The organism is Microbulbifer maximicatervae (SeqCode) (genome assembly GCF_056231245.1).
The window spans coordinates 2,501-233,186 of sequence record NZ_CP174334.1 but is presented as its reverse complement, the minus strand read 5'-3'; the positions used below and the strand labels follow the sequence as shown (position 1 = coordinate 233,186).

The 230,686-nt window shown below is 49.6% G+C and carries 210 protein-coding genes, 2 rRNA genes, 1 other RNA gene and 1 pseudogene (1 of these 214 only partly in view); 132 read left to right on the top strand and 82 right to left on the bottom strand.

Annotated elements, in window-relative coordinates; translation table 11 throughout:
• Both glnE and tfpB read right to left on the bottom strand, forming a co-directional pair.
• A protein-coding gene (gene glnE / locus ACJJIS_RS01085; RefSeq protein ID WP_475709263.1) for a bifunctional [glutamate--ammonia ligase]-adenylyl-L-tyrosine phosphorylase/[glutamate--ammonia-ligase] adenylyltransferase crosses the window boundary here: on the bottom strand, positions 1-2,227 show its 5' portion. 617 nt of this gene lie to the left of the window's left edge; 2,227 of the gene's 2,844 nt are visible here — the first part of the coding sequence; it begins with the start codon at positions 2,225-2,227; the stop codon falls past the left edge of the window.
• A gap of 169 nt (positions 2,228-2,396) precedes the next feature.
• On the bottom strand, positions 2,397-4,172 hold the full coding sequence (gene tfpB / locus ACJJIS_RS01080; protein WP_475709262.1) for a type IV pilus assembly ATPase TfpB: 1,776 nt from the start codon (positions 4,170-4,172) through the stop codon (positions 2,397-2,399).
• A gap of 146 nt (positions 4,173-4,318) precedes the next feature.
• Here tfpB and ACJJIS_RS01075 point away from each other — a divergent pair, with 146 nt between their 5' ends.
• The 7 genes from ACJJIS_RS01075 to ilvD all read left to right on the top strand — a co-directional run bounded on the left by ACJJIS_RS01075 (position 4,319) and on the right by ilvD (position 13,640).
• Complete coding sequence (locus ACJJIS_RS01075; protein WP_282930994.1) at positions 4,319-4,996, top strand: TIGR00153 family protein; 678 nt, start codon at positions 4,319-4,321, stop codon at positions 4,994-4,996.
• Positions 4,997-5,006: 10 nt separating this feature from the next.
• Positions 5,007-6,281, top strand: a complete 1,275-nt coding sequence (locus ACJJIS_RS01070; protein WP_282930993.1) for an inorganic phosphate transporter — start codon at positions 5,007-5,009, stop codon at positions 6,279-6,281.
• 153 nt (positions 6,282-6,434) lie between these two features.
• Positions 6,435-8,126 carry a thiamine pyrophosphate-binding protein gene (locus ACJJIS_RS01065; RefSeq protein ID WP_475709261.1) on the top strand — a complete coding sequence of 564 codons (1,692 nt, stop codon included), beginning with the start codon at positions 6,435-6,437 and terminating at the stop codon, positions 8,124-8,126.
• A gap of 107 nt (positions 8,127-8,233) precedes the next feature.
• Positions 8,234-9,157, top strand: a complete 924-nt coding sequence (locus tag ACJJIS_RS01060) for a carboxylate/amino acid/amine transporter (RefSeq protein ID WP_475709260.1) — start codon at positions 8,234-8,236, stop codon at positions 9,155-9,157.
• Positions 9,135-10,298: an acetylornithine deacetylase gene (gene argE / locus ACJJIS_RS01055; RefSeq protein WP_475709259.1), complete on the top strand. Its 1,164-nt coding sequence runs from the start codon at positions 9,135-9,137 to the stop codon at positions 10,296-10,298. The genes ACJJIS_RS01060 and argE overlap by 23 nt, the downstream gene beginning before the upstream one ends.
• Positions 10,299-10,357: 59 nt before the next feature.
• Positions 10,358-11,680, top strand: coding sequence for an amino-acid N-acetyltransferase (argA, locus tag ACJJIS_RS01050; RefSeq protein ID WP_445355519.1), 1,323 nt, complete (start codon positions 10,358-10,360; stop codon positions 11,678-11,680).
• A gap of 127 nt (positions 11,681-11,807) precedes the next feature.
• Positions 11,808-13,640: a dihydroxy-acid dehydratase gene (gene ilvD / locus ACJJIS_RS01045; protein WP_475709258.1), complete on the top strand. Its 1,833-nt coding sequence runs from the start codon at positions 11,808-11,810 to the stop codon at positions 13,638-13,640.
• 41 nt (positions 13,641-13,681) lie between these two features.
• Here ilvD and ACJJIS_RS01040 read toward each other — a convergent pair whose 3' ends face one another.
• From ACJJIS_RS01040 to lgt, 10 genes are all read right to left on the bottom strand, one after another.
• Positions 13,682-14,326 (bottom strand): TonB family protein, encoded by a 645-nt coding sequence (locus ACJJIS_RS01040; protein WP_475709257.1) that lies wholly within the window; start codon positions 14,324-14,326, stop codon positions 13,682-13,684.
• 224 nt (positions 14,327-14,550) lie between these two features.
• Complete coding sequence (locus ACJJIS_RS01035; RefSeq protein ID WP_475709256.1) at positions 14,551-15,903, bottom strand: tetratricopeptide repeat protein; 1,353 nt, start codon at positions 15,901-15,903, stop codon at positions 14,551-14,553.
• Positions 15,904-15,915: 12 nt separating this feature from the next.
• Complete coding sequence (locus ACJJIS_RS01030; protein ID WP_475709255.1) at positions 15,916-16,533, bottom strand: energy transducer TonB; 618 nt, start codon at positions 16,531-16,533, stop codon at positions 15,916-15,918.
• A 5-nt stretch (positions 16,534-16,538) separates the two neighbouring features.
• A complete protein-coding gene (locus ACJJIS_RS01025; RefSeq protein ID WP_444934360.1) occupies positions 16,539-16,940 on the bottom strand; it encodes an ExbD/TolR family protein in 402 nt (133 codons plus the stop codon).
• 112 nt (positions 16,941-17,052) lie between these two features.
• Positions 17,053-17,580 (bottom strand): MotA/TolQ/ExbB proton channel family protein, encoded by a 528-nt coding sequence (locus ACJJIS_RS01020; RefSeq protein WP_282930984.1) that lies wholly within the window; start codon positions 17,578-17,580, stop codon positions 17,053-17,055.
• A gap of 14 nt (positions 17,581-17,594) precedes the next feature.
• Complete coding sequence (locus tag ACJJIS_RS01015; RefSeq protein ID WP_475709254.1) at positions 17,595-18,965, bottom strand: MotA/TolQ/ExbB proton channel family protein; 1,371 nt, start codon at positions 18,963-18,965, stop codon at positions 17,595-17,597.
• Positions 18,962-19,744 (bottom strand): DUF3450 domain-containing protein, encoded by a 783-nt coding sequence (locus tag ACJJIS_RS01010; RefSeq protein ID WP_413663573.1) that lies wholly within the window; start codon positions 19,742-19,744, stop codon positions 18,962-18,964. The genes ACJJIS_RS01015 and ACJJIS_RS01010 overlap by 4 nt, the downstream gene beginning before the upstream one ends.
• 287 nt (positions 19,745-20,031) lie before the next feature.
• Positions 20,032-20,541, bottom strand: a complete 510-nt coding sequence (locus tag ACJJIS_RS01005; protein WP_445362660.1) for a dihydrofolate reductase — start codon at positions 20,539-20,541, stop codon at positions 20,032-20,034.
• Between the two features lie 9 nt (positions 20,542-20,550).
• Positions 20,551-21,384 (bottom strand): thymidylate synthase, encoded by an 834-nt coding sequence (locus tag ACJJIS_RS01000; RefSeq protein WP_475709253.1) that lies wholly within the window; start codon positions 21,382-21,384, stop codon positions 20,551-20,553.
• Positions 21,385-21,390: 6 nt separating this feature from the next.
• Positions 21,391-22,242: a prolipoprotein diacylglyceryl transferase gene (gene lgt, locus ACJJIS_RS00995; RefSeq protein ID WP_444908395.1), complete on the bottom strand. Its 852-nt coding sequence runs from the start codon at positions 22,240-22,242 to the stop codon at positions 21,391-21,393.
• A gap of 88 nt (positions 22,243-22,330) precedes the next feature.
• Here lgt and ACJJIS_RS00990 point away from each other — a divergent pair, with 88 nt between their 5' ends.
• The 5 genes from ACJJIS_RS00990 (at position 22,331) to mepK (ending at position 29,560) form a co-directional block, all read left to right on the top strand.
• Positions 22,331-23,152, top strand: a complete 822-nt coding sequence (locus tag ACJJIS_RS00990; RefSeq protein ID WP_475709252.1) for an NRDE family protein — start codon at positions 22,331-22,333, stop codon at positions 23,150-23,152.
• A gap of 414 nt (positions 23,153-23,566) precedes the next feature.
• A complete protein-coding gene (locus ACJJIS_RS00985; protein ID WP_444892208.1) occupies positions 23,567-25,519 on the top strand; it encodes a L,D-transpeptidase family protein in 1,953 nt (650 codons plus the stop codon).
• Between the two features lie 187 nt (positions 25,520-25,706).
• Positions 25,707-26,930, top strand: a complete 1,224-nt coding sequence (locus ACJJIS_RS00980) for a L,D-transpeptidase family protein (protein WP_475709251.1) — start codon at positions 25,707-25,709, stop codon at positions 26,928-26,930.
• A 56-nt stretch (positions 26,931-26,986) separates the two neighbouring features.
• Positions 26,987-28,165: a L,D-transpeptidase family protein gene (locus tag ACJJIS_RS00975; RefSeq protein ID WP_475709250.1), complete on the top strand. Its 1,179-nt coding sequence runs from the start codon at positions 26,987-26,989 to the stop codon at positions 28,163-28,165.
• Between the two features lie 861 nt (positions 28,166-29,026).
• On the top strand, positions 29,027-29,560 hold the full coding sequence (gene mepK, locus ACJJIS_RS00970; protein WP_282930973.1) for a peptidoglycan L,D-endopeptidase MepK: 534 nt from the start codon (positions 29,027-29,029) through the stop codon (positions 29,558-29,560).
• A gap of 68 nt (positions 29,561-29,628) precedes the next feature.
• Here the strand turns inward: mepK and ACJJIS_RS00965 are convergent, their stop codons facing one another.
• Positions 29,629-30,813, bottom strand: coding sequence for an imelysin family protein (locus tag ACJJIS_RS00965; RefSeq protein ID WP_413663580.1), 1,185 nt, complete (start codon positions 30,811-30,813; stop codon positions 29,629-29,631).
• 42 nt (positions 30,814-30,855) lie between these two features.
• A complete protein-coding gene (locus ACJJIS_RS00960) occupies positions 30,856-31,524 on the bottom strand; it encodes a histidinol-phosphatase (RefSeq protein WP_444919255.1) in 669 nt (222 codons plus the stop codon).
• Positions 31,525-31,862: 338 nt separating this feature from the next.
• Here ACJJIS_RS00960 and ACJJIS_RS00955 point away from each other — a divergent pair, with 338 nt between their 5' ends.
• The 20 genes from ACJJIS_RS00955 to ACJJIS_RS00860 all read left to right on the top strand — a co-directional run bounded on the left by ACJJIS_RS00955 (position 31,863) and on the right by ACJJIS_RS00860 (position 46,784).
• Positions 31,863-32,369: an RNA pyrophosphohydrolase gene (locus tag ACJJIS_RS00955; RefSeq protein WP_282934628.1), complete on the top strand. Its 507-nt coding sequence runs from the start codon at positions 31,863-31,865 to the stop codon at positions 32,367-32,369.
• A 108-nt stretch (positions 32,370-32,477) separates the two neighbouring features.
• Positions 32,478-34,730, top strand: a complete 2,253-nt coding sequence (gene ptsP / locus ACJJIS_RS00950) for a phosphoenolpyruvate--protein phosphotransferase (RefSeq protein WP_475709249.1) — start codon at positions 32,478-32,480, stop codon at positions 34,728-34,730.
• A 683-nt stretch (positions 34,731-35,413) separates the two neighbouring features.
• Positions 35,414-35,869, top strand: a complete 456-nt coding sequence (locus tag ACJJIS_RS00945) for a hypothetical protein (protein WP_475709248.1) — start codon at positions 35,414-35,416, stop codon at positions 35,867-35,869.
• A gap of 175 nt (positions 35,870-36,044) precedes the next feature.
• The gene (locus ACJJIS_RS00940) at positions 36,045-36,353 is read left to right on the top strand and encodes a transposase (protein ID WP_475709247.1); all 309 of its coding nucleotides are present in this window, start codon (positions 36,045-36,047) and stop codon (positions 36,351-36,353) included.
• A gap of 8 nt (positions 36,354-36,361) precedes the next feature.
• A complete protein-coding gene (locus tag ACJJIS_RS00935) occupies positions 36,362-37,207 on the top strand; it encodes an IS3 family transposase (protein ID WP_475709246.1) in 846 nt (281 codons plus the stop codon).
• 18 nt (positions 37,208-37,225) lie between these two features.
• A complete protein-coding gene (locus ACJJIS_RS00930) occupies positions 37,226-37,555 on the top strand; it encodes an immunity protein TriTu family protein (protein ID WP_475709245.1) in 330 nt (109 codons plus the stop codon).
• 106 nt (positions 37,556-37,661) lie between these two features.
• Positions 37,662-37,895: a hypothetical protein gene (locus ACJJIS_RS00925; protein WP_475709244.1), complete on the top strand. Its 234-nt coding sequence runs from the start codon at positions 37,662-37,664 to the stop codon at positions 37,893-37,895.
• 520 nt (positions 37,896-38,415) lie between these two features.
• On the top strand, positions 38,416-38,946 hold the full coding sequence (locus tag ACJJIS_RS00920; RefSeq protein WP_444917900.1) for a hypothetical protein: 531 nt from the start codon (positions 38,416-38,418) through the stop codon (positions 38,944-38,946).
• Between the two features lie 109 nt (positions 38,947-39,055).
• Positions 39,056-39,658: a hypothetical protein gene (locus ACJJIS_RS00915; protein ID WP_475709243.1), complete on the top strand. Its 603-nt coding sequence runs from the start codon at positions 39,056-39,058 to the stop codon at positions 39,656-39,658.
• A gap of 81 nt (positions 39,659-39,739) precedes the next feature.
• Positions 39,740-40,201, top strand: coding sequence for a hypothetical protein (locus ACJJIS_RS00910; RefSeq protein WP_475709242.1), 462 nt, complete (start codon positions 39,740-39,742; stop codon positions 40,199-40,201).
• 56 nt (positions 40,202-40,257) lie between these two features.
• Positions 40,258-40,662, top strand: a complete 405-nt coding sequence (locus tag ACJJIS_RS00905) for an SMI1/KNR4 family protein (protein ID WP_444896463.1) — start codon at positions 40,258-40,260, stop codon at positions 40,660-40,662.
• A gap of 477 nt (positions 40,663-41,139) precedes the next feature.
• Complete coding sequence (locus ACJJIS_RS00900; RefSeq protein ID WP_475709241.1) at positions 41,140-41,358, top strand: Imm32 family immunity protein; 219 nt, start codon at positions 41,140-41,142, stop codon at positions 41,356-41,358.
• A 104-nt stretch (positions 41,359-41,462) separates the two neighbouring features.
• A complete protein-coding gene (locus tag ACJJIS_RS00895) occupies positions 41,463-42,104 on the top strand; it encodes a hypothetical protein (RefSeq protein ID WP_444915334.1) in 642 nt (213 codons plus the stop codon).
• A 98-nt stretch (positions 42,105-42,202) separates the two neighbouring features.
• Positions 42,203-42,517, top strand: coding sequence for a hypothetical protein (locus tag ACJJIS_RS00890; protein ID WP_475709240.1), 315 nt, complete (start codon positions 42,203-42,205; stop codon positions 42,515-42,517).
• 78 nt (positions 42,518-42,595) lie between these two features.
• Positions 42,596-42,970, top strand: a complete 375-nt coding sequence (locus tag ACJJIS_RS00885; protein WP_444940560.1) for a DUF6896 domain-containing protein — start codon at positions 42,596-42,598, stop codon at positions 42,968-42,970.
• A gap of 114 nt (positions 42,971-43,084) precedes the next feature.
• A complete protein-coding gene (locus tag ACJJIS_RS00880) occupies positions 43,085-43,498 on the top strand; it encodes a hypothetical protein (RefSeq protein ID WP_444918418.1) in 414 nt (137 codons plus the stop codon).
• Between the two features lie 434 nt (positions 43,499-43,932).
• Positions 43,933-44,322, top strand: coding sequence for a hypothetical protein (locus tag ACJJIS_RS00875; RefSeq protein ID WP_475709239.1), 390 nt, complete (start codon positions 43,933-43,935; stop codon positions 44,320-44,322).
• Between the two features lie 502 nt (positions 44,323-44,824).
• On the top strand, positions 44,825-45,268 hold the full coding sequence (locus tag ACJJIS_RS00870) for a hypothetical protein (RefSeq protein WP_475709238.1): 444 nt from the start codon (positions 44,825-44,827) through the stop codon (positions 45,266-45,268).
• 331 nt (positions 45,269-45,599) lie between these two features.
• The gene (locus ACJJIS_RS00865; RefSeq protein ID WP_475709237.1) at positions 45,600-46,325 is read left to right on the top strand and encodes an MBL fold metallo-hydrolase; all 726 of its coding nucleotides are present in this window, start codon (positions 45,600-45,602) and stop codon (positions 46,323-46,325) included.
• A gap of 93 nt (positions 46,326-46,418) precedes the next feature.
• Positions 46,419-46,784: a hypothetical protein gene (locus ACJJIS_RS00860; protein ID WP_475709236.1), complete on the top strand. Its 366-nt coding sequence runs from the start codon at positions 46,419-46,421 to the stop codon at positions 46,782-46,784.
• Between the two features lie 93 nt (positions 46,785-46,877).
• Here the strand turns inward: ACJJIS_RS00860 and csrA are convergent, their stop codons facing one another.
• Positions 46,878-47,066 (bottom strand): carbon storage regulator CsrA, encoded by a 189-nt coding sequence (gene csrA, locus ACJJIS_RS00855; RefSeq protein WP_475709235.1) that lies wholly within the window; start codon positions 47,064-47,066, stop codon positions 46,878-46,880.
• Between the two features lie 1,543 nt (positions 47,067-48,609).
• Between csrA and ACJJIS_RS00850 the strand changes: the two genes are divergently transcribed.
• The 8 genes from ACJJIS_RS00850 to ACJJIS_RS00815 all read left to right on the top strand — a co-directional run bounded on the left by ACJJIS_RS00850 (position 48,610) and on the right by ACJJIS_RS00815 (position 53,182).
• The gene (locus tag ACJJIS_RS00850; protein WP_475709234.1) at positions 48,610-48,882 is read left to right on the top strand and encodes a hypothetical protein; all 273 of its coding nucleotides are present in this window, start codon (positions 48,610-48,612) and stop codon (positions 48,880-48,882) included.
• Positions 48,864-49,277: a hypothetical protein gene (locus tag ACJJIS_RS00845; RefSeq protein ID WP_475709233.1), complete on the top strand. Its 414-nt coding sequence runs from the start codon at positions 48,864-48,866 to the stop codon at positions 49,275-49,277. Before ACJJIS_RS00850 ends, ACJJIS_RS00845 begins: the two co-directional genes overlap by 19 nt.
• Before the next feature lie 39 nt (positions 49,278-49,316).
• Positions 49,317-50,279, top strand: coding sequence for an alpha/beta hydrolase (locus ACJJIS_RS00840; RefSeq protein ID WP_475709232.1), 963 nt, complete (start codon positions 49,317-49,319; stop codon positions 50,277-50,279).
• 60 nt (positions 50,280-50,339) lie between these two features.
• Entirely contained in the window at positions 50,340-51,077 is a 738-nt protein-coding gene (locus ACJJIS_RS00835; RefSeq protein WP_475709231.1) for a DUF1963 domain-containing protein, read from the top strand.
• Positions 51,062-51,517, top strand: a complete 456-nt coding sequence (locus ACJJIS_RS00830; RefSeq protein WP_475709230.1) for a hypothetical protein — start codon at positions 51,062-51,064, stop codon at positions 51,515-51,517. The genes ACJJIS_RS00835 and ACJJIS_RS00830 overlap by 16 nt, the downstream gene beginning before the upstream one ends.
• A gap of 121 nt (positions 51,518-51,638) precedes the next feature.
• Complete coding sequence (locus ACJJIS_RS00825; RefSeq protein WP_475709229.1) at positions 51,639-51,836, top strand: hypothetical protein; 198 nt, start codon at positions 51,639-51,641, stop codon at positions 51,834-51,836.
• A gap of 129 nt (positions 51,837-51,965) precedes the next feature.
• Positions 51,966-52,349, top strand: a complete 384-nt coding sequence (locus ACJJIS_RS00820) for a DUF7674 family protein (protein ID WP_444934380.1) — start codon at positions 51,966-51,968, stop codon at positions 52,347-52,349.
• A 173-nt stretch (positions 52,350-52,522) separates the two neighbouring features.
• Positions 52,523-53,182 (top strand): hypothetical protein, encoded by a 660-nt coding sequence (locus ACJJIS_RS00815; RefSeq protein ID WP_475709228.1) that lies wholly within the window; start codon positions 52,523-52,525, stop codon positions 53,180-53,182.
• A 92-nt stretch (positions 53,183-53,274) separates the two neighbouring features.
• Here the strand turns inward: ACJJIS_RS00815 and gcvH are convergent, their stop codons facing one another.
• The 8 genes from gcvH to ACJJIS_RS00775 all read right to left on the bottom strand — a co-directional run bounded on the left by gcvH (position 53,275) and on the right by ACJJIS_RS00775 (position 61,794).
• Entirely contained in the window at positions 53,275-53,661 is a 387-nt protein-coding gene (gcvH, locus tag ACJJIS_RS00810) for a glycine cleavage system protein GcvH (RefSeq protein ID WP_282930945.1), read from the bottom strand.
• A 66-nt stretch (positions 53,662-53,727) separates the two neighbouring features.
• Complete coding sequence (gcvT, locus tag ACJJIS_RS00805) at positions 53,728-54,816, bottom strand: glycine cleavage system aminomethyltransferase GcvT (RefSeq protein ID WP_445360953.1); 1,089 nt, start codon at positions 54,814-54,816, stop codon at positions 53,728-53,730.
• A 269-nt stretch (positions 54,817-55,085) separates the two neighbouring features.
• On the bottom strand, positions 55,086-56,201 hold the full coding sequence (locus ACJJIS_RS00800; RefSeq protein WP_475709227.1) for a CNNM domain-containing protein: 1,116 nt from the start codon (positions 56,199-56,201) through the stop codon (positions 55,086-55,088).
• A 5-nt stretch (positions 56,202-56,206) separates the two neighbouring features.
• Entirely contained in the window at positions 56,207-57,148 is a 942-nt protein-coding gene (locus ACJJIS_RS00795; RefSeq protein WP_475709226.1) for a rhomboid family intramembrane serine protease, read from the bottom strand.
• Between the two features lie 148 nt (positions 57,149-57,296).
• Positions 57,297-58,535 carry a UbiH/UbiF/VisC/COQ6 family ubiquinone biosynthesis hydroxylase gene (locus ACJJIS_RS00790; RefSeq protein WP_413663601.1) on the bottom strand — a complete coding sequence of 413 codons (1,239 nt, stop codon included), beginning with the start codon at positions 58,533-58,535 and terminating at the stop codon, positions 57,297-57,299.
• 49 nt (positions 58,536-58,584) lie between these two features.
• Positions 58,585-59,823, bottom strand: coding sequence for an FAD-dependent monooxygenase (locus tag ACJJIS_RS00785; RefSeq protein ID WP_475709225.1), 1,239 nt, complete (start codon positions 59,821-59,823; stop codon positions 58,585-58,587).
• A gap of 64 nt (positions 59,824-59,887) precedes the next feature.
• On the bottom strand, positions 59,888-61,240 hold the full coding sequence (locus ACJJIS_RS00780; RefSeq protein ID WP_445359101.1) for an aminopeptidase P N-terminal domain-containing protein: 1,353 nt from the start codon (positions 61,238-61,240) through the stop codon (positions 59,888-59,890).
• Positions 61,240-61,794, bottom strand: a complete 555-nt coding sequence (locus ACJJIS_RS00775) for a UPF0149 family protein (protein WP_413663604.1) — start codon at positions 61,792-61,794, stop codon at positions 61,240-61,242. Before ACJJIS_RS00775 ends, ACJJIS_RS00780 begins: the two co-directional genes overlap by 1 nt.
• A 208-nt stretch (positions 61,795-62,002) precedes the next feature.
• On the opposite strand from ACJJIS_RS00775, the gene ACJJIS_RS00770 reads away from it, so the two are divergent.
• The 4 genes from ACJJIS_RS00770 to ACJJIS_RS00755 all read left to right on the top strand — a co-directional run bounded on the left by ACJJIS_RS00770 (position 62,003) and on the right by ACJJIS_RS00755 (position 63,408).
• The gene (locus tag ACJJIS_RS00770; protein ID WP_108734784.1) at positions 62,003-62,206 is read left to right on the top strand and encodes a TIGR02449 family protein; all 204 of its coding nucleotides are present in this window, start codon (positions 62,003-62,005) and stop codon (positions 62,204-62,206) included.
• Positions 62,206-62,529 carry a cell division protein ZapA gene (locus ACJJIS_RS00765; RefSeq protein ID WP_475709224.1) on the top strand — a complete coding sequence of 108 codons (324 nt, stop codon included), beginning with the start codon at positions 62,206-62,208 and terminating at the stop codon, positions 62,527-62,529. The genes ACJJIS_RS00770 and ACJJIS_RS00765 overlap by 1 nt, the downstream gene beginning before the upstream one ends.
• Before the next feature lie 91 nt (positions 62,530-62,620).
• Positions 62,621-62,801, top strand: a non-coding RNA gene (gene ssrS / locus ACJJIS_RS00760) — 6S RNA.
• Positions 62,802-62,829: 28 nt separating this feature from the next.
• Complete coding sequence (locus ACJJIS_RS00755; RefSeq protein ID WP_444915310.1) at positions 62,830-63,408, top strand: 5-formyltetrahydrofolate cyclo-ligase; 579 nt, start codon at positions 62,830-62,832, stop codon at positions 63,406-63,408.
• A 93-nt stretch (positions 63,409-63,501) separates the two neighbouring features.
• On the opposite strand, the gene ACJJIS_RS00750 is transcribed toward ACJJIS_RS00755, so the two are convergent.
• Together ACJJIS_RS00750 and ilvA are read right to left on the bottom strand one after the other, a co-directional pair.
• A complete protein-coding gene (locus ACJJIS_RS00750; protein WP_192879435.1) occupies positions 63,502-63,639 on the bottom strand; it encodes a hypothetical protein in 138 nt (45 codons plus the stop codon).
• A gap of 244 nt (positions 63,640-63,883) precedes the next feature.
• Positions 63,884-65,401: pseudogene (ilvA, locus tag ACJJIS_RS00745) on the bottom strand (threonine ammonia-lyase, biosynthetic); the annotation flags it as partial.
• Positions 65,402-65,608: 207 nt separating this feature from the next.
• Between ilvA and rpiA the strand changes: the two are divergent.
• From rpiA to ACJJIS_RS00730, 3 genes are all read left to right on the top strand, one after another.
• Positions 65,609-66,280: a ribose-5-phosphate isomerase RpiA gene (gene rpiA / locus ACJJIS_RS00740; RefSeq protein ID WP_282930934.1), complete on the top strand. Its 672-nt coding sequence runs from the start codon at positions 65,609-65,611 to the stop codon at positions 66,278-66,280.
• A 17-nt stretch (positions 66,281-66,297) separates the two neighbouring features.
• Complete coding sequence (locus tag ACJJIS_RS00735) at positions 66,298-66,924, top strand: transglycosylase SLT domain-containing protein (RefSeq protein WP_282930933.1); 627 nt, start codon at positions 66,298-66,300, stop codon at positions 66,922-66,924.
• Positions 66,925-67,237: 313 nt separating this feature from the next.
• Positions 67,238-67,615, top strand: coding sequence for a DUF4168 domain-containing protein (locus tag ACJJIS_RS00730; protein WP_282930932.1), 378 nt, complete (start codon positions 67,238-67,240; stop codon positions 67,613-67,615).
• 25 nt (positions 67,616-67,640) lie between these two features.
• Here ACJJIS_RS00730 and ACJJIS_RS00725 read toward each other — a convergent pair whose 3' ends face one another.
• Positions 67,641-67,973: a helix-turn-helix domain-containing protein gene (locus tag ACJJIS_RS00725; protein ID WP_413663608.1), complete on the bottom strand. Its 333-nt coding sequence runs from the start codon at positions 67,971-67,973 to the stop codon at positions 67,641-67,643.
• A gap of 364 nt (positions 67,974-68,337) precedes the next feature.
• Between ACJJIS_RS00725 and ACJJIS_RS00720 the strand changes: the two genes are divergently transcribed.
• The gene (locus ACJJIS_RS00720; RefSeq protein WP_282930930.1) at positions 68,338-69,372 is read left to right on the top strand and encodes an AraC family transcriptional regulator; all 1,035 of its coding nucleotides are present in this window, start codon (positions 68,338-68,340) and stop codon (positions 69,370-69,372) included.
• A gap of 93 nt (positions 69,373-69,465) precedes the next feature.
• Here the strand turns inward: ACJJIS_RS00720 and ACJJIS_RS00715 are convergent, their stop codons facing one another.
• Entirely contained in the window at positions 69,466-70,710 is a 1,245-nt protein-coding gene (locus ACJJIS_RS00715) for an OmpA family protein (RefSeq protein ID WP_475709223.1), read from the bottom strand.
• A gap of 385 nt (positions 70,711-71,095) precedes the next feature.
• On the opposite strand from ACJJIS_RS00715, the gene ACJJIS_RS00710 reads away from it, so the two are divergent.
• The 4 genes from ACJJIS_RS00710 (at position 71,096) to ACJJIS_RS00695 (ending at position 76,975) form a co-directional block, all read left to right on the top strand.
• Positions 71,096-72,304, top strand: coding sequence for an acetyl-CoA C-acetyltransferase (locus ACJJIS_RS00710; protein WP_444892236.1), 1,209 nt, complete (start codon positions 71,096-71,098; stop codon positions 72,302-72,304).
• 10 nt (positions 72,305-72,314) lie between these two features.
• Positions 72,315-74,471 (top strand): 3-hydroxyacyl-CoA dehydrogenase NAD-binding domain-containing protein, encoded by a 2,157-nt coding sequence (locus tag ACJJIS_RS00705; RefSeq protein ID WP_475709222.1) that lies wholly within the window; start codon positions 72,315-72,317, stop codon positions 74,469-74,471.
• 105 nt (positions 74,472-74,576) lie between these two features.
• Complete coding sequence (locus ACJJIS_RS00700) at positions 74,577-75,725, top strand: acyl-CoA dehydrogenase family protein (protein ID WP_413663612.1); 1,149 nt, start codon at positions 74,577-74,579, stop codon at positions 75,723-75,725.
• 53 nt (positions 75,726-75,778) lie between these two features.
• Positions 75,779-76,975: a CaiB/BaiF CoA transferase family protein gene (locus tag ACJJIS_RS00695; RefSeq protein ID WP_475709221.1), complete on the top strand. Its 1,197-nt coding sequence runs from the start codon at positions 75,779-75,781 to the stop codon at positions 76,973-76,975.
• A gap of 39 nt (positions 76,976-77,014) precedes the next feature.
• On the opposite strand, the gene ACJJIS_RS00690 is transcribed toward ACJJIS_RS00695, so the two are convergent.
• Positions 77,015-77,650, bottom strand: coding sequence for a glycine-rich domain-containing protein (locus ACJJIS_RS00690; protein ID WP_507021877.1), 636 nt, complete (start codon positions 77,648-77,650; stop codon positions 77,015-77,017).
• 397 nt (positions 77,651-78,047) lie between these two features.
• On the opposite strand from ACJJIS_RS00690, the gene ACJJIS_RS00685 reads away from it, so the two are divergent.
• From ACJJIS_RS00685 to ACJJIS_RS00670, 4 genes are all read left to right on the top strand, one after another.
• On the top strand, positions 78,048-79,607 hold the full coding sequence (locus ACJJIS_RS00685) for an ABC-F family ATP-binding cassette domain-containing protein (RefSeq protein ID WP_444934387.1): 1,560 nt from the start codon (positions 78,048-78,050) through the stop codon (positions 79,605-79,607).
• Between the two features lie 32 nt (positions 79,608-79,639).
• Positions 79,640-81,166, top strand: a complete 1,527-nt coding sequence (locus ACJJIS_RS00680; protein ID WP_444959772.1) for a cryptochrome/photolyase family protein — start codon at positions 79,640-79,642, stop codon at positions 81,164-81,166.
• An 87-nt stretch (positions 81,167-81,253) separates the two neighbouring features.
• A complete protein-coding gene (locus ACJJIS_RS00675) occupies positions 81,254-81,841 on the top strand; it encodes a cysteine hydrolase family protein (RefSeq protein ID WP_444915301.1) in 588 nt (195 codons plus the stop codon).
• Positions 81,841-82,761 carry a DMT family transporter gene (locus ACJJIS_RS00670; protein ID WP_475709220.1) on the top strand — a complete coding sequence of 307 codons (921 nt, stop codon included), beginning with the start codon at positions 81,841-81,843 and terminating at the stop codon, positions 82,759-82,761. Before ACJJIS_RS00675 ends, ACJJIS_RS00670 begins: the two co-directional genes overlap by 1 nt.
• Before the next feature lie 75 nt (positions 82,762-82,836).
• Here ACJJIS_RS00670 and ACJJIS_RS00665 read toward each other — a convergent pair whose 3' ends face one another.
• Complete coding sequence (locus ACJJIS_RS00665; RefSeq protein WP_282930918.1) at positions 82,837-83,253, bottom strand: VOC family protein; 417 nt, start codon at positions 83,251-83,253, stop codon at positions 82,837-82,839.
• Between the two features lie 502 nt (positions 83,254-83,755).
• Between ACJJIS_RS00665 and ACJJIS_RS00660 the strand changes: the two genes are divergently transcribed.
• The 8 genes from ACJJIS_RS00660 (at position 83,756) to ACJJIS_RS00625 (ending at position 95,068) form a co-directional block, all read left to right on the top strand.
• Positions 83,756-85,363, top strand: coding sequence for an ABC-F family ATPase (locus ACJJIS_RS00660; RefSeq protein WP_475709219.1), 1,608 nt, complete (start codon positions 83,756-83,758; stop codon positions 85,361-85,363).
• Positions 85,364-86,121: 758 nt separating this feature from the next.
• The gene (locus tag ACJJIS_RS00655; RefSeq protein ID WP_444911695.1) at positions 86,122-86,907 is read left to right on the top strand and encodes an outer membrane protein OmpK; all 786 of its coding nucleotides are present in this window, start codon (positions 86,122-86,124) and stop codon (positions 86,905-86,907) included.
• A gap of 1 nt (position 86,908) precedes the next feature.
• Positions 86,909-88,270: an NCS2 family permease gene (locus tag ACJJIS_RS00650; RefSeq protein WP_413663622.1), complete on the top strand. Its 1,362-nt coding sequence runs from the start codon at positions 86,909-86,911 to the stop codon at positions 88,268-88,270.
• An 11-nt stretch (positions 88,271-88,281) separates the two neighbouring features.
• Positions 88,282-88,845 (top strand): phosphoribosyltransferase, encoded by a 564-nt coding sequence (locus ACJJIS_RS00645; RefSeq protein ID WP_413663623.1) that lies wholly within the window; start codon positions 88,282-88,284, stop codon positions 88,843-88,845.
• Positions 88,846-89,078: 233 nt separating this feature from the next.
• A complete protein-coding gene (gene aptA / locus ACJJIS_RS00640) occupies positions 89,079-90,419 on the top strand; it encodes an omega-aminotransferase AptA (RefSeq protein WP_475709218.1) in 1,341 nt (446 codons plus the stop codon).
• Between the two features lie 139 nt (positions 90,420-90,558).
• Positions 90,559-93,252 (top strand): aminopeptidase N, encoded by a 2,694-nt coding sequence (gene pepN, locus ACJJIS_RS00635; protein WP_475709217.1) that lies wholly within the window; start codon positions 90,559-90,561, stop codon positions 93,250-93,252.
• Between the two features lie 266 nt (positions 93,253-93,518).
• A complete protein-coding gene (locus ACJJIS_RS00630) occupies positions 93,519-93,980 on the top strand; it encodes a GNAT family N-acetyltransferase (protein WP_475709216.1) in 462 nt (153 codons plus the stop codon).
• Between the two features lie 44 nt (positions 93,981-94,024).
• Positions 94,025-95,068 carry a Kelch repeat-containing protein gene (locus tag ACJJIS_RS00625; RefSeq protein ID WP_475709215.1) on the top strand — a complete coding sequence of 348 codons (1,044 nt, stop codon included), beginning with the start codon at positions 94,025-94,027 and terminating at the stop codon, positions 95,066-95,068.
• Between the two features lie 76 nt (positions 95,069-95,144).
• Here ACJJIS_RS00625 and ACJJIS_RS00620 read toward each other — a convergent pair whose 3' ends face one another.
• Both ACJJIS_RS00620 and ACJJIS_RS00615 read right to left on the bottom strand, forming a co-directional pair.
• Complete coding sequence (locus tag ACJJIS_RS00620; RefSeq protein ID WP_475709214.1) at positions 95,145-97,352, bottom strand: transporter substrate-binding domain-containing protein; 2,208 nt, start codon at positions 97,350-97,352, stop codon at positions 95,145-95,147.
• 227 nt (positions 97,353-97,579) lie between these two features.
• Positions 97,580-99,082 (bottom strand): hypothetical protein, encoded by a 1,503-nt coding sequence (locus tag ACJJIS_RS00615; RefSeq protein ID WP_475709213.1) that lies wholly within the window; start codon positions 99,080-99,082, stop codon positions 97,580-97,582.
• 326 nt (positions 99,083-99,408) lie between these two features.
• Here ACJJIS_RS00615 and ACJJIS_RS00610 point away from each other — a divergent pair, with 326 nt between their 5' ends.
• Positions 99,409-100,959 carry a CocE/NonD family hydrolase gene (locus ACJJIS_RS00610; protein WP_475709212.1) on the top strand — a complete coding sequence of 517 codons (1,551 nt, stop codon included), beginning with the start codon at positions 99,409-99,411 and terminating at the stop codon, positions 100,957-100,959.
• A gap of 129 nt (positions 100,960-101,088) precedes the next feature.
• On the top strand, positions 101,089-103,827 hold the full coding sequence (locus tag ACJJIS_RS00605) for a M1 family metallopeptidase (protein ID WP_475709211.1): 2,739 nt from the start codon (positions 101,089-101,091) through the stop codon (positions 103,825-103,827).
• Between the two features lie 96 nt (positions 103,828-103,923).
• Here ACJJIS_RS00605 and ACJJIS_RS00600 read toward each other — a convergent pair whose 3' ends face one another.
• The 3 genes from ACJJIS_RS00600 to ACJJIS_RS00590 form a co-directional block, all read right to left on the bottom strand.
• Positions 103,924-104,508 (bottom strand): HdeD family acid-resistance protein, encoded by a 585-nt coding sequence (locus ACJJIS_RS00600; RefSeq protein ID WP_475709210.1) that lies wholly within the window; start codon positions 104,506-104,508, stop codon positions 103,924-103,926.
• Positions 104,509-104,921: 413 nt separating this feature from the next.
• The gene (gene aptA / locus ACJJIS_RS00595) at positions 104,922-106,235 is read right to left on the bottom strand and encodes an omega-aminotransferase AptA (protein ID WP_282930904.1); all 1,314 of its coding nucleotides are present in this window, start codon (positions 106,233-106,235) and stop codon (positions 104,922-104,924) included.
• A gap of 126 nt (positions 106,236-106,361) precedes the next feature.
• Positions 106,362-107,807 carry an NAD-dependent succinate-semialdehyde dehydrogenase gene (locus ACJJIS_RS00590; protein WP_444934398.1) on the bottom strand — a complete coding sequence of 482 codons (1,446 nt, stop codon included), beginning with the start codon at positions 107,805-107,807 and terminating at the stop codon, positions 106,362-106,364.
• A 161-nt stretch (positions 107,808-107,968) separates the two neighbouring features.
• Here ACJJIS_RS00590 and ACJJIS_RS00585 point away from each other — a divergent pair, with 161 nt between their 5' ends.
• From ACJJIS_RS00585 to ACJJIS_RS00545, 9 genes are all read left to right on the top strand, one after another.
• Positions 107,969-108,895: a LysR family transcriptional regulator gene (locus ACJJIS_RS00585; RefSeq protein ID WP_444934399.1), complete on the top strand. Its 927-nt coding sequence runs from the start codon at positions 107,969-107,971 to the stop codon at positions 108,893-108,895.
• 231 nt (positions 108,896-109,126) lie between these two features.
• Positions 109,127-109,504: a PH domain-containing protein gene (locus tag ACJJIS_RS00580; RefSeq protein WP_282930901.1), complete on the top strand. Its 378-nt coding sequence runs from the start codon at positions 109,127-109,129 to the stop codon at positions 109,502-109,504.
• 88 nt (positions 109,505-109,592) lie between these two features.
• Positions 109,593-109,823, top strand: coding sequence for a hexameric tyrosine-coordinated heme protein (locus ACJJIS_RS00575; protein WP_108734816.1), 231 nt, complete (start codon positions 109,593-109,595; stop codon positions 109,821-109,823).
• A gap of 559 nt (positions 109,824-110,382) precedes the next feature.
• Positions 110,383-110,907: a nuclear transport factor 2 family protein gene (locus ACJJIS_RS00570; RefSeq protein WP_475709209.1), complete on the top strand. Its 525-nt coding sequence runs from the start codon at positions 110,383-110,385 to the stop codon at positions 110,905-110,907.
• Between the two features lie 214 nt (positions 110,908-111,121).
• The gene (locus ACJJIS_RS00565) at positions 111,122-111,583 is read left to right on the top strand and encodes a YccF domain-containing protein (RefSeq protein WP_475709208.1); all 462 of its coding nucleotides are present in this window, start codon (positions 111,122-111,124) and stop codon (positions 111,581-111,583) included.
• Positions 111,584-111,844: 261 nt separating this feature from the next.
• Positions 111,845-112,663 (top strand): DUF5694 domain-containing protein, encoded by an 819-nt coding sequence (locus tag ACJJIS_RS00560; protein ID WP_475709207.1) that lies wholly within the window; start codon positions 111,845-111,847, stop codon positions 112,661-112,663.
• A 100-nt stretch (positions 112,664-112,763) separates the two neighbouring features.
• Positions 112,764-113,693, top strand: coding sequence for an alpha/beta hydrolase (locus tag ACJJIS_RS00555; RefSeq protein WP_475709206.1), 930 nt, complete (start codon positions 112,764-112,766; stop codon positions 113,691-113,693).
• A gap of 213 nt (positions 113,694-113,906) precedes the next feature.
• Positions 113,907-114,503, top strand: coding sequence for a lipase family alpha/beta hydrolase (locus tag ACJJIS_RS00550; RefSeq protein ID WP_475709205.1), 597 nt, complete (start codon positions 113,907-113,909; stop codon positions 114,501-114,503).
• A gap of 55 nt (positions 114,504-114,558) precedes the next feature.
• A complete protein-coding gene (locus tag ACJJIS_RS00545; RefSeq protein ID WP_282930894.1) occupies positions 114,559-115,011 on the top strand; it encodes a phosphate-starvation-inducible PsiE family protein in 453 nt (150 codons plus the stop codon).
• 62 nt (positions 115,012-115,073) lie between these two features.
• Here the strand turns inward: ACJJIS_RS00545 and ACJJIS_RS00540 are convergent, their stop codons facing one another.
• The 7 genes from ACJJIS_RS00540 to ACJJIS_RS00510 form a co-directional block, all read right to left on the bottom strand.
• Positions 115,074-115,832: a TerC family protein gene (locus ACJJIS_RS00540; protein ID WP_444892256.1), complete on the bottom strand. Its 759-nt coding sequence runs from the start codon at positions 115,830-115,832 to the stop codon at positions 115,074-115,076.
• An 89-nt stretch (positions 115,833-115,921) separates the two neighbouring features.
• Complete coding sequence (locus ACJJIS_RS00535) at positions 115,922-116,308, bottom strand: SpoIIAA family protein (protein ID WP_475709204.1); 387 nt, start codon at positions 116,306-116,308, stop codon at positions 115,922-115,924.
• Positions 116,309-116,449: 141 nt separating this feature from the next.
• Entirely contained in the window at positions 116,450-116,941 is a 492-nt protein-coding gene (locus tag ACJJIS_RS00530; protein WP_475709203.1) for a VOC family protein, read from the bottom strand.
• Positions 116,883-117,194 (bottom strand): putative signal transducing protein, encoded by a 312-nt coding sequence (locus tag ACJJIS_RS00525; RefSeq protein ID WP_475709202.1) that lies wholly within the window; start codon positions 117,192-117,194, stop codon positions 116,883-116,885. Before ACJJIS_RS00525 ends, ACJJIS_RS00530 begins: the two co-directional genes overlap by 59 nt.
• Before the next feature lie 96 nt (positions 117,195-117,290).
• A complete protein-coding gene (locus ACJJIS_RS00520) occupies positions 117,291-117,689 on the bottom strand; it encodes a hypothetical protein (protein WP_444926155.1) in 399 nt (132 codons plus the stop codon).
• A gap of 269 nt (positions 117,690-117,958) precedes the next feature.
• Positions 117,959-119,467 carry an aldehyde dehydrogenase gene (locus ACJJIS_RS00515; protein WP_475709201.1) on the bottom strand — a complete coding sequence of 503 codons (1,509 nt, stop codon included), beginning with the start codon at positions 119,465-119,467 and terminating at the stop codon, positions 117,959-117,961.
• Positions 119,468-119,553: 86 nt separating this feature from the next.
• Positions 119,554-120,216 (bottom strand): fumarylacetoacetate hydrolase family protein, encoded by a 663-nt coding sequence (locus ACJJIS_RS00510; RefSeq protein ID WP_475709200.1) that lies wholly within the window; start codon positions 120,214-120,216, stop codon positions 119,554-119,556.
• A gap of 150 nt (positions 120,217-120,366) precedes the next feature.
• Between ACJJIS_RS00510 and serA the strand changes: the two genes are divergently transcribed.
• The 8 genes from serA (at position 120,367) to ACJJIS_RS00470 (ending at position 128,147) form a co-directional block, all read left to right on the top strand.
• The gene (gene serA, locus ACJJIS_RS00505) at positions 120,367-121,614 is read left to right on the top strand and encodes a phosphoglycerate dehydrogenase (RefSeq protein ID WP_475709199.1); all 1,248 of its coding nucleotides are present in this window, start codon (positions 120,367-120,369) and stop codon (positions 121,612-121,614) included.
• A 200-nt stretch (positions 121,615-121,814) separates the two neighbouring features.
• Complete coding sequence (gene rarD, locus ACJJIS_RS00500) at positions 121,815-122,723, top strand: EamA family transporter RarD (RefSeq protein WP_444895820.1); 909 nt, start codon at positions 121,815-121,817, stop codon at positions 122,721-122,723.
• A 51-nt stretch (positions 122,724-122,774) separates the two neighbouring features.
• The gene (locus tag ACJJIS_RS00495; RefSeq protein ID WP_475709198.1) at positions 122,775-123,851 is read left to right on the top strand and encodes a sensor histidine kinase; all 1,077 of its coding nucleotides are present in this window, start codon (positions 122,775-122,777) and stop codon (positions 123,849-123,851) included.
• A complete protein-coding gene (locus ACJJIS_RS00490; RefSeq protein WP_444915277.1) occupies positions 123,848-124,630 on the top strand; it encodes a LytR/AlgR family response regulator transcription factor in 783 nt (260 codons plus the stop codon). Before ACJJIS_RS00495 ends, ACJJIS_RS00490 begins: the two co-directional genes overlap by 4 nt.
• 138 nt (positions 124,631-124,768) lie before the next feature.
• On the top strand, positions 124,769-125,218 hold the full coding sequence (locus ACJJIS_RS00485; protein WP_444895817.1) for a cupin domain-containing protein: 450 nt from the start codon (positions 124,769-124,771) through the stop codon (positions 125,216-125,218).
• Positions 125,219-125,365: 147 nt separating this feature from the next.
• A complete protein-coding gene (locus ACJJIS_RS00480) occupies positions 125,366-126,538 on the top strand; it encodes an MBL fold metallo-hydrolase (protein ID WP_444906982.1) in 1,173 nt (390 codons plus the stop codon).
• Positions 126,539-126,978: 440 nt separating this feature from the next.
• Positions 126,979-127,710, top strand: a complete 732-nt coding sequence (locus ACJJIS_RS00475) for a DUF4386 domain-containing protein (RefSeq protein WP_475709197.1) — start codon at positions 126,979-126,981, stop codon at positions 127,708-127,710.
• Complete coding sequence (locus tag ACJJIS_RS00470; RefSeq protein ID WP_413663655.1) at positions 127,707-128,147, top strand: DUF6326 family protein; 441 nt, start codon at positions 127,707-127,709, stop codon at positions 128,145-128,147. Before ACJJIS_RS00475 ends, ACJJIS_RS00470 begins: the two co-directional genes overlap by 4 nt.
• Before the next feature lie 468 nt (positions 128,148-128,615).
• On the opposite strand, the gene ACJJIS_RS00465 is transcribed toward ACJJIS_RS00470, so the two are convergent.
• The 3 genes from ACJJIS_RS00465 to ACJJIS_RS00455 form a co-directional block, all read right to left on the bottom strand.
• Positions 128,616-129,599, bottom strand: coding sequence for an alpha/beta hydrolase (locus ACJJIS_RS00465; RefSeq protein WP_413663656.1), 984 nt, complete (start codon positions 129,597-129,599; stop codon positions 128,616-128,618).
• Positions 129,600-129,713: 114 nt separating this feature from the next.
• On the bottom strand, positions 129,714-130,778 hold the full coding sequence (gene fba, locus ACJJIS_RS00460; RefSeq protein ID WP_282930878.1) for a class II fructose-bisphosphate aldolase: 1,065 nt from the start codon (positions 130,776-130,778) through the stop codon (positions 129,714-129,716).
• A gap of 89 nt (positions 130,779-130,867) precedes the next feature.
• Positions 130,868-132,031, bottom strand: a complete 1,164-nt coding sequence (locus ACJJIS_RS00455) for a phosphoglycerate kinase (protein ID WP_444906980.1) — start codon at positions 132,029-132,031, stop codon at positions 130,868-130,870.
• 581 nt (positions 132,032-132,612) lie between these two features.
• Between ACJJIS_RS00455 and ACJJIS_RS00450 the strand changes: the two genes are divergently transcribed.
• The gene (locus ACJJIS_RS00450) at positions 132,613-133,011 is read left to right on the top strand and encodes a globin (protein ID WP_413663658.1); all 399 of its coding nucleotides are present in this window, start codon (positions 132,613-132,615) and stop codon (positions 133,009-133,011) included.
• A 244-nt stretch (positions 133,012-133,255) separates the two neighbouring features.
• A complete protein-coding gene (locus ACJJIS_RS00445; RefSeq protein WP_475709196.1) occupies positions 133,256-136,084 on the top strand; it encodes a M16 family metallopeptidase in 2,829 nt (942 codons plus the stop codon).
• A gap of 351 nt (positions 136,085-136,435) precedes the next feature.
• On the opposite strand, the gene ACJJIS_RS00440 is transcribed toward ACJJIS_RS00445, so the two are convergent.
• Entirely contained in the window at positions 136,436-137,386 is a 951-nt protein-coding gene (locus ACJJIS_RS00440; RefSeq protein WP_444959510.1) for an IS5 family transposase, read from the bottom strand.
• A 383-nt stretch (positions 137,387-137,769) separates the two neighbouring features.
• Between ACJJIS_RS00440 and ACJJIS_RS00435 the strand changes: the two genes are divergently transcribed.
• Positions 137,770-139,272 carry a S8 family serine peptidase gene (locus tag ACJJIS_RS00435; RefSeq protein ID WP_475709195.1) on the top strand — a complete coding sequence of 501 codons (1,503 nt, stop codon included), beginning with the start codon at positions 137,770-137,772 and terminating at the stop codon, positions 139,270-139,272.
• Positions 139,273-139,399: 127 nt separating this feature from the next.
• On the opposite strand, the gene ACJJIS_RS00430 is transcribed toward ACJJIS_RS00435, so the two are convergent.
• Positions 139,400-140,383, bottom strand: a complete 984-nt coding sequence (locus ACJJIS_RS00430; RefSeq protein ID WP_475709194.1) for a LysR family transcriptional regulator — start codon at positions 140,381-140,383, stop codon at positions 139,400-139,402.
• Positions 140,384-140,554: 171 nt separating this feature from the next.
• Between ACJJIS_RS00430 and ACJJIS_RS00425 the strand changes: the two genes are divergently transcribed.
• From ACJJIS_RS00425 to ACJJIS_RS00415, 3 genes are all read left to right on the top strand, one after another.
• Positions 140,555-140,848, top strand: a complete 294-nt coding sequence (locus ACJJIS_RS00425; protein ID WP_282930872.1) for a putative quinol monooxygenase — start codon at positions 140,555-140,557, stop codon at positions 140,846-140,848.
• A 317-nt stretch (positions 140,849-141,165) separates the two neighbouring features.
• A complete protein-coding gene (locus ACJJIS_RS00420) occupies positions 141,166-141,396 on the top strand; it encodes a DUF350 domain-containing protein (protein WP_108734840.1) in 231 nt (76 codons plus the stop codon).
• A gap of 4 nt (positions 141,397-141,400) precedes the next feature.
• The gene (locus ACJJIS_RS00415) at positions 141,401-142,237 is read left to right on the top strand and encodes a transglutaminase domain-containing protein (protein WP_282930871.1); all 837 of its coding nucleotides are present in this window, start codon (positions 141,401-141,403) and stop codon (positions 142,235-142,237) included.
• A 50-nt stretch (positions 142,238-142,287) separates the two neighbouring features.
• Here the strand turns inward: ACJJIS_RS00415 and ACJJIS_RS00410 are convergent, their stop codons facing one another.
• Complete coding sequence (locus ACJJIS_RS00410) at positions 142,288-144,681, bottom strand: zinc-dependent metalloprotease (RefSeq protein ID WP_444958872.1); 2,394 nt, start codon at positions 144,679-144,681, stop codon at positions 142,288-142,290.
• A 184-nt stretch (positions 144,682-144,865) separates the two neighbouring features.
• Between ACJJIS_RS00410 and ACJJIS_RS00405 the strand changes: the two genes are divergently transcribed.
• A complete protein-coding gene (locus ACJJIS_RS00405; RefSeq protein WP_475709193.1) occupies positions 144,866-145,651 on the top strand; it encodes a DUF2884 family protein in 786 nt (261 codons plus the stop codon).
• A 70-nt stretch (positions 145,652-145,721) separates the two neighbouring features.
• On the opposite strand, the gene ACJJIS_RS00400 is transcribed toward ACJJIS_RS00405, so the two are convergent.
• A complete protein-coding gene (locus tag ACJJIS_RS00400) occupies positions 145,722-146,609 on the bottom strand; it encodes an alpha/beta fold hydrolase (RefSeq protein ID WP_475709192.1) in 888 nt (295 codons plus the stop codon).
• A 332-nt stretch (positions 146,610-146,941) separates the two neighbouring features.
• Positions 146,942-148,330: a pyridoxal phosphate-dependent decarboxylase family protein gene (locus tag ACJJIS_RS00395; RefSeq protein WP_475709191.1), complete on the bottom strand. Its 1,389-nt coding sequence runs from the start codon at positions 148,328-148,330 to the stop codon at positions 146,942-146,944.
• A 258-nt stretch (positions 148,331-148,588) separates the two neighbouring features.
• Between ACJJIS_RS00395 and ACJJIS_RS00390 the strand changes: the two genes are divergently transcribed.
• Positions 148,589-149,179: a DUF998 domain-containing protein gene (locus ACJJIS_RS00390; RefSeq protein ID WP_444926171.1), complete on the top strand. Its 591-nt coding sequence runs from the start codon at positions 148,589-148,591 to the stop codon at positions 149,177-149,179.
• 8 nt (positions 149,180-149,187) lie between these two features.
• Here ACJJIS_RS00390 and ACJJIS_RS00385 read toward each other — a convergent pair whose 3' ends face one another.
• On the bottom strand, positions 149,188-149,880 hold the full coding sequence (locus tag ACJJIS_RS00385) for an ArsR/SmtB family transcription factor (protein ID WP_444906972.1): 693 nt from the start codon (positions 149,878-149,880) through the stop codon (positions 149,188-149,190).
• An 89-nt stretch (positions 149,881-149,969) separates the two neighbouring features.
• Here ACJJIS_RS00385 and ACJJIS_RS00380 point away from each other — a divergent pair, with 89 nt between their 5' ends.
• Together ACJJIS_RS00380 and ACJJIS_RS00375 are read left to right on the top strand one after the other, a co-directional pair.
• The gene (locus ACJJIS_RS00380; protein ID WP_444906971.1) at positions 149,970-150,308 is read left to right on the top strand and encodes an NIPSNAP family protein; all 339 of its coding nucleotides are present in this window, start codon (positions 149,970-149,972) and stop codon (positions 150,306-150,308) included.
• A complete protein-coding gene (locus ACJJIS_RS00375; protein WP_444906970.1) occupies positions 150,308-150,610 on the top strand; it encodes an antibiotic biosynthesis monooxygenase family protein in 303 nt (100 codons plus the stop codon). Before ACJJIS_RS00380 ends, ACJJIS_RS00375 begins: the two co-directional genes overlap by 1 nt.
• An 83-nt stretch (positions 150,611-150,693) precedes the next feature.
• On the opposite strand, the gene ACJJIS_RS00370 is transcribed toward ACJJIS_RS00375, so the two are convergent.
• From ACJJIS_RS00370 to ACJJIS_RS00345, 6 genes are read right to left on the bottom strand one after another with little or no spacing between them, the layout of a single operon-like run.
• On the bottom strand, positions 150,694-151,905 hold the full coding sequence (locus ACJJIS_RS00370) for a DUF3570 domain-containing protein (RefSeq protein WP_413663670.1): 1,212 nt from the start codon (positions 151,903-151,905) through the stop codon (positions 150,694-150,696).
• Positions 151,841-152,056 (bottom strand): DUF4266 domain-containing protein, encoded by a 216-nt coding sequence (locus ACJJIS_RS00365; RefSeq protein ID WP_413663671.1) that lies wholly within the window; start codon positions 152,054-152,056, stop codon positions 151,841-151,843. The genes ACJJIS_RS00370 and ACJJIS_RS00365 overlap by 65 nt, the downstream gene beginning before the upstream one ends.
• Positions 152,057-152,060: 4 nt before the next feature.
• Positions 152,061-152,537 carry a TlpA disulfide reductase family protein gene (locus ACJJIS_RS00360; RefSeq protein WP_413663672.1) on the bottom strand — a complete coding sequence of 159 codons (477 nt, stop codon included), beginning with the start codon at positions 152,535-152,537 and terminating at the stop codon, positions 152,061-152,063.
• A 31-nt stretch (positions 152,538-152,568) separates the two neighbouring features.
• Positions 152,569-153,222, bottom strand: coding sequence for an outer membrane beta-barrel domain-containing protein (locus ACJJIS_RS00355; RefSeq protein ID WP_413663673.1), 654 nt, complete (start codon positions 153,220-153,222; stop codon positions 152,569-152,571).
• On the bottom strand, positions 153,192-154,055 hold the full coding sequence (locus ACJJIS_RS00350; protein WP_475709190.1) for an outer membrane beta-barrel protein: 864 nt from the start codon (positions 154,053-154,055) through the stop codon (positions 153,192-153,194). Before ACJJIS_RS00350 ends, ACJJIS_RS00355 begins: the two co-directional genes overlap by 31 nt.
• Before the next feature lie 3 nt (positions 154,056-154,058).
• Complete coding sequence (locus ACJJIS_RS00345) at positions 154,059-156,674, bottom strand: HzsA-related protein (protein ID WP_475709189.1); 2,616 nt, start codon at positions 156,672-156,674, stop codon at positions 154,059-154,061.
• A gap of 225 nt (positions 156,675-156,899) precedes the next feature.
• On the opposite strand from ACJJIS_RS00345, the gene ACJJIS_RS00340 reads away from it, so the two are divergent.
• The 13 genes from ACJJIS_RS00340 (at position 156,900) to ACJJIS_RS00280 (ending at position 172,623) form a co-directional block, all read left to right on the top strand.
• Entirely contained in the window at positions 156,900-158,126 is a 1,227-nt protein-coding gene (locus ACJJIS_RS00340; RefSeq protein WP_413663676.1) for a hypothetical protein, read from the top strand.
• A 3-nt stretch (positions 158,127-158,129) separates the two neighbouring features.
• Positions 158,130-160,649, top strand: a complete 2,520-nt coding sequence (locus tag ACJJIS_RS00335; protein WP_444915261.1) for a LamG domain-containing protein — start codon at positions 158,130-158,132, stop codon at positions 160,647-160,649.
• A 100-nt stretch (positions 160,650-160,749) separates the two neighbouring features.
• The gene (locus tag ACJJIS_RS00330) at positions 160,750-162,321 is read left to right on the top strand and encodes a hypothetical protein (protein WP_413663678.1); all 1,572 of its coding nucleotides are present in this window, start codon (positions 160,750-160,752) and stop codon (positions 162,319-162,321) included.
• A gap of 12 nt (positions 162,322-162,333) precedes the next feature.
• Positions 162,334-163,332, top strand: a complete 999-nt coding sequence (locus ACJJIS_RS00325) for an FAD:protein FMN transferase (RefSeq protein ID WP_444940488.1) — start codon at positions 162,334-162,336, stop codon at positions 163,330-163,332.
• Positions 163,333-163,448: 116 nt separating this feature from the next.
• Entirely contained in the window at positions 163,449-163,973 is a 525-nt protein-coding gene (locus ACJJIS_RS00320) for an AraC family transcriptional regulator (protein ID WP_475709188.1), read from the top strand.
• A gap of 6 nt (positions 163,974-163,979) precedes the next feature.
• Positions 163,980-165,950, top strand: coding sequence for an ATP-binding protein (locus ACJJIS_RS00315; protein ID WP_475709187.1), 1,971 nt, complete (start codon positions 163,980-163,982; stop codon positions 165,948-165,950).
• Positions 165,943-168,807: a tetratricopeptide repeat protein gene (locus tag ACJJIS_RS00310; RefSeq protein ID WP_475709186.1), complete on the top strand. Its 2,865-nt coding sequence runs from the start codon at positions 165,943-165,945 to the stop codon at positions 168,805-168,807. The genes ACJJIS_RS00315 and ACJJIS_RS00310 overlap by 8 nt, the downstream gene beginning before the upstream one ends.
• A complete protein-coding gene (locus ACJJIS_RS00305) occupies positions 168,794-169,441 on the top strand; it encodes a tetratricopeptide repeat protein (protein ID WP_444934418.1) in 648 nt (215 codons plus the stop codon). The genes ACJJIS_RS00310 and ACJJIS_RS00305 overlap by 14 nt, the downstream gene beginning before the upstream one ends.
• A gap of 2 nt (positions 169,442-169,443) precedes the next feature.
• Complete coding sequence (locus ACJJIS_RS00300; RefSeq protein ID WP_413663684.1) at positions 169,444-169,713, top strand: hypothetical protein; 270 nt, start codon at positions 169,444-169,446, stop codon at positions 169,711-169,713.
• A 192-nt stretch (positions 169,714-169,905) separates the two neighbouring features.
• Positions 169,906-170,571, top strand: coding sequence for a MotA/TolQ/ExbB proton channel family protein (locus tag ACJJIS_RS00295; protein ID WP_108734861.1), 666 nt, complete (start codon positions 169,906-169,908; stop codon positions 170,569-170,571).
• Between the two features lie 11 nt (positions 170,572-170,582).
• Positions 170,583-171,095: a biopolymer transporter ExbD gene (locus tag ACJJIS_RS00290; protein WP_413663685.1), complete on the top strand. Its 513-nt coding sequence runs from the start codon at positions 170,583-170,585 to the stop codon at positions 171,093-171,095.
• Between the two features lie 12 nt (positions 171,096-171,107).
• A complete protein-coding gene (locus ACJJIS_RS00285; RefSeq protein WP_413663686.1) occupies positions 171,108-171,629 on the top strand; it encodes an ExbD/TolR family protein in 522 nt (173 codons plus the stop codon).
• 1 nt (position 171,630) lies between these two features.
• Positions 171,631-172,623 (top strand): AgmX/PglI C-terminal domain-containing protein, encoded by a 993-nt coding sequence (locus ACJJIS_RS00280; protein WP_475709185.1) that lies wholly within the window; start codon positions 171,631-171,633, stop codon positions 172,621-172,623.
• Between the two features lie 98 nt (positions 172,624-172,721).
• On the opposite strand, the gene ACJJIS_RS00275 is transcribed toward ACJJIS_RS00280, so the two are convergent.
• Together ACJJIS_RS00275 and ACJJIS_RS00270 are read right to left on the bottom strand one after the other, a co-directional pair.
• Positions 172,722-173,099 (bottom strand): DUF2237 family protein, encoded by a 378-nt coding sequence (locus ACJJIS_RS00275; protein ID WP_475709184.1) that lies wholly within the window; start codon positions 173,097-173,099, stop codon positions 172,722-172,724.
• Complete coding sequence (locus tag ACJJIS_RS00270) at positions 173,090-173,713, bottom strand: DUF2939 domain-containing protein (RefSeq protein ID WP_413663689.1); 624 nt, start codon at positions 173,711-173,713, stop codon at positions 173,090-173,092. Before ACJJIS_RS00270 ends, ACJJIS_RS00275 begins: the two co-directional genes overlap by 10 nt.
• Positions 173,714-173,884: 171 nt before the next feature.
• On the opposite strand from ACJJIS_RS00270, the gene ACJJIS_RS00265 reads away from it, so the two are divergent.
• From ACJJIS_RS00265 to ACJJIS_RS00225, 9 genes are all read left to right on the top strand, one after another.
• Positions 173,885-174,631: a DUF2189 domain-containing protein gene (locus tag ACJJIS_RS00265; RefSeq protein ID WP_413663690.1), complete on the top strand. Its 747-nt coding sequence runs from the start codon at positions 173,885-173,887 to the stop codon at positions 174,629-174,631.
• A 27-nt stretch (positions 174,632-174,658) separates the two neighbouring features.
• Positions 174,659-175,342, top strand: coding sequence for an RDD family protein (locus tag ACJJIS_RS00260; protein WP_475709183.1), 684 nt, complete (start codon positions 174,659-174,661; stop codon positions 175,340-175,342).
• Positions 175,343-175,354: 12 nt separating this feature from the next.
• On the top strand, positions 175,355-176,329 hold the full coding sequence (locus ACJJIS_RS00255) for a stage II sporulation protein M (RefSeq protein ID WP_413663692.1): 975 nt from the start codon (positions 175,355-175,357) through the stop codon (positions 176,327-176,329).
• Entirely contained in the window at positions 176,319-177,899 is a 1,581-nt protein-coding gene (locus ACJJIS_RS00250) for a DUF4129 domain-containing protein (protein ID WP_475709182.1), read from the top strand. The genes ACJJIS_RS00255 and ACJJIS_RS00250 overlap by 11 nt, the downstream gene beginning before the upstream one ends.
• Positions 177,889-179,199: a DUF4350 domain-containing protein gene (locus ACJJIS_RS00245; protein WP_444915253.1), complete on the top strand. Its 1,311-nt coding sequence runs from the start codon at positions 177,889-177,891 to the stop codon at positions 179,197-179,199. Before ACJJIS_RS00250 ends, ACJJIS_RS00245 begins: the two co-directional genes overlap by 11 nt.
• Positions 179,196-180,200 carry an AAA family ATPase gene (locus tag ACJJIS_RS00240; protein WP_444895787.1) on the top strand — a complete coding sequence of 335 codons (1,005 nt, stop codon included), beginning with the start codon at positions 179,196-179,198 and terminating at the stop codon, positions 180,198-180,200. The genes ACJJIS_RS00245 and ACJJIS_RS00240 overlap by 4 nt, the downstream gene beginning before the upstream one ends.
• Complete coding sequence (locus ACJJIS_RS00235) at positions 180,197-181,594, top strand: DUF58 domain-containing protein (protein ID WP_475709181.1); 1,398 nt, start codon at positions 180,197-180,199, stop codon at positions 181,592-181,594. Before ACJJIS_RS00240 ends, ACJJIS_RS00235 begins: the two co-directional genes overlap by 4 nt.
• Positions 181,595-181,926: 332 nt before the next feature.
• The gene (locus ACJJIS_RS00230) at positions 181,927-182,394 is read left to right on the top strand and encodes a hypothetical protein (protein WP_444892285.1); all 468 of its coding nucleotides are present in this window, start codon (positions 181,927-181,929) and stop codon (positions 182,392-182,394) included.
• Between the two features lie 203 nt (positions 182,395-182,597).
• On the top strand, positions 182,598-184,751 hold the full coding sequence (locus ACJJIS_RS00225) for a TonB-dependent copper receptor (protein WP_475709180.1): 2,154 nt from the start codon (positions 182,598-182,600) through the stop codon (positions 184,749-184,751).
• A 113-nt stretch (positions 184,752-184,864) separates the two neighbouring features.
• Here the strand turns inward: ACJJIS_RS00225 and ACJJIS_RS00220 are convergent, their stop codons facing one another.
• The 5 genes from ACJJIS_RS00220 to cysK all read right to left on the bottom strand — a co-directional run bounded on the left by ACJJIS_RS00220 (position 184,865) and on the right by cysK (position 188,099).
• Positions 184,865-185,470 carry an outer membrane beta-barrel protein gene (locus tag ACJJIS_RS00220; RefSeq protein ID WP_475709179.1) on the bottom strand — a complete coding sequence of 202 codons (606 nt, stop codon included), beginning with the start codon at positions 185,468-185,470 and terminating at the stop codon, positions 184,865-184,867.
• 51 nt (positions 185,471-185,521) lie between these two features.
• Positions 185,522-185,779 (bottom strand): type II toxin-antitoxin system HicB family antitoxin, encoded by a 258-nt coding sequence (locus ACJJIS_RS00215; protein ID WP_108734877.1) that lies wholly within the window; start codon positions 185,777-185,779, stop codon positions 185,522-185,524.
• A gap of 219 nt (positions 185,780-185,998) precedes the next feature.
• Positions 185,999-186,202, bottom strand: a complete 204-nt coding sequence (locus tag ACJJIS_RS00210; RefSeq protein WP_108734878.1) for a hypothetical protein — start codon at positions 186,200-186,202, stop codon at positions 185,999-186,001.
• 104 nt (positions 186,203-186,306) lie between these two features.
• The gene (gene cysQ / locus ACJJIS_RS00205; RefSeq protein ID WP_282930833.1) at positions 186,307-187,143 is read right to left on the bottom strand and encodes a 3'(2'),5'-bisphosphate nucleotidase CysQ; all 837 of its coding nucleotides are present in this window, start codon (positions 187,141-187,143) and stop codon (positions 186,307-186,309) included.
• A gap of 38 nt (positions 187,144-187,181) precedes the next feature.
• Entirely contained in the window at positions 187,182-188,099 is a 918-nt protein-coding gene (gene cysK / locus ACJJIS_RS00200; RefSeq protein WP_413663701.1) for a cysteine synthase A, read from the bottom strand.
• Positions 188,100-188,301: 202 nt separating this feature from the next.
• On the opposite strand from cysK, the gene ACJJIS_RS00195 reads away from it, so the two are divergent.
• The 10 genes from ACJJIS_RS00195 to ACJJIS_RS00150 all read left to right on the top strand — a co-directional run bounded on the left by ACJJIS_RS00195 (position 188,302) and on the right by ACJJIS_RS00150 (position 197,739).
• Entirely contained in the window at positions 188,302-188,967 is a 666-nt protein-coding gene (locus tag ACJJIS_RS00195) for a lysoplasmalogenase (protein ID WP_475709178.1), read from the top strand.
• Between the two features lie 78 nt (positions 188,968-189,045).
• Positions 189,046-189,729 (top strand): GMP/IMP nucleotidase, encoded by a 684-nt coding sequence (gene yrfG / locus ACJJIS_RS00190; RefSeq protein ID WP_444895781.1) that lies wholly within the window; start codon positions 189,046-189,048, stop codon positions 189,727-189,729.
• A gap of 15 nt (positions 189,730-189,744) precedes the next feature.
• Positions 189,745-190,122, top strand: a complete 378-nt coding sequence (locus tag ACJJIS_RS00185) for an Hsp15 family ribosome-associated heat shock protein (protein ID WP_444915246.1) — start codon at positions 189,745-189,747, stop codon at positions 190,120-190,122.
• Positions 190,123-190,207: 85 nt separating this feature from the next.
• Positions 190,208-191,701, top strand: a complete 1,494-nt coding sequence (locus ACJJIS_RS00180) for a S1C family serine protease (RefSeq protein WP_444911741.1) — start codon at positions 190,208-190,210, stop codon at positions 191,699-191,701.
• A 19-nt stretch (positions 191,702-191,720) separates the two neighbouring features.
• Positions 191,721-192,167 (top strand): DUF4124 domain-containing protein, encoded by a 447-nt coding sequence (locus tag ACJJIS_RS00175; RefSeq protein ID WP_444911742.1) that lies wholly within the window; start codon positions 191,721-191,723, stop codon positions 192,165-192,167.
• A 110-nt stretch (positions 192,168-192,277) separates the two neighbouring features.
• On the top strand, positions 192,278-193,156 hold the full coding sequence (gene hslO / locus ACJJIS_RS00170) for an Hsp33 family molecular chaperone HslO (protein WP_475709177.1): 879 nt from the start codon (positions 192,278-192,280) through the stop codon (positions 193,154-193,156).
• A gap of 279 nt (positions 193,157-193,435) precedes the next feature.
• Positions 193,436-194,983: a phosphoenolpyruvate carboxykinase gene (locus ACJJIS_RS00165; protein WP_475709176.1), complete on the top strand. Its 1,548-nt coding sequence runs from the start codon at positions 193,436-193,438 to the stop codon at positions 194,981-194,983.
• 186 nt (positions 194,984-195,169) lie between these two features.
• Positions 195,170-195,850, top strand: coding sequence for a hypothetical protein (locus ACJJIS_RS00160; protein WP_444915242.1), 681 nt, complete (start codon positions 195,170-195,172; stop codon positions 195,848-195,850).
• A 16-nt stretch (positions 195,851-195,866) separates the two neighbouring features.
• Entirely contained in the window at positions 195,867-196,577 is a 711-nt protein-coding gene (locus ACJJIS_RS00155; protein WP_475709175.1) for a D-Ala-D-Ala carboxypeptidase family metallohydrolase, read from the top strand.
• Positions 196,578-196,659: 82 nt separating this feature from the next.
• Positions 196,660-197,739, top strand: a complete 1,080-nt coding sequence (locus ACJJIS_RS00150; RefSeq protein WP_413663709.1) for an AI-2E family transporter — start codon at positions 196,660-196,662, stop codon at positions 197,737-197,739.
• A gap of 73 nt (positions 197,740-197,812) precedes the next feature.
• Here the strand turns inward: ACJJIS_RS00150 and ACJJIS_RS00145 are convergent, their stop codons facing one another.
• Complete coding sequence (locus tag ACJJIS_RS00145; protein ID WP_445360893.1) at positions 197,813-198,403, bottom strand: bestrophin-like domain; 591 nt, start codon at positions 198,401-198,403, stop codon at positions 197,813-197,815.
• A 493-nt stretch (positions 198,404-198,896) separates the two neighbouring features.
• Here ACJJIS_RS00145 and ACJJIS_RS00140 point away from each other — a divergent pair, with 493 nt between their 5' ends.
• Positions 198,897-199,418 (top strand): peroxiredoxin family protein, encoded by a 522-nt coding sequence (locus ACJJIS_RS00140; protein WP_475709174.1) that lies wholly within the window; start codon positions 198,897-198,899, stop codon positions 199,416-199,418.
• 57 nt (positions 199,419-199,475) lie between these two features.
• Here ACJJIS_RS00140 and ACJJIS_RS00135 read toward each other — a convergent pair whose 3' ends face one another.
• From ACJJIS_RS00135 to glnA, 5 genes are all read right to left on the bottom strand, one after another.
• Positions 199,476-199,814: a PAS domain-containing protein gene (locus ACJJIS_RS00135; RefSeq protein WP_444918517.1), complete on the bottom strand. Its 339-nt coding sequence runs from the start codon at positions 199,812-199,814 to the stop codon at positions 199,476-199,478.
• A gap of 250 nt (positions 199,815-200,064) precedes the next feature.
• Positions 200,065-201,471, bottom strand: a complete 1,407-nt coding sequence (gene ntrC / locus ACJJIS_RS00130) for a nitrogen regulation protein NR(I) (RefSeq protein WP_475709173.1) — start codon at positions 201,469-201,471, stop codon at positions 200,065-200,067.
• Between the two features lie 3 nt (positions 201,472-201,474).
• Positions 201,475-202,557, bottom strand: a complete 1,083-nt coding sequence (gene glnL / locus ACJJIS_RS00125) for a nitrogen regulation protein NR(II) (protein ID WP_413663715.1) — start codon at positions 202,555-202,557, stop codon at positions 201,475-201,477.
• 316 nt (positions 202,558-202,873) lie between these two features.
• Positions 202,874-203,428 (bottom strand): DUF4124 domain-containing protein, encoded by a 555-nt coding sequence (locus tag ACJJIS_RS00120; RefSeq protein WP_444895769.1) that lies wholly within the window; start codon positions 203,426-203,428, stop codon positions 202,874-202,876.
• Between the two features lie 188 nt (positions 203,429-203,616).
• On the bottom strand, positions 203,617-205,023 hold the full coding sequence (glnA, locus tag ACJJIS_RS00115) for a glutamate--ammonia ligase (RefSeq protein WP_108734896.1): 1,407 nt from the start codon (positions 205,021-205,023) through the stop codon (positions 203,617-203,619).
• A 325-nt stretch (positions 205,024-205,348) separates the two neighbouring features.
• On the opposite strand from glnA, the gene thiI reads away from it, so the two are divergent.
• The 3 genes from thiI to ACJJIS_RS00100 all read left to right on the top strand — a co-directional run bounded on the left by thiI (position 205,349) and on the right by ACJJIS_RS00100 (position 211,469).
• Entirely contained in the window at positions 205,349-206,830 is a 1,482-nt protein-coding gene (gene thiI, locus ACJJIS_RS00110; protein ID WP_282930812.1) for a tRNA uracil 4-sulfurtransferase ThiI, read from the top strand.
• 200 nt (positions 206,831-207,030) lie between these two features.
• Entirely contained in the window at positions 207,031-208,839 is a 1,809-nt protein-coding gene (gene typA, locus ACJJIS_RS00105) for a translational GTPase TypA (RefSeq protein WP_282930811.1), read from the top strand.
• Positions 208,840-209,372: 533 nt separating this feature from the next.
• Positions 209,373-211,469: a glycosyl hydrolase family 18 protein gene (locus ACJJIS_RS00100; RefSeq protein ID WP_475709172.1), complete on the top strand. Its 2,097-nt coding sequence runs from the start codon at positions 209,373-209,375 to the stop codon at positions 211,467-211,469.
• 1,389 nt (positions 211,470-212,858) lie between these two features.
• On the opposite strand, the gene ACJJIS_RS00095 is transcribed toward ACJJIS_RS00100, so the two are convergent.
• Positions 212,859-213,380 (bottom strand): macro domain-containing protein, encoded by a 522-nt coding sequence (locus ACJJIS_RS00095; RefSeq protein ID WP_444895764.1) that lies wholly within the window; start codon positions 213,378-213,380, stop codon positions 212,859-212,861.
• A 178-nt stretch (positions 213,381-213,558) separates the two neighbouring features.
• Between ACJJIS_RS00095 and ACJJIS_RS00090 the strand changes: the two genes are divergently transcribed.
• Positions 213,559-214,641, top strand: coding sequence for a GGDEF domain-containing protein (locus ACJJIS_RS00090; protein ID WP_444895763.1), 1,083 nt, complete (start codon positions 213,559-213,561; stop codon positions 214,639-214,641).
• Between the two features lie 3 nt (positions 214,642-214,644).
• Here ACJJIS_RS00090 and ACJJIS_RS00085 read toward each other — a convergent pair whose 3' ends face one another.
• The 9 genes from ACJJIS_RS00085 to ACJJIS_RS00045 form a co-directional block, all read right to left on the bottom strand.
• Positions 214,645-215,415: a VIT1/CCC1 transporter family protein gene (locus ACJJIS_RS00085; RefSeq protein WP_413663721.1), complete on the bottom strand. Its 771-nt coding sequence runs from the start codon at positions 215,413-215,415 to the stop codon at positions 214,645-214,647.
• 11 nt (positions 215,416-215,426) lie between these two features.
• Positions 215,427-215,909 carry a GNAT family N-acetyltransferase gene (locus ACJJIS_RS00080; protein WP_475709171.1) on the bottom strand — a complete coding sequence of 161 codons (483 nt, stop codon included), beginning with the start codon at positions 215,907-215,909 and terminating at the stop codon, positions 215,427-215,429.
• A gap of 35 nt (positions 215,910-215,944) precedes the next feature.
• Positions 215,945-216,712, bottom strand: coding sequence for a hypothetical protein (locus tag ACJJIS_RS00075; protein WP_475709170.1), 768 nt, complete (start codon positions 216,710-216,712; stop codon positions 215,945-215,947).
• A 13-nt stretch (positions 216,713-216,725) separates the two neighbouring features.
• Positions 216,726-217,307 (bottom strand): hypothetical protein, encoded by a 582-nt coding sequence (locus ACJJIS_RS00070; protein WP_444918527.1) that lies wholly within the window; start codon positions 217,305-217,307, stop codon positions 216,726-216,728.
• Between the two features lie 130 nt (positions 217,308-217,437).
• Positions 217,438-219,330 carry a DUF885 domain-containing protein gene (locus tag ACJJIS_RS00065; RefSeq protein WP_475709169.1) on the bottom strand — a complete coding sequence of 631 codons (1,893 nt, stop codon included), beginning with the start codon at positions 219,328-219,330 and terminating at the stop codon, positions 217,438-217,440.
• Between the two features lie 188 nt (positions 219,331-219,518).
• Positions 219,519-220,340 (bottom strand): mechanosensitive ion channel family protein, encoded by an 822-nt coding sequence (locus ACJJIS_RS00060; RefSeq protein WP_475709168.1) that lies wholly within the window; start codon positions 220,338-220,340, stop codon positions 219,519-219,521.
• Positions 220,341-220,371: 31 nt separating this feature from the next.
• Positions 220,372-220,965, bottom strand: a complete 594-nt coding sequence (locus ACJJIS_RS00055) for a DNA-3-methyladenine glycosylase I (RefSeq protein WP_475709167.1) — start codon at positions 220,963-220,965, stop codon at positions 220,372-220,374.
• Between the two features lie 105 nt (positions 220,966-221,070).
• Complete coding sequence (locus tag ACJJIS_RS00050) at positions 221,071-222,060, bottom strand: SDR family oxidoreductase (protein ID WP_282930799.1); 990 nt, start codon at positions 222,058-222,060, stop codon at positions 221,071-221,073.
• 230 nt (positions 222,061-222,290) lie between these two features.
• The gene (locus ACJJIS_RS00045) at positions 222,291-224,399 is read right to left on the bottom strand and encodes a prolyl oligopeptidase family serine peptidase (RefSeq protein ID WP_475709166.1); all 2,109 of its coding nucleotides are present in this window, start codon (positions 224,397-224,399) and stop codon (positions 222,291-222,293) included.
• Positions 224,400-224,486: 87 nt separating this feature from the next.
• Here ACJJIS_RS00045 and dtd point away from each other — a divergent pair, with 87 nt between their 5' ends.
• Together dtd and ACJJIS_RS00035 are read left to right on the top strand one after the other, a co-directional pair.
• Positions 224,487-224,924, top strand: a complete 438-nt coding sequence (gene dtd, locus ACJJIS_RS00040) for a D-aminoacyl-tRNA deacylase (RefSeq protein ID WP_413663730.1) — start codon at positions 224,487-224,489, stop codon at positions 224,922-224,924.
• 109 nt (positions 224,925-225,033) lie between these two features.
• Positions 225,034-225,564: a GNAT family N-acetyltransferase gene (locus ACJJIS_RS00035; protein WP_475709165.1), complete on the top strand. Its 531-nt coding sequence runs from the start codon at positions 225,034-225,036 to the stop codon at positions 225,562-225,564.
• 32 nt (positions 225,565-225,596) lie between these two features.
• Here the strand turns inward: ACJJIS_RS00035 and ACJJIS_RS00030 are convergent, their stop codons facing one another.
• The 3 genes from ACJJIS_RS00030 to ACJJIS_RS00020 form a co-directional block, all read right to left on the bottom strand.
• Positions 225,597-226,589, bottom strand: coding sequence for a YncE family protein (locus tag ACJJIS_RS00030; RefSeq protein ID WP_444895753.1), 993 nt, complete (start codon positions 226,587-226,589; stop codon positions 225,597-225,599).
• Between the two features lie 815 nt (positions 226,590-227,404).
• Positions 227,405-227,520 (bottom strand): 5S ribosomal RNA (gene rrf, locus ACJJIS_RS00025).
• Positions 227,521-227,723: 203 nt separating this feature from the next.
• Positions 227,724-230,605, bottom strand: a 23S ribosomal RNA gene (locus tag ACJJIS_RS00020).
• Between the last annotated feature and the right edge of the window lie 81 nt (positions 230,606-230,686).

Here is a 230,686-nt window from a genome sequence, read left to right as displayed (position 1 = left end):
GCAATATGTGGATAAGTCGCTGTGCTAGTCGGGTAAAAAAACTCAGGTTATCAATACTGGTTTTACCGTCGGTAACCTGCATCGCATCCGCATCGTGCACAAAAACAATATCCAAGTCAGAACCGTGGCCAAGCTCCAATCCCCCCAGCTTTCCATAGGCGATAATGGCAAAGTGCATATCCTCTGCCGAGGCCCCCGCAGGCATGCCGTATTTATCCACCATCTGTGCCCAGGCGAGTTGCAATGACTGCTGTAATATCGCCTCTGCCAACCAGGTAAGAGAATCACTGACTTTCATCAAAGGCAGGGCACCATTCACCTCCTGTGCCGCAATGCGCAGGCTTTGACTCTGTTTAAAATATCGAAGCGCCTCCATTTGCAATTCCAGATCTTCAGGATCAATCCGCAACAACTCGAGACGCAGCTCATTAGCAATATCTGCCGCAGTAGAGGGTGCCAGTAACCTGCGGGAATCCAGCAACTCATCCAGCAGAATTGGGTGGCGCGCAAGTTGCTCAGCAATCCATGGACTGGCACTACAGAGGCGCACCAGCTGGTTGAGCACGGGGGGATTTTCATTAATCAGGACGAGATAGGCACTGCGACGCAGTACTGAGCGCACTAAAGGTAAAACACGGGTTAGCACTAACAAGGGATCAGCCTGTAACCCTGCTGCGGCCAGTAGCGTAGGCATAAATTGGTCCAGGCGCGCACGGGAAGAAGCAGGTAGTGCCGCAACCATTGTTGACTGGCACAGCTCCTTTAAGTGCTCGAGTGCCTGCGGTGGAGGAAGAAACCCTGCACTTTCCAAAATCTGCAAATTCTCTTCATTCGCAGTTTCATCGGCGCAACTTGCCCAGAGTCCCTGCCACTCTTCAGCCACACTGGGGGCGGCCATCTCCTCTGGTGGAGCGATTACAGTATCGAACTCCCGCTCAACTAAGGAACGAACATCGATCAGCTCAATCTCCAATTGCACCCAATTGTCGCGGCCCAGGGCAAATGCCAATTTTTCCCTTTCACCCTCCTCAGCTGGGAGCGCCTGTGTCTGCTGATCCCGGTAAGCTTGAAGTGCGTGTTCAACTCTCCGCAATAGCAAATAACAACTGGTCAGTTCACTGGCCACTCCCGGTTCAACATGGCCATCACTTTCCAAGAGGGGCAGTAGCTTGAGCAAGCTGCGCTCGCGCAGCGCGGGTTCGCGCCCTCCGCGAATTAACTGGAATGCCTGGGCAATAAATTCCAACTCGCGTATGCCGCCCCGCCCAAGTTTGATATTGTCCGTTAAACCGCGAGCGCGCACTTGCCGCTGTATCAGGGCTTTCATTTCACGCAAAGCATCAATAGCACTGAAATCGATATAGCGGCGATAAGTAAATGGGCGCAACAGCTCCATCAACTCTTCAGCAAACTCCTCCCTGCCGGCAACAGGGCGAGCTTTGACCATGGCGTAGCGCTCCCACTCACGCCCTTGAGTCTGGTAATAGTCCTCCAGAGCGGCGAAATGGCTTACCAAGGGGCCACTGTCACCGTAGGGGCGCAAACGCATATCTACACGGAAGACAAAACCATCCGCATTGATTCCATCCAATGATTTAATCAAGCGCTGGCCAAGCTTTTGGAAAAACTGCTGATTCTCTATGCTCTTTCCACCATCGGTATAACCGGGCTCTGGGTAAGCAAAAATCAGATCGATATCCGATGAAAGATTGAGTTCCCGGGCTCCCAATTTGCCCATTCCCAACACCACCATCGACTGACTATCGCCAGCTATACTACGAGGCTCGCCATAGCGCTCAACTAATTTCTCATGGTGCCATTGCATCGCCGTACGAATGGATAGCTCAGCCAATTCACTGAGCCGCAGACATGCCTGGGGAATATCCCACTGGCCGGCAAAATCGCGAAATATGACTTCAGCCGTTACCCGGTTACGCAATAAACGCAATTGAAGATCCAGTTCCTCATCACTTCCTATGATCGGCAGGGAGAGCCCAAGATCTTGTTTAAGTAACAAATCCCGGAAAAACTCTGGGCGGCGACAGCACTGTTGATAAAAAAATTCTGAACCGATAAAACTCCGGGCCACTCCTTGAGCAAGCCGTGAATCTGACAGCAAACTTTCCACCTCAACAACAAGCGCGGCCTCCGTCAGTTCACACCAGTCATGCCAAAGCGACTGAAGTTGAGCGCGGATGGGTTTTGGGCACGGAATGTTGTCAAACATGAGGGTCAATCCTTGGTGCGAATATCAGCGGGCAATTCTGCCTAGCTATCGGCATTCCGATAGCTAGCGGTGGTATCGGATAATGATGAGTGGCCGAGCAAGCCCTCCTATAAGGTCACTTCACTGGCCTCTACATCTTCAAACAGTTATCTCAGAGAGGCCACCCAAGCTAGAAAGCGATATCCGGCGGTGGGGCCACCCTCAATACCTCTGCCACAGTGGTCAAACCCGCCGCTACTTTTTTCGCACCGGAAAGCCTCAGACTATTCATACCTTCGCGCATCGCCTGGCGCCGCAGTTGCTGTAGATCACAATCGGAGGTGACAATAGCTTGTACCGACTCGCTAAATGGCAGGATTTCATAAATTCCCTGACGCCCACGATAGCCCGTATTACGACATTCCAGGCAACCTTCCGGCCGGTAGACTTTCTCCGGCAACGGCGCTCTCCAGGGTTTCACCAGAGACTGCCAATCGGCCTCTTCAATTTTGTCCTCCTGCTTGCAACTGGGACATAGTGTCCGTACCAAGCGCTGGGCCATCACCCCGAGAATGGTGGACTTCAATAAATAATGCGGCAAGCCCAGATCCAATAAGCGGGTAACCGCTGTTGGAGCGTCATTAGTATGCAGGGTTGAGATAACCAGGTGGCCTGTCAGTGCCGCTTGAACCGCCATCTGAGCGGTTTCCAGGTCACGAATTTCACCAACCATGATGATATCGGGGTCCTGACGCATCAGGGTTCTGATACCTGCAGCAAAATCAAAGCCAATCGAGTGGTGAACCTGGGTTTGGTTAAAGCTCTCTTCCACCATTTCGATAGGATCTTCAACCGTGGAAACATTCACTGCACTGGTGGCCAACTGCTTAAGACCAGTATACAAAGTGGTGGTTTTACCCGAACCGGTAGGGCCGGTGACCAGTACGATACCATTGGGTCGTGACAGCATCGCCTGCCAGCGAGCCAAGTCATCACCAGCCAGTCCCAGATCGGAATAAGATCGCGCGAGAACCTCTGGATCGAAGATCCGCATTACCAGCTTCTCGCCAAAGGCTGTGGGAAGAGTGGAGAGGCGCAACTCCACTTCGCTGCCGTCGGGCCTTTTTGTCTTGATGCGGCCATCCTGGGGTTTGCGCTTCTCCGCCACATTCATGCGCCCTAGAATTTTCAGGCGACTGGTAACCGCAGCATTCACTTGATCTGGTAACTCATGGATTGGATGCAGTACACCATCAATACGAAAGCGAATACGTCCCACTTCCCGGCGCGGTTCAATATGGATATCACTGGCACGCTGATCAAAGGCGTGCTGCAACAACCAATCGACGATATTGACGATGTGTTGATCGTTAGCTTCAGGGTCCTTTAAGGCGCCCAACTCCAGCAACTGTTCAAAATTATTTGCCGCTGAGGTTCCCTGAAGGCCGCTTGCACCAGAGATTGAATTGGAAAGGGAGTAAAACTCGACGCAGTGTCGTTTGATATCGGCCGGATCAGCCACCACACGGCGTACTCTGCGGCCAGTGGTATGTTCCAGCTGCTCCTCCCAACCATGGTTAAACGGTTGAGCTGTCGCCACCAGAAGTTCTTCGGTACTCGCCTCAACACAGAGAATTTGGTGTCGCTTGGCAAATTGGAAGCTCATCACCTCGGTGACAGCGCTCACATTAACCTTCAGAGGATCAATATGATACAAGGGGTGGGAGGAGCTCTCCGCTAACCAGGCGCTAAGGATTTCACTATTGAGCAGACTACCCGGTTGCTTGCGGTTGGCCAGGTCACAACTGGCGATATAGCTGAGCGGGTGCATCTGGGCCTGCTCTGCTGTCCGCGGGGTCCCGACAATACGGTTGGCATCCTCTCGGCTAACAAAGCCCTGCCCCACCAAATCTTCCAGTAATCCGCGCAGTTCCAGTATGCGGTCTGCAACTCTACTCTCTGCCATTGGCAACCCCTTTATTCTCATATGGCGACGTTGCATTGTAGCCCTATCATCAAGCTGTGAAAGTGCGCTGTTAACGCACTGTTACGAAGTTGCCCCGATTGGGGTACCATGCCGCCGTTTTCGCATTCTGAGCAATGGAGCTAACCATGGCCCTGTCGAATATTGCCAACTTATTTGGCCGCTCTCCGATTAAGCCAATCGAGAAGCATATGGCTACGGCCCACGAGGCATCGGCTGACCTGATCCCCTTCTTTGAAGCACTGATTAAAGGTGACCTCAAAGAGGCAGAACAGATCCAACTGCGCATCTCCGCTTCGGAGAACCGCGCTGACGATATCAAGAGAGACCTGCGCCTGCATCTGCCAGACAGCCTGTTTATGCCTGTGTCGAGGACCGACTTGCTGGAATTGCTGCATGCCCAGGATGAGGTAGCCAACACTGCCCAGGATATCGCTGGGCTGGCTGTAGGCAGGAAGATGCAGATTCCCGCACCTCTCCAATCCTTGATGGCCACCTTTGTAGAGAGTGCTGTAGCCACCTCTGCACAGGCACTGCGCGCTATCAACGAGCTGGACGAGTTGCTCGAAAGCGGCTTTGCCGGGCGCGAGGTGGATATCGCCAAACGCATGACCGAGGAGCTGGATGAACTGGAGCGCAAGTCAGACAAGCTTGAAGTCGAAATTCGCGCGTCGCTGTTTGCTATTGAGAAAGACTTACCTCCGGTGGACGTTATGTTCCTCTACCGGGTTATTGAATGGATCGGTGAACTCGCCGATCGCGCCCACAGCGTGGGCAACCGATTGCAGTTGTTGTTAGCACGTTAGGGGGTTTGGCGTGGAAATTATTAGTCAATACGGCCATATATTATTGATTTTGGCCTGTGTGGCAGGCTTCTTTATGGCCTGGGGCGTCGGTGCCAACGACGTAGCCAACGCCATGGGTACCTCCGTAGGTTCCCGTGCACTGACTATCAAGCAGGCGATTGTTATCGCCATGATCTTTGAATTTGCCGGCGCCTACTTGGCAGGCGGGGAGGTTACCGCAACCATCCGCAAAGGCATTATCGATTCTGAAGTTTTCGCTGCCCAACCGCAGCTGCTGGTATACGGCATGCTTTCGGCACTGCTGGCGGCCGGCACCTGGCTGCTGGTAGCCAGTATTCTCGGCTGGCCGGTATCCACCACCCACTCTATTGTCGGCGCAATTGTCGGCTTCTCTGCGGTAGGTATATCCCCAGATGCAGTGGCCTGGGGTAAAGTGGGCAGTATCGTGGCTAGCTGGGTGGTCTCCCCGGTTCTCGCGGGCACCCTATCTTTCCTGTTATTCCGCAGTGTCCAGCGCCTGATCCTAGACACGGAAGACCCCTTCAACAATGCCAAGCGCTACATCCCCTTCTACATGTTTGCAGTGGGCTGGATGATTGCCATGGTGACCCTCACCAAGGGCCTCAAGCACGTTCTTAAAGATGCCAATATCCAGCTCAGCTTTATCCAGGATGCCGGTATCGCCGCCCTGGTGGGCCTTGCTGTCGCCGGTATCGGTGTCACCATGCTCAAGCGCGTCCAGCGCGACCCGGCAGCTGAAGCTGAAAACCGTTTCGCCAACGTCGAGCGCGTATTTGCGATCCTGATGGTCTTCACCGCCTGTGCCATGGCCTTCGCTCACGGCTCCAACGATGTCGCCAACGCCGTTGGTCCTCTGGCTGCCGTAGTTAATACCATCCAGAGCGGCGCTATCACCGTTAAATCCACTATGCCTTCCTGGATATTGCTGCTCGGCGGTATCGGTATCGTGGTGGGCCTGGCGACATACGGCTTTAAGGTAATGGCCACTATCGGTAAGAAGATCACCGAGCTGACACCGAGCCGTGGCTTCGCAGCCGAACTGGGTGCAGCCTCCACCGTCGTACTGGCTTCTGGTACCGGCCTGCCAATCTCCACGACTCACACTCTGGTGGGCGCGGTATTGGGTGTTGGCCTGGCGCGGGGTATTGGCGCACTGAACCTGCGTATGATCACCACTATCGCCGCCTCCTGGGTAGTCACCTTGCCGGCGGGTGCTGGTATTGCGATCTTGTTCTTCTACTTCTTTAAGGGCTTGTTCGGCTAGAGCTGTAGAATCATTGATAAATCAAAAAGGGGCCCAGGCCCCTTTTTTTATGTCTCTCACTCACCCCATTCTCAACTAAGCTGTGCCAGTAGCAAAACAGATATCTGGCACTTAAGGATTGCGCCTCAACTTCAATTCACTCGTGTAAATTACATGACTGTTAGCAACTGGACAGTGGGAACCTACCTGGCACAAAGATTAAAAGACGCAGGCATAGAGCACTACTTCGCCTTGCCTGGCGATTACAATCTGGTGTTACTGGATCAATTACTACTCCACCCAGATCTCAAAATGATCAGCTGCTGTAACGAGCTAAATGCAGGCTATGCCGCCGACGGCTATGCCCGCGCAACCGGTGGCCCCTCAGCGGCAGTAGTCACCTTCTCCGTCGGCGGCCTCAGCATGATTAATGCAGTAGCCGGTGCTTTTGCCGAAGACCTCCCTTTAATTGCAATCTCTGGCGGACCAAATACGAACTCTGAGGCTGAGTGGGAGTATTTGCATCACACTTTAGGTAAGGTCGATTACAGCTACCAGAGCGAAATCTATTCGCGGGTAACAGCCGAAACCGTGGTTATCCACCATCCATCCCTCGCTCCTGCAGCGATAGACAGAGCAATTGATACCGCCATGCTGCGGCGTAAACCGGTCTACATCGAAATTGCAGCCAATATTGCTAATGCACCTACATCGGCCCCTATCCCCCGTGGATTTGCACGTAGCGCCACTAGTGACCCGGATTCCCTCTCTGCTGCGGTAGAGCATATTGCCGCATTCCTCAATGCTGCCGAACGGCCAGTGTTGATTGCCGGGGGAAAAGTACGTGCAGCCTCTGCTGAGGAATCCCTGCGGGAACTAGCTGCGAGCAGCAGCTACGGTGTAGCCTGTATGGCCGATGCCAAGGGACTGCTTTCAGAGACTCACGACAATTTTATGGGTATGTACTGGGGACCAGTCAGTACACCGGGGTGCAGTGAAATTGTTGATACCGCCGATGCACTGCTCTTTGCCGGCCCAATATTTACCGATTACACCACTACCGGGCACCAACTATGCTTCGACAAAAGCAAGACCGTTATTGCATTACCAGCATCTGTACAACTGGGAGATACCTGTTACAGCAATGTCCATATGAATGACTTATTGGAAGCCCTGGTCAATAAGCTCAACCCCAATAACGGTGCAGTAAAAGCCTACCGCCGGGTCAGTAGTCCAAAACATATCCCACAACCAGGCAAGCGAGGCGATGCTTTAACGATTCGACAACTGTTTGCCCGAATCCAAAAAGTGCTTGAAAGCGATACCGCCCTGCTAGTGGAAACCGGGGACTCCTGGTTTAACGGTATGGAACTATCGCTACCAGATGGAGCCCGCTTCGAAATACAAATGCAATATGGGAGTATCGGCTGGTCTGTAGGAGCAACTCTCGGTTATAGCTTGGGTATGGGAAAAGGGCGCATGATCGCCTGTATTGGGGATGGGTCTTTCCAACTGACCGCCCAGGAAATCTCCACAATGATCCGCTACAACGTTAATCCAATTATTTTTTTGATAAATAACGGTGGCTACACCATTGAAGTAGAAATTCACGATGGGCCCTACAACAATATTAAAAACTGGGAGTACGCGCAGTTAGTCGAGGTTTTCAGTGCAGGAGAGGGTCGCGCCTGGGGTTGTAAAGTCACCACTGAGGGGGAGCTGGATAAAGCAATAAAAGATGCCCTAAAGCACGATGGACTTTGCCTGATAGAAGTAATTATCGATCGCAATGATTGCAACGTAAATTTGCTTAGATGGGGAAACCAGGTAGCTAGGAACAATAGCCGCCCAAGCCGCAGTGTTTAATTATTCCCTCACCTTGCTTGAAAAACCAAGCTAACTCTAAAAATAGATTTGGAACTCCAAATCCATATCTATTTATTACAAGCAACAGTAGTATTCGGAGTCATAACTTGGGCCTGCCCCACCAATTTACTGCTGCCTGCGAATTTATCCAGATGCCATTACTGTTGTTTGTCACTCTTCTGTGGGCCTTTTCCTTCAGTTTGATAGGCGTCTACCTGGCCGGACAGGTGGATAGTTATTTTTCAGCAATGACACGGGTTCTCCTTGCCACAGCGGTATTTCTACCCATGCTGAAATGGAAGGCTTGCCCTCTCCGCACCGCGATCCGTTTAATTGTGATCGGCGCTGTACAACTGGGGCTGATGTATTTGTTTTACTACCAGTCATTCTTACTGCTCAGTGTCCCCGAGGTACTGCTATTTACTATTTTCACCCCTCTTTATATCACCGCCCTTGAGGACTTCCTTAATAGGCACTTTTCTGTCTGGAACCTCACTATCGCAGCCGTAGCTGTATTGGGAGCCGCCACTATTCGCTGGGACTCCCCCAGTAGCGACTTCTGGATTGGATTTGCAGTCGTCCAGGGTGCCAACCTATGTTTTGCTGTGGGACAGGTAACCTACAAGCGTCTGATGTCCGTCGAGCAAGGCCTCCCCCCGAGGCAAACCTTCGCTTGGTTTTTTATCGGCGCCAGCTTGATCACTGTTATTGCCTGGCTCCTGCTTGGGAAACCGCAGTACCCACAGGGCTCACAGCAATGGGGTGTTCTACTCTGGTTGGGATTGGTGGCATCAGGTCTGGGATACTTTTTGTGGAACAAGGGTGCTACGCAGGTCTCTACTGGTACCCTGGCCGCAATGAATAATGCACTGATTCCCGTTGGCTTGTTGGTAAATCTGTTAATCTGGAATCGGGATGCCGATCTAACCCGTCTCGCCCTTGGGGGAGGACTGATCGGAGCCGCTGTTATCTTGAATGAATGGCGCAACAAGAGTAGGGAAAGTCACCATGGCGAGTATCGCAGTACCTGACCTGAAGACCCAATTACATCAACTGATTGCCTGCCCCAGTGTCAGTGCAACCGATCCTTCCCTGGATATGGGTAACCGCCCGGTGGTTGAACTACTGGGTGAATGGTTGGAAGGACTTGGTTTCAATGTAGAGATAATGCCTTTAAAGGGCTCTCCCAACAAAGCCAATATGATTGCTACTCTCGGCGGTAAAAGTGGTGATAAAGGCGGGCTCGTTCTATCCGGACATACTGATACAGTCCCCTTTGATGCGGGGCGCTGGCAATCGGACCCCTTTAAGGTTTTAGAGCGCGACAACCGCTTATACGGTCTCGGCACCAGTGATATGAAGGGTTTTTTCCCTCTGGTTATTGAGGCTGTGCAGACTTTTCTCGACAAGCCTCTACAAAAACCACTGATTGTTTTGGCAACAGCCGATGAAGAAACAAGTATGAGTGGTGCCCGCGCCCTGGTGCAGGCTGGCAAACCCCAAGCGCGCTATGCGGTAATTGGTGAGCCCACCGGGCTTCGCCCGATACGTATGCACAAAGGCGTTATGATGGAAGCTGTGCGTATTACCGGGCAATCCGGCCACTCATCAGATCCCAGATTGGGGGCCAACGCGCTCGAGGCCATGCATAAAGTTATCGGTGAGCTATTAACACTGCGAAAAAAGTGGCAGCAAAAATACAACAACCCCGGATTCGCCGTTCCAGTACCCACGATGAACTTAGGCTGTATCCATGGGGGTGACAATCCCAATCGGATCTGCGGCCACACAGAACTCCAGTTTGATATTCGCCCGTTGCCAGGAATGCAGCTTACGGACCTGCGGGAAGAACTAAACAAACGTATCCTTACCATTCCACAAGACAATAAAATTCAGGTGGAAGTGGCCTCTTTATTCCCTGGCACTGCGCCCTTTGAACAGGATGCCCATTCAGAGTTAGTAAAAGTTGCAGAACAACTTTGTGGCCATCCCGCTGAAAGTGTTGCCTTTGGTACTGAAGCACCCTACTTGAAGAGTTTGAATATTGACACTATCGTGCTCGGCCCCGGCGATATTGACCAAGCTCATCAGCCGGATGAATTTCTCGCCCTGGATCGTATCAACCCTATGGTCAACATTCTGCGCGACTTGATTGGCCGCTTTTGCCTTTAATCTGCCTGCGACAGCCTCCGGGGCTTTAACACCACAAGACTTGCACACGGTAAGAATTAGTGAGCGACGATAACGCCTCCCTGAACTGGTTTCGCCACGCGGCACCTTACATCAACGACCTCCGCGGTCGCACTTTAGTAATTGGTATCCCCGGCGACGCTTTAGAGCACGCCAATTTCCGCAATCTAGTACACGATATGGCGCTGCTCGCCAGCCTTGGGGTTCGCTTGGTTGTTGTGCACGGCGCGCGGGAACAAATTAATCGAGCCCTGGATGAGCGCGGCATAGAAAATCGGTTTCACGAGAACCAGCGTATTACCAATCGAGAGACATTGGAAATTGTTAAGTCCGTCGTGGGCAAACTGCGCTTCGATATTGAAGCTGCTTTTTCCCAGGGACTGCCAGACTCACCGATGGCGCGTTCGGCCCTCAAGGTGGTCTCAGGCAATTTTGTTACCGCCCGCCCCAGTGGCGTGCTCGATGGCGTGGACCTGGGCTGGACCGGCACCGTACGGCGCATGGACACCAGCACTCTGGAGCAAAACCTGGATCAGGGTTCCCTGGTGCTCCTTTCTCCCCTGGGCACATCCCTGACCGGGGAGCTTTTCAATATCAATTACCTGGATCTGGCCGCTGAGGCTTCCAGAGTTTTGCGCGCCGAGAAACTAGTGCTATTCCGCGAACCTGAGCAACTTCAAGTGGACGGAAATCCGGTACACGAGTTAAGTATTTTGCAGGCAGAGCAGGTTTCACCCAAAGTGCAAAGCGCAACCCTGCGCTGCGCCATTCGAGCCTGTAATGCAGGGATCGCCCGTACACACCTACTTAGCTTTTGTAAAAACGGCGCCTTAATTCAGGAGCTGTTCCGCCGTGAAGGGGCCGGTACCATGATTTACCGGGACAGCTACGAAGTTGTGCGCAGAGCGCGAATTACCGATGTGGGCGGCATTCTTGGACTGATCCGCCCGTTAGAGAAAGATGGCGTTTTGGTACGGCGCTCCCGCGAGAAGCTCGAGGCAGAAATTGAACACTTCACGCTTGTGGAAGTGGATGGTACTCCAGTTGCCTGTGCAGCTCTGTATCCCATTAAGGATGATAAGGGTACTACCACAGCAGCCGAAGTTGCCTGCCTTGCAAGCCACCCGGAATTTCGCGGTGGAGGGCGTGGTGCCAAGCTGATGCGCCACCTTGAGAGACAGGCGCAAACAGTCCAGGTTGATGAGCTCTACGTCCTCACCACCCAGACAGAGCACTGGTTTATCGAGCAGGGCTTTGAGCAAGTCGGTATCAGTGAGCTGCCTACCGCGCGAAAGTCCCTGTACAACATTCAGCGCAATTCGAGAATCCTGCGTAAACGCCTGGGGAAAAGTCAGTCCACTTAGTCATAGAAATTTGAAATATCCATCCTTAATACTCCTTTAATGGGTAGTTTGAGCGCAAAAACATCCCAGGAAAGTCCGTTTTTTGCTAAGCTGGCGCATTCATTGTTGCCAGCTGGAATCTGTGACTATGCCCCAATACCGCTCCCGCACCTCTACCGCCGGTCGCAATATGGCCGGAGCCCGCGCCTTGTGGCGTGCCACCGGTATGACGGACGAGGACTTCCATAAGCCAATCATTGCCATCGCAAACTCTTTTACCCAGTTTGTCCCTGGACACGTACACCTAAAAGATATGGGTCAGCTTGTCGCAAGGGAGATTGAACGCGCCGGCGGCGTGGCCAAGGAGTTCAATACGATCGCTGTGGATGACGGTATCGCAATGGGTCACGACGGCATGCTCTATAGCCTGCCCAGCCGCGAAATTATCGCTGACTCAGTGGAGTACATGGTCAATGCCCACTGTGCCGACGCCCTGGTTTGTATCTCCAACTGTGACAAGATCACACCGGGAATGATGATGGCAGCCATGCGCGTGAACATTCCAGTTATCTTTGTCTCCGGTGGCCCGATGGAGGCCGGCAAAACCAAACTGGCTGACCACAAGCTCGACTTAGTAGATGCTATGGTGATCGCCGCTACAGATACGGCCTCCGACGAGGAAGTTGCTGAGTATGAGCGCTCTGCATGCCCGACCTGTGGCTCCTGCTCAGGTATGTTTACAGCGAACTCCATGAACTGCCTGACCGAGGCCCTGGGGCTTTCACTCCCTGGTAACGGCACCATGCTAGCGACCCACGCCGACCGCAAGGAGCTATTCCTCCGCGCTGGCCGCGAGATCGTAACCCTGACCAAACGCTACTATGAGCAGGATGACGAAACTGCCCTGCCGCGCAACATCGCCAACCGCACAGCCTTCCGCAATGCCATGGCACTCGATATCGCCATGGGAGGCTCCACTAATACCATCCTGCACCTGCTGGCAACCGCTCAGGAAGGTGAGATTGACTTCACCCTGGAAGATATCGACAGCCTCTCCCGTGAGGTTCCACAGCTGTGCAAAGTTGCCCCCAATACCGAGAAATACCATATAGAAGATGTACACCGCGCCGGCGGTGTAATGGCTATCCTCGGGGAGTTGGAGGCCGCAGGTCTTATCGACTCTTCACTACCAACCGCCTACGGTGGTTCGCTCGCCGATGCCCTGGCACGCTGGGATATTTGCCGCACGGACGACCAATCTGTACTGGAATTCTATCGCGCGGGCCCCGCAGGCATTCCCACCCAAACAGCTTTCAGCCAGGAATGCCGCTGGTCCACTTTAGATGCAGACCGCCAGCGTGGCTGTATCCGTTCTGCTGAGCACGCCTACTCCTCTGAGGGAGGGCTCGCCGTTCTCTTTGGTAACCTGGCCCCCAATGGCTGTGTAGTGAAGACTTCCGGCGTCGATGAGTCGCTGTGGAAATTCGAAGGCCCCGCCCACGTAGTAGAAAGCCAGGAAGAGGCGGTTTCCAATATCCTCGAAGGGAAGGTCAGTAAAGGTGAGGCTGTTATCGTCCGCTATGAGGGTCCTAAAGGTGGACCTGGTATGCAAGAGATGCTTTACCCCACTAGTTATTTAAAATCCAAAGGACTCGGTGAGCACTGCGCATTGATTACCGATGGCCGCTTCTCAGGCGGTACTTCGGGCCTCTCTATCGGACATGTTTCACCTGAGGCAGCTTCTGGAGGTAACATCGCTCTGGTTCGCAATGGAGACCTTATACGTATTGACATTCCAGGGAGGAAAATTGAAATCGCTATTGAGGAAAGTGAACTCGATAAGCGATGCAGGGAAATGGAAAAAAATCCCAATGGCTGGAAGCCAATCGAAAAGCGCCCTCGCAAAGTCAGCAAGGCACTGAAAGCCTATGCCATGCTTGCCACCAGTGCAGACCGCGGGGCGGTAAGGGAAATTGACTGATTAAAACTGCTCTAAAAAGAACGGCCCCTAAGGGCCGTTTTTTATTCCGCTATTTTGTAACTGATTCGATTGCGTACCCCGTAGCGCTCCACTGGCTGGCCAGCTTCCATTTGAGGCCGATACTTAAACCTTTCTGCCGCAGCTATCGCAGAACGATCGAATACACGGGTTGGGTTACCATTAGAGTCATAACCACCAACAACACGGGCATCTCGCACTGCCCCTGTTTTTGTCACTGTAAACTCTACAACAACATATCCTTCAATTCCCCTGCGCAAAGCGGCACTAGGATATCGCGGTGCAGCTTTGTACACAGGCAAAGGATCTTGCGATACCTTCATCCCAGTTTCAGAGACTGGTGTTGGAGAGCCTATTTGAATATTCAGCTTAACCGGCAAGACTTCAGTCTGCTCAACTCGCATATTCGGCTGTTCAATGACTGTTTGTGGTGGTGTAGGTGCCTCATAATTTTCGGTAACAATCACCTTTTTCGGCATATGTACCGATTTAATCTGTGGCAACAACTCAACTGCTGGCTCTTCAATATCAGTTGCCACCAGCTGACTCATCAAAAAGAGCAGCCCCACTGTTGTCACGGCAGCATATCCCAGGCCCTTCACGTAGCCTGCAAGTAAATGCTGGGGGAAAAACACGGAGTTGGGAATTGACTGACAAGCTCTATCCATAACACCTCTCCTATTATTGTTAGGGTGCAATAAGCGGCATCCTTGTGCCGAAAATGGAAAAGCTGATCAGCTACCTTTTATCATTAGCTAATTTACAAAAAAATGCAAATAGTCTGTTAATACAGGTTATCTCAAAATTTTGTGCCGGAACTCACAAACAAACACGTATAAAAAAAGCCACGCATTTCTGCGTGGCTTTTAAGGGGTTAAAGAGTTAACTGGTTTTAAATTGCCAGCTGCTCTTCACGCTCCTTTTCACCTTCAACAAAGGAAATCCACTGATTGGCGAACTTCTCTGAGCGCTCATCTTTACGTGCAAGCTTGAGGCTCTTTAAAGCTGCGTCATAACGCTTAAGGTTGGCATTCGCCATACCCATTACGATATGCAGCTGATCAACACGCTTGATACCACCTTTGGCCAGAGCTTTCTTACCCATAGAAAGGGCTTTCTCGTTCTGATCCAGGTCCAGGTAAATACCAGCCAGGCGCGAATAGATCTCACCTTTATCAGAAAGCTGTGCTGCCGCTTCCAACTGGGGAATAGCTTTCTGCAGCTCTTGTGACATCTGGTAGGCCTGAGCTAGAGTTTCCAGGTTTTTAGCTGTGCGTGGGATCTTCTTATCTTGGATACCCCTGGCAATCACTTTAGCTCCTTTATAAGGCATTTCATGCCCCATAAAGAGATACCCCATATTTAGCAGGTCTTTATCCTTTTCCAAAGCTCCGGCAAGGTAAGCTGCTTCCATCATGTGCAGCTGATCCTTATCGCGCTTCAGTTCACCGTATACTGCACCAAGGGTTTTGTAATACGCTGGCTTCGGGTAGTACTGCACCAGTTTTTCTAGAACGGCAGCTACTTTCGGGTAGTCTCCGCGCTCGAAGTAAACATACTGCTGTAAGCCGAACCAACCTTCCTTCGGTATCTTGCCCTCTTTTTCAAACATGGATACCGCTATATTGATATCCGCGAGAGCCTTATCCTGATTGCCAATCTGGTTGTAAGCCTGAGCACGCAGTGCATAGGAGTCAGCAGTGATACGATCAGAAACTTTAAACCACTGGTTCAAGTAGTTAATCGCCTGCTTGTAATCCTCAGTTACGAAGTACAGCTGGGCAAGTGTAAACAGGGTGCCCACTTCCAATGCTACCGGCAGGTTTTTCTCACCCTGGGCCAGTACCTTTTTAAAGTAAGGGATCGCCTCTTTATAGTTTTCAGTGCTGTAATAAACAACACCGAAGAAGTTGTACATTTGGGCAACTTCGTAGCCGTTGTACCGCTTCTTGCTTGCATCCATCTCTTTCAGCGCTGCAAGAGCACCCGCCCAATCCTCTGCATCTGCAGCCTCTTGAGCTTTTTCCAGCTTCTTGTACGCAGCTTCACGCATAGCCGGAACTTTACGGGTTTTTTGCTTGCTCGGTTTTTTTTCTTCCTGCGCTTGTGCTGAAGCGAACGGCGCTGACATGCCGACAGCTTCTAACACTGTGACGCTGACCGTCGGTGCAAGAACCAAGGGTAGCGCCACTGAGGTGCGCAGAGCGAACTTGGACAAACCTTTAGTTATGGTCGTCAACTTCATAGTGCTTCCCCTTTAGTCCTTAGCCATGTTAAAGCTGATCTTGGTCCTAACATTAGGAACTTCGGTCGGCTTGCCATCGACTACCCGCGGCTTGTACTTGTACTTCAATGCGGACTTCAGGGCAGACCGATTGAAAACCGTTGTAGGCTTACCTTGCAGCGTAAAAGCCTCAATTACGATCGGATCGCGTACTGAACCGTTTGTTGTAACGGTGTACTCAACGATTACATAACCTTCCATACCGCGCTGTAGAGCGCGACGGGGATACTGCGGCTGTACTTTTACGATTGGAAGATAGTCACCTTCACCAAAGCTGAAACCAGACAGCTTAACGTTGCCACCCGCAGAGGGAGCAGCGATATTGATGCTGCCATCAAGATCCGGCTCCTCAAAATCAGGCTCCGGCATCTCCGGTGGCGGAGCCTCAGGCTCATCTGGTTTTACCGGCTTGGCGGTGTCGTACTGTGTTTCAATCTTCGTATCAGGCATCACCACATCGGCAACTTTGTACTCCGGAGTATCCTCTGGAGCACCCATGTTTGCCGCGATCAGCTGATGCATGGTGAAGATGAGGCCAAAGGTAGTGGCCAATGCCAATGTACCTGCCCCAAGAAGTCTTACCGGGTTCATAGCTGTTAACTCTTCTCTGTAGCGACGGAAACTTTCTTGATACCAATCTTCCTGGCTGCTTCCGCAATCAGGGCAATCTTCTCAATGCTTGCTCCCTTATCGGGCTGAATTACCAACCACCCTTTCGGGTTTTCCGAGTAGAGGCGCTCCAGGACAATTCGTACCTGGCGCTCATCAACCTTCTCTTTAGCAATCCAAACCTCGTCACTGTCGTTGATCGCTACCAGGATAGAGGCGGCCTTGAGTTCAGCGGTCGTCGATTCCGGCTTCTCAATATCAGCACCCGGCTCCTTGATAAAGGTCGCGGTGACGATAAAGAAGATCAGCATGATAAACACCACGTCCAGCATGGGCGTGAGGTCAATTGCGCCGGCTTCCTCTTCTGCCGTATTTTGTCTTTTGCTCATAGCAACTCTCTTAGCGAACTTTTCCAGCGGGGGCTCAGGGAGCCCCCGGCGAAAGTATCTGGCTTGGCTAAACCTTCACAGTAAATAAGCAGGCTTATTAACTGGTGTATGCTTAGTGATCCATCGTCAGATGATCTTCCAGCAGCTGGGTTTCACGCTCAGCTTTACGGGCAAGGTAAGTGTTGGCAAATACGCCTGACAGCGCCGCAACCATACCCGCCATTGTCGGGATAGTTGCCATGGATACACCACTGGCCATCTGCTTGGCGTCACCACCACCTGTAATCGCGAGAACATCAAACACATTGATCATGCCCCAAACCGTACCCAACAGCCCAAACAGAGGAGCCAGGGCGACACAGGCTTGGATCATGTCCATATTGTCCTGAATTTTCTCGGATACCCGGGAAATCATCGCATAACGGATCTGGTGCGAAGCCCAGGATTTGCGCTCACCGCGCCCCTCCCATTGGTCTACCGCACCTTGAACGTCACTTTTCAACCCTTTGTTAAAGTAGAAAACACGTTCAAAAATCAGCGTCCACATAAAGAAGGTCAGGCCGGCGATCAGGAACAGTACTGGCCCGCCCGACGCCATAAAGGCGTTGACGGCGGCCCATGCGTCATTTAATGCGTGCATGTTGCCGCCTCCTCTTATTTGCGCTCGGCGTTTTCTGCCACGATACCAGCACTCTGCTCTTCCAGAATGTGCAGGACACGCTTGGCACGACCATTAACTACGGTGTGCATCAGAACGGTTGGGATAGCCACAACCAGACCGAGAACAGTGGTAATCAGGGCTGAGGAAATACCGCCGGCCATTGCCTTGGGATCGCCCGCACCAAAGATAGTGATCGCCTGGAAGGTGATGATCATGCCGGTAACGGTACCCAGCAGACCCAGCAGCGGAGCAACCATCGCGATGATCTTCAGCAGGTTGAGGCCGGATTCGATTGCCGGACGCTCTTTCAGTACTGCTTCTTCCATCTTCAGTTCGAGAGTTTCACCGTCTACACCTTTGTTCTCTTCTGCAACAGCCAGTACACGACCCAGTGGGTTATTAGTGTTCGGAGTAGAGGAGCGCAGCTGTGCATTCACTTTGGCGCCAACGCCAGTCAGAATGATCAGGCGGAAGATAGCCAGCAGCATCGCGAAGGCACCAACAGCGGAGATGATGTAGCCCACGATGCCACCTTGGTGCCAACGCTCTACGATATCCGGGCTATTGATCATGGCTTTCAGGTAGGAGCCGCCGGTAGGACCAGTTGGGTCTACACCGAAGGCACTGAAACCACTGGTAGAAGCCTGCAGAGCTTCAGCCATGCCTTGGAACTTGGCGTCCGGCTGACGAATCAGCTCAGCCATTTTGTAGGCATTGTTCATTTCCAGGTATTTACCATTGGAAACCAGATTGAAGTTACCTACACGAACCACTTCCTGGTCAGCCTGCTCACCGTTGGGCTTGATCACGGTCGCGTTAAACTTAACGATCTTGCCGGATTCAACCGTTTCGCGCTGAATTTCAAACCACAGACGCTCGATCTCTTCGATAGTCGGCAGCTGAGTAGCGCTGTTCATTTTGCCCAGAAGGCCATCAATGAACTCAGTACGGTTAGGGTATTGAGCGGAAACCAGAGAGGAACCGATATTGGCACGCAGGTCGGCAGCAGTAGAGGACATATGGCCGAACAGTTCCTTCAAGGAACCCAGGCGCTGGTCCAGTTGCTGACGCTTCTGATCAACAGCGACTTCCTGCTCCTGGTATTTCTTTTCCAGGTCAGCAGAACGCTTCTCTTCAGCGGTGCGAGTATTCTTCGCTTGGTTCAGCAGGGCATTCTGGTTTGCCTTTTGACGGCGGAACTCAGCTTCACGCTGCTTGTGTTCTTTGGACTCGGCAACTTTGGACTGCTGAACCATTTTCAGCAGGTCGTCCAGGGAAGCAGCCTTCTCTTGAGCAACTGCGGAGAAGCTGATCAGACCAGCTGCTGCCGCTATTAAAACGCGTTTGGCGAAAGAGGTTTTCATTGCGCTGCCTCCGGAGCCGGAATCGGCATGGTCATGATGTCGATAGTGGCCTGCTTCTTGGCAATTTTCAGACCGTTCATGAGAGCGCGGCGGTATTCACCAGCGTCGATCTCAACCCACGCTTTTTGCGCTTTGTCATATGCGAGGGCAATTTCTGCATCAGTAGTCTGAGCCAGCAGGGCGATACGGCCGATTTGCAGAACGCTCACCTCGCGCTCCTGACCAGCAACGGTCAGAGTATCGCGGTAAGAGTCGATCTTACGGGCGTATTCCGCTTCGAAGTTGTACAGCTCCAGTACCTGGCGGAATTTTTCCGCAACACTTACATCGGAACGGTCCATGGTGCTCTTAACACCATTGAGGTTCGCCATACGCTCTTCGAGCTTGAACGGTGCGTCCAGCTCAATGAACTGCTCCAGACCTTCCAGCATACGCAGAATCAGCGGCTGAATCTGACGTTCAATGACAGTAACGTTGGCAATGGACTCGTCCAGCTCATTGATAACTTCGAGCTGGTTGGCCAGCTGCTTTTCCAGCTGACGGTTGTATACGCGCAGACCATCGATTTCTTTATTAACCACCTTGAAGTCCTGCAGCAGGCTGCTGGTTTCGTCGGCAATCTTGTCGATGCGCTTTTGCGATGCCTGGGCCGCAGTGGTTTTCTGCTGGCCGACGGCGAGTACGTTATCAAGAGTATCCGCAGTGGCTACGCTGCCGTAGAGCGCGCCAGCAGACAGCGCAGTGGTCAGCGCCACAGCCATGAATCGCTTGGTTTTCATTAGACCCCCCAGTGGGTTCAATATTTCACAACATGGTCGCGATGAGATAGCTGCCACAACGCGGTGTCCTTTTGTTTTAAAAACATTGGTTAGAAGACAGCTAAGAGCCGCACATTGTAAACAGCCGATTTGATTATTCAAATGCCGATTGCCAGCATCGGCCCGCTTGGGTAGCAAGGTAACACTTAGGTAACATTCCCGGGTCACATGCACACATTCGCGGCGACGTTCCCTGTGCGAGCTGTTGGAGAATTTAACAGATCGATCAACTTTTGATCAAATTGTTTTTATTTAAATCTGTCATATTGGACTAATGAGTAGTTGTACTCATTCCTGTCTGAGGCCGGGTAACACTCTCGTGCCGATTCGACCCATGAGTCATCCATGTCGGGAAAGTATGCATCCCCGTCGATATTTGCGTCAACTTCGGTGACATATAAGCGGGCAGCCAGTGGCAGTGCCTGGCGGTAAATTTGTGCTCCACCAATGACCATCACCTCGCTTGCCCCACTGTCTTTAGCGCTTTCTTGAGCCAGACTCAGGGCTTTATCCAGAGACTGGACCACCTCAACGCCATCCGCAACCCAATCGGTATTACGCGTAATGACAATATTTACGCGCCCCGGAAGTGGGCGACCAATAGACTCAAAGGTCTTTCGTCCCATTACTACAGGCTTTCCCATAGTGGTCCGCTTAAAAAACTGCAGATCGCCAGAGATGCGCCAGGGGAGCTCATTGTCCTTACCGATAGCACCATTGCGGGCAACCGCCGCAATCAAAGCAATAGAAACCGTCATTACTGCCCCTTAAACCGCTACAGGTGCTGGAATATGTGGAAAGGCTTCGTAACCCTTGAGCTCAAAGTCCTCGAAACGGAAAGAAAACAGGTCTTTGACCTCTGGGTTCAGGTGCATTTGCGGCAGAGGCAGTGGATCGCGCTGCAATTGCAGCTCGACCTGCTCCACATGGTTCGAGTAGAGGTGAGCATCACCAAAGGTATGAATAAAGTCGCCAGGCTGCAAACCACATACCTGTGCCAGCATAAGGGTCAGCAGGCTGTATGAGGCGATATTGAAAGGCACCCCCAGGAAAATATCTGCGCTTCGCTGGTACAGCTGGCAGGACAACTTGCCATCAGCGACATAGAACTGGAACAGGGCGTGGCAGGGAGCCAGGGCCATGCGCCCTTCGCGGGCATTATCAGCAGGTGAAACACCTTCATCTGGCAGATCCGCGGGGTTCCAGGCGCTAACCATCAGGCGCCGGGAGTCCGGGCGGGTTTTCAACTGGTGTACCAACTGCTCAATTTGGTCGATCTGGCGACCATCAGAAGTGGGCCAGGAGCGCCATTGATGGCCATATACAGGGCCCAGATCACCGTCCTCTGTCGCCCACTCATCCCAAATCCGCACCTTATTGTCCTGCAGATAACGGATATTGGTATCCCCCTGCAAAAACCACAGAAGTTCGTGAATAATCGAGCGCAAATGGCACTTTTTAGTGGTGATCAGCGGAAAACCCTCCGCCAAATTAAAGCGCATTTGATAGCCAAACACACTGAGAGTACCAGTGCCGGTGCGGTCACCTTTAGCGGTGCCGTTATCGCGCACATGGCGCATTAGATCGAGATACTGCTTCATCTACTGCTATGCTCCGCCTTTAACTCGGGAAGACCCTGCTTTCTTACCTTTCTGCTCAGTTCGCCCCTCGGGAAGCGGCTGAGTTTTATAACTCCACACCAGCAATGCAATGCCGGCAATAATCATCGGCAGGCTCAAAAGCTGCCCACGAGTCATCCATCCAAATAAATCAAAACCAATATGCCCATCGGGCTCCCTGACAAACTCCACCAGGAAGCGGAATACACCGTAGAGCATCACGAACATACCACCCACCGCGAGTCGAGGGCGCGGCTTACTGGAGAACCACCAGAGCAGCGCAAAGAGAACCAGTCCCTCAAGGAAGGCTTGATACAGCTGGGATGGGTGCCGGACCAGAAGGTCCGGGTCCTTTGGAAAGACCATGCCCCAAGGGCCTTCAGTTTCACGCCCCCAAAGCTCCTGGCCAATAAAATTACCGATCCGCCCAAGCCCAAGACCGATGGGCACCAGAGGAGCAACGAAATCAATTAGAGCCGGGAAGGTTGTACCAATTTTACGCGCGTAGAGTGCCGTGGCCAACATTACCCCAATCAGCCCGCCGTGGAAGCTCATCCCCCCTTCCCACAGCCGAATCAGTGATATCGGGTCTTCGAGCAACTGGGGGAAGTTATAAAAGAACATGTACCCCAAGCGGCCACCGATAACGACACCAATGGCACAGTAGAGAATCAAGTCCTCAACTTCGGATTTAATAACCGGCGACCAGGGTTTGGCACTTCGGCGCAATGCCAACCACCAGGCCGCGACAAAGCCAGCCAAGTACATCAGCCCATACCAGTGCACTTTTAAGGGGCCTATTGCAAAGGCTACCGGGTCAATTTCGGGATAGGTCAGCATGGGGGAATCGCGATTGCCAATAAAGGGCGTATTATGGTCGTAAAGCCCCCCGCTGTGGAAGGGCAGCTTGCCCCTAGGGAACATCCCAATGTGTCTACTGCTATTCGCCTATCAATGCCACCCTAAATACCCGCTGCTGTTGATCGCCAATCGGGATGAGTTCTATCAAAGGCCAGCCGCCTCAGCTGCGCGCTGGCCCGGGACCGGGCTAATTGCGGGTAGAGACCTTGAAGCCCAGGGAACCTGGGCCGGCGTCTCCCCCGGTCGGGTCGCCGCTGTAACCAATATCCGGGAGCCTGGGACACCGGAACCTGTAGGAGCGCTATCCCGCGGGGAAATACCGCAGAAATTCCTCAGCCAACAAATTAGCCCTGAGCTTTTCATCCACTACCTGGAATCCCAGCAGTACCGGGGCTTTAACGCCCTGCTGTTTGATGTTGAGAATCAAAACACTCTCTTCTGTGCCGGAAACCGGCACAAGCCATTTACGTTTGAACCGGGTATTCACGGTATCTCCAACGGCGCACCGGACGAACCCTGGCCAAAGGTGGAGAGGGGCAAAGCGGGGCTGGCAGAAATAATACCTGCGGCCGACCAACTGGTAACAATCGAGAGCTTTGTGGAGCCAGCACTGGCACTGCTCAAAGATCGCACCCCCGCGCCGGACCAACAACTCCCCCATACCGGGCTACCACTGGAGATTGAGCGGGCGCTCTCTCCTATATTCATTCAAATTGATGCCGATAGCTCGGCGACAGAACCAATGCTTCGCAATGGAGGTTACGGCACCCGCGCGAGTACCGTGATCACCATCGACCAGAGGGGGTGTGGCCAACTTTGGGAGCAGACTTTTATACAGGGCAATGAAAATGGACCCCTGCGCTACTTCACTACCCAGTCGCCCAATTAAGCGGGCTCAATGCTAATGGCAGAGAAATTGTGCATAACTTTTTGTGCAAGCCTCTGCACCATATTCAAATAAGCCCCAGTAAACACGCCCCTTTTTCACCCATGAGCGAAAAATTTGGCGCAAAACTCATCATTCACAAATCCTTACTCTAAAAAGAATGAAGCGCCAAGCAAATTTTGCATTTATTGCCATACTTACTTTCACAGACTGAAGTTGGTTGAGTTTCGCGCAAGCAGGACACCGACATCAGTCTTAATAAAAGGAAGTCGCGCGGGACGCATGACACGTGCGAGTCACCGATAATATCCCTGAGTATCTGGATGGGCTCGCCACAGGTTGGGAAGGTATGAACGATCTGGCGCCCGGCATTTTCCAAAATATCGCACCGGGCCCCCGCAGAATCGCTGAGGTACCATGTCGTATTTCAACCCCGAGCATCGTAGACGCAAATCTGTACTTCCACTGCTGACACTGGGTAGCCTCTGTGTCTTCATTCTTTATTATGCTTTCGCAGCAAACCAGAAGACCGTACCCGTTTTACCGGAGAACGCTGTTCGCCCTCATTTAGTGCACTGGCTGGAGGAAAACCCCGATGCCTGGCCAGCCCAGGACCCCATTTTTAACCCCGCCGCTGTGCGCAAGATCTACCAGCGCACGGATTACCGCTTGCTTTGGTTCGATAACTACAGCCTAAGTGATAGTGCCAATGACCTGCTGAAACAACTCACAGCTGCCAGCTCCGGCAATCCGAGCAGCATGGTCGACTACCGCTACCACCTGGGGTACTTCGATCGCACCTTGCGCGATACACCTCAACGTCTGCAGATGGCAGCCGTATTGGATATCTTACTAACCGATGCCTTTGTGTCCTACGCGCAAGATACCCAGCTGGACAGGCTCAAGCCCAAAACCCGCCCGCGTCGGGGTGTCACACCGGTTCTGCGGGATAGCGAAGGTTTCCGCCTGGTTGCGACCAGCACCGCTCAACAGCAGGCTTCCAGTGAACCCAGCGGGCGCAAGTACTTCCGCGGATATGATCGCGCGGCCAATCTAGGCAGCAATGTTCGCAGCCGCTATTACTCGCGGGAATACAATGCGGATACTTCCGGCAATTACTCAGGACGCAATTATTCCGGTAGCACTCGCACCTATGAACGCAGTCGATACCGTTCCTATCGGGACAACAATAGTGGTTCGGGTTCTGGCAGTCGCGTTTATTACAATCAGGGGCGGTCAAATACTGCCGCCCCACCGGTGAGATCTGAAAATAGTGAGGGGCCTTACTACGAGGAAAACCGGCCCTATGGCAACGATGTAAGAGCGCTGCGCGGTGAGCTGCAACGACTGCGCAAGATTTCTTCCAGCGGTCGCTGGCGTCCAATCCCGGCGGGTCCCGCCATGACCATGGGTGCACGCCACCCACATGTGGGCCTCCTGCGCAACCTGCTCTCCCTATACGGTGATTACCAGTCTTACTACAGCTACGGTGGCACTGATCGCAATCGCTTCGATCGGGGCCTTCACCAAGCGGTGGTGCGCTTCCAGAAACGTCACGGCCTGAGAGCAGATGGTATTGTCGGTCGCTCAACTCGCAAACGCCTGAACTTATCCCCAGCTGCGCGCGCCCGCATTGTGGAAATGAATATCAAGCGCCGCGAAGAGTTGCCGGAACAATTGGGTAGCCGCTTTATCCAGGTCAATATTCCTGCGTACCGTCTCAAGTACGTGGAAAACGACCAGGTCAAACTGGCGATGAATGTCGTCGTCGGTAAGAAAAAACACGCAACGCCTGAAATAACCACCCGTGTCAGCAAGGTAGTCTTTAACCCCACTTGGACAGTACCGCGCAGTATCCTGGTGAATGAGATCCTCCCCAAAGCTCGTAAAAACCCTGCGGGTATGGAAAAAATGGGATACCGGGTGATTAGCGGCAGAGGTGAAAAACTGCCCCTGACTCCGCAAAATCTATCTGCTGCAGGTGCGGGTTCCTACCTTATGCGCCAAATGGGCGGTGAGGAAAATATATTGGGACGTGTCAAATTTGAAATCCCCAATATTCACGACGTGTACCTCCACGATACGCGCGCGCGCAAACTTTTTTCCCTGACCACTCGGGGCTATAGCCATGGCTGTATCCGCCTGGAAAAACCCCGCCATTTGGCCGAAGCACTGCTTCGTCCCCAAGGAGATTGGGATCAGTGGCGTATCGATCAATTGACCACTGGAGAGGAAACCACGGAAGTGGATATGTCCCAACTGGTGAAGGTTTACATCACCTACTGGACTGCCTGGGTCGATGGTCAGGGCAACCTGAACTTCCGCCCGGATATTTATGGCAAAGATGGACTGACCGATAATCAATTTTAAAAGAAACCGGGGCGGCTATTCGTCGCCCCGGTTATAACCAAGGAATTATTGAGCGTGTTATTCCATTAATTAGCCTTTCTTAAGCAGCACCATTCCTGAAAATTATTTAAAGACTATCAGTCACAAGTTATCAATGTGAGCACAGTGATAAATCTCACTGATTTCTCAGTGCTTGCAGGGGTGACTTATGGGTGCTGCCAACAATTCACTTTGCGCTTTTTTGCCACGCAACCAACTAACCTCCCTCAGGGCGAGTGCCGCTGCGATTGCCATAGCAATATCGCTGGGTATCCACTCACCACAAATAATCGCCGAAGCTCAAGATATCGTCGAGCCTGACCTGATCGGCAGTCGCGATCCTTTTTTACCTCAGGGCAGGCAATTTTCCCTACTCAGCGAAGCGTTAGCACGCTACCAAACCCTGGCACAAGGTAATTACTGGAAACCGCTCAGTGCTGGACAACCTATCGCACCGGGCAGTCGCAGTCCCCGGGTTGAGCAATTGAGAAGCCTGTTAATGCTCTATGGTGATCACCATCCCGAAGAGTATGGAGCAAATACTTCTAAAGCAGATGTCTACGACAAAAAACTGCAGCAAGCCGTTAAACGGTTTCAGAAACGTCACGGATTAAAGCAAACGGCACTGGTTGATGAGGGAACCCGAAGTCGACTCAATACCCCGCCAGATAAAGTTGCCAAAATTCTGGCAGCGAATATTGAACGCTGGAAACAACTTCCCAAGGATTTAGGGCCTCGCTATATCATCGTGAATGTCCCGGAATTTAATTTGCGCCTAATTGAAGGCGATAAAGAGCAGTTCCGTATGCGTGTGGTTGTGGGAAAACCAAAACACAAAACACCGCAAATCGCTACCCGTATGACGCGACTGGAATTTAATCCTGTATGGCGTGTCCCGCCCAGTATTGCGCTGCGTGAACTTTTACCCAAGGGCAGCTCCGCACTGAGAGCTAAGGGTTATCGCCTAATGAATCATCGGGGCAGATCGGTGCCTTTTACTCGTGGAAATGTGGCTGCAGTGCGTCGAGGACAAGTTTCACTGCAACAAAAAGGCGGGCCGGGAAATGCTTTGGGAAGAGTGAAATTTGTTATCCCCAATCGGCAGGCCATTTTTCTCCACGACACAAATAGCAAGCATTTATTCAAAAAATCCCAAAGAGCCTTTAGCCACGGTTGTATTCGCCTGGAAAAACCATTGCAGTTTGCTCGCATGATGTTAGCCCAGCAAAACAAGTGGAGTGATGCCCGTATCAATCGCGCGCTGGGAAGTGGTCGCACCCATGGTGTTGCCCTTAAAAATCCCCTACCGGTTTATATCGCTTACTGGACTGCCTGGATCGATGAAAATGGGCAGCTTCAGTTTCGGCCGGATATCTATAACCGGGATCAGTAATAGGAGGTAACAGAGTGAAGCGGATTGAGAGCTACAGGGACTACTGAGTTATCAGTATGGCAAATGGCCCATTCCAGCTCGGCATCGCCGCACTGATAAGCCTCGTAATTGCCTCGGCCAGCCCTTTGAATGCTTCATTCACTGGGCGGACCGATATCATTATTGAGCCAATCAGTTCGACCCAGCAATTACGCGATACCGCTCAGGCCTACCGACTGTTAGCGAAAAACTGGCGACCGATTACCCAGGGAAAAACTTTACAGCCCGGAGACAAAGGCCCTCGTGTCCTACAACTACGTAATTTACTGGCAATGTATAAGGATTATCACGGTCAGCCCGGGCCGCTTTCCGCTCCGCAAAAAGACCCCCGAAGATTTGACAGTGCGCTCCAAGCTGCAGTGGAGCGCTTTCAGGAACGCCACGGATTGAACGTTACCGGTATCGCCGATGAAGACACACTTGCAGCCTTGGCTATATCGCCAATGGAACGCGCTAAGCAAATGGAATTAAATGCATCCCGATGGGAGCAGCTAAAGCTCCCAGAGGATGATCGCTACGTAATCGTCAACGTGCCCGACTATCGATTGCAGCTTATTGAAGATGGTTCGGTCGCTCTCAATATGAAAACCGTCGTGGGAAAAAGCAGTACGCGCACACCAAATTTACGCACGCGGATAACCAATATTGTTTTCAGCCCAACCTGGACTGTCCCCCGAAGTATTCTTGTCACCGAGCTTTTGCCCAAGGCACGACACAACCCAACAGCCATGCACAAGCGGGGTTATCGAGTAGTGCAATATCGCAGCGGTAAATCATCCCCTATTACAGAGGAGACTATTGCCAAGGCAGCCGGTGGGCACGCTACTTTGAGGCAATTGAGTGGCCCTGAGAATACCCTGGGAAAAGTGAAATTTGTTATCCCCAATAAGCAGGCTATTTTTCTCCATGACACCCAGGCTCAAAGCCTGTTTAAACTTCGCCAGCGGGCATTAAGTCACGGATGCGTAAGGCTACAAGCACCAGAAGAATTAGCTTATTTTCTTCTTCGTGACCAGGGGTGGGACAGAACCCGGGTAGCGCAGGCAGCCAATGGGCACGATGCTCTGAATGTAAAGGTGAAGGGATCACCCCGTATTTACATCGTTTATATGACCGCCTGGATAGATAGGGATGGGCGCCCCCAATTCCGCTCTGATATTTATCATCGTGACAAAGAACAGCCTTATCCAAATTAGGGAGCCTATCGGCAAGTGAAAAATATTAAGTATCGCTAAAGGATTTTGCCTGTTCTCATTTTCGCTGGCAGCGCGCTATAACGCTAAAGTTCTCCAAACAATAGAATTTGAAAGACACCGGTCAAAATAACCACCTAAGCAAGTTTGATTTAATTTTTCAAAGCACTACTCACACTTCTATTTAAACCCTGGCTTTGGTTTGGAAACTACATCCTTGTTATCACAAAATTAGAGTTTTGCCATATTCACAACCGTGGTAGCAATACTGGCCGGATCTAATTTTTCCAGGTTTCTTTTTATCGCCCGCTACTACTGGCGGGCTCCAAGAAGTCGAGATCAATACGCCCCCCATATATAGGGCGGTCCTGGATGCCGGATAACCTAAACAGCTGTATGTCCGGAGAAATACTACGCTGGCAGAGCCCAATCTGCATGTATATACATGTACATACAAATTCTTATCTTCTATATATCTAGGTTGTCCTCTGTATATAAATGGGTAAACCAGCCACTAATAAAGAAGGCTATCGAGCTCATGACCGAAGAGGTGATCGGATAGCTCCCAAGTACACTGACGAAACCGCCCGATAAAACTTATAAGTCGCAGAAAAATAATTTTTTAGCGATTAGCGTGCAATGACAACGCTGTCTCCACCCTATTCAGCACTATCGACTGATCAGCAATAAAAATTCCGGTTTCAGGTAGCAGAAAAGAAAAAATATACCACGGGGGCCATCTAATTATTTCCGAATTAGCAGCTTCAGGTTTGTAACAACTGGTTATTTTTTGTACATTTTCCGCCGTACCCGGTTGCGCCAACTAAGGCAAACCGACGAGAGATTTAACGACGAGGCGGAATTATGAAGAATCCATCCAGACGTCGATTCCTGGCAGTGACCTGCGCAACTGCGGCGGCCGTCAGCGCCGGACCGACTTTCGCAAAAGTAGGTAGCTCCCGCACCCTGAAAATGCGCAACCTGCACACCGGGGAGAAGCTGGAGGCCGCCTACTGGACTAACGGAGATTACAGCAGCGGAGGCCTGAAGCAGTTCAACAAATTGCTTCGTGACCACCGCGCCAACGAAGTGACCCGAATGGACCCCAAGCTTCTAGATATCGTCTACAAGCTGAAGGAGAAGTTCAATTACAACGGCACCATTGAGATTATCTCTGGGTACCGTTCACCTAAAACCAATGCCAAACTGCGCGCAGCTGGCCGAGGCGTAGCGAAACGCAGTTACCACACACGTGGTATGGCCTTGGATATCCGTATGCCGGGAGTGTCCCTGTCGAAGTTGCGCCAGGCAGCACTCAACCTGAAAGCGGGCGGTGTCGGATACTACCCGAAGAGTAACTTCGTACACGTGGATACTGGCCCTGTACGTCGCTGGTAATCCCCACCCAACAGATACAAAAAACCCGGCAGTCGCCGGGTTTTTTGTTATGCCTGTGAGAGCAAGATTTATTCACCATCAACCGGTAAGCTAACCGGCATCACATCCTGATCGGATACTGGCACTTGGGTAGTACCTGCCATCAACCCGGCGATACGTTCCAGAAGTTTGCGTGCCTGGGCCAATTGGGTCAGCTCCGCCAGCTCAATCGGGTCTTCCATTTGCAACAACAAGCTCTCGAAATCCACAAAAGCCTGCTCTAAAGCCGTCACCTGATGTCGATCCAGCAACAGCTCCGCTAAGCCGCCCCCACCAGTGGGAATCCAGTTTGACTGGAGAGTTGCCATAATTGCCAATATCGCCTGCTTTGAATCGGCAGCACGGCTACTTTCCACATCGCTCTCGGAACTCTCCGGCAACCTGCGCAACAGCTGCTCATCAATCACCCGGGTGTGCGATGCACGGATTTGCTGCAATCGGGCAACCGGTCCAAGGGATAAATAGGGTCGCGACAGGCTGTTGGCTGCCGTCGGCCAACGGCGGGCCAAGCCTGCCATATCCTCTTCCACACCTTTAACGATCAAGCGGGTTAGTTCACGGCGCCGATTGACGGCCAGGGCCTCGGGTTTTTCCCCATCGGACTTAGCCAAAAACTGCTCCGCAACCCGCTCGCTGGTGGGCCCCCAGAGCATAATTTCCAGGGCGTGAAAACCGGTGCTGGCCTCTTCATGGGCCGTCAGGCGGTGCTGCTTGCGGAGATTCGTTAAGGTCAGATCAATGGCCGTATCGTTAACGATACCGCTCTCAGAATAACCCGGCACTGTATCCAGGTAGCCCGCCTGAGCCGGCCAACTATCTACTGATAACAGTAATTTTCTACCCTGGCTGCGCAACTCTCCCGAAGAAAAAGCCAACTGGATATAAGGCAGTGCAGCAGCAAATTCCCTGTGGGCATCCAGCCAGGCGAGCCTGGCATTTTCCAACTTGTTTTCATTCGGCTGAGCCAGGAGACCATCCACTTCACGCTGCAACGTTTCAACAGCGGCATGGGCGTGGATAACCTGGGCCTCACCCGCCTGCCAAATTGCCAGGGATAACTCGGTCGCAGCCTTTTCATTCACAGGTTGCGGCGCAATACTTTGTTGCGATACCTGCTGCGGTTTTTCTACCGCTTTTTGCTCACAGGCAGAAAGTCCGGCCAGGGCCCCGATTAAAACAGCCAGGGCCCGGTACTGGATAATAGATCCGTTCACTCAATTCCCCATCTTGTGCATTTCACAAATACTGGCAAGCACCTACTCACTCTCTTCCCGCAAACTGATCACCGGCCAGCCGCGAGCCTTAGCTTCTGCGCGCAGACGATCATCCGGGTCCACCGCAATTGGGTGCTCAACTTCGCCCAGTAAGGGCAGATCATTGATGGAGTCACTGTAGAACCACTTTTCACTGTTGGCGTATTCCGGGTTGTGGGCCAGCCATTGGCGCAACCGGACAACTTTTCCCCCCTGGTAACAGGGTTCACCAACGACCTTTCCGGTGAACCGCCCCTCATCCTCCTCTGGCTCAGTGGCCAGCAGGGTATCGACACCGAGGCGCGAGGCAATAGGCTCAACCACAAAGCGATTGGTCGCAGTGATAATCATGATGTGGTGGCCTTTGCGGCGGTGCTCGCCGATCAGCTCCTGGGCCCGAGGCAGCCACAATTCACTGATAACTTCCTGCATAAACTCGCTTTGCAAGTTATCCAATTGACCACGGGAAAGCTGAGCCAGGGGCTCCAAGGCAAATTCCAGGTAGGCAAAAATATCCAATTCACCGCGCTGGTAATCTTGATAAAAGCGATCGTTAGCCGAGCGGTAACGGGTCCCGTCGACATGTTCACGCTCCACCAGAAATTCGCCCCAGGCATGATCGCTATCACCACCTATCAGCGTGTTATCCAGATCAAAGATTGCCAAGTGCACCGTCGACTCTCCCATAACTATAGGTTCCCCATAAGCATTTGACCGCCAGGAAGCCGGAAACGTCCCCTGCGCGGCCGCTAATTTTACCTTGCGCCGCACGACAGCACACGGACTGCGTCACTGAATTGCTGTAAACCCCCCGCTGTGGAACAATGCAGAACAAGTAAGTGCAGCGCACGGCCGCACACAACAGTATTGAGGATGGTATTTTGGGCGACGGCAAGCCGGCACAGGCCGGACGAAAGAACCGCCGTAAGCCCGCCAAGCATTCGAATCGCAATGATAAAGCCCCGGCCGGTAACAAGAACCGGGGCACGAGTGGCGAGAGCAGCAGCAATATCGATGCCGAGGGGTTCCGCCCCAATGTCGGTATTATCGTGCTCAACGCCCGCGGTCAGGCACTGTGGGCGCGGCGGGTAGGTGGCAAGGACGCCTGGCAATTTCCCCAGGGTGGTATTAATCCGGGCGAAACCCCTGAACAGGCGCTATATAGGGAACTGTACGAGGAAGTAGGCCTTACTCGCGATCAAGTCAGTATGATTGCCTGTACCCGAGGCTGGCTGCGCTATCGCCTGCCTCAAAGGCTGATTCGACGTCGCTCCGAACCACTGTGCATCGGGCAAAAGCAAAAGTGGTACCTGCTGAGGCTCGAGGCAGAAGAGGCCTCTATCAGCTTCGACAATGGTTACAAACCCGAATTCGACCACTGGCGCTGGGTAAGCTACTGGCACCCACTGAGTAAAGTGGTGACCTTTAAGCGTGAAGTATACCGGCGTGCACTGACCGAGCTGGCCCCACAACAAATACAGCTGGAGAGACGCTGGCTGCGCGGACAGGACAGCTGACCGCACAGGGTAGTTAGCAGCGTATCTTCACAAAATGGCCCCGATCAGCATCGAAATTCTACTTTCCGGGGCCATCGAATTTCTCCGTTGATTGGCGAGGACAGGCCATTGCTCGGATCTCTGCGCAGTATCGTTCAGGAAGTAAATGCCGCCCGGAACCTCACCGCGGTGCTGGAAATCATTGTGCATCGCGTGCGGGAAATCATGCACACCCGCGTCTGCTCCGTATATCTGCGCGACAAGCAACACGGCAACTATGTCCTGATGGCCACCGATGGCCTCAACCCCAAAGCGGTTGGCCAGGTCCACCTGGCCCCCGGCGAGGGACTGGTGGGCAATGTAGTTACCCGTGAAGAACCGATTAACCTGGAAAGAGCCGAAGCCCACCCCGCCTTCCAATATTTCCCCTCTACTGGAGAAGAGCGCTTCAGCGCCTTTCTCGGCACACCGATTATTCACCACCGCGCCGTACTGGGTGTCCTGGTTGTGCAGCAAGAGGAGAAACGCCGATTCGACGAATGGGAAGAAGCTTTCCTGGTTACACTCTCGGCGCAGCTCGCCGGCGTTATCGCCCACGCCGAGGCTACCGGTCTTCTGGCCTGTATTGGCAAGCAACAACGGGAAACTCACTTCTCTGGCATTGCCGCGTCCCCCGGTGTGGCTATCGGGCGGGTACATATTGTCACCCCGCATGCGAATCTCGGCACAGTGCCCTACTCCGAATGCGAGGATGTGGACACTGAACTGGCCCTGTTTCAACAGGCCCTGACTGCCGCCCAAGAGGAAATTCGCGAAGTCGGTGAGCGCCTGAAGAGCGACCTCAGCCCCGAGGAACGGGCGCTATTCGATGCCTACATCAGCATGTTGGATGACAGCTCCCTCGCTGTCGAGGTATGCGATCGCATCCAACAGCAGCTCAGTGCCCAGCGGGCCTGGGCCGAAGTTATGTTGGAACATGTGCGGCGCTTTGAAGCCATGTCCGACTCCTACTTTCGCGATAGGGCCGCCGATGTTCGCGACCTGGGCGCCCGAGTGCTGATGCACCTGCGGCAACAGCAGCAGAGCGACCGGGACTTCCCCGATAACACCATCCTGATCGGCGAAGAGCTAACCGCAGCGGTATTGGCAGAAGTACCCAGGGAAAAGCTGATCGGAGCCGTATCCGTTAAAGGCTCCTCCAACAGCCATGTGGCTATTATTGCCCGAGCCATGGGACTGCCCGCTGTAATGGGAGTTCAGGACCTGCCCTACGAAACCATCGACGGTGTCGATATGGTGGTGGATGGCTACCGGGGCGATTTGCATATTCACCCCGGCGCAGAACTCAAGCGCCGGTACGACGATATTGTTGCAGAAGAGCAGCAACTGGCCCGCAACCTGGACCACCTGGCTCAACTCCCGGCAATCACCTCCGATGGCCATCGCATTCGCCTGATGGTAAATACCGGGCTGATGGCCGATGTTGTTCGCTCCCTGGAGCGCGGCGCTGAAGGAGTAGGACTTTTCCGTACCGAAGTACCTTTTCTATTGCGAGACCGTTTCCCCTCCGAGGAAGAGCAGCGGGAAATTTACCGGGAGCAACTGGAAGCCTTTGCCCCCCTGCCCGTCACCATGCGCACCTTGGATATCGGCGGCGATAAAGCACTGGCCTATTTCCCTATCGAGGAAACCAATCCCTTTCTGGGATGGCGCGGTATTCGCGTAACTCTCGACCACCCGGAAATATTCCTGGCGCAAGTGCGCGCCATGATGAAAGCCAGCCTGGGGCTAAATAACCTGCGAATTATGCTCCCCATGATCAGCGGCCTGAACGAGCTCGAAGCCGCGCGCAAACTGGTGGAAAGAGCCTACCGGGAGCTGCTTGAAGAAGGTTACGAAATTGTTATGCCCCCACTCGGGGTAATGGTAGAGGTACCCTCCGCCGTCTACCAAGTGCGGGAACTCGCCGTACATGCAGATTTTATATCGGTGGGTAGTAATGACCTCACTCAATATCTCCTGGCGGTGGATCGCAATAACAGCCGCGTAGCCAATATTTACCACGCCCTGCACCCGGCAGTCCTGCGCGCTTTGCAGGAAATCGTAACAGCGGCCCATGCCGTTGGTACCGAAGTAGGGATTTGCGGAGAACTAGCAGGAGAACCTAGCGGTGCATTGTTATTAGTAGCCATGGGCTACGATATGCTATCGATGAACGCAACTAACTTACCGCGAATAAAAGCTACGCTGCGTGCCGTTAGCCGAGCTGATATTGAGCAACTCCTGCAACAGGTTTTGCAGATGAATAGCCCCGAGCAAATTGAAAGTACCGTGAAAGGGTTTCTTAATGAGGCAGGGCTGAAGGTGTCTTTGCAGCCGTAAATGATGAGGTATTTAAATCTAAATTTACCCAATTTTATAAAGCCTGAGTTCAATATCTAACAACCAAACCGTTAGCCCCTCGCAACAGCAAGATATTTGCCCAAGCGATTAATGAAGAGCTATATCGCTCAACATTATTCTGACCTTCTAAATAACTTCTCAATGTTTCCTAATCCTTAAGCTACTTTTCAGAAATGGCAAGCTCACTTTATTTTTAAGCGTGTCAATGGCATAGCAGAATATCCCCCACCCAAAGAAAAAACAAATAACTACTAAATACGCGTGATACTCAATTAGTACACTCAAACTAAAAAAATATCTAATCCTTCACAACACTCAATCCTGAAGCCTTGGCCTCATCACACTTCTAAATTCCCGATAATTCTGACAAGTTAGTGAGTGCCAGCTCAGGTAATTATGATCATTTTGACCGTTATTTTTGAGCTTTACATAGAATGTATAAAAATACTATACAAATCAGTCAGTTATAAGTTGAGTTAAAAACCGGGATAGTAGTCAAAGTGATTATTTTTGTAGTTTGCACTTTAGCACCAAATACATCTAACCCTATGATTTTTATTTAAAATTTCCGTTATATCGGGAAAATTGATTCCGAAATAGTAATCATGATAAAAGTGGTCAGAATGATTACTATATAAATGTTATAAATACCAAGGCGAAAGATGAAAATATTACTGACTATACTAGTACCCTTTTTTGCAGCAGTTTCTTGGGCCGGGTCCGCTAAAGTGCCCAATGGAGTTTGGCAGCCTTCGTACGCTTTTTTAGGGAAAATGCCGTGGAACAAAAATTACCTAATTGTTAACGATGGTCAAATAATAGTCGAGAGTCTGGGTTTACCTTCGGAAAAATATGAGTACGAGGCCTTGAGCGATGATGCCGATATAGTTATCAAGCTGTCTAACTCTAAGTTATGGAAGTTTAAACTGAACCCAAAATATGGCTGTGTAAAAAAGAATAAATATTCATACGACTCCAACTGTACCCAACAGGATCAACGGAAAGTATTCACGCTGCTTGAGTGTGAATCTACTGGAGAATGTAAAATACTAGATTCATATTTTAGTTTTGAGGATAAAGAGCTTGTTAAGTTGAGGCTGGAAAGTGAAAATTTATAACAAGGCGCTTAAATTTGCTCCGCCCCTGCGGGGCTCCGCCGGACACAAATGGCCGTGGTTCGTTTCACTCTACCACAGCCATTTGTGCCGTTTAGCTTGGCGTTATATTTAAGACTTACCCACGTTTAGTAGACACCCTGTATAGTTAGGTTTAGGCCTAACACGGAGGTGTATCATGGGTAAGAAAAGAACTCAGGCGTATACGGAGGAGTTCCGTAGAGAAGCAGTTAAGAGAGCGGAAAAGCCTGGAGCAACAACGGCTTCTGTAGCACGAGAGCTAGGTGTCAGTGCACAGCAGATCTACAACTGGCGTCGTCAATTTAATCGACTGTCTGATAAGCAGTTCAATAGTTTAGACGGTGTCGACTATTCCAAACAGGAAAGCGCTGAAGTTCGCAAGCTCAAGAAGGAGCTCCATGAAGCTCGTCAGGAGGTTGAGTTTCTAAAAAAGGCAGCTGCGTACTTTGTGAACCACCAAGAGTAAAGTACGCATTGATACAAGAGCATGTAGAGTTATTCCCGGTTAGCTTGATGTGTCGGTGTTTAGAAGTCTCAAGATCGGGTTATTATCGATGGCGGGGGCGACTGCCATCTGCTCGCACGATTAGAAAGATACGAACAATCGAGAAAATCCGAGAGACGTTTGTTGAGTTTAAAGGTCGTTATGGCGCGCCTAGAATTGCTTGCGAGCTTCAAGAGTTAGGTGAGCCATGCTCGCGAAACTACGTCGCTAAGCTTATGCAACAGGAGCATATTAAAGCGAGAAACGGCAAAGGCTTTCGATATAGTCAGCCCGTAGAGGGGAGCATTAACGTCTCCGCCAACTTACTTAAGCGTTGCTTTGATGTGGATCGACCCAATTGCCGCTGGACAAGTGACATTACGTATATCTGGGTTCTGGATAGGTGGCTATACCTCGCGGTAGTTATGGATCTGTACTCTCGACGTATTGTAGGTTGGGCATTCGACTCGCAGATGACCGATGAATTGACACGTCGAGCATTGAAAATGGCCCTAGAGCGACGACCAATAAAGCCTGGACTGCTAGTTCACTCTGACAGGGGTGTGCAATATCGATCGCAGAAATACCAGGATCTCTTGTCCGAAAGCAAGTGCAAGCCGAGTATGAGTCGCCAGGCTAACTGTTGGGATAATGCGGCAATGGAATCATTCTTTAGCAGGCTAAAAGTCGAGCTGGTCTATGCCGGAACATTCGAAAGCGAAGAGCAAGCAAAATCTGAGGTGTTTGAATACATTGAGATTTTCTACAATAGGGTTCGTAGGCACTCTGCATTGGGCTATGTAAGTCCAGCAGAGTATGAGCGAAAATACGCATAGTTAGAGTGTCTACTTTTTGTGGGCAAGACCAATTTCAGCATGAATGAGTTACTAGCGTACTTAGAAAACTGGAAATCATCCAAATCCAAAATATTTGATGCTGAGGGATATGATGTCTCAATCACCGATGAACTAGGCGATTCTGTTAAAGCACGCTACATCGAAATAGCTGGAAATGGATTGTTGGCTAGAGCAACACTATGGGAAAGTGGGAGCTTGGTAGTAGAGGCGCTCGATATCGAAACCGGGAATCATGTGTTTCAAACGGTATTTGAAATACCTGAGCTTTGGCGACTCGAAGATAAATTAAACTGGTGGCTCAGTGAAGTGGCAACTTATGTTCGCTAAAAACATAACAAGGGCCAGCACAATCGCCAAATGCAAAAAAACGCATTTGGCTGGACTCGCGAAAAACGCTCGCCTGTGTGGCCGGCGTTAAGTTCACTAGGGAAATATGGCATTTTATATATTAATCAATAAGATTGAAGAATCAGAGACAGAGGCAACCTACTCTTTCTATGACTCTGCTTATCCTAATGATGTAGGTGAGTTATCAATCGACAAATCAAATGGTGAAACCTCACACACAAAAGGTAGCAATGAACAATACTACATGCGTGCAGCTACTAAGGTTCGTAAAAGTTTTAAGTCTGGCGAACTCCCTAATCAATTAGAGTGGGCGTCGTGAGGTATCATAAACTTAACAAGGTTGGGCATGCTCGCCTTCGGCTGGACCTCCAAACCGCTACGCGGTTTTCCGGCCCATGCCAACGGCGTTAAGAGTCAAAACATAGATATTCAATGAGTACTAATAAAGAGTTATTTTTACATGTAGTAAAGGTCTTAGGTTATCTGAATTTTGGGCTATTTATTCTGGGTTTCTTTAACTCAAAAGGTGGGAGTGACACTGTTGTACTGTTTCTGCCGGCCAGTTTAATCTTAGCAACAGCCGTCACTCTTGTTTATATTTTTGGCTTTAAGTATCTTCATTTGACTGGAAATCGCATGGACTATTGGTTTTGGTTCAGACCATATGTTTGGCTCATAGTAATTTTTGTATTCCTTGTAATTAGTATTGCTTCTATTGGGCACTTCGGAAATGAGAACTCTTAACAAAGTCAAGCACGATCGCCAGCAAAGCTGGCTGGACCTCCATTCCGCAGCTTCGCTGCTCCATTTCGGCCCGTGTTGGCGGCGTTAGTTTAAATATGAACCGAAAGAAATCGTTATCGATTCTAGTTTTAACAACTCTATTAATAGGGGTTGTTTTCTCTATGGTGCCTTTTTTTTCATCGCTTCAGCCTAATTCTAGAGCTGAAGCAGCCCTGTTTAGGCTGGATATATCAAAGATTAATAATGGCGAATTTATAATTTTTGATCACCCAAACTACGGTGATTCAATCAGAGGCTATAAATGGAGCGTAATGATCTACAAAAGCCATAGTGGCTCCATTACTGCTTTTGATATTCCCCGCAAAGGCAAAGCAACAGGGCTTCCCGATATGTACTGGTGGAGGCCTACTTGGCCATGCTTTAATTTTGGGCCAACCTTTTCAGGACGCAAGGTTGATGAAAGCATGCCCATTAAGTGCCACGACAACAGAGAGGAGCTTGACTATTGGCTTCCCCAGGTTGAATGGGACTTAAGCGGAAAAACCATAAAAGGAGGCATGGATAATATGCTCCCAACATTAGGTACAGTTGAGGGAAAGCACTTTGTATTTGGAAAACGAAACTAACAAAGGCCAGCACAATCGCCAAATGCAAAAAACGCATTTGGCTGGACTCGCTACACTTCGTTTCGCTCGCCTGTGTGGCCGGCGTTATGTTTCATAAGGAGTTTATGTCTTGCAATTTAATGTGAAAGAAGTCTCGGCGGCATTATTTACTGTTATTACTGTCACGGCTGCCGCCACTTGGTATTTGCGTGGAGAGCAAATAGATGTTTTAAAGCAACAAATAGCCGCCTACGAAACGTCCGAAAAGCTAAACCTCATAGAGTTGTCAAAAAAGGCTGCTGATGCAGCCGACAAATTGTCTTTGCAACTTAACAAGCAAGAAGAGTTCGATAAACTAAATAGCGAAATATCACGATTGAAATTGAGTGTAATAGAAGAAAAAAATATTTCAGAGAAACGCTCAAAGGAAATCCAAGAGAAAAAGAAAGAAATCGACGTTCTTAAGGGGAGGATCGATGCCCTTTTCTCCAATCATCAGGAGTTTGACTTATACGAAGGCGATGTTAAAAAGCTATTCAGTGCAAAGTACATACTAAGCGTGACAACAGTCTACGATGATGATGCAAATATTGTATTTAACAATCAAAAATCCAACATGACTGTAGGGCAGTACATAAACCTGAAGCAGGGTGATCAAAGCTGCCGCCTATTTTTAGATAAAGTAAATAGCTATAAAAGCGTAAAATACAGTGTCCTATGTGAAAAAACATAACAAACACATCAAAAATCGCTCCACTTCGTTGCGCTGGACCTCCCTCTCGGTCGGCCTTTTATGTGGGTGTTATGTTTACTTATGAACAAAGTTCTTCTCGTGATTTTAAGTTTCCTCTCGGTTAGCTGTTTTGCTGTCGAAGAGCCCAATCCATGCCCTAGCCGAGTAGAAGGTACTGAGCATGGGTATAAAATGGATGTAGACGTTTACTCAATAAAAAGTGAATTTGATGGCGAGCTTTATTATGTGTCTATTTCCTTGCCTCAAAAATACAACTCAAGAGATTTGAGCAGTATTAATCTGTATAAAAAAGAACAAGGAAAGGTTAAGCTAGCGTCAGGGCTAGCCTTAGAAAAAGAAAGAGGTTTTTCCAAAGCATACTTTTACGCAGCTCCCTCTGAAATTGAAACACTAAGCATTAGCGCTGTATATTTTTCTTACTATGAGTGCCAAGGAAAGTTAGTTTGGGACACAATGAGAGGGTATGACCTACCTATAAACATAACAAGGCGGTCAATGTCGCCTTCGGCTGGACAGCCTTAAGCGTGGCTTCGCCACAAGGCTGCCCATTACCTTGTCGTTAAGCATCAGATCAAGTTATGAGCATCGAAAAGGAAGCGAGAGAGTTCAAAGAAAAAACAGGGATAGAACTTCCTGTATCTTTAGTTGAACTCTACAAAGAAAAAGGAAATGGAGGCTTTGGCCCTGATTGTGGAATGCTTGGAATAATTACCGGGCACAAAACAGACTTAGACGACTCGATCTTGAGCTTATATCAGAGTTTTTGCTCCGGTGATCCAGATGATCCGAACTGGGTGTGGCCAAAAGAACTGGTGCCCTTCATCCATGTTGGCTGTGCAATTCACTATTGTATCGATTCAACCAGTAGCGCAAGTAGCGTCATTGAGTTCGACCCCACTGACTATGCCTCAGAGGTTGGACCCAAAGATCATTTCAGAGAGGTTTGTCCTTCTTTTATGGAGTGGGTAGCTAGCAATGTGTAAATGCTTAACAAATCAATCAACTTCGCGCCTACGGCGCCGGACAGCTAAAAGCGTGGCTTCGCCACAACGCTGCCGGTTATTGAGGCGTTAAGCAATAAAGCTATGGCAAATATAAAATTAATTATTTCCAAATTTGAAATTGTGGCAGGATGCACTCTAATTCTTGTATCTGTGTTGGCGCATATCCATAGTTATACTTGCTTTTTATTTACAGAAGGATGCGGGATAGCCGAGGGACTGTACGCTTTATATGGCATTGTCTTCGGGTCGTCATTAACAGCCGCTGGTATCATGCTTCTTCACTTTTCAAAATGGCCTGCATGGCTAGGGCAGTTACTTCTAGTGTATGTTGCAATATTCTCGGTTACGGTGTAATAAATGCTTATTAAATCGTGCTATGATCGCCCTTCGGGCTGGACTGCTAAAAGCGCTGCTTCGCAGCAACACGGCCCATTCACTCAGCGCTAAGCATCAAAAATGAAAATATACGGATATTCTAAGTCCTCAGGTGATGAACTACTGGAATTGGATGAGGTAACAATTTCGGCAAATCCAGAGTGTCTAAGATCTTTGGCTACTTTTTTGGTGCATTGTGCAGAAAGCATCATTAAAAAAGGCTGCTCCTGGGAGCATGAGCATTTCGAAGAGGGCGAATCTCCTCCTGTATTAGTAGTTCACAATCCAGATTCGGAGTAATTTATGCTTAAAAAGCTAATGAACTTCGCGCGCGAAGGGGGCGCGCCGGACAGTCTACGCTACGCTTCGGCTGCCGGTTATTAGAGCGTTAGGCATTTCGAGATATGAAGGTATTCCTAGATAGCAATATTATTCAGCACTCAGCGACAACATATCGCACTATGGATATATATTTTGGTGGAGCTAAGCCAGGTGAGCCATTGGTAAGAAAAGGACCAATTCAAACAATTAACAAGAAACCAGCAAAAAACCAAAAACTGAGGGCGGAAATTGATTGTTTGGAAGAGCTGGCATCTAAATTGAAAGCTCTCCGTGCCACTCTGATCATGGATTTTGATAATATCTATTCAGAGGTGCGTAGGGCGGGAAGATTTAGGAAAGAATTCTTTTATGGTAGCGACATCAAATACGCGGAGCGGCCGCCTGAATTTAATACGGTTCTAGGGGGTCCTAGCTGGTTAAATTCAGGGCCTACCGACAAGCAATTTCACAATTTCCTTCATAATCTGAAACACCCAAGATTCTTAGAGTTAGCGAAATTCTCTGGTGCATTACAAGGAAAGGATGCCAATTACAATCAGCTTGCAGATGCGTATTTCTTGTGGTGTGCAGAGATAAATGAGGCAGATTACTTTTTAACCTTGGATGCCAAATTAGAAAGGTCTATAAATCAGGCTAAAAGTCTAGTTTATAAACCAAATGTAATATCAGCTTCCCAATTATTAACCGAACTACAAAATGCCTAACAAAGCCAAGCACAATTGCCCAATGCAAAAAAACACATTGGGCTGGACCTCGCTGCGCTCGGCCTGTGTTGGCGGCGTTAGAAATCATCTGGTGATCCATGGCTAGGAAAAAGAAGAAAAAGAATGGAAAAAGTGAAGCTAAGGCTAAAATCCGGATAAGAAATCAGAGAGCATTGTTCAAGCTAAAAAATTCCACAGTTTCATGTCCAGCTTGTAACCTCCGTGTACCGTTTATTAGTATAGAAAGCCACTATGGCTTGAATCATCCTGGTGAGGTATTTAATCAGCAGGAATTAAGTTCTATCCCGTTTGCACCTGAAACAAAGGGTAAATCTAATCCAGGCTTCGGGCATCGTAGGCAAGGTGCCTGGCCGCTTTCTGGTGGGCTGCCAAGTTTAGGAAAAAAGAGATAGTGCCAAGTATTTCTAACAATCTCAGGCAGTATGCTACAGCCCTTCGGACCTCCGCGGGCGTTATAGCGCAAGAAAATAATGGATAACCTCGAGAAAATTAAAAAAATAATTCCCCTTTGGTACGCTCAAAAGGCGTGGGCAGAGGAGCTTTTGATTCGTGCATTTGATCTGGAAAAGGCAGAAGATATCCTCAAAAGCGAACACCGAGGGAGAAAATCTATCCCAGGCACAAACTGGATGTACGTGACCCATGGCATCGGTGTTGACGTGTACCGCACCGCTGATGTTGGAGGTATCGACTTCGATTTTGATAAGCCAGACCCAGACGAGTGGCGGTTGCGGTTATTTTTTGAAAAACAATATAACGAGGGCAACCTTCCTCTAGCAGAGTACCGAGAACTCTATGAAGACGAAGGTCTATTAAAGTGTTTTGTCGCCGAGGCACTAAAGTAGTGGGCTATAACAATGCGCTCAAATACGTTCCGGCCGCAAAAAGCGCGGCCTCCACCGGACAGGCTACGCGTTACTTCGCCTGCCTTTTAGCTTAGCGTTATGAGTAAGTGTAAAATGAAGAATGTCCTGATATTTCTATTGGTATTAATACTTCCCAAAATGGGTATGGCATGCTCTTGTTCAAATATTGAAGTCGAGGATTATTTGTCTTCGTGTGATTCTTTGTTTATCGCTCGGTTAGTAAAAGCAGAATATAAAGAATCTGATGAGTCAGGAGGCGAAATAAAGGGAAAATTTGGTGCCCCGATTGAAGTATTTCAAGGCGATCCTGGTAAAGTAAAAGGGCTTAAGATTGAGCATATGATTGGTTCGTCTTGTGACCAATATCCAACGATAGGTAGTAAATACTTAGTTTGTGGGAAAAATGAAAAAAAATATACCAGCTATAGCCATTGCTCTTATACAGTAGATCACGCGGAACACTATCGCCGAGATATATTAAAACAGCTAAGAGATAAAAACTTATAACAAGCCATTCAAGGCGGCAGCTGGCTGGGACGTTATGTATAGGAACATGAAGGCACTTATCATCTACTACATTAAGCACGTTCTGCTATTGGGAACGGTTGGCTTTGTAATGTTTCAGTGCATTGCTTGGCTACAGCTGGGGTGGTTTTGGGCTTCTGACAGCATAGAGGCTTGGCTCCTCTCCTTGGCTATCGTAGCGATATATCTATTGCTAGTTGGCTCTCCAATTATTTGGATTTCAAGTAAATTCAATCTAAAGGGATGGGCGGTACTTTTTTGTACCCTATCTGGGCCTTTGGCTGTAATTCTCTATATGCTTGTATTCAGCCATCGGCCGCCAAGCTTATATAATTACTTTGTCTGGCCCAGGAACATGCATCTGATATTTTTGATTATTGGTCTTTTGTTCGGCTTGTCACATATAAAGGCAAAAAATGCATAAGCAGTTTAAGCAGTACGGCTGTTACGCACCCCAGGCGCTTCTTGCCATGAGATTTCTCACTGTAACTCTTCTAGTCTTATGCACGCCGTTAATGGCTAAAACCTCTTGCGACAACGCAATACTAATCCCAGGAAAACAGATCTACCCTAGCAAGACTGCTGCAGGTGTAGACATACTCTCATCTGGCCCCTGTGAAGTTTATGTCTCTTTTGACCTTGAAAACTCAAAGCCTGTAAATATTGACACAAGTACAGCCACTGGCCGCTGTGCACTGTTCTATCGATCAGCGTCTAAACTCGTTGAAACAACGACATACGTTAAAGACTCAAATATTAAAGGCTGCAACACTAAAGTCATATATGTTGAAGGTGGTGGCACCTAAATCGGGTAGCCGGTAGTTTCTAGCTACCAGCCCCCACACCACCCATCGTGCGAGTCCGCAATGGGCGGTTCCCTATCCGTGATGAATCTCTTACCAATGATAGTATCAAGCAGATCTTCATCTGAGTTTAGTGTCACAGCTTTCCCCAGATATGAACGTGAACTTACACAATACACTGCATCATTTACTCTGCCCATTAGGTTACTTGGCTTCGGTATCCTTAGCTACCTCGCCTCCAGGCTAAGCTCTATATTATGTTTTTGTTCATCAGCTCATAGCTTTGCCAGCGGCTTCCTCACCACAAGACCTCACGGTGTTTCAGTTGCCTTTCGCTAGTAGTTAGCATTTAATGGAGCCCATTAAATGGTGATCTTTCTGCAGAGGACTTTCACCCCATTAGTCCGCAACCATGTTGGGCGTACCAAGTTTAGGTTGCGGAACCAGCTGACGCTGTTTCGCAAATAAAAACGTTAGGTCGTAGAATTCAAATGAGAAGTTAATAGTGAATAAAATTATTAAAGCAATAGTATTGTCCTCATCTCTCATCGCTACTGGTGCGGCATATGCCAACCAAGAGGCGCAGCAGCTTAGTATATGCCTCACAGACTCAATGAATGGTAAAGAAAGGAAAAATTTGGCCAAATGGATTTTTTTTGGCATGTCCTCGCATAGCTCGATCAAACCTTTTTCAAAGGTTACCGAGTCAGATATTGGAGATTCAAGTAAGTATGTTGGGGCATTAATTACCCGGCTTATAACTGAAGATTGCCCCAGTCAAGCTAAGGCGGCTTCAAAAGTACTGGGTTCAGCTGCCTTTGATCAAGCATTTAAGGTTGTTGGAGAAGTAGCAATGCAAGAACTAATGGCTGAGCCCTCAGTTGGTCATTCGCTAGGAGCATTTGAGAAACACCTTGATAAAGAGAAATTTAACGCGGTATTTCAGTAGTGTATCCATTTTATCAGGGCAAGATCACACAAAAAGACTAGCGAATTTTCTGTCTGCGACTAAAGGCGTTATATCCAAGACTTACCCACATTTAGTAGACACCCTATATAGTTAGATTTAGCCCTAACACAAAGGTGCATCTAAATTACGTAAGGTAAGGAAAACTTTGAAACCAAAGCTCACGATATGTTGATAGTCACGTCTTACGGTGTTTAACATATCGATGAAATTTAACTAAAATGCAAAAGGATTTGCTTTGAATATTTTCAAAATTCTTCTTTTAATAATATTCATACTCATCAGCTCCACTGCTTCATCAAGCATAGTTAAGATGAAAATATCTGAACAACTATATATCTTAAGTGGAAAGGAATATGGCACTAATATCGGTTTAATAGCTGCAGAAAATGGCTTGATATTAATTGATCCGATGCCGGGAAATAATCACCTGACCGAATTAGACCAAGTAATTCAGTCGATCTACAATAAGCCTATCATTTTTATCTTAAATACACATGCACACTCTGATCACACTGGAGGCAATAAGTATTTTGAAAATAAAGGTGGAAAGCTAATAGAGGGTGACATTCCCCTGAAAGGGTTTACTCATATTAAAGTTGAGTCTCATTCATCGATTGACAATATATTTTATCATAAGGAGAGTAACGCAATATTTGTTGGTGATATTTTCGATACTAGCTGGCATCCCACATTTTATGCTGGTGGAGTTAAAGGCTTCAGCAGCGCAGTTGATACTATTTTAAATATGGGTGATGATCAAAGCTTAATCATACCCGGGCATGGTGTTACTGCCAATAAATCATCTCTAATTGAATTTAGAGAAAATACTTTTTCATGGATAAATAGAGTTCGAGAACTTTATCATAAAGAAGCAGATCTAGAGATAATAATAGCGGATACACAATTAAAGAGTATTTTACAGAAATTCAACGCGAGCGATAAAGCCACATTTATACCTAAAAAGGCTTACAAAAGATTCATAGAGAGAACAATCTCCGTGATAGATAATGAAGAGAGTTTGCAACAAGCTCATTGATAGGGTGAGCTTTAGCACCCATCTTTTGTTATTATTCTTCTGAGGAAGAGCCCTTCACTGTAAAACTTGTTAACTACAGGAGCCTACGCTCTATTGAAAGTCTTGGTATTTGATTTGAAGAAACTATTGATTTTTACCATCACACTCCTACTTGCACTTGCTGCATATTATCTTACTTTTACAGCCTTCTATGAGTCATGGTTCCCTTATTATTATGAGGAATATCTTTCGTACTTCTTCTTAGCTGGACTAGCAATAGTTGTATTATTACCATTCGCCATTGCAGCCACTTCAGGCCAAAAAAATGGCCTGAGTTATCTTTCTAAGTACGCCAATTCAGCAACGAAGGTTCATTTAGCTGTAGTTATCTTATCTATGTTAATTTTTGCTTATATGATGTCCAATGGCGTTTTACTAAATGAGGCCGGTGTTTATCAAGTAGTACCATCAGGTGAATAGACGTAACTAGCAACGGCACCTGGCACCAATACCGCAGCTCTGCTAAGGTTTTGATGCCGATGCTTTGAGTGCTCCACAATTAGGGTCATGTTCTCAACAGTTTCTATTCCCCTGCACCCTTCCCTTCTGGACACGTATGTAAATTTCTTCACAGTGAACTGGAAGTGATCTGGGAGCCTGTATTCCTATCTTTACCTGATTTCCCTTAACTTCCAACACTGTGATTGAGACATTGGCTCCGATCCTTAGGTTTTCACCAGTTCTGCGCTTTAAGATCAACATATTTCTATTCTCTGCTTTTCAAACCATGGGTAGACTTTTTATTGATGGACGGCTGAGAAACTAATCTGTTGAAGAATGCAGGGGGAGCGCGTGAACGATAGGCATAGAAGAAGAAAAGGCGGACGCAACGCTGCCAGAGCTTGGAGAGTCTCTCCAAGCCGCTGGATGTACTCCACTTTATTGAAGACGAGCGGGTTTCTAGCGTATGATCCATATAGCCATTTTGATAGTCTAGTTATCAATTTGGTTAGCTGGCCCCTGGTGTTCCCGCACCTTGGGTCAGCGCCTTTTACTTACTCTTACGTCACGCTACCGTTCTCCTTTGAGAGGGTGAATCTTTTATAAAAATCTTATTCTATTGAGTTTCTTTGGTTATAGGCCTTCAAAAAGCGTCCTATTTACGACCAAAATACCAATAAATGTCCATCGATTTTACGCAGATTTGACACTGAAACAAACTTAATAAATTTCAATAAGATCATTTTTGTGCCTATTTTTTGTAAGTTACCGCCTTGGAAAATATCGGCTTATGTAGAAAATGGCCAATCGTATTGGCAATCTTTAATGGCCTTTACGTTAGAACCTCAAGGCACAAGACAATCAAAAATAAATACGTAAACGTACTCCTCATTTCAAAAGAGAAAGGCTAAGTATCTTCTAAGTATTGGATATATTGCCGTGGGTTTTATGCGACTTACCCATTGGCATTCGCACTCTGATTTTCAGCCAGTAATTTAGGAGAGATATCCTGCATGATCGTACCTATTTAAAAGTTCAATGTCCCTGAAAACTCATTAATTACTCTTCTCAAGCCGTATATTTTGGCTGGGTGCTACTTATGATACATTCTGATATTAAAAATATTTCAGCAAGCACCCTAACCTGTTGATTTATAACAATTTTTTTTAAAAGATGGCTCAATGCGAATATACTGTACGCGAGATATGGCCACTGGAATATTCTTCAATCGATACTGGTTAGTATACTAGTGGGTATCTTTCCCTGATTTGAGTCATTTTCCATTCTCTGTGCATGCTGATAAGTGATATGATTTTGTCCATTTTCGAATATACGAATAGACCAGCCAAGGAGAGTAAATGGTCAGTCAGAGAATTAACTATTTGCAGGTAGCAGGGATACTCACAGTGTTGGCTGCTTTAGTTCATATCGGGTGTATAGTATTTGGTGGTGATTGGTATCGGTTTCTCGGTGCCGGTGAGCATATGGCTCAACTAGCTGAAAGTGGCCACCCCTACCCAACTATTGTAACTAGCGTAATTTCAGCCGTTCTACTGCTTTGGGCTAGCTACGCTTTTTCTGGGGCGGGTTTAATTATTAGGTTACCGCTGATTCGGCTTGGCCTGATACTAATCTCAACGATATTTTTGGCTCGTGCGCTGGGTTTTTATTTCATAATGCCAGCCTTCCCAGATAATTCGCTAACTTTCTGGCTAACCAGCTCAGGCATATGTTTAATTCTCGGCTTAACCTATTCGCTTGGCTTAATACAGAGATGGAACCTAATTGGCGGAAAGGCCTAACAATGGGTGTGTTACTAGAAAATTTTATTCGTGAAGAACTCTCCGAGCGCTTGATTGGGCGTATTGAAGCGACTGTTGAAGAAGCTAAGCTTAACCCATCGATAGCTTTTAGAGAGTTTAATGGAAATGTTTATGACCTTGTATTTAATTTTGAAAAATCAGAAGTAAGTGTAAATAGTGTCTTAGATGCTAGTTCAACCGGCACTGAGAACTTGTCAATAGAAGTATTTTTATTAGCAATAGGGTCCAATCTTAATTGTTACGTAAATTTGTAAAACTTAAATTTCTAGTTCTTATAGCATGTACCGCTTTAATTATAAGTTGTGGTGAAAACGCGTGCACAGCACAATCTGATAAAGTGGTCGCAGCAAAGCGTTTGACTAATGAACAGTTAACATCTCTCTATCATTCATCACTAGAGCTTATGGATATCTCTGAAAATATAATACTTACAGGCGATCAGATTCCGGCTATATTTTCAAATACAATTAGTCCAACTCTTATTCGGGTGAAGTCGAAATCTATCTGGCTGTACCTAGAGGCATGTAGCTTTGACAATAAAGTGGTTATCTTTATTAATGCTCCATCTGTGCTCAGTAGGGGTAATATCACAATAAGGTGGGGAGAAGGCCCAACCACACAATCTATTGAGCTTTGGCATCAAGTGTAACAGGTAAGAGTATTATCTTTCCCTATATCATTAAAGATTATGATTAAGAAATTGATATTAGCATTTGTGAGCAGCATAGCTATTGGCTGTTCCACAGTAGTTACAGAATATATTGAGCGGTCTAATAGCTTTGATTTTAAAGAGATTGTTTCTTTCGATAATATTGAAACTTATGGGCTTAAGAACAACCGGTATTGCTCTACAGAGCATAAAGTATGCACAAACTACCTTCTAGGGGAGCCACTTGAAAACAAGAAGCTTCGCTATACGGTTTCCCTGGAATCATTTAGCGGTGCGGAAAGCACTGTTAGTTTAGACATTTTAAAAAGCTCACTACCTGAATTACATTCAGGAACAGTTGTTCATATACATGGTTTTAGGGCATCTAAAGAGTTTATGCTGAATTCGGCTCTGTACTTCAGAATGTTAGGCTTTAGAGTTATAGTCCCTGACTTATTAGGGCATGGTGAGTCTGATGAGGATAAAGAATACGGTGTTGGTGATAGTAAAATAGTCAACGAAATTATCAACAAATATGAAAATAAAACCCTGTATATTGTTGGTAACTCTATGGGTGGTACAACTGCAATGCACATTTCTACTTTAAGAAATGACATTGATGGAATAATACTACAAGCTCCAATGCTTCGATTTGATAAGGCAGCTTTAAATTATACTAAAGCTAACTTTCCGAGTATGACAATGCTTTTCTCAGAGGAAAGCATCAAGCAAGGAGCGTTAGATAGTTTAGTTAGAGCCGATATCACCCTTGAGCAGACGGACATTAAGCCAATTATTGGATCTTCTAGTGTACCTATAATTATTTTTGCATCATCTTCAGATCCTATTGCTCCACACAGAAGCTATAGCAATCTAGCATCGAATGGTGTTTCAATTGTAAAAGTTGACGACCGAAACCACCCAAGTATGTCAATAATTGGTGACAATGAAAGTCGGGAGTTAATTCACTGGTTTGGTAAGCTAACACACAAATCCAAGTGATGCTTACAATCTGACTGACTTATTAATAATATTCTTATAACTTGCATGAGGTATTAAATTTTGTCTGAAATTGATTGGGAGAAATATTGGGAAGAGTTAAAAAGCAAACTCAGCCCCTATAGAAAAATCGCGTGGGAACCTCAAACACAAGAGCAAGTGACTGAAATATCAGATTCTAAATTTTGTGGAATGCCACTACTTACAGCAGAAGGCTGGCCTGAGTGTGGAAATTGCAATGAACCTATGCAGCTCTTTGTACAATTGAACTCTAAAGATCTCCCAGAGGCTTCAAATACCCCTTTTGGAGATGGAATATTACAAGTTTTCTATTGTGTTAACGAAAATTCAAGCTGCGAGGCTGACTGTGATACGTGGGCTGCAAATTCAAAAGCTACACTATTAAGGATATTGCCACTAAATACTCCGGCTCAAACAAAAGTTACATTAACCCCTTCTTCAGATTATCCAGAATTAAAAATAACTGGTTGGGAAGAGTTAGAAGACTACCCAGATACATTTGAGCTCGAGGAGTTAGGTGTAGAGCTCTCAGAAGACGAAGAAGATTTTCTATGCGAAGACGAAGTTCCATTCTCTGGTGAAAAGTTACTGGGGTGGCCGCATTGGGTCCAGGGAATTGAATATCAATCCTGCAAGATATGTAATAAACAAATGCAGTTTATCTTTCAAATAGACTCCTCAGGAAATATTCCTTATATGTTTGGAGATTCTGGATGCGCACATATTTCACAGTGCACAGAACATAAGGAACAATTAGCAATGGCATGGGCTTGCTGTTAATAATAGAATTAATACAATGCCGCTTATACAACGCTGTTTACAAAAAATATTATAACCTTGCTGGAAAGACCAGAGTGCTTTATACAAAATTGAACAAGAAAGCTATATCCTGGGGTCTGATTAGTTTCAGTATTCTTTGGGTCATGCTGACTCTGATGATAAATTTTCTAGCCGTTCCACTTAGCGCTACAGGGGTACTCCTAGTTTTATCGTCTATTCTCTCAGGCATAGTGGTGGTAAAACGTGGTGCTCAGGCCCCTTTAATCAACGCTGCTATCTCTGGTGGCATTGCTGGATTGCTTCTATATATTTTGACTGTTCCATTTTTCGGTATGGATCTGTGGAGCCTGATTTATTCTTTAGTAGTTACTACGGGGGGATTTGTGGTAGGTGCTACTCTTTGGCTGGGCGCCTCTTTTTTTGTAAAGCTACGCAACTAAGCCTCCTCTTTACTAGGGAATAGCACATAAAACAAGTTTGTCCCAAGACAATTGAAAATTTAGGTAAGTAATAAAAACTGATGTCGCAGAAAAAACTGCTTTGATAGTTCAGCAATCAAGTATGATTATGGGTTCACACTTGTACTATCTCATAGAAGTTTTAGATGAAAAAGAATTCATAAGTATATGTAAAAAATTCGGAAAGGTAATGAGAGAAGCTCATTTGCAAATACTTGATCCAATATGGAAAGCCCACCCTGAGCTATTAGCTGAAGAACTGGGTGGAGAATACAAAATTGATAAAAATATGTATTTATAGCTTCAATCGCTTGTTAAAAAATATGCATACAATGACTCGGAGTCCTAACTTGAAAAACCGTACACACGCCACTCTGAACTCCCAGTAAACTATTTGCCGTTTATCACTACACTATGCCGCATGGAACACATGACTCCACATGAATTTATCAATAGCCTTTTAGAAGCCTGCCCTGATATCGACTCGGAGTGGCAGGAGCACCTTGATTTTTGGGACGGTGATATTCCTGGATTCTATAATGACATAAGCGTAATCGTTCATTACGTACTTTCAAAATATAGAGATAATGACTTTCAGGATCTTGAAAATGTAGCCTTAGTTGTTGACCTTGGTCTTAACTCAGGGAATCCAGAAACATCGGAGCTTGCATTAATTGGGTTTCTTGAAGGTATATTATTCGTCGGATCACATGAAAATCTATCTCCCATAAATCATAAGCACTGGTTGCGTGAACGATCCTATTGTGCACTTGTCAACTTGAGCGAGGCGTTCGAAAGTCTAAATAACAAGTAACGACAGCATTACTTACTACAGATATTAGGTCTAGCGTACCAGCTTCTTGCCAAATAATTTCAAATAATTATTTAGCCCCAGTGATACACTATATAAGGCGCCCATTTATTTAAAACTCACTAGAAGTTTGTGCGCAATGATGAACCAACGCATATAAAACAAGGAATGAAATCGTGCTAAAAAAGATAGCGCTTCTCGCACTAGCTACAATGATCACTGCCTGTGTTTCACCTATTCCGTTACAGGAGCAGTCCGCAAAAGCAGAGTACACAACTAAAGAGCCTGTTTTAATTTCTGTTATTGATCAGCGTAAACGTGTTCAAGAAGGGAAAGATAAGAACTTTATAGGAAAAGCCCACGTTTCATTTGGTATCCCGGTCGATTGGCATGTTAATCAGGTGTTAGCTACAGAGCCGGGAGATAAAGAAAAGAATCTGGCTCAGTTTCTACAAAGCCGATTGACTCACGGCTTGAATGAAACGGGCTGGAATACCACAGCAGTAGATTTAGATGAAGTGCCGAGTGATGAAGCCATCAAAGCCTTGATGGAAGAAAATAACACCGAAAAAATGATTAGTCTTGTGCTTAATGAGTGGTATTTCAGTGTTAACTTGAACTGGGTTTCAGCATTCAACTTCGACACAAATACCGACATCCTCGTATACACCCTGGAAGAAGGGAGGTTACTTGCCAAGAATATTGCTGAAAGGGATGTCGTTGATGAGCAGGCTAATGAATCTCCACAAAACAATATCTTGCGAGCCTATAAAGCCCAGCTAGATCAGATTGTGAATGATGAGGAAGTTCGCAACGCAGTATCGTTTGATCAATAAGCGGAAATTGATTTAGACGCTTATAAAACAAAAAAGGCTGTGGGGATTACCCACAGCCTTTTTTTAATATGCTTTTCAGCACATTCGCTCTATTAGTCTTCAGACTCTGAGCGATATGTGTCTGCATCCAGCATATTGTCCAGCTCGCTCACGTCGGAGGGCTTGATGCGGAAGAACCAGCCATCGTCGTAAGGAGAGGAGTTTACAGTTTCCGGAGCTTCTTCCAGAGCTTCATTGACAGCAACTACTTCACCGGAAACCGGGGAGTAGATATCGCTGGCAGCTTTAACGGATTCAACTACACCTGCCTCGTCACCAGCAGCCAGGTTGGTGCCCACTTCTGGAGTCTCAACGTAAACCACATCACCCAGGGCATCTTGAGCGTGATCGCTGATGCCGATGGTTACGGTGCCGTCCTCTTCCAGGCGTGCCCACTCGTGGCTGGAGAGGTATTTCAATTCATTGCGGATTTCGCTCATGCTGTTATCCCTTGATTAAGCATCTAAGTTTATTGTCTTAGTGACGCGTACACCTCTGGGCGACGCTTAAATAACTGACTTGCCGTTGCGTACGAAGCAGGGCTTAACCACCTTGACTGGCTGCAGTTTCTTGCGGATTTCCACCTGTGCGGTATCACCAACACTCACCGGAACTCGCGCCAAGGCGATAGAGTAACCCAGTGTGGGGGAGAAAGTGCCGCTGGTAATGATACCCCGGTCATCACTATCGTCTACCACTACCGGTTGACCTGCGCGCAATACACCGCGCTCTTCAAGCACCAGGCCTACAAGCTTGTGCTTAACGCCATCGGCTTTTTCCTGCTCCAGAACACCACGGCCGATAAAGTTGCGGCTCTCCGGTGCCCAGGCAACCGTCCAGGCCATGTTGGCAACCAGCGGAGAGGTCTCATCGTCCATCTCATGCCCATACAGGTTCATACCCGCTTCCAGGCGCAGGGTGTCGCGTGCACCCAGTCCACAGGGGGAAACGCCCGCTTCGGCCAGGGCGCGCCAGAAACCACTGGCGTCTTCACCCGGCAACATAATTTCCAGGCCATCTTCACCGGTGTAACCGGTGCGCGCTACAAACCAGCCACCTCGGGCAACGCTTTGGAAAACTTTCAGTGCGTCAATCGCGGCAGTCCAATCAATGCCCAAAACCTCTTTGGTTTTCTCGATGGCATTGGGGCCCTGGATAGCGACCATCGCTACATCCGGGCACTCAGTCAGGGTCACATCGAAGGACTCTGCCTGCTTGCGCATCCACGCCAGGTCTTTTTCGCGAGTTGCACAGTTAACAACCACTCGATAGCCGGGATCGCGCAGGTAGACGATCAGGTCGTCAATCACACCGCCTTTGTCATTGAGCATGCCGGTGTAAAGGGCCTTACCCGGGTTGCCATCCAGCTTGGCCACATCATTGGCCAGCAGGTAGCGCAGGTAGTCGCGGGCCTGGGCGCCATCTACGTCGACCACGGTCATATGGGAGACATCGAACATCCCCGCATCGGTGCGCACCTTGTTGTGCTCATCCAGCTGCGAACCGTAGTGCAGCGGCATGTCCCATCCACCGAAATCCACCATTTTGCCGCCCATAGCGACATGCGTGTCATACAGAGGAGTTCTATTTCCCATTTTTAAAATCTCAGTCCGTCAGGTTCCGAAGCGGCGTATTCTAGCGGCTTGGGTACCGGCCTTGCCAGCGGGGCAGACGCGGCAATATATATGCTCTGCAAGCCTAGCAGGCATTGGTAGTAAAACCTGTCCAGGTTCACAGAGGCCGTCAAAGATTCCGCTGGCGCTCTATCCTGCATTCGCCCGTGTTTGGGAATCGGGCAATACCCAATCCCCACTGTGTTGGGCTAGTGCAGAAATGATCATTTTTTAATCAGGGGAACTCTTAATCAGTCGCTGCCTCGATCGCGCCCTTGACCAGCCTCTTCCGCGTTCTCTTCTGTGTTTGCGGATTCGTCGACTTTGAGGCCGTACTTCTTCGATCTCCAGCGCCACAAACGCTTAGCCAGCTCCTGGCGATCGGGTGTTTTATCTGCTTCGTCGACAATTTCTTCGCCGAGCAGGGTCTCCAGCAGATCCTCCAGGGTCACCAAACCCTCGAGACTGCCATATTCATCCATGACCGCACTAATCTGCACGCGGCGGGACAGCATTTTCTGGAACGCTTGGTAAATAGTGGCTGTTTCCGGCAGGATCAACATTTCACGGCGAAAATCCGCCAGAGTTTTCTGGTGCTCGCTTTTGGCGTAGGCCAGCAGTAGCTCCTGTCGCAATACAAAACCCACCACACAATCCGGGTCGCGATTTTCATAGACCGGGATACGGGAGAAACGCCCTTTCTCTGCATCCTCGTAGGCCTCTTCCACAGTGATGTCCTGCGGCAGGGAGAAGACCACCGTGCGGGGAGTCATCACCTCGCGCACGGAGTGGTCCCGCAGGGTGAAGAACAGGTTGCGCAGGATACTGGACTCCCGCTGCTCTAACTGCCCTTCCGCCTCGCCAATTTCCGCCATAATGGCAAACTCATCGCGGCTGAAGCCCGTCAGGGTTGGGCCATGGGACAGGCCTTTGGTCAACCACTCGGACATTTTTACAAACGGGTGGAGTAACCAGACCAGGCCGCGCAATACATAAGCGGTGCTAGGGGCCAATTGGCGCCAGTACACGGCTCCCAGTGTCTTGGGAATAATTTCAGAAAAAACCAGGATCAACAGGGTCAGGATCGCTGAGGCGATACCCAGGTACTCATTGCCAAAAACCGCTGCTGCCTGGGCACCGGCACCTGCAGCACCCGCTGTGTGCGCGACGGTATTCAGGGTGAGGATAGCGGCCAGGGGGGCATTAATATCGGATTTTAATTTGCGCAGCAAAGACCCCGCTTTATGCCCCTCCCGCTCCATCAGACGCACGTATGGCGTTGTTACGCTGAGAATAACTGACTCTGCTATCGAGCACAGGAAAGAAAAGCCAAGGGCAATAAAAACGTAGGTTATCAGTAAAATCATATAATTCAGGTTGAAGCGGGATAAGAGTTAAATTTTCGCGCACCACCAGCAACGCAGTAAACCAGCGCAATCAAAAAACCGGCAAAAAAGCCTCCTAAATGCGCAGCATTGGCGATGCCGATCCCAGTAAAATAGGTAATCACTCCAAGAACGCACAATATCATCCACACAATCGCCAGGGTAATAATACCCGGGGGTATATCTCTCCATGCCGGTTGCCAACGCTGCATCACCACAGCAAATCCGACCAGCGTGTATACAACACCCGACATTCCAGCGAATATCACCTCGGGCTTCCAGGCATATTGGGATAAATTAGCTGCAATCCCGCCGAGCAACACTAGAAGGCTATAAATAAATGGCCCTCCGCGTGCTTCCAATGGACGCCCAAGTATCCAGATAGCCAGAGCATTGAACAGGGCATGCTGAAAAGACAAGTTGATGATTGCAGGGGTCCACAATCGCCAAAACTCCCCTCTCTCCAAGTGCCACATTAAAGACGACTGTGAGAAAAGTGGGCCACCACTGGTATCTGGATATATTAAAAGCGGGGCAGACAGATTATTGGAATGTAAAAACCAACCAAAAAAACACAGGCCGATAAGCAGTAAACTAATCGGTGTTTTATCCATTGGGAAAGTCGGTAAAAATGAGGGGCTTACAGGTGCTTTCTCCTTTGGTGCTTGTCCCTCTTCACCCGGTAAATGGTCGCCGTCCTCTGGTTCCGCCTTTGTTAGCTGAACTCTGTCCAGATCAACTAATCCCCGCTCCCAATCTTGCAAAAGCGGCTTCAGCAATTCAGCTATACCTGAATCTGTCGTCAACAACGCCTGCTGATTTTTTTCCTCAGCAATTCTCAATGGCAATTGGTAACGCTGTATTAAGCGAAAAAGCGCGCTGAGATCCTTTGATATAGGAAATGAGTAAACAGTAATCCAGTGACTCAATTGAAATTAACCTTTTTTACCGACGGCAAGGCTTTTAATTCCCCTCTGCCTCTGGGAAAAGCCACTAAGTAGATAGGCAAACACCAGCAACTTCTCTGACACCCCCACCGAGCACTTTCTCCCGATCCGTTTTGCGGGAATAGCAAATTTAAACAGCCATAGCCCGCATAATAATCCGCTTCTTTAACATGGGGCTGGCATCTACCATGCTCAACCCAGTGTTACGCAGCCAGCGCCAGTGCACATCACCAGCACCGAACAAAGACTTAAAGGCGCTCATCGCTTTCATAGTGGCGGCGTTGTCGCCGCGACGGCGGCGTTCGTAGCGGGCCAACACTGAAGAGTGAGAGGGCTCCAGGCCGCGCGCCATAGCGCGGTCAATTTCATCTGCCAGCACCCGCACATCCTGCAACCCAAGATTTACACCCTGGCCTGCGAGGGGGTGGATACTGTGGGCGGCGTCTCCCACCAATACAGCACCGGGGCCACGATAACGTTCCGCATGGCGCGCGCGCAGGGGGAAGGAAAAGCGCTCACTGACGGATTCCACTTTGCCCAAACGGCTCTCAAAGGCTTTTTCCAGGTTCAGGGCAAAGGCCTGGTCATCCAGCATCAATAACTCCTGCGCCAGCGCTTCATCCGCAGACCAAACCACGGCGCAGTGATTGTCATCTCCCAATCCCGCGAGAGGTAAAAATGCCAGTGGGCCCGTTTGTAAAAAACGCTGCCAAGCGGTGTGACGGTGAGATTTCTCACTGCGCGCGACACACACCAACGCAGTTTGATGGTAATCGGTATCCTGGGAGCGGATATGCAGTAAGTCCCGCACTTTAGAGCGGGCGCCATCGGCACCGATTAACAGGCGGGTGCGCACTATCTCTGGTTGCTCACGCAGGCCATCCTCTTCATTTAAGCGATCTTCACCGCGAGGCTGTAAATGCCAGAGTCCGCAGTCGCGCCACCAGCTCTCCAGGCGAAAACCATTGACCAACTCCACGTTGGGCAGGGTTTCCAGCCGTGCTCTTAACGCGGCGACAATGACATTATTCTCGACGATATGACCGAGATTCGGCAGCTGCACATCGCGACTGTTAAAGCTTACTGAGCCGGTTCCATCTGCATCCCAAACCCGCATCTCCACATAGGGGCAGGCGCGGCGGCTGGCAATATCATCCCAGGCTCCCACCTCTTCGAGCAGCTCGCGGGAGGCCTGTGTCAGGGCTACCACGCGGGGTTCATACTGCGGTGACAATTGCGGCGTTGTTTCCGGGGACGCCTCCAGCAAGGCCAGACGCATGCCCGGGTGCCGAACTGCCAGCAGCGCTGCCTGCGCCATGCCCACCATGCCCGCACCCACAATGGCAAAATCCAAACGATGTCTGTTCATAAAAGCCAATTCCGCTGAAGTGGCAGTAGCCGTCCCCGACCCTGCACTTTTAAAGCCCAAATCCCGCCGCTTGACTGACAAATTCCCGGCGCAGCGGCGGGACCATTGTAAGGCCGAGCATTCCCAACTGACGAATTCCCTGTTGCAGCCAACCGGAAGAGGAAAACAGTGTGGGAATACGGTCACTGAATCCAATCGTCAATTGCTGGTCCAGCTGGCGCATTTCTCCGTATTTCTGCAGGAAATCGAGCCGCCCTGGCAATGTATCCGACGTCACTGTCGACAGGGCTTGTGCCAATCCATAACAGTCCCGCAGAGTCAGGTTAAAACCCTGCCCTGCTACTGGGTGCAGAAAGTGGGCGCAATTGCCCATCAACACCACATTCCGGCGCCACTGTTCCTGAGTGATCGATAAACTCAGTGGATACCCCTGAACAGCTCCCACTTTAATAAAACGTCCGGCACGCCAGCCAAATACCTGCTGCAGTTTTTTCAGGCGTTCAGCCTCAGGCATTACACCGACACGCTCAGCTTCTGCTTCCTCGCAAGCCCACACTAGTGCCGCGCGGTGCTGCCCTTCTCTATCTGGCAGCGGTAAAAGTGCCATGGGGCCCATTCGGGTGAAGCGCTCGTAAGCCACACCTTGGTGAGGCTGTTGCAGAGCGACCGTAGCGACCAGTGCTCTCTGAGGGTACTTAACCGAGCTGATCTCTATTCCCAGCTGGCGGCAAAGGGGGGAGTTCACCCCATCGGCAACGACCACCAATCCGCAGGACAGTGCCTGATCGGGGGAATTATCCTCGGATCGCCACAACAGGTTTGCGCCCGCAGAGGTCATGGTAATGTCAGTAACCTGCGCCGGCGCTAATAATTGGGTGGAAGTGCTAGTCAGTGCACTGTGGAGAATCGGGCCCAGCGCTGCATTTTCTATTACTGCGCCCAGAATGCCCTCAAAGTTGACTCCCTGTCCCTCACGGGTCGAGAGGGCGGCGCCAAATGCATGCCCCCGGTCACTCACATGAATACGATCAATCGGAGCGCTATAGGTTTGCAGAGCAGGCCAGAGTCCAAGCTCCGCAAACAATTGCAAGCTGCCTGCGGCAATGGCCGTGGCTCGCGTGTCGAAACTCGGCAACTGAATACTGGCAGCGGCATCCGGCAGTGCTCTCTGCTCCAGGAGCGCCACACTGAGTTGAGGACAAAAATGTGACAACATCAATGCCAGGCTGGCTCCCGCCATACCGCCACCGACAATGGCCACATCTACTTTACGCGCCGACTCACCCATCCCAATTCCCCCTTTGATTATTCGGCATTGAAATATTATTGGCCGAACAATCCAACAATCACTTCTAACGGGTCAGTAAGTCCCGCCCGTGAAGCATGGTGTATTCAATATCTTCAATCGCTTTTGGAGCCGCTGCTGAGAGGATCTGAGGCCCTCTATTGGTAAGTGCGACATCATCTTCGATTCGAATTCCAATCCCGCGAAATTCTGCGGGAATACTCTCGTCGTCCTCCGGGACATAAATTCCGGGTTCGACCGTCATTACCATTCCGGCTTCCAGCTGGCGCCAAGCTCCATGAATGCGATAATCACCCACATCGTGCACATCCATGCCCAGCCAATGGCCAACCCGGTGCATATAAAACTGCCGATAAGCGCCAGACTCTATCAACCCCTGGGTGTCGCCTCGCAACAGTCCTAAATCGACCAACCCCTGAGTGATTATCTCAACACTGGCAGCGTGGGGATGATCCCAGTGATTGCCCACTGAAACCTGTCCAATCGCCGCTTGCTGTGCCGCCAAAACGATCTCATAAAGTGCGCGCTGCGGTCCGCTAAATGAACCATTAACCGGGTAGGTGCGAGTAATATCGGCCACATAACCACGGTACTCACACCCCGCATCCACCAGCACCAAGTCCCCATCGCGCAACTGGGCATTGTTACTGCAATAATGCATCACCAACGCATTGCCACCACCCCCAACGATAGTGGGGTAGGCTGTTTCCCGGGCTCCGGAGTCGACAAAGGTATGCAGGAGGGCAGCCTCCAGCTGGTATTCGTAAAGGCCCGGCTGGCATCGGGTCATAGCCCGGCTGTGTGCCTCGGCACTGATTTTGGCCGCCTGCTCCATTAAGCGAATTTCCTGGGCCGACTTAATCAGTCGCATTTCCCGCAACTGGTAATCGAGGTCGACCATTTCCGGTGCCCCCCCGGTATCCGGCGCTGCGGTAATCCGCTCCAGGTAATTGCGGATTCGCTTATCCAAATGGGCGTAGCGGCCCATGGGGAAATAGAGCAGCTCGCGCCCTTCTAGCAGCCCCGGCAAAATATCATCGAGATCACCGATGGGAAATGCATCGTTCAAGCCGCACTGCTGCATCGCGCGCTCCGGCCCCAGGCGCGGGCCATCCCACTTTTCTTTTTCCGCATCGCGCTCGCGACAGAACAACAAGGTTTCTCCCTGTGTTCGTCCCGGCACCAAAACCAGCAGCGCTTCCGGTTCATCAAACCCAGTGAGATACAAAAAATCACTGTCCTGGCGAAACGGAAAATAAGTATCCCGGGAACGCAGTTGCTCCCCAGCAGATGACACGATTGCCAAACTACCTGCGGGCAATTCTGCCATCAGGCGGTTGCGTCGGCGGGCGTACTCAGATCGACTGATTCCCGCTGTGGTTTTCGGGGTCTTAGACATCAGTGAATGGTGGGCTCGCTATTGGAGTCCTTACCCTTTACCTCAGTAAATATATTGAGTACGGCTACGCGCACGTATTCCTGCAGTTCCACCAGTTGCAGCTCGGTCTCCTCACCCTCTTCAACATGTTCGGCATCCAATTGGGCGATGGCACTAATATCTTTTAAAGCTTCGTCACTGGTGGGCATCAATTTTTCCCGGGCCCCGCCGACACCAAAGCCGTGCAGGAATCCATCGCACCAATGGCCCAGCGCCAGAGCGCGGGAGACAACATCTTCGTCATCGCACAGCACCAACTGAAAATCGAAGTTAGAGCCGTCGAGCTGCTTGTGACTTTCCTCAGTCAGCTGGAAAAAATCCCGATTGAGATCTGCCGGCACCGCCTCCACATCGAGCAATCCGGCCAGCTCATTCTGCCAACGCTGTTTGTCCGGTCGCTCGCCCGCCGCCAAAATGCCACAGATAAAACCGTGCAATTCACTGGGATCAGCCTGCCCCCCAGCTGAGAGAATGGCGTTGGCGAGGAGTTCAAATCGGCTAGCTTCAGAAGTCATGGTTACCGTACAGCTTTTTGTAAATTAGGCTTTTCAATCCGGCCGTCACACTGGTGCCAAACCGGGAATTTGAGGCATTAAGAGACAATTTTGTGATTGTCCGCGCAGGTGCAGCGATTGACCCACCAATACGCCGGCAATATAGTAGCGGAATCCCTCGCAGTCTGTCGTGTTGCGAACTCAGACGTCGACCTCAAATGCAGGAAATATGGATAAGCTGCAAGCGCTAGAAAGCACCGTGGATTCACTCATTGCCCGCTGTCAACAATTGGCAGATGACAATCGTGAATTACGCCGGCAGGAAGCCGACTGGCTGCGTGAACGCCAGCGCCTGATAAAAAATAACGAGGCCGCCCGCTCGCGGGTAGAAGCTATGATTAACCGTCTTAAGGGGCTAACGCAAGATACCTGATGTCTGAAACCGCATCACCCTCCGAAACTGTAACTGTTTCTATTCTCGATAAAGAGTACCGTGTCGCCTGCGCGGAAAGCGAGCGTGCCGGACTACAGGCTTCGGCACACCTGCTACACGAACGCATGTCCCGCATCCGCGCAACAGGTACTGTCATCGGCTTAGAGCGTATCGCCGTAATGGCAGCGCTTAATATTGCCCACGAGCTTATCCAGGCGAAAGCTGAGCTCAGCTCCATCCCCCTGCAAGAGGAAATGTTGGAGCGGCTTACTGATAAGGTGCAAAGTGCACTGGGCGAAATAGACTCGGAAGAAAAACTTTAGGAGTAAGGTGACAAGAAGCCACTTTCTGCTACCGGTCACTTCATTTAAATTTCTGGTTAACAGCCCCCCGCTCTACAAGTTATAATTGGTTCATACCCTGGGGTGTTGGCCAGCAGACTATGTCCTTGAGCCGATAATCTTACCCCGGTGGTTTCCAGCGGGTGCTGGTGAGCAAGTCCGCCTTGTAGCGGAAAGCCTTATGTACTCCGGATCCCACCACCTTGAACCTTACGGTTCAAGGCTCCGTCTACAGCCGCACACTCGGGGTACCCTATTTCTTCACGCTCTTCTCTTCCCACAATGACTGAAACCAAAACGCAACTGCGCCGCCGTATGCGCGCGGGGCGACGGGAACTCAGCGCCTATCAACAGCGTTTGCATGGCCGTGCAGCCATCACTCTCCTGAGCCGTATCCCACAAATGAATCGAGCAGTGCATGTCGGTATCTATTGGCCGACTGATGGCGAGCTCGATGTCCGCTATCTGCTGCAACGTTTTCCACAAAAACATTTTTATTTGCCACAGCTGCCGGCAGAACCACACCCCCACCTCCGGTTCAGGCGTTGGCAAGGCGAACCCTTGGCTTTTCGCAATCGCTATCGCATTCCGGAGCCTGTGCGCACAACTTACCGCGCTCCCAAGCTCCTGGATCTTGTTTTGGTTCCTCTGGTCGCCTTCGACCCCAGCGGAGCGCGCTTGGGTATGGGGGCCGGTTTCTACGATCGGACTTTTGAGCGCAAACAGTTATTACCAGGCACTGGACCACAACTTATCGGCGCGGCGCACCATCTACAATGTGTGGATAACCTGCCCACAGACAATTGGGATATTCCACTGGATATGGTGGTTACAGAGCAAAGGATTTACCGCTGCCGCTAAAAAGTGGGTAGTGGAGCACAAAAAAAGCCGGACACCTCAGTGTCCGGCTTTTTTTGTGTTTGCTCGTGGGCAGAGCGCCCCCCCGGCATCAGCCTAACGGGTAACCACTCCCTGTTGCAGAGCAGCCGGCGGTTCAGCTTCGGAAGAAAATACCTCAGATAAACCACTGGTACTCAACAGAACGCCCGCGACAAAGACAACCACAGCGATTGTCAGCGCATCGGCTTTCATTGGGACCATCCTGTACGATAATTTTGTTTTTATATGCGTTTCGCCCCGCTTATGACCAGAGCCACAGCAAAAGTTCCACGCGAATAGACAATACTCAAGAAGCGGCGTAATAGTAACCGTTTATTGGATATTTTATGAGTTTTTTGTCTCAAAATTAGACAAGCAAGTTCGACAAAACAGGATTTGCAGTCTATACACGTTTCGATAAATGAGACGTCTTTCTCAGATATCGGGAAGCGATGGTTTAAGCGCCCAAAAATAACCGATAAGCCGGATTCTGTGTTTCATCCCAAAAACGAAATTGAAGCTGGTGTAATAGTGTCTGTAGTTCGTCCCTCGCTGCCGGCTCCACCTGCAATCCCACAAGAACACGCCCATAAGCTGCCCCGTGATTGCGATAGTGAAACAGCGTTATATTCCAACGCCCGGCGAGATGCTCGAGGAACTTGCGCAAGGCCCCCGGGCGCTCGGGAAATTCAAAGCGGTAAATAACTTCGTCGGGCAAGCCCGGCACTCTACCTCCCACTAAATGGCGAATATGCAGTTTCGCCATTTCGTTATCGGTAAGATCGGTAACCTGATAATCTTTGGACTCAAGCTGACTGACCAATTGGCTGCGGTCTTCCTCAGATACCACCTGCAAACCCACAAAGATATGCGCTTCGTTATCACTGGCAAAACGATAGTTAAACTCAGTAATTGAGCGGTCCCCTAAATCCCGGCAGAACTGCAGGTAACTTCCCGGTTGCTCAGCAATTTTTACTGCGAGGACCGCCTCGCGCTTTTCACCGATCTCAGTGCGCTCACTAATGTAGCGCAGGCGATCAAAATTAATATTGGCTCCACTGCACACTGTGGCGAAGGTGCCATTGCGATTGTCGTTTTGCTCCAGATATTTCTTCAGCCCCGCCAAACCGACGGCCCCGGCCGGCTCAGCGATAGAGCGTGTATCCTCGAATATATCCTTAATGGCCGCACAGATTTCATCGGTACTAACAGTGATAACCCCATCCACGGTTTCGCGCAGAACCCGGAAGGTCTCCTCACCGATTTGTGCAACGGCAACACCATCGGCAAACAAGCCCACCTCCGCTAGCCGAGCGCGCTCGCCGGCTTTCAGCGCGGCCTCCAGACAGGCAGCATCCTGCGGCTCTACACCGTAGACTTTGGTTTCCGGACGTACATATTTGATATAGGCGGCCATACCCGCAGCTAAACCACCCCCTCCGACCGGAATAAACACCGCGTCCAGGTTACCCGAGTGCTGTCGCAGCATCTCCATAGCCACGGTGCCCTGGCCGGCGATTACATCGGGGTCATCGTAGGGGTGGATAAATACCAGCCCCCGCTCTTCAACCAGCTCGCGAGCCCTCGCCGCCGCTTCATCAAAAGTATCCCCATGTAGCACGACTTCGGCACCGCGCATGCGCACAGCACTCACCTTAATTTGCGGGGTGGTTTTGGGCATCACTATAGTGGCGCGCACTCCCATTTGGGCAGCGCTCAGGGCAAGCCCCTGGGCATGGTTACCCGCCGATGCAGCAATCACTCCCCGGGCCCGCTCCTCGGCGGGCAACTGCAGGAGCTTGTTGTATGCCCCTCGAATCTTGAAGGAAAACACCGGCTGCAGATCTTCGCGCTTCAACAGAATCCGGTTGTTAAACCGATGGGAGAGTTGGCGCATTTGCTCCAATGGCGTCTCGGTAGCGACATCGTAAATACGTGCGTCTAAAATGCGCTTGATATAGGACTTGGGCATGACGTGTTTGACGGCCGTAGCGGTTAATTACTGTGCGCGACTCAGCGTAGACTAATAGCAGGGTTACAAAGGCCCTGTGTGAAGCGCAGCACCGGCATGACAGTCTAAGCCTTGAGAAGCACATTTGCCACAAAAAACAACCAGACGCGCTTTTTTTTATCGTCAGATACAAATTAAGGCGAAATAATTGCAAAGGAAACTATCCAGAGTATGACCCAGGATGAATTGAAACAGGCGACAGCTCGCGCCGCTATCGACTATATCGCCCCGCGCCTGGAGGACAATTCCATTGTCGGCGTAGGTACCGGTTCCACAGCTAACTTCTTTATCGATTACCTGGCGGAGATCAAAGGTACCTTTGACGGTACTGTGGCCAGTTCTGAAGCCTCCGCACAGCGACTCAAATCCCACGGCATTCCCGTTTATGAGCTTAATGCCGTCGACAGCATCCAGTTCTATGTGGATGGTGCCGATGAAGTGAACCCGGCCCTTGAAATGATCAAAGGTGGTGGTGCTGCATTGACTAGAGAAAAAATCGTGGCGGCCTGCTCTGAAGAATTTATCTGCATTGCCGATGAGAGCAAGTGGGTAAAAGTCCTGGGAGAGTTTCCCCTACCGGTTGAAGTTATCCCCATGGCACGCTCGCTGGTTGCCCGGGAGCTGGTTAAACTGGGCGGTGATCCGGTTTATCGTCAAGGTGTGATCACAGATAATGGCAATGCCATTCTCGATGTATACAATCTGCGTATCGAACACCCCACTGTCCTTGAAGAAACCATCAATAACATTACCGGTGTGGTGACCAACGGTATCTTTGCCAAGCGCTCCGCCGATATTTTACTGCTTGGCACCAGTGCCGGAGTGAAGACCATTACCGTTTAAACATGTCGTAAATAGTTATGCACAAAAAAAATAAAAAATGCGGACTGCTGGTTTTGCTCAGTGCTGTTGCACTGAGCAGCGGCTGTGCAACCGCACCTCCAAGTAATCTCGACAACGTCTGCTCTATTTTCCAGGAAAAAAAGAAGTGGTACGGCGAAGCAAAAGACGCGGAGGAAAAATGGGGCTCTCCAATTGCAGTGATGATGGCAATCATGCACCAGGAATCCCGTTTTGTGCATGATGCCAAGCCCCCGCGCACCAAGATCCTGGGCTTTATCCCCGGCCCGAGGCCTTCCGATGCCTACGGTTATCCCCAGGCTCTGGGGACCACTTGGCGCCACTACCAAAGGTCTTCCTTTAACTACGGTGCCGATCGGGATGATTTTGGCGACGCCATCGATTTTATCGGCTGGTATAACAACACCAGTGCACGCCAGTGCCAGATACGCGCCAATGACACCTACAGCCTTTACCTCGCCTACCACGAGGGGCACGGTGGTTTTAATCGGCGCACTTTCCAGAATAAAGCCTGGCTAAAGAATGTATCCCACAAGGTATCTGCCAGGGCGCAAAAATATCAGCAACAACTCAATAGCTGCGAACAGTCGCTGAAAAAACGCAAGAAATTTCTCTGGATTTTCTAGCTGATCACAACGACCGTTAGTCGCAAGGCCCACCTCGGTTTAAATCCGGTGCAGTTTTCCTGCATTATGAGCGGCGACAGCCGCTCGCTAAATTTTATGACCTCACAACCACTCCAGGAAAAATTCTCCTTGCTGGCGGAAAAAGGCGCTACAAGGCGCCAGAAACTGACTACGCTGAAGACTAATAGCTACCCGCTTTAGACTTGGTACAGGTCACTAAAGCTCCGCCACAAGCATAAATTTACAGCCCCAACGTGACGCTGGGTGCTCCCTCTGAGAAGCAAAAGCGTCCTTATACTTTTTGGAGTGCCCGATGAAGCTCTTTTTGAAATACCTGGCTGTATTGGCAATATCACTCAGCGTGCCGATGACCTTCGCACAACCTGCTACCAGCCAAACAACCGCCCCCAAAGCTTCGTTTAGCGAACCGCAGCTCAAGCAATTTGCCAACGCCTATCGCTCTATCGTGATGCTGAGTCGAGAATACGCTCCCAAACTGAAAGCGGCTGCCGATATCAAGGAAGCGGAAGCGATCAACAAAGAAGCACAGGGAAAAATGATCGCCGCAATTGAAAAAGCCGGCCTTTCCAAAACCAAATACCAGGAAATTGCCAACAGCATTAAATCGAATCCCGCCCTACTGGAGAAAGTGAACAAAATTCTTCAGCAAAGCCATGCGCCACAGCAGTAATCCAACTTTGTGAGTGGCGCTCTGATCAGCTCATTGCGTCACTCAAATCCAGCTTTACATCTAACACCTGGCAAATAATCGGCAAATTGGTTTTCACCCAATTCTTGTCAAAAGACCCCCAATCACGCAGCAGGTAGTAGCCGTCATTGTGGCGCACGCCCTCCTGAATGAACTCTACAACTGTGCCATGCCCCGGCAATCCTTTCGCAATAATGTCCTGCACCGTACGGCGAGGCCATCCAGTTGCCTCCTCCAAAGTAGGATTATTGGGACGCGGAATATGCTCGATCAGGTAAGCAATCAACATTCGCCGGCAGATGGTCGGGTTTAACAGACTTGCAACAGACGTCGGTGACATTTGACCAGTCCTTCACTAACGGAATTTTTCCTATTGTTGACGAATATAACTTACAGGTCGAGGAAATAGTGATTCACTATCGCTATCAAACTTTAAAAGAACTGTCAGTCCACAGAGGAACAAGCATAGAAAATTGTTGAGAGCAAAACTGGGATTTTCAGTCGTTAACGCAAAAAATACACATTAAAAGACAGAAATAGACAACTTTTATTCCATAAGCCCATCAAGTTCGAAACTGTCACCACTAATAAAAGCACAGGCAGTTGCATATAAATTAAGCAGAAGCCTGACTTTCTCTCTCTGTTTGCGCATAATCCATACCGTAATACAGCAGCAGACAGAAAATAATTGTGAGGCTGAAAGAGTGGACAATGAAAACCCCAAACTCCGCGAAGCGGGGCTAGGTATTCCCGCCGCTGCGGTAAAGGCCCATCTGGTTGGTGCACAAGCGACCGGACTGGATTGCCAACAACTACTCATCGATAGCGGAATCGCCCCCGCCCAGCTAGATGATCCCGATAGCCGCGTTGGCCGGGAGCAGATGGCCAACTTGTTACGCCTTGAGTGGGATTTTCTGAACGATGAGTCAGGAGGATTCCTGGCGCGCCCTTGGCTGCCGGGCACTTTTGCCATGATGGGGCACGCTTGTATCACCTGTCCCAACCTGCGCCGAGCCCTGCTTCGCTCTAGCCGCTTTATCAGCATGGTGAGTGACGACTTGCACATCAAGCTGGTCGAGGATGGTGAAGAAGCTCGACTGATCATTCACCACACCAATGAAAAAAAATTGCCCAACCAAATTTTCGTCGAATCTATCGCGGTAATCTGGTTGCGCTTTTTTAGCTGGCTGATCGACCGTACCATTCTATTAGAGCGCGTTCTTCTGGCGTTTCCCCCGCCCGACTACAACGAAGACTACAGCGATATGTTCCCTTGCAGGCACTACTTTAACCAAGGTGAAACCTGCCTGGTATTTAACACTCGCTATTTGCAAATGCCCCTGGTACGCGATGAGCAACAGCTGGCAGACTTCCTGTCCCGCGCCCCCGAGTGCCTGTTGACCCAATACAAATCCGACCACAGTTTCACCGGTCGTATTCGCCGTATGCTGCAACAGCAAAATAGTATCGAAAATCTGTCACTGGACGATGTCGCCGCACGCTTGTACACATCTCCACAGACACTGCGCCGCCGCCTCAAAGAGGAGGGCAACAGCTGGCAGGATATTAAAGACTCTGTTCGACGGGATATGGCGGTTTACCAGTTAAAACAACAGGAAACCGCTGTAGCTGAAATTGCCGAGCGCCTGGGCTTTTCCGAACCCAGCGCTTTTAATCGCGCATTTAAAAAGTGGACAGGGCTAGCTCCCGGAGCTTACAGGGATAAATTCCGTAGTTAAGGCGACACTAAAAATCCCGGTCAAAAGACCGGGATTTTTTATAAATGAAATCTACCTTGGAAAATATCCTTTAAAGGGACTCCCGTATCCCGGCTACTCCTGAGAGTTTGTCACTACCCGGATACTAACTCGCTCAACATTAAGGGCTTTTTGGTCCCTCTTCTCCGCCATATCTTCCGGGACAAGCTTAGCTGAGCCCATTCCTGTTGCAGTGATACGATTTGCCGCTATCCCCTTCTTCAATAAAAGCTCTTTCACTACATCCGCACGTTCTTGGGAAATTTCCTGCTCTGCAATTTCATTACCCTCACCTTTTACATGCCCTTCAATAGCAATGGTTAAGTTGGGGTTGTCCTGCATGATTTTTGCCAGAGCATCGATATCCTCAGCTGCAGGGTTGGTGATTTTTGCGGTTCCCTTTTCAAAGTTCACCCGCATGGGGAATTCCCGGTCGGGATTGTCTGAAAAGCTCTTGAGATAATCACGCAAATTACTGGAAAAGTTATCGGGGCCCAGTTGCGCTTCCTCTTCCGCTTTCTCAAGGGGGGAATCCCCTACCGGCTGTGAAGCGGACTCCATAAAGCTCGCTTCCTGGGAAGTCATGGAAGGATTGCTTACTGAATTTTCCTTTTTCCCTTTCAACATACACATATTCAATGCGTAGAGAACCACAAGTACCAACAGCAAAGGAAAAAACCAACTGCTGAAACTAACCGGTTTACGTTTTTCTTCGGGCCCCTGAATTGCTGTAGCCCGAGGTTCCTGGGGTTTGGCGTGGCCATGGGTAACCAGAGCGTCTCCCAGCTTCCCAAAATCTGGAACGTCGATTGCTTGGAGAAGGTTATCCGGTATATACCCCTGTAAATGCTCCCGCTGCCCAATCAGGAATGAAGCCAAGTCGGAAACATCCATTTTTTGAACTTTGGCCTGGCTTTGCATCAACGAAGTAACTATCGGTGCGGATACACTCAATAGATCTCCGCCCTCTTTCCCCAAATTATTCGCTGCAACTTCCAGGACCTCTTTTTTACGACTGCTGAAAATTTTTTCCAGCATTTTCTCACCGATGTCTGTAATTGACTTCAACTTTTCTGGTGAGGAAATAGCGGTGGCAAATTTAGACAAATCCAGCGCTTCACTTTCAGAAATTAAATTAAATAAATAACCCATTCCCGTCTTGCTACTAGCCCTGTTCAACATACCAGCCAGTATGTAAGCAACACCTGAGCAGAGTGCAGCTTCACCTTGCCCTGCCGGCAAATTCAAAGCCTTTGTCAGCGCATCAATACCCCCGGAGCCCAATTGGCCGGTAGCCATATCCAAAACATTATCCGCCATAGCCAAACCTCGCTCACCACCTCAGGGACCGTCAAAGTACATTTATTTGTCCGGGGTCACCTGTGTGTTACCCATTCAAATTTTTCTCAGCTGCCCTGTATCACCCATTACCCTGCCTGACATGGGATTCCTCCAGCCGCAAAGATAATTTAAGTGCCAATTTACCGTGCCAAAATTTCAATAGATTTAGGCGCCTTACTTGAGTGTACGGCAGTACCTCCACATGGTTAGGTTAATTTGGAATAAATAAAAAGATATTTGACTAGGAATTTTTCGGTAGCACCTGGAAGCTGAGTCATCTTCCGTGGCAATTTTTATCATTGAACCCAAGCTGCACCGCACTATGGTAATAAGCGAAACCATAAAATAAAAAGAGGCTAAAACCGTGCCAACCGAAGCCTACATCTACGATGCTATCCGCACCCCGCGGGGCAGAGGCAAATCCAGCGGTGCCCTTCACGAAGTCAAACCTATCACCCTGCTTTCAGATCTCCTGAAAGAATTACAGACCCGCAATAGATTCGACACTGCCAAAGTGGACGATATCGTTATGGGCTGTGTTACACCGATCGGAGATCAGGGTGCCGATATCGCAAAAGTGGCAGCTTTAGCTGCCAATTGGGACTGGGATATCGGTGGCGTAACTCTGAATCGCTTCTGTGCCTCCGGTGCCGAAGCGGTCAATCTCGCCGCTACCAAAGTTCGCTCCGGGTGGGAGCATCTGGTAGTGGCCGGAGGTGTAGAGTCCATGTCGCGGGTGCCCATGGGCAGCGACGGCGGCGCCTGGGCGATGGACCCACGCACAGCAATAGATACTGGATTTGCACCCCAGGGCATTGGCGCGGACTTGATCGCTACACTCGGCGGATTTTCCCGCGAGGATGTGGATAACTTTGCGCTGGACTCTCAGCACAAGGCGGCAGCCGCCTGGAAGCGCGGTGCTTTCGAAAAATCTGTGATTCCCGTACGCGACCAAAATGGCCTGACCATTCTCGATCACGACCAGCTGGTGCGCCCAGATGCGTCCATAGAGGCCCTGGCACAACTCAAGTCGTCCTTTGCCGGGATGGGTGACCTGTGCTTCGACAGCATTGCCATATCCCGTTACCCACAGGTCGAATCAATCAACCATGTTCACACTGCGGGAAATTCCTCAGGAATCGTCGATGGCGCAGCCGCCCTGCTGATCGGCAGTGAACAGGCCGGGCGGGATCTGGGGCTCAGCCCCCGCGCCCGTATTGTCTCCGCTGCGGTAGTGGGCACTGAGCCCACTATCATGCTCACAGGCCCCGCGCCCGCCACTCGCAAAGCCCTAAAGGCCGCAGGCCTGACGGTGCAGGATATTGACCTCTTTGAGGTGAATGAAGCCTTCGCGGCAGTGGTGATGCGTTTCCAACACGAGTTGGACGTGGACCCACAAAAACTCAACGTTAACGGCGGCTCAATCGCTATGGGCCACCCCCTCGGCGCGACCGGTGCAATGCTGATCGGCACAGTATTGGATGAGCTGGAACAACGGCAACTTCGCTACGGCCTGGTCACACTATGTGTGGGCGGCGGTATGGGTGTAGCAACCATTATCGAAAGAGTTTAGGGGGCAGACTATGAAATCCATTCGCCTGGAAAAAGACGATCACAATATTGTCCACCTGATTATGGACAACCCCAATGCCTCAGCCAATGTGATGGATCGGGATTTTACCGAGTCGCTGAGCGCAGCGGTTGAGCAACTTAAGCAGCAAGAATTTTCTGGAATTATTGTTCGCTCCACAAAAAATACCTTTTTTGCCGGCGGCGACCTCAAATCTTTATTTGCAGCAAAAATTGAAGAAGCTAAACCTTTCTTCGAATCCTGCGAATCAATGAAAGCCAACCTGCGCTGGCTGGAAACCCAGGGTAAACCCGTCGTTGCTGCGATTAATGGCACAGCTTTGGGCGGTGGCTGGGAAATTGCCCTCAGCTGCCATCAGCGCATTGTTATCGATAGCACCGCAATAAAACTGGGATTGCCTGAAGTCACATTAGGCTTACTACCTGGTGGTGGCGGCTGTGTACGTATGCCCCGCCTTTTAGGCATCCAGGAGTCTCTACCCTACTTACTGGAAGGAAAACAGGTGAGGCCGCAACAGGCTCTCAAAGCCGGTCTGGTACATCAGCTCGTTACCAGTGAAAGTGAATTACTAGAGAAGGCTGTCTCTTATATTAGAGAGAATAGTGAGCAACCTGTTGCTCAGCCCTGGGATCAACCGGATTATCGGATGCCGGGAGGGGACGCAAAGAACCCTAAAAATGCGCAGTTACTGATGATCGCCCCAGCAATGCTGGAGAAAAAAACCAAGGGATGTCTGCCGGCCCCAGAGTCGATAATGGCAACCGTCGTCGAAGGGTCAAGGGTCGACTTCGAAACTGCTACGCGAATTGAGTCCCGACACTTTGTAGGCCTCGCTTGCGGTCAGGTTGCCAAAAACATGATCGGTACTTTCTGGTTTGCACTCAACGAAGTCAAAGCCGGAGCATCACTGCCCGCCGCCGCCCGCGATCATAAAACGTCGCCCATGCAAAAAATTGGCATACTCGGCGCCGGCATGATGGGCTCAGCCATTGCCTACGCCTGTGCCAGTAAAGGTGTTGATGTCGTATTAAAAGATGTATCCATGGAAGGTGCCTTAGCCGGCAAACAATATGCAGAGAAATCCCTGCAAAAACGCTTACAGCGGGGTCGCATTACCGAGGACAAGGTCAATCAGATCCTCTCCCGTATCACGCCCACAGACAGCAATACCGACCTGGCTGATTGTGAATTGGTGATAGAAGCAGTTTTCGAAGACCGGGAACTCAAGCGTAAAGTTACCCAGGAAGCCGAACCACAGCTGCCGAAAAATGCAGTATTTGCTTCCAATACTTCGACACTGCCGATCACTGGGCTCGCTCAAGCTTCCGACCGTCCCCAGCAATTTATCGGCCTACATTTCTTCTCCCCTGCCGACAAGATGCCACTGGTGGAAATTATCTGTGGGGAGCAAACCAGTGATGAGACTCTCGCCCAAGCCTTCGCCTTTGTATTGCAGATTGGCAAGACTCCTATCGTTGTTAACGACAGCCGTGGCTTCTTCACCTCAAGGGTATTCGGCTGCTTTACCAATGAAGGTATCGGCATGCTTAGCGAAGGGGTTAATCCCGCCACCATTGGAAATGCCGCAGCCCTAGCTGGCTTCCCAGTCGGCCCTCTAGCTGTTAGTGACGAGGTCTCCCTAACGCTGATGAGCCGGATACGCCAGCAGACCATCAACGACCTGCAAAAAGAGGGTAAACCCGCCCCCACGCATCCCGCCGACGGAGTGATCGACCGAATGCTTGAAGTTGGTCGCGCTGGTAAGGCTGCAGGTGGCGGCTTCTATACTTACCCTGAGGGCGGGAAAAAGCACTTATGGAGTGGCCTTGAGAAGGAGTTTCCCGCCAAAGAGGCACTGCCGATAGAAGATGTGAAGGAACGGCTGCTGTTTATTATGGCTCTGGAGACACTTCGCTGTTATCAAGAGGATGTGCTACGCAGCGTACGAGATGCCAATATTGGCTCTATCTTCGGTATCGGCTTCCCACCCTGGACCGGTGGTGCATTGCAATACATCAGCCAGTTTGGCCTGAAAGCGTTTACCCAACGCGCCCAGCAACTGGCTGATGCCTATGGGGATCGATTTGCCCCGCCAGCAATTTTGCTGGATCTGGCAGAGTCAGGAAAAGCTCTGGCGGACAACCCTTAACCCAGGGGTTTGAGCGATGTAAACAGGCTTTTAAAATCTCGCTGTTTACATCGCCAATCAAAACACTGGTTCAATTTTTCAGTAATAAAATGCGGTGGTGTAAGGATGGTACCAAGAACTGTTTACAACGAAGATCACGAACAGTTTCGAGAAACTTTACGTAAATTTTTAGAAAATGAAGCTGTACCCTACCACCATCAGTGGGAAAAAGATGGTCAGGTAGATCGTAAACTGTGGAATAAAGCTGGAGAAATGGGCTTTCTGTGTCCACAAGTTGATGAAAAGTATGGTGGCTTGGGGCTGGACTATGGCTACAACTCCATTATTGATGAGGAGGTAGCCCGAGCGGGACTTTCCGGTATTGGCTGGGGCCTGCACTCTAATATTGCAGTGCCCTACATTATTAATTACGGCACGGAAGAACAGAAGAAAAAGTACCTACCCAAATGCATTAGTGGTGAGATGATCACCGCTATCGCCATGTCCGAACCTGGTGCAGGATCGGATCTCCAAGGCGTGAGAACCACAGCTGTGCGCAAAGGGGATCACTATCTGCTCAATGGTTCCAAGATTTTTATTACCAATGGACAGCAGGCAGACCTGGTTATTGTCGTGGCCAAAACCGACCCTCACGAGGGGGCCTCTGGAGTCAGTTTGCTGCTTGTGGAAGCAGATAGCCCTGGATTCAAGAGAGGCAGTAACCTAGAAAAAATAGGCATGAAGGCCCAGGATACTTCAGAGCTGTTCTTTGATGATGTCAAAGTCCCTGCGGAAAACCTTCTCGGTGGAGAGGGACAGGGATTTATTTATTTAATGCAGGAATTGCCTCAAGAGCGTTTAAGTGTGGCAATTTATGCAATAGCTAATGCAGAAGCAGCACTGCAATGGACGATTGATTACGTACGGGATCGCAAGGCTTTCGGCAAACCCATCTCTGCCTTCCAAAATACACAATTCAAGCTGGCTGAGCTGGATAGTGAGTTAACCGCTCTTCGGGTATTTATCGATCGCTGCTTGGAGCTTCACTATAAAAAGGAACTCGACGTTGCAACTGCAGCGAAAGCCAAGTTATTGAGTACAGATTTCCAATGCAAACTTTTGGATGAATGTGTTCAGTTACATGGCGGCTATGGCTATATGTGGGAATACCCCATCGCCCGGTCTTGGGCCGATGCTCGTGTAGCACGTATTTATGCCGGAACCAATGAAATTATGAAATTAATTATTTCCCGAGACCTCCTGCGCGATGACTAAATTAAAGTGCTAGATTGAAATTTCTGTTCTCAATTAAAATAATGAAATAAAAAGTGAAACAGCAAACGAAGAATCACTGCGCCCCTCTTGAGGGGCTAAAAGTACTCGACTTTTCTACCCTACTTCCCGGTCCCTATGCCACTATGTTATTGGCAGACTTGGGCGCAGAAGTACTAAGAATCGAGTCTCCCACACGGCCAGACTTACTACGGGGCTCTCCCCCTTTAGTCGATGACACGGCTTCCCTATCCGCCGCCCACGCAACCATTAACCGCAACAAACGCTCCCTGGCGATCGATCTAAAAAATCCAAAGGCGCAAGCGGTGATTCACCGACTGCTTCAGCAATACGATATTGTGATCGAGCAATTCCGCCCCGGAGTGATGGATAGGCTGGGCCTTGGCCACCAAAGCTTAAGCCAACAGCGCGCAGACATTATTTACTGCTCGATTACCGGATATGGACAGACTGGACCATTAAAGCAACGTGCTGGGCACGATATCAATTATCTCGCACTATCTGGCCTGGCCAGCTATTCCGGCAACCGTGACCATGGCCCCTGCCTGAGCGGCACACAGATAGCAGACATCGCCGGCGGTTCACACCATGCGGTTATGTCGATACTGGCTGCGGTATATCATCGCCAGAGAACCGGTGAAGGCAGTTATATCGATATCAGTATGACGGACTGTAGTTTCGCGTTAAACGCAATTAGTGGGGCCAATGCACTGGCTTTAAATACCGATCCCAAGCTGGAATCCGAACTGCTAAACGGTGGAAGTTATTATGATTACTATCGCACGGCAGATAACCGCTATCTTTCTGTGGGAAGTTTAGAGCCACAATTTGCTGAGCAATTTTTAACAAAAATAGGCCGAAAGGAGTGGCTGGCTCGCATTATCCAAGACGGACAACAAGAAACACTTAAGAAAGATATTGCAGCAATTATTGCCACAAAAAGCCAGAAAGAATGGATTGATATATTTCAGGATATTGATGCGTGTATTGAACCCGTACTTAATTTTACAGAAGCTGCTGATAGCGATCTTATCCAATCCAGAGAGATGATCTGCTCTGTGAATGGAGACATTAAACAGATCAACACGCCCTTTAGATTTAACGGCCAAAAGCCCCACTTATTTAACCGAGGGGCAGCTCTGGGAGAACACAATCACGTTGTGCTGGGTGAGCTCGGCTTTAGCGCTGAAGAAATTGAAGAGCTTTGCGATGTTCAGGGTGTCACTCATTAATCACCTTGGACAGGGTTGCTAGAGCAGTGATAGCTGCCTTTAGCTGCCACCTCCACCACAGCCCCCGCCGCAGCTGCCTCCAGAGTCTGAAGAGGAGCCGCCACCCCAAATTCCAGAGAAGGCACTGCCGGAAGTTCCGCCTTGACAGCTCGCGGCACAACCAATGTGACTGGCACAGTGATCCGCAGCGGGACTATTTCTCGATCGACAGTTTAGCGAATAATGAAATCCATCTTTAATCCCCAACTTTTTATCAATTGAGAAAACCAGAGGTAACGATTTTGGCTTGGAAGGACTTATACCACTACGAACACAAGCAATTCGCCACACTCTCTTAATCCCCTCACTAGCTGTATCCCTATCTGGCATAACTTCATTGGGTGTGTGGTGCAGAAAGTGTCCAAAAGATTTATTACAAAAATTTCGATACATCTGTGTGCTTAATATAAATTCATGCCAAGCGACATCAATCACTTGAGATGGCATAGCAACCATTTGTCTACCAGCCGTTTGGCAGATAATAAAATATTCCCTTAACCCATCGAGTACCATACCCAGCTGCTTGTTGCTGAGATGAGGGTATTTTTTCTTCACTCTTTGTTTGAGAGACGGATGGAATTGATAGTCTCTTAAAAATCGTTCCCGCTGTGATTTTCGGTAAAAGAAAAAAAGCATAGTACTTACGATCAATAGACAAATTGCTATAAAACCTTCAGATACCATAGTAACCCCCGCTTATAAACACTTATTGCTCTAAATCAAGTCGTAAAAATGCATCATCTCAATGTAATATCAATAATACTCTTATACCACTCTATTTTAAGAGTTGAGAGTACCAAGTGAGCGCTTTTAGGTTGGGGCTTGAAGTATTTTTGAATCTTTATTAAGCTAACACTTAACAACTTTTCTTTTTGGAGCTATCTACGCCAATGAATTAAGCCTTGCACACACTGGAGATAAACCGGTTTCTTAAGAGGCCATCAATTCCCGTGCAAGTGGCGTACTCCATTCTCTACAACTTTCTCTCAAGATCATGGTATTGCGCCACCCATTCCGACTACCGGAGGGTGACATGCAGAGCATTTGTTCTATAAAAAATCTTTACTTAAACGTCCCTGAGAAATCTCTATTTAAGGGGATCCATCTTGACTTCCATTCTGGATTTACTGGCTTAGTGGGAAATAATGGCAGTGGAAAATCGACTTTTTTAGAGGCTTTGATTGGGAAACTAAAGCCTGAACAGGGAAGTATTACTTGGTATACGGACTACCTTAAAGTGGATCAAGTGAGCAGCAATTCCAACAAGAGAATTGTAGATATATTCGACCCTACGGGCCTCTATGACTGTTTTTCACGTATTGAATCTGGCAATCAGAGTGACGAAGATCTGATACGTGTCTCAGATTCATGGGAGCTACCTACAATTTGGCAACAGCATTTATACAGCGCCGGAATAAATCTCACGTTAGACACTCCTATCGGCAATCTTAGCGGCGGTGAAAGAATCCGACTGGCTTTAATCAATGCCTTCTCTTATAAAAACTACTATCTGCTACTGGATGAGCCTAGTAATCACCTAGATTCAGACGGTAGAAAATGGTTACAGCAGAAAATTAGAAACCATTCTGCCGGAATCCTAATGGTCAGTCATGATCGAAGCTTACTCCAACAAGCTGACACGATAGTGGAACTAGATTCAGGAAAAATACGCACATATGGTGGCAACTATTCACACTACAAGAAAGAAAAAGAGATACAGAGACAGTCTGTAGAAAAGAAAATTGAAAGTACCAAAAAGAATATAAAAAGCCTAAACAAACTTAAGCAAAGTTCTGCTGAAAAAACTACAACCAGAAAAAACCAGGGTAAGAAGTTAAAAGGTTCCCAATGTAAATCGCTACTAGATGCGAAAAAAGATCGTGCAGGGCAAAGTTTAGGCAAGCTGACTAGAAACCTGGATCGTCAGCACCATAAGTTAAAGCTAGATTTAGAAAGTTGCCAAAAGGACTATAAGAGTCATAAGCTCCCAAATATGCAACTTAGCAAAACAGGGCTAACGGGTGGTATTCGTCTGCATGTTGAGGATCTCAAACTGCCCTACGGTATTCAGAGTGATCCCATATCACTTACCATGCACAGTGGCGATCGCTGGCATATTTGTGGCGCCAATGGTAGCGGAAAGACAACGCTACTAAAGATCATTGCTGGTCGAGTTAAACCTCGCAGCGGTTTGTGTAAAACTTTTGGCAGCTGTTTTTATCTGGATCAGAACCTAAGACAACTAAATGGAAATCTATCTGCCCTGGAGACTTTATCCCGCCTGCACCCTGATAAAGATACCAACTTCTGGCGCACAGCCCTAGCCACAATGAATATTCGAGGTGATTCTGCACTTCGCTCTACCAATACTTTAAGTGGAGGGGAGCGACTAAAGGTTGCTTTACTTGCCGCTACTCGTGGCACTGAGGCACCAGACCTGCTACTACTGGACGAACCGGACAATCATTTGGATCTGGAGTCGCGTATAGCGCTAGAAACTGCGCTGGTAGAATACCCCGGAACATTTTTATTGATCTCCCATGACTCTACTTTTGTAGAAAATGTGGGAGTGAATAGAAGGATCTATCTATAGGCATATTAAGACCTAAATAAAGGAAGTGAGATGTGAAAACGCTGCGCTTGCTATTAGGAGATCAATTGAACCAAAAACACTCCTGGTTTAGAGGTAACCAGGAGGATAAGATTTACTTTATGGCTGAAATGCGCCAAGAGACCGATTACGTTGTTCACCATATCCAAAAAATCGTTGCCTTTTTTGAAGCTATGCAGATTTTCTCAGAGTGGCTTAAAAATAGGGGCTGTAATGTCATCTACTATCGAATAGACAATAAAAACAACAAACAAAACCTTACAAAAAATATCGAAGATATTATTAGAAAACACAAAATTGAAAAATTTGAGTACCAACTTCCCGATGAGTACCGACTAGATCAGCAACTATTACAACTAGAGAAGAGACTATCAATAGAGTTTCAAGCCTACGACACTGAGCACTTTTTGACCACCCGAAAAGAGCTGGCAGACTTCTTCCAGGGGAAAAAATCTCTACTTATGGAAAGCTTCTACCATTATATGCGGAAGAAGCATGACATTCTGATGAACAATGGAAAACCTGAAGGGGGAAAGTGGAATTTCGACCAAAGCAATAGAAAAAAATGGAATGGAAAGCTGGGCAAACCCAAGCAGGGAAAAATAACAAGTAATGTCACTTCAACTTTATCCCGTATAAAAAAGTCTGGAGTTAAGAGTATTGGAGAGATTGATCCAGAGGATTTTATATGGCCAACCAGCAGGGAGGAATCTATAAAACTACTTCGTCATTTTTGTAAACATCTACTTGCTCATTTTGGCGATTTTCAGGACGCAATGGATCCAGATGAAGCCTTTCTTTATCACAGCCGAATTAGCTTCTCCCTAAATAGTAAACTCATATCTCCAAAAGAGGTTATCGATACAGCGATAAAATCTTGGGAAGATGGAAAAATTTCAATAGGACTTAACCAGATTGAAGGTTTTGTACGCCAAATATTGGGCTGGCGAGAATATATGCGCGGTGTCTACTGGATGTCTATGCCCAGTTATGAGCATCAGAATAAGTTGAAGAATAAAAATAATTTGCCAGATTTTTTCTGGGATGCCAAAACGTCCATGAACTGCCTTCACAACACTATCAGGAATAGCTTGGAAAATGCCTATGCTCACCATATCCAAAGGCTTATGATTACCGGTAATTTTGCGCTACTAACACAAACTGACCCTGACCAGGTGGAAAGTTGGTATCTCGGTATTTACATAGATGCTATTCAGTGGGTTGAAATGCCTAACACCCGGGGAATGAGCCAGTTCGCCGATGGTGGATTGGTTGCAACAAAGCCCTATATTAGTAGTGGCTCCTATATCAACAAAATGAGCAACTATTGCAGCGACTGTATTTATGACGTCAAACAACGAACTGGAGAGAAGGCCTGCCCATTTAACAGCCTCTACTGGAATTTCTTAATTGAAAAAAGAAAAATGCTAGAGGGCAATCATAGAATGACAATGATGTTCAGCCTTTTGGATAAGCTTGATAAGAGTGAAGTGACAGCAATAAAAAAAAGGGCAAAGCAATTTATGACAAAAAAATCGTAATCTCTATATAAATCATAAAATCATTTATCGAAGACTTCCTTAATCATTACTAAACTGAGCCAATACTCGCCTCAATAGACTCTGGTCATGAAGACTGCAATCATTACCCTCGATTTTATCAACGATATTTGTCATCCAAAGGGACAAATATCAGCAGCGGCCCCAAGAGTCCATAAGAATAGAGTTATTGAGAACACCAATAAACTCCTTGCGTGGGGAAGAGCACGACGTCATCTTATTTGCCATATCAGGGTCGCTTTTTCCACCGACTACAGGGAATCTTCCTCTAACTCTCCCCTCTTCAGCTATATCAAAGATATAGGCGCCCTCCGTCAGAAAAGCTGGGGCACTGCTTTTGTTGATGATCTCAATATCACTGATAGCGATATATCTATTTATAAGAGGCGTGTCAGTGGCTTCTATGGGACCGAACTCCCAGTGCTTATTGCTAGCCACAATATAGAAAGGATTATTTTCTGTGGGGTATCAACACAAAATACAGTCGAACTGACAGCCAGGGAAGCTCACGATAGAGACTTTTCAGTACTCATTGCCTCAGATGCCTGTGAGTCTGACACGGAAAACAATAAACAGAATAGCCTGAACTTCCTCACGAAGATAGCCAGTGTAAAAGCAGTCGATGAGATTATTGCTAGTGAGGGTGCTAGTAAATAATGAATACCCGTATTTCCAATAGAGAATTTGCCCTCAGTGTCATTACCGCAATTCTGGCGGCCAGCTGTATGTCGCTAACCGGGCTATTTGGTAAAGAACTAACTACCTTTAGCTCCTTATCGTTGGTGGTCTTTATTCGTTTCTTTGCCCCATTTTTAATCCTAACCTGGATTTGCCTCGTTGTTTTCGATGAAAACCCTGTGACTCATCGAATAGATAGGATTGATGGTGCAAGGGCGTTATTCACTTGTCTCGCTCAGTATTGCTTGTTTTATTATTTGTCCAAAGGCTCTCTACTTGTCGCCGCCCTTCTATTTTCAACGTCAGGTTTATTTCTCCCTTTTATTACCCGGTTTGCCAAAAAGGATCCGATAAAAAAGAAGACACTAGCGGCCTGTTTAATCAGCTTTATCGGCGTTGCTTTTATATTGAAGCCAACTGCTGGCTTTGACAGCTATATGATAGTGGGCCTGCTATCGGGCTTCTTTGGAGCTTGTTCACAGTTTGTAATGCACCACTCTTCAAAGAAGCAAAATACGATATCTTCAACCACCAAGATGTTCGGCCTATCCAGCCTCTATATGCTTGCTATTTTATTGATTGAAGGAAATCTTGGGGAGCTTACAAAAGTCGCGGTATCTCTATCGGACTCGGTAAGTTTTGTGATTGTGATTATTGCTTTTAGCCTGTCGACAATCAGCAATCAATCCTTACGCACTAAAGCCTATCGTCGGGTAAACAGACCTGCCAGCTTATCTCCCTATTTATATACAAGCCTGATTTTCTCCGGCATATTGGATTGGTTGGTCTATAACACACTCCCAACCTGGAATACTTATGCCGGCAGCTTACTGATAGTAATAGGAGGTATTATTCAGGCAATCAGAACTCAACCCCAGATTAAGGCATCGCATTCTTAGCAAGGATAAGGGAGGGCTAGGAATAGCCGGAGAAACCCAGCCCTACAGATTCAACTATCTGCAGGGCCCAGACGATTACTTGAACATCAGTTCAGGATTAACCATCGTTTTCATTTCCAGAACGTTGCCATTTGGATCTTCGATAAAAAAGGTTTCCTGTTCGTATTCATTGCCGACAAAGCGACGGTAAGGCTTGTCCAGGTATTCCAGCCCGGCAGCTTCGATACGGCCTTTTAGTGCCTGAAACTCATCTTCCGGCAGGTGAATGCCAAAATGAGGAACAGCCACTTCTCCCATATCCACCTTGTGGCGAACATTGGGGAGCTTCTCCTCACTCTGGTGCAGGGTGAGTTCGTTACCCCAAAAGTCGATATCTACCCAGCGACCTTCTTCACTGTTGCCGGTCTTGCAGCCTAAGACATCGCAATAGAATTTCTTGGCGGTTTCCAGGTCCCCTGCCGGAATCGCAAGGTGCAAACAATTCGATTTCATATAGCCTCCAGCCTTTGCTAGCTCCTCATAGAGATCAAAAATTGATTGACTGACATCTGCTAGTCATTAGCCCTTCAACCCTCCCCCCTAACAGCATTAACATTTACTTTGCCGTCGGAGCCACCCAAAGGATACAAATAAGATCAAGTGATCCCGTTAATTATTTAAATAAAAGTGGCCGCTTTACGCGCTGGCAACTTATACCGGGAATATTCCTAATATTAGGGCCCATAGCTTTAGCTAAAGAGCCCGAACTCAGGGAGTATACAGATGCATATCATCGCACCCCACCCCGAAATGGAATATCCTCCTAGCCTAGGAGTACACTTTAACATATATATTTCAATCTCTAATATCGAACCCGCGGAGAAACTGCTTAGTTATTGAACGTACTCCTCGACACTTCAGCGCCAAATCCTTATAGTGCGGCCCCCACATCACGCCTCCTATTTTGGCGAAACTGGCTTACCAGAGCCCATTTGTAATCCTCAGGAATACGCTCTTGATCTCCACCGCGAATATCACCATGCAGTTTGGTGCCCAACCACTGTTTGAAAACATTTCTGTAAAGTTCGGCAATGGCAACCGATATGGCCTTATCGGGGCCAATGGATGTGGAAAGTCAACCTTTATGAAGATCCTGAGTGGTGCCTTGGCGCCCTCGGCCGGCAACGTATCCATTGAGCCTGGATGCACCTTGGGTACTTTGAGCCAAGACCAGTTTGCATTTGAAGAGTACACCGTCGTCGATGCGGTCATCATGGGAGATGTCCGCCTGTGGGAAATTAAACAGGAACGTGACCGGATATACTCGCTACCGGAAATGAGCGAAGAAGACGGCATGCGCGTAGCCGAGCTTGAAGTCCAATTTGCTGAGCTGGATGGATATAGTGCAGAGAGCCGTGCGGGAGAAATCCTGCTTGAAGCTGGCATCGACGAAGCCCTGCATTTTGGCCTGATGAAACAGGTAGCTCCCGGCTGGAAATTGCGTGTATTACTCGCCCAAGCGCTATTTGCCGACCCGGATATTTTATTGTTGGATGAGCCGACCAATAACCTGGACATCCACACCATCAAGTGGTTGGCAGATGTACTGAATCAACGCAAAAGCACCATGGTCATCATTTCCCACGATCGCCACTTCCTGAACTCTGTCTGCACCCATATGGCCGACATAGATTATGGTGAATTGCGGGTTTTCCCCGGCAATTATGAGGACTTTGTTGCGGCCTCCACGCTAATACAAGAACAACTTCACGCAGAGAATGCCAAGAAAAGTGCCGAACTGGACGAGCTACAGAGCTTTGTGAACCGCTTCTCTGCCAATGCATCCAAAGCCAAGCAGGCCAGCTCCCGCGCGAAGAAGATGGAAAAAATCAAGCTGGACGAAATCAAACCCTCCAGTCGGGTCAGCCCTTATATTACGTTTAACCAGTGTAAAAAATTGCACCGCCAGGCGCTGACTCTTGAGGGGCTTACCCATGGTTTTGACAGTGAAACGCTATTTCAAGGTGGCGAAATGCTGCTGGAAGCCGGTGCGCGCCTGGCAATTATCGGTGAGAACGGCGTTGGTAAAACAACCTTCCTGCGCTGTCTTGTCAATGAGATCCAAGCAAACAGCGGAGTCGTCAAGTGGTCAGAAAATGCCGCTATCGGCTACTGCCCGCAAGACAGCAGTACAGATTTTGATGGTGACTTGACAATATTTGAGTGGATGTCCCAGTGGCGCACTCCCAAGCACGATGATCTGGCCGTGCGAGGTATTCTGGGCCGACTATTATTTACCGCAGATGATGCCAATAAAAAGGCAAAGGTCTGCTCTGGCGGCGAGAAAAATCGCCTGCTGTTTGGCAAGCTAATGATGATGGACACCAATGTGCTCATCATGGATGAGCCAACCAACCACTTGGACATGGAAGCCATCGAAGCCCTGAACAAGGCACTGGAGAAATATGAGGGCACACTTATTTTTGTGAGTCACGATCGTCAGTTTGTCTCATCCCTGGCAACCCGAGTTATTGAAATCAAAGATCAAGCACTGATCGATTTTCAAGGCACTTACGAGGAATACCTGGCGCACCAGTCAGGTACAGAACAGCAAGTAGCCTGATTCCAAACTCGAATCGGAAAAGGCATATTGGGGCGATAACAATACTCGCCCCAGGACTCAAAAGCTGCAAATTGTAACCAATCACCACCAGATAATACGGGGCTCGGTAGGCATCACCTGAGCCCCCTAAAGTCGCCCCCCGCTACTGCAATCCATCCAGATTCCTTCCTCGGCCAATTTCCTACGAATTAGTAAAAAAACCAAACAGCCAAATAATTTTTATACAGGTTAAAAGTCGATTTACTTTTCCCAACTATAACCATCGACCTCAGGCCGATGCCTGCCTATATAAGGAAGGCGCTCAGAAGATACATTTCAACCATCCTTGTTCTACTACCAAGCGGATGACTTCCAGTGTCATCAAAGTTAAACAACATCTATCGCGACCCCTAAAAGCACCAAAAGTATTCATGTTGCCTGTGCAAGCACCACTGGGGAGCAGATGCCGACTTTCTGGACTATTTACCTAATTTGCCCCTGCAATGTAGCGATTCCCTACTATCAAACCAATTAAACAATACTTTTTTGCTACACCGACCCATCGCTAACCAATAAATGAGTATCTCGTTTTCCCCAAGCGTGATTTTTTGGTGCAGAGTTACTTAAAAAGCTAGGAAAAAAGCGTAAATGCCGAGAAAAAACACTGGAAAACAGGGGTTAAGTTCTGGTACATTCCGCGACTATTTTTTAACCAACTGCCGATTTTCTCATCGGCCGCCAGTGCGAAATTCGCCTGTCGCTGTAACAGAGGTAATAGAATGAAACCAACCAAGCCCCTGCTACTGCTGGCCTCTAGCCTGTTGTCCGTAGCTGCCCAAGCTGAGATGACCTGGAGTGACAACAGCCTGAGCCTTCTTTACGGCCACGATTACAAAGTCGACTACAGCAAGAACACGGATGACTCTGAGAGATCCGTAGTAACTTTTGAGCACGCCAGTGGCCACAGCTGGGGTGACCTCTTTATTTTTGCCGACTACCTGGACTCGGAAGATGGCTCCAAAGAACTGTATAGTGAGATTTCTCCCCGCCTGAGCTTAGGCAAGCTCAGCGGCAGTGAACTGGCTTTCGGACCGGTTACCGATGTACTGATCGCCACAGCAGTTGAGCTGGGCAATATGGATGATCCGGACCACTTGGCAGCAACCGGCCCCCACTTTACCAATTACCTGACGGGTGTGGGCTTTGATCTCGCGGTACCCGGTTTCTCCTTTGTACAAGCGAATGTTTACCACCGCGATAACGATGACAAGGCCAGCAACGAGCAGCTGACCCTGGTTTGGGCCATGCCTTTTACCCTGGGTGATGCCAGCTTTGTCTACGACGGATTTATCGATTGGACCAGTGCTTCTGAAGATTCACATCCGAGCACTAACTTTACCTCCCAGCTGAAATGGGATGCCGGCGCCGCCTGGGGTGAACCCAAGACCCTGTACGCGGGTATTGAGTACGTACACTGGAACGACAAGTTCGGAATCAAAGATGGCACTTATGGTGTCGATTCCAACGAGCGCAACGTTAACCTGCTAGTAAAGTACCACTTCTGATATGAAACCCACTGATATCCAAACATCGGCGACCCCTGGGTCCGACATCCCACAGGTGGGAGGCAATGCCTCATTCCTGGAGAAGTTGTTCAAGCTCTCAGAGCGCCAGACGAATGTTCGCCGGGAAGTGATTGCCGGCGTTACCACATTCCTGACGATGGCCTACATCATCTTTGTGAACCCCAATATCCTGGCTGCAGCGGGTATGGATAAGGGCGCTGTGTTTATGGCGACCTGCCTTGCAGCCGCTATTGGCTGCCTGATTATGGGGCTCTACGCCAACTACCCCATCGCATTGGCGCCAGGTATGGGCCTCAATGCCTTCTTCGCCTACGTTGTCGTCGGTGAAATGGGCTACAGCTGGCAAGTAGCCCTGGGTGCGGTGTTTATATCAGGGGTAATCTTCCTGCTGCTCAGTATCTTCAAGCTGCGAGAGTGGATTATCGATAGTATCCCCCTCTCCCTGCGACAATCCCTGGCAGCGGGTATCGGCCTGTTCCTGGCGATCATTGCCCTGAAGAGTGCCGGTATCGTTGTGGCCAGCCCCGCTACTCTGGTAACCCTGGGCGACCTCAAGTCAATTGAGGCGATCCTGGCAGCACTGGGCTTCTTTATTATTGTGGCCCTGTCCTACCGCCGTATGCTGGGCTCAGTGATGATCGGTATCCTTGCGGTAACCGTCATCGCCCTGGCAATTGGTAAGGTAGAGTTCACCGGTCTGGTATCCGCACCTCCCAGCCTGGCACCGACTTACCTGGAGCTGGATATCGCTGGCGCCTTCGAAGTTGGCATGATCAGCGTGATCTTTGCCTTCCTGTTTGTCGACCTGTTCGACACCGCAGGCACCCTGTTAAGCGTTTCTGATCGCGCCAAACTGCTGGATAAAGATGGCAAGTTGCCTGGAATGGGCAAGGCCCTGATGGCCGACAGCTCCGCATCTGTCGTTGGTTCTGTGCTGGGCTCCTCCACTACTACCTGTTATGTAGAGAGTACTGCAGGAATTACCGCCGGTGGTCGCACAGGCCTGACCGCTGTGGTTTGCGCCGGGCTATTCCTGTTGGCGACCTTCTTCTCGCCCCTAATCGGTATGATTCCGGCCTATGCAACCGCAGGTGCTCTGCTGTATGTTGGCGTCCTGATGACTTCCGGTATGTCATCTATTGATTGGGATGACATTACCGAGGCCGCACCGGCAGTAATCGCCGCAGTGATGATGCCTTTGTCGTTCTCGATCGCGCACGGAATCGCCCTGGGCTTTATTTCCTACGCAGTTATTAAAACGCTGAGCGGACGTAGCAAAGACGTCAGCATCAGTGTCTACGTGTTAGCGGCACTCTTTGTTGCCAAGTTTGCCTTTTTCTGAGGGGTACATTGATGAAAAAGCACTTTATTAGCGCACAGCAGCTCCTGATAGACTCTTATGCTCTCGCCGAGCAAATCTATAAGGACGGCTTTCGCCCAAACTATATTGTCGGTGTTTGGCGCGGTGGCGCTCCTGTGGGCATCGCTGTACAAGAGCTGCTGCACGTGATGGGAGTGGATGCAGACCATATCGCTATCCGCACTTCCTCCTATCTCGGTATCGGTGAGCGCGACAAGAAAGTGCGCGTGCATGGCCTGAACTACCTGATCAAGCGCCTGGAGTCCCATGACTCCCTGTTGATCGTGGACGATGTGCACGACTCTGGCCTGAGTATTGAGCAAACTATCGAAGACCTACGCGCTGCCTGTAAGAAGAACACGCCGGAGATTCGTATCGCGACCCCTTACTACAAGCCGAAGAACAACAAGGCCAAGCGCGAGCCGGATTACTTTATCCACAAGACCGAAGAGTGGTTGGTATTCCCCCACGAGATCGACGGTCTGTCCCGGCAGGAGATTCTGGAGAACAAACCAGAACTCGCCCCCTATGTGGACAGAATCGCCACTGCTGTTTAATCAGCAATATTACCGGGGGCTAATGCCCCCGGTTCTCTTCTCCTCTCATCTCCCTCTCTCCCTTAGGCCATTCCGGCAAACCCTCCCCCGGCACTCAACTCCTGCCATAGGCAATACTTCAATACTCTATTAATAAACCCCACTTATGAAACTAAAGTTAGTGAGAATCAATTTATAAAGTAGAAAAGTTGGTCCAAAATTAATGCGATAAGGCCAAATGTCGGAAAATAAAAATGAACGACAAATCAGCGGGACTTAGTAAATCGCAACTCGATGCTTACTGGATGCCTTTTACCGGGAATCGTCAATTCAAAAGAGATCCCCGTATTATTACCTCAGCCGACGGCTGCTATTACCGTAGTGCTGATGGCCGCCCCATATTCGATAGTCTCTCTGGCTTATGGACCTGTGGTGCTGGACACAACCGCCCGGAGATAATTGACTCCATTACCCGACAAGCAGCCCTTCTGGATTATGCCCCCGCTTTCCAATATGGCCACCCGGGAGCCTTCCAACTAGCGGAGCGTGTCAGCCAGATGATGCCCATGGGGCTCAATCGTATTTTCTTTACAAACTCCGGCTCTGAATCCGCAGAAACCTCTCTAAAAATAGCTAGAGCCTACTGGCAGAAGATGGGTGCTCCAGGGAAAACAAAATTCATCGGACGCGTGAAAGGCTATCACGGAGTTAATTTTGGCGGTCTTAGTGTGGGGGGTATTAGCACTAATCGAGCAATCTTTGGCTCATCTTTAGATTCTGACCACCTTCGCCACACCCTTTTACCCCACAACCGCTTTGCTAAAGGACAGCCTGAACAGGGAAGTTTCCTGGCAGACGAGTTGCTGGAACTTATCAAACTGCACGGTTCTGAAAACATTGCCGCTGTTATTGTCGAGCCCGTAGCGGGGTCTGCGGGAGTATTGCCCCCACCAAAAGGCTATCTCCATCGCCTTAGGGAAATATGTACTCAATACGACATATTGTTGATATTTGATGAAGTCATTACCGCTTTCGGGCGCATGGGGAAAGCCACCGGAGCAGAGTTTTTTGGAGTGACCCCGGATATGCTCAATACAGCCAAACAGCTTACAAATGGCGCTGTTCCCATGGGCGCTGTGGCTGTGCGTCAAGATATCTACGAGATATGCATGGAAAATGGAGGACCTCAATACCAACTGGAGCTTCCCCACGGCTATACCTACTCTGGGCACCCACTAGCCTGCGCAGCGGCATTGGCGACACTGGATATTTTAAAGAAAGAAAATTTATTTGAGAGATCTACGGAGCTTGCCCATATCCTGGAAGACCATATCCATCAACTCAATGGATTACCGTTAATAGAAGATATTCGTAATTGTGGACTTGCCGCAGGCCTGACAATCGAATCAGCTCCGGATGAGCCATTACTCAGGCCTTACTTAATTGCTATGAAGATGTGGGAAAAAGGCTTTTATATTCGCTACGGCGGCGACACATTGCAAATCGGCGTCCCATTTATAGCACAGGCAGAGGAGATTGACGGAGTTATCAACGCATTAGCGGAATCAATTACTGAGGTCGCAAACGGCCAGTAGCCAGAACCTATTCCTTCTCACTCTGTATAAAAGATTCCCCCTACTGATACGGAAAATTTATATCGCCGCCTAGCTATCTTTAATGATACAAAGTAAATCGCAAATAGTAATTCAATAACTCTATATTAAAAATAGCGCCATGAACAAATATATTCGCCTTACAAATGTATTACTAAAGTACAAAGTGGTTATAGCGATTCTATGTGGTATTTTATTAAGTTCCTGTGAGCAAAGAACTACTAAGCAAGAAATAAGCTCACCAGCAAAGAAAATTTCATCTCCTATTAGAACCACAGCCCCAGGACTTTCAGAATCTTATGCTGACATTCGTCGTCAGCAAATTGCTGAAGTGGACTATCGGCTGAGCATCAATCTGGATAGTCAAGCTAAGAACTTCTCCGGAATTGTGCACGCAGATATCAATTTTAGAAAAATACTTGAACAGCCGCTCACTATCGATTTTTCCGGTGGTGCGGTTGATTCAATCCAGGTCGATGGAAGATCTGTTCCATTTGAGTACAACAACTACTTTATTTCTATTGATTATCAAAATCTACCAGAAAAATCCCACACGATTACGGTGAATTATCAACACCCGTACTCTAACAATGGCTCAGGATTACATCGCTTTAAAGACCCCAAAGACGAAAAGGTCTATTTATATACGGACTTTGAACCTTATGATACCAATCGCCTATTCCCACATTTTGACCAACCCAATTTGAAAGCACGCTACACCCTGGATGTAAAGGCTCCAAAAGACTGGGTAGTAGTTAGCGCGGAAAGAGAGGAGAGAGTAGAAGAGAAAAGAAAATCAAACCACTGGTTTTTTCCTCAAACCAAGAAATTCTCATCTTACATATTCTCTTTACATGCAGGTCCTTACCACATCTGGGAAGACAAGGCAGGAGATATTCCCCTTCGCTTAATGGCAAGACAGAGCCTGGCAAATTACGTAAAAACAGAAGACTGGTTTACCTTCACCAAACAATCCTTTGAGTTCTTTCAGCCCTACTTTGAAATTGATTATCCATTTAAAAAATATGATCAAATACTAGTACCTGATTTTAACGCCGGCGCTATGGAAAATGTTGGGGCTGTAACATTTAACGATTCTTACATATCCCGAGGAAAAAAGACCCAGGCCCAGCGGATGCGCCTCGCCAATGTTATTGCCCATGAGCTGGCCCATCAATGGTTTGGTAATTTGGTCACCATGAATTGGTGGGATGACCTTTGGCTCAATGAGAGCTTTGCCACTTACATGGCCAATCTGGCTCTAGCCGAAAATAGCGAATTCACTACCGCTTGGGAGAACTATTACTTAGGCGCCAAGCAATGGGCCTACCACACTGATCAACGCCCCACTACCCACGCTATTCAATTACCAGTCAACAATACTGACGAAGCCTTTGCCAATTTTGATGGAATTACTTATGGCAAAGGCGGCTCAGTACTCAAGCAATTGCCCTACTATTTGGGCAAAGAAGAATTTCGCAAAGGCGTCAGTAATTACTTAAAGGCCTTATCTTATGACAATTCAACCCTCAATGACTTTATCAACCACCTGGGCAAAGCTGCGGATAAAGATCTTAATTCCTGGCAGCAACAGTGGCTTTACCAGGCCGGCCTCAACACAATTGAAGCCAGCTTCCAGTGCGATGATGACAAAATCAATCATCTGGTAATTCAGCAAACAGCACCAGAGGAATACCCGATATTAAGGGAACAGCGCACACAGCTGGGGGTTTACCAAAGGAAAGCTGGAAGTATGAAACGGGTTGCAACCCTTCCAGTGCTTTATAGTGGTGCCAGAACCGAAGTAAAAGAAGCCGTGGGGCTACCCTGCCCAGAGGGGCTATACCCCAATGAAGAAGATTGGGCCTATGTGAAGGTAAATCTGGATGAAGTTACCATCAAGAATATGGCTCAGCATATCAATGATATTGAAGAACCGTTTGCACGACTAATGTTCTGGCAAAGCCTATTTGATAGCACCTATGACGCAAAACTGCCCCTGGATGAGTATATTAGTTTTATAGTGAATAATGGCGTCGACGAAAGAGACATCAACATTATTCGTTTGAACGCTAGATATATTGAATTCACTTACGATTTCCTGACTCAAATCCCCCTAAGCACAAAGCGTCGTAACGAACTTACTCAGACTGTTGAGAGCTTTGTCTGGGGTCAACTACTAGAGGCGGCTGAAGGTAGTGATCAACAAAAAGTCTGGTTTGGTGTTTTTACCAATATCGCCCACTCCACACCAGCATTAAGTCATGCTAGAGACCTGTTAATGGGAGAGTTTGCCATTAAAGGACTGGAACTCGATCCTGATATGCGCTGGAAACTTATCAAGTTGCAGAATCGTTATCTATTCTCAGATTATGAGCAGGCAATCACAAGAGAATTGGCAAAAGATAACTCCGACAGATCTAAACTCAACGCACTATCTGCTGAAGTTATTCGCCCCCAATCCGAAAACAAATCAAAGTGGGTAGATAACCTTATATCTAATCGAGACAAATTCAAGTTAAGTGAAATTCGAAAAATTACAGAGTCCCTTTTTGCACCAGAGCAAATAGAGCTATTTAACATCCACGGTCAACCGATTTTTGACTCACTGGCTCAGGTCAATGAAGATGAATCTCAGGAATTGCTTACTGCTTATGCTTACGCCCTACCGCTAATGTGTTCTAGAGAAAATGTAAATGAGATTACTAAGTCACTAAAAGAAAAACCACAACTTAAGCCCATATTGGTAAAAGCACTAAAAAATCATCGCTATTCCGGTGAACGCTGTATCAATATCGGGAAGCGATTACTCTAGATCTTCTTTAAACTAGCTATTAATGTTGAACTAAGGGCAATATCCAGCCCTTAGTTTCCCTTACCAGGCTTTTGGCCGGGTATTACGCGTAATAAAACGGTGCATATTTTATCTAAATGCCCCCTAATAAAGCATATCTATTGCACCAGCTAACTTATACTTATTCTTCTCTAAAAATCTTGTTACAGTGACATTTCAAAGCCCAAAAAATTAACGGGCGTTCCTACTTGAACCATTGTTTTAAAAAGAAAGACAATCAAATAAAGATGTATATATCAGTAAAATTAGACGACCTGTCCGATGGCTCCATTAACAATCTTCTTGAATCTCATCTACGGGAAATGTACCGACATTCCCCACCTGGAAGCGTTCACGCACTAAATCCTGATGAGTTAAATGACCCCATGATTACCTTTTGGGGAGCGAGAATTGATGGAGTTTTGGCCGGCTGTGGTGCCCTAAAAGAGATCAACCCTGATTTGGGCGAAATAAAATCCATGAAAACTCATTCTCTATTCCTGCGCAAAGGCGTTGCCCGCGCCTTGATAGAAAGAATATTGGAGGAGGCAAAGCAGCGTAAATATAAAGAGATAAAGCTGGAGACAGGCCGCACTGAAGCTTTTGCTCCCGCAATCGCTCTCTATCGCCATTATGGATTTGACGATTGCGACCCTTTCAGTCACTATAAAAATGACCCTTTTAGCCTATTTTTAGGTAAAAAATTATAATCAATAGGTATTCTTTATCAGTCAGTGTCAGAGTGTTTGTTACTATGACGCTATCCAGAAGATCCTTTATTAAATATTCCAGCTTAGCTTCCCTTACTTTTGGTGGAGTCAATCTAACCGCTAATGAGGCTAATTCCAGCCTATCTATATCAAGCCTTCCCAGCCTGGAAATGCCTTTACAGGAGATTTACCCCGCAGTCTTTTCTGGCGAGATCTATGTAGCAGGGGGATTTATCCCATCGGATACAGCAGTTTTCTTCGGTCTCTCTCCAACTAAACAAACACATATCTTTTCTCCGCGGGAACAAAACTGGATGCCAGGGCCCAATTTACCTGAGTCAAGACATCACCTTGGCATGGCCAGTAATTCCAACAGCCTATATGGCATCGGTGGATTTTTTGGCGATTCTGATAGCGCTTGGCAAGCCCGAAATACCGTTTATAAACTTTCCGGCGAATATAAGCATTGGATAGAAACCAGCCCTCTCCCCCGGCCACTGGCTGAATCTATTTACACCAACATTGGGGAGAACATCCATGTCATTGGCGGTAGGGCCCCCGACGAACAGTCTAAAAATAGAGATACCAATTCTCATTATGTGCTTACAAGAGGGGATCATTGGGAGCAAGCAGCGCCAGCCAGTATCAAGCGAACCTCCGCAGGTGGGGCAAACTTAAATAACAGAATTTATGTTGTTGGTGGCCGCCAGGTTAGCGACAATGGTAGCAAGGCCAGGAATCTAACTTATGCCGAAGTTTATGACCCCAGCCTGGATAAATGGGAAAAGATCCGCCCCCTACCCCAGGCTGCTGCCGGACTCACAGTAACCCCATTAAATAATAAATTAATAGTTACCGGCGGTGAGGCATTTGGCCCCAATGGCAACTGGAAGACTGGTACAGCATTTAACAATATTTGGATTTACGATCCAGTCACAGATGATTGGAACAATCAGGGTCAGTTGCCCCAGGCACGGCACGGTCACGGAGCAGTAGCCCTAGGAGAAAGCCTCTACTTGATTGGTGGAGCCTCTAAAGTTGGGCCGCAAGAAACTCTCGCCTCCGCAATACAGCTGCGCTGGAGCTAAAGGGCAATAATAAAGTACCCTTGAGCAAACCCACAATGCCTCTGGCTTGCAGAGGCCCACTGATGGGATGCATTAATTAATCGGGAGCAATGCTGCCATCAATATCTGTATAGTTCTGATGGCGCTCAACTCCTAAATATCCAATATATCTATCCCGTATCTCACGCACATAATTAACTGGCTCCCTGCCGCGCACGTAACCAAAACGACTATCGCGATAGTATTCAGGCTGGGACAACAGCAACATGGCCTCTTCAACATGGCCAAACCACTGGTTAGGGTCCCACTCCAGTCGTCGGGCTAACGCTCTGGCATCCCTGACATGACCGTGACCCGCATTATATGCAGCCAGGGTAAAATAGATCTTCTGCTCTAGGGGTATATTTTCAGGAAAACGTTTATCCAGCCACCCCAAATAAGATACACCTGCGCGGATACCGTTTTCAGGATCATACAAATTCTTAACTCCCATCTGTCGTGCTGTCCGCGGTAATACCTGCATCAAGCCCTGAGCACCGGCAAAGGAGCGAGCTTGGGGGTTAAATTGACTCTCCTGGTACATCTGCGCAACCACCATACGCCAATCCCGATCGGTAGCCTCAGTATATTTCTTTACTATGGGATCAAAGGGCGATAGTTCATCAGTGCTGCGCAGGCGCTGCCCTTGATGTCGGAGGATACGCTTTTGTTCCTTGAAATATTTATTGTAAGTAACGTTAAAGAACAGGTCCCGATTGTGCTTGTTCAGAAAGTTATTCAGTTGTTCCAGTAATACCGGCTGGCCAGTTCGAACGGCCCAGGCGATATCTCGCTCCCCTGGCAACTCCCCCACTACAGTAAAGTCATCCCGGTAAGTACTCTCAATGGCGGCCAAGTGTGAGTCAACTACGGTATAGGGAAAAATACCCCTGGCTACTGCATCAATAAGAAACTCACTGGTAGCGCCTTTTAGACGATGGATCTGTAGCGGCACCATATCTTGCCCGTGCTGCTTTTCCATTATTTTGACCAGACTCTCGTGATAGCTCGTGGTGGGATTAACCACTACTGTTTGCCCAGAAAGCAGGTTCTCTGGAAGGGGTAGCTCTTTATCAGGCACCTTTGATTTTGCGGCTACTACCTGTTCCGTAACTGTCATATAAGGCTTGGAAAATGCCAATCCCTGCTGGCGGCGGGCCTCGGTAACAGTAAGGGATGCAGCAATCATGTCCCCCATTCCATCATTCAATGCCTCGACCAAATCCTGGTCCTTATCGGGCACAACCATGCTCAGGCGTAATTTATGGTCACGAGCAAACTTCCTTAGCAGATCGTAATCAAACCCCATCAACTCACCGCGCCAGATAAAGTAGGAAGCGGGGTGATTGCGAGTGAGCACCCTTAAAGTTCCGCTCTTCTTTATTGCCTGCCAATCTCTCAGTGGCTGCTCTCGGTTCTGACTGGCCAATACCAATTCTGCGGTAAAGAACTCATTCAACTCACGCCTCAAAGCGATAGCATTTTTGCGTACAGCCCAGGCGATAGGCCTGCGGGAATCGAGTTCTGTGGTGGCTGTGAGTTGCGGGTAATCAGTTAGAAGTACATCGGCCAAATTACTATCAATAATTGTCGCGGGGTATTCGCCGGCTGCTACAGCCGCGATAAGCTCGCTGGCTGCAACCGGCTTATCGAGGTAAGTGATCCTGTAATTTTCCCTATCGACTTGCTGCTCCAGGGTTTCAGCAAATGCACTTCCCCGCCGCAGCACGACTTGCAAGGGCACAGCCTCTTCCACCTCGAACTCTTTATGAGTAATTAGCAACTCATCAACATATTGTAATGGGCGGGTAAAACCCAGTGATAATTTGCGTTCTTCGGTGCGGGAAAAATTGGTGGCGATTACATCCCCACGTCCATCAATAACCGCCGGAATTAAATCGGAAAAGTTATCTACGTAAACCCACTGAGGCTTTAATCCCCGGCTACGAGCAAAATTTTCCGCAAGTTTTCGCCACTCTGTTGCAGGTAGTCCTTCTCGTGGTAAGGCGCTCTCCTGGGGGCCCCTTGGGGCCAACAGGCGTAATACACCTCGCTCTAACAAGGCTGGCAAATCTCCCTGCTCTACATAATTTTCAAATTGTGGCTTTGCGGGCTGTTTATTCTGCGGCGTTGGTATCGGTTGTTGGGGAGATTCCGTTAAAACCTTTGAGTTTTCTACAACAGGATCTCTATTACTCTCGCATGCGGCAAGCAGCAATATTAAGACAAATAGCGGAAATATAACGAAAAACCGTTTTCTGCTCACAGTGCACCCTTTCTTATTCTATGAGAAGCATTACCCTTAACGCGCTCGCTATGCTTCACAATATGGAATTGCCGCTGTTACAGAAATCGTACCAGTTTGCAGGGAAATTATCCCCTAAAAAAAAGCCCGGCAAAGTCAATTGCCGGGCAAATATACGTTGGCGAATGTCGGATGTCTCTTACACAGAGTGACAAGCCTTTTTTATTCAGTGAGCGCTCTTATGGTTGCTATGATGACTTGGGTTTGCCCTTCAGCTCTGCCAACCTCATTTTTATTTCTTTGTTCTGCTCCTCGTCTGGAAGCTCGAACATCAGCGGCTTCGCCACTCGGGCAAAATACTCCGCATCTTTCTTTTGGTAGAGCTCTTCTGCCAGCCACTGGGCAATATGCAGCTCACGGGGGGCACGCTTGTAAGCCTGCTCCAGCTTTTCCAGATATTCCTCTCGGGGGTAATCCAGCATCTCCATAGCCATCGCCAGGCCAAACCAGTGAGATGCATTTTTCGGTTCTTCCTTCACCAGGAAGTCGAACTCCTCCCGCGCCATTTTCAGGCTGCGAAGATCCCGCTTACTACCGGGCGCCACCGCCTGCTGATTAACCGTTAACCAGGCATGGGCACTCAAGTACCAGAGCTGGCCCCGGTCCTTAGTGGGGACACTGGCCAAAAGGTGGCTAGCCTGGGGGAAATTACCCAATCGCAGATCGGCACTCGCTTTAATCGCAGCCAACTCAGTACTGTAAATACCCGTGCTGTAGGCATACTCAATCAACTCATCCAAGGCCAGCAGGTTGTAACCGGACTGGGCGATAAATCCAGCCAGGATACTCACCGACTCTCTTTTGCTGAGGCGTTTAATCGTAGGGCTGGCCTCTTTAAAGTCCGCGGGGATAACGCCATTAAAATGTTCAAAGCTATCCGCCTTATAAGTGGCTACATAGGCCTTTTCGATTTCTTTCACCGACATCCCCAGCGCTTCTTCCAGGGCAAGTACTGGGTCGGCACCATCGTTATAGGCTTTGACGAAATTATCGAAATTATCCTGCTTGCCGCTTTTCATCATCAACCAGTGAGACAGAATCCAACCTCCGGCATAGACATCTGCCTTTTCGTCCGCATCGGTGTTGTACACCGTCGCGCGCAACAGGTCTTCCAGCGGCATAAGCCCGGTATACATCAGGGTCATGGCCCGTTCGCTGGGAATGGAGCCAATTTCGTAGGTGCCTTTTTCCGGGAATGACATGGTTGCCATAAATTCAGCAAACCCCTCGCTATACCAATAGGGGTAGTGGGTGGTGTTGCCGTTATAGCTCAGAAAATGGGTGTATTCGTGGAACAGGAATTCGCGCGCTTTGAGCTGCCTCTCAACGCTGCGACCATCCAGGTTTACCAGGGCATAGTTACCCTCCGCAGAGGTATCGAACAAACCGTTGGTCATATCCGCCAGCTCAACACCCACCAGGTTTGCATAGGTGTCCCGGTCTGCGGCCGCATAAATAGTTAATCGCTCGCTTTTTGGATCTGCATCGAGTAACTCCAAGGCCACTGCGCGATAGCGCTCCAGGTCTGCTACCAGACTTTTGACTGCGTTGGGATCACCATCGGTAATCACGCGAAAATTATCACTGTCGACTTCATACCAGGTCACCTCCCCCAAACCACGCGGCGCGGCGTAGGCTGAAGCGATAAATCCGAAACAAAGTACTAATAGAACAACTGAACGAGAAACCATAGTTCGGGCCACCGAGTCATTGTTGCTGAAGCCCTCCCTAGCTGATTAGCGAAGACGACACAGTACCGGTTTTCATTGATCAAAAAAAGATCAATTTGATCACAAAACAGCTTTTCGCCTGTTTTTGTGTGACTGGAAAGACACAAAATAGATAGCTATTCACAAACAGTTTTCTGCAGCAGATTGCGACATGAAGCGAGACAAACGTCTCAAATTTAGCCCTGTTTACGTACAAAACTAGGATGAACTCCTATAGTACGGGGTCGACCAAGGAGGGAATCCTGGTCAAAAAAATAATAATGATTTCATCAGATGAGAGAAAACTAATGAATACCAAGCCACTACTGGCGCTGCTTGGCGGCGCCCTAATGTCTGCTCATGCCTGGTCGGCACCGGAATATATCGCCGACGTGGATATTACTTCTTTTGACGGTACGGTCCTGGATGCGAACTTATTTATCCCGGAAACGCCTGCACCAGCAGACGGTTACCCCACCGTTATTTTTACCAACAGCTGGGGGCTGGAGAAGCACCAGTACCACTTCCAGGCCAAAGAGCTGGCAGAGAACGGCTACCTGGTGCTCAGCTACTCCACCCGGGGATTTGGGCACTCGGGAGGACTTGTTGACGTCGCAGGGGATAACAGCCTTAACGATGTGGGAGTCCTGATCGACTGGCTGGAAACCAATTACCCGGTGGGCAAGCTGGGTATGGCCGGAATTTCCTACGGCGGTGGAATTTCACTACTGAGTGCCGCTAAGCACCCTCGCGTCGATGCAGTAGCTGCGCTATCCGGTTGGGCAGATGTAGTGGAAGCTTTGTACCCCAATGAAACCGTCAACCTGGTATGGGGCACGCTGCTTGTTACTACGGCCTTCCAGAAAGAGGCCGAACTCGAGCAGGTATGGAGCAACCTGCGCGACGGCGAAAATATGGAACAGGTAATTAATTTCGGTGCTGAGCGCTCCGCAATGAGTTACGTGGACGAAATCAATCAAAACGGCACAGCGGTGTTGCTCTCAAACAATTTCGCCGACTACCTGTTTAAGCCGAATAGCATGACCGATTTCTACTCCCTGCTCGAAGGGCCCAAGAAACTCATGCTAAACCCCGGCACCCACGCGATTACCGAGACTCTTACCGGTAACAATGGCCATATCTGGTCCACCAGTTTCCGCTGGTTCAACCACCACCTTAAAGGCGAGGACAACGGGATCGACACCGAACCCAAGGTGGATATGACTGTGCGTATCAGCAATGAGCTGGAGCAATTCGAGGACTACCCGGTAACGGACGAAAGCACCACCTGGTACCTGCAGCCACGCTTTACCATGTTTAACAATGCAAAAATGGAGAGCGACAAGTACGACGGCTGGAGCTGGAGTAATGAATTCCACGGCGGCTCAGATACCTTTGCAGGCACCGGTATCCCGCTGGTTTCCGATGCACTGGAAGGCTTCGGTATCCCCGTTTACGCGCCCATGATCGCTATCAACGGCTACTACGCCATCGAGTACAAATCACCGATTCAGTGGGAAACCCTGAAGATTCGCGGCGAACCCAAACTCGAAATGTGGGTGGAACCCAGCAAAAAAGAAGTGCAACTCAACGTGCACCTCTACGATGTGGGTCCGTTGGGATTGGGGCGTCTGATAACTCACGCCCCCATTACCCTGCATTCAGACAAGTCTGGGCAAAAACAAAAGTTCGAAGTGGACTTTTTCACCACCAGCTACGATGTCCCGGTTGGCCACCGTGTAGTATTGGCCATCGATACTCAGGGTTATATCTACCAGAAGCCGGAAAATACCAATTACACCATCACAGTGCCCTACAGCAGCAGCAAGGTCTCTAGCCTGACCGTACCGCACCTGTAGGTCTCCCCACAGAAACCCGGCATCCACTGCCGGGTTTCCTCCCACCTTCCCCTCAGCCCAACTATTTGCATCGCGTAATTTTTCTCCAAAGCGGTACAATCAGCCTTTTGGCTGAGTGCTCCCCCTACCATGAAAAAGAACATCCCGCTCGCCCTGCTAACCGCGGCCCTGCTCTCAGTAGCAGGTTGTAACCCCGCAGAAAAAGCATCGGAACCAGCAAAAACCAGTACCGCCCAGGAAGTCGAGGCTAAAGGCCTCGATTTTGATAAGGCTCCCGAAGGGCGCCTGCCCGAGGGCACTACCCCCTTGGATTACCAACTGGAACTGGTGCTGGACCCTCGCAAAGACACCTTCACCGGCAAGGTGGATATCGATATCCAGCTGGCGGAAGGTGCCCGACATATTTGGCTGCATGGCAAAAACCTGGATGTGCGCGAAGTCTACGCACAGCTCGATGACGGCCGCCAGATTCCGGCCGAATACCGGGAGGTACTGGACAGTGGTGTTGCCGCAGTAGAGTTTGCGGAGAAGATCGATGCGGGCAGTTTCAAACTGCATATCGACTACAGTGCTGCATTTGATCGCAACCTGGCCGGGCTTTTTAAGGTCGAGGAACAGGGCGATGCCTATGCCCTGGCAAAATCCGAATCGATCCAGGCCCGCAAGTATTTACCCGGTTTCGACGAGCCAGGCCTGAAAGCGCCCTTTACCGTCAGCCTGACAATACCCGAAGGCTACGCAGCGATTAGCAATGGGCCCGAGCTGAAGCGCGAAGCGGCAGGTGACGGCATGGAGAAAGTCACTTTCGCCACCACACCACCGATGTCAACCTATTTGCTGTCCCTGTCAGTGGGGCCCTTTGACCAGGTTGAGCGCCCAGCCATACCGCCGAGCAAATACCGCAAAGACCCCATTCCCCTGCGCGGCTTCGCCCGTAAAGGTCGCGGTGAGGATATGAACTACATCCTCGATATCACCCCCAAAATGGTGGAGACCTTCGAGACCCAGCTGCAACGCCCCTACCCATTCAAGAAGCTGGACATTATTGCCGCCCCCCAGTGGCCCAGTGGCGCTACTGAATTGTCCGCGGCAATTACCTATCGCGAACAGCGTATCCTGGTGGGCGACAACCCGGCTCCCGGCACCCGCCTGGCTCTCGTAGAAGTTCATGCGCACGAAATTGCCCATATGTGGTTTGGCAATCAGGTCACCCCTCCCTGGTGGGACGACCTATGGCTGAAGGAAGGTTTTGCTACCTGGGGGGAGGCGCTGGCCCTCACCATTATGGAACCTGAAGAGGGGCACGACCTCAACGCAGCGACTTATGCGATCGGCGCCATGCAGCTAGACTCCCTGGCCAGCACCCGCGCCATTCGTGAGCCCATCGCGGACAACAACAATATTCGCAACGCCTACGATTCGATCACTTACTCGAAGAGCCTGGGCGTTATCCACATGGTGGACACCTATTTCGGAGCGGAAAACTTCCGCCCGGCACTGGGACGTTACCTGGAAACCTTCTCCGACAGCGTGGCCGACTCACCACCCTTCTACAAAGTGATCGGCCAGGAAACCAACACCCCGGAACTGACCGAGACTTTCCGCAGTTTTGTCGAGCAAAAAGGGGTTCCACAACTGGATATCTCCATGGACTGCAATAGCGACGGCAAGGCCTCGCTAGTGGTTCAGCAGAGCCGTTACAAGCCACTCGGCTCCCCTATCGCCGACGCCAGCGATAAATGGAGCATCCCCTTCTGCTTCAGCACCGATAGCGGCGTGCAGCAGTGCCAGATCCTGACTGAGCCAAGGGAAACCCTGGAGATTACCGGCGGTGCCTGCCCAAATTGGGTAATGCCCAATGCTCAGGGCAGCGGCTACTACCGCTGGAACCTTCCCAAGGCTCAGTGGCAGGCACTGATTAAACAATTTGCCCAGTTCTCTGCCACTGAGCAGCTGTCCATTATCGACAGCGCCTTCTCAGCTTTCGAGGCCGGCAATCTCACTGCGGCACCACTGCTGGAAGTAGTGCGCAAATCCGCAGTGGCGGACAAGCGCCAGGTGATCACCATGCCACTGCGCTACCTGCAGAAGTACCGGGATAATTACCTGGGTGAATCCCAGCGCTCTGCATTCCTGAATTTTGCCCAGAACCTGTACCTGCCGATACTAAATCGCAGCGCCAATAGCAGTGATAGCGACCAGCAGATGCTGCACAGCGACCTGCTAACCTTTATGGCGCAAGTTGCAGAAGATCCTGACTCGCGCAAGCAGTTACAAGAAATGGCAACCGCCTTTACCGGCTTTAAACAGGAACGGGATGCGAAGGCATTAAGCTCCGACCTATATCAGGCAGCCCTGAGTGTGGCAGTACAGGATGCAGGGGAGGATTTCCTCGCACACCTGATCAAAGTCCGCGCCGAGCTGGATGATCCCCGCTTTGAAAATGCCAGTGCCAATGCCATCGGTACCAGCAACAATCCCAAGCAAGTGGAAACCATTCAAGCATTAGCGCTCAGCGACGAAATGGGGCCGAGAGAATCATTTGGCCTGATCCATTACGCCCTGGCCCAACCCAGAGTTCAGGAACAGCACTGGGAGTGGCTGCAACAGAACTTTGACAAGGTAGTAGATAAGATTCCGGCCCAGATCCGCCGCCGCACCCCATCACTTGCCGCTGCCTTCTGCGATAAACAGCACCTGGGCGAACTGCAACAACTCTTTGCCCAGAAAGGTGATTTAGCTCCCGGATACCAGCGCAGCCTCGCCCAAGCCGAGGAGCGAATCCAGCTGTGTATGGCACTGGAGAAAAAAGGCAAAGCGCTAATGGGGGCATTGCCGAAGGCAGTCAATCTCGCCGCTAAACAATAAAAAACAAAAGCTGTTATCTAAATAGCAATTCGAAAAGGCCGGTATTACTAAGTAATACCGGCCTTTTTTATTACTGAGCGTATTTGAGTTAAACGGTTATGAAGAAGCAGATTTATTATGCTTGCGCAGTCGGAAAGATAACCAGATCAATGGCAGCCCCAAAATAATCGCATAGGCACCGATTACCCAGAGCAACGCCAGAGCACCAGCCCCGGGGCTGACTAAAATCGCAACTCCGAAAATCACCGAGAGAACACCAATGGCGATCAGCAGCCACTCGTTATCAATTTCCTTGCGCAGGCGAACAGCACCGACAATTTCAAAGATACCCCGCACCAGGGCCCAGGCACCGATAAAAACGACCAACACTAAAGCGGTAATCTGCGGGAAAATAAAAGTCACAATTCCCGCAGCCAAACTGATCAGCCCCGAGACAATCAACCACCACAGTGGAGTGGACTTATGCCGCCCCATCACCGCCGCAACCAGGGAAAAAATACCATCCAGGAAAGCGTAAACCCCAAAAAGTAACACCAGGGTCAACAGGGACAATCCCGGCCAGACAAAAGTCAGCACGCCAAAAATCACCGCGACAATACCGCGCAGCAAGAGTAGCCACCAGTTTGCAGACAACACCTGCAAAATAGGTCCGGTCGCCAGGGGAGGAGTGTCAGCGGACATAGAAAAGTCCCCAGGTTGAGTAACTTTCCATATTGAAGAATCCCTTACCATCAGGGAATTGAATTTTTCCCCGGCGGTTTTTAAAGGCAGCCTACGAGCGCGGCCAGGCAGTCGACTCTGCAAAGACTGTGACCGCGCCGCAGGCCACTATTTTCAGTGTAGCTCTAAACGACAATTGGGAAGTTATGCAAACTGCCCTGCGGGTCATGAAAGGAGAGGAAGGGAAAAAAACTAATAAGGCAGGAAGGAAAGAATACACTTCGCTCGGGGGACCATATGAGGCATATGGATGGCGATTATGAGCTTATAGGGGTGTATACACAGCGCATCTCGAGAGAAGTGTATTCTTTCCTTCTGACCCAAGAGTAATTTGGAGAGAACGGCAGCCCGAACGGGCTGCCGCAATAGTATAATCAGGCCAGAGCGCCGATCACACCACGCAGTTTATCCACAACAGCATCGATCTCGTGCTTCTCGATAATCAGCGGTGGGGACATACACAGGGCATCGCCAATACCGCGGGCCATCACTCCAGCTTCCCAGGCCATACCAGAGACTTTAGCTCCGTATTTCCCTTTCAGATCCTGCGGCGCGCGCAACTCAATAGCGCCCACTAAACCGTAATTGCGCACATCGATCACATTGTCCAGGTCAGCCAGGCTGTGCAAAGCATTTTCCCAATGCTGACCAATTTCACCGGCAGCGCGGGTCAACAGGCCTTCGCGCTCGTAAATATCCAAAGTCGCCATACCCGCAGCACAGGCAACCGGATGTGCTGAGTAGGTATAACCGTGGAAGAATTCCACCGCACCATCGGGAGCCGCATTCATCACGGTTTTATAAATTTCATCGCTGACAAATACCGCACTCAGGGGCACTGTGGCATTGGTAATCCCCTTTGCGGAGGTGATCATATCCGGGGTCACACCGAACTCCGTGGAGGCAAATGCAGAGCCGGTACGGCCCCAGCCAGAGATGACTTCATCAAAAATCAGCAGCAGGTCGTGCTTATCACAAATTTCCCGCAGGCGTTGCAGGTAGCCTTTGGGAGGCAGTACCACACCGCCTGCACCGGCAAACGGCTCAACAATCACAGCGGCAATCTGGTCGGCACCGTGGAAAGCTACCAGTCTCTCCAGGTCTTCAGCCAACTCAATACCGTGCTCCGGCAGGCCACGACTAAATGCATTGCGCTCAATGTCCAGGGTATGACGCATATGGTTGGCTTTCACCGGCTGGCCGAAACCCTGGTAGTTGGGAGGAATACCGCCCACAGAAATACCGCCGAAGTTTACGCCGTGATAACCCTTCTCACGGCCGATAAACATAGTGCGAGTGCCCTTGCCGCGTACACGCTGGTATTGCAGGGCAATTTTCAGGGCGCTCTCAACTGCCTCGGAACCGGAATTACCGAAGAACACATGGTCCAGGCCATCGGGAGTGTGCTTTACCAGACGCTCGGAATATTCGAAACCCAATTCGTGGCCGAAATTAAAAATAGAGCTGTAGTCGAGTGTTTTTGCCTGCTGGTAAATTGCCTCTGCAATTTCAGAACGGCAGTGACCCGCATTACTGCACCACAAACCCGCAGTCGCATCAATAACCTGGCGACCGCCTTTCTCCGTGAGATAAATCCCCTCGGCGTGCTCTACAATTCTCGGTGCAGACTTAAAGGTGCGGTTGGGGGTAAACGGCATCCAGAAAGCATCGGTTTGCATCTCAGACATAGTATTAATCTCCGCAAGTTCCCTGAAGTTTCAAACTCTTAAGTAGGGGAGCCACAGGCTCCCGAAAATCGGTTCGGGCGCTTGTCACCTAGGACAAGCGCAGGCCAGTTGTGTTCAGACCGGGACTCAGGCCCCGAAACAGCAATATTTGGTCTCGTAAAATTCGGCCATACCCTCGACACCGCCCTCGCGGCCAATACCGGACTCTTTAACACCACCGAAGGGTGCCACAGTGGTGGAGAAAACCCCGGTGTTACAGGCAATCATGCCGTAATCGAGCGCCTCTACCACACGATTGGCTCGGCGAATGTTTTCACTCATCACGTAAGCCGCCAAGCCGTAGGGCGTTTCATTCGCACGGCGAACCACATCTTCCTCATCGGAAAACTTCTGTACCGCCGCCAGAGGGCCAAAAATTTCCTCCTGGGCGATACGCATGGTATCGGTAACTCCAGTGAGGATGGTTGGCGCAAAAAAGTTATCGCCATTGGCCAGCTGCTCACCGCCAATTTCAATTTTTGCTCCGGCCTCAACCGCATCCTGTACCAGCCCTTGAACCCGGTCCACAGCCCTGCGGAAGATCATCGGGCCCATATTGACCCCTTCCTCGGTAGCGTGGCCGATCTTCAGGGCGGCAACCTGCTCGCGCAGCTTTTCCACAAACTCATCGTGCACGGATTCGTGCACGTAAATACGATTGGTGGCCACGCACACCTGGCCAGCATTGCGGAATTTGGTCGCCATACAGGCGCTGACTGCGGTATCCATATCCGCATCGTCAAATACGATAAACGGCGCGTTGCCGCCGAGCTCCATGGACATTTTTTTCACGGTGCTGGCACACTGGGACATCAACAGCTTGCCCACAGCAGTGGAGCCGGTGAAGGTGAATTTGGCCACACGGGGATCTTGGGTCAGAACCTTGCCAATTCCCGGAGAATCACTGCCGGTAACTACATTGATAGTCCCCTTGGGCAGGCCCGCTTCTTCCGCCAATTGACACAGCGCCAGAGCAGATAGTGGCGTCTCCAGGGCCGGTTTGATCACCACAGTACAGCCCGCCGCCAGTGCCGGACCCGCCTTGCGGGTGATCATGGCGTTGGGGAAGTTCCAGGGAGTAATACAGGACACCACGCCCACCGGCTGGCGGATGGTATTCAGGCGCATGGCCGGGTTGTGGGTCGGGATTGTCTGGCCGTAGGCCCGGCGGCACTCTTCCGCGAACCACTCAATAAAGGAAGCCCCGTAGATAATCTCACCTTTCGCTTCCGCTACCGGCTTGCCCTGCTCCAGGCTAAGGATCATTGCCAGGTCATCGCTGTTATCCACGATCAGCTGGTACCAGCGCTTGAGCACCGCAGCTCTCTCACCAGCTGTACGGCGGCTCCATGCCGGGAAGGCTTCACTGGCAGCCGCCACTGCCGCCTCGGCATCCTCTGTGGTACCGTCGGCCACACGGCCCAGCAACTCACCATTTGCCGGGTCACATACATCTACAGTGGCGGCAGCGTCACGCCATTCGCCCGCTATATAGTTCTGAAATTTCAACAGGTCCGAATTTGCAAGTTTCACAGGAAAATTCCTAGTAAATAGATGTTATTAGTAGTATGCGGCGATTCTGGCCGCAGCTGACTGAGGAGAATAGTAGTATTTTTCCAACTAAAGTTTATATTTATCAAACTTTAATTATATCTACAGCCAGAAACCATCTCAGCGCCCCAGGAAGTGCAGCTATGAGCAAAACCAAAAACGCCCTGGGAGGCCGCCTCAGCGATATGGATTTGCGCCTGTTGCGCGTCTTCCGCGAGGTTGTGCACGCCGGAGGCATCACCCCTGCCGAAGTCACCCTGAATATCAGCCGCTCCACGATCAGTGTGCATATCTCCGACCTGGAGACACGGCTGGGTATGCAGTTGTGCTTGCGCTCTCGAGGCAGGGCCGACTTCAAACTGACCCCGGAGGGGGAGGCCTTGTATCGGGCTATTTTGGAGCTCGATGGGCACCTGGATACCTTCAAAAGCCAGGTCAATGCAATCCAATCCCAACTCACCGGTACCCTGCGCCTGGTAATGCCCGACGATGTATTGGAAATACCGCAACTGAACTTGCCCGGAACTATCACCCAACTGCGTGAGAAGGCCCCGCAACTCCACCTGGAAGTACAACTGGCCGCCCCTCAGGAACTCGAGCTGGAAATCCTCGCAGGCCGCGCCGATATCGGTATCAACCCCCTGCACTCACGCCGACCGGGGCTGGAGTACCAACCCCTGTTTTATCACCAATCGATTCTCTATTGCAGTAACAGCCACCCCTGTGCCCAGGTGTCAGCTATTGATGAGGAGCTACTCACCCTGCAGGAGTTAGCTGCGCCCAGTCATACTGTTCTCTCTGGTGCGGCGCACCTGTATCGATTGTTTCCCAAGCGATCCACAGCCAACCATATGGCGGCCAGGTTGGCGATGATACTTTCTGGATGCTTTGTGGGTTTCCTACCGGAATACCTGGCCCGCAGATATGTCGGGGAAGGAACCCTGCTCCCCCTGCTACCGGAGAAGTTTCACTACCAAATACAAAATGCTGTCACCTTCAAAAAAAGTGCAACAACTCATCCCGCTGTGCAGCTTTTTTTGGAAGCCTTGCAAATCAATAGACAGATATAGCCACTGCTGTTTATCCCTGGTGATACTGAAATAATCGAGTCAAGAATCCAGTAAATAGAGAGATAAGCATTTTAAAAATTACCAACTACTTATGATCGGTCCTTTATTGTGGAAATTGTCATAATAATTAAATAAATTTAAACATAAAAACACAACCAAAAAGTAAATCATCTGTAACTTAATGCGCCACAGTGGTAATCTCCTCCTCCAATAGAATTACAGGGATAACCCGTGATAGATTTTAAAAACTCACCAGTATTTAAACTCAAGCCTATAGATATCTCTGAATCCAGGGATGACTTTAATAAGTTCCTGATCGAGGGGGAATTTATTTTTGCAGGTTTTAAAACTATTCGCGATCAGGTAGTTTTCACCAACAAACGCATTATTGCCGCCAATGTTCAGGGTATCACCGGCTCAAAAGTAGATTACACCTCTTTACCTTTCAGTAAGATCCAAGCATTTTCTGTTGAGACCGCTGGTACTTTTGATCTGGACTGTGAAATAGAAGTTTATTTAAGCGAGATCGGCAAGGTAAGGTTCGAAATAAGAGGTTCTTTCGATCTTATTCAGTTCAACAAATATATCAGCCAATACATATTGGACTGATATCAATCCTTAGTAAATACACAAAATAACTGGGGCTCAGCAGCTCCCACAACTTTATCAATCAACCCGATAATAGAGAGGGATGTCCATGTCGCAAATCTGGTTAGAAAGCCTAATTACTGAAAATGCACAACAAGGCTTTGAACTTGCAATGAAACTATCCAGGATGGGAGTTAAGTATACCCAGCCTTCAGATGAAGTACGGGGTAAGCTGAGGTCCGCCTATGAGGAAAATGCAGACAGCCTGATCGCCTCCTCACAGGTTGTTGCCATTAATTTCCAAACTGTTGCAGCAGCCAATAATTACTGGCGCGGCTAAAGGGTTAAGAATGCATTATCTTTGTAGAACGGGTAACGCATTCGAGGTAGCCTCTGAATAACTCCGTAATGCCTCTGCGGGCCTTGAAGGCTGCAGATGTTAGGCGCAGCTCGCCGCGAATGGCCGTAGCCCTTGGCAAGAGCTGCAACGCAGCAGCTGTAGCCTTCAAGGCCCGCCCTTCGGGGCTCGCAGAGCGATTCACACTCCGCGTTGCGACTTCTTGAAAGGTCTAGACATTCCTGCGAAGCCGCGTCTTGATTGTGAACCGCTTTGCAAGCCAGAGGTATCACGCAGTTATTCAGAGGCTCCCTAAATCTGCAAACATTCAAACAATTTCCCTTCATCTCCTCCTCAATAATTTATGGCCTTTTTGTGCTACAAACACTCTGATTCTGTACTAAAAATTAGCCATAACTATAGGTAGCTGCAAGATCGTCATATTCACTGTTGACGCTCTCGACCTTATTGATATTTATAAACATCGAGATACCGTCTTTGGCACAAGATAGATTAACTCAACGACCAGTAATATTGCGCCTCAAATGGGAAGATGTATGAGATGGAATACAATGACGATGAAAAGTACTTAATTAAACTTTGGGAAACCCATACCGAGGCCGAATTCGATCTAAAAGATGCCGACGCCGCAATTGCTACCATGACAGAAAATCCCGTATTAATTCATGTACCGGTTAATACCGGCGCAACGGGAAAAGAACCCTTACGAAAATTTTATAGGGATATATTTATTCCTCAAATGCCAGCGGATATAAATTTACAGCTTCTTTCCCGCACCGTGGGCAAAGACAGCCTAGTGGATGAGTTTATTCTTCACTTTACCCATTCTATTCGTATGGATTGGTTCGCACCTGGTATCGAAGCAACAGGGAAGAAGCTATCAGTCCCCCATGTGGGAATTATTAGCTTCTCCAATAGAAAAATCTGTTCTGAGCATATTTACTGGGACCAAGCGACTGTCTTGGATCAATTGGGTATATTGCAGTCAGGTCTACCGGTAACAGGAAGTAGTCAATGTCATCGTTTGCTGAATAGTAATGCTCCGGCAAATGAGCTGATACCGTAACCTTCATACCCAACGGGTAAAATCCAAGCCAACGCCCAGACTGACCAGTTGGTCATGTATAGGCCGAGGAAAGTATCCATAACTGAATCTAAAAGGTGAGGACTTGCGTCTAACTACTATAATTTAAATAAATGATATAGCGATTAGGATTTACGGTAACATCAGTAGATTACCGTTTTCACTAATAAATTTTACCGAATTGGTAGGGGTAGTTATGCGAACACTTGGAAATTTCCTCTGGTTTATCTTTGGTGGTGTCTTTATGGGACTCTGCTGGTGGTTTTGCTCGCTGATTGCCTTTATCAGTATTATTGGTATTCCCTGGGGAAGAGCCTGCTTTGTAATCGGCAAATTTTCTTTTTTCCCCTTCGGCAAGGAGGCAATTTCCCGAGAAGAACTCACCCTGCGCGGTGATATTGGGACAAGTGGCTTTGGTTTAGTCGGAAATATTATCTGGTTCCTATTGGCTGGCATCTGGCTCGCTATTGGCCACCTTCTGCATGCTATTGCCTGTTTCATTACCATTATTGGAATACCTTTTGGTTTGCAGCACCTTAAGCTTGCAGCAATTTCACTCTCTCCGATAGGTAAGACTATTGTCAGCAAGGAAGTAGCCCATTCCGCTAAAATGCGTAATGCAGATGTTGAAGTGACCAGATTAAGAAGTGGTACTTAAGTAAACATACATTAACAATGATACCGTACCAACTTGGGGCTATTAATAAAATAGCCCCGAGCTCTCAAGCCTCATCGTATTAACTCGACCATAAAAACTTTCAGATCAGAAAAATCACTCTATTAATTTTGTTATAAGTAGATACGATTAATTTATAGTATTCAATTTTGAATCCATACATTAATATCAAATTCAGAGCTATTCATTTCGTACGGCAATTAGGCAACCTATAGAAACTAAATAATAAAATAAGGATATTTAATGAAAAACATAGCAAGACAAATCTCTGGCTCAATTATACTTTCTTTGGGGCTTATTGGCCTGGATGCCTATGCGGATCCAGTAAAAAATACAGAGCCCGCACAGGTTATGCTTTTTGGTAGTTTTCATTTTAGCAACCCCGGTAAGGATATGGTGAAAACACAAGTTATTAATGTTTATACCGAAGAAAATCAAAACTATTTGGAAGACTTATCCTCACGGATTGCCACTGACTCACCAACACATGTTCTTCTGGAATGTCACACCAATGACGAAAGCAAAATGAACCTTCGCTTTGCCAAATATATTAAAGGTGAGCATAAGTTAAATATAGGAGAAAGCGAACAACTGGGATTTAGGGTAGCCAAGAAGGCGGGCCTATCAAAAGTAAATTGCTATGATTCGGATCAGGATCTTCCTTACGGCGAGCTTTTATCCTATCTGGAGAAGAGTTCTCCCGAGAGGAAAAAGTTGATAGATGATTACCTTGAAGCCTGGGGAAAACGCTTCAATGACTTGTATGCCTCATCAACCTTGGAGCAAGCTCTTGATAAACACAATGACCCCGCCGAAGACAAAGTAAACCTAGGCTCCTATATAATGCTCAATGACGTTGGCCAAGGTGATAACTTTATCGGTGCCGATCTATCCTCCAAATGGTGGTCCAGAAACTTCCGTATGTATGCCAATATCCAAGCCGTCGCCCAACCGGGTACCAAAGTTTTCGTTCTCGGTGGACAGGGGCATAGCTCTATAATGAGACCGATGCTCGAATTGGATGATCAACGTGAAACCTGGGATGTCCGCAGTTATTTCTAAAAAAGGCTCAACACCAAAGTCAGCCCCTTAGGGGGAGGAGCCCTGCCACTGGTTTTATAGATAGAGTAGAACTTTATCTACACCCCAAAGGCAGGGCGCTATGGATATTTATAAGATCTTATTATTCGGTATTCTTTTCAGTCTAATACCACCGTGTACAGCTGAAGAAGCTCCTAAAGAAATACAAGTATCGGCAGGAAAGCTTGAAACACTGCCCTCCCTGACACTGGAAGGGCTTGCTGAACGCCCTATTCGTGTATGGCTGCCTGATCAATATCCCACACAGAAACCCTATGCCGTCCTTTATATGCACGATGGACAGATGCTGTTCGACAGTATAACCACCTGGAATGGTCAGGAGTGGGGCATGGATGAAGTCGCCTCTCGGTTAATAGCAGAAAAGAAGGTACGTCCCTTCATAGTTGTCGCTATCGATAACATTGAGACACTTCGCCACGGTGACTACTTCCCCCAGAAAGCTCGGAGTTTTTTGCCTAAAGAAGCTTCACAGGTCCAACATCCATTTAACCAAGTCGAATTGCGTGGAGATCTTTACTTACAATTTTTGGTGACCAAGGTTAAACCCTATATTGATAGTCATTACGCTGTGAGTGGTGATCCCAGCGACACCTTTATTGCCGGCGCGAGTATGGGGGGATTAATATCACTCTATGCGGTCACAGAGTACCCCGAAGTGTTCTCTACGGCTGCAGCTATATCCACCCATTGGCCAGGGATTAACCCCGACGACAAACTACCGATAGCTGAGGCTATTCGCGACTATCTAGAGGCAAATTTACCTAAGCCTGGAAGTCACCGATTTTATTTTGACCATGGTACAGAAACCCTGGATGCTTATTACCCACCTCTGCAACGGACTGTGGATAAAATCATGCGCCAGAAAGGGTATTCCTCTTCAAATTGGCAAACCCAAGTATTTGAGGGTCATGCCCATGATGAGAAATCATGGAATTCTAGACTCGATGAAATATTAATATTTCTATTTGGAAACCCTCAAACAGACGCTTAAATTACTTTTCTATTTCAGATGCCGGCGTCTATATAAATAAAAGACATAGTTGCCGGCATTCCAACTTATCCCTTAAGACTACTTTGCTACTTTGTGGCATCCAACAATAGTTCTGCAACTACACTTCTCTATCAATCTCCCAATAGTTTTTGGCAGACAAATAACTATTGCGATTGAAGCTTTTTCTAACGCATCACTTCTCCTGCGACAAGAATGAAACGTAAAAGTCGAACTGTTCTTTTAATACCTGGAATTTTTGATCGAGGAACCTCCTTACTTAGAATGCAGCACGAATTAGCTGCCGAAAATTATGACGTACACTATATCCACCTACGCTATAACTCCGGCTGGCATGGTATGGAACACCTTTCGTCCCAGCTTCTCGCAAAATTGGAGCATATCGTAGATAAAGAAACTACCTGTACCCTGGTGGGATTCAGCATGGGAGGGATAATCGCTCGGTATTATTTACAATCCCTTAATGGTTTGGAGCGGGTGCATAAATTTATATCAATTTCCTCTCCCCACCATGGTAGTTACTGGGCAAACTTTCTTCCTTACAAAGGTGGGAAACAATTGCGGATCGGCAGTGATTTTTTACGCGCGTTGAACTTGGGCATTCAAAAATTGGAGGTTACCGAGCCGGCTTCAATCTGGACACCCTATGACATAACCATTATACCCCATAGTAGTGCTATCCTGGGCTTGGGAACATCCTACAAAGTTCCAGTGATACTACATCGAATGATGCCGCTAAGTAGCAAGGTAATTTCATTACTAAAACAGGAAATTAAATCAGGATTGGATTAAGAAGCTCACTGACAGAAACTAGCTTTAATTTTATGAGTTTAACGAGAAGTAAGGCATGGACAGCCCAGAAGAAAAAACTTCGATTACAGATAAGGCAATTCACAACTACTATCGAAAATTTGAAAGCCTGATTGCCTTAATTTTGACTTTTATTATTGTTGTAATCGTAATAGTCGCGATCAGTCGATTGGGATATTCTGTATACAATATGTTACTGGTGGGCATGCAGGACCCTCTGGACCACAAAGTATTTCAAACAATATTTGGCGAGATTATTACTTTACTGATTGCACTGGAATTTAGCCATACACTTCAATATGTAGTTACACGTCAACAGAGTATTATTCAAACCAAAGTTGTCGTACTTATTGCTATTTTGGCTTTATCCAGAAAATTTATTATTTTAGATCTGGATAAGGTCAATGCTGGCGAACTTTTGGGGTTATCTACTGCCACTCTCGCGCTGGGCCTTACTTACTTAATATTGAAGCTTAAAAATAGTAACTAAGGGTACTATTGCAAACCAGACAGTAATCCGAGGTGGAGGAACACCTCCACCCTCTCACTATATTAACTATCTTCACGTAGAGCGTGATGTAACCTTACCGGTGGGGTCTTACGGACTTTCTTGCTGCGCATACGCAAATTGAGGAACTCCACAGCCATTGAAAACGCCATGGCAAAGTAGATATATCCCTTAGGTACATGGACATCAAACCCTTCAACCACCAGAGTTAAGCCCACCATAATTAAGAAGGATAGTGCCAGCATTTTCACGGTAGGATGACGATCAACAAAATCCCCGATTGGTTTAGCCGCTACCAACATAACGATTACCGCCAGAATAATCGCTATTGCCATGATTGAGATCTCGTCGACCAATCCGACAGCGGTAATTACAGAATCCAAGGAAAAGACAATATCCAATAGTGCAATTTGTAGTAGCACCATCCAAAATCCCGCACTACCGAGAGAGGATGCACTCTCCTCCTCGCCCTCGAGACTATTATGAATTTCATGGGTAGCTTTAGCGATTAGGAACAGCCCTCCGCCAACCAAAATAATATCGCGACCTGAAATTTCCATGCCATAGATGCTAAATAGTGGCTCGACCAAGCCCATAATCCATACAATAGAGAAAAGCAGAGCCAACCGGGTCACCATTGCCAGGGTAAGACCAATAAAGCGCGCGGGCTCTCTCTGTTTTGGAGGCAACCGTCCAACCAAAATGGAGATAAAGATAATATTATCGATGCCCAGCACTATCTCCAGCGCCGCCAACGTGGCCAATGCTATCCAGGCCTCAGGGCTGGCTATCCATTCAAACATACGGTCTAATCCTTATATAATTTATTATTTAATAAGCCTTTAATGGACAAATACTTTATTTTTCTATTCTGGCTTTATCACTTCAAAATCTAGGTATCTTCCTCCAGCCAAGCTTTCGCCTCAGTTTCTGATTCAAATGTTCGATATTCACCACCAATAAACCAGCCACCTACTTTTCCGGCGACTTTTAGCCAGCGTTTATCTGAAAGTACGGCAACCCGGTTAAACTCCCGGCCGTATTCAATACCCAATTTAAAATCATCCCAAGCCGCCCGAGGCTCCCACCCCTCCAATTCTCGAGCATCCATAAATACGTTTATCTTTGGGTGCTCAACTTTTTCTATTGCTGCGGTCAACATTGGCACCATGGTTTCGTAATCATCATGGGTCAACTTACCACGGGCCTTCACAGTAAGGAAAATATAATCGGATTTCTGTTCCAAACCGATAGACACACCATGGGACGTAACAGTCATAAGACACCTGTAAATCTTTTACGAATTATCACTACATAATCCATACTTTAGTCATCGAAAAAGCCATAAATCTATGAGTTAAGATAACAAGAACATATTAATTGAAAAGCGATAGATTTAAGTATTTGAATGGCTACTCTCTTACAAGCTGATAGTATCAGAACCGCCGCCATCAAACTGCACCAGACAGAACTCATTTCCAAAGGGGTCAGTTAATGAAGCCTTAACTCCCCATTCTTTTTGCTGAATTCCACCCTGTATCTGTCCACCAGCATCGACCACCTGCTCTATTGCCAGAAGCAAATCCTCTACAACAATATCCATATTTACTGGCGTCCAGTGCCGATCATAGCTACCTATATTTTTTTTACTGTTTATCGGCCAGATCCCCGAATCCCTTTGCTGTAGAAATATAGGCACAGTGCCACCGAGCATCTCAATCATATCCGTTCCCAGGCGGCGACCTTCGTAGAGGCCAAATGCATCTCGATAAAAATTGATCGCCCGGTTTAAGTCATCGACATCAATGTTGAGAAGTACTTGCATTGTGATATGCGACCCACAAAACTCCGCTTTAGTCAGCTCCTGCTGACTTGGGTTCTCCACATTGCCAGCAGTAATCAAAAGCTGCACCGTTATCTTCCCCACATGCCTGGCAGAACCAGCTATTCGAATCCACCTCAGCCTCAGCCAGGACCTGTCGGGCTCGATCCAAATCGCGGTCACGCTCTAACCATAATTCTGGCCAAACCTGGTTAGGGGCTAATTCACCAGTAGCCCCCTGGGCATATTCGTTTTTTAATTGTGTTTTTATTCCCGCAACTTCAAGTCGACTCTTTGCCAACTCAACCAGCAAACGGTTTTCATGGGTATAAATAAGTTTCATAATTGGGCCGCACAAATATCAGGAATCCCCAGATTACACAGCTATAAATCTGCAAACAAACCCTGCTTCTGCCAAGCCGGCAATTCCTGAAAATTCTCAGCGCACACCGATCAAACCACAGTTTTCATATTCACAGTATTTCTCTTCTCCAACCGTAATGATCTCCAGAATAGACTCTACGGAGTCAACTGCTGAACGGCTGTTCAATAGAATTCTGCCTGAGCGATTGGCAATATATTCAAGGACAACTTTTCCTTTTCTATTGCGGTGCTCAGCAATTTTCTGACCTTTTCTGACTTGATCACCACGATTGACAAATAGCCTGATCCACTCTCTTTGCCTCTGCTTGAGATTGTTATTGTGAGACATACCGGTATAAATTTTTTCTGCGCTAACAAGCCCTGCTATTTCGCCAAAAATTGGCGCTTTTTCAGCATGGGCATAGGTCGCACCAATGGCACTTAAAGCCACAAATAGAACGGTAGTTTTGTTCAAATCAGCACCCCTACACGCTATAAAACTCGTGAACTGGAATACTCATATCCTGAAAATGTCGCCCCAAACTTTTCTCAGGGCAATAAGTTAGGTATAGCTGACTAGATAATTCACGCCAGAAAATCCACTGCGCGTCGATCCGGCAGCTGGTATGGAGGTAGAGGGAGATAAACACTGACTACACCGGAGCCCTGTATGTCTAGTGGTAATTCCGGCGTGAGTGGGAAAAATGCATGAGGACCGGGAGTCCGGCCCTCAAATCTGAGAAGCTAACTCAAATCAATCCAGGTGGACTTGAGTTCACAGTACTTATCCAGCGCATGTAGCGACTTATCGCGGCCATTTCCAGACTGCTTAAAACCGCCAAATGGTACAGTGATATCACCGCCAAAATAGTTATTTACCCAAACAGAGCCGGCGTATATATCCCGGGCCATACGGTGGGCACGCCCCAGGTTATTGGTCCAGATACCCGCCGCCAGGCCGTAGATTGAGTCGTTGGCAATGGCGAGTGCTTCTTCCTCTGTCTCGAACTCGATAACAGACAGTACCGGGCCAAAGATTTCTTCACGGGCGATCGTCATGTCACCGGTGACACCGCGAAATACCGTTGGCTCATAGTAGTAACCGCCTGCTACTTCATCTACCGGTTTGCCGCCGCAAACCAATTGGGCACCCTGCTCCAGGCCCTTGGCCACGTAAAATTCAACCGTATCAAACTGGCTGCGATCGATCAGGGCACCCATACGGGTAATTGGGTTTTGCGGATGCCCGGGCTTAAAGCACTCTGCCGCTTTAGCCACCTTTTGAATAAATTCATCGGCAATAGATTTTTCAACCAGCAGACGCGATCCGGCGGTACAGGTCTCCCCCTGGTTGTAGAAAATGGCCAGGGCCGCAGCTTCTGCCGCCTTATCCAGATCTGCATCGGCAAATACAATATTCGGGCTTTTACCGCCGAGCTCAAGGAAAGTACGCTTGAGGTTGGACTGACCTGAGTACTCGGTCAGGGTTTTGCCTACTTCGGTGGAGCCTGTAAAGGTCAGGCAATCGATATCCATATGCAGACCCAAGGCCTTGCCCAAGCTACTTCCCGGTCCCGGTAGCACATTTAACACGCCATCCGGCAGGCCTGCTTCCTTAGCCAGGCCCGCCAGCTTAATCGCTGTCAGCGGTGTGTTAGACGCGGGCTTCAGGATAACGCTGTTGCCGGTGGCCAGGGCCGGCCCCAGTTTCCAGGCGGTGGTGGATAAAGGGAAGTTCCAGGGCACAATGGCAGCCACCACCCCCAGAGGCATACGGGTAACCAAGCCCAGCTCACCGGGGCCGGTCGGGGCCACTTCATCGTAAATCTTGTCGATTGCTTCACCGCTCCAACGAATCGTAGTGGCCGCTCCAGGGACATCCACGGCCATGGTATCGCCAATCGGCTTACCCGCATCGAGGCTCTCGAGCAGGGCAATTTCCACCAGGTTCTCTTCAATCAACTCTGCAAAGCGCACCATAATTTTTTTGCGCTGCATTGGCGGCATTTTCGACCAGACGCCAGACTCAAAGGTTTCCCGAGCCACCTTTACCACCAAGTCCGCATCATTTGGACCGCAACTGGCAATTTGCGCCAGCTCTTCACCATTTGCGGGATTAAAAGTGGCGCGAGTTTCACCGGAGAGGGCATCGGCATAGCTGCCATTGATAAAGGCACGGCCCTCGATCTTCAGTGAGGCCGCCAGAGCCTGCCATTCCTGCAGGTTTTGGGGGATATTATTTTTCGCTGACATGACACACCTCATTTAATTTGGAGATAGTTTTCCCGGTTATATCGAAAATGTGATCACAAATCAAAGAGTCATATCATAGTCGCGAATTAGGCCACCTGCGTTTCCACACGCAGCCAATCATCTTCCAACTGCATTGCCAGATTATCGCCGTGGTGTAATTCGCCCACTCCCGCCGGTGTGCCCGTCAAAACCACATCGCCGGGTTCGAGCGTAAAGTAACTGCTGACATAGGCCACCAGATCGAGAATTGGTGTCAGCATATTTTCGGTTTTACCCCGCTGGCGCAGTTCACCGTTCAGCCATAGGGAATAGCTGAGCTTGTCCCAGTCCGGCAACCAATCGAGTTTCACAAAGGGAGAAAGTGGACATGACTTATCGAACCCCTTGGCCTTTTCCCAAGGATGTCCCGCTTTTTTCAGCTTCGCTTGGAGGTCACGCAAAGTTAAATCCAGGGAGAGGCCCAAGCCTGCTATTGCCCCGGGGACTTCTGCCACGTTGGCATTACTCAAGCGTTTACCAATCAACAGGGCAAGCTCCCCTTCAAAGTGGCAACTGCCGCGCCCCACTGGTAAATGGATGGTTTCTACCATAGGTACCGCGGCTGTTGCCGGCTTGATAAATAGCAGGGGTTCTTCTGGCACCGGATTATTTAACTCCGCCGCGTGGTCTGCGTAATTGCGCCCCACACAGACAACCTTCCCCAAACCAAACGGTACTTCACTGCCACAGGTAAATTGATGTTGGTACATAGATAAACAAGATAGTTAGGATAGAAATTTCGAATAAAGCCTTGGAGGCTGCATGTGCTATGATCGCGCCTTCGCCAAAATTGCGGCACCCCCGAAGAAGTGATCTAAGCACTTTGCACCTGTTATTCGCACTCAGTGAAGAGATAGTTTATGGCTCCGCACAGTTCCGATCAAAAGAAGTCCCTGCAAAAAGATAAAATCCGCATCCTGTTGCTGGAGGGCGTACACCAGTCCGCCGTCGACTTACTCAGCTCCCGAGGCTACACCAATGTGGAGTACCTCAAGACCTCCCTGCCTGAAGATCAATTGATCGAGAAAATTGCCGATGCGCACTTTATCGGTATTCGCTCGCGTACCCAGTTAACCCGCAAAGTGTTGGAACACGCGTCCAAGCTGGTAGCCGTAGGCTGTTTTTGCATCGGCACCAATCAGGTGGATTTACAGGCGGCGACGGAACTGGGTATCGCGGTATTTAATGCGCCCTACTCCAATACTCGCAGCGTTGCCGAGCTGATTATTGCCGAAACTATTTTTATGCTGCGCGGTATTCCAGAGAAAAATGCTGTGTGTCATCGCGGCGGCTGGCAGAAGTCAGCGGTGAGCTCATATGAGGCCCGGGGCAAAACCTTGGGCATTATCGGCTACGGCGCTATCGGCTCCCAGGTTTCTGTTATGGCCGAAGCTATCGGGATGCGAGTCAGATTCTACGATGTGATTACCAAGTTGCCGCTGGGCAATGCCACCCAAGTAAACTCACTTCCGGAATTGTTGGCGGAATCCGATGTGGTCTCCCTGCATGTACCAGAGTTGCCTTCCACCAAAATGATGATGGGCCCCGAGCAGATCGCGCAGATGAAGCCCGGCAGTATTCTCCTCAATGCCTCTCGCGGCACTGTGGTAGATATTGATGCCTTGGCAGAAGCACTGAAGAGCAATCACCTGGCCGGTGCGGCAATCGATGTCTTCCCGGTTGAGCCCCGTGGCAACAGCGACGAATTCGTCTCTCCCCTACGCGGAATCGATAAGGCGCTGCTGACCCCTCACGTAGGTGGCTCCACTGTGGAGGCCCAGGAGAATATCGGTACAGAAGTATCGGAGAAACTCGCTCACTACTCCGACAACGGCACCACCACCAGTTCTGTGAACTTCCCGGAAGTTGCACTGCCCGGTCACCTGGATACCCACCGCCTGCTGCATATTCACAAGAATGTGCCCGGTGTACTGAGCGCCATCAACCAGGTGTTCTCAGAAAATGCCATCAATATCTCCGCACAGTTCCTGCAAACCAATGAGACAGTGGGCTATGTAGTGATCGATGTGGACGCAGAGTATTCTGATCTGGCACTGGAAAAATTGAAGAGTATCCCCGGCACCCTGCGCTGCCGCGTGCTTTTCTAAGCCTTTCGGTCGTTGGCGGGTACCCACAAATACCCGCCAATGACACGCCAATCGGAGCCTTCCTCGCGGTAAAAAAGATTGATCCCCCCCGGCCACCGCTTCTACAATGGCCAGACCTATTCTTTTGCTTCAGGCCCAGGTGACCACATCCACGTGCCACCCCTGAACCAAAGCCAGAGTTATCCACAGCAGGTGCTCCCTTGCGTAGTAATGATTCCGCCTCAACCGGCCTTCTCGCCGGGATTTCCGCCTTCCTCATTTGGGGGCTGGCGCCACTGTACTTCAATAAATTACAGGATATTCCCGCTGCGGAAATCCTTGCCCACCGCAGTATCTGGTCGCTGGTACTCGCTATTGGTATTCTGCTGATTGTACGCAAAATGCCGGACTTTCTGGCGACCCTGCGCGATGGCAAGAAGATGCGGATGCTGGCCCTGACCACGGTATTGATCGGCGGTAACTGGCTGGTGTTTATCTGGGCGATCAATAACGGCCATTTGCTCGAGGGCAGCCTGGGTTACTACATCAATCCACTGATCAATATTTTGCTGGGGGTCCTGTTCCTGGGTGAGAAACTGCGGCGACTGCAATGGATCGCTGTAGCGCTGGCCGCTACCGGCATTGCCTATGAGCTTTGGCAGTTTGGTCGCATACCGATGATTGCCCTGTTCCTGGCCTGCTCCTTTGCGCTATACGGTTTGGCCCGCAAGCAGGCCCCTGTGGAAAGCCTTACCGGCCTCGCGGTAGAAACTCTCTTTATATTGCCAGTGGCCGTGATCTACCTGTTTTGGAGCGACAGCCCCACCAGCAACTTGCTGAACAACAGCCTGGAGTTAAACAGCTTACTGCTCTTTGCCGGCCCCATTACCCTGGTTCCCCTGCTGCTGTTTACGATCGCCGCGCGCAGGCTCAACTTATCCACATTGGGTTTCCTGCAATACATCGGCCCCACACTGATGCTGGTGGTCGCCACCCAGGTATTGGGTGAGTCTTTCAGCGAAGAAAAGCTCACCACCTTTATGTTTGTTTGGCTGGGTCTAGCGCTCTACTCAGTCGACGCATTGGCACAGCGGAGAAAGCTGCATCTACAAGGTAAGGCAGCGCTTTAACGGTAAAACCTGTGTAAGAATGGCCGCCTAAATTAACCAAAGGCGGCCATCATGAATTACTCGCCGACAGCCAACCCAGCTCAAGTGCGACTGCTACCCAGCAGGCAGCGGTCGCTGACTGTTTTGCTCGCTACTCTGCTTTGGACCCTGCTACTCAGCTTCGGCTGGAAAGGTACTTATACAGAGCTCCTACTTCAAACCAGCACAGCTGCCATATCAGCACTGATTACTTTTTGCCTATTCGAGCAGTGGCCGCGCAACTTGCCTCAACGATTACTTCGCTGGGTAATACAGGTGGTGGGTGTGGCAATCTCTATTCCACTGACATTGCTGATCCTGTCCCCTGCCTTGACAGAACCGGGGGCACTTCCACTTTGGCAGGACCACAGCCGACACTGGAGTTTTCTCCTGATAGCGGTGACCGGCATGTTATTCGGGCCCTGGCTCGCTATGTCTGCGCTGTTGCGCCAGCGGGATATTGCTGTACGAGAGCAGGCGCAACTTTTTGAACGGCAGCGGGGTGCCCTGGAGCACCAGGCGCTCAATGCGCGGCTGCGTTTATTGCAATCCCAGGTGGCCCCACACTTCTTATTTAATACACTCGCCAATGTACAAGAGCTGGTAGAGTCTTCATCCCCTCAGGCACCCGCACTACTGAACAACCTGATTGCCTACCTGCGCGCCGCAGTACCGAAACTTGAGTCGGAGCAAAGTACCCTCGAGCAAGAGCTAACTCTGGTGCAGGCTTACCTGGGCCTGATGCAAATGCGTATGCCGGATCGCCTGGAATTTTCTATCAACGCTGATGACGAGGTGCGAAGTCAGTCTTGCCTGCCCATGTCTCTGATGTCACTGGTTGAAAATGCCGTCCGCCATGGCATAGACCCCAGTGAGGAAGGGGGACGCATTGATATTGAAATAAAGCTGGAACAGGGCCTCTGTATTGCCACCGTCACCGATAGCGGTATCGGCATCCAGGACAATTCCAACAGTCTCGGGACAGGGTTGGCAACTTTGAGAGAGCGGCTACAACTGACCTATGGCGATAGTGCAGGCTTGCGTTTGATCGACCAACAGCCCACAGGTCTTTGTGCCGAATTGCTATTCCCCGCCGAGGAGCAAATATGAGTGCCACGCCCACCACCGCCTTAGTAGCTGACGATGAACCACTGCTGCGCCAGTCTTTGGTCCGCAAACTCAAAAGTGTCTGGCCGGAGCTGAAGGTTGTTGCGGAGGCCCGCAATGGTCGTGAAGCCGTAAAACTATTTGAAGAAAAGCAGCCCGATATCTGTTTTCTGGATATCCATATGCCGGGTAAGTCCGGTATTGAGGCAGCCCAGAGTATCGGGCGTCGGGCCCATTTAGTTTTCGTTACCGCATACGACAACTACGCCGTGGAAGCTTTTAGCCAGGGTGCACTGGACTACCTGGTAAAACCGGTAGAGATTGAGCGGCTCGCCGATACCGCCGAGCGGCTTAGGGAAAGGCTCAGCAGTTGCAAACCCGTCAATCATCAACAGGAGTTACTCGAGCAATTAGCGAGACAGCTTCAATCCAAGGAAGACAAACCATACCTGCGCTGGATTCGCGCTTCCATAGGCCAGCAATTGCGGATGATACCGGTAGAAGATGTGCACTATTTACGTTCAGATGAGAAGTATACCCTGGTCGCCTGGAGCGAATCCGGCAATAACAATCTCGAAGCCTGTATTCGCACGCCATTAAAGGATCTAACCCACCAACTTGACCCCGAACTCTTTGCCCAGGTTCATCGCTCTGTTGTCGTCAATTTAAAGGCCGTTCGCCATGTAATAAGGGACGGAGATACCGCTCAAATTACCCTGCTAAATAGGGAAGAAATACTCCCCGTAAGCCGGCGTTACTTGCATCTATTCCGCCAAATGTAATCAGTTTTTTAGTAGGGGGCATTTAAAAGCCAATTTTTTCTCCGACGTAGGTCCGTAGAGATTATCCCGAATTTATTGGACAGCATTAATTCTTGAACGAGAATTACATAAATCTCCATAAGATTGCCGGAAAGTTCAATGAGCCGCCACCTGCTTTTCCTTGCTATTCTGACACTTGCATTTATCTCGGAAAATATATTTGGCCAGGACAAAACCAACGACGTAAAGTTTGAAACTCTAGTTTCCTCTACAAAGGACTGGGAAGGACATTCCCTACCAAAAATGAAACCGGGGCAACCGGAATTAACGATTGTTAGCGTTACTATCCCGGTGGGCGAACAGATGCCCGTACACAAGCATCCAGTGCTAAATGGTGTCTATGTAGCAGAGGGCACTTTAACCATTGTACTCCCAGGACAGAAGGAAACGCTTACTCTGGGGGCAGGTAAGGCATTTATCGAAGTTACCGACAAATGGCATTATGGGCGCAATGATGGTGATACTCCGGTAACTATTATTCTCTTTTACTCCGGCCTGGAAGGACAGCCAACCACCATCTATAAAAATCCTGATGACAAACTAAGTTAATAGCAGCCTAAATCCTGATCCTTTACAAGGCATGAGTCCACGTCATCTACATACTTGACCAAAATTGTTAATCATTTTTTTGTACGTTTAAAAATGTCTGCATATCCTTGGTATGTATTTTCCGCACCGACTGGAATCTATAAAACCATGCGACTGATCGTTGATATATTTGCCACTCTTGCCCTCGGGGTGTTTTTCGCGATTTCAAGCCTGGCCGAGCAGCCTGAATCTCTGAAGCGTTACCCACCTTATGTGGAAGATGATGGCAAAATGCACATCTACTTTTGTGGAACTGGCACGCCAGATCCGGGCTATCAATACTTGCGCCATCCCGCCTGCGTTGCTATTCGCAGCAGTGGGAAACTATTCCTCGTCGATGCCGGCGAAGGAGCTACAGCAAGAATTGGCCAGCTCGGCCTTAATCTCGCCCAGCTGGACCCCATTTTTATTACCCACTGGCACTCGGATCACTTTGGTGGTTTGGCCATGGTGATCAACGAGTCCTGGTTTGTTGGTGCCGACTCGCCTATTAATGTCTACGGACCCTACGGCATCCATCGCATTTTGGATGGAATTAACAAGAGTTTTGGGCCGGACATCCTTTTTCGATCGGCAAATAGGCAGGGAATTCTCGATCCAGTCCTAGCGGTCGCCACTCCCCACCTAGTGAATATTGCCGGGGATCAAAGCGAGGTCGTACAAGATGTGTGGCACCACAGGGATACTTATGTCTCTGTGTTTGCCGTACATCACGAACCGGTTTTTCCCGCATTTGGTTACGAGATACGTTTTGGCCCCTGTAAAGTCATCATTACTGGTGATACCCATGTTTTCGATGCGCTAGAGCCAATTGAACGGGATGCCGATCTACTGATTTCTGAGGCTCTCAGCTATGCCCAATACATCAGCAAGCTGAAGCAAACCGGGGATAACCGTCGCGCTCGTTTGCGATATGAGAAGGCAAATCAAATTATCCACTACCATTCCAATACTCTGGACATTGCCAAGATGGCAACCAAAGCGGGAGTAAAATCGGTTGCCTTAACACACCTAATACCACCCCCCGTTACTGAAGCTGACAAGATCGGCTTTATTAAGGGAATGCGTAAATTCTATTCGGGCCCAATTCGGGTAATGGATGACCTGGATGAAATTGTGCTATCGGACAATGGACAGGGTACCTGTAAGGTTGAATACCCTACTAACAAAGTTCCCACAAGTGCAAAACAGACTTCGGAGAAAAGTGATAAACCCCGCAAGAAGCCAGCCTCCACACCGAGTCCCTCCGAATCCAAGAAAGCCAGTCAACAACCCGATTAACAGCAGGCTAAACAGTGTGAGCCGCATACGGTTGGCGACTCACAAAGCTTCTGGATGGCCATACCATCCCAAATCACTTATCTCACTATTCCGCACTTCAAACCACGCTTTCCGCAGCCTATGCCTAGCTGGGTAGCGCACAACTCAATATTCCAATAGGTTTCTTTGCATACAGTGACTCTAAAGAGACCACCATGGCGTCAATAGCTAGTACCGCACACCCAATAGTCTCAGTACCGTTAGCGATACAGAATCTTTACCTCTATTCACAACGGAACAATACCATAAGTACGTCTTTGCTGACCATATTCTTCTTATGAAATTCCAGCTGATTACCGTGGTTGGAATTTCATCGCAGTCCCCTTTATATGGGTACCGCGACTAGGACCTAACCGACTATTGGCTCTCTATCTGTCAATTTGATTTTACAAGGATATAAAATGACTCAAAAAGAATATGCCAGACTTTCTGGGCTTATTTATTTACTTACTATATTGTTGGGAATATTTTCTTTAGTATATGTGCCTTCTAAAATTCCCACAGCGTGGGAAAATGCATCATTAACAGCGCAAAACATCCTGGAATATGAATTTCTATATAGATTAGGAATTTTAGGCGGGATACTTCTCTATATACTATTTTCAATACTGCCACTAGCTTTATATCGCACACTTGCACCTGTAAATAGAGGATGTGCGTTGTTAATGGTTATTTTTGCTCTCACCAGTATTCCATTTACTCTACTCAATATAGTTAACAAAGTTGATGCTCTCACACTTCTTAGCGGAGCAGAATATCTCCTAGCTTTTGAAAAAGAACAAATTTATACCCAGGTATTATTGTTATTAAAATCGTATAGTAACGGAATCCAAATAATCCATGCTCTCTGGGGATTATGGTTACTTCCTTTCGGATACCTGGTCTACAAATCAAACTTACTACCAAAAATACTGGGCATACTGTTAATGGCAGGATGCCTTAGCTATTTAGTAAGGTTCTGCGCAAATTTACTTTTCCCTGAATATCAAATCCCCGCTTTTATTAGAGTACCCGCCTCTCTAGGGGAGATCGGAACCTGTCTATGGTTACTAATTATGGGCATTAGAACTCCACCAACTATTACCGAATCAAATCAAAAGTTATCTACCAGTAAGATCGAGGGAATGTCATGAACGATAAAGACAACTTAAAGAGCACATCGACCAAGCTCACTGACAGTCATATAGATGTTAAGATTAAAATAGCCGGGCTATGGGCTTCAGTAGTACTACTTTACATCTATGGGGATTTCTTTGGGCTATTTAGGACAGGAAAAATAGATAGAATAATTGAGGGGTTCGGGCCATTTGGAGCGGTCACACAAGAGTCACTACTTACTGTATCAATCATTGTGTCACTCCCCTGTATTATGGTTGCCCTTACTTTATTACTTAAACCATCTATCTCTCGCTGGATAAATATTATTACATCCTCAGCTTTCATTATTTTCTTATTTGTAACATTTTTAATGTCCACCTGGTATTTCTACTTCTATCTGGGATTTATCGAGATTATTCTCAAATTAGCTATTATTTGGCTGGCTTGGCGCTGGCCTCATGAGGAGTATTAATAGAGTTTTTGACCAAAGGAGAAGGAAAGAACATATTGTACTTGGGCACCGCCGCATAAGGCATGGATGGCGTCTTCGACCTTATCGGGGAAATTTACAGAGTGTTCATTTCTTCTAACTAAGGAGCCTCTAAATAACTCCGTAATGCCTCTGCGGGTCTTGAAGGCTGCAGATGTTAGGCGCAGCTAGCCGCGAATGGCCTAGTCCTTTGCAAGAGCTGCAACGCAGCAGCTGTGGCCTTCAAGGCCCGCCCTTCGGGGCTTACAGAGCGACTCACACTCAGCGTTGCGACTTCTTGAAAGGTCTAGACATTCCTGCGAAGCCGCGCCTTGATTGTGAACCGCTCTGTATGCCAGAGGTATCACGGAGTTATTCAGAGGCTCCCTAAGTAGATTCGCTAAGGCTTTCCGAGTGAAAAGTGCAGGTCAAAACTCTGCGAGTTGAGCGATACAAGTTATCGCTCACAGCCTATTTGGTTAACCACTCATCCATCGCCGCTAATATTTGATGGCGATAAGGTTGGGTTTCGTTAATCATCTGGTGCCGGGCACCGCGTATCAATACCCGGTGGCAATTGGGAAAACGATTCCGAACAGCATGAAGACCATAACGCCAATCAACGGTTTTATCATCCGTTCCCTGAACCAAAAGGATCGGGCGCGGGTTGCGTGCCGTGCGGGGAAATGTCTGCAACCAATCCACCATCGCCCTGAGCCAGCTCATAGAGATTGATTGAGATTGAAGGGGGTCCCTAAGTGCCTGACGTCGAGAAAACTCCACATCGTGGGTATTAATCGTAAAGGCCCGGCCGGGTTCGCGGATAAACAGGCGGCCCACATAATATTTCCAGCGATTTAGCCAGGCCCAGTTTGATGGCCTTACCAAGGGAGCCAACAAAAAGACCTTATCCAGAGGCTGCCAGCGGCTGTATTGCAGATGGGCCAGTAGTGCAGCGCCACCGGTGCTCTGGCCCATTGCATGCCAGGGCCCGGGCAACTTATTTCGCGCAATTTCCAACAGTCCATCAAACGCCTGGCGGTATTGCAGGAAAGTATGGATAGCAACACGCTCACCACTGGATAAACCATGTCCGGGGAAATCAAAAATCACTACATTGAGGTCCCGCTCCAAGCCAAAGCGGATTGCCGGGCCATAAATACCCGTATGATCAAAATAGCCGTGGCAAATAAACAAGGTGCCCTTGGGTTTCTCGACCATCCAATACTGTGAAACCAGTTCAAATCCGGCAACTTTAAAAGTGCCTACCCCGGTCTTATGGGCTCGGGGAAAATGCAAATCGTAAAAATTACGATAATCCCGCAGCTCTTTGCACAGAGGGGTTTCGTCAGCGCCGAAATCCAGTTCAGGCAACTTCTGACGCAATGCAGAGTAGTCCGGGCGCTTTATTACCGGGCTATTATCGTAGGTGCTGAGGTCTTGCAAAGTATCCATTAGTGCAATGGTACTGCATTTTGGCGGTAGGGGTAGTGATATCGTAGCGGGAAAGACAACCTGAAAAGAAAAAGGTGGGCATAGAGCCCACCTCTTCGCAACAGTGGAAGACTGTTACTTGATTTGCGGCTCCAGCTCACCGGCAGCGTAGCGTTCGCTCATAACATCGAGGCTAACAGGGCGAATCTTGCTGGCATTACCAGCAGTGCCAAACGCCTCATAACGAGCGATACAGATTTCCTTCATCGCTTGCATAGCGGCTTTGTAGAACTTACGCGGGTCAAACTCAGATGGGTTCTGAGCCAGGAAGCGACGTGTGGCACCAGTCGAGGCCAAACGCAGGTCGGTATCGATATTGACCTTGCGCACACCGTACTTGATACCTTCACAGATCTGCTCAACAGGAACGCCGTAGGTTTCCGGGATCTCACCACCAAACTCATTGATTACAGCCAGCCACTCCTGGGGTACAGAAGAGGAACCGTGCATTACCAGGTGGGTGCCTGGAATACGAGCGTGAATCTCTTTGATACGGTCGATGGCCAGGATGTCCCCGGTGGGCGGACGAGTAAACTTGTAAGCACCGTGGCTGGTACCGCAGGCAATTGCCAGGGCATCCACCTTGGTTTTCTGTACGAAGTCAGCGGCCTCTTCCGGATCGGTCAGCAGCTGGTCGTGGGACAACTTGCCCTCAGCGCCAACACCATCTTCCTCTCCAGCCATACCGGTTTCCAGGGAACCCAGGCAGCCCAGCTCACCTTCAACAGAAACACCACAGGCGTGGGCCATATCCACCGCGCGCTTGGTGACATCTACGTTGTACTCGTAAGAAGCCGGGGTCTTGCCGTCTTCCTCAAGGGAGCCGTCCATCATCACTGAGCTAAAGCCCAGTTGGATAGAGCGCTGGCAAACGGCGGGGCTGGTGCCGTGATCCTGGTGCATAACTACCGGGATCTCAGGGAACTCCTCAATAGCCGCAAGGATAAGGTGGCGCAGGAAGGGAGCGCCGGCGTACTTGCGGGCGCCCGCAGAAGCTTGAACGATTACTGGAGAATCGGTCTCTTTGGCCGCTTCCATAATCGCACGCATCTGCTCTAGATTGTTTACATTAAATGCAGGTACACCGTAGCCATGCTCTGCGGCATGGTCCAACATTTGGCGCAGGCTGATAAGAGCCATAATTAATTCCTTTCTCGTCTACTCGTAGTATTTGTATTTTTGCTTTTATGACCTGCCTGCAAATTGCGACAGGCCTTATTTTTCGTTATTTAGTCTTGTGCGCGGCTTTCCAGTATAGCGACCGCTGGAAGCTTCTTACCTTCAACATATTCAAGGAAGGCACCGCCACCCGTGGAGATATAGGAAACCTTGTCGGCAATGCCATACTTATCCACAGCTGCCAGGGTGTCGCCGCCACCAGCTATAGAAAACGCTGCGCTCTCGGCAATGGCTTTAGAGAGGTGCTCGGTACCGTTGCCAAACTGGTCAAATTCAAACACACCTACAGGACCATTCCAGATAATGGTTTTCGCACTGCTGAGAATATCTTCCAGTTGCTCGGAGGATTTCGGGCCGATATCAAAGATCATATCGTCTTCAACCACAGCATCGGCACTTTTGGTTTCCGCTGCGGCGGATTCACTGAATTCTTTGCCTGTGACGACATCGGTAGGTACAGGGATATCACACTTCTGCATCAGGGCCTTGGCGGTATCTACCAGATCGTGCTCGCAAAGGGACTTGCCCACTGGCTTGCCGCTGGCTGCCAGGAAGGTATTGGCAATACCACCACCAACAATCAGCTGATCGACTTTGTCAGCCAGGCTTTCGAGTACCGTCAATTTTGTAGAAACTTTGGAACCACCAACAATAGCAACCAGCGGGCGCGCCGGTTCAGCCAGGGCTTTCTCCAATGCGTCCAGCTCAGCAGCCAATAGAGGGCCGGCGCAAGCAACCGGTGCAAATTTAGCCACACCATGGGTGGAAGCCTGGGCCCGGTGGGCAGTACCAAAGGCATCCATCACGAAGATATCGCACAACTGGGCATAGGCCTTTGCCAGAGACTCATCGTCCTTCTTTTCACCACTGTTGAAACGTACATTTTCCAGCAGGGCAACTTCCCCATCGGCCAGCTCAACGCCATCGCGCCACTCTTTGACCAGCGCCACATCACGGCCCAACAGCTCACCCAGGTGTGCGGCGACCGGGGCCAGGGAGAATTCTTCCGCGTACTCACCCTCTGTGGGGCGCCCCAGATGGGACATCAACAGCACTTTAGCCCCGGCTTCGATGGCGGCTTTTATCGTCGGTAGTGCCGCGCGAATACGTGCATCGGAAGTTACACGACCGTCCTTAACCGGTACATTCAGGTCCTCACGGATAAGTAAGCGCTTACCAGCGAGATCGAGATCTGCCATCAGTTTGACCGCCATTAGCCAATCCTCTTCTACTTCGATTAACTGAAAAATGTGGGCGGCGATTATATCAACTGGAACCTATTGATGCCGATATTAAAAACAGGGGAATACGTTGTTATATCAGCCAATCTACGCATTATTAGCGCAGCTGATACTGTCTTAGGGGTCATCAAGTCAAAAGCGACCTTAGTTGATAGCTGTTCGCCCAGGAGGTAAGCAAGTAGTTACTTCAAACAGAATTGCCACCTAACGCCAACTAATGGCAGTACTTTCAGGATCAATCCTCCAACCTCCAAAGGACTACCTAAGCCAGTTAAATAAATAAAAGGCCATGTAATTGCGATTCAAGTAGCAATCGACACCAGACAATGTAAATAAAGCCTTATAGAACTCAGAGTATCAGCCCTGAATCAGCCATTCACACACAGAGAGTTACTAATTAATTACGCCAGATAACAAGCAGGCACAGCCAAATTGTACTTCCCGCTTCTAAATTCGATCGCTAGAATCGCCGCCCCCCTTCCAAATGCATATTAGTCACAGAGGCCACTTAAAAGTAAAACTGAGGGTGGCCAACATAAGAGGTAACCAAAACGATGCAACCAACGGATAGTGATATCGTTTTTCAAAGCTATGGACGCTGTTGCAATAAAGAACAGTTTTTTGTGGATTTTTATGATCGTTTTATGGGAAGTTCTACAGACATCCGTCAGCTCTTTGCCAATACAGATATGAAAGCCCAGCGCCATCTTTTGCGTAACGGCATTATGCAGCTGGTGCTTTATTCACGCGGCATGCCAGACACCAAGCTGCGCGCTTTGGGTAAAAGTCACGATCGCAACGGCTATAATATCCGCCCAGAATGGTATCGCCTCTGGCTCGACGCCCTACTCGCCACCATTAGGCAGCACGACGAGGAATACTCGCCAGAAGTTGACGCTGCCTGGAATCGAGCAATCCTTCCGGGTATAGAAATCATACGCCAAGCCTACTGAGTTGTACTCTCCAAAAAGTACAACTTAAATTTGCTAAGCCTCAAGCCGGCCATTTATTATCAGGCTTTCTGGCAGCTTTTCTCTGCTTATATCAATGCAGGGTTTACTAATGCTGGTTTGGGGTTCCAAATCAAATTTAATAGAAGTACAAAGAAAATCATCTAATGCCAGTTTAGAACTATAAAAACTAATGCCATGGAACGATAACTCTCTCCTGAAGGAAAAAGGGGACAAGGAAACTATTATGAAAACGGTACGGAAGTACGGCATTCCATTAGTGCTCTCTATTACGCTCTCAGCTTGCAGTGACGCTCCCCAAAATAATAAAAACCCCGAGGCCAAGAAAGATCTGTTTGCCTCCGAGAATTTAGAAAATAAGTTTGAGTCCCTAAAAATAGGTTATGAGAAATTTACTCTGCCCAATGGCCTGCGTGTAATCGTCCATGAGGATCGCAAGGCTCCTATTGTTTCCGTGGGCGTTTGGTACCACGTTGGCTCAAAAGATGAAAAACCTGGAAGAACAGGGTTTGCGCATTTGTTTGAGCACCTGATGTTCAATGGTTCAGAAAACTATAATGACGAGTTTTTTAAACCGTTTGAACTAGCTGGTGCAACTGGTATGAATGGTACCACCTGGCTGGATCGTACAAATTACTTCGAAACAGTACCCACCAACGCCTTAGACATGGCTCTATGGATGGAGTCTGACCGAATGGGTCATCTATTGGGCGCAATTACTCAGGAAAAACTCGATGAGCAACGTGGCGTTGTGCAGAATGAGAAGCGCCAAGGCCAGAACCAGCCCTATGGGAAAGTATGGGAGCGGATGCAGAAAGCAATTTATCCAGCAGGGCATCCCTACTCCTGGACCACCATCGGCTCAATGGAAGACCTGAATGCAGCTTCTCTTGAAGATGTTCACGAGTGGTTTAAACAGTATTACGGCGCAGCTAATACCGTACTAGTACTTGCCGGTGATATTGATGTAGAAACAGCAAAAGAAAAAGCAGCCCATTTTTTTGGCGACATTCCCTCCGGCCCTCCTCTTATCAAGAAAAAAGCGTGGATTGCCAAGCGAGATCAGTCCAGCCGTGAGCAGATGTTTGATCAAGTTGCTCAATCGCGTCTTTATAAAGTCTGGAATACCCCTAATCTAGCTCACGACGATGCTGGAGCTATTGCTTTGGCAGCAGCAGTTTTGGGGGATGGAAAAAACTCCCGGCTCTACCAGCGCCTCGTATACGAAGATCAAATCGCTACCAAAGTTAATATTGGGCTGCATGAATTTGAATTGTCTTCCATCTTCCCTATTGTTGCCGATGTTAAGCCCGGGATTGAACTCGCAACAGTAGAGGCCGCTATTGAGGAAGAACTACAACGTTTTCTCAAGGAAGGGCCAAGCAAAGAGGAACTTGCAAGGGTTAATATGAGCCACTATGCATCCCAAGCACGCAACCTCGAGCAGGTAGGTGGCTGGGGCGGTAAGGGCGTAATTTTGGCTCGGGGTGAACTCTACCTCGACAATCCCAACGCTTACCTGGAAGCGTTAACCAAAATGCAAAACACCAGCCCTCAAAAGGTAAAAGAAGCCGCAGTAAAATGGCTTTCCAGTGGTGATTATAATCTGGAAGTACACCCTTTCCCCAAATACACTACTTCCGAGACTGGTGCAGATAGGTCTAAATTACCCGATACCGGTGAATTCCCCAGCATCCCATTTCCAGAATTACAGACCACGAAACTCTCTAACGGTCTAAAAGTGATACTTGCCCAACGCGACTCTGCGCCAGTAGTCGATATTCGCCTTATATTTGATGCCGGTTACGCTGCAGACCAGGGTGCTAAATTGGGAACCTCTAGCTATGCCATGTCTATGCTAAAGGAAGGGACTACAAAATTAAGCGCCTTAGAGATTGATGCCAAAGCAGAAATGTTAGGGGCCAGAATCTCGGCTGGTTCGAACATTGATACTTCTTCTGTACGGCTCAACGCATTAAAAAACAATCTCGATAGCTCCATATCCTTGTTTGCCGATATCGTAATGCATCCAGCCTATTCCGATGAAGAGATTGAGCGGAAACGTGCTCGATGGATAGCTGGAATCCAGCAGGAAAAAACCCAGCCGGTAAACATGGCTTTGCGGAATCTGCCACCTCTTTTATATGGTGAAGGACATGCTTATGCAGTTCCTCTCACCGGTTCGGGAACAGAAAGCTCTATCAGCTCCCTGAACCGTGAAGATCTGGTAAATTACCACAAAACCTGGATGCGCCCCGATAATGCCACTCTGGTTGCAGTCGGAGATATCAGCATGGGTGATCTGACAAAAAAATTAGAGCAGCACTTTGCGGATTGGAAAGCACCCGAAGAACCGTTACCTACAAAGAATCTACAACAGGTTGCGCACCCAGAAAAAACCAGAATTTATCTAATTGATAAACCGGGAGCTGAACAGAGCATAATTATTGGCGGTCTCCTGGCTCCGTCGGAAACGATGCCACAGCGAGAAGCCTTACATATGATGAATGATATATTTGGAGGCACTTTTACCGCGCGAATTAATATGAATTTGCGGGAGGATAAGCACTGGGCTTATGGAGCCTATTCATTTATGACTGGGGCCAAAGGACAGCAACCGCTCTTAGTCTATGCACCTGTTCAAACGGACAAGACCAGTGAATCTTTAAAAGAGCTTTACAAAGAGCTCCAAGCCTATGTCGGCAATTCTCCAGCAAAAGAAGACGAGCTGCAGAAAATTAAAGACAAGCGAATCAATGAATTGCCCGGCCGTTTTGAAACAGTTCGAGCTGTATCAGGGGCTATTTCAGGCATGGTCACCTATGATCGACCTTTGAATTATATGGAAGATTATGCAAATGAAGTTCGCAATGTCGATCTATCTTCGATCCATTCGCTCGCTCGAGACACTCTAAAAGTTGATCAATTTACCTGGATTATCGTTGGAGACAAAACCAAGATAAAAGATAAAATTGGTGAACTTGGTATGGGATCTATTACCGAGCTCAAAGTAGATAAGGATTTACCTAGCGCATCTTCAACCGAAGAGGGATAAAAGCTAGCAATAGCGGCCAGCCTGTACCCTCATGTATGACTGGCCGCCTTCTATCGTTCCAAACGGATGAATACCAATGAAGAATAGAAACACTCCCTAATGCTACTCACCTAGTCAAAAATAATTGACATGCTACATTCAAACTAAAACTCCTTTCTCCAGCTCACAATACCCTCTATTAAATACCAGCATGACAATTAGGGATCCTCTGATCAACGAAGCATTTTTCCAGAATTAAGCTGAGCTGCTTGAAAAATTCACTTTATTACGCACAAACGCGTAATTTTCGCGTAATAGTCCCCTAATTTTTCATCTGAAACCCTCAATAGGTGGGTTTCAGGCGAACCACCCCTAGGCAGCCAAGTATTTTCTCCCTATTAATAAGTTGGTAAAGCCTGCCAGTAAGCACAGCCTCTCAGTATTTTTTACCAGTCCCCGATAGCGGACCTTGTCATAACCAAATACCCGTTTGATGTAGCGGAAGGGGTGCTCGACCTTCGCTCTTATCTGCGCCTTGATCTTTTCCGCTTTACGGAGTGCATCACGCCCTGGAAGAGTTTTTAGCTTGCTCGGCTTCATTGCTATATACCAATCCGCCTCCCGCTCTTTCAACTCTTCACGTTTCTCCGCACCAATGTACCCAGAGTCTCCCCAGATTCTTTTCTCCTCCCCGTGGAGAACTCGCTCTGTGGTTGTGACATCATGCGAATTCGCTGCTGTTGTATCTATGCTATGTATTACTCCGAGCACATCATCAACCCCGATATGCATTTTCATCCCAAAATGCCACTGATTGCCTTTCTTTGTTTGATGCATTTCCGGGTCACGTTCTTTCTTTTCATTCTTAGTTGAAGTTGGCGCAGAGATAATAGTGGCATCTACAATCGTGCCTTCACGCAGTACCATCCCATTCTCAGCAAGGTGTTTGTTGATTTCATCAAAAAGAGCTGCACCTAGCTGATTGAGCTCCAGTAAGTGGCGAAAGTTAAGAATCGTTGTTTCATCGGGAATTGGGCTACTCAAAGTCAATCCAGCAAAACTACGCATGGATTCAATTTCATACAGTGCATCTTCCATAGCGGGATCACTGAGATTGTAAAATAGCTGCATGCAATGAATACGAAGCATGACACTCAATGGATATGGCTGTCGGCCACGTTTACCTTGTGGGTAACAAGGAGTGATCTGAGCTTCTAGTCGCTGCCATGGGACGAGGGTTTCCATTTGAGAAAGAAACTTCTCTCGGCGAGTTATACGACGCTTTAGCTTATATTCTGCTTCGGCAAAGGTGACTTGGTGCATGATTCATCGTAGTCTTGATGGGTAGGTGAATATTACCAAATTGACTCAGAATTATTCAGAGGTTCCTTAGAGCTTCAACATCAAAAGCCTAACGCCTCACCCAGAAATAGAAACAACCTAAAAACCCAGCAGAAAAAAAAACAAAAGCTTCAATCAAACTTTAAAACAATTAAAAACATCCTTAAAAAGACAAAAACAAAACAAAATATAATCCCGACAAAAAAACAAAAATAACAACAACCTAAAAATAATTATTCATACGACAAGAGAAGCCTGATAGATTCCCCACTTCGACGCTCAAGCGAATATCAACAACCAAAAAAACTTGAAATTAGAACGTCGACAAAAGCAACAATAAACATAGAAATCTTCAGGAGCATCTAATGAATAAATCCTTGTCTGTATTTGCAGCCAGCATTTTAGCGCTCGCCGTGACCGGCAACGCCACTGCTGAGGACAAGCGTTATATCGTGACTTTCAAGCAGGGAAAAGGCGAATCCGTTAAGTCCTTTATGAAGAAGAGAGGCGGAAGACAGGCTGTTGAAATACGCCGCCAGAATGCGATGGCAGCACATATGTCTGCAACAACCCTAAAAGAAATGCGCTCGAACCCGGATGTTGCTTTTATTGAAGAAGACGTTAAGCGGTATCCGATGTCCCAGGAAACCCCCTACGGAATCACCATGGTGCAGGCAGATCAACTAGGTGATACTCAGGCCGGCAACCGCACAGTCTGTATTATTGATTCCGGCTACGACCTGGTTCACGAAGATTTGTCCGGAAACGCCGTCACTGGTACCAGTGACCCAAGCGGCGCAGGTAACTGGTATGAAGATCAAAGCGGTCACGGTACCCATGTGGCCGGCACTATCGCTGCGATGAATAATGGTACCGGTGTCGTTGGCGTGATGCCCAGCAGTAATATTAACCTGCATATTGTAAAAGTGTTTGATGGCGACGGCTGGGCCTACTCCTCCTCCCTAATGGCAGCCGCAGAGGTTTGTGCCGACAATGGTGCTAACGTCATCAATATGAGTCTGGGCGGTGAAAGTGCCAACTTCCTCGAAAGACGAACCTTTAACAACCTAAATCGCCAGGGAATCCTGTCCATCGCGGCAGCCGGAAACGACGGTAACACTGCGCACTCCTACCCAGCCTCATACTCCTCTGTTGTATCCGTCGGTGCTATCGATAGCGATAAAGCTATCTGGTCCTCCTCTCAGCAGACCAACCAAGTAGAACTCTCCGCGCCCGGTGTGCAGGTTCTATCTTCTGTTCCCACTGATACTGGCAGAATCTCTAGCTTAACCGTCGGCAGTGTTGACATCGAATCAGCCCCAATATCAGGCACCCCAGCTGGTGCAATCACCGGTTCAATGGAAGACTGTGGTACGGCTGAATCCGCTTGCACCAGTGCGGCAGGTAAGATTTGCCTGATTGCGCGAGGCAATATCAGCTTTGCGGAGAAAGTTTTAAATTGTGAGTCCGGTGGTGGTATCGGAGCGATTATTTACAACAATGAAGAGGGATTACTCTCCAGCGCAACCCTGAGCGATACTGTAACCACTATTCCTTCGGTTGGTATTTCTGACACTGACGGTGCAACTCTACTCACGCAGCTGAGTGCCAGCGTAGATTTGGAAAATGAGGCTACAAGCTACGAATATTTCAATGGCACTTCCATGGCTACCCCACACGTTGCCGGTGTTGCCGCATTGATATGGAGCCACTTCCCCAACTGTAGCAACACAGATATCCGCAACGCTCTAACGGCTACAGCCGAAGACCTCGGTGATGCGGGAAGAGATAATGCTTACGGCTACGGCCTCATCCAGGCAAAAGCAGCCTATGACTACTTGGATACCTACGGCTGTTCCGGCTCCTGATCCTATTCGGATTAAATAGGGCTTGAGTAAGAAAGGGGAGCAAAGCTCCCCTTTCCTTTGTCAGAACCGAGAAAAACCTGTTGAGAGTTTTTATAGATAGCCACAGGGTTAAGAAACTATTTGGGACTCAAGATATATCCACCCCCGTACGGAAATCGCTCTCAGAGAGTAATCCCTCAGCGAGCAGCTGCTTTAAAACCCCCGAACACCGTTCTCTCAAAGTATCACGCACTAATCGTACCGTCGGTGTTATTGACTGCCTCCCCGGAGATACCAACCATAGCTCCGTCGCCTTGGGTTTATAGTCACGCATAGTGGCCACTACCTGACCGGAAAGTAAATCCGCAGACATATCCAAACATGACTTAATGGCAAGTCCATAGCCAGAGGTACACCAACGCCGCACCAGGTCACCGTCATTCGACGACCTATTCCCAGACATACGTATCTTGTATATCTCTTCGCCCCGAAAAAACTCCCAATTATTGTGCACAATCTCGTGAAGTTGATAAAAAAGGCCATTATGTGCGGAGAGCTCCTCCGGTGTTTGCGGGGAACCGTTTTCCTGCAAATAGGCCGGGGTTGCACACAATAAACGGGGCACGTCACAAATCTTAAAACCATACAGGTTGGCATCCGCTGGGGGGCCGTAGCGCAACGCGATATCCACAGGATCCCGGTAAAAGTCCACTTGGCTATCACTGATATTCACTCTTAGACTCAGCCCCGGGTGTTCCTGCAACAATTGATCGAGCCAGGGAGTTACAAGGTTCCTTCCCAGGTCCGAGGATGCACCTATGCGAAGCTCGCCATCTATCTGACCGCTGTCTTCCTTGAGATTTTGCCGGGCGAGGTCCAAAGTCAGGAGGGCCTCCTCACATTTGGGAATAAACCTTTCCCCAGCACTGGATAGCCGCAATTGCCGCGTAGTGCGAATAAACAAGTCCGCTCCCAGCGCGCTCTCCACACGCTTGATCGCTGCGCTGGCAGTTGCAGTGCGTAAGTCGAGACTGGCGGCGGCCGCAGTGATACTGCGAAACTCGGCCACTTTAAGAATGACCCTCAAGTCTTCAAGCTGCATATTTTCAATATATTTTTGATAAAGATTCAAAGATTATAGTGTTTCTAGCGATGTAATCTAGATCTAGAATGACTTCATCAGCTCGACATCCCAGTCCTTACCCAGGAGGCAGCTAAGCTAGTCACTAGGTCTCCTCTGAAAGGATCAAGGAAAAGAGTACAAACCTTAATCCAACACATATTGAAACAAAGAGGTGTTCACATGAGCAGGCTCACTATCGTTGCCAACATTAAAGCCAAGGCCGACAAAATTGACCTGGTGAAATCTGAATTGTTAAAACTCATTAATACAACACGAGCAGAAGCTGGTTGCATTAATTACAACCTTCATCAAGACAATGACAATCCTGCACACTTCCTGTTTTATGAAAATTGGGAAACTCGCGATCTGTGGCAAACCCACATGAACAATAAGCACCTGGAAGACTATATGAAGGCAACCGAGGGCGCCGTTGAAGAGTTTGTATTGAATGAAATGACCGAGATTGATAACTAATCAAACTCGGTGTGTTATCCAGGTTCCCGCCTGGATAACACCGAGCTAATAAATACACTTCTTCAAAAGGCTTTCCCGGTAAATTAAGCGTAAAATCCCTTCGACGGAGCAACTCTTCGTCTAGAGCTATTCCCCAATAGCAACCCAGCCAAATAAAATATTAATCAACAAGTCCGGATTGCCAATTAAGGTTGATAATTACCTGTAAATTAAGCTGTCGGTTTATCTGGGTCGGCCATCCTTTGCACTCAATCAGACCCTATGCTTAAATTATTCCATTAACAGCCACTAATAAACATAATTAGCCTGAAGGATTTATGGAACTGGAATTTTTAACGGCAACCCTGTTTAACCTGGGCATTAACCTGATTTATACGCTGCTAGCGTTATTTATTGGTATCACCGCACTGATTACCATTGATAAGAAACTGCTTCGCTCTGTAGATATCGAAGGCGAGCTAAAAAATGGCAATATCGCCGTATCTATATTTGCATCAACCATATTGATATTTGTTGCCATCATTATTTCGTTTGGCCTCAAGGGATAGCACTATGCGCAAGTGGCTGGCTATCACACTGATACTTTCCCTCGCACTGATCACCCCTGAACTTGTACGGCGAGCGAATACACAGGAGCCGCCAACTAAAAGCACACCGGAAATCCCCCTTTCCGATAATTTACGGAGCTTTGGTAGCAGCGGCAGTCAGTTAGCCAGTATTGTGGACTCACAACAAGGTGTAGTGCGAGTGGTGGGTACCCGCTACCCTCTGGAAGAAAAAACCATCCAGAAAGTAGTCGACAAACGCTCACTGGAAGAGAGCGCTCATGTCTCAGTGTGGAACTGGCAGGGAATTGAGGCGGCGACAGCGTCCGCCCGGGGACTGGACCAGCAACACCACTTTGCCAACAGCTACCTGGTGGGGTTCAAGCCCTTTAAGACTCAACAGCTTTGGGTGCCTCTTTATACACTGGCTATGAATAAAGAGTACCAATACGATCACCTGCAATACGCCGGTTTGTCAGACATTTGGCAAACATCCCGGCAGGCCTATTACCAAAAGCGTGGTGACTGTGAAGACCACGCTATTTTACTGGCAGATTGGCTGATCGAATTGGGAGTTGATGCGCGGGTGGCACTCGGAACCCATAAAGGTCAGGGTCACGCCTGGGTAGTGGCCATCTTAAACGATCAAGAGTACCTGCTGGAGGCAACCAGCAAACGCCGCCAGACCAGCTGGCAAGCCATGCCCCTGGCAGCGCTGGCGGAGGGTTACGATGCGGAATTTCAGTTTAACCGCCACTTTTTCTGGGCGAAGAAAAACCCAACCCCCACTCGACAATACCGAGGAAATCACTGGGTAAAGAAGTCCCAGTTTATTCGCGGTTAATGCCCAAAGGGGGTGAGCGTTTACAGCCCACCCCTTTTATCCGTTTCAGATCAGATCGGAGATCCTGGCGGCAACGCTTTAACCGCACCAGGTTTTACTTCCAGCTTGCCCTGCTTAAAGGCATCGATGCGCTGTGCCTCATAGTAATAGTGCGCACTATAGCCCTCAGGATCATCGCCAAACAGCCGCATAGAACCAATTTCTTGAAGAAGTTTTGCCAGCTCCAAATGCGCTTTGGCCCGCACTGATTCGTCTGCCTTTGCATTACTGGCCAGTAACATCAACTGCTCGATATAGGCGTGATTAACTCGCTGGTGCACACTCGCCTGCAGACCGGTATAACCCTCACCCTGCAGAGCCAGCGCGCTCAAGCGCTGCAATAGGCTAGCAAACCCCGGTACCTCACTGCTGCGGGCACTCTGTTGATTCATTCGCGCCGCGCGCTGCGGGTCCATCAGGATTGATAGCGTATGCCCAGCAGCCGCTTCCGCCAGAGCCACCCCATCAAAAGCTACCCCCGTATATGAGGGGAAGCTCTCGATAGTACGTTCGTAGCCATAGGACTTGGGCGGAATCAGCTGCAAGACCTGCTCCGGCAAGGTGAGAAACTGCGGCGAAAGTGTATCCAACAGTGCATCAATTGCCCGCTGTTGTCGCTCTGCGGGCACCAGGGTATAGCTATTTTGATCGGTACCGTTGTAGACATAGTCATAGTCCAAGCCACCAATCAATTTGCCCACAGCCTCCGCCTGGTAGCGATGACCGTAGTACACAGGCACCAGGGTCTCTTCCAGGTCAGAGCGGGGCGCGGATAACGGCGCTGCCGCCGCAGAGAAGTTATCCAGGGCATGACGCCTCAAGTCGACCATCCGCTGGAATTCCATCAATGGGTCGGTGCCGTTGTCCCAAAGGTGTGAGACTGCGTGAGCATTATTGATGGTGCGGGAGTCCGGGTCTGAAATAAAGCGCAGCTCTTGTTCCCCGGCCTCAGCGATAACACTGTCGAGATAACTTTTTTCATCATCGCTCTCGCCATAGCCGTAGCGAACCGCCAACTTATCCCAACTGCCGATGCCAGTGGCGTAGGCATCTGTCAGGTCCAACTTACCTCCCAGCAGAGAGACCAGCGGAGCCGGGTAATCCATTACTGAAGCGCGCTCTTCGCTACTGGCAGCAAAGTTGTGCGCCAGCCCCAGGGTGTGGCCTACTTCGTGAGCGGATAGCTGACGGATACGGGCCAGGGCCATATTCTTTAGCTGCTCAGTACTGACGGTGTGGCCGCGGTAGGGCTGTACAAGCCCTTGAGCAATCAGAAAGTCCTGGCGAACACGCAGGGACCCCAAGGTAACATTGCCTTTTAGAATTTCGCCGGTGCGGGGATCGTAAACCGAATAACCGTAGGACCAACCGCGAGTGGAGCGGTGTACCCAATTAATCACGTTATAGCGAACATCCAAAGGATCGACGCCTTCCGGCAGAATCTCTACGCGAAACGCATTTTTAAATCCTGCTGCAGCGAATGCCTGGTCCCACCAGCTCGCCCCTTCGATCAGGGCGCTGCGCACCGGCTCAGGAACTCCGGAATCTACGTAGTAAACAATCGGCTCCACAACCTCATCGCTACCCGACTTCTTCTCCAGTCGATGACGGTAGATATAACGCTGGTCCAGAGGCTCTTCAATCGCCGTAGCGTAATCTCGATAAGCGAACGGGAAGTAGCCACTGCGGCTGTGAAAACGGCGGGGCTCATAGTCGTTATCTGGCAATTCAATCAGGGAGATATGCTGGCGCAGGGACACCAATGTAGGGGTCGGAACCACTTCGCGCAGATAGTTTCCCGGAGCTGATCCAGCAAAAGTTAGCTGGGCCTCAAACTCACTATTCTTGGGAAAGTTTTTTGTGCGGGGCAGATAAACTGCCGACTTGCTCTTATCCACACTGTAACTGCCCTGCTCTGCGCCCTTGAGACGTGTAGCAATGCCGTGCTGATCGCTCAACAGGAAGGGCGTAAAGTCCACCAGTACCGCCTTATCGCTCTGGGCAAGCACCTTGAAGCCCCAGAGTACGGACGAAGCGAAAGCTTCCTCAACCGCGCGGCGCTCAGCCGCATTTGCTGATTGGGCACGGTATTTCAGGTTCACCTGATGCAGTAAAACCTTGTTACCCGACTGCTGGAACTTCACCAAGCGGCTCTCACCCACCTGGTTGCGATCCAGGCCCACCGGGTTTGAACCCAGTCCCTGGGCCAGCCCAGTGAGCAAGAGCAACTCGCGCTCAAACTCATCGATCTCCAGCAACACCCGGCCGTTAGCCTCGTCCCAGTAAAAGTCGTGGAAGCCGCTGTGCCTATGCATGCCTGCGGTGTACTCCGCGATGCTCCCGGCCTGTGCCATTGTGCTGACTATCAAGAAGCACAGTGCGGCAATGTGCCTGCTTATGGACATTGAATACCCTCAATTTATTAAGTGTTATAGGCTAAAAATACAGAATACCCGCTGGAACATCCATGCTTGGCCATCACTCCCCGGGCCTGCGTCAGGAAAAAATGAAAAATATTTCAAGCTGCCTGCATCTGTTCGGCTACCCAGGCGCGTCACATTGAAAAGACACACAATAGGAAACCGGCATATGTGGAAGCCAATCGCACTTTCAACCCTGATAGGCCTCGGTATCAGTTCACAGGCATTGGCCCACGATTCTTTCCATGTCGATACCAGCACCTGCACAGTGTCTACAAATTACGCTATTGAAGTAGGCCCGGACTTTTTCACCGTCGAAGGGGAAGGCGGAAAACTGGTGACATTTCAGGTGCCCAACCAGCTATCAGTGGATGGTGAGTTGCTGCCCCTCAATTCTCAGCAGGAGCAACTGCTTCAGGAATACCGTCAGCAGCTTCACATCGCCGGTCGCGACACACTGGTACTCACCCTTGAGGCGGTCGATATCGCAATGGATGGCCTATCCATTGCCATCAGCACCCTCGCCGGGCCGGACCACCCGGATATCCTCGAACTCCAACAGTTTTCCGCCGACCTGATCCAGCGCACTGAGGACCGCCTCAATCAAGAGGGCGAGATCTACCAGCTGGGAAACGAGGAAATGGGTAACTATATAGAGAAAACCATCTCTGAAGAGTTTGAACCCCGTATCGAACGCCTCGCTATGGAGTCCGCGGGAACTATTGCCTGGCATGCCTTCAAAGCTGCCTTTACCGGCGGGGATAGCATTGAGGAACAGGCCACTGAAGAGGCGGAGCGGTTACTGGAACAGCGCGGTAAAAGTATTGAGCAGTCTGCAAACCGCTTGTGTACACAACTGGAATCCATCGATCGACTGGAAACCGACCTACATCAGCAGGTACCAGAACTCAGTCACTACGACATAGTTAAAGCCGGCCTGGTTGTCATCAATTAGGCGCTCTTGATTTTCATCCCCCCAAACTCGGCCGCACTGCGGCCTCTTTTTTAAATTTTCCACTGTATTGTCACAGCCCCTGACGCTGCAAAAACTCCATTGCGTCGGTGACACTTTGTTCAGCATTTTCGACATGGGACATATGCCCCATCTTCTGATATACGATTAACTCTCCATTAGGCAACTTGTCAGAGAAATACTTTCCTACGGACAAGGGAATAATTTGATCTTCTGCCCCCCAGATAAATAAAACTGGAATTTTAATAGTCTCCAAGTCCGGCAATGACTGGAAATTGATTGTGGCATTAGCAACCAAATTGATCGCTGTACCGCGATTCTTCTCATAGCGGGAAAGCAAATAGATTCGTTCCAACATTTCCCCCGACAGAGCCTGCGGATTGTAGAAAAATTTGGAAGCCAGCATTTTTCTCAATAATCCACGACTACCAATGTGCGCAACCATTTTTCGCCCCCAATGGCTGGTGGCAAATCGAGCAATACCAGCAGGCATTTCCAGTCCCTTGCCACATTTATAACCACCGGGAGAGACAAGAATAGCGGCCTTGGGTATATTCGGATGTCCTGTTAAATAGCGTAAAACCCCATTTCCACCAAATGAATGGCCAGCGATCACATAGTCCCTAAGTTTCAGGGTTGCGACAAATTCTGCAATAAAATCGGCAAAATGCTTAGGTGTATAAGTGCCTCCTGGTAACGGGTCGGTCAATCCATGCCCAGGTAAGTCCACCAAAATAACATGATATTTTTCTGCCAATTTTGTCGCCCAGGCATTCCAGGCGCTCAGTGAATCACCACCACCGTGAAGGCAAAGTATATTAACGCCATCAATTGGCCCCATCTCGCGATAATTAACGGATAAACCACCGGCTAGCGAAAGTTGATTAAAAGAGAATTTCAGTAGCTCATTGCGACTTAAACTGGGACTACAAAACGCCATCCACAGAAGCCAGAGTAGAATTAGAAAAAGAATTAAAACCAGCCAAAAAGTCATCGTTCTACCCGAGCCCCTCACCTTTATGCGCTGAAAAAGTGGCTGAGTTGGCGGAAATAGTAATACCGCAAGCAAAAGCTTGAAAATAATGGCCCAGATCCGCGCCCATTCAACAAGGATAGACGGCTCTCGTAACTGAAACTGGCTGCTACCGCCAAAGGGGGAAACAAGAGGGCCTCCAAATAATTCACCAACTACCCCAGCCTGACCTAAAAGACGTAAACATTAAGTGCTATTTACTTTAGAAGGCCCCCTAGTACTTCAAGTCACACAAAGGGTTATCTGGACATCTGAGCCTCCGTCGCCCGGCAAATAGCATCCAGGGTAAGGGCAATATCATTATCGGTAGTCGCCCAGGAACAGACGCTAATACGCAGGGCCGCTTTTCCTCTCCAGGTAGTCGTTCCAAACCAGCAAACGCCCTCCTCCTGTATGGTCCTGACTATCTCTTGAATGTCTTCCGCAGTGCCAATAGTTGCCACCACCTGGTTTAACACTACATCGTTAAGGATCTCATAGCCCATTTCTGCCAAGCCTTCGCACAGATGCTGGGCATGGATACAGCAGCGATCAATCATCGCCGCTACTCCCTTCGGGCCCATCTCCTGAATCGTCGCCCACACTTCCACCCCTCTGGCCCGACGTGAGAATTCTGGCACCATATCCTTGGGGGGCACCAGCGATCCCACTTGCAAGTATGGCGCCTGGGTTGTCATCACATTGTGTACAGCCCCCGGCTTTCGACAAATTGCCAAACCGCAGTCATAAGGCGTATTTAGCCATTTATGAGCATCTACAGCCCAGGAATCTGCTTGTTCTACTCCAGTAGTCAACACTGATTTCACTGGAGATGCCGCTGCCCACAAACCAAAGGCACCGTCGACATGTACCCAGGCACCTTTGGATTTAGCTTCGAGAATTATGTCTGCAAACGGATCAAAACTGCCGGAGTTTACGTTGCCCGCCTGAAGGCAAATAATGGTGGTTTCATCAACCTCGGGAAAAGTATCTGCTCGCACCCTCCCCTGTTCATCACAGAGCGCTTTAATCACCTGATCCATACCAAATCCAAGAATAGAGAGCGCCTTGTGAACTGTGACATGGGACTGTTCAGAAACAACAATACGCAGTGGCGGCGCACCGGCTAGCCCGCTTTTTGCCAGGTCGATATTTAATTTTTGATAAAGCGTATTTCGCGCAGCAGCCAAGCACACCATATTGGCCATAGATGACCCTGTGGTGAAACCCACACTACTTTCCATCGGCAAGGTTAACAATTCCAATATCCAGTTTGCCGCAATACGCTCCAGATAAATTGCAGAAGGCGCCGACGCCTCCAGAACCGCCACTTGGTCCCAAACGGCGTTCATTACCGCCGCGCCCATAGAAGCTGGCGTAGCCCCACCTACCACCAATCCGAAAAATCGCCCACCGGTACTGGCAACTGTTGCCGGAGAACCATAACGATGCAGGCTCTCGACAACAGCCTCTGCCGGTTCCCCAGCCCGGGCCAAGTCGCTGTTAAAAAATTGCATTTGATCAATATCAAAGGCGGACGGACTTACGCGGCGATCGCGAATATCGGAAACATACTCCTCAGCGTACCGCGCTGCCAGGGATAGTACTTCTATGGCATTAGAAAAATTTTTGCTGTCATTATTATCCATCTTCGCCCCCTCAACTCCTTTTCCAGTACCTGATCTAGTATAAAAAATTAATTACTCTATTAGACTTAAACTAATAAAAAATTAATTAAAACGATACGAACAATAAGGACAAAAACACCTATCTTTATGGCAAGAATCGCTTTTAGATAAAGTTGAAATAACAATAAACCTGGCACGTTTGAAGACAAGGATTAACTTGAAAGGACTTTTTATCTAGTGCTATCTTCTGCCCCAACATAACCAGTCGGGGCTCATACAGTGTTTGCTTACTTGGGGTTTATCTCGCTGGTATGGATGGTTGTAGGTGTTACATTGGCAGGAGCAAAATACTCTGGCTATAGCCATTCAAGACAATTCTGTAGCGAACTAGGAGCCGTTGGAAGCCCAACCCAGAAGCTCTCCCCCCTCATCAACAACTACCCACTTGGCATATTATTCTTCTTATTTGGCCTGCATATAATTCAAATTGAACAGGCCCCAGTTGTACTTACCATCATTGGAGTTTTAATTATCATCCACGGTATTGGAACCTGGGTTGCGGGTTATTTTCCTATGGATGCAGATCCCTATACAAAAACCCCTAGTCTTGAATGCCAGATACACTCCTGGGCGGGGATGCTTATGTTGTTGTCTTTACTCATTGCGCCATTGCTAAGTACTTTCAGTAGTTACTTCTCAATAGAATTCAGGCTATTTAGTACAGCCTGCTTGCTCGCTTCTATCTATTTTACTGTTACCTTAAAAAAAGCCTACGAAGAAAAAACCAACCCCGGTCTGCACCAACGTCTCAGCTATGGAGCACAGTTGATATGGTTAACGGGGCTTTCCTTTAATCTGATAACGAGCTGACAAATAATTTATAGCAACTTGGAGTGATCAATCTGATAACGCTTCGAGAACAGTAAAAGCCCCTTCTGGGAGAAAGTAATCGCCCTGGAGTCCGCTCTTCTTACCGCCCACTGCTTTGCCAAGGCATCTTCGAGTATCCATTGACCCAAGCTGCCTGCAAGGTGGCTTTTTCGTTCGCTCCAGTCTAAGCATGACTTGCAAACAGGGCGCTTACGCTGCTTAAAACTAGCTACGGCTGCCCCTCGCTCCTGAAAAAATATTTCACCCTCTCTAGTCAAGGAAACTTGCTGTGATTGCTCGGAGAGCAACTCACTAGCCAAGAGGGCCTCGTACAATAGTACACCAGCCATTCCTGCTAAATGGTCATAGCAGATGCGGGACTTCCTTAAATCTGGATCTGCGGGTCCAGTGGTAACTTTTTGAGGTACCAGGGTGCTACTCAGATTGAGCAGTGCCTCTAGCGCTTCGGCAACTTGATGACTCGCCAGCTGAAAGTACTTGTGCCTACCCTGCTTGCGAACTATCAGCAGCTTGCTATCTACCAGCTTGAAAAGATGGTTACTTGCAGTCTGTGCAGTCACATCAGCCTCACAGGCTAACTCTGTTGCTGTCAGTGCTTTTCCACTCATAAGCGCCATCAATATTTTTGAGCGCGCCCGATCCCCAATCAAACTGGATATTACCGAAATGTCAGGTTCCATGGTTATCCTCGCAACAGTTCGCTGAACACCGAAGTATAGAAAATTAAACCATCTAGAATGCCAGCAAATTATGAATAGAGGCAACTTAGATGACTGTTACCTGTTTTATTGAATACAAGATCGATCCGTTTAAGCTTGATGCTTTCCGGCAGTATGCTGAGAACTGGGGCAAGATCATTCCCAATTGTGGCGGACGACTATTAGGATATTTTCTACCTTCTGAGGGCACCAACTTTCAGGCCTTTGGTATTATTAATTTCGATAGCTTGGCTCATTATGAACAATATCGAAAACTGCTTAAGCAGTCTCCTCAGGGCAGTGAAAATTTTCAGTTTGCGACGAGAGAGAAGTTTATTCTTGAAGAGAAGCGAAGCTTTTTAAATGCTGTGCCAGAAACCTACCTGAAGTTCCCACAGGAAAATCACTGATGATCGCCGTCATATTTGAAGTTACACCAAAGCCTTCAGGAAAAGACAAATATCTGGCCGTTGCAGCCGACCTAAAAGAACACCTAACCAGCTTCGATGGATTTATCTCTGTCGAGAGATTTCAAAGCCTCAATCAGCCAGAAAAAATTTTGTCACTCTCTATTTGGCGGGATGAAGAATCTGTAGTGAGCTGGAAAAATCACAAGGCTCACTGTGATGCACAACACCTAGGAAAAAAACAACTATTTGACACCTATCGTATAAGGATTGGAAAAATTCTTCGGGATTACTCTATGCAATAAATCAACAGTCAAATTTGACTCAAACTATAAAGCCTCTGCATCTTGTTCTTTTACTGAAAAACAGAACGCAGAGGCCCCCATTCCTAAAAACGTACCGACCAAAATAATCGAATTACATTGGCAGAGAAACTATAAGCGGGTTCGTCACCGGGACTGATAGATGTAGCTGAACCGTGTACTGTGACATCGAGAAAGTCATCGTAGTCAAATAGAATATGATCCCAGTAAAGATTAATTGTATTCCTGCGATTTAATAGAGACCAGCGCCGTGGCAACTCATAGGACACTCCCAGGCCAAGGGCCAAGGTTGTGAAATTGCTCAACTCCTTATCACGAGCACGAAAGTTGGTAGCGTTGAGATAGGGAAAAAGGTCGCTGTAAAAATCTGCACTACTCTGCTGATAGTAACGGATCTTTCCTTCAAAAACCCACTCGTCTTGTTCTTTCCAAGGATGGGTATAGCGAAACTCTACATTGTCTGCAACGATTCCCCAACTATCCGCATAGTGTCGATACTCCCCTTTAATCGCTGCGCGATAGGGCAATCTATATTTGGCCCTTAGGGCAACCGCATCACTGTTTCGAGTTCTGGGGTAAACCTCGGCCTGATAGCTAAATCCTGTTCCAGATGCTTCATCGAGATACCTAACACTGCGATAAGGGTTGTTGAGATACCCTTCATCCGATACAGTTTCGACACTCACCTCTGCAATCAGCTTTTGCGTGAGAATCTGATTCCAACTAAATGCGTAGCGACGGTGTTGCGCTTCCTCGGCAAAATTATCGTCGCCATTGCGGAACACATCATCACTTCCGTAACTAACCCGCAGGTCGATAGTACTTAAATCGCCAAAGAAACCCTGACTGATGCCGAAAGCAACGGTTTGTGCCTCGTAGTCATTCTCAGAACTGTTGGTGTACCCCACGCTGATCGTAGTTTTATCCACCAGGTAGTCAGCGCCCAAAGAGTACTCATCCCGTTGCTCCGAATACTCACTGGCCGTGGCCTCCACATCAATAGAGGCCCCGGAAATCATGTCCACATAGTAATTGGCAGACAGGGAAACATTATTGCCAACATTCTGGCGAATCAATACTGAAGGCCCATCAATGGTCACTCCACCACCGCTATAGGCGTGATACATATTGTCTGCCCGCTCTTCGGGAAGCACTGCGGCCACGGCAGCGAGCGGTGCCAAAAATGCCAACCCGCCCCAGCGAGATAGAAGCTTAGTTACAACCACATCCACCTCCACTGCCTCCTTCAGCTCCACGCGCAGCTTCGCGAGCTTCATACACGTGATTCATATAGCGAGCAGCTACCGGATCCTGCTCAAAGCCCATAATAGGATCCGCAAGAAATTGCCGTTCGTAGGGTGCAATCCACGGGTTAACAGTGCAACCTGTACTCATCAAGAAAGTGCAAACTAGCAATAGTGCACGCATGACACTACTCCCGAATCAATTCCTTAATCATTTTTTTATAGGCAGCTTCATCCCCATCACGATAACCTTTATGGATATAGCGAACGTTGCCATCACGATCAATAAATACGGTGCTGGGCATAGCGGCAACACCATACATTTTGCTCACTTCCCCTTTGCTATCAAAAAGAATCGGAAAATCCACTGGAATTTTCGCTAATAGCGAGTCCGCATCCTTACGCTGTGCATCCACATTGACTCCCCAAACCTGGAAGCCAGCAGCTTCATAGCGAGCATGTAGCTGATCCAACAGCGGCATTTCCTGACGACAAGGGCCACACCAGGAAGCCCAGAAATTCAGCATAATGACATCGCCGCGCTGCTCTGCAAGCCTCAAATTTCCGCCTTGGTTGGAACTCAAGGTAAAATCCTTAGAGGGCTCTGCGGCGGAAGCCTGTGACATCGATAAAAGCAGCGTCAGGAAAGCAGCCAGGTATTTCATGGAAGAGTCCTTGTTATTTTTTGATGATCAATTAAAAAAAGATAGTAAGTCCCAATTGGGCAGACAGATTATTGGTGACTTGGGCCTCGCCAAATAATTCATGCTCAAAAACATGGTCGCGAACATCCAGGCGCACTGCGAGCCAATCGTTGGCAAGCATTCTCACTCCTGCACCAAAGTTGTAAGTGAAGTGCTCCTCGTCAGCAAACGAGGTATTTCCCACACCTCCCGCAACATAAAAATTGGCATTAAAAGCCCAGTCATCAAATACAAAGTACTCACCCTGGAAAATATTCCAGCCCACAGAGGTATTGTAATAACTGAGTTCACGCTGCTCATCAGTCAACAGCGGTGCTGCACCGCTCAATCTTTCAAAGCTGGATTCTCCCAACTCAGTCTGGGCATAGGTGGCCTCAATAAAGAAATCTTCGCTGATATGGTAGGCCGCTGAAGTGCCGTACAGGGAGTTTGAGCCAAAATCCTCGACATTGATAACACCAGCAAACAAACCAATTTCTATATTTTCACTATCTATCAGGGCGTCACGTATCTCTCGCCGCTCCAGTTCAGGTGCGACAATATCCGCAAGTACTTCATCATCCTGCTGAGCACTGCATACCTGGGTCCCCACCAGTGCGGAAAGCGCCGCAGAGCCTACAGATATACGTCGAAACCAAGTTTCCACTCGACTATCTCCTGATTATTTTCCTGCGTAGTAAGCAAGTAGTGATTTGTGTATTCAGCCCTGATGGCAAAACGGCGCGATAAGTAAGTACGCAACCCTACGCCCGCCAACATCGTTGTATCTTGCCGATCTTCGGTGGCAACGATAGTTGCGTTTGGAGAGGTAACATTTATCCCGGCTCCCAAAACAAAATAAGGGGATATTTTCCAACGTGGAAATGGCTGGTGGACCATTGCCACCTGATAGACTTGGCTGTCTGAATAGGAACCTACCGCCTGGGTTGCACGTATTTCAGTAGCCAGATTGGCAGTAAATTGGTAGCCCAGGCTAACTCCCAGGGATTCCGCTCCAGCAAAATCACCGTAATTCAAACCTAGGTAAAAGTAACCGTCGTCAACATCGGAAAAATCCGGCAGAGGAACTCGAACAATTTCTCCATTTTCTCCGTAGATTTCACGTAAGTCGTCAACTTTTACCCAGCCACTTTTATTGCGTGAAGTAAACACTTTTACCCAGTCGGTGCGGCGTTTAAGCAGCCAAATTTGTTCACCATACTCAGCGACATAGAATATCGGGTAACCGCGCCCCGGGCCTCGGTAAATATTAATAAATGCATTACCGACTGTAACCGGCTCTGCATCCTCAAGGCCTTTATATTTTTTCTCAGTCTCAGTCTCAGTCTCAGTCTCAGTCTCAACCAATTCTTCTTGTGGGGTTTCATCTGAAGAATCAGATTCCATCAAAGTTCGTTCAGAAGAAGCCTGCCCAGAAAAAAGTAGCAGCAATACAAATACCGCGAAACTGCCAATAGAATTTTGGTGTAACTTCAACATGGTTTAATCTGCCGGCGCCGCAAAAGGATCGTTATAGTATTGAGCGCCAATATCAAACCACTCGGCAATCAAGCGCAACTCGGCATCTTCTAAGTACCCTTGGTGTGCGCCACCATTTTCAAAGAGAGAAAAAAACGAGCTCTCAAGAGCAGAGCTCGTCAAGGGAGAGGAAATATTGACGGTAACCATTACCGGGATCGGATCACCGTTACTGTCGAGAACTAATTCGCCATCCTCATCAACCTCGTAAACAGGATTTCCATCATCATCAAATTCCTGTACGAGCCGCGGTGTTAGCACCCCACTGGATAACTCCAATTCAGCGCGATCGGCCACCAGCTCGGAATAGGAAACAAACCAAGCATCATTAACAGAGGAAGCCGAGGTTGTAAGATCTAATTGCCCATCGGGTATTTGAGTTGCTCCAGCAGCATCAACAGGAGAGTGACAGCCTGTACAGGTATAATCAGCTATTACTGCTCCTGTACTATCCAATACTTCACGGGGGAAATCCCAGAGCGGCTGAATATGTTGTTCATAGTGAATGACGATTCGACAGTTACTTTCCCACTCTGTTAAACAGGTGGATTCCACCGGTGCATCCGTACTCAAATCACCGTATGAAAGCAATAACTCATCATCCTTAGTCCGTACCGCAGGATCAGTCCATAAATCGGTAAAGTGTAGATCTCCTTCAAGTGCCGCCTCACCAATATACCGGGCCAATAATTGAGCCATGGTCTCGCCCATTTCCGCCAGTAGCGCGGGCTCAGTATTGGCAAATGGTGCTGCCGAGGTCGGTGCTCCAACCCAAGCTGATTCCAGCTGCATATCCGTGCGGCCATGAGGAGCTTCGCTATCGCTAGTATGACAACCGTTACAACTGCGCACTTCACCCGCTTGTAGTTGTAACCAGTTGTTATGACTATCGAAAATGCGTTTTCCATCCGCATCGACAACGGATATTGCCAGGGGCATATCTGCGGGAACTTTTACCCTTACGGAACCGTCGGGCTGGATTGGGGTATAACCCAATATTTCACGCATGCCCTGATTACCATTGCGGCCAAATGCCGCTCCATCAAAGTCCAGAACATCATCATCGGGAATGCCCACGGCCTTGGAAATTTTCAGGAATCGTGCAGGCCGAAAATCTGCTGTGGTTTGGGCGGGATCCGCCAAGGTTTCGATTCCGGCAATATCTTCACCATCAAAATCATAAACACTGCGAATATCCAGGATTCCGACAGATTCCTCCACCAGATCCGCATCGACATCGACTCCCGGGACGGGGTCTGGAATATAGGTGGGTTCAGTGCGAGGCTCCAGAGTAACCCCTTCGGATATCATTTCTCCCTCTTCCACAACCACAATAGGAAGCTGGGTACCGGCGATATAATCGTAAATCCACAGGCCGTAGAGTGGGTCTGCCAATTGAACTTCTTCGTCTTCGGTAAGAGTATCCGGGCAGGTCTCCAGCAGCTCGGTTTCTTCATTGATAACCCGGCATTCACTCCAGGTTACCAACAAACGACTTGTCCCATCGTAGAATGGCCATGCGGAAGCAAAAGTACCATGGGGAGAAATAGTATCGTCGGTAGTGACTTCTCCAACAGTGATAGAAGCCTGCCCGACCATTTCACCACTTTGCTCCTGCTCACTGTAGGCTTCGCTATAAACAATTCCATCGATAGTCACGAGATCGCCACCATAAGTGAGCCCAGAGGGAGCGCGCAACGTTACCAAAAGGCGGCCATCCGGCATTTCGTGCGGTCGATTGAAGGCGGCCTCAGTCTCTTCTGTACCCGTATTTTGACTGTGATAACCGTAATAAACCGCCAGGTCAGAACCATCTGGATTTACTGTATATAAGCTTAATTTATCGATACCTGCCGCATTGTCCCAGCGGTTAAACAGGACCCGTCCATCGCTCAATACAACTGGATTTAAATCATGGCTCTGATTAAACGATATTTGAGTGATATCGGTTCCGTCCGCTTCCATTACATGGAGTACAAATGCCGGCTCCTCTCGATTTTCAGTCAGGGCCGAGAATTGCGGTTTACCGTCATCCAGTAAAAGAGCTCTGGAGCGCCGCTGGCGGGTAGAAGAAAAAATAATGCGTCCATCGGGTAAAAAAGCGGGAGCGATATCCTGGCCTTCTTCAGCAGTTAAATCTGACTCAATTACCCGATTGAGTTCTTCTGTTTCGGTGTTGTATACCCAAATATTCCAGGTAGGCTGCTCATCGTCATCAGCGTCTTCTATTTCCGGTGCCCGCATAGCAAATATAAGCTGGCTGCCATCTGCTGAAGTATTCAGATCTTTTACATCGTAATCACCGTCAAATATATTTGCAGTAATGACAGTTTCTGCAGCACTGGCGGTTGCACGCTCTTTTAAAATCAGTTGAGCTCCGGCAAAAAATTCCCCGGGCTCATAAATATTATCCTGAAGGAGACTGCCATCATCGTCACTACTTAATTGACGAAGTACAAAAGCAACAGGATAGTCCTCCACCACGGGATCTTCGGCTTGGTCTTCACCACCACTGGAACTGCCACCGCCACTACAGGCCGTCACCAATAGCAAAAGCGGTAGCGCACGCAAACATTTCATTTTTGTTATCCACCCGGGTTTGGCACGAGCAGCACACGCCTTTTTTGTGCTCTTAGCCTAAGAACTTTTTTATACGGCTTTGACCGCTGAGGCTAATTCTCGCAAGTTGCGCACAAAAAGTTTGCCAACTGGGACGCAAATATTGAAAGTCATTCTGACATTGTTGAAATCTGCTTTTAGACTGCTTTGCCACATCCCAGTGATCTCACCGACAAAAATAGTCCAATGAAAAATAATTCGTCTCGAGCGCGTGTACTCCGGCTCACCACGGTAACCGCACTGCTCGGAGTAGGTTTGTGGAGTAATTCTGCCCTATCAGCATCGCAGGACCAGGCTCTCCAAATTCACAGCCGCATCACCGGAACCATTCCCAGCGAGAGTGTATTGCTGGATATGGCAGAGGATATAGAAAACGGTGATCCCACCGCTGCGGCGTATACGGCAATGGAGAATGACGCCTTCTATAATGTCACTCTAAAAAATCTGGCCACTCCCTGGACTAATGAGGAGCAGGACGTATTTGAACCATTAAATGATTACACTGCGACGGTAATCGGCATGGTTCGGGACGATATGGACTTCCGCCAACTGCTCTCGGCAAATATTCTCTACACCGGTGATATTTCTGGCCTGCCCTCCTACAACACGGGAAATAATGACCACTACGAGACACTGGAAGCCGGGGGTTATTCCCTGCAGGATAATCTGGTGCAGGAAGCTCAATCCTCTCTCAATGGTCTCCCCGCAGATGCCACCGCCGGCGTTCTTACCAGCCGCGCCGCCGCCAAGGCTTTTTTTAGTGCGGGAACCAATCGCGCCATGTTTCGCTTTACCATGCTCAATCACCTGTGTAACGACATGGAGCAGGTGCAGGATACTTCCCGCTCACCGGATCGTATTCGCCAGGATGTAAGCCGCAGCCCTGGGGGCGACAGTCGGGTATTCCAAAATAACTGTATCGGTTGCCACAGCGGCATGGACCCCATGGCACAGGCATTCGCTTACTACGACTATGTATACGATGCAGACAATGATCCCGATGGTGAAGAGGGAGCCCTGGATTACAACGCAGCCGGTGATATAGATCCAGAAACCGGCAGCCGTGTTAAGGCCAAAAATCTGATCAACAGCGGCAATTTTCCCCACGGTTTTATTATTCCCGACGACAGCTGGGTTAACTACTGGCGCGAGGGCATAAATATGCATCTGGGCTGGAGCGACACCTTATCCGGCAACGGCAACGGCATCAAATCCCTGGGAGAGGAGTTGTCTAACAGCCGAGCTTTCGCCAAATGCCAAGTAACTAAGGTGTTTCGCCAAGTTTGTCTGCGCGAGCCGGAAGATTCTACCGACCGCAACCGAATCGAAACTATTACCGATGACTTCAGCAATACCGGCTACAAACTTAAGCAGGTATACGCAGACACTGCGGTTTACTGCGCGGGAGATTAAAAAATGAAAACCTATAAAAGTCTCCCAGTGATAGAAAATACACTGATAGTTCGCACGCTTCGTATCGCTTCACTGTTTTGTGCTGCCCTGGCAATCAGTGCCTGTAGTGGTGGCAGTGGAGAGGGCACCGAAAGCCAACCGGATACCAGCGACAACGATGGCACCGCTGCCTATTCCGGACCGGATCCTGAAACCGATGATGTCAATCAATATAAACAGTACATCTGGGATAACCTGGCGGCGACAAATCGATGCGGCAGCTGTCATATTGAAAATAACCAGAGCCCACATTTTGTCCGCGGCGATGATATCAATGCTGCCTACGATGCCGGGCGTGAGTTAATTAACTTATCAGTTCCCGATGAATCCCGTTTGGTAACCAAGGTTGGTGGTGGGCACAATTGTTGGCTTTCCAGCGATGATGCCTGTGCGGAAATTATTACCAACTATATCGAGGAATGGGCTCGGGCTAGCGGCGGCCTAAGCAATACAATCACCCTTGTCGCACCTGTCGAGCGTGAGGTGGGTGCCAGTAAAAGTTTCCCCGAATCCAGCGGCAGCTTTAGCACTACAGTTTACCCTCTGTTGCGCAGCTATTGTGCCAACTGTCACAGTGAAGATGCGACAACGGCACAAACCCCCTACTTTGCCAGCTCTGATGTCGATCTCGCCTACGCATCTGCGGTCAGTAAAATTAACCTGGATTCTCCGGCCGACTCCCGTTTCTCTGTGCGCCTGGGCAGTGAATTTCACAACTGCTGGGATGACTGCTCAGATAACGAAGCGGAAATGACTGATGCGATCCAAGCCTTTGCCGACACTATCAGTGTCACCGAGGTAGACCCCGACTGGGTTATCAGTAAGGCACTGCGCCTCACAGATGGCATTGTTGCGAGTAGTGGCGGCCGTATAGAGAGCAATGCAATTGCTCTCTATGAATTTAAAACTGGCAGCGGCACCACTGCCTACGATACCTCCGGAGTTAACCCTGCAATTGATCTCGCCCTATCTGGCGATGTGGAGTGGATCGACTCCTGGGGGCTGCAATTGAAGGGGGGTAAAGCACAGGGGGCTACTGCAACCAGCAGCAAACTTTACGATACCCTCACAGCCACCGGTGAATACTCAATTGAAATCTGGGCGGCACCCGCCAACGTCTCACAGGATGGGCCCGCGCGTATCGTCACCTATTCCGGTGGCGATGATATTCGCAACTTCACTCTCGGCCAGGATCAATACAGTTACACCGTGCAAAACCGCAATGACAACACCGATGCGGACGGTATGCCTGCCCTGGCAACCGATGATGCCGACCAGGTTGTACAAGCCAGTCTCCAGCATGTGGTGGCCACTTACGATCCAATTAACGGACGCAAGCTTTACGTTAACGGTGCAAATACCGGGGAGCCAGACCCAAGTGAATCCGGTTTACTCTCTACCTGGGACGATACCTTTGCTCTCGCAGTAGGCAGCGAAGTCAGTAACGGCAACAGTTGGGAAGGCTCCATTCGCCTTTTGGCAATTCACTCCCGCGCCCTATCGGAAGAGGATATTGCTACCAACTACGAAGTCGGCGTCGGTGAAAAATATCTGCTGTTATTCAAAGTTGAAGAGCACACAGGCATTGCCGAAAGCTATGTCATGTTTACTGTGCAGCAATTTGATAATTATGCCTATCTGTTTAGTGAACCCACCTTTGTCAGCCTCGACGACAGTGTCGATCCATCTGGAATCGCCATTGAGGGAATGCGTATCGGTATTAATGGCCGCGAAGCGGAGGTGGGCCAGGCCTGGTCCAAGTTATCCACTGCAGTCGACAATAGCTACGTAGCAGGTGAGGGCCAGCAGCTTTCCAGGCTCGGGACCATTATCACTCTGGATAAGGGCCCCCTCGATGATGAATTTTTCCTGACCTTCGAAAAAATCGGCAGCGAAACCTATAACCGGGTTGAGGCCACTCCAGCTGAACCTGCGGATGCCGCTGATCTGGAAGCGCAATCGCGCATAGGTCTGCGCCGATTTGAACAAATCCATGCAAGCCTGTCCCAGGCGACCGGAGTCTCCATGTCCCACCCGGATATTTATGAAACCTGGGAAACTGTGAAACGCCAGCTTCCGGTTGAAAGTGACATTGAAGGATTCCTCGCTGCACAGCAAATGGGTATTACCCAGCTGGCAGTGAAGTATTGCAGCACCCTGGTGGACTCCAGTGAGCGCAGCAGCTACTTCAGTGGATTTGACTTCAGCGCTTCCGCAGACACCGCCTTCGACAGCGCCAGCAAACGCGCGCAGATAATTGATCCGCTCATGGAAGGTTTGCTTGGCCACGAGATGAACTGGCATGACGGCAGCGTCTCGCAGCTTGCCAGCGCCCCGGACCTGGCCTCTGTAGAGACAGAACTGGATACGCTTATCGACACCATGACCGCCTGTGGCAGCAGCTGCGATTCAGGTCGCACAGAAACTACGGTGAAAGCCGTATGTGCTGCCGCCATGGGCAGTGCCATGATCCTGATTCACTGATCGCATAAAAAAGACTAGCGGCTTTGTCGGCAAAACTTTCGCCGGTAAAGCCCCTCCACAATAAAGAGCCGGCACACCGAAAACTATATCCGGGAATATTATGAGCAAGAAAAAACACTTTGATCTGGACCAGCCCCTACGGCACCCGGACCACCACCGCCCGGTAACACGCCGCGACTTTCTCGCTCAAGGCTTCCGAGCGGGTATGGGAACAGTGCTGGGCGGTTCTGTCTTCAGCTTGTTTGCCAATCCCCGTAGTGCCCATGCAGCCCTTTCCTCGGACCTGGAAGCACTGCGAAAAACCAATGGCGGCCCCTGCGATGTCAGTGCATTCGGTGCCGGTAAAATTCCTTTTATTTGTTTCGATCTCGCCGGCGGCGCCAATATCGCAGGCTCCAATGTGCTGGTAGGTAAAGAGGGCGGACAAATGGATTTTCTCGGCACAGCCGGCTACAACAAGCAAGGCCTCCCCGGAGATATGGTTCCCTCCCTCGGTGATGAATTTATCAATACTGACCTGGGTCTCGCCTTCCATAGTGACAGCGGTATGTTGCGAGGCATTCTGGAAAAAATCGCTGCTGGCACAGCATCGGCGACCAACGGTGCTGTTATTCCCGCTCGCTCGGAAAATGACACCGGCAACAACCCACACAATCCCATGTACGGTATTAACCAGGCGGGAGCCAACGGTTCCCTGCTGGCCCTGATCGGCTCCAGCTCCAGTGATTCCGGTGGCAACTCCATGGCTCCTTCCGCCATGATCAACCCCGAAGTTCGCCCCACCAAAGTGGATCGCTCTTCCGACGTTACCGGCCTTGTAGATGTAGGAGACCTGGTGGGGCTGCTCAGTCAGGAGGACACTGTCGCAGTGATGGAGTCCATGTACCGTATCTCCGAAGCAAAACTCAGCAACGTAAATACTAAAGTCAGCACCGATGCAGTCATTAAAGACCTGGTGCGTTGCGGCTATATGAAAAGTGCTGACCTGGCTGATCGCTTTGGCAACCCGGCCGATTTAAATCCCGAATCCGATCCTGATATCGTCGGGCCATCCGGTGTTTTTACCAGTTCAGAATTGAGTGGAGACAGAGAGTTCCAAAAGACCGCCTCAGTGATGAAGCTGGTCGTCAATGGATATGCCGGTGCAGGCACTATTACCATGGGTGGCTATGACTACCATACCGGCGACCGGGCCACAGGAGAGATTCGCGATTTGCGCGCTGGGCGCTGTATTGGCGCTTGCCTGGAGTATGCCGCCCGCCGCAACCAGCCCCTGATGATTTACGTTTTTAGTGATGGTTCCGTTTTCTCCAACGGAATGCTGGACGACTCGGTAGAGGGCCGTGGCAAAGGCGTCTGGACTGGCGATGACCAACAGACAGCCGCCTCATTTTTCCTGGTATACAACCCGGCGGGCCGACCACAATTACTCGGTGGCACAGCGGACGAGCAGGCGATTCACCAGCAACTAGGCTATATGCGCAGCTCCGGTGACGTAGAAACAACGTCCACCCCAGCCGCTAACAACGTCAATTTATTAGTGGAAACTGTAGTGCTCAATTATATGGCCCTGCACGGTGAGCAAGGTAATTTCTCAACCTTATTTCCGAATCACGGTCTCGGCGATAGTAACTTACAAGACAGTATGACTGCCTTCGCCCCCATTATTTAAGTTGGATAAGTGATGTTCCGCTTTTTTAAATTGCTATTACTGTGTAGTGCCACACTTTGCGCAATTCCTTCGGTGGCCGAATGGCACTACGCTGAACGTGCAATTATGGGAACCCAGGTTCGCCTGCAACTTTGGCACGAGGACGGCATTGAAGCCGAGCACCTTATTGAGGAGGTCATGACAGAGTTTCATCGACTTGACGATCAGCTCTCACCCTATAAGGAAAACAGTGAACTATCACTCGTTAACCGCACAGCTGGCCGGGGAAACGTCAATATTTCCAAAGAGCTCACCAACCTGATTGATAAATCCCTTTGGTTTAGTCAGCTCACCGATGGTGCATTCGATATCAGCTACGCCACCCTGGGCAAGCACTATGATTTTCGCCAGCAGAAACAGGCAGACGCCCAGCTGACGGACTCGTTGTTAGAAGCGTTGAATTACCGCCACTTAAAACTGAATAAAAAGGCCAATACACTCCGTTTTGGCCACGAAAACACAAAAATAGATTTAGGGGGCATTGCCAAAGGCTATGCGGTTGATCAGGCAATTGAGATCCTCAAGCAGGCAGACATTTGCTGCGCCAGTGTCAGTGCCGGTGGCGATGCACGCATGCTGGGAGATAAACAGGGGCAACCCTGGTTAGTGGGTATTCGCCACCCCCGTGAAAAAAGTAAAAATGCTGCGGTTATCCCCCTGCGTGATATTGCTATCTCTACCTCAGGTGATTACGAGCGTTATTTTATTGATGAGCAGCAGGATAGAGTGCACCATATTTTTAATCCATCCACAGGAAAACCCTCGGAAACTTCTGCAAAAGACACTGATAAGTTGATTAGTGTCAGCATTATTGGCCCCCGCGGCTTTGATACCGACCCCCTTTCTACCAGTGTGTTTGTTCTGGGAAAAGAGAAAGGCTTGGCACTTATTAATCGATTGCCCCAATTTGAAGCAGTAGTTATCGATAGTAACCGGAAGTTGTTTTTCAGTCGCGGTTTGGAGAATCTTTGAGTAATCCGTTTTATCTTCATAGAAAATTTGCCAACAAGATCACATCAGATCGTTGATCCCCTGACATAATTTGCGCCGACCAAAGAATAATGCCAATTCCTATCAAAAGGTCTGCCATGAGACGCCCCTTTCAGTGCTTTATTTTATTTATCGGCCTTTTAGGCTCTGCGTTTGTGCAGGCTCAGGAAAGCGATTTATCTGCGGAGAAATTGGAAGAATTAAAGCGCGATGTACTTAAATTAAACAGGGATTTATTGATTCTTGAAGAAGATTTGCTCTATCCCGCACAGAGCCAAATCGCCTTTTATGTGTCTATGGATGTAGGCCACTATTTTACTTTGGATGCAGTAAAGCTACACATCGATAACAAGTTAAGTGCAAGTCATCTGTATACGGAACATCAGCGGGAAGCGTTGATTCGCGGTGGTATTCAACCGCTTTACAAAGGCAACCTAAAATCCGGTGATTACACTATTTCTGCTTTTATAACTGGCCTTGGGCCCGAAGGGCGCGAATACAAGCGGGCAGCCAAGTTGGAATTGAATAAAAGTGATGAGCCCGCCGTTATTGAACTGGTTATCTCAGACAACTCCGGAAAACAACAGCCGGAGTTTGAGTTGGTGCAGTGGCCAACGCCCTGATTAGCCATGTACTACCCATCTTTTACCCGCATCCTATCCCTGGCGCTCACCCTTGCCGCAAGTAACCTTTGCGCTCAGGAAGCTGATACTGTGGCCGAAACAAACGGTCCCAGCAATGAGCAGCGAGCCCCACAAAAATACCAAAGGGCTCAAGACCTCGCTTATGGCGCTACGCTTTACGAGTATTTTCAAGGGAATTACTTTGATGCCCTTAGCACACTGCTGGTTGCTCAGCAGCGGGATTCAATTCAAATTCACCGGGATAACGCCGCATTGATAGAGGGCGGGATCAGCCTCGGGTTTGGTTTACATAGACGAGCAGCTGAACTTTTTGAGCAGCAGAGTAATGTCGCGGCTGCACCAAAATATCGCCGCACTGCCTGGTTAAAGCTGGCCGAATTAAATTACCTGAACGGTGATTTTGCCAGCGCAGCAGCACACTTGGAAAAGTCAGGGGTTGCCGAGGAGTCCTCTCTACCTCTCAACTTAGCGCTGCGCAATAAAGACCTCACCACGGCTCAAAAATTACTGGAAACCAGTGATTTATACCCTGCAGAAAAGTTATTGGGACATATCAACTTAGGCGCTGCCTTTGCCAGGTCCGGCCAATTGCCTGCAGCAATTCACGAATATCAAGTCGCTGTTGATTTTGCAGAAACAATTGATATTCCTTCATCTGAAATCCCCATACTCATTGATAAAGCCCATATTGGTATGGGGTACGCCCTGGCACTTGCAGAGCAACACAGCGCAGCTAAAGAAGCCTTTTCCAGGGTTCGCCTCAACACACCCTGGGCAACTCGCGCACTCCTGGGAATGGCTTGGTCCTCTATCAATGGTGAGGACTACCAAGCGGGCATAGACGCACTGCAATTTTTACTGGATAAACACCGCTACAGTCCCGCCGCACGGGAAGCGATGGTAGCCCTGCCTTATGGTTACGAAAAACTGGAAAATCGCTCTGTAGCCCTCAGAGCATATCAAAGCGCTGAAGCTTATTACCTGGAAACGCTTACTGAGTTACACCAGTTACAACAAGACCTGGCGACGGAACCGCTGGCCTATGATCCTGTTCAGCGCGAGGCTTGGCGCTATGGCTGGTTACAACTAGCCCAGGCCTCTCCCCTATTGCGCGATAACCAACACTTTCTGCGGCCAATCCTACAAAGTGACCACTTCCAATTGCGGCTCACCGAGCTGCGCGATCTGCAGCAGCTCACCCAGGTCCTACAGACCTGGCAAGATAAACTACCCCAATTTGCCGACCTTATCGAAGAGCGTCACCTGCGCCGTACAACGATTATTGATAACTACAATAGCGCCCAGTTTGACCAGCAGTTGCAGATGGCAACACAGCAATATGATCATTTGAGGGCAGCTCTCGAGCATATTGAACAGGAGCGCGACGCACTCACTTTATTGGCGACCACCGCCACTCCAAATGAACAAAGTGAAACCCTCGAATTACTGGAAATTCTCACCGGCGCTCAAGAACGTCTTAAAAAAATCCAGCACAGCGGCAAGGCCAGCCAACAACAAGCGGAAACCCTGGCGAAAGCCCGGGGGATTTTGCTTTGGCAAGCCAGCGAACAGTATCACGAGAAGTTGTGGCAGCAGCGAAAATCCCTACAGCTGCTCGAAGAGCAGTTACGCAGGGGACGGGAACAACGCAAGAAAACAGATACCGAAGCACAGCGGGGGCCACAACTGCGCCAACTAGCCTATCGGGTGGTCACCGCCGGTGACGAAATTCCAGCTCAGCAAGCGGCGATTGGTCGAGCCAGCGAATTGATTGAAGCCGACCTACGCCGAGAGGTTATCGCCCAGCTGGGTAGGGAGCAGCAGCAAATTCACAATTATATGGCCCACACACGCCTGGCTATCGCACGTCTGCAAGACGCTGAAATGCAGGCGATCCCCGCAACCTCTCAGGCTGACAGTGACACGGATAATACCGGGGCCTCAGACAATGAATAACGCCCCGCATCCGGCAGCTGTGTTTACCCTGCGCTCCCTGGCTATTGGTATTTGCTGTGCCCTGACAGCTTGTGGCAATCAACCGGTACAAACGCTGGCTGACCTGCCCCGTGCCAACCCGCCCAGCTCCCAGGAAGAGGCACCACAAAGCCCGCCCGTGCAAACCGCTATCGCGTTGGAAAACCTGGTGCAAAGTTACCGCACAGCACTGGACAGCCACGCCGATCCCAAGGTTCGGCAACAAATCCATCTGCGCCTGGCTGACTTGGAAATGGAACGACTGGAGCAAAAACAGTCCGACAATCCGGATACCATTGTCGACTACTCCAGCGCGGTCGATTATTACCAAAGTCTCTCTGCACAGCGCCCAAAAGATGATTACATTCTCTATCGCTTAGCCCGCGCGCGGGCACTGGATGGGGAAATGCCCGCGGCCTTACAGGCATTGGAAAAGATAGCCGGTAGCGCACCGGACTCACCGTTTATCGGCGAAGTCTTATTCCGCCGTGGCGAGGCGGCATTCAACCGCAAAGACTACCCCAGTGCCGCCCGAGATTTCCGTTCATTGCTCAATCAGGGGCCGAGTCCATTTACGGATAATGCTCGCTATATGCTGGCTTGGTCAGAATTTAAATCGAGCAATTACCGCGCATCCACAGAAATTTTTCTCCAGTCGCTGGATATTTTGCACAGTGAGGAACAGGGGGAGGAACTCCCTGTTGGGCGGCAACGCCTGCGTGAAGACAGCCTGCGCGGGCTCGCATTAAACTTCAGCTACCTGGGAGGTGCTGAAGCCATTGAGTCTTTTAACCTCAATGGAGAGCCACGTCCCTATCAGCACCAGCTATACAGTGCACTCGGTACCTGGTATCGGGAAAAAGAGTTGTTCCGCAATAGTGCCGATACCTTTTTACAATTCGTCAATCACTACCCACAAACCCAGCAAGCCCCACAGCTTCATCTTCTCGCCGTTGAAACCTTGCAAGCGGGGAGACTACATAAGGAAGTTCTGCCCACGAAGCGGGACTTTGTGCGTCGCTATGGTGTGAACAGTGATTACTGGCAAGCAGCAGGTGAAACTCAACAACAGGAGTTGGCCAAAACCCTGCAACCATGGCTGTATGAATTGGCCCAGTTTGACCACGCCCGCGCTCAGGAATTGGCTCAGCAGGTCACAAAACTACCCGCGAATAAGGTGAAAGAACGTCGCCTTGTCAGCGCACAATCACTGGGTGCCTATCGCAGCGCCGCCGCGTTATATCAGGAATACGCGCAGACTTTTCCACAAGATCCACGCACGCCATCCATGGTTTTCCTGATGGCGGAGTGTCTTGAGCAGGCTGCAGATCACCCCGCCGCCTGGCGCGCTTACAGCCAGGTCGCCTGGGAATACCAAGATCCCAAGTATGCTGCCGAAGCCGGCTACGGAGCCATCCTCAGTGCAGCCAGAGTGCATGAACAAACTCCGGATCAAGAGTCGGAACAGAAAATCCTGTGGCTCGATCGCAATATCGAAGCGAGCCTGAAATTTGCACAGAGCTGGCCCCAAGACCCGAGAGCTCTGCCAGTACAGCTGGCCGCTGCCGATAAGTTGTTACAACAATCGCGCTTTACCGAAGCCATCGCCGCTGCCGAGCACGCCGATCAATGGCAACCGCCAGCCAATAGGCAACAGCAAATAAGTATTGCAATAATACTGGCCCACAGCCATTTTTCCCTGAAGCAATATCCCCAGGCAGAGGCTGCCTATACCCGCGCGCTCGGCTACCAGCCAGACGATAAGCTGTGCAAAGACGCATTGCGCCAATTGCAGTTATCCATCTATCGCCAGGCAGAAATCATTTTGGCCCAGCGCGAGAGTGAGGATGCCGCTCCCAGTGAGGAAGCCCTCAATCACCTGCTGCGTATCCGCGATAGCGGGCGCACAGAGGTTGCGGCCACCGCCCAATATGATGCGATTAATTTTCTTATTCAATTAGGGCAGTGGCAGCGCGCCAGCACAGAACTCGCTGATTTCCGCCAGTTTTATCCCGCGCACACCTTGACGCCGACACTGGCTGCCAAAGCCATCGTTATCTTTGAAGCTCTGGAAATGCCGGCGGCTGCCGCCACAGAATTACTGCAATTAGCCGCTACAGATCCGGATCGGGAAGTTCGCCGTCAATCCCTGTTTATGGCAGCAGAAAACCTGCAAAAAGCCGGTGAATACAACAGGGCTATTGAAAGCTATCGCAACTACAGCAAATTGTGGCCAGAACCCGCCGAGCAACGTCTGGAAGCGCAATTTCAGCTGGTCGAAATCTACGCTCAGACCAAAAAGCCCACTAAGCGGAATTACTGGCTACAACAACTTGCACAGAACCCGCTGCAGTCACCCCGCGGGCGTTACCTGGCCGCTTATTCTCAAAGTGAACTGGCGGAACAAAGTTATGCGAAATTTGCTGAACTGGCACTGCGCTTGCCGTTAAAGACCAGTCTCGCTAATAAAAAGCGGGCCATGCAAACCACCGTGGCGGATTACCGCAAAGTCCTGGAGTTTGGCATCGCAGAATTCACCCCTCAAGCAAACTATCGCCTCGCGGAAGTTTACCGACAGCTCAGCCGTGACCTGATGGACTCACAGCGCCCTAAAAGCCTGAACGAGCTGGAATTGGAACAATACGAAATTCTGCTGGAGGAACAGGCCTATCCCTTCGAGGAGAAGTCCATAGAACTTCACGAGGCCAATATCCAGCGCACAGTTGAGGGTATTTACGACGACTGGGTTAAACGCAGCTTCCATTCACTGGGAGAGCTGTTACCCGCACGCTACAAAAAAGAAGAAAAAACCCTGGAGTGGAGTGATGCACTGCACTGAATCGAGCACCCAGAAATTAACTTCAATCGCACGGTTATTCACTACTGCGCTATTGGTTTTTTTACTCTCCGCATGTAGCGGTCTGCAAAAGACAATATCGCCCGCAGATAGTGACACCGCGCAACAACTGACAGAAAACCCCTACTTGCGGGATGGTAAAAGAGTACCGCAACAGGCCCGTGCGGCAATGGAACTGGCTCGCCAGAATTTTCAGGCAAATGATTTACCTGCGTCTGAATCGCAACTGCTCCAAATTACTGAAAAGTGGCCGGAGCTCTCTGGAGCCTGGCTTAACCTGGCAATCGTGCAACAGTCCGGCGAGAAATACGAGGAATCCGAGCGCAGCTTTCGCCAGGCTATTGCTGTAAACGATAACAATGTATTTGCCTGGAATCGTCTTGCCGCCCTGATGCGTGACCGGGGGCGGTTCGAAGATGCAGAGCAATACTACAACGCCGCCATAGAGCGTTGGCCACACTATGCCGATGCACACCGCAACCTGGGAATCCTCTACGACCTTTACCTGCAACAACCCGAGCGTGCCCTTCAGCATTATATGGCAGCGCAAGATTCCGGTACTGAACAGGATAAATTGCTCAGTGCATGGATACTCGAGCTGGAGCGGAGACTTTAACAATGAAATTATTTTCTAGCCTCATACTGAGCCTGTCTATCTTTGCATACGGCGCAACAGCAGAGGAAATAACAACGCTGGAGTCCACCGTAATTGGCAGTCAGGAACAACCTAAGGTTTTATATATCATTCCCTGGAAGCAAGCCGACAGTTTACAAAGGCTCGACAGCGTTCTGCCGCAAACTTTCTCCTCTGTATTTGAACATCAGGAATATTCTGAATTTCGGCGGGAAATAAAGCTGTTACAAGCTGAACAGGAAAAAACCGATTAGGCTGGCCCAGCAAAATTAAAAATAATTTTTTGCAGCGTATGGAAGCGGCACTGCTGAATTTATACAGCGAAGACATGGACCGCCGCAGCAGGCTTCAACGTCCCGCGGCCCTCTTTATACACCAAGGGTGGGAACTCAATCGCTCTCCCTTTGCACTACAAATTTATAACTTTATCTGTGGAGAATTAAATCATGGAATTCACTCAAGCGATGCTGCGTTTTTTCCAAAATGGCGGACCCTTCATGTACCCAATTGCAGTGGTCCTGGTTATCGGACTGGCAATGGTAGTAGAGCGCTGGATATTTTTATCACGCGCGCGGAATGCCAATAAAAAGGCGTATCAACAAGTATTGCCCATGTTGCAAAAACGCAGCTATCAAAGTGTCTTGCAGCTGGCCCGAGACAACGATGCAGCAATGGGCCGTATCGCCGCAGCGGGCATCAACACTTTGCAATTTGCCAAGCGCGAGGAAAATATTGCCCTGGCTATTGAGGAAGGGATTCTCGAAGCTGTTCCCCGTCTGGAAAAACGCACCAGTTACTTGGCCACTCTCGCTAATATTGCCACTCTGCTGGGCCTACTCGGCACTATTATGGGTCTGATTGCTGCATTTACTGCAGTAGCCAGTGCCGACCCATCTGAAAAAGCGACCATGCTCTCCACCAGTATTTCCGTAGCGATGAACACTACAGCATTCGGTTTGATTTCTGCCATTCCCCTGCTGTTGTTTAACTCAATGCTACAAAATAAAACCAATGAGATTGTCGATAGTTTGCAAATGGCCGGGGTTAAATTCCTTAATCTGCTGACCATGGGACGCCCACAGAAAGCGGAACAACGCACCGCTAACAGCTAAGGGATACCGCCATGCTGAACATAAATATTCGCCGGCGTGGATATGAGGAAGCGGAACTCGATATCACCTCGTTTATGAGTTTGATGACCATTTTGGTTCCTGTGCTACTGCTAAATATGGTGTTTTCCCATATCTCCGTGCTCAAGCTGAACCTGCCGGGTATCAGCGATGGAAGTTCCAGCAGTGTGGAGGAAAATCACCAGCTCGAACTCGTTTTGCGCACGCAGTATGTCGATATCAATTATCCCGCTGGGCAGCGGGTTAAACGCATCCCACACGAAGAAAACTCACCGGATTTCGCCACGATATCTATCGTTTTACAGCAGATAAAACGGCAGTTGCGAGAAAAATCTATCGACAAAGATGATCTGGTGATCCTGTCAGAAAAGGGAACGCCTTACAAAACTCTGGTCGCCGCCATGGATACTGCACGCAGCTACCGGGCTGTAGTGGCCGCATCTGTTGTTGATGCAGAACTGTTCCCCCAGATATCTCTCGGCGATGCACCGGAGCAGACAAAATAGCGGGGCCAAACTATGAAGATAAATGCAGCCGCAAAACTGCAAGAGCGCAGGCAAAGGCAAAAAAAGCAGCAGTCAAAACTGAACCTGGTATCACTGATGGATATCTTCACCATCCTGGTATTTTTCCTTCTGGTGAACTCAACCAGTGATGTTCAGGTTCTGCAGACTGATAAAACCATAAAACTGCCCAAGTCCACCTCACAACAGAAACCCGAGGTGACTACTGTAGTGCGGGTCAACAATAAACAGCTGTTTGTCGGGGACCGATTTATCGCCAGCATCGATGACATCGATCCCAGCGCAGAGAATATTGAAGCCCTGGTAACAGAGCTTAAATACCGTGCTGAACGAGCGGGAGAGCTGAGCGAAGCCCAGAAAACTCTGGGCCGAGCAGTGACTATTTTAGGTGATGAACAAGTTCCCTATGAGTTGCTGAAGCAGATCATGCACACCTGCGCAGCCGCAGACTTCCGCGATATGTCTTTCGCCGTAGAACAAACAGCGCCGGAAGATCCCTCGGGGGTGGAATCCTGATATGAGTACAGCAACCATTAGTTACGCCCCCTGGCAACTACAGGAAACAGTGCTTCCCTGGTCCGCCTCAAGAGAGGAGGATCAGCGCTTTATCAAATTGCTGCGCGGTGGCCTGATAGCCCTGGCCATCAGTGGCGTTGCCGTTGCACTGGCGCCAGTACCCGAACTCACCCGGGAACAGGCCGAAAGGGTGCCACCACAGCTGGCCAAAGTGATTCTGGAAAAAAAGGAATTGCCAAAACCCAAGCCAAAGCCGAAACCCAAAGAGCAAAAGAAGCCCGAGGAAAAGAAAAAGCCCGAAGAGAAACCCAAAAAGAAAGCGGAAACACCCGACAAGCCCAAGCCTGTGGAGAAGCCGCGCAAGGTTGAAAATCCCCCGGTTGCCAAGGTACAGCAGGCCCGGGAGAAAGCGGCCAATAGCGGTCTGAATGCACTCGCCGATGATCTGCTGGATATGCGCGAGAGTTTTAATACATCGGATATTAGCCGGGGCCAGCTCAGCTCGGGGAATGCTACTGCCACTAAAATAGAACGCAGTATGATCGCGGATAAGTCAAAAGCCTCCAGTGGCGGCGTTGCCGCCGGTAGAGTAAGTCGGGATACCGGTGGTGTCTCACTGGCCGGACGTGAGAACACCCGAGTACAAAGTACCCAGGCAACGGGTTCAGCCAAAGAAGCGGTGGCCAAGGCCCGAGGGCAAAAATCCATACGTACCGACGATTCCATTCGCAGTGTTATGGAAGCCAATAAAGAGGCCATTATTGGAATCTATAATCGCGCGCTGCGCAGGGACCCAACTCTGCAGGGAAGACTCACCGTACAGTTGGTGATCGCACCGAATGGTGCTATCGCGTCGATCAAACTGGTAGAGAGCGAGCTCAATAACCCGGCACTTGAACGCAAGTTGCTGGCGAGAATCCGCATGATCAATTTTGGTTCTGCCAACGTTGAGAGTACTACCAAGAACTACTCAATCGACTTCCTGCCTTCTTAAGTTCCGATAGCTATCTTGTTTGTAGCGTGGCGACACAGGGACGTGCCGCCATTTGAAGGGCGTTAATAGGTGGGCAAGAAGCTGATCCACCCAATCAACTAAAGCAAATCCAGCGCATAGCGACGCAATGTTTGCATAGGAATAATTTCCAGCGCCTTCACATGTGTACTCTGTAAAAATACCCGGGGTGCCATATCCAATTTCTCCGCTTCAAGCCAGCGCGCGGCACAGAGACACCAACGATCCCCTTCCTTTAAACCGGGAAAATTAAACTCCTCTACCGGTGTGCTCAAATCATTGCCGCGACTGCGGGAAAACTCCAGGAACTTATCAGTCACGGCAACGCAGACGGTGTGAGAACCGAGATCCTCTTTACAGGTGTTACAGCAGCCATCGCGAAAGAAGCCTGTCTTCGGGTCCAGGCTACAAGGCACCAGTGGATCACCAAAGACGCTGACTGAATTTTCTATCTCCATTCCTGACTCTCTCCACTTCTATCACCAATTAGCTGAATGTCCACCAGCTGCCAGCGCAGACCATTGCGTTGCATCAACATGCGCAATTCAGGCCGACCATGCTCACCATATTCAACACTCAGATGATTGAGGTCGGTAAAATGCCAGCCCATGCGCTGCCAGGAATCTTCATTCTCTTCCGCTGCAGAAGTCTCATTCTCGGAAATATCCGGTGTTTCACCACCCTGTCGATAAATTTCCCGCTGAAATGCCTCCAGATCCTCTCCCCCACGAAGAAGGTCGGCAATGCCCTCAGGAGTAATAAACTGTTGTAAAAGTGGATCCATAAAGAAATTTGCACCAGCACTGAGTAATTCATCAAATTCCTGAGGAATAGAGTTACTTAGAGAATTCCTAAGTTGCTGCTGTAAGCGGATCTTTAAATTGTCACGTAAAACAGGAAAATCGACATAGCGCTCTAACGTGTCGATACTCTCAGCTCTAACCTGCGGCTGATCGGATTTAGCCATTTTCGCCGCACGCTGCAATTGCTCGATGGAATAAAACGGCAAGGCGACATACCCAGCGGTAATCAACACCAAAACCAGGCCGCTCATCCACAGTATTTTTTTCATCAATTCTATTCCTTAGTCACTCCCCGGGGATTTTATGCTGAGAAAGATGTATCACCTAATTTGCCAATGTATTGGCGTGGCATTGTTCGCCACTCCTGCCTATGAGATATTTCCCTCCCAAGACTCTGCACCCCATTAATAATCTAAATCTCAATAAGGACAGCTAACAGGATGAGTGACATCTATACGGCACCAAAAGCCGATTTGGCAAGTACGCGGGAAATGGAGGAATTCGGCTCTGTAGAGAAGGGGATTGCAGGGGACTATTCGTTTTCTCTCGGTGAAGCCCTCAGTGAAGGGTGGCAATTATCACTAAGCAATATGGGAACTATATGGCTTAGTTTTATTCTTTACGCACTGGGCGCATCCGCAATAATGCTCATCCTAGCGGCATTAATGTGGGGTTCTATATCATCGGCTGCTGGTTTATCAGGCATGCTATTCCTAGTCATCTTAGCGCCTATCGCCGTAATAGTGATCGTTGCCCCTCTTATGGCAGGTTCTATGATGGTAAGTATAAAGATTGCCAGAGGAGAAAAAACCAGCGCCACCGAGGTATTCTCCTATTTCGATAAAATCGTGCCCCTTGGCCTGGCAATGTTTTTATTATATTTCCTCGTTTCGATTGGCTTTTACCTGTTACTTATTCCCGGTATCTATCTTTCAGTCGCCTATATGATGGCCCTGCCGCTTATCGTAGATCACAACCTGGGTCCCTGGCAGGCTATGGAGGCTTCACGTAAAGCCATCACCAAAAACTGGTTCGCCTTTTTTGGCCTTTTGCTGGTAATGATGGTCATTTACGTTGCAGGCAGCCTTCTATTCCTCATAGGATTAATATTCGCCCTTCCCTGGATTTTTGCGACTTACGGCGTTGCTTACCGTCAGGTCTTCGGCGCCCCCACTCAAAACACATAATCGGTTCTACCAAACAGGAGCGGTGGCTTGCTGGATACCACCTATAACGTCGAAACACCCGAGGGGATTGATTTGCGCGCGCGGGCCGCTGGGCCCGTGCCACGTATCCTTGCGTATGCAGTGGATGTGTTTTATCGATCATTGATATTGGCTGCGATCGGCTTTGCGTTGCTATTTGCCGGCTTTGCCGGTGCGGGTATCTGGCTCGTCTGCGCCTTTCTTCTCGAGTGGTTTTACCCGGTGTTTTTTGAAGTTTTGCGGAACGGCCAGACACCGGGCAAAAAGGCCTTTGGCCTAATGGTGGCCAACGACAACCTTACGCCGGTATCCTGGGGAGCATCCATCGTTCGCAACCTGCTACGCTTTGCGGATTTTATGCCATTTGCCTACGCCACTGGCGTAATAAGCATGACACTGGGGCGTCACTTCCAGCGCCTTGGCGACCTGGCAGCAGCCACCCTGGTGGTCTATCGCGAAGAGGAAAAGGCACCTGTTGCCCTGCCGGATACCACCCCGCTCCCACCACCACAAAACCTTCGCCAGCAAGACCAACAGGCACTGGTTAGCCTTTTGGAGCGCCACCAGGATTTAAGCGAAGCGCGTCAGCAAGAGCTCGCCAATCTGCTCGAACCGATTACTCGGAAAAGGGACAGCGATGCCTTGAGCTACCTGCGCTCCGTGGGCAGTTGGCTACTCGGTGGCAGGGGATAGGCAGAGGTACCTATGAAGCAGAGAGACTTTGAGAATCGCTACCGCGACAGCTGGGAGCAATTAGAAGCCTGGCTGAAAGCGGATCGGAACAAGTCCGAAGTTGCGGCCCTGGACCTACCCGTCGCCTACCGCAACCTTTGCCAGCAGCTGGCAATGGCAAAGGAGCGGCAATATACCAACCGCCTGATAGACCACCTCAACCAGCTGGTTATGGCGGCACATCACCGTGTCTACCGCCAGGAAACCTTGCGCCGCAAGGGATGGTTGCACTATTTGTTGGCAGGTTTTCCCCAAGCCGTGCGCGCTAATAGCCGCGCAGTACTGCTGGCATCCGCTTTGTTTTTAATACCTGGCCTGATCCTGGGAGTCGGCACTTACAACAACGATGCCCTGGTGTACGCAGTAATGTCACCGGAACAGGTTATGGGTTTTGAATCCATGTATGATCCGGGCAACCGGGTACTGGGCCGCGAGCGCGGCTCTGATACCGACCTGTTCATGTTCGGTTTTTATATCAAAAACAATATTGGCATCGCCTTTCGCACCTTTGCCGGCGGTGTACTGTTTGGCCTGGGCTCAATTTTCTTCCTGGTGTTTAACGGCATCTATATTGGCGCAGCGTTTGGGCATATCACCCGGGTGGGCTTTGTCTCCACCTTCTACCCATTTGTGATTGGCCACGGCGCCTTTGAGTTGACCGCCATAGTACTGGCGGGAGCAGCGGGCCTGATATTGGGACGCTCTCTAGTGGATCCGGGCCAACACCGACGCACGGTCGCACTGCGCCTGGCCGCTGTCGAAGCAATGAAGATTATGTACGGCACTTTCCTGATGCTGGTGATTGCCGCTTTCCTTGAAGCCTTCTGGTCCTCCAGTGCCAGCACACCGATTGCGATCAAGCTCGGGGTAGGCGCCCTGTTTTGGGTACTGGTCTTTGCGTACTTTATCCTGGCGGGACGCAGGGAGGGCGCAACTCATGCAAATTAAGAATCTGGCAGTGCGAGCCCGCTTGCGCTCTCCCTGGGAGTCTGTCGATCTCGGTATCGCCCTGGCACGAAAATACTGGTGGCAACTTTTTATAGTCTACCTGTTGCCTGCAGCACCGCTATTTGCTTTGTGTTATTGGCTGTTTCCAGAGTCACCAACGCTCTCCATCTTATTTATTTGGTGGCTGAAACCCGTATTTGATCGGCTGCCCCTGTTTATGATCAGCCGCGCATTATTTGGCTCACCGGTATCCATTGGTGAGGCATTGAAGCATTTCTTTAGCCAGAATCGTCGCGACTGGTTTATGTGGCTTACCCTCCGTCGGCTGAGCCCCACACGCTCTTTCGATATGCCAGTCACCGTGCTGGAGCAATCCACAGGTAAGGCCCGTACCTCGCGCCTTGGGGTACTGCACCGCAAACACTCTGGGGCCGCCACCTGGCTAACACTAACGCTTTACCATATTGAGATATTTCTACTTGCCGCATTAAGTGTGATGGCATTTCTGTTTATCCCTGAACAGTATTCCGATGGGATCGATTGGATCCCTCTGCTCCAAGGGGATACTCAATGGCTGGAATGGATATATAACGGACTCTACCTGTTTGTTATGGCAGCAGTAGCCCCCTTCTATATCGTTAGCGGATTTTGCCTTTATATTGGCCGTCGTATTGAGTTGGAAGGCTGGGATATAGAAATCCAGTTTCGGGACCTGCTGGAACGCCAGCAGCGTGAACAGGAGTCCCACCGCAGAAGAAAACCAAGCACTGCTGCGCTAATCCTGATCTGCGGGCTCACCTTTGGCTCATTAATTCCAGCGCCCCCCGCCAGCGCCGCATCTTTGGAAACCCCGCAGCAGGCCCAAGAGCATATTGACGAAATCCTCGCTGGCGATGAATTTCATCAAATGAAAGAGATCAGTGGTTGGCGCAAAAAAGACAAATCTGAAACAGAAGCCGTCAAAGAAAAGTTCCCCGAGTGGTTAATTAACTTTATCGAATGGCTTTTTGAGAACTCTAAAGATACGCCTGAAGTTGACGATGAAGTTAAATGGGGCCCAACAATTGCGAAAATCCTGGAGCTGCTGCTTTGGATTGGCTTGGTATTCGGCCTGGGCTATCTGCTTTGGAGACATCACGATAAAATTCTTCAGAGCTTGAAATGGCAGCCTAAGCCAAAGCAGCCCGTCCCCGAAACCCTATTCGGCCTGGATGTACGCCAATCGAGTCTGCCCGATGACGTTTGCGCGGAGGTCATGCGCCTGTGGACAGAGGGAGACAAGCGAGCCAGTTTGGGACTATTGTACCGCGCCACCCTCTCTCACCTGATTGAAGACTTCGAGTTTTATTTTGGCGATCACCTTACCGAAAGTGAATGCGCACAGCTGGTACAAGTAAGGCAACAGGAGCCGAATGAAGTACAGCGCCCAGTAAGTCCCGCCCTGAGTCAATTTGTACAAGAGCTTACTGCAAACTGGCAGCAGCTTGCCTATGCCCACCGGCCGCCAAAAGAGGCTCAGGTAAGCTCACTTTGTAGCCAATGGCAGGAGGAATTTGGCAATGACCGCTAAGAGAATTCTGTTGGCAGCCCTGGTCATAAGTGGCGTGGCACTTGTATGGCTATTCCTCACTTTCTACGAGCGCTACTCCAAGGAGATCGACAGCGGCTGGAGCATGGAAGCCAGACGAAATCCCTACCTGGCAGCAGAAAGATACCTCACCGATATCCAACTGGCGCCGCATCAGGCAGATAATATATCTGTACTCCAAGGCCTTTCCTCCGATGCCACCCTGTTTATCAACAGCTCCAGCCAGGTCTATAACCCCACCAAGGCCCAAGAACTTCTAGAGTGGGTCGAGCGCGGTGGCCACGCCATCGTTGTAGCCTATACCGGCAACTTCGACAGCGACTCCGGGCGCAGTGAAAACCGCGATTGGCTACTTGAGTCCATGGACGTCTCTATCCAAGAGGGACACAGTAAGTTCGAACTGCAAGAAACCCTGGAGCAACTGCTCGGGGAGGATGCCGTACTCGAGCCTGAGCAGAGCCCCGCTGATGCCATGCGGGAGCACAATCGCAAACTGGACGAAGGCGAAACGGAAGATGAGCCGAAGGAACAAGAGGAACCTCGCAACCCCGATGTGTCAGAAGAGGATCTGGTAACCCTGCCTGTTGAGGGCGGCAGCGAAATACAGCTATACCTCGATGCCAGCCACCTGCTCTACCACCCTTCGTTTAATGACGAGACTATCACCGATGGACCTGTCTTCTGGGCAAAAGTACGACGCGGCGATGTCGGCGTACCGTTTATGCAGTTCGAGCGCGGCAATGGTGTGATTACCCTGATGACTGACAGCACCCTGTGGCAGTCCCAGCGTATTGGCCACTTCGATCACGCCTATTTCTTACAATTGCTGGCCGGCGAAGGAGAGTTTGTCTTTCTCACCCGCCCCCGCTTTGAAACCCTTTCTAAGGTTGCTCGTCAATACGCTGCAGAGTTTTTTCTCGCCGGCGCACTGGCCTTACTCGCTTGGCTATTACTACACGGGCGCCGCTTCGGCCCCTTGCAGCCGGAGCCAGAAGTGTCCCGCCGTTCTCTACTAGAACATATATCCGCCTGCGGCCATTACTACTGGCAGGACGACCAGGGGGAAACCCTGCTGCGCGGCCATCGGGAAGAACTTCTACGTCGTCTTGGCGCCACCCATATCAACGCCACTAAAAAACGCAAACTGTGCGACAAGCTCTGTGCCTCCACCGGTATGGATGAACGGCTAATAGTTGAAACCTTGTGGGGCAAGCCCCCAACAACCGAAGAAACATTTACTGAACACATGCGTAATCTGCAGCGAATTGAGGCAGTCCTATGAACGAGACCACCCTTCAACCAGAACAACAAACCACGGGCCCGTCACCTGACTGGCAGGCTGCGTCCGCCAAACTTCAGATACTGCGCAACAATATCAACCGGTTGCTGATTGGCCAGGAGCAGGTGGTTGACCAGGTACTCGTAGCTCTGCTGGCTTCTGGCCACGTACTGCTCGAAGGTGTACCCGGACTCGGCAAAACCCTTCTGGTGCGCACCCTGGCCAACTGCTTTGGCGGCAATTTCCGCCGCATCCAGTTTACCCCGGATTTGATGCCCGCCGACGTTACCGGCCACGCCATGTACAACATGGGAGAGAGCCGCTTTGAGGTGCGTCGCGGGCCGGTATTTACCAACCTGCTGCTGGCGGATGAAATCAACCGCGCCCCCGCCAAAACCCAGGCCGCCCTGCTGGAGGTGATGCAGGAGAAGCAGGTCACTATCGACGGCCAGGCACTGAAAGTACCCAGTCCATTTATGGTACTCGCCACTCAAAACCCCATCGAGCAGGAAGGTACCTACCCGCTGCCAGAGGCGGAACTGGACCGATTCCTGCTGAAAGTCCTCATCGATTACCCCAGCCTCGAAGCGGAACTGAAATTGGCCGCCGCCGCCAGCAGTGGCCGAATTGAGCGCAGCCTGCAGGAAAAGCTGGCCGGGGAAATTACTGTCGAGGGATTGCAACAACTTCAGGCCCTGGTGCCCCAGGTGGGATTGGACGAACAGGTATTGAATTACGCCGTGCGGCTGGTGCGCGCCACCCGCCAATCACCGCAGCTGCGCAGCCCCGCCGGCCCGCGCGCCAGTATCGGCCTGCTGCAGGCAGCCCGCGCCAATGCGCTGTTACAGGGACGGGAATTTGTACTGCCGGATGATATCAAGGCCATGGCCATCCCGGTAATGCGCCACCGTATCGGCCTATCTCCAGATATGGAAATTGACGGTGAAACTGCTGACACGGCGCTGGCAATGATTATCGACAGTGTTGAGGCGCCGCGACTGTGACACAGACTGTAGCTGCAACAGAGCAACAGGCAGCACCAGCGCAAAGCGGTCGCACCGGCCCGAGTCCGCGCCTGGTCAAACTGCTCGGCTACTGGTGCCTGGCGGCTCTGGCAATTACAGCAGCGCGAATTTGGTTTCCGCAAGCCAGCTCATTTATCGGCAACCTTTGGTGGGGAGCGAGTGCCCTGTTAATCAGCGCCACCCTGCTGGACTATCTCACCGGTTACCGTGTAACCGGTCTGCAGGGGCTGCGGCGATTGCCCGGCAACCTGGCCCTGGGCGTACGCAATACTGCGCGGCTAAAACTTCACAATACCGGCCCACGCCCACTATTACTCCAGGTTTCCGACTCAATCCCACAGCAACTGGGATCGACAGGGCTGCCGCGCTCCGCACAACTTAACCCGGACCAGGAAATCACCATCGAGTACGACCTGGTACCCCGTCGCCGCGGCAGCGCCTCTTTCGGACGAATCGAGGTACTGGCCAACTCTCCCTGGGGACTCTGGCAGACGAGGGTATGGTTGGGACAGGAGCAGACCGTCAAGGTCTACCCCAATTTTCTCGGTATCTCCTCACTGCAATCTCTCTCCACCGAACAGAGCCTGCGCCTGATGGGGTTGCACCAGCAGCAGCGTCGCGGTGAGGGCATGGACTTCCGCCAACTGCGGGAATACCGCCAGGGAGACAGCCAGCGACAGGTGGACTGGCGCGCGAGCTCGCGGCTGCGCAAACTGATCAGCCGTGAATACCAGGACGAACGCGACCAGGAAATTATTTATATGCTGGATTGCGGCCGCAGGATGCGTGCGAAAGACGGCGAGCTGAGCCACTTTGACCACGCACTCAATGGCTTGCTACTTTCAGCTTATGTCGCCATCAAACAGGGGGACGCGGTCGGCTTGCAGGCATTTGCTGCGGCACAGGAGAGCAGTGGTGGACAGCTGCCTCCAGTAAAAGGCGAAAGTGCAATCAACCTACTGCTGAATAATGTCTACGACCTCCACTCTGGCACTAGTAGCGCAGATTACACTAGCGCCGCACAACAGTTGATGGCCCACCACAAGCGACGTGCCCTGGTAATCCTGATTACCAACTTGCGCGATGAAGATAGTGACGAACTCCTAGCAGCAGTCAAATTGCTGTCGCGCAATCACCTGGTGATGATTGCCAGTCTGCGGGAGACTTCTGTGGACAAATTGCTGCAACAGCCGATTCAGAACTTTGATAGTGCAGTAAACAGCGCAGCAGCGAGGAACTTCCTGCGCCGCAGGGAGCAATTACTTCAGCATTTGCAGGCACACAATGTCATAGTGGTTGACTCGAGGCCGGAGCTTTTGCACCAGTCTCTGGTAGAGGCCTATTGGCGCCTAAAGCGCAGCGGCAGAATCTGAATCGTCAAATTCACCGAGTGAGTGGGGACTCTCCGAGCCCCCACTATTTAAACCTTCTCTATAACCTTCCCACTACCCGCAATAATCCAGGGCTGTCCGGGAACTCTCCCCAATCCCGGGAATCTCTTATTGAGCGCGCTACCTCCTGGAACCTTTAGCTTCCAGCAAAGTTAGATTTATTTTTAGAATGCGCGGAAGAAAAGAAATTAAATTCCAACAAAACCTGATAAAGCTCAATTTACCTCGTATTAGTTCGCAAAAGTTAACTTGGGGCAGTGGCACTTTGCTGTATCACCCGTTAACCTCTTGTTACTCATCTCCGGGTATTTAAAATGGGCCCGGGCAAAGTACAGACCTTCTTATTTATGAGCGGTAAGCGCACCACCCAATACTGTTCCCGTCTGTCCCAGTGGCAGGCGCTATTGCTATTGCTGGTATTTCTCAGCGCGCGAGGCCTGGTTCCTGCAGGTTTTATGCCGGCAGATTTTGCAGCGGGAACGCCCTATGGGCTCTGCCATGGCGATAGCCGCAGCGCTTTATTGCTCAATGCCCTCAAAGCGAATTCCCACAGCGATCATCACGGCGACCACTCTTCAAGCCACAACCACGATACGCTTACCGCTCACTCATTTGCCGATAACCATTGTAATTTTTCCGCCGCTGCCAGTATTGCCAGCGCACCAACTACAGAACTGGAAATAGTCCTACCCGGTTTTACTCAACCGCCCTCTTATCCGGCTTTTTTCCACGTTATCTCTAACGCTTACAGCCGCCCACTAATTCGCGCCCCCCCGGTTTAATTCCTTTTTTATTCCAACATCATCACTCTGCAGTTCGCTGTGGACCGCAAGTCTCATTGCTGTCTTAACATTTTCAGCGCTTTGGGTCTTGCCAAAATACGACCACTTTTTCAGGTGGGGATATGTCGCGTGCGCCAAATATTACTCAGGCCTGCGCGCTCACTGCTGCGTGTTCGAAACGCCAGCGAAAAGGATTGAAAACCATGCATCAGAGCATCAACGCAAAAATTTTTCTGAAAAAACCTCTCAGCCTGGCACTCGCTGCCTGCTGTACCTTTTCAGCACATCTCGCAGCGGAAGAATCCGAAGAGTCAGAACCATTAAAAGATAGTGAAATGGAACAAATGGTGGTTACTGGGGTAAAGACTGAACTCCCCCTCAACCTGGTAACCGACCCGAAAAAACCCCGTCAGCCATTACCTGCCAATGACGGCGCCGACTACCTGAAAACAATTCCGGGATTTTCCGTAGTGCGTAAAGGCGGCACCAGTGGCGATCCGATGCTTCGCGGAATGGGGGGCTCTCGCCTGGGAATGGTTGTGGATGGAGAAACAATGGCGGGTGGTTGTCCCAGCCGAATGGACCCACCTACAGCCTATATTTTTCCCGAGGCAATGGACGAAATTGAAGTTATTAAAGGGCCACAGAGCGTCCTCTATGGCCCGGGAAATTCCGCCGGCGTAGTTGTATTTAACCAGCAGCAGGAGCGCCCCACTGAAAGCGACTGGAATATGCATGCGAGCCTGCTCGGCGCCAGTGCCGAGCGTCGCGATGGTCTATTCGATATCTCCTATAGTTCGCCGCAGTTTTCTATCCGCAGCTCCTCGACCTCGGCATCTGCGGACGACTACGAAGACGGGGATGGCAATGAGGTAAATTCCAGTTATGAGCGCTGGAGCAGCCAGGTCAATTTGGCCTGGACACCCAGCGACGATACACGGGTCGAGTTTGATACTGCATTTAGCGATGGTGAAGCTGCCTATGCAGATCGGGGAGTCGACGGTTCCAAGTTTGCCCGTGAGAGCCACAAAGCGAAATATGTCCGCAGCCGTATCAGTAGCTGGCTCGACTCAATTGAGCTCCAGGCCTACTACAACTATATCGACCACATCATGGATAACTACAGCCTGCGCGAGTTATCCAGCACCGCTACCCCCATGGTCATGAATCTCGATAGTGAGACCACAGGTTTCAAGATGGCTCTGGTGTTTACGCCTATGGACGATGTGGAATTGACCAGTGGAATTGATGCCCGGGAAAATCGCCACACCGGCCGCTCGACCATGAACCAGTCCAACATGGACTACCGGAATATGAAGCGAGAGGCCGATGCCGAATTTAGCCAGCTGGGGTTATTTTCTGAGATCAGCTGGCAAGTCGCAGCCAATCAACGCTGGATCGCCGGTGCACGAGTGGATGATTGGGAAGTAAAAGACCTTCGCGATGAAGTTGCTCTATCCATGATGTCCTCAGTGGATAACCCCACTGGGGGAGAAACTCGCTCAGAGCTATTGAGCAGCGGCTTCCTGCGCTATGAATATGGTCTCGAGAGTGGTCCCAATAGTTCTGCCACACTCTTTGCCGGGCTCGGCTACACTGAGCGCTTCCCCGATTATTGGGAAATTTTCTCCTACGAGACAGCTGACTCCTACAGCGCACTGGATATCGAATCAGAAAAGACCACCCAGCTGGATATCGGCTATATCTATCGCGGTGAAAAACACTCTGCCAGTGTCTCCGGATTCGTCAATCAGATTGATGACTACCTGATGATTGAGAAGGATTACGAAAAAGCGGCAGTAATGAGTAGCATGGACTCTATGGGTAGTATGAATATGGATGGTATGGACTCCTCCGATACTCGCACTACCTCCATTGTCAGAAACATCCAGGCGCGCTCCTGGGGTTTGGAGTTTGACTCCTCATATCAGCTCAACGAGCAGTGGCGCACTGAATTCACCGTAACATCTGTTCGCGGTGCCAACGAAACCGATGGCACTACCTTGGCACAACTGCCGCCTCTGGAGGGCCGCCTGGGACTCTACTATGAACAGGCCCAGTGGTCAGCAGGTGTTTTATGGCGCGCTATCGCAAGCCAGGACCGGGTGGATATCGGCAAAGGCAATATTGTTGGTCAGGATATTGGTGCAACCGACTCTGCCAACGTCGTTTCCATCAATGCCGGCTGGAAACCCAGTAAAAGTGTACTGGTGACTACCGGTATCGATAATCTATTCGATGAGACTTACGCTGAACATATCAGTCGCTCTGGAGCCAATATTATTGGTTTCGATCAGTTGACTCGGGTTAACGAACCGGGACGCACTTTCTGGCTGAAAGCCATTTATCGAATTTAAAAGCTATTGGGGCCTCAGGGCCCCTTTTCCATTCTCTAAAAAAATCAGTATTTAATTAAGAAATTTCTACGAATAAATTATTGAGAAAAATAGGTTAAAAGGCGGAGGGCATACTAAAAGCGGTAGGAAAAATTCAAACTCAGGGTACGCAGATGCCCGAGGTTAACAAGTTCTATTTTGCCAATATTATTGTAGTTATACTCTAATGAAGTATCGAAATCCTGAGTCCACATAATTCGGTAACCCACTCCGGCATTCCAAAAAGTATCACTGCCACTGGCATCAATAATATAGATATATCGATCATCCGGATAAAATGGTGGGTATTCTCGATACCAATAGCCTCTTCTTATAACATTGTTCAAATCCACATCGGCATAATTATATCCCACCATCCAATAGAGACATTGAACGTGACAATTCAGGGTAAAATCAATTTTAAAATTTAAACCTACCTGATCTACTGTGACATGATTATCATCAAAATGTGACGCCCGCAGCTCAACTTGCCAGACTCCTACCGCCGGCGTAATTCCAAGGCTGACATAGCCAAAAGAATCCCGCTGCTTATTTAACTGCTGCTCGCCACTCCCAAAACCAACGGTACCGATAATCCGGTACTCTCCCGTGGCGACACCATCAAAAGGATTATTCGCCTCGAATCCATAACTGGTCGCAGCTATAAAAAAGGAAAGCAGGTAGACGGATAGCTTTATCATCGCCACTCACATCAAAAAGCCAGTCATCAAGTTCAAGCTCAGTGAATTATTTCAAGTTGTTTCTACATCAATAATGGCCCAGACGCCTCCTACAAAAGCCGGGTTTTTCTTCAGGTTGTCTACATCACCTGCTTGCGGCATTGGCTGTCCAGCCTGGCGGAGCTCTTCCAACCGCTGAAAAATCGTTTCAGCCATTTTTTGCAGGGTCCCCTCAAGGGTATCGGCATAGCAGTGGCAATGCGGCAGATCCGGTGCAATGGCACCAAATCCGGCATATTCAATATTGTGCACCACAACCGGGTAGCGCATTGAAAAATACTCTTATGTATTAGCTTTCCAAAGCGTAGACTGCTTTACATTTTACGGGGGAATTTGGCAAGGAAATTAGCTAATTAGCCGGGAAATAATATTTCGCGCGGGCACAGATTCAACACTATAAGTGACAGCACTGAGTAGGAAGAACTGCCGTATTCAAATTAAAACCTGCAGCACTACAGTTTTTCACACAAGAAAATATTTGGAATTTAGTTAACGGGGCATCCTACCTAATAGGGCCCGGCGGGAAAATAGCATGCTGTTATAGGTGCGCCGCAACGCAATATCATTTGCATCGACTGCATTGGAGAGGGCTTCAAAATGCCGCTGCAACCAGTTTATTTCCTCCTCCAGCTCCCGACGCAAACAGCGAATTTCACCTTTATCCTGGTTAAAGCGCAGATCGGGTCCAGACATCAGTGAGCCTCCTGAATTTGGAAATATCCAGATCCCCTTTAAAGCCTCCACCAGTGGTGGTGGAGGCACAAAAATACTCTCTATATGTTTACTGGCATCACACCCTAAGCAGCGGACTTATCCAGCAGTAGGGATTGCCAATCAAAAGAAGAATCGCCAATTACATAGAAAAAGGGATTCAGCAGAGAGTCTTTAGTGTTGTAGCGCAACAAATTAAACTCTTCGTCCACAACAATACCACCTGCTGCTTCAACTACAGCCTGAGCTGCCGCAGTATCCCACTCGCAAGTAGGAGCGAGACGCGGATACAAATCTGCTGCACCCTCAGCAACCAGGCATAATTTCAGCGAGGAGCCCATATTTTTGCACTCGACAGCTCCCAGTTCAGACTCGATACGTTGTACCAACTGGTCGACGGTGCCGGTTCCATGGCTGCGGCTGGCCACAAGTTCAACAACTTCACTATTATCCAGGCGCGGCTTCAGTGGACGTACCCGAATTTCAGTTTCGCCATTGGCATCGCGCTTAAAGGCTCCTTCGCCCTTGCAGCCGGCATAAGTGATATTCAGTACCGGTACGTAAACCACCCCCAAAACGGGCTCGCCATTTTCGATTAACGCGACATTTACGGTAAATTCACCGTTGCGTCGGATAAATTCTTTGGTGCCATCGAGCGGATCGACAATCCAGTAACGCTGCCACTGACTGCGCTCTTCGAACGAGGGCATTTCCTGCTCTTCTGATAAAACCGGTACTCCCTCGATAAGCTGTGCTAACGCCGGTTCCAGTACTTTGTGAGCGGCCAGATCTGCGGCAGTTACTGGGGAATCATCTTTCTTTGTCTCGACTTCCAACTCAGCGCTGTTGTGATAAACCTCGAGAATCGCTTCTCCCGCGCGTTTGCAGATCTCTATCACCTGCTCTAAAAGTGCTTTATCCATTACAACTCCATACTCTGTTAACTCACCATTATAAAGTCTTAGGCGGAGAAAAGGTCCTGAACGGACAGATAGCGCTCACCAGTGTCATAGCTGAATACCAGTACCCGGCTGCCCGCATCCATCTCCCCTTCGCGCTTTTTCAGGGCCGCAAGGCTGGCACCGGAGGAGATACCCACAAAAATTCCCTCTTTTAATGCGCAGCGACGCGCCATTTCAAAACTGTCTTCCTCACTCACCAAAACAGTACCGTCGAGTACTTCCGTATTGAGTACCTGGGGTACAAAGCCGGCGCCGATACCCTGCAAACGATGCAGGCCTTTTTCTCCACCGCTAATCACCGGTGATTTCTCCGGCTCTACCGCATAGACCTGTAATTTGGGAAAGTGCTCTTTTAAGACTTCACCACAACCCGTGATATGCCCGCCAGTACCCACACCGGTAATCATATAATCCAGCCCCTCAGGAAAGTCTGCCAAGATTTCCTTGGAGGTAACATCCCGGTGCACCTGGGCATTGGCGCGGTTATTAAATTGTTGGGGCATCCAGCTATTCGCATGTGAGGCCAATAACTCCTCCGCCTTAGCAATAGCACCGCCCATACCGCGCTCTTTAGGTGTAAGGACCAATTCTGCGCCCATTGCCTTCATGACCTGGCGACGCTCTACCGACATAGACTCCGGCATGGTCAGGATCAGGCGATAACCCTTCACGGCAGCAACCATCGCCAGTCCAATACCCGTATTACCAGAGGTCGGTTCGATTATTACCCCACCGGGCTGCAGGGCTCCACGACGCTCCGCATCCTCAATCATCGCCAAGGCAATTCGGTCCTTAATACTGCTGCCCGGATTAAAGCGCTCTACCTTCATCCAAACTTCTATATCGGGGCGAAAGAGGTGATTGATTCTTACGTGAGGGGTATTGCCGATTGTTTCCAGAATATTGGCCGCTTTCATCGGTGAGGCTCTCCATGACTAGTGCTCAAGGCAAACAACTGCCGGGCATGTATTTTCGATGCTCCATATTACCCCAGAAATGTCCCGCGGCCGGCACTGGAGAAAACTCAATTGGAATTAGAGAGTACAAGCTATCGATGATGCGGAGGAAAACCGTTAAATTGATGGGGAGGTATACAAAATAAAAATAAGGTAAGTACCTATGTCCGTAGAAAATTCCGCACCCCAGCACAACTTTCGCAATTACCTGGTACCGATGTTCCTGGCCAGTGCCACTTTATTCATCTTTCTGGATACCTGGAAGCTGGATAACTTGTGGATGCCCGCGCTAAAAGCGCTGCCGATACTGTGCCTAATGATGATTGCCAGACTGGAGCTGCGGGGCAAAACCCTGCTTTTCACTTTTCTAGCCCTCAGTTCCTCCGCCATCGGGGATGTACTCCTCGAAATGCAATTCCCCCAACACTTTGTGTTTGGACTGGGTGCTTTTCTTATTGCCCAGCTAATCTACGCGCTGGGCTTCCTGCGTTTTGCGGAGCCCCCCAATCGGCGCAACCTTATTCGGACACTGCCTATAGTGATTGCCGCACTGCTTTTGGCTCAAATTATCCTCCCTGCTGCTGGGGATTTAGCCCCGGCAGTATTAGCGTATCTGCTGGCTATCCTCGCCATGGCAGTCGCCGCCGCAATGCACAAGGGTGACGCCACCCTGCTACTTGCCGGGGCTGTCATCTTTATGGCTTCAGATACATTAATTGCTATTAACAAGTTCATCACCCCACTACCGCTAGCCGATGCCGCCATTATGCTCACCTACTACAGTGCGCAACTGTGTATCCTGTACGGAATCCGCCGCGCCCAGGCATAATGCAAACGATCCGGGAAGGCACTGGCAAGCCAACTAAACTTGTCTTCCCGCCCCATTTCAAAGAGGTACATAGCTCCCATGCTCGATTGGCGAAGTATCGATACCGTATTGCTGGACATGGACGGCACCCTGCTGGATTTGCATTACGACAATCATTTTTGGCTTACGCACCTGCCCAAGCGCTACGCAGAAGTCCACGGCTTTGACCCGCAGGAAGCCCAGCAGAAGCTCGAAGCTGAGATCAATGCCCGCCGCGGCACTCTGGAGTGGTACTGCCTGGACTTCTGGGCGGAAAAATTGGAGCTGGATATCCTCAGCATATTGCGCGAGATCGAGACCCGAATCGCCCTGCGCCCTCACACTGAGGCGTTTCTGAGCGGCCTGCAACAACTGCAAAAGCCCACCTACCTTGTGACCAATGCGCACCGTCAAGGGCTGGATCACAAGCTGGAGATCACCGGTATTGACCGCTGGTTTGACGGCATCATCTCCTCCCATGATTATGGACATGCCAAGGAGAGTGCCAATTTCTGGGACTCTCTGCGAGATAACCTGGAATTTGACCCGGAGAACACCCTGTTTGTCGACGATAACCAATCTGTTCTGAGCGCGGCCCAGGACTACGGTATCGCCCACCTATTGTGTATTCGCCAACCGGATAGCCGCGGGCCCAAACGGGAAATCACTAACTTCCCGGCGATCCATCATTTTGATGAGATCATGGCTTTTAACCGCAGCAGACTGGACACCGGGTCCGCCTGATTTCACAAGGAAACCATGGAAAAAGTACGTATCGATAAGTGGCTCTGGGCCGCGCGCTTCTTTAAGACTCGCAGTATTGCCAAGCAGGCGATCGAAGGTGGAAAAGTCCACGCCGATGGCCAGCGGGTCAAAGCCAGCAAGGAAGTCACTACCGGTGTCAAACTGAGCATCCGCCAGGGCTGGGATTTACTGGAAGTTGAAGTAATCGCTCTATCGGATCAGCGGCGCGGCGCCGAGATTGCGCGCACCTTATACCGCGAGACCGAAGACAGTATCGCCCGTCGGGAAAAAGAAAAAACCGAGCGACAGGCAGCCAATGCCGGGATACAACAGGAGCGACCCAATAAAAAGCAACGCCGCCAGATACACCGCTTCCTGCGGGAACAAGAGTAGACTCAGCAGACAAAAGTGGTGAAATTTCCGCCATTTCCCACTTTAGCTGCTAAACTGCCCCCACTTAACCGGATAGAAAACAGCCATGTTGAAACGACTGATCGCCATTTCCCTGCTGATTTTGCTCGGTACCCAAACCGCCCTAGCAGACAGCCGAGAACACGAGCAGCTCAAGCGCTCAATCATCAAGATTTACACCACCGCCGCCGCCCCGGATTATTTCAATCCCTGGGCCCTGCTCAACCCCAAGCAGCTGTCCGGTTCCGGTGCCGTCATCCGCAACCAGCAGATCCTGACCAACGCACACGTAGTGGCCAACGGCAGCTTTATCCAGGTACAGCGCCACGGCGATGCAAAGAAATTCCGCGCCCGAGTGAAATTTGTCTCCCACGATGCCGACCTCGCCCTGCTGACCGTCGATGACGAAAGCTTTTTCAACGATACCCGCCCCCTGGCCCTCGGAAAATTGCCCGACCTGCAGGAAGAGGTCACCGTCTACGGCTACCCAATTGGTGGCAAATCCCTTTCGATTACCCGCGGAGTACTCTCCCGCGTGGAGCACCAATATTATGCCCATGCGGAAAGTTACCTGATGGCGGGCCAGATAGATGCGGCCATCAACCCGGGCAACAGCGGCGGTCCGGTTATCTCCAATGGCCGCATCGTCGGCGTGGCCATGCAAACCAACCAGAGCGCTGAAAACCTGGGTTACTTTGTCCCCCCCAGCGTGATCGCTCATGTCTTAGAAGATGCCAAGGACAATGTGCACCAAGGGTTCCCCGAACTGGGACTGGTAACCCAGAGCCTGGAAAGCCCATCGATGAAAAAAGCGGCCGGTCTCGAGGAAGACCAGGATGGTGCCATGGTCGTTAAAGTGTTCGACAATTCCCCCGCAGCTGAAGTGTTTAAACCCGGCGATGTCCTGCTCGAAGTCGATGGCTTTAAAGTAGCGGCTGACCGGACTGTGGAATGGAGGGAAAACCAGCGCACCAACTACCACTATGCTGTGGACCGCCACCATGTCGGTGAACGTTTACCCGTGCGCTTCTCCCGCGATGGTAAAGAGCAGACCGCTGAGGTCACGCTGGCCGCAACACCTCCCTCACGCGCTATGGTGCTGGGAGAGCAATTTGACCGCCAGCCCCGCTACTATATCTACGGCGGTGTTGTCTTTGTGCCCCTGAATATGAACCTGATCAAACGCTGGGGCAAAAACTGGCACTCCAAGGCGCCTATTGACTACCTCTATGCCCGCAATCAATGGAGTGACGAGGAGCGCCGCGAGCTGGTCGTCGCCCTGAAAGTACTGCCCGCCAATGTGAACCTCGGTTACCACGACTGGAAGAACTGGATTATCGACTCAGTAAATGGCCACAGCATCAAGGACTTCGACGAGTTCGCTCAATTGATGGAAGGCAACAAACGGGACTTTGTAGATTTGCGCGACCGCTCCGGTTATCGGATGGTCTTGGATGCGGCAGAGGCCCAGGAGCAGCAGCCTCTGATACTGCAGACCTACCATATCCCCCAGCGCCATTCACAGGGGTTGTTCAGCCAGCTGGCCAATAAAGAAGAATAAACATCGGGAGAGGCAAAGGATGCCCATAAAGTTACTGTACTTATCCAGCATTTTTGGCGGTCTGCTCCTGACCGCCAATGTTAATGCAGGGGAACTGTATCGCTGGGTCGACGACGATGGCCGGGTGCACTTTGGTGACCGCCCCCCGGCCCACGCAGAGGCCAAGGATATTTCTGGCAACCTGACCCCCATTAATTCTGCCGATGCCACCACAGCACCCAGACGCAGCCAATCGGAACAGCCGCGGAATATCGAACAACAATACCAGGAGCGCTTAAATCGTGAAGCGCAGGAAAGACAACAACAAAGAGACAAGGCCTGTAGCAAGGCCCGCAAAAACCTAAAAATATTACAGGGCCGGGTCGTATTTTTTGACGACAATGGCAAGGAAGTACGCCGCACAGAGCGGGAGCGCGAACAGATGGCACTCGACTATCAACGCCAGGTCAACCTCTATTGCGGATAAGTTAGCCGGCCCCCAGGGGCGCGGCTTCCCCCCATTACTCAGCGACAGCTACCATTTAGGCATATCCACCTCTAAAATCCTGCGGTTTTAATACCGAGAGCCCCCGACCTATGTCCGATCAGCTGGAACGCTTTATTTTCTCCAAACACGATATTCGCGGACAGGTGGTGACACTTACTGATTCCTACCGCGATGTACTGGAACACAACCCACTGCCTACACCAGTAGCCCGCCTGCTAGGGGAGTTCCTCACTGCAGCCAGCCTGCTTTCAACCACACTGAAGTTCGAAGGTGTCCTGAGCCTCCAGGCCCGTGGCGAAGGCGATGTGCCGATGATTATGGCGGAGTGCACTCACCACAGCGACCTGCGCGGCATCGCCCGAGTTGCCGAGGGTGCACAAATCGACGAAAACGCCACCCTGCGCGATATGATCGGCCCCCGTGGAGCCCTGGCCATTACCCTTGAGCCAAAGCGCGGTGAGCGCTATCAAGGTGTGGTTCCCATGGAGCAGGACAACCTGGCCGGCTGCCTGGAAGACTACTTTAAGCAATCGGAACAGCTGGCTACCCGCGTATGGCTGGAAAGCAGTGACAATACCGTCGCCGGTCTTATGTTACAGATTCTGCCAGGCAATAATGCCGCCACAGAAGAAGAAAATCAGGACGCCTGGGAAACAGCGATTCACTTGGCGGAGACCGTAACTGACGAGGAGTTATTTACCGTTCCCCACCCAGAGCTGATTCACCGCCTATTCCACCAATTGGAGCCGGCAACCCTGGGTACCGACACTATTCGCTTCAAGTGCAGCTGCTCGAGAGAGCGCAGCGCCCGGGCGCTGGTTTCCCTGGGTGCAGAGGATGTCTACCGCCTGCTGGAAGAGCAGCATGGTGAGATTATCGCGGACTGCCAATTCTGTAACACCCAGTACCGCTTTGACCGGGATCAAATTGAGTCGCTCCTCAACGCTCCCCCCCACACTCTTCACTAATTCGCGCAGGGCTGCGCAACCGCCGAATCCTCAGCGCAGCCCTGCCACCTGCCCCTGTTAAATTCAGAAAAAGAATAATCAAGAATCAGGCCATAAATTGCATGAATTTAAGCCGACATTATTTTCCATGACAGCGCTGTCATTGACTACAAAATAGCCATAGTTGGTATCCGCATATTTTGAATTTTGCAATAATGCGCCCCCAAAATTTTCTACGGCTGTCTAAACCTCGGGCAGCCCCATTTTATTTACTGTCCAACTTTCACGGGTATTCCACGAATGGCACAGATCGACGACTCCGCGATGGTCTTCAAGAACCTATCACCGGCACAATTGGTAGAGCAGGCTCTGACGCGCGGCGAGGGCAAGCTGTCAGATACAGGCGCTCTGGTGACTGAAACCGGCGCACGCACCGGTCGCTCCCCGGCTGACCGCTTTGTTGTAGAAGAGCCCTCCACTGCCGACAGCATCGCCTGGGGCAACGTCAACCGTCCTTTCCCGCAGGATAAGTTTGACGCCCTGTGGGATCGTGTAGAGGCTTTTGTTGCCGGTCACGATACTTTTGTTCAGCACCTGCATGTGGGCCAGGATGAAGATCACTACTTGCCAGTGGTAGTGACCACCCAAACTGCATGGCACAACCTGTTCGGCCGCAACATGTTTATCCGCGCCGAAAAGTACAACCCCAAGTCCAAGGAAGAGTGGCAAATCCTGCACGCTCCTCACTTTGTCTGTGAGCCCGAGCGCGATGGCACCAACTCCGAAGGCTGCGTAATTATCAACTTCGGTCAGCGCAAAGTACTGCTGGCCGGTATGCGCTACGCCGGCGAAATGAAGAAGGCCATGTTCTCCGTACAGAACTTCCTACTGCCGGAAAAAGACGTGATGCCCATGCACTGCGCGGCTAACGTCGGCGAAGATGGCGATACCTGCCTGTTCTTCGGCCTGTCCGGTACCGGCAAGACCACCCTGTCCGCAGATCCCGAGCGCTACCTGATCGGTGACGATGAGCACGGCTGGACCAAGGGTGCCGTCTTCAATATGGAAGGTGGCTGCTACGCGAAAACCATCGACCTGAGCCAGAAAAATGAGCCGGTAATCTGGGATGCCATCCGTTTCGGTGCCATCGTTGAAAACGTGGTAACCAACGATCACGGCACTGCTGACTACTGCGACACCAGCCTGACTGAAAACGGTCGCTGCTCCTACCCGCTGGAGCACGTCGAAATGCGTCAGCTGGAAAACCGCGCTGGCGAGCCGAAGAACGTTATCTTCCTGACTTGCGATGTATCCGGTGTACTGCCACCGGTATCCATCCTCTCCAAAGAGGCTGCGGCTTACCACTTCCTGTCTGGCTACACCGCCCGCGTAGGCTCCACCGAACTGGGCGCAGAGGCCGGTATCCACCCGACTTTCTCCACCTGCTTTGGCGCGCCGTTTATGCCCCGTGCACCGCGCGAATACGCAGACCTGCTGATGAAGCGCATCGAAGAGTTCGGCTCCAAGGTCTACCTGGTAAACACCGGTTGGACCGGCGGCTCCGGCGACAACGGCAAGCGCTTCCCGATTCCGGTAACCCGCTCTGTCGTTGCCGCTATCCAGAGCGGCGCCCTGGAAGACGTTGCCACTGAGCACCTGGATGCCCTGAACCTGGATATCCCGATGGAAGTGCCCGGCGTGGACAAGTCTTACCTGAACCCTCGTGAAGCCTGGGCTGACAAAGCTGCTTACGACGATCAGGCAGGCAAGCTGGCCAAGCTGTTCGCCGAGAACATTGAGAAGTTCAATGTCAGCGAAGACGTTAAAAATGCAGGCCCTAAAGCCTAAGTAGAGGTTGTCGGGCACAGTGCGCTGTCCGTGACCCAAAAGCCGCTGCTCCCCCAGGAGCGGCGGCTTTTTTTGTGGCTGATCCCAAGCCCGCAGCCCGTCGATTTTTGCGGCTATAGTGAGTAAACAGGCGCCGACGATTTTAGCGTCGGAGGAAAAACTCTCTCAGCAGCAATCGCGAGCACTATGTCCGCAGGTAACTCGTTTACTCGCTTCGAAACTCTGTTCCCACACAAGCCGCCCGGGCAAAGAGTCAATCGGGTGGTCGTCAGTGCCCTCACTTTAATACTCAGTGCCATCCTGTTTACCCTCTGGCTCTATCTATTCCTCTCCTCGCAAGAGAAGTCCTATGTCGAACAGCGTGGCTATCGCCTCGCCAACGAGGAGACCTTTAACAAATTCCTGCGAGAGGGCAGTAACCGCTCCAGCGTACAAGCACTCAATCAATTGCTTCGGGACCGGGGTGTCGCCGAGGTTTTTCCTATTCGTGATCTTCTGCGACAGGGGGGGGACTGGCTGGAACTGGGGGAACCCCCATTCGCCATACCACCCAGGGACCAGTGGTCCAATATTGTGAAAACCCTCACCCTGGTACGAGACCAGGTAATACCGCTAATTGGCCCTGTCACTGTGGTTTCCGCTTACCGCACTGATGCCTACAACCGAAAACTTGCGACCGAAGACCAGCCCCGCCACCGTGACTTTTGCGGGCTGGACTTAATTCCGAATTCCAATATCGGTAAAAACGAACTCGCTGAAGAGCTAAGCACACTGCACGCACGCCTCGGTCCCGATAGCAATGTCGGGATGGGCCTGATTGACGATGTCCTGTTTCATGTCGATACCTGTGGCTATCGCACCTGGTAATTGAGGGAGCTGCCCGATGGTTATGCAAAGTAACAAAGAATACGTAGAAATCGGCCAGCGTCAACTGCGCCGGCGGATCATCATCATTGGGGCAATCGCACTGGCGATTCTCACCGGTCTATTTGTTTTTACTTACGAACGAGCGCGCGAGGCTGATGACCGGGTGAAATCCCCTATCGATATCCTCCCGCTGCTAATGATCCCGGAGGTTTACGATATCCAGGGCTATCCGGCAGCTTCCGAGAGGGCATTCAGCCGCTTCCTGAGCAAAGGCAATAACCATGCACGCTTTACTCAACTCAAAAAATTCCTGCGCTCCAACCGGGTTGAACAGGTTGTGCAACCCTATGAGCTATTGCGTCAGGGCAGTGACTGGCAGGATTTGGACGAACCCGCATTCGCCATCCCTCCCAAGGAGCTCTGGTGGGGCATCGTAAATACTCTGCGGGTAATCGAGCGGGAAATAGTGCCCCGCGTCGGCCCGGTAACAGTGGTCTCCGGGTGGCGCACAGTGGATTACAACCGTAAGGCCGGGGGTTCCAAGGGAAGTAAACATCTGCATTTCTGCGGGCTGGATATAGTTCCGAAAAAGAAGTTCTCCCGAGAGCAATTGGTGCCCGTACTGAGGGATATCCACAAGCGCAACGGCCGCGAGTGGCAAATGGGCCTCGGAATCTATCGGGGCATTCGATTTCACGTGGATACGTGCGGATATAGGCGCTGGTAAAACCCCACTGCATCTGCTTAGATAGAGCAAAAATTAGGCGCCCTACCACTGGGCTGCCGAAAGAGAAGCAGAGGAAGTCGCAGTGCAAGAAAAACTGGAAAGGCGCTCATTTATATTGACCTTGTTATTGGTCAGCGTAGCTTTTTTACTCCTAATAAAACCCTTCTTTACCCCTATTTTTTGGGCTTGTGCCACCGCACTGATTTTCTACCCCGTGTACCGTCTGCTGATGCAGCGCTTTCCCAATTCGCCTAATTTAATGGCTCTGCTAACCCTGTTTATGTGTATCGTTCTATTGGTGATACCCGTATTGGTAGTGGCCACCTCTTTTATTAATGAAGCGGTAACTCTGTATCACCGGATCCAGGAAGGACAAATTGATGTTTCTAAATCCTTTGAGCAGATTCGCAGTGCTTTCCCCAGGGTTAACAGCACGCTCGAGAGTATTGGCGTGGATGTCGAGGAGGCCAAGCAGCGCCTGATGGGTGGAGTGATGAATGCCGGTAGCTTCGTCGCAAAAAATGCGATTGAGGTCGGACAGAATACTGTTAACTTTTTCGTTATGTTGGGCTTAATGCTCTACCTCACCTTCTTTCTGATTCGCGATGGTGAAAGACTGGTAAACCTGATTATCCACGCCCTGCCACTGGGTGATGAGCGCGAGCACCTTTTGTTGGCAAAGTTCGCTGAAGTCACTCGCGCAACCATCAAAGGAAATCTGGTAGTCGCTATTACCCAGGGCGGCTTGGGCGGAATTATTTTCTGGGTGCTGGGCCTACCGGCACCGGTGCTTTGGGGTGTTTTAATGACCCTGTTGTCATTATTGCCCGCCGTCGGTGCCGCATTGATCTGGTTCCCCGCTTCTATCTACCTCTATGCTATTGGCGAACCCATGAAGGCAACGATTTTACTCGCCTATGGTTTCACCGTGATCAGCTTGGTAGATAACCTGTTGCGCCCAATATTGGTGGGTCGAGACACAAAACTCCCTGACTATTTAGTGCTTTTCTCCACTGTCGGCGGTCTGTTTATGTTTGGAATCAGTGGCTTTGCGATAGGGCCTCTGCTCGCTGCATTATTCCTCGCCTTTTGGGAGATTTTTATGCGTGAGTTTGTGCATCCCGAAGATGTCTTAATGCCACAAAAACCTGAAGATCTTTAACCTGTTCCCCGGGGCGGAAAAGCCTTAATTCCGCCCCACCCAATTAATATGCAAAGTCAGCTCGCACAACAGCTCAGTGGGCAGCCTCCTGTAGCTCTTTCAGCTGCAAATTGAGATCGCTCATCGGCGACTGATCAACCAACAGTGCTCCCTCATTTGCCCGATCCAAATCCGCCACCAGTAAAATCACTGTTGAGAAAGTCAGGGCCAAAGCTATAACTACCTGGGCAGATCCCCCGCGACTTATCCCCAACTGGTATCCAATTGCCAGCATCGCCAAAATGGTCATAAAGTACAGGGAGAGCCAGAGTGGACCCGGTATACGGTATTGCAGCCCAACCACAACCCTGGCACGGTGCAGATCTACCATCCCGTTAACCTGCTCGGCAAACTGGCGTAAATAATCGGCATTGTAATCCTGTGCGATATGCGCCTCGATCAAACGCCAAAGAGCCTGGTGAATTTCCTCACTGCGAGCTACATCTTCCGGAGTGACGGCGATTGATGGGTCAATATCCCTGAGATTTGCATATTCAGCTATTAGGTCTCGCGCCTTATCCTGCTTATCAAATTGCAAAAAGCTCGCATTTAAATATGCGGCCTGGATGGTATTGACCTCCTGCAACAGCAATGCCTTGCGCTCATTAAATCGGTCGGCTGTCATATCAAGGAATCTCTGAATAACTCCGTGATACCTCTGGCATGCAGAGCGGTTCTCAATCAAGGCGCGGCTTCGCAGGAATGTCCAGACCTTTCAAGAAGTCGCAACGCGGAGTGTGAATCGCTCTGCAAGCCCCGAAGGCGGGCCTTGAAGGCCACAGCTGCTGCGTTGCAGCTCTTGCAAAGGACTGAGCCATTCGCGGCGAGCTGCGCCTAACATCTGCAGCCTTCAAGACCCGCAGAGGCATTACGGAGTTATTCAGAGGTTCCTTAGGTAAATGCCAAAACGAATGCGACTAGGCCCAAAGTGGCAGAGTATAGAAAAGGCTGTCAAAGCGCATTTAAGCCCCTGCAAAACGGCAAGTCCATAACGGTGCATTGACGCACCAATATTCTTACTTTGGCGCATAAAGCATAGCAGTTATAGCTGAGCTATTGGCCAGTTAGACCTTAGGGCAGTAGCATAGGCGTATCGGTAAACTACAAGGGAAATATTCGTGAAATATCTGCTGACTTTCTTAATTACGGCGTTTATCAGCCTTCCCACCCTCGCTCTGGAAGTTGGTGAAATGGCGCCAAATTTCACTCTCAAGGGGTCTGATGGCCAAACCCACACATTGGCGGACCTCCAGGGAAAAAGCGCTGTTGTGATCGCCTGGTTTCCCAAGGCATTCACCCGTGGCTGCACCATAGAATGTAAATCGCTCGCCCAAAACGGTCACTTGATCAAAGATTATGAAGTCACTTACTTTATGGCCAGTACAGATGATCTTGACGATAACACTCGATTTGCTGAAGAGAGCGAAGCGGACTTCCCGTTACTCAGCGACCCCACCGGTGAAACGGCTAAAGCGTACGATGTACTTATTCCCGTAATGAATATCGCCCGTCGCGTTACCATTTATATCGGTAAAGATGGACGAATTAAAAAAATTGACAAAGATATTAAACCGGCAACCAGCGCAGAGGATATAGCGCGAACGCTTGGTGAATTGGGTGTTAAAAAGGCGTCAGCCTGAAAATAAATAGTCCGGAGTGACTAAATATATGGTGGAATAGCCCAGTGCTCTATTGGGCTATTGGGAATCAATGACAAAAGATATCCCAAAACAGCAATCCCGCCCTTCAAATTCATCCAACCACTTGCAGACATTCAACGTAACCTCTCCTCGGCTGGATTTATCGACATACTCTTGCAGGTGCTCGGGTTTCCCTGAGGAAAAAACCCGATCATCCGCAGCTTTTAATGCATCAGCATTATTTGACCAAGGAAGTTCCCGGTCTGTCTTACCAGTCACTTCACCACCGGCCAATTGACATATTTGGCGATTACCCCATAGATATACGCCTGTTTGATCTTTAACCCAAAATAAAAATGGAACCTCGGCAACTACTTTCAGTTCATCAGCAGTCATATCGTCTCAATCATCTAAATACCAGCAATTAACTCTAATTTTAGCAGGCAATAACAACATCACTCAGGATTCTATACATAGCTGCATTTTCAAGTTTATTCGCTGAAACCAAAAATAAATAAATATTAATAGATGACTGTTAGCAAAAAACTCAACCATGAACAAAAAAAATTAAGAGCGGACTGATAATGAAATATGAGTGGATTTCAAGTAGGTCTTTCCATCGTGTTTGGTAAGACCTCACTGTTATTTACTCTCCACCAATTTCCAATTCTTTTAACTTACGTGTCAGAGTATTTCTACCCCAGCCCAACAGATCAGCAGCATCGCGTTTGCGCCCAGCTGTATGCTTAAGGGCAATTTCTATTAACGCTTTTTCAAATGCGGGGACAGCCTCATTTAAAATCTCGCGCTGCCCAGAGGATAGGGCCTGGTCGGCCCACAGACGCAGAGCTTTTTGCCAGTCTGTCGGTGTTTCTGTCGTCGCGCCCTGCTGATGCAACTCCTGTGGCAAATCTTCAATATGTACCTCGCGTCCGGAGGCCATTACGGTAATCCAGCGGCAGGTATTTTCCAGTTGTCGCACATTACCGGGCCAATCCAGCCCAGAGAGATATTCCTCAGTTTCCTTGGTTAGGATCTTTGACTCCACCCCCAGATCTTTTGCCGCAGCATTAAAGAAATGCCTCACCAATCGCGGAATATCCTCACGGCGATCCGCGAGTCTTGGAATATGGATGCGAATAACATTCAGGCGGTGAAACAGGTCCTCGCGAAATTTATGCTGACATACCAACTCTTCCAGATCCTGGTGAGTCGCCGCAATAATACGCACATCCACTTTGACCGGGGTGTGGCCACCGACACGGTAAAATTCACCATCAGCCAACACGCGCAATAACCGGGTTTGCGTATCTGCGGGCATATCACCAATTTCATCTAGAAACAGGGTGCCACCATTGGCCTGTTCAAAACGTCCGGCACGCTGGGAGCTGGCACCGGTAAAGGCCCCTTTTTCATGGCCAAATAATTCAGACTCCATCAGGTCCTTGGGTATAGCCGCCATGTTCAATGCAATAAATGGCTTATCCCTGCGCGGACTGTGATTGTGCAGAGCCTGCGCCACCAACTCCTTACCGGTACCGGATTCACCGTTGATTAAAACCGTAATGTTGGAATGAGACAAACGGCCAATCGCACGGAAAACCTCCTGCATCGCCGGCGCTTCTCCAATGATTTCTTTACTACCCTGACCATTTTCCGGCTCAACCCGTTCTTCAGCACTCTGTTCGCTAGCGTGCATCAATGCGCGCCGGGTTACCGCTACGGCTTCATCAATATCAAATGGCTTGGGCAGGTATTCAAAGGCTCCCCCTTGGTAAGCAGCTACCGCGCTATCCAGGTCCGAGTGCGCAGTCATAATAATTATCGGCAGGCTCGGTCGTTCAGCCTGGAAACGCTGCAACAATTTAAAGCCATCGGAGCCCGGCATGCGGATATCACTGATTACTACATCCGGTGAATCGCTATAGAAATCATCCAGGGCGCAGTCGCCACTCTCGTAACACTGGGTATCAATTCCCTCACGCGATAGCGCTCTCTCCAGCACCCAGCGGATTGATCTGTCGTCGTCAATAATCCAAACGCGATTACTCATTCTCTAGGTTCCTGTATTAGCTAATTCGGTAGTCAGGGGCAGATAAATTTGGAAAATGCTACGGCCGGGTTGGCTGTCACACTTAATCAGCCCCTTGTGCTGATTAATAATGTTCTGGGAAATTGAAAGTCCAAGACCTGAACCCTCGGCGCGGCCGGAGATCATCGGGAAGAATATCCGCTCGCGAATATCCTCCGGTATGCCCGGGCCGTTATCTTCAATTTCTATACGGCAGACCAATGGGCAATTGCGGCGGCCAATGGTGAATTGGCGCTGGATACGCGTGCGCAATACCATCTCCCCACTACTGAGGCCAATACTTTCATCGATGGCTTGCATGGCGTTGCGGGCAATATTAAGCAGCGCCTGAATCAATTGTTCGCTATCGGCGGGGACATCGGGAATAGACGGATCGTAGTCCCTGCGAATTTGAAGCTCACCGATACACTCAGCATCCAGCAACTGGGCAACCCGCTCCAGAACCTCGTGCACATTAACCGGTTGCAGTACTACCGGCTGGCGTGGTCCCAATAAACGGTCAACCAGATTGCGCAGGCGATCCACTTCCTCGATGATAATCTGTGTATATTCGTCTAATTCCCGGTCCGGCAACTCGCGCTGCAATAGTTGTGCAGCCCCGCGGATACCACCGAGGGGGTTCTTGACCTCATGGGCCATACCGCGAACCAGGTTTCGTGTCGTTTCCTGGGCACTGAGCAGCGCGTCTTCCCTGGCAATTCGCAACAGGCGATCCATCGGCTGCACTTCCACAAGTAGCACAGAAAACTCGGGGACCGGGCTGACTGAGTAATCCACGGTCCGGGTTTCAAGATTGTTCAACCTCCAACTGGCCCGGCGCACTGTATACTTCTCATTTTTGCGCAATGCTTCCCGCATAGCCTCATAGGCAGTGGGAGATTCTCGCACCACCTCCTCCAACTTCGAGCCTTTAACTCGAGTACTGGAGGCGGCCAACAAGTCCTCAGCGGCATTGTTCAGATAGCAAAGCGATAAGTTTTCATCCAGCACCAATACTGCGGATGTCAGGCTATCGAGTAATTGGCGCAATTGGCGATCATTCAGCATTCACAAAATTTCCGATTCATTCCGAGGCTCTGACCAAGCTCCCTTTGGTCACCCCCAGCAAACTAGCGCTGTATCTAGTCAGTGCAAAAAGCAAACCAAAATGGCGCATAAGCTGGCATTTGTAGGCGGAAGCAGCTTCAACCGGACACAATCAGTGCGCGATTAGCAACAACGGCATTGCGAGTATTCAGTCTCAGAAATAGGATGCCGCCGACTACAGAGAGAATGCACCATTAAGGTGCATGGGTCAAAAAACAGGCAGGCGGGCTTTAGACTGAAGTAAGGGGTAGCGGGAGCTTTGCACTCCCTCAAACATTCACCCCCGAGCTATCGGGCGCTTGACATGAATTGTGATCGTTTGCGACTGGGCTAATACTTGCCCTTTGGGCCCTAGCAGAACCGCCTTGAGCGTATGGGTACCGCGGACCAGGGCGGAGATATCCAGGGAGTTACCAGCCGAACTTCCCTGCCAGCGCTGCCCATCAATAACCGCATAAAAGCTAGCGCCCTCTGGATAATTGGGGGCCACATCCACCTGAAGCGCTATCAGTGTCTGCCCTGGCGGAATAGTCGCCTCATTAATTGGACTCACAATTCGAATCGATACCGGCCCCAACTCTCCATCATCACTTTTGGGCGACAGCTTTCTTGTGGGCAGCTGGCGGGGCAGCGCAATTGGCTGAATATTGATTGGGGCTAAATCCACTTTCTCTGAGTTGCCATTTGCCGGTGGTGTATCGCTAAAACTGACCTGGCCATCGGGCCCAACCACTTTGTAGATCGCGCCAGCCTCTTCATTCTCTTGAGAAGCCGCAACTGCCACCAGAGGCATTGCGAGTAACAGGGCCTTTAATTGCCAAAACCTTGCCATAGTGTTTTCGACCGCAGGGCGGACGCTCCTTTCTTCCCAGATCGGGCCAATGGGATATTCCTGAGCCTCCGCATAGCGGCACTCAATTCACTTCCACTGACAGTGTACTCGCAATAAAAAAGCCCGCACCAGGGTGGCGCGGGCTTTTCGAGAACAGCTCGACGGCATCATCGTGATGCCGGTCGCCATTACACGGAGTAGTACATATCGAACTCAACCGGGTGAGTGGTCATGTTCAGGCGCTCTACTTCTTCACGCTTCAGCTCGATGTAGGCATCGATAGCATCGTTAGTGAATACACCACCGGCTGTCAGGAACTCGCGATCCTGATCCAGAGCATCCAGGGCGCCTTCCAGGCTGGAAGCGACAGTCGGGTACTCAGCCAACTCTTCCGGCGGCAGATCGTACAGGTCCTTGTCCGCAGCATCGCCAGGGTGGATCTTGTTCTTGATACCGTCGAGACCCGCCATCAGCAGTGCGGCGAAAGACAGGTATGGGTTGGCGGTCGGGTCCGGGAAGCGAGTCTCGATGCGCTTGCCTTTCGGGGAGGGCACGAAAGGAATACGGATAGACGCAGAGCGGTTACGCGCAGAGTAAGCCAGGATTACCGGCGCTTCGAAGCCAGGTACCAGACGCTTGTAAGAGTTGGTGGAAGCGTTGCACAGCGCGTTCAGGGCGCGAGCATGCTTAACGATACCGCCGATGTAGTACAGAGCAGCTTCGGACAGACCAGCGTAGGCGTCACCGGCAAACTGGTTTACGCCATCCTTGCTAAAGGACTGGTGAACGTGCATACCGGAACCGTTATCGCCAACCAGCGGCTTGGGCATAAAGGTCGCGGTCTTGCCGTAGGCGTGGGCAACGTTGTGTACAGCGTACTTGAGGATCTGTACTTCGTCCGCTTTCTTAGTCAGGGTGTTGGCGGCAACGCCGATCTCACACTGGCCAGCAGTACCCACTTCGTGGTGATGCACTTCTACGCGCAGGCCCATCTGTTCCATCGCAGAACACATTGCGGCGCGAACGTCGTGCAGGGAATCCACCGGAGGAACCGGGAAGTAACCGCCTTTAACGCCGGGACGGTGACCAATATTGCCTTCTGCAAAGTTGTGACCTGAGGACCAGGCTGCTTCTTCGGAGTTGATCTTGTAGAAGGCGCCGCCCATTTCGGCACCCCAGGTGATGTCGTCGAATACGAAGAACTCGGGCTCGGGACCGAACAGAGCGGTGTCACCCAGACCAGTGGACTTCAGGTATTCCTCAGCGCGCAATGCGATGGAGCGAGGATCTCGCTCGTAACCCTGACCGGTAATTGGGTCGACGATGTTACAGCGAATGATAACAGTGCTCTCATCGGTGAAGGGGTCGAGGAAAGCGGTCTCGTCGTCCGGCATCAGGATCATGTCGGATTCGTTGATGCCCTTCCAACCGGCGATGGAAGAACCATCGAACATTTTGCCTTCTTCAAAGAACTCACCGTCAACTTCCGACGCAGGGATGGAAACGTGTTGTTCTTTACCCTTGGTATCGGTAAAGCGCAGGTCTATCCATTTCGCTTCACTTTCATTAATCAAACCGAGCGTTTTCGCTGACATTGCAGTCCTCCAGGTCTTGAAAAGTAATTGGTCGCTATGCCTTGCTGTCGCTGCCGGCATTCACTCTCTACCTGGCGTGAAATAAAGCAAGGAGTGTGCCAAATTAGGGCAATCGCCTCATAGTCCCGGTTGGCGCCGGTGCGAGCCCCAGCAAAGTGCTGACGCAGCCAGGATAGATGTATTGTGGCCGAGCAGCCACATAAATACGCACCAAAATAGAACATATTTGTTCTCGCTTCGCCCGCAAACAGTGCACAACCAACTTGGCTCTGGCTAGTTTATAATGCCGCACCTTCTATCAACATGCGGTACCCCACAGATTCCCATGCACTTTGTCGTCAAGTTTTTTCCAGAGATCACCATCAAGAGCAACCCTGTGCGCAAGCGCATGTCGCGCCAGCTCAAGGACAACCTGCAGCGCCTGCTGCGCCAGCTGGACGACCGTATCCAGGTGCGAAAGGATTGGGAAAAGATCGATGTGATCGCGCCCGATGCTGTGTCCCACCTGGGTGGACGTATCGAAGAGGTGCTCTCTCACACCCCCGGCATCGCCAACTTCTCCCGCGTGCGCCAGTTCCCCCTGGGTGACCTGCACGACATGTACGAGAAAACCCTGTCGGTTTGGGGCGCAGCCCTGAAAGACAAGACTTTCTGTGTACGGGTTAAACGCACCGGCAAACACGACTTCCAGTCTCTGGATGTGGAACAGTATGTGGGTGGCGGCCTCAACAAGAATACCGAGGCATCCGGAGTCAAACTGAAAAACCCCGACATCACCGTTAAGCTGGAGATCCGCCACGACAAGCTCAACGTGATCGAAGAGCAGCATCCCGGCCTGGGCGGCTTCCCCCTGGGCACGCAAGACCCGGTTTTGTCACTGGTCTCCGGTGGCTTCGACTCTACCGTGGCCAGTTACATGACCATGAAGCGCGGTATCCGCACCCACTTCCTGTTCTTCAACCTGGGCGGACGCCAGCACGAGCTGGGCGTGAAAGAAGTCGCCTACTATCTGTGGAACAAATACGGCGCTTCCCACCGGGTGCGCTTTATCACCGTGCCGTTTGACGAAGTAGTGGCAGAGATTCTCGAGCGGGTCGACGACTCCCATATGGGCGTTATTTTGAAGCGCATGATGCTGCGCGCCGCCGATGTGATCGCCAAGGAACTGGAGGTGGACGCCGTAGTCACCGGTGAAGCCATCGCCCAGGTTTCCAGCCAGACCCTGAAAAATCTGTCGGTGATCGACAGTGTTACCAATACCCTGGTATTGCGCCCACTGATCACCACCGACAAGACCGATATTATCCGCACCTCCCGGGCCATCGGCACTGAAGAGTTCGCCGCCAATATGCCGGAATACTGCGGCGTTATCTCGGTAAAACCCACCACCCGCGCCAAGATTGAAAAAGTGGAGTCCGAGGAAAACCGCTTCGATTTCACCGTCCTCGATCGCGCTATCAGCAATCGGGTGATGCAAAATATTGATCAGGTGATCGAAGAAGTCGATGGCGAAGCACCGGATGTGGAGATCCGCGAAGAGCCGGGCAGCGCTGTGGTTATCGATATCCGCCACCCGGATGAGGAGGAGTTGGATCCACTGGAGCTTGGCTGTGAGGTGCAGACTATTCCTTTCTACCGTCTCAACAACAGCTTTGCCCACCTGGACCAAGAGCGTGAGTACCTCCTGTATTGCTCCAAAGGCGTTATGAGCCGCCTGCACGCCTCACACCTGTTGGACGAAGGTTTTCGCAATGTGGGCGTGCTGCGCCCGCTGATTCCCCACAGACCGGAAACCATTAAGAAGTAACTTCTGCTCAAGGCGCGGGCAATTACCGCCCGCGCGGGTTTTAAAGCGATCAGCGCCCCGGGGCGGTGATTTTTTACTCAAAATCACTCCCAATTGTCATGCGGCCCCCCTATAATCGCCGCCTTTGGCCGGAATGCTGCTGTAGAAACCCCGCAGGCCCCCGCCCCGACTTACCAAGATTTAACGCCCAGAGGCCCCCAGTGATAGAGAATCTGCGCAATATTGCGATTATCGCCCACGTAGACCATGGCAAAACCACCCTTGTGGACAAGCTGTTGTCCCAGTCCGGCACTCTCGACCGCCGCGACGAAGGCGCCGAGCGCGTCATGGACTCCAACGATCAAGAGCGTGAGCGTGGCATCACCATCCTGGCGAAGAACACCGCTATCCGCTGGAATGACTACCGCATCAATATTGTCGACACCCCTGGGCACGCCGACTTCGGCGGCGAGGTAGAGCGCGTACTGTCCATGGTGGATTCAGTTCTGCTGCTCGTAGACGCAGTAGATGGCCCCATGCCGCAGACCCGCTTCGTAACCCAGAAGGCATTTGAGCAGGGCCTCAACCCGATCGTGGTGATTAACAAGATCGACCGCCCCGGCGCTCGCCCCGACTGGGTGATGGATCAGGTATTCGACCTGTTCGACAGCCTCGGCGCCACCGACGAACAGTTGGACTTCCCGGTTGTCTACGCCTCCGCCCTGAACGGCATCGCCGGTCTCGACGACACCGACCTGGCCGACGATATGACGCCGCTGTTCCAGATGATTGTGGACAAGGTTGAGCCCCCGAAGGTTGACCCCACCGGCGCCTTCCAGATGCAGGTTTCCGCTCTGGACTACTCCAGCTACGTAGGCGTAATCGGCGTTGGCCGTATCACTCGCGGTACCCTGAAGCCGAACCAGCAAGTGGTAGTTCTCGATCGCGAGGGCAACTCGCGCAAAGCCAAGGTCCTGCAGGTTATGGGTTACCTCGGCCTGGAGCGTGTAGAAGTGGAGCAAGCCAGTGCTGGCGATATCGTGTGTATCACCGGTGTGGGTGAGCTAAATATCTCCGATACCCTGTGCGATCTGGATACTCCAGAAGCCCTGCCCGCCCTGAGCGTGGACGAGCCCACCGTAAGCATGACCTTCCAGGTCAACGACTCCCCCTTTGCTGGCCAGGACGGCAAGTTCGTTACCTCGCGCAACATCAAAGAGCGTCTTGACCAGGAGCTGATTCACAACGTGGCCCTGCGTGTAGAGCAAGGCGACTCTCCTGATAAGTTCAAGGTTTCCGGCCGAGGCGAATTGCACTTGTCTGTCCTGATCGAATCCATGCGCCGAGAAGGTTTCGAGCTGGGCGTTTCCCGCCCCGAAGTGGTGCAGAGAGAGGTCGACGGAGAGATCCACGAGCCTTATGAAGAAGTGGTTATCGATGTTGAGGAACCCCATCAGGGGCCCATTATGGAAGAGCTGGGCCTGCGCAAGGCCGATCTCACCAATATGGAGCCCGATGGCAAAGGTCGCGTGCGCCTAACCTTTATCGTGCCCTCGCGCGGCATGATCGGCTTCCGCTCCCAATTCCTTACCATCACCAGTGGTTCTGGCATTATGACCAGTATCTTCGACCACTACGGTCCGGTGAAGCAGGGTGAGGTGGCCAAGCGCATCAACGGTGTACTGGTTTCCATGGTCAAGGGCAAAACCCTCGCCTATGGTCTGTTCGCACTGCAGGATCGTGGTCGCTTGTTCCTGGGCCACGGCGAAGAGGTCTACGAAGGCCAAATCGTCGGTATTCACTCCCGTGGCAACGACCTGGTAGTAAACCCTACCAAGGCCAAACAGCTCACTAATGTGCGCGCGTCAGGTACTGACGATGCGCTCACTCTGTCACCACCCATTCGTCACACCCTTGAGCAGGCTCTGGAATTCATCGAAGACGATGAATTGGTAGAGGTGACTCCCAACTTTATCCGCCTGCGCAAGAAAATTTTGCAGGAAAATATGCGCAAGCGTGCGAAGAAATAATTAGTATTTTCTTCAACTTTAAAAAGGGCCCTCTGGGCCCTTTTTTGTTTTTGCCATATCATGACATCTTCAATCCCTGAAGAGGGACAATCAAAAACTTCTCCGTAGCAACATTCCATAGTAAAGAGGTGATTGATTAACTCGACAGAAGCCGTGCTGCACTAAACTGCAGGGAGGCTGCCTGCAAGAGGCCGTAAATATCGCTCGCCAGAATCCGGTATTTTTTTCCAATCTCTTACCCCAAAAAGAAAATTTATCTTCTTTTGATATTAAATAATCGACCATTTTTATCGTTTATCTGCTCAAATATTTATTCCTGGAAGGTGCAATTAAATTTATGCCCGCACTTTTTATTGTCCCCATCATAAAATTACAGCGGAAATAAATATAACCACTCAGCCACTACCCTCCGTGGCTTGCACATTTATTCCACATTTCCTCGCGGAACTTTTACCTCTCCATTTATTCAAATTTTTCCACATATAACGACAAATTTCTTTATACATAATTAAGACCTATGGGAGGTCAATCTAATGTTTTCTTTCCTGCAATCTCAGGATCGAACAAGGATGTTGGTGGGCAGCCGCAGTGAACGCGGATCTAAATTTGGGTTTAAATTAAAAGCTGCGGCGGCACTCGCAGCAGCAATCGCCATCAGCGGAAACGTCAGCGCACAAGAAACCTCTAAACGTGTATCTGCCTATTGGGCCGATTGGGAATACTGGGCCGACTCATCCTTCACCCATGACAACGTGGATTTCTCCAAGCTCACTCACGTTCAGTACGCCTTTGCCTGGAATGACGAAGACGGCAACATCTACTTTACAGACCCCTACGTTTTCTACGGCCTGGGCGCCCAATCATTTTCCGGCGGCGCCGGTGATGGTCCCGTAAAATGCTCGCCGCAATTCTGGCACCCCTACAGCCAATACGATTCCAGTATTCAGCCCGCGGTCTGCCAGGGCTGGAATGACCACGAATCAGGTTTTGTAAAATCGGTACATGACGACGGTGCCAAGGCGATCCTGTCTATGGGCGGCTGGACCCTCTCCCACAAAGTCTCTGAGATGATGGAGAGCGACACCGCACGTGCAGCCTTTATCGAAAATGCAGTGACACTGCTTACTGACTGGGATTTCGATGGTCTCGATCTCGATTTCGAATACCCCGGCTATGCACCGAACGGCGGACGCTCGATCGACAAAGAAAACTTCACCACCCTGCTGCAAGAGCTGCGCGCGCGCTTCGATGAGGTTGAAGCGGAGACCGGCAAAAATCTGGAACTGACCGCTGCCGTGGCCTGTGGCCCCTCGATTGCAGAAGAGGGTTATGATTTTGCTGCTGTGGGCGAAGTCCTCGACTATATCAACCTGATGACTTATGACTTTGGTGGCGACTGGGATACCGTAGCCCAGCATACCTCGCCGCTGTACCCCTATGAAGGCCAGGTCAACGAAGGCTTCGACGCAGACAGCTGCCGCAATATGTGGATGACTGAGGGCAATATTCCTGCTGAGAAAATCACCCTGGGTATGTCCCACTACGGCCGCAGCGTGGCTGGCGCCACCGCAATCGGTGAAGCCGCCTCCGGACAAGACGTCGCTCACTGGGGCTCTGACACCGAGACGCGCTACTACCAGATCGTTGAGAAAATGCAGAGCGACTCTTCATTCCAGACCGCTTACGATCCCGAGGCCGTCACCCACTATGGTTGGTTTGAGGATGGCGGTTTTATCTCTTTCGAAGATACGACTTCTATCGCCGCACGCGCCCAATATGTGCTCGACCAGGGCCTTGGTGGCGTGATGATCTGGCAGCTACGCGGTGGAATGCTATTGGAGAACAATGAATACCAGTATCCACTACTCGATGCCGCACTCGAAGTTTTCGGACAGGGTGGCTCCAGTGATAGCGATACCGGAGATACTGGCGATACCGGAGATACCGGAGATACCGGAGACACCGGAGACACCGGAGACACCGGAGACACCGGAGACACCGGAGATACCGGAGATACCGGAGACACTGGAGACACTGGAGACACTGGAGACACTGGAGACACTGGAGACACTGGAGACACTGGAGACACTGGAGACACTGGAGACACTGGAGACACCGGAGATACTGGCGACACCGGAAGTGGCGGTGGCAATAATAATGGCGGAAGCAGCGCCTGCGTCGCGTTTGAGCAGCCCTATGCCGGCGACCCAGGTTATTCAGTCGGTGACGTTGTTGTCTTTGAAGGAGTCGCCTACGAGTCCACCCACGAGCCAAACTGGTGGTCTCCAGGTTCCGCGCCATCGCTGTGGACCGAAACCACCTGTCAAACTGAGGGCGAAGGCTCCGACAATGGTTCCGACAGCGGCTCTGACGATAGCAACAACAATGGCTCCGATAGCGGTTCTGACGACAACGCCAATAACGGTTCCGATGACAACACCGACAGCGATCAAGGTTCAGGTGAGACCGCTTCCTGCCCCGAATTCCAGCAGCCATATGCTGGTGACGAAGGCTATCAAGTTGGCGACCTAGTAACCTTTGAAGGCCAGGTTTATGTGTCTACCTTTGGTCCCAACTGGTGGTCCCCGGCTAGCGCCCCCCAGTACTGGGAAGCGAGTTCCTGCCAGTAACCTGGATACACTTTGACCGTCTTCTCAAGGAAGGCGGCTCAATATTTCAATAAAAGGGCCCTTATCGGGTCCTTTCCATTTATTATTTAGTCCGCCCTTAAAATAATTATTACGGCGTATCTTGTAAGATATGCATCACTTCACCAAAGTTATCCTTTGACAAAATATATCTCAGCCAACGAATACCATTATCTGTCAAACTTTGCTCATACTTAATGTGCTTTTGATCTCGCAGATAAATTCTGAGTCTGGGGTAAGAGGCAATAAATCTCTAAAACTTACAATCAATTAAATTAATTTTTTATTATCCATTCTTAAAATGTATTTTGGAATTCATCGGCTAGGTGCCGGACCAGTGCCATTAGCTGTTTCAACCGCCTGAATTTGGCTCCAATTATACTCTTTAGGAAAAAGGGAAAATAATGAGTTAAATTTCACTCTATTGGAGCTGGCAACAAAATAACTATTTATCCCCAAGACTATCAAAGTTAAAAAAACGATAAGATTCTAAAATTTTTACGAATTGATTGCCTCAACCTATAGTCTCCCAATATCTTAGACTTAACTCTTTATCAAGTTCTATTTTTCCGTAGGGATTAAGTATGCAAGCAGCTTAAAGAAGGTCGCAAACAATATTATAGAAACAAACATTACTGGCCGCATTGATAAAATATATCCCTCAGTAGTAAGGCCTGCCAAGATAGCGTTCTCAGATAAAGACTGTTCTCGCTGAGATACTAAAAATTTTAAATAAGAAGTAACTATAAGAGCCACTAATGAAAGTGGTAAGCAGAATGACAATCCAGTCCTACTTACAGTGAATAATAACGCGCTGGCTATTCATAGGCGGCATGGGAAACTGTAAAAAAGAGGATTTCTTTTTCATTTTAGGGGACACTCACCCCCGACACAAAGCACATCTATGCCCTATGCCTTCATAGATATTTTGTTCTTGTATGCAGACTTTGCAGTGGTCCATAGTTACTAAAAATTTTTAGGCTTAAAAAATACATATAAAAATAATGCATATTTATTAAGTTATTGACAACTATCTTTAGCGAATAGATGACTCATTACAACTAACGATTTCAATATTTAGTACGTTAGAACTAAATAGTTAGGTGGAGACATAGCACTTAATAATCAACGGAAGAGTTAGAAAAGACTGTATAGCACCTGAATAACTCTCAATTCATGAGATCAGAAGACGACTTGGTAAGTTATTGCTTGTTAGACTGACATGCCGTGGTTCGATCTGCCTGCACCGCAGAACTACTTTATATACGCCACATTAGGTTATTGAAGGAACCATTAACTGCATGGAATCAATAGTGCTTAACTAAATAATTAACACAATAGGCTGTATCCCATTCAATTACCCGTGACACATCAATTATGGCCATAAAAGCGCTGCTCAACTTTCTGCCACTGCGCCAATGCAGTTTGTGAGTGCAAACAAACTGTGAGTCTCTCGAACCTTGAGGCATAAGCGCGTAAAACGGCCAATCCCTGGTGTGCCGCAATCTCGTGAGGGAAGCGGTTAGTGCCAGCTCCCAATGCCGGAAACAGTATCGTTTTGCAGCCGCGCTCTATCGCCAACTCTAAAACACTTTCATAGCAGTGTCTCAACAGCACTATGGCCTGGCTCCCCCATTGATCGCCACTGCTCCACTGGGGCGTAACAGTATGCAATAAGTAATCGACCGGTAAATCATAGGCTCGAGTCACGCGAGCTTCACCAACTGGGCATGCTCTTTGATTGGCACATTGGGGGGTTAACCGAGTCCCGCACTGGGCATAAATCTGCGCTGAAAGCCCCCGCCCCCGAATAAGATGCTTGTGTGCCGGACACACCAGAGCATCTCCACGCATCGTCAAGATATCGCCAGAAGTCAGTTGAATTTGTGTCACGATTTCTCAGTTCTAAAGTTTGAGTTACTGATACTGTAGCTTGCTACTTTGGTCGGTGACAGATTCCCCCTATACTCACCATTGCTTCACTCCGGCAGTGGCTACCAGCATAGTTGTATGATGCAGGACGGTCCCGAGCAAGCGGAAGGTTGCAGTCGGTATAGCAACGGGAATGACTATGAGCTCAGGGTATAACAATCAAAACCCCGCGATATCCACCTCTATTGATGAAGTGCAGCGCATAGATCTGCGCAGACGGATATTGGCCTCCTCTTATATGCTGATATTCGCTATGGCTATCACCGGAGCCATGGCGATCATCGCCCTTACTGCAACTAATATCCTGCAGGCATCGACGCTTTTTATCGTCGCGGTGGTTATTTTATTTGCATATATCACTGTCAACATTATCGGTCCTACCGAGAAAACGCCATTATTGGTGGGAATTCTTTTATTGGCGCTGTATTTCTACTTACTAATGACTGGTGGTGTAAACAATACCGGATTGATGTGGGCAGTTATGCTGGTCCCCGGATTTATCAACCTTTACGGCTATAAAACCGGCACCACTGCACTGCTCGGCATAGGTCTCGCTACGGCAGCAATCCTGTTTTATCCGGATTTCCCAGGGCTCACGGCCAAATATGATACGGCCTATCGTGCGCGTTTTATTGCAGTATTTGGTGCACTCACGGCTCTAACTGCATTACTTGACAGTAGCCGTCACCAAACTCAACAGCTCCTCCAGCGATTAACAGGTGAATTGGAGACCTATGCTGCCACGGACACATTGACCGGATTAGCGAATCGCAGAGAAGCATTTCGCGCCATTCATGAATTAGAACGCCGGAATGATGAGCTGAAAGATCAATATGTCATCCTTATCGGAGACTTAGATAACTTCAAGACGATCAACGATACCTACGGGCACTCCTTTGGCGACCGCGTATTACAAGATGTTGCCAAGATATTGAAAAGTAATACCCGGTCTGAGGATATTGTGGCGCGCTGGGGCGGCGAAGAATTTTTATTGCTATTGCCGAATACTGACTTGAAAGGCGGCAGTGTCCTTGCAGAAAAACTTCGTCGCAGAGTATCGACCCTCAGCCGCCGCTATACACGCCCGGTAAAAATCTCAATCAGTCTCGGAGTCGTCGAAGGCAGCACCAATGGCAAGCCACTCAATCAGCTATTGGCCGAAGCAGATAAACGTATGTATCGAGCCAAGAATGGTGGGCGCAACAAAGTGGTAGCCGCATAAATATTAAGTCACCAAGTGGCGCAGTAGATAGCCAACGGCGAGTGCCAGGACCGCTGCGCTACTGCCAAAAAACAGAGTTTTTAAGCCCGCCACCAGCAGGTGGTGGGAAAACACCAATCCTTTGCACAAGCCAATAGCAAAAAAAGCGCAGACCGAAAGAACGGCGCTCGCATAAAATTGTTCGGCGGGATTAAGGCTGTGGAAAAGGTAGGGCAACAGGGGAATAGCACCTACACACAAAAAAGCGACGAAGGTTATCAGTGCCGCACCCAGAGGCTTATGCTCTAAGCGGCTTATACCGTACTCTTCCGCCAGCATTGTCTCTATCCACAGCTTTTGATTCGCAGTGATAGTGGCAACAATATTATCGAGAACTTCACCTCGAAATCCCTTTCGATAAAAAATCTGCCTGATCTCTTCCCGCTCTCCCTCGGGAATTAAAGCAATATGCTGACGCTCTGTACGCATAGCCGCGGCTCGTTGCTCACGCTCCACACTGGCAGCTTCATAATTGCTTACCGCCATGCTGAAACCATCAGCGATAAGGTTGGCAAAGCCCATCACGAGCACAACCGCTTCGGAGAAGCCTGCACCAAAAGCGCCTGCAACAATGGCAAAGGTAGTTACGCAGCCATCTATCGCTCCCAAAACAAAATCAGAGAGCCACTGTGACTGTGGACGACTTCGCAAGCGCGCCTCAATACGCTCCGGTCGATGCTCCTCAATTAGCGCTTCCCGGCTTTCCTGTTGGTGTTTTGGGTTTTGCCGGTCCATAACCAGGCGAGCTACTGTAAAAACCGCTGCATAACATAAGCATCTTGCAACCTTCCCAAAGGATCTGTAAATGCTCTATCTAGCGTTTTGATAATAGTGAAGCCCAGCTCGGTATAAAGGGTAATTACGGGCTCATTGTCGCTGGGAACGTAGTTGAACTGCATTTCCAAATAGCCGGCGTCCTGGGCTCTGGCGACTGCATGCTGGACCAGTGCACGATCTACACCGCGATCGCGCACATCCGTGTGCACGAGAAAGTTGGCTGTCGCGACATGGCTATGAATACCAGGGAAATTAACCCCTAATTTATACACCCCCAGCAGGTGAGGTAACTCTTCGGTAACATAAGTCTGTAAGTCGTCATTAAGCCATTGAGCAGAAAACACTTCTCGACTGATCTTATGCGAGAAAGGCAGATCCCCTCTGTTTCGCACAACACTAAAGAGGCTCCACATGCCTTCGAGGTCACTCTCTATAGCCTGCCGAATATCCATAGGAATCCATATCTCAGACGCCTTGCCGCACTTGCCTAGCGCACAATGAAGCTCCCCCGATCCACACCGGTATTTCCAGTCTTGGGATCATAGGCATATAGCACAATTTCATAAACACCTGGCAAATCCGTCGCAAAGGGCGCACTAAAGGTATTCATAGTCTCCTGTATCTCTAGCGGCACTCGAGCAAATGATTTGCCATCTCTTTTAACCAATGCCACAACTTCTATCTTACTGCCATCCCAAATCCCACCATCGGTAAGTGAACATCCGCACATCATTACCACATTAGCGCGAATCTCAAAGGGACTCTGGTCCAAGCCTGTATAGAGATGGGTCTGTGGGCTGAGTAAATCTACCAACATTCCCGGAATTTCCACAATCAGCCCATCACCAGAAATAGGCTTTCCCGGAACCAGCCAGGTCTGTGTCTGCGCCACCACTCGGGCCTGCTTTTTGATATACGGTGCAAGAACTTCCACCGTCAGAAACACCGGCTCACTGATATTCAGTGTAGCGGTAAAATGTGCAGCGCCATCGGCGATAGGTTGGAACCTCTCTCGGGGCCTTTTCATAATTCTGGTGGTGTCACCGGTGCTCCCTTGGGTAAGCCCCTTGGCAAGAATTTCCCCAGAATCTGCATCGCGAATAATAACCATGGCACCACCGATGGAGGAGCCAATAAACTTGGCATCCATGGCCTTGGCGCGCACGGTAATTTCAGTGGGTGTTGGCTCCGCCCATAAAGCGGAAGGAAACAGTTGTAATAGCAGAGCGACGATAATAAATCCTGAACGTCTCATAGATACTCCTCTCTTATACATTGCCCAGCAGATAATAAGCCCCAAAAATACCCACTCCCCAAAACACAGCCCCTACAGCCAACCAAACAAAATTCCAGGGAGTAAATCTCGAGTTAGCCTGTCCTGAAATATCTCCATTAACCATATTGGCAGCTTTCTGTCCCTCATAAAGTGGCCACAATGTAAAGGGTAAGAGAAGTATGCTTACTATATCGATCAATGAAATTACATCGGAGTAATAGGAAATCCTGTCGACAATAGCCCCGGCAATCGCAAAAACTACATATAACGTAGCCCAAAGTGCCGGCACCCAGCGGTAATCCACCTTATCAATCTCGATACGGCTTTGAATCCTGGAAAAAAGGGAATGAGTAAAAAAGATAGAGAATATCGCTCGCATAACCGGCCACATATTCTCTCCACTAGCACGCTGATATTCTGCCCAATGACGGTAAAACCAATAAACTGAATAGATGCCCACTGTACCTAGGCTCATTACCCAGAATTTGGTTGGTGAAACTATATAAAACTGCGCTTCATCTTCTGAAACAGTATCTAATTCAGCCTCTGGGGCAGAGTAAATATTTGAATCCATTGGGACTTTTCCATAAACAATTATTTTAGGGAAAACCAGCTTTCCTCTATACACAGACGATATTCACAGAAATAAGCCCAATAAAAAAGCCGGGCTATGCCCGGCTTTTTAAAAGAGTCAGCTAAGAAGCTTATGATTGCTTCACTGATTCCACCCAAGAGGCTACGCGGCTCTCCAATACTGGCACTGGCAAAGCACCGCCACCCAGTACGGTATCGTGGAATCCGCGAATATCGAATTTATCACCCAACTGATCTTCAGCCTGCTTGCGCAGCTCCTGAATTTTCAGCATACCGATCTTGTAAGCAGTCGCCTGGCCCGGCCACGCCAGGTAACGACGCACTTCGGAACGAACTGCAGTCTCGGGGATTGCGGAGTTTTCCAGGAAGTACTCCACCGCTTGCTCTTCACTCCAGCCTTTGGCGTGCAGGCCGGTATCAACAACAAGGCGAATGGCTCGCCACATTTCAGCCGTCAGGTGGCCAAACAGGTTATAGGGATCTTCGAAGGCCCCCATTTCTTTAGCAAGCTTCTCAGAGTACAGCGCCCAGCCCTCTACATAGACAGTAAAGTGAGCTTGAGTGCGGAACTGCGGGATACCTTCCAATTCCTGAGCAATTGAGATCTGCATATGGTGACCGGGGTTGCCTTCGTGGTAGGCCACAGTTTCCATATCAGTCGTGGAATAGGCACTCATATCAGACAGATGCGCATAGTAAATACCCGGGCGGGAACCATCGGGAGTGCCGGGGTAGTAATGCTGGGCACCGCCATCCTGTTCGCGGAAAGACTCAACCCGCTTTACTACCAACTCAGCTTTCGGCAGAAGGCCAAAGTATTCCGGCAATTTCTTGGTAATGTTGTCCAGGAACGCAGTTGAGTCATCCAGGTAGCCCTGGCGACCTTCATCGGTATTCGGGTAGTAGAATTGGCCATCTTCGCGAATAAACTTGAAGAAGTCCTGCAGGCTACCTTCGAAACCAACCTGCTTCTTGATAGTTTCCATCTCACCACGGATACGCGCCACTTCTTCCAGGCCGATATTGTGGATCTCGTCGGCAGTCAGGTCCGTAGTTGTGGTGTTGGCCAGGCGCTGATTGTAGTAGGCCATACCATTGGGCAGGCTACTAGCACCTTGAGGCTCTGCTGAGGCCTTCTGCATATCCGCTTTGAGCCAGGTAACCAGCCCTTGATATGCGGGGAAGAACTCAGTCTCTAATGCCTTGCGTGCTTCCGCAGTCAGCTTGTCTGCCTGCTTCTGATCAATAGTACCGGCTTCGAGCAGCTCAGTGATTTTCCCTTTGGCACCGGCCCACAGAGGCGCATCTTCACCATCGGTAAATGGCGCGCCTTCAATCAGTTTACTGGACTGATCAATCGCCCCCTCATAGGCAAAGCGCGGGGGGCGAATACCTTCTTTGGACGACAGCTTGGCGCGGTCAAGAAGCTGGTTAATCGCGCGGGAGATACCACCGATACGGGTGATATACGCCTGCATATCTTCAACGTTGTCAACCTTGTGGAAGTTCAGCAGGAAGTTGGGCAACTGCGATTGTGCACCTCCCATCTGCTCAAAGATGTAGCCGTGACGGATAAACGGCGCAGCGGCCTTGGCCTGTTCAAACTGATAAATCCAGATATCGTAGGAGGTTTTCCCTTCCTGAGTCAGCTTGCTGTAGTCGAAATTCTTCTTGAGCTCTTCAACACTTTTCTCTTGCCAAACCAAGCGGCGAGCCTCTGCGGCCTCACTCATATCGTCGATTTGGTCGTAGTGGTCTTTGCGACCCAGGTAGGACAGCTGAATCGGGCTGAACTGCAGCTGTTCCTCATAGCGCTCATCCAGCCACTCAGTCAGGCGCTTGGTTTCGGCAACCGCATCTACAGTTACTGAGGCCTCGGCAACCACATTTTGGGGCTTATCTACGTTGGCTCCAGTCTGGGTACTTTTGTCACCCTGACAGCCCGCAAGGATAGCGACAGCCAGCAGGCTGGGGATCAGTGGGTTGTTCAGCTTTATCGGCATCTTCCTATCTCGATCAAAAGTTGTACAAAAAAACGCCGCTAACTTTGACACGAATTCGGTGAGGTGTCGATTCATGCCCCCCAGAACGCCATATGTTTGCGTTGAGTTGAGGCAAATCGGAGATTTTGGACTAGGTGGACCCAATACCTGAAGCAGGATATTGCCACAAGTGACCCTGCGGTAATGGACTAACGCCGGCTTGTGACCCGGTCCAAGATATGTAGCTCTCGCTGGGGAAAGGGTACCGTCAAGCCTTCTGCCTCCAGTGCAGGCTTAAGCTTTTGCATCAGGGACCAATAAACATCCCAGTACTGATCATTGGCAGCCCAGGCCCGCAACTGTAAATTGACCGCGCTGTCAGCAAGCGCCTTAACAGCGAAACATGGCTCTGGCTCAGCAAGAATACGGGGTTCCTGTTCTACTAGGCGACGTAATACTGTTAGGCCGCGATCAATGTCATCGCCATAGGCGATACTCGCCACAATCTCGATACGGCGAGTCTTATTGCGACTGAAGTTGGTGAGCACTTGCCCCCAGATAGCACTGTTGGGTGCGGTAATACGCAGCCCATCCATGGTATCCAGCTCCGTAGTAAACAGCCCTACCTCGCGAACAGTGCCCAATATGGCACCGAACTGAATCACATCCCCAACGCGAAACGGCCGCAATCCCAGCAATAGGAACCCCGAAGCAATATTTTGCAGGGTATCTTTCAACGCTAAGGCTACTGCCACACCAGTAGCGCCGAGTAGAGCAATTAAGCTGGTAGTGTTAATACCAAAGACATCCAATACCAGCAGTGCGCCAACAATATAAACCGCCCAGCTCGAAATACTGCGCAGTACTGGTCGCAAGGTAATATCAAACCGGTCCGGCAGACGGTCAACCGCTCTGCGAGCAAGATGGGCCACAAACAGCGTCACCAAAACTACCAGTAGTGCGGCCGCCAGCTTTAGGGATAATGCTGTTACTTGGGGCCAGTACTCGTTGAGCAAGCTATTAATATTCATCGACCCTCGAAAATAAATCCCTATTTTAAATTCAAGCCAAACCTAAATTCTGTGCATCATCGACACAACGCTGATGAGCCGGACACGTTTCCAAGTGATCATTGACCATTCCAGTTGCCTGCATATGCGCATACATAATGGTTGATCCCACAAAACTAAAACCCGCTTTCTTTAACGCCTTACTCATCGCATCAGATTCTGCTGTTGTGGCCGGCACCTGCTTCATGGAGCGGGGGCGATTAACAATCACTCTTCCACCGGTGAACTGCCAGAGAAAATCCTTTAAGGATATACCGCGATCGCGCAACTCGAGGGTTGCCCGTGCATTCTTGATGGCCGATTCAACCTTGAGCCGGTTGCGAATAATTCCCGGGTTGAGAAGTAGTTTCTCTACCTTTTTAGGGGTATACCGAGCAATTTTTTCAGCATCAAAATTATTAAACAATTTACGGTAATTCTCCCGCTTATTGAGCACTGTAATCCAAGATAAGCCCGCCTGGGCCCCCTCCAACAACAAAAACTCAAACAGGGTTTGATCATCGGTAACCGGCCTACCCCACTCTTCATCGTGGTAACTTTGATAAAGCGGTGTAGACAGGCACCAATCACAACGCTTTTCCGCCATCATTACTTCCTTTTTATAACTAGTTTGCGCCGGAAAAAAAGTAGTGCTGAATAATTTGTAAAACCAAAAGTAAAGCAACCAACCCAAAAATAATATTATTACGGTTCACTTCGACTCCAATAAATTGTTCTGTACTAACCAATCGCGACATTCGCACAACATAATATCCAAAGCCACACCCGATTGATATCCGAGTTCACGTTCAGCTTTCGCACTACTAGCAACGACTCTCCTCGTTACCAACGTGGCCTTTTCAGGAGTAATAACCGGCTCTTGCCCACTCACACGAGACCAGAGGTCGGAACACCAGGCGATAGATTGAATTAGGAATGCCGGTGTGGTGCGTTTTGGTACAGGTTTATGCAATAACTCAGCGATCTTTCCAAAGAATTCTAAAAAACTGGCATCCGTTCCGGCCAAGATATAATTTTCGCCGCACCGCCCCTTTTCAACCGCATCGATATGGGCTCGCGCTACTGCACCGGCATGGCAAAAAGAACCCCAGCCCGGTGGAACACCTGGTAATTGATTTTTCTCAATCAGAAAAAAGGTCTGCGCCCAGCTGGTGGTATCGTATTTACCCACAATTGCGCAAGGGTTAAGAAATACCGCATCCAGGCCCCGCTCAATTTCCTTGCGAACTGCAATTTCCTCTCTTTTTTTCGTGTACAGATAGTGATGATGAGGGTCATCTGCCAGCTTATCACTTTCTTCAGTAATTCTTTCCTTATGGTAGCCATAAGCAGAAATTGAGCTGGTCACCACCATACGCCCTACATTTTTCTCCCTGGCAACTTTGGCAATATTCGCCGCCCCCTCAACATTATCTTTCCATTGCTGGGCATTACCGCCGCGCCACATACTGGTATTAGCCGCCATATGGAAAAGCGCATCGACATTATCTGGGATTGCAGCTTGAAGGGACTGAGGGTCATTCAGAGAGGCCTCAACCAGGTTGACGCCCAGAGAGCGCAACATATCGGTATTGGAGGTGCGCCGATGCATGGCGGTAACTTTCCATCCATCACCAACCAATTGCTCTACCAAATTAGCGCCGAGAAAACCGGTTCCCCCGGTTACAAATGCGTGTTTCATAAATCCACCGGATGAGTTGTTATCGTTATTCATACCCAGTGATTAGCTCTATCGAAGCCACCTCCTTCCGGAAGGGCAGACCGGTTGGTGATACCACCACTCCGACAGAGTGGGCGGCACACTAACTTCACTAGTGACACCGCCCCAAAACTAAACCCTATCTACAATCGTCCTACTGGGAGTTTTTTTGATTGATCCCGCTATTACTTTTGTTGGGTTAGTTGAAAAGGCTACTCGATTTTCATGCCCAGCTGGTAGGCAAGGAAGCTCCACTGATTGGCGAAGTCTTCCACCTGCATCCATACCGGCTTGCCTGCACCGTGCCCAGCCCGAGTTTCCACGGCAAGCCAGACCGGTTTGTCACAGCCCTGATCTCTTTGTAGGGCTGCCGCAAATTTGTAGCTGTGCCAGGGAACCACTCGATCATCGCGATCGGCAGTGGTGATTAGCGTGGCCGGATAGCAGGTGCCCTCACGGGTGTTGTGGACCGGAGAATAGGCATGCAGCGCTTTGAACTCATCGCGATTTTCACTAAGCCCATAATCGCTCGACCACTGCCGGGCATTAGCGGAAGCGGTATGATATCGCAGCATATCCAGGACACCGACTACCGGTAATGCCGCCGCAAATAAATCCGGTCGTTGTACCAGCGTTGCCCCCGCCAATAGTCCACCATTGGAGCGGCCACTAATAGCAAGCTTTTCAGGAGAAGTGACTTTCTCCTCGATCAGCCACTCAGCTGCAGCGATAAAATCATCGAAGACATTTTGCTTTTGCGTCTTGGTACCCGCCTGGTGCCAAGCATTGCCGTACTCGCTACCACCGCGCAAGTTGGCCAGTGCCAGGGTGCCGCCCATATCCAACCAACCGACAAAGCGGTTGTAGAAGCGCGGTAACTGAGCGGAGTTAAAACCACCATATCCATAAAGCAGCGTCGGGTTGGAGCCATCTCGCTTCATTCCCTTCTTATGCACGAGGAATAGAGGCACCCGGGTACCGTCCTTACTCTTATAGAAATGCTGACTCACAGTCAGATCGGAAAAGTCTGCTGCATATTTTGGCTGCTTGAACAGTTTGGTTTCACCAGTCTGTACATTCAGGTGGTAGATACTCGGCGGGGTAATAAAATTAGAGAAAGCGTAGAAGGTCTCAACTTCATTCGGCTCACCATAAAACCCCTTCACTGAGCCCACCCCTGGCAGCTTCAGCTCGTACTGTTTCTTACCGTTAGTATCGGTCACCAGCACTCGCGATTTTGCATCCTCCAGGTAGTGAAGCACAAAGCGATCACCGATATAACTGGCACTCTGCAGGGCACTAGTCGTCTCCGGCACCAGATCGCGCCAGTGTTTGCGTTGCGGCTTATTCAGATCAATAGCGATTACACGGCCCAGCGGCGCCCCCGCACTGGTCTCAAAGTAAAAGGTGCTCCCTTTATTTCCGAGATACTGGTATAGGCCATCCCAGTCATCCAGAAGCTTAACTACCTTGCCGCTTTCATCGCGTAAATCGCGATAGTAAAAGCCGTTCGAGTCATAGCCGTCGAAGATGCCAAACAGGAGATAGTTGCCATCGTCACTCACCGTCGCGCCCGGGTTCCGGGTGGGATGATCGGTAATTTCATAGACCAGTTGATCACTCTCCTGGGCATCTCCCAGTCGGTGAAAATAGACGGCTACCTGTTTACTATCATCCGCCGTGCCATCTCTGTTAAACGGGTACCGGCTATAGTAAAAACCGGACTCATCCGGCGCCCAACTGGCATCACTAAACTTGATACCAGTCAGTTGTTCCTTCAGATCCTTGCCTGTCTTTAGGTCGCGAATACGATAGTCGGTCCAGTCAGTGCCACCATCCGAGATACCGTAAGCCAGATAGCGGCCCTTTGGACTGACTTTGAGGCGCTTGGCAGCAATAGTGCCATCTTCACTTAGGGTACGTGGATCTAAGACCGTATCGCCCTCAGCAGACAGGCTAGAAGCCTTATAGAAAACATTCTGATCCCAATCACCGGTGTTGTAGCTGTAGTAATAGCTATCGCCCTTCTTGTACGGAACACCGTAGCGCTCGTAGCGCCATAGTTCTGCAAGCCGGTCATTGATTTTCTGCCACCCGGGCAGGTCCTTCAAACGCGGTAATGAATGGTCATTCTGTTTGGCCACCCAACTCTTTACCTCATCACTGGACATTTTTTCCATCCAGCGATAGGGGTCAGCCACCTTTTGACCAAAATATTCATCAATTTGAGCACCCGGCTTACTATCCGGATAGCTATCAGCTGCGTGAACACTCACCGCAGCAAGTGCACCGGCAACCAGTGCCACTAGCTGTCTCTTCATACCGTTATTCTCGGTTTCTCTACTGGGAACAGTCCGCTAATCTAGGCGATTTAGACGATCGGTTCCAGAGCAGCAGAGAGAAGTGAGATGAAAGGATTGATCCAAAGGGTAAGCCATGCCCAGGTTAATGTAGCGGGAGAGGCCGTTGGGGCCATAGATAAAGGTATCCTCCTGCTGCTAGGTATCGAAGCCCAGGACACTACTGATAGTGCAGATAAGCTGCTGCACAAAGTCCTGAATTACCGTATTTTTCCCGATGATAAAGGGCGTATGAATCTCAACCTCCAAAAGGCGGGAGGTGGGCTCCTGATTGTCAGTCAGTTCACACTAGTTGCCGAAACTGATAGAGGTTTACGCCCGAGCTTTAGTCGCGGCGCATCACCAGAATACGCGGAGGAGCTCTACAACTATTTCGTTAAAAGTTCCAAAGCCCAATTTACGCCAGTGGCCACTGGAATATTTGCAGCGGATATGCAGGTTTCACTAGTCAATGACGGCCCGGTAACTTTTATGCTGGAAACCTAGAGACATTCCACAGGCTCTTTCTGTTGTTTCACCTAATCAGGAAAACTCTACCAGTTGGTTAGGTTGCTAATGACTAAAAAATATCGCTAAAAAATGGAGAGGCAAAAGGATGACTAAGAAGCCTATAGTAGTAAACAGTGATATCAAACTCGATCCACTTTTGGATAGTGACACACAAATCATCTTTACCTTAATTGAAAATAACAGACCACTGCTAGAGAAATATCTCTATTGGGCAAAGCTTGTTGTCGACCTCCCAACCACAGAAAAATATATTGCCGACAGAGTATTTAGCAATAGTTTCGGAGCATCCTGGTACAAGATCCACTATTCGGACAAGGTAGTCGGGATCTTTGGTATCAAGGAAATTGACCTTAAAAAACAAAATGCAGAAATAGGGTATTGGTTATGTAAAAGCTGCCATGGCAATGGAATCGTAACTCGAATCGTAAATAAAATATCTAGCTACTTGAAAGATCTGCACGATATTCAAGCGTTGAAAATTCACTGCTTATCTGAAAACAGTGCCAGCATAGCCGTAGCAGAACGCGTAGGTGGAGTGCATAGTGAAACTATTCCAAATTATTATTCGATTGATGGAATATTCCAGGACTTGAAAATCTACACAGTTCCTACCTGATTCATTATTTTAACTGTGGAGTACAGGAATATTTATTGCTGAATATTTACTGGACTCCACTCAATACCATCTGACCCTTGTCCCGCATTAAATATACGCTTAACTTTCCAAGTTGCGGTATCTATTTCAACAACTTTTCCGTCTCTCTGAGAACCGGCAAACAAAAACTTTCCGTCCGGAGAGAAAAATAGCGATGCTGGCTGTCTGGCCCCTGCGCTGCCGACATCAATCTCATGTAACCGTTTACGGGTCTTGGCGTCATACACCAGTATACGATTACCATTTAAGTCTGCTACAGCTACCACTTCGCCATCAGGGTGAAACCTGATTCGGATAGGCAGAAAACCAACATCTATCGTTTCTTTTTGCTTTAACGTTTCAGTATCGAAAATAAAGATATTTTCTGACTGATTATTTCCTATCCATAGCTCGCTATTATCGGGGCTTACCCACACCGCCTCCGGCCCATCCCCTGCCGGTATTGTAGATTTCAATTCCATAGTCTCTGTATCAATTACACTGAACGTATCCGACCCCCGGCTAGTAACGTAGGCGGTCTTCAGATCAGGTGATAGTGCAAGCATATGGCTACCTACCTGATCAGTACGGGCAACGCCCAATACTTTTCCTTCAGCCACATCCACCTTTATCACGTCGCTGGTTTCTTCTGTCGTAACAATCACATTATTGCTGTCGCCCAGCCAAGCGATACCGTGAGGGCCTTTGTGTGGACTGATATCAATTCTTTTCAGGCGCTTACCGCTCGCGATATCGAATACATTCAGCTCTTCTCCCACGTAACCATCTTCAAGGTAAGAAACTACCACCACTTTAGATTTATCCGGCGACACTATTAATTCATGGGGCGAACCTCCAGTTTCCGGTTTCTTAACCTCTTGGCCGGAAGCCAGGTCAATAAAACTCACCGTGCCCTCATATTTATTTCCTACTACCAACGTCTGCGCCCTTAGCGATCCAGCAGCTAAAAGTACTAATGACATGGAAATTAAAAGTAGAAATCTCATTAGCAAGCCTCTCGGAGGAATTTGTCGCTAGTAGAATGCTTCCTTAACAGCACATCCCAGCGAGCCTTTTAGAACTGAAAAGTCAGCCCTGGTTATCCACTGAAACACTGGATAATAGATCGTAAAAATAGAATTCTTTAGATGTTTTCTTCATTACAGGGATGTTACTAACAGAATTCTTGGATAGTACTGTGCATAACTTTTGGATAGAGGTCTGGAAGCCTTTAATTTCGTGCAATGAAATAATTCGATTAAAAAACCAACGAAAAAAGTGTCAGGTTATCCACTAAAAGTAAGACCAGAACGTTACTAACAGAAAGTCTGGATAGAGTTGTGCATAACTTTAATAAACGAGCTGCAGGCCCCGTGGTTACAGGGGATTACTGCAGAGACTAAAAAATCACCGATATTTTTACCGGCTAATTTTAATTTTTGGCGGGAGTGGTATGGGTACTTTTCTGAGTTTTACGCGAGTTATTTTTGTTGGATTATTTTTTGTGTGAGTGCAAAGGCGTTTGGAGAGAAGATCAGTAAAGACCTATTTTTATAGGCTTTTTAGGAGAGCGTCTGTTTAAGGTGCTCAGGTAATTTTAGCTTTTTCTTATTTATTTACTGACTGACTTTTAAATAGAAAGTTGAGCATTAAAGTTTTTCAGAATTACTTTTATTTTTTCTATTTAATTTTTACTAAGTATTTTCTGCTTTCCCTCTCTTCCTTCCCTTTCTTAGTTTTTAGCTTTTGTTTTTTGCTTCTTTAAAATATTTTTAGCCATAAAAAAAGGGCCACCCTGTTGGGTGGCCCTTTCGGATTAGAAGCCTGACGATGACCTACTCTCACATGGGGAAGCCCCACACTACCATCGGCGATGTTGCGTTTCACTTCTGAGTTCGGCAAGGGATCAGGTGGTTCCACAACTCTATTGTCGTCAGGCAAACTGGCTTGGGTTGGCGTTGGTCTTATAAGCAATGTGCTTGGCCTGCCGCGTTATCGCTGTTTGCCTCGGTCATGTTATTGACCGGCGATAACCCCAAATAAGTCGGTAAAACAATCTGTAGTAATACACCGCAAGCGATCGTATGTCTCTAACTCACAATCCGCTAGCTTAGCTAGTCGTTAGTAACCATCTCTGTTGTATGGTCAAGCCGCACGGGCAATTAGTACTGGTTAGCTCAACGCCTCACAACGCTTCCACACCCAGCCTATCAACGTGGTAGTCTTCCACGGCCCTTCAGGAGGCTCAAGGCCTCAGGGAGATCTTATCTTGAAGGAGGCTTCCCGCTTAGATGCTTTCAGCGGTTATCCCGTCCGAACATAGCTACCCGGCAATGCCACTGGCGTGACAACCGGAACACCAGAGGTTCGTTCACTCCGGTCCTCTCGTACTAGGAGCAACTCTTCTCAAATCTCCAACGCCCACGGCAGATAGGGACCGAACTGTCTCACGACGTTCTAAACCCAGCTCGCGTACCACTTTAAATGGCGAACAGCCATACCCTTGGGACCGGCTTCAGCCCCAGGATGTGATGAGCCGACATCGAGGTGCCAAACACCGCCGTCGATGTGAACTCTTGGGCGGTATCAGCCTGTTATCCCCGGAGTACCTTTTATCCGTTGAGCGATGGCCCTTCCATACAGAACCACCGGATCACTATGACCTACTTTCGTACCTGCTCGACATGTCTGTCTCGCAGTCAAGCGCACTTATACCATTATGCTCATTGCATGATTTCCGACCATGCTGAGTGCACCTTCGTACTCCTCCGTTACTCTTTGGGAGGAGACCGCCCCAGTCAAACTACCCACCATACACTGTCCTCGATCCGGATAACGGACCAGAGTTAGAACCTCAAACATACCAGGGTGGTATTTCAAGGACGGCTCCACAACAACTAGCGTCATTGCTTCAAAGCCTCCCACCTATCCTACACAAATAGGCTCAAAGTTCAGTGCAAAGCTGTAGTAAAGGTTCACGGGGTCTTTCCGTCTAGCCGCGGGTACACTGCATCTTAACAGCGATTTCAATTTCACTGAGTCTCTGGTGGAGACAGCGTGGCCATCGTTACGCCATTCGTGCAGGTCGGAACTTACCCGACAAGGAATTTCGCTACCTTAGGACCGTTATAGTTACGGCCGCCGTTTACCGGGGCTTCGATCAAGAGCTTCGCCGAAGCTAACCCCATCAATTAACCTTCCGGCACCGGGCAGGCGTCACACCCTATACGTCCTCTTACGAGTTTGCAGAGTGCTATGTTTTTAATAAACAGTCGCAGCCACCTGGTCACTTCGACCGGCCTCAGCTTAGGGAGCAAGTCCCATCACCAAAACCGGCGTACCTTCTCCCGAAGTTACGGTACCATTTTGCCTAGTTCCTTCACCAGAGTTCTCTCAAGCGCCTTGGTATTCTCTACCTGACCACCTGTGTCGGTTTAGAGTACGATTCACTATTACCTGAAGCTTAGAAGTTTTTCCTGGAAGCAGGGCATCAACCACTTCACCCACTAAGTGGGCTTCGTCATCAGTTCTCAGCCTTAGGGACCCGGATTTGCCTAAGTCCCCAGCCTACAACCTTAAACATGGACAACCAATCGCCATGCTGGCCTAGCCTTCTCCGTCACTCCATCGCAGTAATAGCGAGTACAGGAATATTAACCTGTTTCCCATCGACTACGGCTTTCGCCCTCGCCTTAGGGGTCGACTAACCCTGTCCCGATTAGCGTTGGACAGGAACCCTTGGTCTTCCGGCGGGGAGGTTTTTCACCTCCCTTATCGTTACTCATGTCAGCATTCGCACTTGTGATACCTCCAGCAGACCTCCCGATCCACCTTCAACGGCTTACACAACGCTCCTCTACCATGCTCCTAAGAGCATCCGCAGCTTCGGTTATCAGTTTGAGCCCCGGTATATCTTCCGCGCAGGCCGACTCGACTAGTGAGCTATTACGCTTTCTTTAAAGGATGGCTGCTTCTAAGCCAACCTCCTAGCTGTCTGGGCCTTCCCACATCGTTTCCCACTTAACTGATATTTGGGACCTTAGCTGGCGGTCTGGGTTGTTTCCCTTTCCACGACGGACGTTAGCACCCGCCGTGTGTCTCCCGCGATTGCACTCCTCGGTATTCGGAGTTTGCATGGGGTTGGTAAGTCGGGATGACCCCCTAGCCCAAACAGTGCTCTACCCCCGAGGGTGAGACGCGAGGCGCTACCTAAATAGCTTTCGAGGAGAACCAGCTATCTCCCGGCTTGATTAGCCTTTCACTCCGATCCACAGGTCATCCCCTAATTTTTCAACATTAGTGGGTTCGGTCCTCCAGTTGATGTTACTCAACCTTCAACCTGCCCATGGATAGATCGCCGGGTTTCGGGTCTATTGCCTGCAACTAAACGCCCTATTAAGACTCGATTTCTCTACGGCTCCCCTAAGCGGTTAACCTTGCTACAGACAATAAGTCGCTGACCCATTATACAAAAGGTACGCAGTCACCCCGAAGGGCTCCTACTGCTTGTACGTATACGGTTTCAGGTTCTATTTCACTCCCCTCTCCGGGGTTCTTTTCGCCTTTCCCTCACGGTACTGGTTCACTATCGGTCAGCTGGGAGTATTTAGCCTTGGAGGATGGTCCCCCCATATTCAGTCAAGATAACACGTGTCCCGACCTACTCGATTTCACTCTAAATGCCTTTTCGTGTACGGGGCTATCACCCTGTATCGCGGTACTTTCCAGAACCTTCCACTAAAACATAAAGAGCTTAAGGGCTAATCCCCGTTCGCTCGCCGCTACTAAGGGAATCTCGGTTGATTTCTTTTCCTCCGGGTACTTAGATGTTTCAGTTCCCCGGGTTCGCCTCCATAACCTATGTATTCAGTTATGGATACTCCTAAAAGGAGTGGGTTTCCCCATTCGGACATTCTAGGATCAAAGCTTGTGTGCCAGCTCCCCTAGACTTTTCGCAGGCTCCTACGTCCTTCATCGCCTCCAGCTGCCAAGGCATCCACCGTATACGCTTAGTCGCTTGACCATACAACACAAACGACTACTAACGACTTTTAACATCCAGGTAAAATCCTGGACGCCGGATTGTGTGCTTGAGAGACACACA

Excerpts from the sequence above, each read along its gene's own strand:
- tfpB (WP_475709262.1), bottom strand. The coding sequence starts at position 4,172 with ATGGCAGAGAGTAGAGTTGCAGACCGCATACTGGAACTGCGCGGATTA.
- ACJJIS_RS01075 (WP_282930994.1), top strand. The coding sequence starts at position 4,319 with ATGGCCCTGTCGAATATTGCCAACTTATTTGGCCGCTCTCCGATTAAG.
- ACJJIS_RS01065 (WP_475709261.1), top strand. The coding sequence starts at position 6,435 with ATGACTGTTAGCAACTGGACAGTGGGAACCTACCTGGCACAAAGATTA.
- argE (WP_475709259.1), top strand. The coding sequence starts at position 9,135 with ATGGCGAGTATCGCAGTACCTGACCTGAAGACCCAATTACATCAACTG.
- ilvD (WP_475709258.1), top strand. The coding sequence starts at position 11,808 with ATGCCCCAATACCGCTCCCGCACCTCTACCGCCGGTCGCAATATGGCC.
- ACJJIS_RS01040 (WP_475709257.1), bottom strand. The coding sequence starts at position 14,326 with ATGGATAGAGCTTGTCAGTCAATTCCCAACTCCGTGTTTTTCCCCCAG.
- ACJJIS_RS01035 (WP_475709256.1), bottom strand. The coding sequence starts at position 15,903 with ATGAAGTTGACGACCATAACTAAAGGTTTGTCCAAGTTCGCTCTGCGC.
- ACJJIS_RS01030 (WP_475709255.1), bottom strand. The coding sequence starts at position 16,533 with ATGAACCCGGTAAGACTTCTTGGGGCAGGTACATTGGCATTGGCCACT.
- ACJJIS_RS01025 (WP_444934360.1), bottom strand. The coding sequence starts at position 16,940 with ATGAGCAAAAGACAAAATACGGCAGAAGAGGAAGCCGGCGCAATTGAC.
- ACJJIS_RS01020 (WP_282930984.1), bottom strand. The coding sequence starts at position 17,580 with ATGCACGCATTAAATGACGCATGGGCCGCCGTCAACGCCTTTATGGCG.
- ACJJIS_RS01015 (WP_475709254.1), bottom strand. The coding sequence starts at position 18,965 with ATGAAAACCTCTTTCGCCAAACGCGTTTTAATAGCGGCAGCAGCTGGT.
- ACJJIS_RS01010 (WP_413663573.1), bottom strand. The coding sequence starts at position 19,744 with ATGAAAACCAAGCGATTCATGGCTGTGGCGCTGACCACTGCGCTGTCT.
- ACJJIS_RS01005 (WP_445362660.1), bottom strand. The coding sequence starts at position 20,541 with ATGACGGTTTCTATTGCTTTGATTGCGGCGGTTGCCCGCAATGGTGCT.
- ACJJIS_RS01000 (WP_475709253.1), bottom strand. The coding sequence starts at position 21,384 with ATGAAGCAGTATCTCGATCTAATGCGCCATGTGCGCGATAACGGCACC.
- lgt (WP_444908395.1), bottom strand. The coding sequence starts at position 22,242 with ATGCTGACCTATCCCGAAATTGACCCGGTAGCCTTTGCAATAGGCCCC.
- ACJJIS_RS00990 (WP_475709252.1), top strand. The coding sequence starts at position 22,331 with ATGTGTCTACTGCTATTCGCCTATCAATGCCACCCTAAATACCCGCTG.
- ACJJIS_RS00985 (WP_444892208.1), top strand. The coding sequence starts at position 23,567 with ATGTCGTATTTCAACCCCGAGCATCGTAGACGCAAATCTGTACTTCCA.
- ACJJIS_RS00980 (WP_475709251.1), top strand. The coding sequence starts at position 25,707 with ATGGGTGCTGCCAACAATTCACTTTGCGCTTTTTTGCCACGCAACCAA.
- ACJJIS_RS00975 (WP_475709250.1), top strand. The coding sequence starts at position 26,987 with ATGGCAAATGGCCCATTCCAGCTCGGCATCGCCGCACTGATAAGCCTC.
- mepK (WP_282930973.1), top strand. The coding sequence starts at position 29,027 with ATGAAGAATCCATCCAGACGTCGATTCCTGGCAGTGACCTGCGCAACT.
- ACJJIS_RS00945 (WP_475709248.1), top strand. The coding sequence starts at position 35,414 with ATGAAAATATTACTGACTATACTAGTACCCTTTTTTGCAGCAGTTTCT.
- ACJJIS_RS00940 (WP_475709247.1), top strand. The coding sequence starts at position 36,045 with ATGGGTAAGAAAAGAACTCAGGCGTATACGGAGGAGTTCCGTAGAGAA.
- ACJJIS_RS00925 (WP_475709244.1), top strand. The coding sequence starts at position 37,662 with ATGGCATTTTATATATTAATCAATAAGATTGAAGAATCAGAGACAGAG.
- ACJJIS_RS00920 (WP_444917900.1), top strand. The coding sequence starts at position 38,416 with ATGAACCGAAAGAAATCGTTATCGATTCTAGTTTTAACAACTCTATTA.
- ACJJIS_RS00910 (WP_475709242.1), top strand. The coding sequence starts at position 39,740 with ATGAACAAAGTTCTTCTCGTGATTTTAAGTTTCCTCTCGGTTAGCTGT.
- ACJJIS_RS00905 (WP_444896463.1), top strand. The coding sequence starts at position 40,258 with ATGAGCATCGAAAAGGAAGCGAGAGAGTTCAAAGAAAAAACAGGGATA.
- ACJJIS_RS00900 (WP_475709241.1), top strand. The coding sequence starts at position 41,140 with ATGAAAATATACGGATATTCTAAGTCCTCAGGTGATGAACTACTGGAA.
- ACJJIS_RS00895 (WP_444915334.1), top strand. The coding sequence starts at position 41,463 with ATGAAGGTATTCCTAGATAGCAATATTATTCAGCACTCAGCGACAACA.
- ACJJIS_RS00890 (WP_475709240.1), top strand. The coding sequence starts at position 42,203 with ATGGCTAGGAAAAAGAAGAAAAAGAATGGAAAAAGTGAAGCTAAGGCT.
- ACJJIS_RS00885 (WP_444940560.1), top strand. The coding sequence starts at position 42,596 with ATGGATAACCTCGAGAAAATTAAAAAAATAATTCCCCTTTGGTACGCT.
- ACJJIS_RS00880 (WP_444918418.1), top strand. The coding sequence starts at position 43,085 with ATGAAGAATGTCCTGATATTTCTATTGGTATTAATACTTCCCAAAATG.
- ACJJIS_RS00875 (WP_475709239.1), top strand. The coding sequence starts at position 43,933 with ATGCATAAGCAGTTTAAGCAGTACGGCTGTTACGCACCCCAGGCGCTT.
- ACJJIS_RS00865 (WP_475709237.1), top strand. The coding sequence starts at position 45,600 with ATGAAAATATCTGAACAACTATATATCTTAAGTGGAAAGGAATATGGC.
- csrA (WP_475709235.1), bottom strand. The coding sequence starts at position 47,066 with ATGTTGATCTTAAAGCGCAGAACTGGTGAAAACCTAAGGATCGGAGCC.
- ACJJIS_RS00850 (WP_475709234.1), top strand. The coding sequence starts at position 48,610 with ATGGGTGTGTTACTAGAAAATTTTATTCGTGAAGAACTCTCCGAGCGC.
- ACJJIS_RS00840 (WP_475709232.1), top strand. The coding sequence starts at position 49,317 with ATGATTAAGAAATTGATATTAGCATTTGTGAGCAGCATAGCTATTGGC.
- ACJJIS_RS00830 (WP_475709230.1), top strand. The coding sequence starts at position 51,062 with ATGGGCTTGCTGTTAATAATAGAATTAATACAATGCCGCTTATACAAC.
- ACJJIS_RS00825 (WP_475709229.1), top strand. The coding sequence starts at position 51,639 with ATGATTATGGGTTCACACTTGTACTATCTCATAGAAGTTTTAGATGAA.
- ACJJIS_RS00820 (WP_444934380.1), top strand. The coding sequence starts at position 51,966 with ATGACTCCACATGAATTTATCAATAGCCTTTTAGAAGCCTGCCCTGAT.
- gcvH (WP_282930945.1), bottom strand. The coding sequence starts at position 53,661 with ATGAGCGAAATCCGCAATGAATTGAAATACCTCTCCAGCCACGAGTGG.
- gcvT (WP_445360953.1), bottom strand. The coding sequence starts at position 54,816 with ATGGGAAATAGAACTCCTCTGTATGACACGCATGTCGCTATGGGCGGC.
- ACJJIS_RS00800 (WP_475709227.1), bottom strand. The coding sequence starts at position 56,201 with ATGATTTTACTGATAACCTACGTTTTTATTGCCCTTGGCTTTTCTTTC.
- ACJJIS_RS00790 (WP_413663601.1), bottom strand. The coding sequence starts at position 58,535 with ATGAACAGACATCGTTTGGATTTTGCCATTGTGGGTGCGGGCATGGTG.
- ACJJIS_RS00785 (WP_475709225.1), bottom strand. The coding sequence starts at position 59,823 with ATGGGTGAGTCGGCGCGTAAAGTAGATGTGGCCATTGTCGGTGGCGGT.
- ACJJIS_RS00780 (WP_445359101.1), bottom strand. The coding sequence starts at position 61,240 with ATGTCTAAGACCCCGAAAACCACAGCGGGAATCAGTCGATCTGAGTAC.
- ACJJIS_RS00775 (WP_413663604.1), bottom strand. The coding sequence starts at position 61,794 with ATGACTTCTGAAGCTAGCCGATTTGAACTCCTCGCCAACGCCATTCTC.
- ACJJIS_RS00770 (WP_108734784.1), top strand. The coding sequence starts at position 62,003 with ATGGATAAGCTGCAAGCGCTAGAAAGCACCGTGGATTCACTCATTGCC.
- ACJJIS_RS00765 (WP_475709224.1), top strand. The coding sequence starts at position 62,206 with ATGTCTGAAACCGCATCACCCTCCGAAACTGTAACTGTTTCTATTCTC.
- ACJJIS_RS00755 (WP_444915310.1), top strand. The coding sequence starts at position 62,830 with ATGACTGAAACCAAAACGCAACTGCGCCGCCGTATGCGCGCGGGGCGA.
- ACJJIS_RS00750 (WP_192879435.1), bottom strand. The coding sequence starts at position 63,639 with ATGAAAGCCGATGCGCTGACAATCGCTGTGGTTGTCTTTGTCGCGGGC.
- rpiA (WP_282930934.1), top strand. The coding sequence starts at position 65,609 with ATGACCCAGGATGAATTGAAACAGGCGACAGCTCGCGCCGCTATCGAC.
- ACJJIS_RS00735 (WP_282930933.1), top strand. The coding sequence starts at position 66,298 with ATGCACAAAAAAAATAAAAAATGCGGACTGCTGGTTTTGCTCAGTGCT.
- ACJJIS_RS00730 (WP_282930932.1), top strand. The coding sequence starts at position 67,238 with ATGAAGCTCTTTTTGAAATACCTGGCTGTATTGGCAATATCACTCAGC.
- ACJJIS_RS00725 (WP_413663608.1), bottom strand. The coding sequence starts at position 67,973 with ATGTCACCGACGTCTGTTGCAAGTCTGTTAAACCCGACCATCTGCCGG.
- ACJJIS_RS00715 (WP_475709223.1), bottom strand. The coding sequence starts at position 70,710 with ATGGCGGATAATGTTTTGGATATGGCTACCGGCCAATTGGGCTCCGGG.
- ACJJIS_RS00705 (WP_475709222.1), top strand. The coding sequence starts at position 72,315 with ATGAAATCCATTCGCCTGGAAAAAGACGATCACAATATTGTCCACCTG.
- ACJJIS_RS00700 (WP_413663612.1), top strand. The coding sequence starts at position 74,577 with ATGGTACCAAGAACTGTTTACAACGAAGATCACGAACAGTTTCGAGAA.
- ACJJIS_RS00690 (WP_507021877.1), bottom strand. The coding sequence starts at position 77,650 with ATGCTTTTTTTCTTTTACCGAAAATCACAGCGGGAACGATTTTTAAGA.
- ACJJIS_RS00685 (WP_444934387.1), top strand. The coding sequence starts at position 78,048 with ATGCAGAGCATTTGTTCTATAAAAAATCTTTACTTAAACGTCCCTGAG.
- ACJJIS_RS00675 (WP_444915301.1), top strand. The coding sequence starts at position 81,254 with ATGAAGACTGCAATCATTACCCTCGATTTTATCAACGATATTTGTCAT.
- ACJJIS_RS00670 (WP_475709220.1), top strand. The coding sequence starts at position 81,841 with ATGAATACCCGTATTTCCAATAGAGAATTTGCCCTCAGTGTCATTACC.
- ACJJIS_RS00665 (WP_282930918.1), bottom strand. The coding sequence starts at position 83,253 with ATGAAATCGAATTGTTTGCACCTTGCGATTCCGGCAGGGGACCTGGAA.
- ACJJIS_RS00655 (WP_444911695.1), top strand. The coding sequence starts at position 86,122 with ATGAAACCAACCAAGCCCCTGCTACTGCTGGCCTCTAGCCTGTTGTCC.
- ACJJIS_RS00650 (WP_413663622.1), top strand. The coding sequence starts at position 86,909 with ATGAAACCCACTGATATCCAAACATCGGCGACCCCTGGGTCCGACATC.
- ACJJIS_RS00645 (WP_413663623.1), top strand. The coding sequence starts at position 88,282 with ATGAAAAAGCACTTTATTAGCGCACAGCAGCTCCTGATAGACTCTTAT.
- aptA (WP_475709218.1), top strand. The coding sequence starts at position 89,079 with ATGAACGACAAATCAGCGGGACTTAGTAAATCGCAACTCGATGCTTAC.
- pepN (WP_475709217.1), top strand. The coding sequence starts at position 90,559 with ATGAACAAATATATTCGCCTTACAAATGTATTACTAAAGTACAAAGTG.
- ACJJIS_RS00630 (WP_475709216.1), top strand. The coding sequence starts at position 93,519 with ATGTATATATCAGTAAAATTAGACGACCTGTCCGATGGCTCCATTAAC.
- ACJJIS_RS00625 (WP_475709215.1), top strand. The coding sequence starts at position 94,025 with ATGACGCTATCCAGAAGATCCTTTATTAAATATTCCAGCTTAGCTTCC.
- ACJJIS_RS00615 (WP_475709213.1), bottom strand. The coding sequence starts at position 99,082 with ATGGTTTCTCGTTCAGTTGTTCTATTAGTACTTTGTTTCGGATTTATC.
- ACJJIS_RS00610 (WP_475709212.1), top strand. The coding sequence starts at position 99,409 with ATGAATACCAAGCCACTACTGGCGCTGCTTGGCGGCGCCCTAATGTCT.
- ACJJIS_RS00605 (WP_475709211.1), top strand. The coding sequence starts at position 101,089 with ATGAAAAAGAACATCCCGCTCGCCCTGCTAACCGCGGCCCTGCTCTCA.
- ACJJIS_RS00600 (WP_475709210.1), bottom strand. The coding sequence starts at position 104,508 with ATGTCCGCTGACACTCCTCCCCTGGCGACCGGACCTATTTTGCAGGTG.
- aptA (WP_282930904.1), bottom strand. The coding sequence starts at position 106,235 with ATGTCTGAGATGCAAACCGATGCTTTCTGGATGCCGTTTACCCCCAAC.
- ACJJIS_RS00585 (WP_444934399.1), top strand. The coding sequence starts at position 107,969 with ATGAGCAAAACCAAAAACGCCCTGGGAGGCCGCCTCAGCGATATGGAT.
- ACJJIS_RS00575 (WP_108734816.1), top strand. The coding sequence starts at position 109,593 with ATGTCGCAAATCTGGTTAGAAAGCCTAATTACTGAAAATGCACAACAA.
- ACJJIS_RS00570 (WP_475709209.1), top strand. The coding sequence starts at position 110,383 with ATGGAATACAATGACGATGAAAAGTACTTAATTAAACTTTGGGAAACC.
- ACJJIS_RS00565 (WP_475709208.1), top strand. The coding sequence starts at position 111,122 with ATGCGAACACTTGGAAATTTCCTCTGGTTTATCTTTGGTGGTGTCTTT.
- ACJJIS_RS00560 (WP_475709207.1), top strand. The coding sequence starts at position 111,845 with ATGAAAAACATAGCAAGACAAATCTCTGGCTCAATTATACTTTCTTTG.
- ACJJIS_RS00555 (WP_475709206.1), top strand. The coding sequence starts at position 112,764 with ATGGATATTTATAAGATCTTATTATTCGGTATTCTTTTCAGTCTAATA.
- ACJJIS_RS00550 (WP_475709205.1), top strand. The coding sequence starts at position 113,907 with ATGAAACGTAAAAGTCGAACTGTTCTTTTAATACCTGGAATTTTTGAT.
- ACJJIS_RS00545 (WP_282930894.1), top strand. The coding sequence starts at position 114,559 with ATGGACAGCCCAGAAGAAAAAACTTCGATTACAGATAAGGCAATTCAC.
- ACJJIS_RS00540 (WP_444892256.1), bottom strand. The coding sequence starts at position 115,832 with ATGTTTGAATGGATAGCCAGCCCTGAGGCCTGGATAGCATTGGCCACG.
- ACJJIS_RS00535 (WP_475709204.1), bottom strand. The coding sequence starts at position 116,308 with ATGACTGTTACGTCCCATGGTGTGTCTATCGGTTTGGAACAGAAATCC.
- ACJJIS_RS00525 (WP_475709202.1), bottom strand. The coding sequence starts at position 117,194 with ATGAAACTTATTTATACCCATGAAAACCGTTTGCTGGTTGAGTTGGCA.
- ACJJIS_RS00515 (WP_475709201.1), bottom strand. The coding sequence starts at position 119,467 with ATGTCAGCGAAAAATAATATCCCCCAAAACCTGCAGGAATGGCAGGCT.
- ACJJIS_RS00510 (WP_475709200.1), bottom strand. The coding sequence starts at position 120,216 with ATGTACCAACATCAATTTACCTGTGGCAGTGAAGTACCGTTTGGTTTG.
- serA (WP_475709199.1), top strand. The coding sequence starts at position 120,367 with ATGGCTCCGCACAGTTCCGATCAAAAGAAGTCCCTGCAAAAAGATAAA.
- ACJJIS_RS00495 (WP_475709198.1), top strand. The coding sequence starts at position 122,775 with ATGAATTACTCGCCGACAGCCAACCCAGCTCAAGTGCGACTGCTACCC.
- ACJJIS_RS00490 (WP_444915277.1), top strand. The coding sequence starts at position 123,848 with ATGAGTGCCACGCCCACCACCGCCTTAGTAGCTGACGATGAACCACTG.
- ACJJIS_RS00485 (WP_444895817.1), top strand. The coding sequence starts at position 124,769 with ATGAGCCGCCACCTGCTTTTCCTTGCTATTCTGACACTTGCATTTATC.
- ACJJIS_RS00480 (WP_444906982.1), top strand. The coding sequence starts at position 125,366 with ATGCGACTGATCGTTGATATATTTGCCACTCTTGCCCTCGGGGTGTTT.
- ACJJIS_RS00475 (WP_475709197.1), top strand. The coding sequence starts at position 126,979 with ATGACTCAAAAAGAATATGCCAGACTTTCTGGGCTTATTTATTTACTT.
- ACJJIS_RS00470 (WP_413663655.1), top strand. The coding sequence starts at position 127,707 with ATGAACGATAAAGACAACTTAAAGAGCACATCGACCAAGCTCACTGAC.
- ACJJIS_RS00465 (WP_413663656.1), bottom strand. The coding sequence starts at position 129,599 with ATGGATACTTTGCAAGACCTCAGCACCTACGATAATAGCCCGGTAATA.
- fba (WP_282930878.1), bottom strand. The coding sequence starts at position 130,778 with ATGGCTCTTATCAGCCTGCGCCAAATGTTGGACCATGCCGCAGAGCAT.
- ACJJIS_RS00455 (WP_444906980.1), bottom strand. The coding sequence starts at position 132,031 with ATGGCGGTCAAACTGATGGCAGATCTCGATCTCGCTGGTAAGCGCTTA.
- ACJJIS_RS00450 (WP_413663658.1), top strand. The coding sequence starts at position 132,613 with ATGCAACCAACGGATAGTGATATCGTTTTTCAAAGCTATGGACGCTGT.
- ACJJIS_RS00445 (WP_475709196.1), top strand. The coding sequence starts at position 133,256 with ATGAAAACGGTACGGAAGTACGGCATTCCATTAGTGCTCTCTATTACG.
- ACJJIS_RS00440 (WP_444959510.1), bottom strand. The coding sequence starts at position 137,386 with ATGCACCAAGTCACCTTTGCCGAAGCAGAATATAAGCTAAAGCGTCGT.
- ACJJIS_RS00435 (WP_475709195.1), top strand. The coding sequence starts at position 137,770 with ATGAATAAATCCTTGTCTGTATTTGCAGCCAGCATTTTAGCGCTCGCC.
- ACJJIS_RS00425 (WP_282930872.1), top strand. The coding sequence starts at position 140,555 with ATGAGCAGGCTCACTATCGTTGCCAACATTAAAGCCAAGGCCGACAAA.
- ACJJIS_RS00420 (WP_108734840.1), top strand. The coding sequence starts at position 141,166 with ATGGAACTGGAATTTTTAACGGCAACCCTGTTTAACCTGGGCATTAAC.
- ACJJIS_RS00415 (WP_282930871.1), top strand. The coding sequence starts at position 141,401 with ATGCGCAAGTGGCTGGCTATCACACTGATACTTTCCCTCGCACTGATC.
- ACJJIS_RS00410 (WP_444958872.1), bottom strand. The coding sequence starts at position 144,681 with ATGTCCATAAGCAGGCACATTGCCGCACTGTGCTTCTTGATAGTCAGC.
- ACJJIS_RS00405 (WP_475709193.1), top strand. The coding sequence starts at position 144,866 with ATGTGGAAGCCAATCGCACTTTCAACCCTGATAGGCCTCGGTATCAGT.
- ACJJIS_RS00400 (WP_475709192.1), bottom strand. The coding sequence starts at position 146,609 with ATGGCGTTTTGTAGTCCCAGTTTAAGTCGCAATGAGCTACTGAAATTC.
- ACJJIS_RS00395 (WP_475709191.1), bottom strand. The coding sequence starts at position 148,330 with ATGGATAATAATGACAGCAAAAATTTTTCTAATGCCATAGAAGTACTA.
- ACJJIS_RS00385 (WP_444906972.1), bottom strand. The coding sequence starts at position 149,880 with ATGGAACCTGACATTTCGGTAATATCCAGTTTGATTGGGGATCGGGCG.
- ACJJIS_RS00380 (WP_444906971.1), top strand. The coding sequence starts at position 149,970 with ATGACTGTTACCTGTTTTATTGAATACAAGATCGATCCGTTTAAGCTT.
- ACJJIS_RS00375 (WP_444906970.1), top strand. The coding sequence starts at position 150,308 with ATGATCGCCGTCATATTTGAAGTTACACCAAAGCCTTCAGGAAAAGAC.
- ACJJIS_RS00370 (WP_413663670.1), bottom strand. The coding sequence starts at position 151,905 with ATGAAGCTCGCGAAGCTGCGCGTGGAGCTGAAGGAGGCAGTGGAGGTG.
- ACJJIS_RS00365 (WP_413663671.1), bottom strand. The coding sequence starts at position 152,056 with ATGCGTGCACTATTGCTAGTTTGCACTTTCTTGATGAGTACAGGTTGC.
- ACJJIS_RS00360 (WP_413663672.1), bottom strand. The coding sequence starts at position 152,537 with ATGAAATACCTGGCTGCTTTCCTGACGCTGCTTTTATCGATGTCACAG.
- ACJJIS_RS00350 (WP_475709190.1), bottom strand. The coding sequence starts at position 154,055 with ATGTTGAAGTTACACCAAAATTCTATTGGCAGTTTCGCGGTATTTGTA.
- ACJJIS_RS00345 (WP_475709189.1), bottom strand. The coding sequence starts at position 156,674 with ATGAAATGTTTGCGTGCGCTACCGCTTTTGCTATTGGTGACGGCCTGT.
- ACJJIS_RS00340 (WP_413663676.1), top strand. The coding sequence starts at position 156,900 with ATGAAAAATAATTCGTCTCGAGCGCGTGTACTCCGGCTCACCACGGTA.
- ACJJIS_RS00335 (WP_444915261.1), top strand. The coding sequence starts at position 158,130 with ATGAAAACCTATAAAAGTCTCCCAGTGATAGAAAATACACTGATAGTT.
- ACJJIS_RS00330 (WP_413663678.1), top strand. The coding sequence starts at position 160,750 with ATGAGCAAGAAAAAACACTTTGATCTGGACCAGCCCCTACGGCACCCG.
- ACJJIS_RS00325 (WP_444940488.1), top strand. The coding sequence starts at position 162,334 with ATGTTCCGCTTTTTTAAATTGCTATTACTGTGTAGTGCCACACTTTGC.
- ACJJIS_RS00320 (WP_475709188.1), top strand. The coding sequence starts at position 163,449 with ATGAGACGCCCCTTTCAGTGCTTTATTTTATTTATCGGCCTTTTAGGC.
- ACJJIS_RS00315 (WP_475709187.1), top strand. The coding sequence starts at position 163,980 with ATGTACTACCCATCTTTTACCCGCATCCTATCCCTGGCGCTCACCCTT.
- ACJJIS_RS00310 (WP_475709186.1), top strand. The coding sequence starts at position 165,943 with ATGAATAACGCCCCGCATCCGGCAGCTGTGTTTACCCTGCGCTCCCTG.
- ACJJIS_RS00305 (WP_444934418.1), top strand. The coding sequence starts at position 168,794 with ATGCACTGCACTGAATCGAGCACCCAGAAATTAACTTCAATCGCACGG.
- ACJJIS_RS00300 (WP_413663684.1), top strand. The coding sequence starts at position 169,444 with ATGAAATTATTTTCTAGCCTCATACTGAGCCTGTCTATCTTTGCATAC.
- ACJJIS_RS00295 (WP_108734861.1), top strand. The coding sequence starts at position 169,906 with ATGGAATTCACTCAAGCGATGCTGCGTTTTTTCCAAAATGGCGGACCC.
- ACJJIS_RS00290 (WP_413663685.1), top strand. The coding sequence starts at position 170,583 with ATGCTGAACATAAATATTCGCCGGCGTGGATATGAGGAAGCGGAACTC.
- ACJJIS_RS00285 (WP_413663686.1), top strand. The coding sequence starts at position 171,108 with ATGAAGATAAATGCAGCCGCAAAACTGCAAGAGCGCAGGCAAAGGCAA.
- ACJJIS_RS00280 (WP_475709185.1), top strand. The coding sequence starts at position 171,631 with ATGAGTACAGCAACCATTAGTTACGCCCCCTGGCAACTACAGGAAACA.
- ACJJIS_RS00275 (WP_475709184.1), bottom strand. The coding sequence starts at position 173,099 with ATGGAGATAGAAAATTCAGTCAGCGTCTTTGGTGATCCACTGGTGCCT.
- ACJJIS_RS00270 (WP_413663689.1), bottom strand. The coding sequence starts at position 173,713 with ATGAAAAAAATACTGTGGATGAGCGGCCTGGTTTTGGTGTTGATTACC.
- ACJJIS_RS00265 (WP_413663690.1), top strand. The coding sequence starts at position 173,885 with ATGAGTGACATCTATACGGCACCAAAAGCCGATTTGGCAAGTACGCGG.
- ACJJIS_RS00255 (WP_413663692.1), top strand. The coding sequence starts at position 175,355 with ATGAAGCAGAGAGACTTTGAGAATCGCTACCGCGACAGCTGGGAGCAA.
- ACJJIS_RS00250 (WP_475709182.1), top strand. The coding sequence starts at position 176,319 with ATGCAAATTAAGAATCTGGCAGTGCGAGCCCGCTTGCGCTCTCCCTGG.
- ACJJIS_RS00245 (WP_444915253.1), top strand. The coding sequence starts at position 177,889 with ATGACCGCTAAGAGAATTCTGTTGGCAGCCCTGGTCATAAGTGGCGTG.
- ACJJIS_RS00240 (WP_444895787.1), top strand. The coding sequence starts at position 179,196 with ATGAACGAGACCACCCTTCAACCAGAACAACAAACCACGGGCCCGTCA.
- ACJJIS_RS00230 (WP_444892285.1), top strand. The coding sequence starts at position 181,927 with ATGGGCCCGGGCAAAGTACAGACCTTCTTATTTATGAGCGGTAAGCGC.
- ACJJIS_RS00225 (WP_475709180.1), top strand. The coding sequence starts at position 182,598 with ATGCATCAGAGCATCAACGCAAAAATTTTTCTGAAAAAACCTCTCAGC.
- ACJJIS_RS00220 (WP_475709179.1), bottom strand. The coding sequence starts at position 185,470 with ATGATAAAGCTATCCGTCTACCTGCTTTCCTTTTTTATAGCTGCGACC.
- ACJJIS_RS00215 (WP_108734877.1), bottom strand. The coding sequence starts at position 185,779 with ATGCGCTACCCGGTTGTGGTGCACAATATTGAATATGCCGGATTTGGT.
- ACJJIS_RS00210 (WP_108734878.1), bottom strand. The coding sequence starts at position 186,202 with ATGTCTGGACCCGATCTGCGCTTTAACCAGGATAAAGGTGAAATTCGC.
- cysQ (WP_282930833.1), bottom strand. The coding sequence starts at position 187,143 with ATGGATAAAGCACTTTTAGAGCAGGTGATAGAGATCTGCAAACGCGCG.
- cysK (WP_413663701.1), bottom strand. The coding sequence starts at position 188,099 with ATGAAAGCGGCCAATATTCTGGAAACAATCGGCAATACCCCTCACGTA.
- ACJJIS_RS00195 (WP_475709178.1), top strand. The coding sequence starts at position 188,302 with ATGTCCGTAGAAAATTCCGCACCCCAGCACAACTTTCGCAATTACCTG.
- yrfG (WP_444895781.1), top strand. The coding sequence starts at position 189,046 with ATGCTCGATTGGCGAAGTATCGATACCGTATTGCTGGACATGGACGGC.
- ACJJIS_RS00185 (WP_444915246.1), top strand. The coding sequence starts at position 189,745 with ATGGAAAAAGTACGTATCGATAAGTGGCTCTGGGCCGCGCGCTTCTTT.
- ACJJIS_RS00180 (WP_444911741.1), top strand. The coding sequence starts at position 190,208 with ATGTTGAAACGACTGATCGCCATTTCCCTGCTGATTTTGCTCGGTACC.
- ACJJIS_RS00175 (WP_444911742.1), top strand. The coding sequence starts at position 191,721 with ATGCCCATAAAGTTACTGTACTTATCCAGCATTTTTGGCGGTCTGCTC.
- hslO (WP_475709177.1), top strand. The coding sequence starts at position 192,278 with ATGTCCGATCAGCTGGAACGCTTTATTTTCTCCAAACACGATATTCGC.
- ACJJIS_RS00165 (WP_475709176.1), top strand. The coding sequence starts at position 193,436 with ATGGCACAGATCGACGACTCCGCGATGGTCTTCAAGAACCTATCACCG.
- ACJJIS_RS00160 (WP_444915242.1), top strand. The coding sequence starts at position 195,170 with ATGTCCGCAGGTAACTCGTTTACTCGCTTCGAAACTCTGTTCCCACAC.
- ACJJIS_RS00155 (WP_475709175.1), top strand. The coding sequence starts at position 195,867 with ATGGTTATGCAAAGTAACAAAGAATACGTAGAAATCGGCCAGCGTCAA.
- ACJJIS_RS00145 (WP_445360893.1), bottom strand. The coding sequence starts at position 198,403 with ATGACAGCCGACCGATTTAATGAGCGCAAGGCATTGCTGTTGCAGGAG.
- ACJJIS_RS00135 (WP_444918517.1), bottom strand. The coding sequence starts at position 199,814 with ATGACTGCTGATGAACTGAAAGTAGTTGCCGAGGTTCCATTTTTATTT.
- ntrC (WP_475709173.1), bottom strand. The coding sequence starts at position 201,471 with ATGAGTAATCGCGTTTGGATTATTGACGACGACAGATCAATCCGCTGG.
- glnL (WP_413663715.1), bottom strand. The coding sequence starts at position 202,557 with ATGCTGAATGATCGCCAATTGCGCCAATTACTCGATAGCCTGACATCC.
- ACJJIS_RS00120 (WP_444895769.1), bottom strand. The coding sequence starts at position 203,428 with ATGGCAAGGTTTTGGCAATTAAAGGCCCTGTTACTCGCAATGCCTCTG.
- glnA (WP_108734896.1), bottom strand. The coding sequence starts at position 205,023 with ATGTCAGCGAAAACGCTCGGTTTGATTAATGAAAGTGAAGCGAAATGG.
- thiI (WP_282930812.1), top strand. The coding sequence starts at position 205,349 with ATGCACTTTGTCGTCAAGTTTTTTCCAGAGATCACCATCAAGAGCAAC.
- ACJJIS_RS00100 (WP_475709172.1), top strand. The coding sequence starts at position 209,373 with ATGTTTTCTTTCCTGCAATCTCAGGATCGAACAAGGATGTTGGTGGGC.
- ACJJIS_RS00090 (WP_444895763.1), top strand. The coding sequence starts at position 213,559 with ATGAGCTCAGGGTATAACAATCAAAACCCCGCGATATCCACCTCTATT.
- ACJJIS_RS00085 (WP_413663721.1), bottom strand. The coding sequence starts at position 215,415 with ATGGACCGGCAAAACCCAAAACACCAACAGGAAAGCCGGGAAGCGCTA.
- ACJJIS_RS00080 (WP_475709171.1), bottom strand. The coding sequence starts at position 215,909 with ATGGATATTCGGCAGGCTATAGAGAGTGACCTCGAAGGCATGTGGAGC.
- ACJJIS_RS00075 (WP_475709170.1), bottom strand. The coding sequence starts at position 216,712 with ATGAGACGTTCAGGATTTATTATCGTCGCTCTGCTATTACAACTGTTT.
- ACJJIS_RS00070 (WP_444918527.1), bottom strand. The coding sequence starts at position 217,307 with ATGGATTCAAATATTTACTCTGCCCCAGAGGCTGAATTAGATACTGTT.
- ACJJIS_RS00065 (WP_475709169.1), bottom strand. The coding sequence starts at position 219,330 with ATGCCGATAAAGCTGAACAACCCACTGATCCCCAGCCTGCTGGCTGTC.
- ACJJIS_RS00060 (WP_475709168.1), bottom strand. The coding sequence starts at position 220,340 with ATGAATATTAATAGCTTGCTCAACGAGTACTGGCCCCAAGTAACAGCA.
- ACJJIS_RS00055 (WP_475709167.1), bottom strand. The coding sequence starts at position 220,965 with ATGGCGGAAAAGCGTTGTGATTGGTGCCTGTCTACACCGCTTTATCAA.
- ACJJIS_RS00050 (WP_282930799.1), bottom strand. The coding sequence starts at position 222,060 with ATGAAACACGCATTTGTAACCGGGGGAACCGGTTTTCTCGGCGCTAAT.
- ACJJIS_RS00045 (WP_475709166.1), bottom strand. The coding sequence starts at position 224,399 with ATGAAGAGACAGCTAGTGGCACTGGTTGCCGGTGCACTTGCTGCGGTG.
- dtd (WP_413663730.1), top strand. The coding sequence starts at position 224,487 with ATGAAAGGATTGATCCAAAGGGTAAGCCATGCCCAGGTTAATGTAGCG.
- ACJJIS_RS00035 (WP_475709165.1), top strand. The coding sequence starts at position 225,034 with ATGACTAAGAAGCCTATAGTAGTAAACAGTGATATCAAACTCGATCCA.
- ACJJIS_RS00030 (WP_444895753.1), bottom strand. The coding sequence starts at position 226,589 with ATGAGATTTCTACTTTTAATTTCCATGTCATTAGTACTTTTAGCTGCT.